Raw genomic sequence first — 230,686 nt, 5'->3', positions numbered from 1 at the left:
CATTGGTTAGCAGCGTTCCGACGGGATCGCGCTGATAGTCTGGCGGAGAAGCTGGTGAAGCAAAATTGAAAATCAGCGAAACATCGATATCATAGGGTTGACGCACGTCGTGCTTGACGAGCAAGAATCGTTTGTTTGATTGCAGATGCTCGACGTTTGCCTCCCGACCGGTAGAAAAATCATCGAGACAGATGACTTCATGGCCCGAACTCAAAAGGCGCTCGCAAAGATGGGAACCCAGAAAACCGGCGCCACCATTGACGAGAACACGTTGTCCAGGACGCCAATCGGAATAGATGGTGGCACCGTTATCGTGGTTGTTGGGAACGAAATTACGCATTACACACACTCCTCCCCATGATGAATCAGCGTACTGATTCATCTCGTTTCTTTTTCAAACCTTAGATTGCGTGATATCCCAGAATATAACCCCTCGATTTTTACTTCTTGTGAGGGAATATTTCTCGGCATTCGGTAGAGTTCAACTTTGATGATATGCGGACTGATCGAACCGTCAACGAAATTTTTCCAGAATATTACAATTGATTATTCGAATAACACCTCGATTCCGTCTTTCATTTAATCCTTTTTAACTATGCCTCCATTATGCCTTTCTTATTAAGCAATAGCATGAGCTTGCTTCCACCGGTCGGGGTTAAACTGTTCGCCAAACGGCGCAAAAGATGCCGCCAGGCGATAGCCGGTAGAGATCTGAAACATGCTGAACTTCAGGGGACAAGCATGATGAATGAAAAGTCTTATTCCCATGCCGGAAAGACGGTGCGCCGTTATCCCTTATTTGCGGCCTGTGCACTGCTTGCGACCGCGATTGGAACAGCTTCGTGTTCACTCGTTGAAGATAACGTTTTCAAGACCGCATCGGCAGAAACGTCAACGATCAATGCCAAGGTCGAGCCCGCGAAGAAATCCTACGGTTATCAGAAGTCGGGAAAAGCCAACGTTGTTTTGGTCGCTGAGGAAAGCACGGCCCCCAAAACGGCGCGGACAATCTACTCCGGCTCCTCACCATATATATGCTCGCCGAGCGGCTTCGGGCAAAAGTCACGTTGCTTCCTGCGTCCCTGACGTCGTGTGCACCCTTTGCATCCATTGATGCACAGGCTTACGGCTTCAGTTCCGCCAGCCACCGCCGGAATTATTCCCGTCGTCCTTGTTGAAGAACCTTGAAGCGGCCTCCGTCCGGTTTCGCACGTTCATCTTTTTATATATGTTGCGAACGTGAACCTTGACCGTGTTTTCAGACAAGTGAAGCCGATCCGCGATGATCTTGTTCTGCGTTCCCTTGCACAAAAGATCGAGAATTTGAACTTCGCGTGTTGTCAGAGCAGCAATTTCACTTTTGCTGACCGCGAGTGCGTCCGCACGATTGGCGATCACCGCACCTGATTTAACCCCACCTCCATGCACCGCATGGGAATAAGGTGTCAGCCTGCCGAGGAGAGCTGCGGGAAAGTGTTCCCCGCCCTTCATGAGAAGGTCCACAGCCGCCATGAACACATCGAGCCGGAGATTGAGGGGAAGCACGCCATCAATAATCCGCGTGCTCACAAGTTGCTTGAGGTGATCTTCGAATTTGTCGATCGTTTCAACCACCAACGCTATTGGTGCGTCAGGGTGTTTATCCCTCACCTCTTCGAGAACGGCCTGAAGACGGCCACCTGATATGCGATAGGGCAAAACCAGGCGGACTTCAGAACCATAGTTGTCGCGAATTTCGGCTGATGAGCCGACGCTCACCACTGCGTATGCGGGGAACTTTTTGCCCAGCGCCTCTGCTAGGCACTCGGAAAATAGATCCGCGTCCGCGATGACCAGAACAGTTCCACTTATAGGCGTGGTGACATTGCTCTGTTTGGCTGCTGCGAAGTTTGACGATCCCATGAACATTAACGCCTCCCTTAAGCTTTAACGCGTGACTTTCTTCTTTTTATTTTGTTTACCCTGCGTGCTCGCCAGTCGGTGAAACCAGGAGACCCCCATCCCCTATAATTTCGTGTCAACTATCATTAATTACCTGTTAATTAGGCTAATACGAAAAGCAGTGTAAATAAATGGCCCAAACGGGTTATTTCTTTCAAACGGCGTACAAAATTGGTTACACGGCGATAATAGCGTGCAGCACGCCCGCAATCATCCGACAAATGTATTAGAAAATTCGCATCAAAGGTTTTGAAATTTCCGAAAACAAAACCACAGGTTGATACAATTTTGCATGTGAACATACATATATGTTCCGAAACGGGATATCAGGCACGAACCCGCTGAAATAAACCATAAGAACCAAAAGTCCCCGTTTCCTGGGACATTGCCTCATATATTTTTTGATTTTAAGGAAATCCGGGGCCCTCGAACCGCTTGATGGACACGCGCCGGGAGTAGCTGGCTCGTTCAGTTTAGCCCGAATTGATATCTAGGAACCACGCTTTTTCTGCGCCACAGTCTGACCGTCGCCAACCAACAGCGACTGATGAAAAGGCTCTCCGACAATAACGTGTGTTTGATACTGCCGGTTCCCTTCCATCATAAATGACACTGAAAAAATAAAGAATGCCGCCCGGCTTTTTTGCAAAGCCCGGGACGGATTTGTGCGCCTGAGTAGTGAGTGGTGCACATGCATACAACGACAGAGAACCCCTCAAGGGGCGAATGCCAAACCGCAGATAAACCGTACCGCGTATGTCTGCAAAATTGTGCAACAACGGAGTAAGCGCGATAAAAATCCCATTTAAGATGAGAGGGATTTCGAAAGCTGCTCCGAACTTTTTTCTCGGAGGAACTTGAAATGGGTTACAATCCACAGCCTGCGGGCGACGACATCACCAAAATTGGCGCGCTGTCCGAAGGCTTCGCGAACACGTCGACAAACGATGCCAAGGTTGACGACAGCAATGTCGGCGTAGCCAACGGCGAAAATCGCAACAACGACTACAGCGACAACAGCGACAACAGCGACAACAGCACTGAAACCAAAGTTGATGTTGACGCAAAGATCGATGTTGCAATCGGCAATGGCGACAATCGCGAAAACAGCTACGATAACGACACCAAGACGGTGAACGACAACGACACCACGGTGAAAACCAGCACCGATATCAAGAGCGATTACGACTGGAGCTATGACTCGAAGTCGTACAGCGACAACGACACCAACATCAAGACGACCACGGAAACGGACACCAAAACTTTCTCCTATTCCGATGACGACACGACGACCAAGACCGAAACCACGACTGGTAGCTACAACTCGTCTTCTGCAGACAGCTTCTACAAGTCGGATGACGACTTCGGCAACATCGATCATGTCAAGGACGTCGGCAATCTCGGTGTCGCAGGTGGCGATCTTACCTTCAACCTCGGTGACGACTTCTCCTTCACCCTCAATGTCGACAATATCCTGAACAGCTCGTTGACCGGCGACGGCAACGACACGGGCTTCAGCCTCGTACAGGCCAATCATCTGGCAGACCAGGACAAGGCCTGGGATATCAAGATGGATAATGGCGGCGCCGAAAACCACCTCAGCGCGAACGCTGCTGAAGCTCATGGTGCTGAAGGCGTGGATATGGACGGCAAGGGTTGGGACCTCAAGGCAGGCGACGACGTTTCGGGCACAAGCACCGCAGACGCCTCGGCAATCCTGGCAAATTCCGGCTTCCATCTGGAACTGGTACAGGGCGCCAACATGCTTTCCAACGCAGTTGATGTCACCATCACTGGCGGTAACTCGCATATCTCGGACGTCGGCGAAGACCACTCCTGATATCCATCTCGTCACGAAAGAACTGCACCGGCGGATGCCGGTGCAGTTTGCGGTTTTGACGACCGGGTGCCTGCCATCGAAATTGCGTCTCCACCCATGAGACAGCGAGATGCGCTCGCCCACGGTCCCGACCGCAGCGGTCAGGGAGGGACCCGCCATGCAAATCGACAAAATTTCAGACATGATTGCCCACTTCATCGGTCTTTTTGACACGGAGATGGAAGAGGCGCGTTTGAGAACCAAATACGCCGAGGGCCCTGCAGCGGTGGATATGGATAAGCTGCCGATTGCAGAGGTCCACGCAGTTCCTGACCGGGACTACGACCTGACTCTTGCCGACTACGATCCCGGCGTCAAGTATCGCTCAGGACACTATGATCTCGATTACGTGCGCCCCCACTTCGCCCGCATGGTCGAACACGACGTGCAAAAGCTCGCTGATGCCATACCGGTTGATATCTCAGCGGCACATTTCCGTTTTCCCGGTCGCCTTTCCTTCGATGAGGAACAGGAACTTGTCGTCTATAGCGGTCCCGGATCCGTCATAGCGCATATCTCGCAGATCAACATTCTTCAGGATGACGACTACCTGAACATGACGGGCGGCCCCAATGTTGGCCGCGACACGACATTCGTCACGGAACGAACGGTCGAGTTTTACAACGAAGCATCCGTGTTCACTCCTTTTGCGAATTTCCAGCGCACCGACACCTACGAAGCTCTGCAGTCGCTCGCCAAAACGGCGCATGATTACATCGACAATGCACGCGATAACGACGTCACTTCGCTTGGCACCGGTGCGGACCACGACTTCGTGCTGGCAGGTAACAGCATCAGCGGCACGTATATCAACGGCGAGCTTGTAGACGAAAAGCCGTCTCTCGATGACTGGATGCCTGATCGCGGCATAGCGAAGCCACCAGAAGAGCCGGAGAAAAGCGATGTTTCGCTACATCAGGATGATCCGGCAGGTAACAGCCTTGACGTGGCCGCCGGCGCGAACGTCGTCGCCAACATCGCAACGGTCATCAACACCGGGGTGATGACTTCGGTCACGGCCGTGATGGGCGATTATCACCAGATCGACGCCATTACCCAGGCCTTTATCTATAGCGACCGTGACGAAATCGCCGCCGTATTCACGCATTCGGAGGACCAGGCCGCCACCGTGGCTTTCAACATTGCCACCTTCGAACGCAGCGTCTATCCAGGCGCAGAAAACACAGCCGACACCAGTCAGGAAACGGGCGAACCGCCGATTTTCCCGACATCGTGGCGTGTCAGCGTGCTGGAAGGCGATGTGTCCTTCGTTCACTGGACGGAGCAGTATCAGTTCGTCAGCGACAATGACACGATGACGATTACGACGTCAGGCTCCAGCGTCAGCCTACTGACGGGTGGCAACGCTGCGCTCAACATCGCCAACTTCCTTGGCATCGGCATGCAGTACGATTTGATCATCGTTGGCGGCCATGTGCTGGATATGAACATCATAAGCCAGATCGCCGTACTCTACGATAATGACTGGGTACGCGCCAATGAAGACGCGCCCGACGGCGCCACCGTTCAATCCGGCAACAACCTGCTATGGAATGACGCATCGATCCACAATGTCGGAAGCGATGGTCGTTTCGAGACGATGCCCGATTATATTGTCCAGACCGTCAATGCCATCAATGAGCGCGATCCCAACATGCCGGAAGGTCTGGCGCACGATGCAAATTTCGCAGGCTATGAAGGGCTCAATGTTCTCTACATCACCGGTAACCTCTATGATGTCAGCTTCATCAAGCAGGTCAGTGTTCTCGGAGATTCCGACGATGTCACACAGGCGGCCGCCACTGTACTGCAGAACAACCAGGATGCCACCGTTCACATCGATACCGGTAGCAACGCCGTCGTAAACATCGCACAGATCATAGATTACGACAGCTTCGGCAACACCACCTACGTGGCCGGCACGGTCTATTCGGACGCGATCCTCATCCAGGGTGGCATTATCGAAAACGATACGTCGCAGCCGCACCCGACCACACAGTTGGCAAACGAGGTCATCGCATTCCTGCACGACGACCCAGCGACAGCGGCCGATGAGAGCGATGGCGTCATCAATGCCGGGCACGACCTTTCCTGGTCCAATGCTCACCCCGCCGACGTCATGCAGTCGGTCACCGCCTGAATCGAAACGATAGAGGTGAAGGACGCATTCCGGGAAAAAACGGAAATTCAAAGAAAAAAGCTCAGGGAACCGGGAAAAAATGGATCATCTTTCAAGAAAAACCATTGCCGTGGGTCGGCCGCTGGACCCAGATGCCGACGACAGCAAGCTGACAGAGGCCTGCATTTCGGCAATCAACGATGCGGTTGAAAATCTGCGCCAACTTTCCAGCGCGGAAAGAAATTCCGACAAACAAACCCCTGAAACAATAATCACACCCGCTCCCCAGACAGAAGCACGAGAGATCCCGCAATCTCCCGAACCGATCATCGAACCTCCTCCTGCACCTCGAACTGAGGAACCGGAGGCAAAGGTCGATGGGACCAATCTGAAAGCAACTCCCGAACTTCCCTTCGCAAAAACAATCGACAATAATGACGGCCCGATCCGCGAGAATGAAAGAAGGCCGGTTTCCGGCGGTGGTGGAAACGGGAAAGAGCCGGAAGACCGAGGCGGTGGAGGCGGCGGCGGTGGCGGCGATAACCGGAGCGGTTTTCATAAACGCAGTGAACCAGTCAATTTCGCGTTGAGCCTCGCCAAGGGCATCGCGGCGGTAAGACGCAACATGGTGATCGTGATGCTGTTCACCGTTGCAATCAACGTGCTGTTGCTGGCCATTCCGCTTTATCTTTTCCAGATTTCCGATCGCGTGTTAACGAGCCGTTCGATGGACACGCTTATCATGCTGACCGTCGCGGTTATCGGCGCAGTTCTACTCCAGGCGTTCATGGACGCAGTCCGGCGCTTTATTCTCATGCGCACCGCTGTAGAATTGGAGGTCCAGCTCGGTGCGCCGATCCTCTCGGCTGCAGCCCGCGCCTCGCTGCACGGTAGCGGGAAGGATTATCAGACCCTCCAGGACCTGCAGCAACTGCGCGCGTTCCTTACCTCTGGAACCCTGATCGCCTTTCTTGACGCGCCCTTGATGCCGCTCTTCGTTGTGGTGGTCTATCTCGTGCACCCGCATCTTGGCATCATTATCATGGTCTGCTGTGCGGTACTCTTCTTGATTGCCTGGCTAAACCAGCGCTTTACCGCACGTCCATTTGCTGAAGCCAATGGTTATCTTAGCCGTGCCAATTTCCACCTGGATTCCATGTCGCGCAATTCTCAGATCATCAATGCGCTTGCGATGATCCCGGAAGCTGTGAAGATGTGGGGTCGGGAAACGGCGGGTTCGCTAAAATCACATGTTGCCGCGCAGGACCGGAACATCATGTTCTCCGGAGTATCTAAAGCGGCGCGCATGATTACACAGGTTTCATTGCTCGGATGGGGCGCACACCTTTCTCTTTCCGGCGAACTGACGGGTGGCATGGTGATTGCGGCCTCGATTATATCAGGTCGTGCACTTGCACCAATCGAAGGTGCAATCGAGGGCTGGCACCAGTTCAACAAATCGGCTGCCGCCTACGGTCGCATTAAGCAGCTTCTTCTCAACTCACCACTCAACTTCCCTCGCCTGCGTCTGCCTAATCCTGAGGGACGGCTTGATGTGGAGCGCGTCCTGTTCGTGCCACCGCCCCAAAAGAAAGTCATCCTAAACGGTATTTCGTTCTCTTTGAAAAAGGGGGAGTCGCTCGCCATCATCGGTAATTCCGGCTCAGGCAAGACGACGCTCGGCAAGATGCTCGTCGGTTCCATCCTGCCGACCTCAGGCAACGTGCGACTTGATCTCATGGATCTTCGCAACTGGGATCAACGCCAGTTCGGCGAGAGCATCGGCTACCTGCCTCAGGATGTGCAGCTGTTTCCTGGTACAATCAAAGCCAACATCTGCCGGATGCGTGACGATGTTGAAGACCGGCAGATTTATGAGGCCGCGGTCCTTGCAGACGTCCATGAGTTGATCGCCGGTTTCCCGCAGGGCTATGAAACGGTCGTCGCCGCCGACGGTGCACCGCTTTCCGGTGGCCAGAAGCAACGCATCGCGCTTGCCCGCGCCTTTTTTGGCGACCCCAAGTTCGTCGTCCTCGACGAACCGAACTCCAACCTTGACACGCATGGCGAGCAGGCGCTGGCAAAAGCACTGCTCCACGCCAAAAAACAGGGAATTACTACTGTCACAATCACACAGCGCCCTGCTCTTCTGCAATGCGTCGACAAGATCATGGTGCTGAAAGACGGGACTGTCGCCATGTTTGGCGAACGCATGGATGTTCTGAAAGCACTGTCTGGCAATGGCCGCCAGGAAAAACCATCCCAGCAGATCGAGGGTTGAGGATCACCTATGTTCAGGAAGAAAAAAACGATCGTTGAGACAAGAGAACAAGGTCAGATCGAATGGTACAGTGAAGTACCACGGTCAATACGATTGCACAGTTCAATCGGCCTTGCCGTGCTTCTCGCCTCGTTCGGCGGCTTCGGATACTGGGCTGGCACCGCACCGCTTGCATCGGCGATCATCGCTCAGGGAAGTTTTGTCGCGACCGGCAACAACAAGATTGTCCAGCACCTCGAGGGTGGGATCATCAAGGAAATGCTGGTGAACGAAGGTGAAACTGTCAAGGAAGGCGATGTACTCCTGACCCTCGACAAAACCACTGCACTCGCCAATGAACGCATGCTGCAGTTGCGCCGTCTACGCCTCGAAACAATTGTTACCCGCCTGCGCGCTGAGGCGCAGGGTGAAAAATCCTTCAAGATCCCCGATATTGTCATGAAGGAAGCGAGCGACCCCGACATCAATGCCATCATCCAAAGCCAGAACGTGGTGTTCCATAGCAAGCAGGTGAAGCTAGAAGAGCAATTGAACCTGATCGACAAAAACATCAGGTCGCTCGAGTTCCGTTATTCGGGATATGACGGTCAGAAGCAGTCCTTTGATCGGCAACTCGCGCTTTTGACCCAAGAACGCGATTCCAAGGAGAGGCTTGCCAAGGATGGCGTTATCAGAAAGACCGATATGCTAGCACTGGAGCGTGCCATCGCCGATGCGATGGGCGACATCGCCCGACTGAGTGGAGAGATGAACCAAAGCGAGGCGGAAGTAGCCAAGTTCAAGCAGGAAGAGATCATTGCCATCAACGCCAACAAACAGGCGGCACTTGATGCGCTTGAGACCGCCGAAGCCGATCTTGACAGCGTACGCGAGCAGGTCCGTGAGGCAGCGAAGGTCCTGGAACGCACGGTTATTCGCTCTCCCGTCAATGGTACGGTCATCCGCTCCTACTACCATACACCGGGCGGCGTCATCACCACTGGCAAGCCGATCATGGAAATTTTGCCGGCCCACGTGCCATTGATCCTTGAGGCACAGGTTTTGCGTACGTCGATTGATCAGTTGCACGAAGGCCAGACCGCAGCAGTGCGCCTATCGGCTCTCAATCGCCGTACGACACCCGTGTTAAATGGCAAGGTCTTTTATGTATCGGCCGACAGTATCGAGGAAAACGCGGGCCTGCAGGTGAAGGATGTTTACATCGTGCGCGTGCAAATTCCGGATGAGGAAATTGCCAAGGTGCATAACTTCCACCCTGTGCCCGGCATGCCCGCCGACGTGCTTATCCAGACTTCCGAACGCACCTTCTTCGAGTATCTGGTCAAACCGGTATCGGACAGCATGTCCCGTGCGTTCAAGGAAAGATAAAAGTCAGGGAGGGCGCGTAAAGGCTTCTGGCAGTGCCGCGACAACCCTCTCTCCGTCCTCCTCGGCCCCAGCCCGAGGAGGACGTTGTTTTTTTAAATGCCCCTGCAGACATCTTGGATATACTGTCATTTCCACCATTCCGCGCGTATAATACATCTGCATTTACTGCGGGCGTGGGAGGGCAGAATGGCGGCAATGTCGGATGTATTGCTGATGGTGGGCAGACTGAATTATGTCTGGACCAATACCGAGAGCCTGATGATCTACCTGATCGTCCACCTTCTCAAGGTCGAGAAGGAAGCGGCCATTGTGGTTTTTCTGACGTTGAACACAACACGTGCACGCATGGACCTCATCGAGCGACTGGCAAAACTGCCGTCCACTTCAGCAACGGACCGGAAAACCATCCTCTCCATCATCGCGAGCCTGAAAAAAGAAGCGAAAACCCGCAACAAATATAACCACTGCATCTACTCCTTTGATGAAAAGGGCGAGATTTCCAGTACCCAATTGATGCGACTTGTCGAGGACGACAGCCAGGTCCGTTACGGGAAGGTGGAGCAGATGGACGAAAAGGAAATCGAGCAACTAGAGAAATCGATCGCCGGTATCGTCGCCATAAGCAAGGAGATGTGGACCTTCATCCACGCAAGCCCGCATGTATCCGCGGACTATCTCTAAGCTCGACGACGATACGCAGTTCATCCGTCCGGGTGCAACGACGCAGCGTTAACAACTCCCCCTGTCCCACTACCTTGGTTGACCGTTCTCCTCCCCGAGGCCGGAATAACGGACAGAGGAAGCGTTGCGAAAGGCGGGCAAACGCGCGCTCGCCTGCGTCTTTCTCGCCGGAAGGCTAAGCTTGCCAGCGGCGAAGAACAGCAGGAACGATCCGATCTGGTACGGGAAGATGATATCGATCTCCACGAAGGAGCGCACGACGAACAACGCACAGACCGCAAAAAAGATCAGCCCCTGCGGATCATTCTCTCGCAGCAGAACCGAGCGAAGGTGCCCTAGCAGCGTTCCGTAAAGCACGATACCGAGCAGAAGCATTCCGACAAGACCGTTCTCGACAACCACCTCGATATAGGTGTTGTGAAAGTGAAAACCGCTGCGACCGGTGATAAAGAAGTCATTCCACAAACGCTCGGCATCGGCAAAACCCGCGACCCAGAAGCCCTGATAACCCACACCGAAGATCGGCGCACGGTGCGCAGCCTCGATCCCTTGCTGCCAAAGATAGGTACGTCCCGTGAGAGTGGTATCTTTGCCAAACACACCGAGAATGGCATCGAGAAGACCAAATTGCAGCGATGCGACGACGAGCAATGCACCGAGACCACCAAGTGCGAGGAATATGCCTCTGCGGTTAGCGGGCGAGAGCATACCGAGTGGCAGAAATCCTATGATCAGACCAACGACAGCAGCCGTGGTAATGACCGACGTTGCGGATTGCGATGCAAGCAAACTGTAAGCGGACAGCAGCCCGGTCACACCAGCAACCGGCAGCCAAATGCCCTTCTGCCTGAGAACGACAACAGACGCGACAGCGAATATGACGCCAAGCGATGCATAAAAGCCGAGCTGGTTCTTGGAGGAAAAGGCACCAACGAAGCTGTACGTCCCGTCCAATGCATCAAAGAGATGAATGCCGAACAGCAAAGAATAGAGCAATACGACTGTAATACCGATCAAAGCACCGCGCGTCAGTGTCTGGATCGAGATAAGCCGCATGGCAATCAGTGCGCAGACGATATGTGTGAGGTACTGAATGGATGCACGCATCGTCACGGAAGCCGCGTCCGACCAGAAGGTCGACAGCATTGCCAGAATACCGAACGCAAATATCCAGAGATAGCGGACATAGTTTCCAAGGACCTGCCGGTAGTTCACCACCACCAGCGGAAACCAGACGCCATAATAGGCCAGGATCGAGATCTGCCCGAAACGCGACGAATAGGCAAAAACGAAGAACGACAGCGCAATTGCCGCCATTCCATAGATTTCGTTTTTTTCAGGATCGATCAGTGCCGATTTGGCAATCCGCATGCGCGCCTCACTGCATCAGGATTTCGGATGCGACCTTGATGACATCGCCCGGCTGCAGCATCGCATTTTCATCAACCTTCAGCTCCTTCGGCTTGCCACCTTCATCACGAACGATGACATATGTGATGTTGGCGGCCTTGCCCGAGGGGTCGAATTTGATCGCCTCTGCGGACTGTGCGAGCGCTTCAGACATGAGCTCACGGCTGGTCGTCAGTTGCAGGTTCAGCTTTTCCAGCTCAGCTTCGGTGTCCTGCAGCTCCTTCGAGCGCTGGGCCTCCCAATCGTTGCGCAGGTTGATCTCGTCCTGCGTCGCCTTGTTGATATCCTGCTTGGCACGCAAGGCGGCGGTGTCGATATCGAGAAGGTTGGATTCCACTTCTGCAGCCCGTTCCTCTGCCGAAATACGACGTTGCGACAACGCGAGGCCCTGCTCGTTCAGACGGTTCACCCTGTCACGATCCTCATTGGCAAGCTGAAGCTGACGGTTCTGGGTCTCGGTTTTCTTCTGAAGCGATTCCACTTCGCTTTCGAGAAGATTGCGCAGATCCGTCAACGCCTTCATCTGCAGCGTATAGCGTTCGGTGCGCGATTTCATCAGCGCGCCTTCGCTTGCCAGTAGCGCATCGATGTCGGAAATCTTTTCCATCTCTGGGGTTTTTGCGATGGACTCGTCGCCTTTGACCTCGGCAATCAGTCGCGCCTGACGCGCCAGCAGGCGTGCACGCTGGTTGTCGTATACCGCTGCGTCACCGCGCGCGTTAATGAAGTCACGCGCAAAGCGCTGTCCTGCATCAGAGCGGCGCAGACCACCTGCAAGGCTGACAGCCTTCAAGACGCTGAGGTTTGGTGCATACGGATATTCACCCGGTGTCTGGACATCTCCGGCAAGGAAGACCGGACGAAACTGGGCAATCTCGACCGAAGCCGAGGGAAGATTGCGCAGGGCGAACTTGCTCTGCAACTGCGCGCCGATCGCCTCGCCAACTTCTGCAGGCGTTTTTCCGCCAACCTCAAGCTGGCCGATGAATGGCAGTGAGAGTGTGCCGGAAGGGCCCACGGAGTAGTCGCCGTTGATGACGTCCCAGTTGCGGATGCTGCCGTCAGCAGGCTGCCACTCGGCAACACGGATCCGAAGTTTATCGGCCGTCCCGAGCTTGTAGTGGCCCTGCCCCTCCGCCATTGCGGAGAGCGGTGCCGTGAGTGCGACTGAAGCTGCGAGCACGAGTGCGGCAAACGGACGGTTGGTAGCGGCGAAAAAGCCGTTCATCGGGAAACTCCCTGTTTTCGGATCGCCATGCCGGCGATCAACCGATAGGGCGACCGGGCAGAGCCGGTCGCTAAAACCCGCCGGAGCGGTCAACATGATTTTCGCCTTCAGGTCCGTTCAGCAACGGCAGGACCCGAAACGCATCCTGAAAACCCAAAGGTTTCGAGCAGGATGCGTGGCACAACAAAGAACGGCAACGGCAATAGACTATCGGATTTAGTAGCTTCCGCGAGAAAGGCAGACGGCAGGAATGGTCTTCACGATGATGGAGACATCACGCATCATCGACCAATTCTGGACATATTGCGTATCGAATGCGACGCGGGTCTTGTAGGAGACGTCGTTACGACCGCTGATCTGCCACAGGCCGGTAAGGCCTGGACGGGTGCTTAGGTAGTAGGAAGCGGCAGATTCGTAATAGGTCAGTTCCTCGTCTACGACGGGGCGCGGACCAACGACACTCATTTCGCCACGGATGATATTGATGAGCTGCGGCAGTTCATCAAGGCTGAGCTTGCGTAGCACCGTTCCGACCACCGTCACACGGGGATCGTTCTTGAGCTTGCGTGTTGTACGCCATTCCTCGGCGGCTTCTGGATTGGCCGCGAGGTACTGTCGCATCATGTCATCGCCATTCATCACCATCGTCCTGAATTTCAGGCAATGGAAATAGCGACCGTTATGGCCGATACGGCGGTGTCCATAAAACACCGGTCCGCGATCGGACATTTTCACGAGAGCTGCGATCAAAAGGAAGATCGGGCTGAATATGAGAAGCGCAAGCAAGGCCGACGTTACGTCGAAACTTCGTTTTGCGATCCCCCCGATAGGAAAACTGACATCGAAATCTTCGGAGTTGCTGAGTGCTGAACCAGCCGATCGTGTCGCGGACTTCATAGAGAAAACTCCATTTATGTTTTGCGATGGTCGGTGCCCTAAGGCGCGTCTTTGTCTCCCAAAGGAGATAACAAGTCTGTGTTCGGAATTTGATGCTTTTGAATTTTTTGTAAGGCAGTTTGCGCATCGCCGTCTATGCGATTTCTTGCAACGCCCTACGAACGACCTTTGGGCAATATTAATGGTTGCATAAAAAAGAAACAAATGTGCTCATTGCCATGACTTCAGAGCATGGCTGGCGAGATACCATGTATACTGCTTTTCTCTTTTGCCGAGTTTTTCTTATATGTTTCTTGTAACTTAATGAGCCAAAGCAAAATCCGGCAGAACATCTCCAATATAACCGTCGTTTAATTTTTTTTGCATCGCAACATGATTGCGGCAATGCATATAAAATTTGACATATCTACCTTGCTGATCTCTCGGCAAAAGGTTCATCAACCAAGAAAAAGCGATGGAGAAGTTGGAAAGCGGTCGGAAAAGCGGCTCAAATACGGCAAAACTATGTTTTTCGCCACTCAAAATTTCGAGAGAATTCCGCACATTTCAGAGAATTGCGTTTTCCAGAGAGACTGAAACAGGCAATCGAACCGAGTTATGCAGAGAATCGACAGTCAAAATGTGGGAGGTGTGCAGGCACTGATGACCTCGCACGGTACCGGCCCGACGCAGCGGAAGCGGTGCGGTCTCCGACTTTCAAAATAATAAGCGTCTCCCGGTCCCAATATCCGCCTCTCGTCATCGACCGTCACTTCCAGCCGTCCGGAAAGGATGATCCCCCCCTCCTCGCCATCATGGATCAGCGGCACCTTGCCGGTGTCGGCACCGGGCTGGTAACATTCCTTGAGAATTTGCAGGCTGCGCCCAAAGACATTGTCACCGACCTGGCGAAAGGAGATTGGCCCTTTACCAATTTCGACGAGTTCGTCTGCCCGGTAAAATGCTTTGCGGCTTGTTTCCGGCTCGAAGGCGAAAAACTCGGCAAGGCCGATTGGGATACCATCAAGGATGCGCTTCAGCGCACCGACCGAAGGGTTGGAGGTGTTCGATTCAATCAGAGAAATGGTTGAATTGGTCACACCGGCTCGTCGGGCCAACTCGCGCTGGGAGATGTTATGACGCATCCGCAAATGACGAAGCCGTCCGCCGATATCGACTTCCATGACAGTATCCCTGTTTGTATTGTTCGAAATATCGCAAACTCTCTAGCACGCCCATAGCTTTTTCAATAGCTTGGCAGGTGAGAGAAAAGGGCTTGTTCAGACTGAAAAATAGCTTTCAATCGTCGCCAGCGAACAGGAGACCCGCATGGATAACCCGAACCGATCCAATTCCATTTCCCTCGATAGCTACTGGATGCCATTCACCGCCAATCGACAGTTCAAGGCCAATCCACGGCTTCTGACGAGTGCTGAGGGCATGTACTACACCAGCAATGACGGCCGGCAGGTTCTCGACGGAACAGCAGGTCTTTGGTGCGTCAATGCTGGCCACGGCCGCCAGCAAATTGCAAATGCCGTGAAACACCAGCTTTCGACGATGGACTACGCCCCGTCCTTCCAGATGGGGCATCCGATAGCGTTTGAGTTTGCAGAAAGGCTGGCGGAAATTGCTCCTGGCCCCGACGGCGCCAAACTTGATCGGGTCTTCTACACCGGCTCCGGTTCGGAATCCGTTGATACTGCTCTGAAGATCGCGATCGCTTACCAGCGCGCCATCGGACAAGGCACGCGCACACGCCTGATCGGCCGTGAGCGTGGTTACCACGGCGTCGGCTTTGGCGGCATTTCCGTTGGTGGCCTCGTCAACAACCGTCGCGTCTTCCCGCAGATACCGGCAGATCATCTTCGCCACACCCACGATCCGGTCAGGAACAGCTTCGTCAAGGGCCAACCCGAACACGGCGCGGATCTGGCAGATGATCTGGAGCGCCTCGTCGCCTTGCACGGCGCGGAAACCATTGCTGCCTGCATCGTCGAGCCGGTCGCCGGCTCAACCGGTGTTCTCGTTCCGCCTAAAGGTTATCTGGAGCGACTGCGGGCCATCTGCGACAAACACGGCATTCTCCTGATCTTCGATGAGGTCATCACCGGTTTCGGCCGCATGGGTACCTCTTTTGCCAGCAATTACTTTGGCGTGACGCCCGATATCGTCACCACAGCCAAGGGATTGACCAATGGCGCGATCCCGATGGGTGCCGTCTTCACCAGCCGCAAAGTCCATGATGCCCTCATGCATGGCCCGGACAACGCCATCGAGCTTTTCCATGGCTATACCTATTCCGGCCATCCTGTCGCCTGCGCAGCCGGCATCGCGACCCTTGATATCTATCGCGACGAGGGCCTGTTCACACGCGCTGCGGAATTGCAGGATGCCTGGCACGAAGCCATCCATTCCTTCAAGGGGCTTCCAAACGTCATCGATATCCGCACCATAGGCTTTATCGCAGGCATCGAACTCCAGTCGCGAGACGGCGCTGCAGGCGCCCGTGCCTACGACGTCTTCGTGGACTGCTTCGAGCGAGGCCTCCTTATCCGCGTCACCGGCGACATCATCGCGCTTTCACCACCATTGATTGCGGATAAATCTCACTTCGACGACATCGTCTCGATCCTTGGAGATGCCCTGAAACGGGCCCAGTAAAACCCATAGAAAACAAAGGCCGCGCTCCCTGGATGGCAGCGCGGCCTTTGTTGTTTCATGATTTAGCTCGTCAGTAAGAGCTGACCGGCTGGGGCAACCCATCGCCCACAACGCCGCCGCCATATTGCGAGACCGGGTAGCTTTCTCCGCTCACGGGAACGCCAGCCGGACCAATCGGCACCCCCTGCTGCGCCGGCGATAGCGATGTCACGACAATCGGCGTACCATCCGGAACACGATTGTAGAGATCGATGATATCCTGGTTCAGCAATCGAACGCAGCCGGAAGAAACCGACTTTCCGATTGTCCACCATTCCGGTGATCCATGCAGACGATAGATCGTGTCCTTGCCGTCTTTGAAGATGTAAAGTGCGCGCGCACCGAGCGGGTTCTTCAACCCCGGCTCCATCCCGCCATTGCGCGAGCTATAAGGTTCCAGTTCCGGCTGGCGGGCAATCATTTCATCTGGCGGCGTCCAACGTGGCCATTGCCGCTTGTATTGGATCACCCCGCGGCCTGACCACTCGAAACCAGCCCGTCCGAGACCGACGCCATATCGCATAGCCTGATTGTCTTCGTAGGTCAGATACAGGAAGTGGTTCGCGACATCGACAACAATTACGCCGGGCCGTTCTCCGGTCGGGTTGGCAACCATCTGCCGCAGAAAACGTCGCGGAATCTTCTGATAGGGAATTTCGGGCAGCGGAAACTGCTCGTCAGGCCTCGGGCCGTACATCTGCGCAAACATCGGATCTTCTGCCGGTGGCGCAGGGCGTGCGGTCTCGCGCGCGGTTGTGTTGCAACCAGCAAGACCGGCCAGCGCCAATCCGCCTGCACCAAGCAAGAAACCCCGCCGGGTTGTCGTCGTGTCGTTCAATTGAAAAACCTCATTACGTCATCTTACACTGGCAAACGGATCTGCCAGCGCCGCCTCTGGGCGACTGATCGGATACTTCGTGCCAGAAACCTTCGCCGCCATGGAGTTGGCGCCACTGGTTTTCAAAATGGCCCGGAAGCTTGGATGCATGCCGCCATCGACATAAGCGTTAACCGGGATGGAAGTTCCCTCGCTCATCGCAGCGGCAAGTTTCTGCTGTTCGTCCGCAAGTTTCGACGCCACAGCCGCATCCGGCTGGTTGACGGTGGGCGGGCACGCCGCCAGCGGATCGGCAGGCTCGCCATCGGCGAACTCGCTGTTGAAAACGTAACGACGTCCACAGACCGAAACCTTCGGCTGCCGGCGTGTTACCTCAAAATAATCGTAACCGTCTTTCAGCGTCCGCCAGAACGGCATGTTCGGATCGCTCCGATGTGCCGCCATGTTTTTTGCAGACATCCGGAAGGGATAGGCCTGGACCTGAAAACGATCCTGGCCACCCTGGAGAGCCTTTGCGACGACAGCGTAGATTTCACCAACCTGGGCATCGGTCATCGCGTAACAGCCAGACGAGGAGCAGGCACCGTGAACCATCAGTGCTTCCCCGGTATAACCGAGTGCGGATTCAAGCCTGTTCGGATAACCGAGGTTGAAGGAAACGTAGTACTGAGAATTCGGATTCAGCATGCCGGCGGACACATGATAGAAACCCTCGGGCGCCTGGCGGTCACCGGATGCCATTTTCGGCCCAAGTTTTCCTGACCAACGACACATTGGATAGGTCTTCAGAAGAGCATAGCTGCCTGTTTTGTCGACCTTCCAGACCTCCAGTTCGCTTTCCTGCTTGAATATCCGAACAAGAACCGGGCTCTCAGGTCGCATGCTTTTGGCCGACATCTGGGCCAACATCTTTGAGGAAAGCTTGGGAGGATCCTTCTTGACGCTTTCGAGCCCCATAGAGGTGCACGCAGCAAGGCCGCCACCGATCGCAACGATCGCGGCCACCCGCAGTCCTGTCTTTACTTTTTGCCATAGTTCCGTGGAGGCGGTCCTCGGCAATCCCTTGATTCTCATGACGTCCAGCCTGATTTAGTTGACGCTTAACTAGCGAAGGTGGCCATATAGCGGCAACCATCCGCACGGACAAAGCTTCGTGAATAGCCGTTACCGTTTCATTAATCATAGGGACACAAGGCTGTGAGCAGCAGGACAGGGGTATTTTCCATCAGCCGCTGACAAGGCCCTCAATTCCGCCTGTCACACGAGTAACAGACGTTAGCAACAGGGTCGCGTGCAGGAATACTCAACGCCTCTTCGTAAAATTCGCGGTTTCCAGCACCTCGCGAACTGAGGTACATCTGGACCGCATCAGAGGTGGCTGCGGAGTTTGTCAATTCCGTAAGCACCGACGAGCAAGACGACTGCTTATGTGGATGTCGGCTAGCGACATGTGACTACCCTTTCGCCGCCACCGCGATGAATTCAACCAAGACAATCTGGCCGTCTCGTTTTACAAAGCGTGCAACAGGCAAGATGGCATCGCCTCCTGTATGACAATGTAGACAGCACCGCGAGTCACTCTAGATGAACCTCCCGCTCCACGGACTGGAAAAAAGCACCTTTCAACGCGACGCGGTCGATGTTGCTCGTGCCTTGATCGGTGCAGAATTCAGGGTCGGTGGCGTAGGCGGTATTATCGTGGAAACAGAAGCCTACACGCCCGATGACCCGGCATCACACAGCTTCAAGGGTGAAACGCCGCGTAACAAGGCAATGTTCGGTTCTGCCGGTCATCTTTACGTCTACCGTTCCTATGGCATTCACTGGTGTGCGAATGTTGTCTGCGCTCCCGGATCCGCAGTGCTCCTGCGTGCGATCCAACCGAAAACTGGCATTGATATGATGAAACTGCGCCGGGGCACAGACAACGAGAAACTGCTCTGCTCCGGACCGGGCAGGCTTTGTCAGTCGCTTGGGATTACGGCTGAACTCGATGGCGCTCCAATCGATAAGTCACCATTCCTGATCAGATTACCCGGACAACAGGCGTCTTTGACAATTGGTCGACGGATCGGAATCAGTCGTGCGCAGGATTATCCCTGGCGTTTCGGACTTGCTGGATCGAAATTCGTAAGCAAGCGCTTCGACGACACATAAGCGAACCCAAAACTAAAACCGAACGCCTCACAGGACGCGTGGCGGATCGTCGTTTTCATCTGGGTTTGGGTTAGGTACCTCATCCGGGAGTCTATCTGGCTCCGGTTCGTTGATGGGAGGAAATTCGGGTTGAGGCGGTACCGGCATCGGCACATCGGGATAGGGTTCGACGGGAACGATCGGCATTGGCCCACCTCCTGTTCTCGATTTATGGACGGCGCTTAACGGATTTGCTTGCCGGTCCATCGCCGGACAAGTCCTTCCGGTCTGTCTGCGCCGTCCATCAAATCATTTCGGACAAAAGGCAAACGGCGTACACGCCCGTGCGTTCCAAACTATTTAGGGAAAATCATATTGCGCCGTCAGGCAAAACCGAGAGCACTGCGCGAAACGTCGCGGTCTTCGCGGTAATCACGCTGATGGGCTTCGTGACCTTGCTCACGGGCCGTCGAACGAGAAATCTCGGGCTGAGGAACATTCAGCAGAGCATCGGCATAGGTGCCGGTCGCCTCGACATCATCGATCACGTTTTGCGGTTGCGATTTCAAGAACTCGAACATGCATTACCCTCCTTCGACGCGTCTCCCAAACGCGCTTGCCCCGGTTTTGGTTCATTACGCCGGACATGTTTCGATTATACACAAGACGACCCTTGCGTATAGTGGGCCAACCGCGAACATCTTTCACTGAGCGTTCACAAAATAGAATGGAATCAGTGAACTATCTTCAAAACCTCACGCAGGGCCGACCGATTCCCGTAAGATGAGTTCCACGGGCCAGAGTTCCTGCACCTCGCTCACCGGCCGCCCGCCAATGATCTGCAGTAAAAGATCCGTCACGCGGATACCGGCCATACGCATGGGAGAGCGCGTCGTGGAAATCGGCGGCATCATGCTCTCGGGCGTAAGGTAGGGAAAAACGTCATCATGGGCGATGACGGAGACATCTTTACCGATGACCAGGCCGAGATGGCTCGCCGCACGATAGACGCCTTGCGCCGTCATCATCGCACCTGCCACGAAGGCCGTTGGGCGTGGCGACTGCTCCAGGAGCGAGCGAGCGAAGCGGAAGGCCGTATCCTCGCTGAATTGCTCGCTCAACATGAAGCGCGGATCAGGAGAAATGCCATGGGTTTCGAGCGCATCGATGAAGCCCTGTTCGCGATCCTTCACGAAGGTACGCCCCGTCGGCCCATTGATGAGGGCTATGCGCCTGTGCCCGCGCTCCAGAAAATGGATCGTCGGACGATAGGTTACTTCATAATTGTCGATATCGAGCCACGCATGGGCAAATGGCGTCTTGGAGCGGCCATGAACGATAAACGGTACACCTAACCGATGCAGGAGCGCGATACGTTCGTCTTCGGGGCGAGGTGAATGTACGATGATGCCGTCGACACGGCCGCTCGCGGCCAGACGGCTGAAAATCGCCTGCTCTTCATCGAGATTGTTGTCCACGGTGACGCTGACGAGAATATCCGTTTCTTCCCGCTCCAGCCGGGTCGCCATCCCACCCATAAATTCGGAAAAGAAGTGCCCGCCGCCTGATCGCCCCATCACGACACCGATGGCGCCCGCTCTGCCGGTGGCAAGTCGCACCGCATTCGCATTGGGTCTGTAGCCATATTTGCGCGCAGCTTCAGCCACCCGCTGGCGCGTCTCCTCACGCACCTCCGGATAGCCACCCAGCGCCCTGCTGACGGTGGTGGGAGAAAGACCCACCTTTTCTGCGAATTCCTTGAGCTTCATCTGATTTGCCAGTTTCTCTCTGCATGCGTTGTGGCTGCAGAATTTTCAAGCCGACAAAATTTGAAATCGCTTTCAATTTTCATCGCCTGAAACCTTACAGGTGGTCATATGAATTGGCAAACGCCTAAATTAATCACACTAATTCGCCTGATTTTCCGCCATTAATAAAGGGTATTGACAGAAAGGTTCGCTTTTGACAGCCTCTGCGCAGTCAAAAGCGCTTTCAATTTTGAGGAAGGTTGGATGCGCAAACGGAGGAGTTTGACAATGAATATTTCAATCAAAACCTTATTGCTGTGCGGTAGCGTCTTGTCTGCCGCTGTTTCCGCACAGGCAGCAGAACTGTCGATTGCGGCTAACTCGACCGGCAAGAACGTCGCGTTTTTCAAGGAGCGGATTGCCGCTTTCGAAAAGGAAACAGGCCACAAGGTCAATCTTGTCACCATGCCATCGTCTTCCAGCGAACAGTTCAGCCAGTACCGGCTTTGGCTCGCGGCAGGCAACAAGGACGTTGACGTCTATCAGACAGACGTGGTGTGGGCGCCACAGCTTTCCGACCAGTTTGTCGATCTCTCCGCAGCAACAAAAGACGTAATCGCCGATCACTTCCCCTCGATCGTCGCTTCGCAGACTGTTGACGGCAAGCTTGTTGCAATGCCGATGTTCACCGATGCTCCAGCACTGTTCTACCGCAAGGATCTGCTCGAAAAATATGGCAAGCAGCCACCGAAGACATGGGCGGAACTCAACGAGACCGCCAAGGAGATTCAGGAAAAGGAGCGCGCCGCCGGTCAGAAGGATCTCTGGGGTTTTGTCTTTCAGGGCAGCGCCTATGAGGGTCTGACTTGTAACGCACTTGAATGGATCGCATCCGCTGGCGGCGGCCATATTATCGAAGCCAACGGCGACATTTCCATCAACAACGAAAAGGCGGCGGCGGCCATCGAAACCGTCAAGGGTTGGGTCGGCTCCATCGCCCCACAGGGTGTTCTCGCTTACAAAGAGGAAGAAGCTCGCGGCGTGTGGCAAACCGGAAACTCCGTGTTCATGCGCAATTGGCCTTACGCTTATGCACTCGGCAATGGCGATGACAGCGCCATCAAGGGCAAGTTCGGCGTAACACCGCTACCGGCTGGCGAAGCAGGTGCGGATCCTGCCTCGACACTCGGCGGCTGGAACCTTGCGGTCTCAAAATATTCAGACGATCAGGAAGCCGCGATCCAACTCGTGAAATTCCTGGCATCTAAGGAAACACAGAAGAAGCGTGCGGTTCAGCTTTCCAACATGCCGACCATCGCCTCGCTCTATGATGACAAGGATGTCGCCGAGGCACAGCCATTCATGCCAACGTGGAAACCGATCTTCCAGACCGCGGTTCCGCGCCCATCGGCTGCTGCGAAGGTGAAGTATAACGAGGTGTCCGCCAAATTCTGGGGTGCCGTTCACAACACGCTGTCCGGCAATGGCTCCGCAGTCGACAATCTCGAGCTCCTCGAGGTCGAGCTGACCGATCTCAAAGGCAACGGCTGGTAATCCGGCTCGCATCTGGAGCGGACTGGACATGTCCGCTTCAAATGCCCCAACCGTGAGACATCCCCATGAATGATATCGCCCTAGAAAGACCGGGTGCAACATCCACCAAAGCATCAGGCTCCGATCTTCAATCGGAACGCCTCCGATCCGCTTGGCTGTTCCTCGCCCCAACGCTTTTCGTCCTTGCCCTCGTCGCCGGCTGGCCGCTTGTACGAACCATCTGGTTCAGCCTGACCGATGCATCACTCACCAATCTTTCCGGCGCACAATTCGTCGGGTTCAAGAATTATCTTTCCTGGATAACGCTTGGCAGCGGCCGCACGGTCTACCGTGGCCTGTTGGCAGATCCAGCTTGGTGGGGCGCTGTTCTTAACACGCTAAAATTCACGATTGTCTCCGTCAGCATAGAAACAGTCCTCGGTCTGATCGTTGCTCTCGTTCTCAATGCAGAGTTCAAAGGTCGAGGTATCGTCCGTGCAGCAATCCTCGTGCCCTGGGCTATCCCGACCATCGTTTCGGCCCAGATGTGGGCGTGGATGCTGAACGACCAGTTCGGCATCCTCAACGATCTGTTCCTCAATCTCGGCCTGATCTCCAACAAGATCGCCTGGACGGCCAATCCTGATACGGCCATGATTGCGGTCTTGATCGTCGACGTCTGGAAAACGACACCATTCATGGCGCTGCTTATTCTCGCCGGCCTTCAAATGGTGCCCAAGGATATGTACGAGGCCGCCAAGGTGGATGGCATCCATCCGGTTAAGGTCTTCTTCCGCGTCACTCTACCGATGATCCGGCCCGCTCTGATGGTCGCCGTGATCTTCCGCATGCTGGATGCCCTACGCGTCTTCGACCTCATCTATATTCTGACGCCAAACAATGCTCAGACCCGCACGATGTCGGTGCTGGCACGCGAAAACCTGTTCGATTTCGACAAGTTCGCCTACGGCGCTGCAGCATCCACGATGCTGTTCCTGATCATCGCCTCGATCACGGTTGTTTATATGTGGCTCGGGCGCGTCAACACGGATGGAGCGGCGCGATGACCTTTCCCAATATTCTCAAGACGTCAGCCTTCTATGCCCTGGTTGCGGTCATTATCGTCATCTCCGTCTTCCCGTTCTACTACGCCATCCTGACGAGCCTCAAATCCGGAACGGCACTGTTCCAGATCAATTACTGGCCGCGGGACTTCTCCTTTGCCAACTACAGTTTCGTACTGGGCAACGGCAGTTTCCTGCGCAATCTCGGCAACTCGCTGATGATCGCGTCCTCTGTCGTCGTCGTGTCGCTGTTTCTGGCCGTTACGGCATCCTATGCACTTGCCCGCGTTCGCTTTCGCGGCCGTGCACTTCTGCTTCTGACCATCCTGTCTGTCTCGATGTTTCCGCAGATCGCTGTTCTTGCAGGCCTCTTCGAACTCATCCGTTGGGCCGGTATCTTCAACACACCGTTGGCTCTGATCTTCTCGTACATGATCTTCACCTTGCCCTTCACAGTCTGGGTGCTGACAACATTCATGCGCGATCTGCCAATCGAGATAGAGGAAGCGGCCATCGTTGATGGAGCAACGCCTTGGGTCATCATTACACAGGTCTTCATGCCCCTGATGTGGCCTGCTCTTGTGACCACCGGACTGCTTGCCTTCATCGCGGCATGGAACGAGTTCCTTTTCGCGCTCACCTTCACGTCATCGAACGAGCAGCGCACGGTACCTGTGGCGATTGCGCTCCTGTCGGGAGGCTCGCAGTTCGAAATCCCCTGGGGATCGATCATGGCAGCGTCCGTCATTGTCACCGCCCCGCTCGTCGTCCTCGTCCTGATCTTCCAGCGACGCATCATTTCCGGCCTCACCGCCGGTGGCGTCAAAGGCTAGGAGTTTAACCATGACCAAAATCCAACTGCGCGATCTTCGTAAATCATTCGGGGCCTTCGATGTCATCAAGGGCATCGACATGGATATCCGCTCCGGCGAATTCATGGTCTTCGTTGGACCATCCGGCTGCGGCAAGTCGACATTGTTGCGCCTCATCTGTGGTCTTGAAGAGATATCTGGCGGCACGCTCTCGTTCGATGGCGAGGCAGTCAACCGACTGCCGCCCGCGAAACGCGGCGTTGCCATGGTCTTTCAATCCTACGCCCTCTACCCGCACATGACCGTGTTCGAAAACATGGCGTTTGGAATGAAGCTGGCGGGTGCGGATAAGGACCAGCGTCGAAAACGCGTTGAAGCAGCTGCTGAAATGCTGCAGCTGACGCCCTATCTCGATCGTCTGCCAAAACAGCTTTCCGGTGGCCAGCGCCAGCGCGTCGCAATCGGTCGCGCCATCGTGCGTGATCCCAAGGTGTTTCTGTTCGATGAGCCGCTGTCCAACCTCGATGCCGCGTTGCGCGTTGCAACCCGGCTCGAAATTGCCAAGCTGCATCGCTCCATGCACGGCACGACAATGATTTACGTCACCCACGACCAGGTGGAGGCCATGACACTCGCGGACCGGATCTGCGTGCTGCGAGATGGTCGTGTCGAGCAGATTGGCACGCCACTCGAGCTATACGAAAACCCGGTCAACACGTTTGTGGCCGGCTTCATCGGCTCACCGAAAATGAATTTCCTGACCGGCAAGTATGCCGAGGCAGAAGGCGCAAAAACGATTGGCATACGCCCCGAGCACATTACCATTTCGGCCGGTGAAAATGGCTGGGCCGGTGAGATCGTTCATTCAGAAATGCTGGGGTCGGACAGCTATATCTATGTCGAGATCGGCGCTTCGGAACCCATTGTCGTGCGCGAAGAAGGCGTTTCCAATCGCAAGACGGGCGAGCGTATCGTCATTGCACCGACTGCAGACAATATCCACCGTTTCGATACCGAGGGGCGCGCGCTCAGCCGCAACCTGAGCCGCGGCGCAGCCTGATCCAATCCATTCGCCGGAAACACCCAAGTACCGGCTATTAGCAAGGAGCATGAAGATGACCATCAACACGGTTGTATGGGGCGAAAACATCCACGAGCACATCAATGAGACGGTGCGTTCGATCTATCCAAACGGCATGCACAACACCATCGCCGACGCGCTGAACACGGTCGACGGCATCAATGCCACGACAGCTACTCTTCAGGAACCCGAACACGGCCTATCGCAGGATCGCCTCGACAAGACCGACGTTCTGGTCTGGTGGGGCCACAAGGATCATGGCGCTGTTCAGGACGAAATTGTCGAACGTGTCGCCAAACGGGTTTGGGAAGGGATGGGCCTCATCGTGCTGCATTCCGGTCACTTCTCAAAACCGTTCAAGCGGCTGATGGGCACCCCCTGCGCCTTGAAGTGGCGCGAGGCAGGTGAACGCGAGCGGTTGTGGACAATCAATCCCCGCCATCCGATTGCCGCAGGCCTTCCAGAGCACTTCGAACTTGAAAACGAAGAAATGTATGGCGAACAGTTCTCCGTGCCGGAGCCGCTCGAAACCGTCTTCATCTCCTGGTTCCAGGGCGGTGAAGTGTTCCGTTCGGGTCTCACCTGGCGTCGCGGCGCTGGCAACATCTTCTATTTCCGTCCCGGCCACGAGACCTACCCGACCTATCACGATGCGAACGTACAGAAGGTCATCAGCAATTCGGTGAAATGGGCTTATAATCCGGCCGGTGCACTGACGAGCATTCACAACGCCCCCAACGTCCCAGTCGAACAGGCGCTGGAACCGATTGAAGAACGCGGTCCCAAGCTGCACAAGGCAGGCGAAGCAGGTTACAGGTAATCAGCCATGAGACTTCTTATTCTCGGAACTGGCGGCATGGCCAATAACCATGCCACGTATTTCTCTGAAATCCCCGGCGTCGAACTGGTCGCAGCCGTGGATGTGGATGACGTGATTGTGCGAGCCTTCGCGGCTCGCCACAATATTCCGCTTACCTTCACATCGCTTGACGATGCGATTGCGTGGGGTGAATTCGATGCGGCGGCAAACGTCACACCCGACAGCATCCACCATCCGACCAGTCTCAAGCTTTTGGCAGCCGGCAAACACGTCTTTTGCGAAAAGCCGTTGGCGGAAAACTACGCCAAAGCCGCTGAAATGGCCGATGCGGCAGAAAAAGCCGGCCTCGTCGCAATGGTCAATCTCACATACCGCAATGTCGCCCCATTGCAGGCGGCACGGCAGATGGTGCTTTCGGGCCAGATCGGCAAGGTGCGGCACCTTGAGGCCTCCTATCTCCAGAGCTGGCTTGTTTCCAAAGCGTGGGGCGACTGGATGACGGAGAGCAAATGGCTGTGGCGGCTTTCGACCAAACACGGCTCCAACGGCGTTCTCGGCGATGTTGGCATTCATATCCTCGACTTCGCATCCTACGGCGCCGGCAGCGATGTGGAGCGGATTTTCACGCGTCTGAAAACCTTCGACAAATATGAAGGCAACAAGATCGGGGTCTACGATCTCGATGCCAATGACAGCTTCACCATGACTGCGGAGCTGGAAAATGGCGCGATGGGCGTCATTCACGCCAGCCGCTGGGCAACCGGCCACCTGAATGAACTTCGTCTGCGTGTCCACGGTGACAAAGGCGCGATCGAAGTCATTCACACGCCGGAATATTCCAGCCTGCGAACCTGCCTTGGAGAGGATGTCGAGAAGGCGATCTGGACCACTGTCGAGGTCGATCCCGTGTCGACAAACTACGAAAAGTTCGCAAAGGCAGTGATGGACGGCGGCCCGGCTGACCCGAATTTCCGCCATGCAGCGAATTTGCAAAAGGTTCTCGACCTTTCCATCATTGCAGATCGAGAACGCCGGGAGCTAGCCGTTTCGGCATAGGTCGTGAACGGGTGGCGAAGCGACATCGCCACCTCGATCGCTCCCATGCGATAAGACGACCGTTTAATGAAAGTGATGAGGGGGAGAGCGGCGATTTTATTGCTCGTCTCACCCCCTCATTCTGCTGCCTCTACCTCCTCACCATAAGGGAGAAGGTACGTGGCGCTGCTCACACGCCCCTTTTGTTTCCCCACAAAAGCACATGGAGCTGCGGCAACACGCGGGCTGCAAACCAACGATCGGCCGAGACCTTGTCCACCAGCCACAACATTCGGTCCATCACACCATCGATATCGACACGAGCGTCGTCATCGTCAGGTGGTGGTGGGGTGTGGTTACCAGGTTGCAGATAGATTGGGAGATGCGGAAAGCGGGCGGCGGCATCTTTCGCATAAACGTAATCCGCATCATCGAAAACAACGATCTTCAAAGCCACCTGTGGATGCTTACCGGCTGCGACGAGACATTGCTCAAATGCATTCCAGTCCGTTTCCATGCCGCTCGAAGGCGGCTTGGGACTGAGCACCAGATAGTCGAGAGCACCGAACCAGTCCTTCGCGACACTGCCTTGCGTTTCGAGCGCGAAACGATACCCGTCTGCATGTCCCCTTGAAAGGAGTTCTGCGAAAGGTTGAATGGCCGGATTGCCGCCAGAAAGCGAGACAGTCAGGGGAACGCCGCCAGAAAGCCGACGCACCTCGTGCCAGATCGCGTCAACCGACATGGGCGCCCACGTATCGCGATACTCGCTATCAACGGCATGCAGCGTATCGCACCAGGAGCAGCGATAGTCGCAGCCACCGGTGCGAACAAATACCGTTGGTACACCAATCAGCAAGCCCTCGCCCTGTATCGTTGGGCCGAAGATTTCACTGATGCGGATCGTCGTTTCCTTGGGTGCGGTTTTCGTGGCGGCCAGGCTCATGGCCGGTATTCCGCCCATGTCTTTGCTGTTTCACTGACGCGTACGGCACTGGTTTCCGGCAGCCGCTCCTTGCACCATTCGTAAAAGTGCTTTGCCAAACATTCTGCTGTGACGCGGTCGTGACCCAACACATCGTTCAGATGACGATGGTCAAAATGATCGTCGATATAATGCTTTAGCGGAGAAAGCTCGTGATAGTCCCGAACAAAGCCGTACTCATTTAGCTCCGCACCGGCAAGCTCAACCTCCACGACGTAGTTGTGCCCGTGAAGACGCGCGCATTGATGTTCGGCAGGGAGGCTTTTGAGCTGATGTGATGCCGAGAAATGAAACTCCTTGGTGATACGAAACACTATCGTACCTCCTGAGCCGCATAGGCATGCGTTGCCGCCACCCAAAAATCAGGGTCTTCGTAATCGGTCGGATCAGTTACGCCAGCCAGATGAAATGCCTCACGCCGCTCGACACAGGTGCCACACCGACCGCAGTGTCGAAGCCCTCCCTTGTAACAGGACCAGGTCTCGCCGAAGGGCGTGCCGTATTTCGTTCCATCCGTCACGATCGCAGCCTTCGAAACCGTCACGTATGGTGCAAAAAGCTCGACGCTGGCATAACCTTCCAGCGCATGCGCCTGCATGGCATTGAAGCTGTCAATGAAGCCGGGGCGACAATCTGGATAGATAAAGTGATCGCCGCCGTGAACGGCAATGGCCACGGCATCGGCCTGCTGAGCTGCCGCTAGCCCGAAGGCAATGGTCAGCATGATCGCATTGCGGTTCGGCACGACGGTTGAACGCATGGTTTCTTCCGCATAGTGACCGTCCGGCACGTCCACGTCATCGGTCAGTGCCGAACCAGTCAGATGTGCCCCAATGGTGCGAATGTCGATGATGTGATGCGGAACGCGAAGACGCCCCGCACAGGCGGCCGCGAAGTCCAGTTCCTTTTTGTGCCTTTGACCGTAGTCGAAGGACACGAGAGCAATGAGTTCGTGTTCCGCGGCAATCTTGTGCGCAAGCGAAACAGAGTCCAATCCGCCTGAGCAGATGACGATAGTTTTCATAATTTGAGATCCCTTGTTTTGACCGGGTGGGCTGCGACCGGATAACGGCGCGGCTTTTAGCGCAAAGCGTCCGTCAAGGGAAGTCTTTTCGGCTATGTCGGTTGCATCACGATTTTTCTGTATCGCAGCAACAACTCGAAACAATCGAGACATAGGGCGGAAACGGACCCGATCTACAACAAGCTCAACATGATAAACGAAGGGGTCGGACCGAATGAAGGCGGCTGACATTTTGATGAGTTTGGCCGGCGATCTGACAACCGTCGGCGTAGCAGCGCTCATGGCGCTTTCTGGCAGCCTTTATGTCGCACTGACGATCCACGGCCTCGTGAGCGTGTCAGATCGTGACTAGCGCACTCGCCACCAAGCGCCAGCGTGTCGGCAAGAATCTCGGCCTCGTCATTCTTGTGGCATTGGCGGCTATTGTCGCAGCGGTTGGGGTCGCACCCGTCGTGTTCCTCATTTGGCTGCTTAAAACAATCCCACACTGGCTGGGTCTGTAGCAGCCACACAAAAAGCAACGACCACCGGATCGCCGCCCGATCCTGAAACGGTCGCTTGCGGCAAGGCCCGGCTCGCTGGCAGTGCGCCGGGCCTTTTTCGTTCCTCATAACTCGATTGCAAGAGCGGCGTTCTTGCCTGCAGACTTTAAGACGTCAGGCGGCAAAGTTGCCCTCGCCGCCTGTCTTCGACTTAGCGCAGCAGTGCCTGGGCCTCCTCGATACCAAGTGCGGCAGGCTGCGTGCATGTCGTTGACATTTCGATGAAACGTCCCTCCTCGCCAGACCTGAGGATTGACGTCATGACATCGATCCCATGCAATGAACGGTCGAGCGAGCAACGGGCATCGCGTCCCTCGATCAGCGCTTGCGCCATATCGGCGAGACCAGCCGTGCGGTAGTTGGCACGCGGGCCGTTCGGACTTTCCTGGTTGGAAACGCCAAAGGGGTGCGTCCAGTTCTCTAGCGGCTGTATGTCCTTGTCGCGACCGCTGGCCTCGACAACACCACCAAAGAAATTCGGATCGGGCACATAGATCGAGCCCTCGGTACCGTATAGCTCCATATTCGCGTGACGGTGTGACCAGACATCCCAACTCGCCGAAAGCGTGATGGTTGCGCCATTCACGAATTCCAGCAGGGCATGGATATTGGTCGGCGTCTCAACCGGAATGACCTGACCGTTCAGCGGCTGGCTGGTGACGGTACGAGTTGGATTTGCCATCGTCGTCAAGGCGCCAACACGTTTCACCGGACCAATCAGATTGATCAGGTTGGCGATGTAGTAAGGACCGAGATCGAGGATCGGTCCACCGCCCTTCAGAAAAAAGAAACCCGGATTGGGATGCCACATTTCCATACCGGGGCTCATGACGTGGCAGGTGCCGGAGGTGATGCGCCCAACCTTGCCCTCATCGATGTATTTGCGGGCGAGCTGGTGCGCGCCGCCAAGGAAAGTATCCGGTGCGCAACCGACGGAGAGCTTCTTCTCTCTCGCGATACGGCGAAGCTCTTCTCCTTCTTCCATCGAAAGAACCAGTGGTTTTTCCGAATAGACGTGCTTGCCTGCTTCCAGCGCGGCTTTTGAAACGGAGAAATGCGCAGCGGGAATGGTGAGGTTCACCACCACGTCGATCTCGCTGTTGGAAAGCAGTTCTTCTATGGACTGTGCCTTCACACCATATTCTTCCGCTTTCAGTTCAGCGGCATTCCGGTTGAGGTCAGCGCAGGCAAGCACTTTCAGGCCCTTGAAGAGCGGTGCCAGTGAGAAATAGGTGGTGGAGATATTGCCGCATCCGATGATGCCGACGCCAAGTTCTCTGGCCATGTTGGTTACTCCAAAAAAATGGTCATCAGTAGGATTTGAAAGAAGCGATCGAACGGCTGATCAGTCGATCGATATCTTTGGGATTGTCGTGTTCGACGACGAAGTTTTTCGTGGCACTTTTGCTCTTTAGGGCATCAATCAAGCCCTTCCAATCCAGCGTACCATGACCGACATCCGCCCAGCCATCTTCATCGGTGTTTTCGCCCTTGGGTGCGATATCCTTGACGTGAACAGCGGTGATCCGTTTTCCGTAGCTTTCAATCCAGGAAAACGGATCGGCGTCACCACGCACGATCCAGGCGATATCTGCTTCCCAGTTGAGGTCAGGACCACCAGCAAGAATCTGTTCCTGCGGCGTGGAACCGTCAGCGAGCGTCTTGAACTCGAAATCGTGGTTGTGCCATCCAAACGTAAGCCCCGAATCAACGAAAGGCTTTCCGACCTCCTGCAAACGCTTACCAAACGCGAACCATCCAGCCGCGTCGGCCGGCCGCTGATCCGGCATCAGGTAAGGGCAATAGATTGCCTTCACACCGAGAACCTTTGCGATATTGAGAGCTTTTTTGGGATCGCCTTCCAAGAGGTCCAGACCAAAATGTCCTGTTGGCATCGAAAGACCATTCGCGTCGAGTTCCTCGCGAAGTGCTTTCAGACCCGCCTCATCCAGTGAGGCATACATGGCACCGTATCCCTCCACCTGTTTGTAACCAGCCGCAGCCAATTTTTTGAATATGTGCGAAAAAGGCAAAAAGTTCCGAGCGCTGTAAAGCTGGAAGCCAAGTTCAGTCATTGTCTCCTCCATGAGATGTTTGTCTTGGGACTATGGGATTGGTGAGGATTTGTTTCGTCAGAGCCGCTCTTCACTTTCGGCGTCAAACAGCGAGGCCATCGCCATGTCGAAGGCCAGCCGTACTTTGGTGCCGGGAGAAAAACGCCTGTGGCCGCCAACGCGTACTGACAGAGTGTGCCCGGCGTGCTTGAGCCAGATGAGGTTGTCTGCTCCCATCGGCTCCTCGATATCGACCACCGCGTCGTGCACTTCACCACCGGTGATATCGGCGTCCACGCGCACGTGCTCTGGACGGACGCCGAGGACAACTGCGCTGCCTGGAACAAGCGGCTGTTCGGCCGTGTAGCCATCCAGCGAGAAACTCACGCCATTGGTAACAAAAACAGTCTTTCCGTCTTTCTCGGCCAGCTCGCCGCGAAGAAAGTTCATCGAGGGCGAACCGATGAAACCCGCCACGAAAAGGTTTCTTGGTTTGTTGTAGATCGTGACCGGATCGGCGAGTTGCTGGATGACGCCGCTTTTCATGATCGCGATTCGATCTGCCAGCGTCAGCGCTTCGATCTGATCGTGAGTGACGTAGATCATGGTGTTCTTCAGCGACTGGTGCAGACGCTTGATTTCTACACGCAGTTCTGAGCGAAGCTTGGCATCAAGATTGGAAAGTGGCTCATCGAACAGAAACACATCGACATCGCGCACGAGAGCCCGGCCGATTGCGACACGTTGGCGTTGCCCCCCGGAAAGTTCGGCCGGCTTGCGCTTCAGGAGCGGCTCAATCTGCAAGATGCCTGCCGCCCGCGCGACGCGCCGATCGATTTCCTCCTTCGGAACTTTGGCGACCTGTAGACCGAACGACAGGTTTTTTTCGACTGTCATCTGCGGATAGAGCGCATAGGACTGGAAAACCATGCCGATACCGCGATCCTTTGGTTCCTCCCAGGTCACATTACGGTCCTTGATGAAAATCTGTCCGTCCGTCGGCTCCAGAAGTCCAGCTATGCAATTGAGCAAAGTCGATTTTCCGCAGCCTGACGAGCCCAGAAGCACAAGAAACTCGCCGTCATAGATGTCGAGATTGAGGTCTTTCAACACGCTGACTGCGCCAAAGGACAGGGAAAGATCGCGAATGGAAACGCTTTTGTTCATATGCTCAACCTTTGACTGCGCCGGCGGCAATACCGCGGACAAAAAGCCGGCCGGAAACGAAATAAACGATCAGGGGAACTGCTCCGGTCAGGAGTGTGGCCGCCATGTTGACGTTGTATTCCTTCACGCCCTGCACTGAGTTGACGATGTTATTGAGCTGCACGGTCATCGGGTAATATTCAGGCCTGGTAAAGACGACCCCGAACAGGAAGTCGTTCCAGATACCCGTCACCTGCAGGATCATCGCCACTACGAAAATAGGCAATGACATTGGCAGCATGATGCGGAAATAGATCTGCCAGAAATTCGCACCGTCTATGCGCGCCGCCTTGAACAACTCCTCCGGTAATGACGCAAAGTAGTTTCGAAACAGCAACGTCAAGATCGGCATGCCGAAGATCGTGTGTACGATGACGAGGCCGGTCAAAGTGCCATAAACACCCAGTTCCCGCAGGACGATAACAATCGGATAGATCATTACCTGATAAGGGATGAACGCGCCGATGATGAGAATGGAAAAGAACAGTTCCGATCCCTTGAACTTCCAGTTTGCCATCGCGTAACCGCTGACAGAGGCGATGACGATGGACACCACCACAGACGGAACAAGAATGCGCACGGAGTTCCAGAAGCCACGCGATAACCCATCACAGTTCAAGCCAGTGCAGGCATTTGCCCAGGCTTTGACCCAGGGTTCAAACGTGATCTCCACAGGTGGAGCAAAGATGTTGCCAATGCGTATTTCCGGCATGCCCTTAAGGGACGTGACGACCATTACATACAGCGGCAAGAGGTAATAAGCGGCGGCGACGAAGAGTGTGCCATAGAGGATGATATTACGGCGCGAGAGTGTCTTTTTCGGTTTTTTTCCCCGAGGCCCGGACAGTTGTTTTGCGACCGGGTCGACGCCTGCGGCAACCGTGTTCAATGTGCTGATATTAGCCACGTTTTTTGCCTCCAAATTCAAGGTAGGCCCACGGAATGATGATGATAGCCACCGTCAAAAGCATCATGGTCGAGGCGGCAAAGCCCTGCCCGAGGTTCTGCGCCTGGAACATGTAGTCGTAGACGTATTTCGCGGGCACCTCGGACGCGATGCCCGGCCCCCCGCTCGTTTGCGCTACGACCAGATCGTAGACTTTGACGATACCGCTGGCGATAATGACAAGCGTTGTGATGAAAACCGGACGCATCATCGGAATGATGATCTGGATATAGGTTCTCCACATGGGAATGCCGTCGACGCGTGCAGCCTTCCAGATGTCCTCATCGATGCCACGAAGACCAGCGAGCATGAGGCACATCACAAGCCCCGTCCCCTGCCACAAGGCAGCAATCAAGATGCCGTAAATGACAATCTGGGAGTTGTAGAGGGGATCGAAGGTGAAGCTTTCCCAACCGAGTGATCGGACCACCGACTGAATGCCGAATTCTGGATTCAACAGCCACTGCCATACCAGGCCCGTCACAATGAACGACAGTGCAAAGGGATAGAGGAAGATGGTTCGGAATGTGTTTTCGAAGCGGATTTTCTGGTCCATCAGCGCGGCGAGGACAAATCCGATCACCAGGCTGAAAATCAGCGAAAGAATGCCGTAGATCGCAAGGTTCTGGATGGACACAATCCATCGCGGCGCCGCCCACAGGCGTTCATACTGCTCAAAACCGATGAATGTCGCGCGCGGCAGTAGTTTCGAATTGGTGAAGGAGTAAATGACTGTCCAGATCGTTCCGCCAAGGAAGATCACGACAGCCGTCAGGATCATGGGAATGGAGGCAATCTTCGAATTGAGATTGCGAAAAAGCTGGTTGGGGCGGCCGGAATACGCTTGACCCGCCATGGTTCTCTCCTCCTCGAACACGACAGCGCTGCACATTCCATGGAACATACGAAAAGCGCCGTAACAGCTTGAATTCATGCGCTTTGTGTAAACGGTTACATTCACAGGACAAAAGCATGAACGTTCCATCGCGGAGGGCAGGAAACCTGCCCGCTCGCGTGTCGCCCTGCTTAGCGCGAACGAGCGCCATCAGCAGGGTGGGAGTTGACGGGGGCAGGTAAGTCCAGCCCCCGCGCCAGCGGTATCGATCAGTCCGCCGAACCGATGATGTCAGCAAAACGCTTCTGCGCATCCTCGGCGGTCATGGATGAACTCGCGAAGAATTCCGCCATCAGATCTTCCTTCTGTTTCTGCGTGTCGGCAGAAATCAGCTGGTCGGTACTGGTGAGAGCATTGCCCTTGGCGAGAATAGCGAGACCCTTTTTCATGCAGTCGTTGGCCGCATTAAGGTCTACGTCGCCGCGGATCGGCAGCGATCCTTTCTTCAGATTGAAGGCGACCTGTGTCTTGGGATCAACGATGACTTCGGCCAGAACATCCTGGGCCTTTGATTTAGCCTCATCCTTCAACACCGGGAAATAGAAGGCATCGCCGCCTGTCGTCAGATATTCGTTGAGCCCGAGACCAGGAAGGCAGCTATAGTCTGTACCGGCTTTCTGATTGGCAAGCTGGAATTCACCCTGCGCCCAGTCACCCATGACCTGGCCGCCGGCTTTTCCGGTGATGACCATGTTGGTAGCCTGGTTCCAGTCTTGAACGTTCGTGCCTTTGGCCATATCGCGCGCTTCAACGGCTGCGGCGAAAATCTTGGCCATCTCTGGACCTGCCGCTGCTTCCGCATCCTTGTCGGCATAGACTTTCTGGTAGAGATCCTTTCCACCAATCGAGATCGTCAGCGTGTCGAAAAGACCGTTTGCCTGCCACGCCTGACCGCCAAGTGCCAGCGGCTGTATGCCAGCCTTTTTCAGCGCAGGCGCCGCTGCGACGAACTCTGTCCAGTTCTTCGGAACTTCGACGCCGGCCTTCTTGAAGGCTTCGTTGGAAAGCCACAACCACTGCCACGAATGGATATTCACAGGCGCACAGTAGATCTTGCCGTCGATGGTGCAGCTATCGAGCAAGCTTGCGGGCTTGATGACGTCTTTCCACTTCCCCTTTTCCGCAACATCTGTCAGATCGCGCATCAAACCGGCTTGCACAAGTTCCTCTGCTTGGCGGCCATGATTGAATTGCGTGGCGCCCATCGGGTCACCACCGGTGATACGGCTGATCATGATCGGACGAGCCGTGCCGCCGGAACCGGCGATGGCACCGTCCACCCACTTGTTGCCGGTTGCATCAAAAGCTTTGGCGAGTTCGGCAACCGCAGCGGCCTCACCGCCCGATGTCCACCAATGGGTTACTTCCAAATCGGTAGCACCGGCCATCCCGGCCGGAATCATAACACTGGCCGCAAAAGCCATAGAAATTGCACGCATGCGCATGAGTCTCCTCCCTCACTGAAACGTTGCAGTGAAAACGTATGCGAAGATTTTTGAATGTGCAACAGCCTAAAAGACGAATCTGGCCACGGCAGCGCAAGATACCGCAAGCGACTGATAATAATGCGTTATTTTACGCATTTACGGGTTTGCAATCCCGAAATCAGATCTAATCCGTTTATCGGCCTCCAAGGCCCAAGCCTCGAAGGCATGCGATCCTCGCCCGAGGGCGAGGATAGAAATTTTCAGGAATTTCACCGATCCTCGGGTCTGGCCTCATGACGCCTGTTCGAACCCTGTTTCGCTGCTGTGCTGCGAGCCATCAGGGGCGTCTGTAATCGTCCTCGATGCGAACGACGTCGTCTTCACCGATGTAGGCGCCAGTCTGGATTTCGATCAGTTCAAGTGGGATCTGGCCCTCATTGGCAAGGCGGTGAGGCTGACCGATCGGAATATAAACCGACTCGTTTTCGGTCAGCAGCTTCGTTTCTTCGCCAATCGTTACCGTCGCAGTGCCCTTGACCACTATCCAGTGCTCGGAGCGATGATAGTGTTTCTGGAACGAAATGCGGTGGCCCGGCTCAACCTTGATATGCCCGACGCGGTAACGCTGGCCGACATCCATGTGCTCCAGCGATCCCCAAGGGCGATGCACGCGCTTGTGCGTCTGCGTGCGGGGTGCGTGACCGCTATCCTTTAGCGTTTCCACTAGCCCTTTCACATCCTGCACCTTGTTTTTCGGCACGACCAGGACGGCATCCTTGGTTGCCACCACCACAAGATCCTTGGCACCGACGACTGTGGTCAGCAGACTTGTGGAGTGGATGAGGCAGCCCTCGGAGTCGATAAAGACGCCATCGCCTTCCACGGCGTTGCCATTGTCGCGTTTGTCGGCGATTTCCCAAATCGCGTCCCAACTGCCGATATCCGACCAGCGGAAATGGCCGTGCACCACCGCCATATGTTGGGTCTTCTCGATCACGGCGTAGTCGATCGAGTTTTTCGGAGATGCCTCGAAGCTTTCCTGGTGAAGGCGCACGAAGCCGAGATCGCTCTCATGCTGATCGACGGCTTTGGTCACAGCGGCCAGGATTTCCGGCGCGTAGGTCTTGAGTTCGGCAATCATCACGTCGGAGCGGAACAGGAAGTTGCCGGAGTTCCACAGATACCCCTTTTCGAGGTAAGAGATCGCGGTCCTCACATCGGGTTTTTCAACAAAAGCATCAACGGCGCTCAGATCCTTTTCGCCGTCAATCGCCTCACCCGGCTTGATATAGCCATATGAGGTTCTAGGCTCGGTTGGCACAAGCCCGAATACGACGATAGAACCCTGATCGGCTGCCTTGGCACCGAGTTTGACAGCGTCGGAAAACTTGTCGGCATCCAGCACCACATGGTCAGCGGCCAGTGCCAGAACGAGAGAACCTGGCTCGCGTCGCTCAGCAAGGACAGCGGCAGCGGCCATTGCGGCAGCGCTGTCACGACGCGCAGGCTCGAGCACCACAGTCGCCGACAGGCCAATTTCTTCTGCCTGACGACGGGCAAAAAAACGGAAATCCTCATTGGTGACAACCAGCGGGCCCGCGTACAATGCGGGGTCGGATACACGCTGCAAGGTCTGCTGATAGGTGGAAAGATCACCGACCAGCGGCTGGAACTGTTTTGGCAACTGATCGCGTGACACTGGCCAAAGCCGCGAACCCGCCCCCCCTGCTAGAAGAACCGGCGTGATCTTTCGTACCTGTGATGTCACAACTTTACCTTTCCATATGCCAAATCGATTTCCCGGCGGGCCGGAGAATATACAGTTCCTGAAATATCGCCATCATCCGTTTACCGGTAGGCCAGCGCAAGCTCATAAATAAGGCCTGTGAAAGCTTGGTGAACGACGGCGACATTCCCAGATATGAGGTCGACCCTTTCTGCCAACGCGGCATGTTCCGCGTGGTTCCATTTTTCTCGACCATTCAAAATCGGTGGATGCCAGCTCAAAAAAGAAAAGCCCCGGATCAAAAGATCCGGGGCTTGTTTCTCTCGTCGGCCAGCCGATCAATTCGGCAAAGCGTATGCGATCACATAGTCACCACGATCCGGTGACTGGCGGGCACCACCTGCCGAAATCACGACATACTGCTTGCCGGTTTTCGGAGACTTGTAGCTCATTGGACCGCCCTGGCTGCCAACCGGAAGGCGTGCCTTCCAGACTTCCTTGCCAGTAGCAGTATCGAAAGCCCGCAGATAATAGTCCTGCGTACCGGCGATAAAGACCAGGCCGCCCTGGGTCGCCAATGTGCCGCCGAGGGTTGGCATGCCGATCGGGAGCGGAAGACCCATCTTGATGCCGAACGGACCAGTGTCTTCGACTGTGCCGACAGGAACCTGCCACTTGATCTTCTGCGTTTTCATGTCGATGGCAGTCATCGTACCATACGGCGGAGCCTGGCATGGGATGCCGAGCGCCGAGAGGAACCGGTTCTTGTCAACCGCGTAGGGCGTACCCTTCATTGGCACAAGGCCCATGCCGGTGTTGACGCTTTCGCCGCCACTTGCAGTGACGTTGCTCGGTGCGGCTTCCTTCATCTGAATCCAAAGACCAAGGCGCATATCGTTCACGAAGATAGTATTCGTGGTCGGGTCAGTCGAAAGTCCGCCCCAGTTCATACCGCCGAGCGAACCCGGGAAGCTGAGCGATACATCGGTGCCTGGAGCCGTATAGAGCCCTTCATAACGCATGCCCTTGAAGGCAATGCGGCAAAGAAGCTGATCGAACGGCGTAGCGCCCCACATGTCGGCTTCAGTGAGCGTCTGCGCACCAATTTGCGGCATACCGACGGAACGAGGCTGGGTCGGCGAATAAGGCTCATTGGGGATGTTTGCCGCCTTGACCGGCACATTATCGACTTGGGTCAAAGGTTGACCCGTAGCACGGTCGAGCACGTAGAGCTGACCCGCCTTCGTCCCGAAGACAAGAGCCGGAACCGTGGTCCCGTCTGCCTTCGGAAAATCGATGAAGCTCGGTTGCATCGGCACATCAAAGTCCCAGAGATCATTATGAACCGTCTGGTAGACCCACTTTTCACGGCCGGTGGTGGCATCAAGTGCCAGCATGGACGCGCCATATTTGTGGTCGAGCGGGGTGCGTGTCGCGCCGTAAAGATCGACCGATGGGCTGCCGACCGGCATGTAGACAGTGTTCATGTCCGGATCGTAGGACATGGCTGCCCAGACGTTTGGAGTGGAACGCGTATATGTCTGGCCGGGAGGCGGCAGAAGCGTGATATCAGGATTGCCTGGATCGAAAGCCCAGCGCAACTGCCCGGTTATGACATCGAACCCGCGCATGACACCACCAGGCATATCCACCTGAACGTTGTCGGCGATACGCCCGCCGACGACGACCGTTGTGCCGGCAAGCGTTGGAGCCGACGTCAACACATATTGCGGATCGGGCGCATCACCAAGACCAATCGTCAGATCAACACGGCCATTCGTACCGAAATCGGGGCAATATGCACCCGTGTCGGCATCCAGCGCGATCAGTTCGGCATTGATGGTGTTCATCAAGATGCGGCGCTGGCAAAGTGCACCGTCGGCAACGACAGCAGGTGTAACAGGCGTAGAGCCTGGCGCAGTTGGCTGCTTGAGCGGCTGTGTGGCATCGAAATAGGCAAGGCCGCGGCAACGCATCCAGACGGATGATTTCGCGTTGATTTCGGTCTTCCACTTTTCAGTGCCGGTGTCTGCGTCGAGAGCAATGACATTGTTATGCGGAGTGCACAGGAACACCGTGTCACCCACCTGCAGCGGGGTCTGCTGATCTTCTGCCCCGTTCGCACCGGGGCTGATCGGTGTGTCACCGGTGTGATAGGTCCAGGCGACCTTGAGATCCTTGATGTTGTCGCGCGTGATGTCATCAAGAGCCACGAACCGGCTACCACCTGCAGTATTACCGTAATGCTCCCAGTTCTTCTGCTCTGTCGCAGGCGAGACCGGCGTAAGCGCGGCGGCTTCACCGCTGAACTTCACGGTCGGGTGCGCGACAAACATACCGGCGAAACCCGCACCTGAGACAAGTGCCATGACCGCGGCCACCGCAAACGAAACACCGTAGGCCGGTGTTTTGCCGACCGCACGACGCAGTAGCGGAAAGGATGCAGCAACAACCGCCGCTCCAACGCCAATCGCCAGAAGGCGAGAGATCAGAGGCCAGAAATCGAGACCGACTTCCCATATCGCCCAGATGACCGTCAGAACGACGGTAAGACCAAACAGTAGCGCGCCAGCAGGCTTGCGCATGATCACGAGCAGGCCGGAAATGACGAGCGCAACGCCCGCGATGACGAAGTAGAGGCTGCCGCCGAGAGTGGCAAGCTTGCCTCCTCCGACAGCAAAGAACAGGCCCGCCAGAAGAATGACGGCCCCGAGCACAAACAGCCACAATCTGGCTGGAAGTGACGTGGAGACTTGTGGATGGCTCATTGATTTAATGTCCAGTTTTTGAGGGCTGCCTGTAAGGCGACACCCGATAATCGTTCAATGTCCCGCACAACAGGGACAGTCGGCCCCGATGGGACGACAAAGACGGCATAATGGCGGTATTGCTGAACGCGGAGGTTTGGGTAGGAGGAAATCCGTAGTGAACTTCATGGTTGACCATTCAATGCAAAACCCCACGACGACCCTGGCGGGCAGCCGCAAGCGCTAGAACAAATCCTCCCGGTTTCAATCGCGGTGCAGCCCCGATGGGCAAGTGCGATCAAAACTCTGGTCGCGGTATAACGTCGCGTGCGACACTATGACAATGCACGATGCAAGCAAGTTTGATAAGCTAACCTTATATCATAATATCAAAAAATACGTAGGCTTTTCAGCAATGGATACGCGTCAACTCACGATTTTCGTGGAAGCCGCCCGAACAAGGAATTTCCGGGCAGCCGCCGCCCAGCTTGGTATCGCGCAGCCCGCCGTCACCCAAAGGATCAGGCAACTCGAAGAAAGCCTGGGTTTCCCGCTGTTTCGCCGGATCAATCGCGGCGTCGAGCTGACACCGGCTGGGCAAGCCATGCTCGTTGAGGCGGAAGAAATACTCGCTCGCACCAAAGTGGCTCAAGAGAAGGCGGACCAGATCAGACGCGGTGAATTCGGAATTGTGCGGATCGGTTTCGGCACCAGCGTCATGGCCGATCAGAAACTGCCTGCTCTGATCGCAAAATTCATCGGTGCGAACGTGAGCACCAGGCTGGAACTCGTACCGGGCACCACCATGGATCAACTCATCAAGGATGTCGCGACCCGCCAGACAGACGTCGCATTTGTGAGGGCGCCATTACCGCAGCTACCGCAGACCTTGCGCGCAGTTGCGTTCGATGGATCAAGGCTTTGTGTTGCGCTCAGCGAACGGCATGAACTGGCATCTCGTCGTACCTTGTCGATCGAGGAAATCTGCCAGGAAAAACTTCTGTTACCTGTCGATGAGACAGGTGTCGGTCTCAGCCACAGCGCGCTTTCGCTGTTCATTGACAGGGGGCTAGAACCAGATATCGGCATGCGGATTGCAAATGTGAACACCATTCTCGCGCTCGTTGAAGCGGGAGCTGGCATCGCCATCCTCCCGGAAAAGACCGTCCGCGCAACAAGGGGCGTGACAGGTGTTCCGTTCACCAATCTGGACACTGTTTCGGAAAGCGTCATTCTCGTCAGGCGTGGCGTTCCGGGAAAGCACTTGCAATCGTTTCTCAACATGGCGCGGGATATGTGAATTGCCAGCATGTCGACTTAATCGATTGAATCGCACGGAAAAATCGTCCTCGACACTTTTGCTGCAGTGAACAACATTCAAGACTTGGCAGGCGTGCAAAAAATACAATAACAACTGCAAACATTTTGAACGATTGACAGAAAGCAAGCACCTCTCATGTCCGACACGACGAAGCCAGCAAGCAACAGAACATCGGTCACCGATCAGGAAGCACTGGATTTCCATGCAATCGGCAGACCGGGCAAACTGGAGATCACTCCCACCAAGCCAATGGCAACCCAGCGTGACCTTTCGTTGGCCTATTCGCCTGGTGTCGCCGTTCCCGTCAAAGCGATCGCCGAAAACCCCGCAACCGCCTATGACTATACGACGCGCGGCAACATGGTTGCAGTGATTTCAAACGGCACGGCCATCCTCGGTCTCGGCAACCTCGGCGCATTGGCTTCCAAGCCTGTCATGGAGGGCAAATCCGTTCTGTTCAAACGCTTCGCCGATGTCGATTCCATCGACCTTGAGGTCGACACCGAAAACGCCGACGAATTCATCAACTGTGTGCGTTATCTCGGCCCTTCCTTTGGCGGCATCAACCTAGAAGATATCAAGGCACCGGAATGTTTCATCATTGAAAGCCGTCTGCGCGAGCTGATGGACATTCCCGTTTTCCATGACGACCAGCACGGTACCGCCATCATCGCCGCAGCCGGTCTGATCAATGCCATTGAACTGACAGGCCGCGACTTCAAGACAACAAAGCTCGTCTGCAATGGTGCCGGCGCTGCCGCCATTGCCTGTATGGACCTCATCAAGGCCATGGGCTTCAACCCCGAGAACATCACGCTTTGCGACACCAAGGGCGTGATCTATCAGGGCCGCACGGAAGGCATGAACCAGTGGAAGTCAGCCCATGCGGTCAAGACTGACAACCGCACGCTGGCGGAGGCCATGAAGGGTGCCGACGTCGTGTTCGGGCTCTCGCAGAAAGGCGCCTTCACTGAAGAGATGATCCGTTCGATGGCACCGAAGCCGATCATCTTCGCCATGGCCAACCCAGATCCGGAAATTACGCCGGAAGAGGTTGCCCGCATTCGCGACGATGCGATCATGGCGACCGGTCGTTCCGACTATCCGAACCAGGTCAACAACGTTCTTGGCTTCCCGTACATCTTCCGTGGCGCACTCGATGTTCGCGCCAGCCAGATCAACGACGCCATGAAGATCGCAGCCGCCCAGGCGCTTGCCGATCTCGCACGTGAAGACGTGCCCGACGACGTGGCAGCAGCCTATCAGGGCAACCGTCCGCGCTTCGGCTCGCAATACATCATCCCGGTTCCGTTCGATCCGCGGCTGATCTCGGCCATCCCAGTCGCCGTCGCAAAGGCCGCGATTGAAACAGGTGTCGCGCGCCGCGAATTGCCGGATCTTGACGCTTATGCGCGTGAGCTGTCCGCCCGCCGCGACCCAATGGCATCGACAACCCAACGGCTCTACGAGCGCGTACGGCGTTCGCCAAAGCGCGTGGTTTTCGCGGAGGCGGAAGAAGAACAGGTCATGCGCGCGGCGATCTCATTTACCGCGCAGGGACTTGGTACGGCCATTCTTCTCGGTCGTGATGACATCATTAAAGCAAATGCCGAGAAGGCGGGCATCGACCTTGATCGTGCCAATATCGAGATCACCAATGCGCGCCTTTCCACGCGCGTTGACGCCTACATCGACTATCTCTATGCCCGTCTGCAACGCGGCGGCTTCCTCTTGCGCGACGTACAGCGCCTCATTCACAACGACCGCAACCATTTCGCGGCCTGCATGGTCGCGATGGGCGATGCGGACGCAGTTGTGACCGGTGTCACCCGCAACTACTCGACGGCACTGGAAGACATCCGTCGCTGCATCAACACCAAGCCCGGTCACCGTGTCATCGGCGTGTCACTCGTCGTGTCGCGCAACCGCACGGTCTTCGTAGCCGACACGGCTGTCCACGACATGCCGTCAGCCGAAGACCTCGCCGATATTGCCGAAGAAGCAGCCGGTCTTGCTCGCCGTTTCGGGTACGAGCCACGTGTAGCGATGCTTGCGTACTCCACCTTTGGCCAGCCGACCGGTGAACGCTCCGACAAGGTCCGCGAAGCGGTGAAGATCCTCGACAAGCGCAACGTTAACTTCGAGGTGGACGGTGAAATGTCCGCTGATGTGGCACTGAACCACCATCGCATGCAGAGCCAGTACCCCTTCGCCCGCCTTTCCGGCGCAGCAAACGTTCTGGTCATGCCTGCCATTCACTCCGCTTCGATCTCCACCAAGATGCTGCAGGAATTGGGTGGCGCGACGGTCATCGGGCCGCTTCTCGTTGGCCTAGATAAGTCTGTCCAGATCACAGCCATGGGCGCGAAGGACAGCGATATCGTCAACATGGCGGCAATTGCTGCGTACAACGCCGGTCGCTAAAACAGCCAGAGGGGCGCGGTCACTGGAAGGTCGACCGCGCCTTACCTCCATCCGGAATTTCGCAAATGCCGCCCTTCTTGCTGGCTTGGTTGGAGATCATAGCTGATCCATGACGCATTTTGGCTTCCTGCAAGAGCAGGCTTATCTCCAGATTGAAGAACAAGATTCTACGATTTCGAAAAATTAGGATATTTTTTCGGTCCAAGAATTTTATTGGAACGTAATTTTATCCCGGTCATTTTTTGCGCAATGCCAATTCTCGCTCTCGCAGGGACTGTCATGTAGGTTCCAACGACACGCAAAAGGAAATACCCATGGCCTTCACTTTCTCCAAATTTGCCGCGCAACTCGTCGCTGGTGGCGTCATTATCGCTTCCATGGCCACCGCCGCCCACGCTGATGCGACGCTTGACCGCATCAAGGGACGCGGCAAGCTGACCGTCGGTGTGATCCTGTCCGGCGCTCCTTTCGGTTTCATTGATCCGAAAACCCAGGAGCAAAAAGGCCTCAACATCGATGTCGCCAAGGCGCTTGCGGCCGGTCTCGGTGTCGAGCTTGTCACTGAGACTGTAACCCCGCCCAACCGCGTGCAGTTCCTGCAGCAGGGCAAGGTCGATATCCTCATTGCAAACATGCAGTACACGGAAGAACGCGCCAAGACACTCGACTATGTACCAACACCTTACGACCGTCAGGGTGGCGCAGCGATCGGGCGCAAGGACTCGGGCATCAAGGACTGGTCTGACCTGAAGGGCAAGATCGCTTGCGTATCGCAGGGCTCCAACTACACCCAGCCGCTCATCGAAGAATACGGCGCAGAGGTCAAGGCACTACCGAGCCAGCCTGAATCGCTCCTGGCATTGAAGGGTGGCAACTGCGATGTCTCCGTTCACGTCAATGGCACGATCAGCCTGATGCTTCAGGACCGCGCTGACGAGTGGAAGGACTACGGGATTCTGATCCCCACCGACCTTATCCCGTCAGATTCGGTCATCTGGCTGCGCAAGGGCGAGAGCGACACACAGGCAGCACTCGACAAGATCGTCAAGGACTTGCATGCTTCCGGGAAGATGATCGAATTCGCAAAGTCGAACCGACTTCCGAGCATTGGCTACATGGAAGAACAGCAGAAGAAATTTTCTGCCGCTCAGTAAGCGAGCAGCACTCCACCTTCCCATCCCTCGGCATGCAGCCAGGAGATGTCAGCGGGAAAGTGTGATGTTTTATCTTCACCGTGACGAACGGCAGGTTTCCCCGGCCGTTCGTTTATGCTTTGTAGCGGCAACCGCGACAACATCATTGGATTTGCGATGCAGGACGCCTTTATTGCGCGCTTCATAGAACTGGCGGCCAAGATCGGCCTCAACTACGACTTTCTGAACAGTGGTTACGAGCTTCAGATTTGGCTCAGCGGCATGAAGATGACGTTGATCCTTGTCGCAGTCACATTGCCACTCAGTCTTGTTTTCGGCTTCATTTTCGCAGCGATGCTGACTTCCGGCAGGCCATGGCTTGCCGCGCCAGTTCGCGCCTATGTGGAACTGACACGAAACACGCCCACGCTTGTACAACTGATGTGCGGTTTCCTCGTCTTGAACATGCTGATTTCCAACGCGCTTGGAGGTGCCCAAAACAACCCTCTGACACCATTCTTCTGGGTTGTTGCCATCACAGGCCTTCACATCGCGGCCTTCCACGCGGAAGCTTTGCGTGGCGGTATCGAAGCTGTTCCAGCCACCACCATCGAGGCAGCGCGAGCCATCGGCTTCAGTTCGCTGGAGATCCTGCGCTACGTCGAGTTTCCTCTGGCAATCCGCACGGCATTGCCATCGATCATCAACAACCTTGTCAATCTGGTGAAGTTGACCACGGTCGGCTCGGCAATTGCCGTTGGTGAAATCACCTACGCGTCTATTCTGATCTGGACCCAGCGGGACAACGTCGTCGAGTTGATGTTGGTCATTCTGATCTTCTTCAGCGTTATCAATCTGATCGTTGCTAGAGCTGGCCTATGGCTTGAACGTCGCCTTGCAGTTCCGGGATTTGGCCAATGAGCGCAGTCGTCTCACAACATCCAGGCGGCAAAAAGCTGCCGTTCGGGACGCTTCTGGTATCCGGCGTCATCATCGCTGTCGTCCTGTGGCTGATCCTCGACCCCTCGCTCGGACAGGTGCTGCTGCAATGGCTCCCCTATCTCGCCACCGGCTTCATGATGAACGTGCTGATCAGTGTTCTTGCGATCGCGATTGGCACATTCATCGGGGTGATGCTCGGCATCATGGAGCTTGCGCCCTACAAGATCGTACGGGCACCAGCGCTCACCTATGTGCAGATCTTCCGTAACGCGCCGCATCTGGTGCTGATCTTCGCGGCAACCTACATCTTCCCTTTCGAACTGGTCATTTTCGGCAACTACATTCCCTTCCCCGACTGGATCAAGGCGGTGGTTGGTCTTGCGATCCCGGCAAGTGCCCACATTGCCGAAATCACCCGCGGTGCGATTCAATCCATCCCGACCGCTCAATGGGAAGCTGCACAAGGCCTTGGTTTTTCCCGTAACCAGACACTTCGTTGGATCATCCTTCCGCAATGCGTGAAGCGTTCGTTGCCGCCGTGGATGAATCTTTACGCGTCGATCACCATGGGCACGGCACTCGCGTCCCTCGTTGGCGTGCATGAACTCCTTCATGCTGCGACAGATGCAAGCACCGCCGTACAGCGCAATGACTTCACCGTGGTCGTCTACCTCACCGTCCTGATGGCATTCTTCCTATTCTGCTATCCGGTGTCCCGTTTCACGCAGCGTCTTGAACGACGCTTCGCTTCCCGCTGATTGGAAATTGCCATGTCCGCATCCGTAACAGAAACCAACGCCCGCGCCTCCGGGACAAGCGCACTTGTTGAACTGGAAGGTGTACACCTGTCCTTCGGTGACAATCAGGTCCTGAAAGGCATCGATCTTTCGGTGAACAAGGGCGATGCCGTATCGATCATCGGACCATCGGGCTCGGGCAAATCAACGATTTTGCGTTGTATCAACGGATTGTTGATCCCGCAGTCGGGCAAGATCAGCGTCGGCGGCACCCGTGTCGATCTTTTGAAAACCGAATCCGAGCGCATCGCTTTGCGCAAGCGTATCGGCATCGTCTTCCAGCAGTTCAATCTGTTTCCGCACCTGACGGTAATGGAAAACATTACGATCGCGCCGATCAAAATTCTCGGAACTCCGAAAGCAGACGCAGAGCGTCACGCCCGCGAGTTGCTGGAAAAAGTACGGTTGTCGCAGAAGGTTGACGCCTACCCCGGCCAGCTTTCCGGTGGGCAGCAGCAGCGTGTGGCGATTGCCCGCGCCCTGGCCATGCGGCCCGAACTCGTACTCTTCGATGAAGTCACCTCGGCGCTTGATCCTGAAACAGTGGGTGAAGTTCTCTCGGTCATTCGCGACCTCGTCAACGATGGAATGACCAGCATTCTCGTCACCCACGAGATGCGCTTCGCCGAAGAAATCAGCGACAAGATCGTCTTCACCGAAAATGGGCTCATCGTTGATCAGGGTACACCGGAGCACATCTTCTACAAGTCGACCAATCCACGCATCAACGCTTTCGTAAAGGGTCTGGGCGGACAGATCGCGAGGGTCAGCGACGGCGAAGGGATCTGATGCCATGGCCGACATGGAAAAGCTGACGCTCCGTCTTGCGCAAACGATTGTCGCTTCCGATCCACAGAAGGAACCGCAGGCGATTGAGATTGCACGCACCGCCCTCATCGATTTTTTTGCTTGTGTCCTGGGGGGCGCGACAGACCGAAGCACTCAAATCCTGATTGACACCTTTACACCTGGCACTTCGGGCTCGTCGGCTATTATCGGCAGGGATATCCGTACAGACGCCTTTACCGCTGCCCTTATTAACGGCCATTCTGGCCACGTTCTTGATTATGATGATGTGCATGGCAGTGTGCGCGGCCATCCCACCGTTGCGATCATCCCTGCCCTGCTTGCTGTCGCAATTGAGGAAGAATCAAGCGCAGATGCCTTTATTGCCGCCTACATAGTCGGGCTGGAAGTGATGGCGCGGCTCGGGCTGTCACTTGGCACAAAACACTATGAAAACGGCTTCCATGCTACTGCCACGCTCGGCACCATAGGCACAGCGGCAGCGATCTCCCATCTCCTGAAATTCGACGCGTCAACCACAGCGACTGCGCTCGGTCTCGCGGCCACGCAATCGGCTGGTTTACGCCTGCAATTCGGGTTTGACGCCAAGCCGCTCCATGCCGGGTTAGCGTCACGGTCTGGGCTGACCGCGGCGCGGCTTGCCAGAGCGGGATTTCAGGGCGCACCGGATTTCCTGGAAAACCCAATCGGCTATTATTCGGCCTTTGCATTTGGTGCCGATGAGCCCGATCGTTTACTGCAAGGCTGGGGCGACCCTTGGCAAATCATTACACCGGGCCTGACGCTCAAAGCGTTTCCCTGCTGCACGGCAAGCCACCCGGTCGCGGTTGGTGCGCTCTCGCTTCGTAACGAAAGCGGTCTGGCACCCGAAGACGTCAAAGCCGTCAACATTACATTCCCTCCAGGCGGCGATGCGGCGTTGATTGGTTCCGCTATCCCATCGACCGGCATCGACGCCCGCTTCAGCGCGGAATATGTATTTGCAGCAGCACTGATCGACGGCGCACTTCTGATCAGCCATTTTGACGAACGCCCAGTAAGAAGCGATATCGTTGATCTGTCCGCGAAGGTCAGCCGCAGTCACGATGATACCGCTCGTCGCCTTTCACCGGATCCGACGACGCGTTTTGTGGTCATCGACGTGACCAGAACAGACGGAACGCTTCTTTCTCGACGTATCGACGGTCTGCCGAGCATTTCAGACCCGACCGACAAATTCATCGACGCGACCGGTGGAAGCGCAAAGTTTGCAAAAATACCGGCGCTGATCAGATCCATGAGCACCGCTGCGGATCTACGGGCGCTTGACGCGCTTCTCGTCCAGACAACACAATCGAAATGAAGGCATGATCCCATGACCAACGCGTCCCGTAAAAGACAGATGCACCTCGGCCTATTTTTGCAAGGTGCAGGGCACCATGTTTCCGGCTGGCGTCATCCGGATGCAGAAGCTGGCAGCGAGAATTTCGACCTGCTCGGTCGCGTCACACGGATGGCCGAGGCAGCAAAATTCGATATGGTGTTTCTGGCGGATGGCCTCACCAGTGGCGTTGACGCTCACCCATCCATGATAGCCCGTTTTGAGCCACTGACACTCCTTGCAGCGCTTTCAATGGTCACGGACAAGATTGGTCTTGCAGCGACCGCGTCCACCACCTACGGCGAGCCCTATCATCTCGCCCGCGCTTTCGCTTCGATTGATCATTTGAGCCACGGCCGCGCCGCATGGAACATCGTCACCACGTCTTACGCCCGCACAGCGGCGAACTTCTCCAAGGGCCATCCGGAGCATGACGAGCGTTACGCCGTCGCTGAAGAGTTCGTGAATGTGGTCCGCGGTCTCTGGGACAGTTGGGACGATGACGCCTTCATCAAGGACAAAGAGAGCGGTCGTTATGTCGATCCCGACAAGGTCCATGTGCTCAACCACGAGGGGAAATACTTCACGGTCAAGGGACCGTTGAATATTCCGCGCTCACCACAAGGGCACCCCGTCCTCATTCAGGCCGGCTCCTCCGGCCCAGGACAGGATCTCGCTGCCCGCACTGCCGACATCGTCTTCACTGCACAACAGGCGCTTTCTGAAGCGCAGGCATTTTACACCAGCCTGAAGGGACGGGTTGAGAAGTTCGGCCGCGCTCCATCGAGCGTCGCGGTCATGCCGGGCTTCATGCCGATCATTGGCAGAACGTTCGAAGAAGCGGCCGACAAGCTCAAGGAACTCAATCGCTGGACGGACATCAAGAGCGCGATGCCGCTGCTTGAGGAACGTATCGGTCACAGTTTGACCGAATATGATCTTGACGGCCCTCTACCGGACCTGCCGCTTTCCGATCAGCTTCGCAGTCGCGCCGAACTTCTGACCGAACTTGCCAAGCGCGAGAAATTGTCGATCAGGGAACTCGCCTTGCGGGTTGCCGCAGGCCGAGGCCATCACATCGTCATGGGCACGGCCAAGGATGTTGCAGACCGTATGCAGGAATGGTTTGAGAACGGTGCAGCCGACGGCTTCAACGTCATGCCGCCCTATTTCCCTGCAGGCCTGGAGGAGTTCAACAGCCAGGTCGTGCCATTGCTGCAGGAACGTGGCCTGTTCCGCACGGAATATGAAGGCTCGACGCTTCGCGACCATCTTGGTATCACACGCCCGTCGTTGGAAGCTTAGGCTTACCGCACGCTCTAAAAGGCCGCACTCTGACTGCGGCCTTTTAACACGTCGTCGGTAGCGCTCCGCAATCGGTAGCGCTGCTTGCAATTTTCACGTCTCGCAGCCGTTGAAAACAGCGGGTACCCAATCGAGGTACCGTTCGAGAAATAACAACTTCCCGCTGATATTTCAGGATGACAACCGTCTCAATACACGTCAACTTCCATGGGTGAGGTTTGCTGCATTGCAGGGCAAACCGCCACCAGATGGAGCGCTTTTGATGACGACGTTCGAGACGCCGGGTTTCCTGACCTTCACCATTGCGATCGTCGTCTTTTTCATGGGGTCAGGTCTTAACGCGATCATTGCGCCCCTCAATCGCTGGAACATCCCGGAAGCTGTCTCCGGGGGGCTGGTTGCTGCACTCTCCACACTAATCGCTTACCGGTTCTTCAATATCGAAATCATTTTCGATCTCGATGCGCGAGATATGCTGCTGCTCTATTTTTTCACCGGCATTGGCCTGAACGCACGTCTCGCCGACTTGAAGGCCGGTGGCCGCCCACTGGTCGTGCTGCTTATCCTGACTTTATGCTATCTGGTCATTCAGAATGCCGTCTCTCTTGGCAGCTCGGCGTTGCTTGGCTTACCGGATGGAATTGCACCATTACTTGGATCAGTGTCGTTGATCGGTGGGCACGGGACAACGATTGCCTGGGCACCCCTGATTACCAACCGTTTCGGCCTGGGCAACGCACTTGAGATCGGCATTGCATCCGCGACGCTCGGCCTTGTCATTGCAAGTCTGGTTGGCGGGCCTGTCGCCCGTATCCTGATAAACCGCTATCAGTTGAAGGGGGAGACCGCCGAACTGCCAAGCATCGGATTGCCTTCTTCTCCGGCCACTGAACAGGCGTCGACCATCAACTATGTCAATCTGTTGCGAACAGTTCTGATCCTCAACGTCGCAATTCTCGTGGGCACCGCACTTGACGAGGTACTTTCGGAAACCGCTGTGAAACTGCCGCTTTTCGTGGTCTGCCTTCTCGTCGGCATTATCATGACAAACACAGTGCCGCGACTGCTTCCGCAGATGTACTGGCCCGCCCGTTCACGGTCACTGGCTTTGATTTCAGATCTCTCGCTGAGTGTTTTTCTCGCAATGTCATTGATGAGCATGCAGTTGTGGACGCTTGGAGGCCTGGGACTGGCGCTGATCATCGTCCTCGGCATCCAGACGATTGTGGCTGTGTTCTATATGATCTTCATCGTGTTTCGTTTTATGGGCCGGGACTATCAGGCGGCCGTGCTGTCGGCTGGCTTCAGTGGTATCAGCCTCGGCGCGACCCCGACAGCAATCGCCAACATGACCGCAGTGACGAAAGCCTATGGCCCGGCACCAACGGCCTTTATCATTCTCCCGCTTGTCTCGGCATTTTTCATCGACATCGCCAATGCCCTGGTGATCGGCTTCATGATGCGCTGACGCGCCCCACGAAGCCTCGGAAAAGCGCTATATCCAGAGATCATTTTGTGCCGTGCGATCACCGCCTGCGTGGCCCGTATTCAGCACCCCACGTGGCTCGATCAGGAGGAGTTGCACTTCGTTTTCAGCATAGGGCTTGTGCTCGACGCCCCGAGGTACGACAAACATTTCGCCGGGGCCAACGGTTACCGCACCATCGCGAAAATCGATCCTCAGACACCCTTGCAAGACGATAAAAGTCTCATCCGTTTCGGGATGATCGTGCCAGATGAAGTCGCCTTCGATACGAACAACTTTAAACTGGTAGTCGTTCATCTCGGCGATAACGCGCGGCTGCCAATACTCTTTGAGTTTGGCAGTCTTGTCAGCGAAATTGATTGCGCTGTGTGTCTGTCCAGTAGCCTGCATGTCGTTGTTGCTCCTTCGTTGGAGCAACAACGTAACGGGTGACATGTTCGCACTCTTGAATGTTCGTGCAGGCAAGAGGCAGTAAAATGTCTGCGCCTGTTACGCCGCAGTCCGGTCAATCTTGGTCGCTGCAGCACGCGAAAATTTGCTTGGAATAGAAGAGCCGTCATCGCGCTGAACCGCGCGGCGATTAAGCTTGAAGAGGCTGACGAGCTGGGAGAGTGCTTCTGCACCCTGGGCAAGCGTATTGCTGATGAGAGTCGTTCGCGCGCTCATGGCTGCATTTTCCTGGGTCATACGATCGAGGCGATCGACCGCTTTGCCAATATCGCCGATGCCGAGAGTTTGCTCATCAGCAGCCTTGGCGATCTTGTCGACATTGCCGTCGATCTGTCGCACCAGCGCATCGATCTCCTTCAAGGCCTCGCCGGTAGCCCCCACCAGTCGCACGCCTTCAAGCACTTCCGTTCCGGAATTGTTGATGAGCACCTTGATTTCCTTGGCGGCAGTAGCAGACCGTTGTGCCAATTCGCGCACCTCCTGTGCGACGACAGCAAACCCCTTGCCTGCCTCACCCGCACGTGCAGCCTCCACCCCGGCATTGAGTGCGAGAAGATTGGTCTGGAAAGCAATCTCGTCGATCACTCCGATAATCTGGCTAATCTCACGCGATGCCGTCTCGATCCGCTGCATGGCATTCACGGTCTGTCCGACAACCTCCGTAGATGTTGCTGTCGATGTACGCGCGCTTTGCACGAGTTTACGTGTTTCTCTGGTATTCTCGGTCGAAGTGCGGACGCTTGAGGTAATTTCGGTAAGCGCCGCAGAGGTCTCTTCCAGTGCCAAAGCTTGCTCGCGGGAACGTGCCGCAAGGTTTTCAGAAGCCTCGCGCACTTCCTGGCTGCTCTTGCTGAGATCACCGGTCTGACCCAGCACGTTCACCAGCGTCTTCTGAAATTCACCGATCGACTTGTTGAAGTTGCGTCGCAGTGTTTCGAACTCACCAACAAAAGGATTGTCCAAGGTCACACGGATGTTGCACTCCGAAAGGCGGGCCAATGCCGCACCAAGCTCTTCGACTGCTTGCATACGATCCGTCACATCCAGCGCAAACTTCACGACCTTGAACACCCTGCCCCTGTCGTCGAAGATCGGATTGTAGGACGCCTGGATAAAGATGCGTCTGTTGCCCTTTGCAAGCCGCATGAATTGCCCGGTCGAAAATTTTCCGCCACGAAGCTCTTCCCAGAATGCGCGATAGTCAGGCGAACGAGCATAATCCTGCTCACAGAACATCGCGTGATGCTTGCCGACAATCTCATCGGCCGCATAGCCGAGAGCTGCGAGGAAATTCTCGTTTGCACCAAGGATTGTGCCGTCGGGCGTAAATTCGATCATGGCCTGCGCCCGTGAAAGAGCAGCAAGCTTGCCGCCATCCTCAGCGCTTCGGCGCTTGATTGCGGTAATGTCGGTGGCAATTTTCACAACCTTGTATGGCTTTCCGAAACGAAAAACCGGGTTGTAGGACGCCTCGATCCAGATTTCCTCTCCGCCCTTTGTTCGGCGGCAATACTGGCCCTGGTCGTACTCACCACGTGAAAGCTTTGCCCAGAAGGCCTTGTAGGCGGGAGACGATGCCTCTTCCGGCAGCACGAACAGGCTATGATGACGACCGATAATATCTTCGCGTCGATATCCCACCGCTTTGCAGAAATTTTCGTTCGCCGTCAGAATGTTTCCACTGAGATCGAACTCGATGATCGCCTGCGACCGGCTAAGGGCTTCGAGTACCGACGAAGCGTCCAGACCGAATTTGGAAAAGCGTGTCATAATCTTTGGGTCCCCAACCAGAAGAGGCATTCGAACGCGTGGTCGTGCCTTGGCGAGACACTATTGAGACACCGTTAAATAGCTATTAAACATAAGCTTTACATCTCGAGGTACATACCTTCGCTTATTTGCCACAGTGCTGATATTTCTGCCTTTGCAACAAGATGTCACCTTCCAATAGGGCAGCATTCGTTGTTATGGCGCTCTTGAAAGATTTTGTCTTGCAGGAGCATCGATGGCCAAAACCCTCAAATGCGACGTGCTGGTGGTCGGCACCGGCATCATTGGTTCGATGTCGGCGCTTTATTTGCAAAACGCCGGACGGCAGATCGTCTTTCTTGAACGCGGTGAGATCGCTGGCGGCGCGAGTGCAGGCAATGCGGGTATTCTCGCATTCCCGGAAATCATTCCCATCCCTGCCCCCGGAATCATGAAAAAGGCACCGCGATGGCTGATTGATCCGCTCGGTCCTTTAAGCGTGCCGCCTGCCTACGCTCACCGGATTGCTCCGTGGTTATGGCGATTCTGGCGCGCCAGTTCAGAGCCAGCATTTCGCCATGGTCTGAGAACACTGCGCGACATCAATCTGCTTGCCGCGGCTGAAATGGCGCATGTTGCGGCCATGCCCGAGCTTGCCGCCTTCATTGCAAAGACCGGTACGCTCGATCTTTACGACAGCGAAGCAAGCTTTAATGCTGCAAGCAAGGATTGGGACGAGAAGCACAAGGCCGGCTTTGACTTTCAGCGGGTCGGTCGCGACGAAATCGAGACGCTGCAACCGGGTCTTGCTCCACAATTCCGGCATGCGATGTTCTCGCCGGATGGACTTCAGGTCTCCGATCCCCGAGATTTTACTCGGGCAATATACGATCTTGTCGTCAGCCGTGGCGCCACGCTGCGCAAGGGCGAGGCAAAGCGTATTGACGCGGTCGGAGAAAGCACCATCGTAACACTCGATAACGGCGACAAGATCGACGCCGACAAGGTTGTCATCGCGGGTGGCGCGTGGTCGCGCCCGCTGGCTGCGACACTTGGCAATGTCGTACCGCTCGAAACCGAGCGCGGTTACAATACCACTCTGCCTGCAGGATCGTTCAACCTTACCCGCCAGCTCTATTTCAACGATCACGGTTTTGTCGTGACCCCGCTCTCCTCCGGCATTCGTGTCGGCGGCGCTGTGGAACTTGGCGGCCTCGAGTTGAGGCCAAATTTCAAACGTTCGGAAGCGATGCTGAAAAAGGCAGGCCGGTTCCTGCCGGGTCTGAAAACGGAAGGTGGCAAACAATGGATGGGCTTCCGCCCGTCTTTGCCGGACTGTCTGCCCGTCATCGGTCCGGCACGGAATGCGCCCTCAGTCATCTATGCGTTCGGTCATGGCCATCTGGGGCTGACGCAATCGGCGGCAACCGCCCGCCTTGTCACGCAGATTGCCAACGGCGAGGAACCGTCGATTTCCACAGATCCCTTCCGCGCAGGTCGCTTCTCCTGACGGTAGGCCTTGGAGAGGATATTCGAGGTCCCCGCGTCATTCGCGTGGGCCGTTTTACCTCACGGGCTCTACGGACCCTTCCGGAAATTGGACACTCGCGAAAGCTGGATAGACCTTGCGTAAAATTGCCACCTGCTGTTGATCGGTGACGCGCAACAGATACCAGTTGCCGTCGTCGATCAGGGCGAGTGTGTGTGACTTCGCCTCGATTTTTTGCCCGTCCGTTTCCATCAATGTTCTTGTCGGGATCAATGCATAAGGTGTTCCGTCCGTTGTCTGCTCGAATCGGGCAGTGCCGGTGTCCATGTCAAACTCAACGAGTTTGACAGATGCGAGCGTCATCTGCATTTGCGTTTTCAGGGCACCACGAAGCGTCGGAACGGTTACACCTGCACCCACTGCGATGGATTCGAGGATTTTCGGCGGTATCGTCTCGCCGACCGTGTCGAAGTCATTCCCATTCAGCGCGGCCTCAAAACGGGAGACCCGGTCTTTCAGAGCCGAACGCTCCACCTCAGAGAAATCACGGGCATGTACGGCTTGGGCAAAAATTGCGAACAAGGCCACGAGATACACAACCAATCGCATGAAACAGCTCCTGCGCATGGAAGACATCGCGCCGTCTTCTAAGAGCGCGCACGTCACGGTCGCGACTGGCTATCAACGCAGCAGAAAGAAGCCCGCGACAGAAAGCACGAGAAAGACCACCAGACCACCGAGGAAACCTGCGGTGGTGAAGAAACCCGCCACCATGGCAAGCATCAGGACACACAACAGCATCGTGCCGTACTTCGTCAGCGCGAGAAAACCGGAATAGGTCTTTTCGTGCTGCGCGTAATCCATTGGCGCGCCAACTTCGACAGGACCCGTATGGTGTTCGCTCATGTGCTTCTTTCCCTCTACCATTTCCCTCGATAACGCCTTCTCCAACGGATAATGACGCTCCCTCCCGGCGATCCCCGATCAGCCGAATTCTCCGGCACCAGAGGTAACATGAAGGCCCGCAAAAACGCAATGCGTGTGTCGTCAGCAATGCGCTCGATCTGCCTGCGACAAGAACAAATCGTGCAGCAAGGCAACAATCTTTCGCAAACAGATGGAAAGGGTATTCTTTCGTCCAATTCCGCCGCGGTTTCGGTTGCTTTTCCGAAAGGCTACACATACACGGGATTTTGTGGAGAGGAATTCCGGGAGCTTTTTTGAGGGGCATGCCCGCATCTGCGGCAACCGGAATTATACCCATCAGAAGCCCAAAAAGGGCCTGGTAAGGGAAGAGGGGAAAGTCATGAAATCTCTTTTAAAAATAAGCATGCTCATCGACATGGTGAGCGAATCCCTGGGTAAGCTTGCCGGTTACCTGGTGCTGATCTGCTGCCTCGTCAGCGCCGGCAATGCGATGGTCCGCTACGCCTTCAACTACAGCTCGAACGGCTGGCTTGAAATCCAGTGGTACATGTTTGCCTTTATTGTTCTGATCGGTGCTTCCTACACGCTGCGAATGAACGAGCATGTACGGGTTGATATCATCTACGGCGCGATTGCGCCGCGTACCCGTCTCTGGGTCGACATCATCGGCATCGTACTGTTCCTGCTCCCTGCCTGCTTCTACCTTGCATGGCTTTGCTGGCCGATGTTCACCCTTTCGTGGCATCAGAACGAAGTATCCTCCAACGCGGGCGGTCTTATTCGCTGGCCGGTCAAGCTCATTATCTTCGTAGGTTTTGCGCTGCTGGTTTTCCAAGGAATTTCGGAACTCATCAAGCGCGTTGGCGCCCTCAAAGGGCTTTATGCGCTCGACACGAAGTACGAAAAACCTCTTCAGTGATCCCGCGGACAGAACTCTAGGATATTTCACATGTTCGAATACGGCATTCTTCCGCCACTGATGTTCCTCGGCATGATTATTTTCATGCTCTATGGATTTCCGGTGGCTTTCTCACTTGCCACAGTAGGCCTGGTCTTCGGTATCATCGGCATTTTCACCGAACACTTCTCACCGGCGTTTCTTCAGGCGCTGCCACTGCGCATCTTCGGCATCATGTCGAACGACCTGCTGCTTGCCATTCCATTTTTTACCTTCATGGGCGCGATACTGGAACGATGCGGATTGGCGGAAGATCTGCTTGAAGGAACCGGAAAGCTTTTCGGCGCCATTCCCGGCGGCCTCGCCTACGCCGTCATTATCGTTGGCGCTATTCTAGGTGCGATCACCGGTACAGTTGCAGCCTCGGTCATTACCATGGGCGTAATTTCACTGCCGATCATGCTGAAATACGGCTACAATCCGCGACTGGCCACCGGGGTCATCGCCGCATCAGGAACGATCACACAGGTCATCCCGCCATCTCTGGTTCTGATCGTCCTTGCAGACCAGCTCGGCAAATCGGTTGGCGACATGTATCTTGGCGCCATTGGCCCTTCGATCCTGCAGGTCGCCATCTTCATGCTCTTCATCCTCGCTCTGTCCATCTTCAGACCGAAGGATGTTCCCGCGCTTCCGCCGGAAGCCCGTGGAGAGTTGAATCGTGCCCTGGTTCTTAAAGTTCTGGGCGGCATGATCCCCTCGATCGTGCTTATCTTCCTCGTACTCGGCACGATCTTCCTTGGCCTGGCGACACCGACCGAAGCAGGCGCGCTTGGCGTCGTTGGCGCGATGGCGCTTGCTGCCGCCCATCGGCGTCTGAGCTGGGATCTGGTCAAGCAAGGCATGCACTCCACCATGCACATCACCTCGATGGTGGTGTTCATTCTGGTGGGCGCGACCTGCTTCAGCCTGGTATTTCAGGGCATGGACGGTTCTTTGTGGATCGAACACATGCTCTCGGGCATTCCCGGGGGGCCGATCGGTTTCCTTATCTTCGTCAACATCTTTATTTTCTTCCTCGCGTTCTTCCTCGATTTCTTCGAGATCGCCTTCATCGTAATCCCGATGCTGGCGCCGATCGCGCAGTCGCTTGGCATCGACCTGATCTGGTTCGGTGTGCTGATCTGCATCAACATGCAGACCAGCTTCATGCATCCACCCTTCGGGTTTGCACTTTTCTACCTGCGCTCCATCGCGCCGCGCACAGTCAAGACGTCGGACATCTATATGGGCGCCATTCCGTGGCTTGGCATGCAGTTGATCCTCGTTGCCATTGTTATCTTCTGGCCCGAGTCCGTTACCTACTGGCTGGACAAGGGACCTGAAATCGATCTCAACAACGTCAAGATCGAGGTGCCGGCTTTCGGGAACCAAGGCGGCAACACCATGCCCAATTTTGGCTTGCCAGGCGCTCCCAATCTTGGCGAACCGCCAAAGATCGGCCCGTAAAAATCCGACAATGAAGCATGGAACAGACAAAAACGGCGGGGATTCCCCGCCGTTTTCATTAAAGCCCAAAAGTACGCAACCATCGGCAAACGCCGACAACAAAAACCCCGAAGACCTTGATCTCCGGGGCTCTTGCTCGGTCCGCCGTTACCGAAGAATCAAAGCTTGCCGTTACGCTGCTGGATCATCATGAACGTATCGAACGTATATTCCGATAGCTGCATCCAGAGATAACCTTCTCGTTTAAAGGCCACCTGATCCTCGTAGATTTTCTTGAAGTCTGCATTGGAGGACGAAATGTTGGCATAGACCTCCTGCGCAGCCTTGTAGCAGGCCTCAAGGATTTCCTGGCTGAATGGTCTTAGAACCGCACCCTCGCCCACGAGTTGCTTGACCGCAATCGGGTTCTTGGCGTCGTATTTCGCCATCATATTCGTGTTCGCGTAAGCGCATGCATCCTGCAGCACCGTCTGGTAGTTCTTCGGCAGGTTGTTCCACTTGTCGAGATTGACGAAGGAATGGATGACCGGCCCGCCTTCCCAGAAGGCAGGATAATAGTAATACTTCGCGACCTTGTAGAAGCCGAGCTTATGGTCGTCATAGGGACCAACCCATTCGGCGGCATCGATCGTGCCCTTTTCAAGCGCCGGATAGATATCGCCGCCAGCGATTTGCTGTGGCACGACACCGAGCTTTTCCACCACCTTGCCGGCCAGACCAGCAATGCGCATCTTGACGCCCTTGAAGTCATCGACCGTATTGATTTCTTTTCGGAACCAGCCACCCATCTGGGCGCCGGTATTGCCGGAAATCATGCCGTAGAGATTGTGCTTGGCGTAAAACTCGTTGAGGAGCTTGTTGCCATTGCCTTCGTAGAACCAGGAGTTCGTCAGGCGGGCATTCAGACCAAACGGAATTGCCGTTCCGATTGCGAAAGTCGGGTCCTTGCCGACGTAATAGTATGAGCAGGTATGGCACATTTCCACCGTGCCGGATGACACCGCATCCGCAGCCTGCAAACCGGGGACGATTTCACCTGCAGCAAAGGTCTGGATCGTGAAATTGCCGTCCGTTGCCGCAGCAACATGTTTCGCAATGTCTTCTGCGCCGCCATAGATCGTGTCGAGCGACTTTGGAAACGACGACGTCAAACGCCAGGTGATCTTGGTATTCTGCTGTGCAATTGCGGGCGCGGCCAGAGCCGTCGCGGCTCCTGCAAGCGCACCTTTTTTAATAAAGGAACGGCGATCCATCTATATCCTCCCAGATACGAACCCTGCCGGCAGTTTAAATCCCCTCGCTGCTTCGGCATTAGGTTGATGGTACACGCTGCCGCATGGCTGACAAGCGGTGTCGCGGGGAATAAATCGTAGAAAAACCGCGCTTTTTGAAGAAATATCCGACAGACAACGTCACATTTTATGTGCAACGAAAATATTGGCCACAACCCTTATACTTTAGGCCAATACATCTTAACGGCGTAGGCCGTCGGGCAGCTTGACTTGGCTCTTCGCCAGTCGCACAAGACAAGAATATTTCCCTCCCGGAGCCATCATGTCGAAACCCATTATCGCTGTTCCTGCCGATATCCGACACTTCACCGGAGCCGACTGGCATGCGGCGCAGAACCAGTATGTCTCCGCCGCACTCAAGGTGGCAGGCGTTATGTCCTTCATTATTCCGGCCTTCGAGGACGGCAACGATGTCGACGCCATTCTTGATCGCGTCGACGGATTGCTGGTTTCGGGTTCGGCCACCAACGTTCATCCGTCGCTTTACGGCAAAGATGCAACGGAGACTGATGGTCCGTTCGATCCGGCCCGCGATGCTACCAGTCTGCCGCTTATCCAGCGCGCGATCGAACGTGGCATACCAATGCTCGCCATCTGTCGCGGAATACAGGAATTGAACGTCGCACTCGGTGGCACGCTTGCCTCAGAGATCCAGGAACAGCCTGGCGTCTGGGATCACCGCAAACCTGAGCACGAAGATCGCGATGTCTCTTTCGCCATCCGCCAGCCTGTTCATGTTCGTGAGGGCTCCTGCATTGCGCAGCATCTCGGCATGTCGGGTGAAATCCAGATCAACTCACTGCATCGCCAGGCAATTGCTGAGACCGCACCGCGCCTGCAGGTGGAAGCAACGGCAGAGGACGGCACTATCGAGGCCGTTTCCGTGATCGATGCGCGAGGTTTTGCCGTTGGTGTGCAGTGGCATCCGGAATATTGGGCTGAAACGGACGCCCCATCTCGTGCCCTGTTCGAGGCATTTGGCAAGGCGGTACGCGCGTACCAGGCCAGCAAGGCCTGATTTCAGTCGACTGGCAAGCCAAACCGGAATCCACCTCTCGGCACGTGGGTTAAGTGAGAGCATCCGGTCTGCTCAAGGTCACATGATTGCAATGCACCCCGAATCCATGCCGGGGTGCAAGACTTTTGGCACAAACCTCAGGCTTTGACAGGCGTTTCCGGCACCGGCGTCAGCACTTTGCCATCCTTGAACCAGCCGAGAATGTTGTCGACCACAAGATCGGCCATTGCGTTGCGCGTTGGGATCGACGCCGAAGCAACATGTGGCAGAAGTGAAACATTCGGCAGCGACAGGAATGCGTCAGGCACCTTTGGCTCTGCGTAGAACACATCCAGACCTGCAGCACCAAGCGTGCCGTCCTGCAACGCATTCAACAGCGCATCCTCATCGACGCTGGAGCCGCGTCCAACGTTCACGAAAACACCCTGTGGACCGAGAGCCTTCAGAATATCGGCATTGATTGCCTTATGGGTTTCAGGGGTGCCCGGCACGATGCAGATCAGAATATCGACCGTTTCGGCCATTTCCTTCAGCGAACCATAATAGGTGTAGGGAAGGCCATCACGCTTGCTGCGTGTGTGATACCCGATCTCCACCTTGAAGGGCTCAAGGCGCTTCGCGATTTCCTGACCGATGCGCCCCATGCCAAACAAACCAACCTTGCGGCCTCTCAGCGAGAAAGGTGACAGCGCAAATGGCCCCTCACCAACCCACTTTCCATCGCGCAGCCAGGTTTCAGCCTGATAGAGACGACGCACGGTATTGATCAGCAGCGCAATCGTCGTATCCGCGACCTCATCGTTCAACACATCGGGTGTGTTGGTTACAACAATGCCTCGCTTGGCCGCGTGTTTGGCGTCAACGCCATCGTAACCGACCCCGAAATTGGCAATGATTTCAAGCTTCGGCAGTGCATCGATCCATTTGGCATTGACCACACCCGAAACCGCAACTGCGTTCACGCGGTCGGCCGCACCCTCCGGCAACACCGGATCAGGCCCCGCAGGCACGGCAATAATCTCGACATTGCCGTTGAGGCGCTCAAGAACGCGCGGATTGATCTTGCCCGGAACGAGAACGACGGCCTTCTTTTCTGACATGTCCTGATATTCCTCCTGATTCCAACGATATCGTCAGTGATCTTTTCAAAGCTTGGCGGCAATGAAAAGGTCCATACGAAAATCCAATGGGTTAAACAGCGTTTTTCACGCCATTTGGCATCAAAGAGAAAGACAGATAGCAGGGATAGGATTTCACGTGCGCGGGCGAACCGGCCCTGTGGACTGACGAATGCGCATCTCAGGCTTGATGAGATGGACACCATCGGGTTCATGGCTGCCTGCCAGCCTGTCGAGCAATGCACGCGCTGCAAGGCGTCCCACTTCGGCCTGACCGTTGGACACGGTGGTCAATGCCGGCGTCGCAATGGCCGCCTCCTCAAGGTCGTCGTACCCCGTAACCGATACGTCGACACCGGGCACAAGTCCGGCACGGGAAATACCGTTCATGAGACCAATCGCGACCAGATCGTTCCAGCAAACGGCAGCCGTTGGCTTCTGCGGCAGCGACAGAAAGTTGAGCGCCGCCTCAAACCCGCCCTGCTTGGAGCGCGGACCCGGAATACGAAGGTTCGGATCGACCTCTATGCCTGCCTTGCGCAACGCATTGACATAACCCTGATAACGATCGCGACCGGTGGAGGTCTGATCGGTACCACCGACCATGGCTATAACGCGATGGCCAAGGCTGATCAGGTGGTTGGTCGCCAACGAGATACCGTAGCTGTCGTCACCGCGGTAGGTCGGCATGTCCACGCCGTCCATAGAACGAGCGACGAGGATGGCCGGCATGCCGTTCTCCTCGGCCAGCGTCATATCCTCGATTGGCGTGCCAATAGCAGGCGACATGATGATGCCGTCAGAGCCAAGCTGTAGCAGCGTCTCAATGAATGTCCGCTGCTTTTCGACCGAGTCGTAATGGTTGGAAAGAATGAAGGTCTGGCGGCTGCGATCCAGTTCGCTTTCGATGGCTTTCAGGATTTCGCCATAGAACGGGTTCATCACATCATGGAAGACGACACCGACAATACCGGACCGCGATGTCCGGAGGCTGGCGGCGCGCCGGTTATAGATATATCCGAGCGCCCTCGCCTGTTCCTTGATCTTTTCCCGCGTATCGGAGGCGACCAGCGGACTGTCGCGAAGAGCAAGAGAAATGGTTGCAGTCGAAAGACCAAGGCTTTCGGCAATCGTCGACAGTTTGACCTTTTGGGCCACGGCATCCCTCCCATCAGACGTCGGCTACGGATGTTACCGATTTAAATCGTGATTAAACAATTTAAACAAAAGCCGCAACCTGTTTAAGAAAAAAGCCGCCAGCAAATAATTGTAATTTAAAATTTCAATCGCGAGACTTTCCTTCGTCAGCGGTCTGGAGATTGGCATCGATTGTCCGCATGAGCTTGACGATGGCTTTGATTTCCTTGCCAGAAAGCCCCTCGACTGCCTTCGCGCCACACGATGCGATGGACGCATTGATATGCTCGACGCTTTTCAGACCGTTTTCCGTCAGCTTCACCAGAGTTACGCGGCCGTCACCGTCGTCGCCACTGCGCTCAACAAAGCCCTGCGCCTCCATACGGCCAATGGTGCGCGTCATGGTCGGAGCCTTCACACCAAGCTTCTGCGCAATCTGTCCCGGGGTTAGGCTCCCTTCCTGAGCAAGCGCGAGAATCACGCCGTCCTGCCCCGCATAGAGCCCGCTTTCGGAAAGGCTATGGCTTAATGCCGTGCGCATAGAGCGCGCCGCCTGCGTAATGGATTGCGCGAGTTCTTCCGGATTGAAGTGTTCGTCTTTCTTTTTGCCATCACGAGACTTTTTGCTGCCCTTGTCCTTCTTGGCGCCCTTGTCTTTCTGGCCGCTTTTGTCCTTGCTCATGCCGGAGATGCCTTTTGTCGAATGGCGGAACCGATATATGTTGCTGGAAATCCTTAACGAATGCACGCGCGGATCGCCAGATGCCAAACTCATACACGCAATATCACGACGAAAACGTAACAGACCGGCATCTTCCCGCAACTTCGGCGATATCAGTTCTTCCGCTTGGCGCGCACGAGCAACACGGTCCACATCTGCCGTTTGAAACAGACACCCTGATTGCCGAAGGTATTGTTGCGCGCCTGAAAGCAAACTTGCCCTTGAATTTTCCGGTCTCGTTTCTGCCGGTAGAACCGGTGGGCTATTCCGTGGAACACATGGACGTTCCGGGTACAAAAACACTGCGTTATGACGAGGCAGTCGAGCGCTGGCTCACGATTGTCAAATCGGAATACGACAAGGGTGTTCGCAAGTTCGTCATGCTGAATGCCCATGGTGGTAACTCGCCGCTCATGACCATCGTGGCGACAGAAGCTCGCGTGCGTTTCGGCATGTTGGCCGTGGCAACAAGCTGGACGCGCTTCGGTGTGCCGCCGGATACCATCACACCTGAAGACAAGGCGTTCGACATTCATGGCGGCGACATCGAAACCTCCGTAATGCTGGCGCTCCACCCCGACAAAGTGGACATGTCGAAGGCCCGCGCCTTCGCATCTCGCCAGGCTGACTTTTCGAGAGATTTCAAGCATCTTCGCGCCTACGGGCCGCACGCGTTTGGCTGGATGATGCGGGATCTGAACGACGACGGCGTGGCGGGAAACGCCGCAGCAGCCACCGCCCAAAAAGGGGAAAGCCTGATTTCCCATGCTGTCGGAGGACTTACCGCGCTCCTCGAAGACGTCCACGCTTTTGATATAACGTTATTTCATAACAGGATTTGAAAAACTTCGTCAGAATCTCTTTGAACTGCTCCGATGACGCGCCTATATGGACGGCAACACTTTCCGCCCGGCAGCTCCGGGCCTGTTTTGACGCGAGGTTTCCATGACCGAAACAGCAACAGCCAAGCCCATTCCAGTTACAGTGCTGACGGGATATCTCGGCGCCGGCAAGACGACACTTCTCAACCGCATCCTCTCCGAAAACCACGGAAAGAAATATGCTGTTATCGTCAATGAGTTCGGCGAGATCGGCATCGACAACGACCTGATCGTTGAGTCCGATGAAGAAATTTATGAAATGAACAACGGTTGTGTCTGCTGCACGGTCCGTGGCGACTTGATCCGTGTTGTAGAGGGCCTGATGCGCCGCCCCGGCCGTTTTGACGGAATCATCGTGGAAACAACCGGGCTTGCCGATCCGGTTCCCGTTGCGCAGACCTTCTTCATGGATGACGATGTTCGGGCCAAGACAGAACTGGACGCTGTTGTCGCGCTGGTGGACGCAAAGCACTTGCCACTGCGTCTGAAGGATAGTCGCGAAGCAGAGGATCAGATTGCCTTTGCCGATGTGGTTGTCATCAACAAGACCGACCTCGTGACGCCGGAAGAGATTGCTCGCATCGAGGATATCGTGCGCGCCATCAATCCTTCAGCCCGCATTTACAAGACCACGCGCTCCGGCGTTGATCTTGCCCGCGTTCTGAACCAGGGCGCCTTTAATCTGGAACGTGCGCTCGAAAACGACCCGCACTTCCTCGAACATGGACATGACGATCATGTCTGCGGTCCGGACTGCGACCATCATCACGATCACGACCATGATCATCACCATCATGACCACGGTCACGATCATGGGCATGATCACCACCATCATCACCATGGTGCGGTCTCGCCAATCCATGACGTCACGGTGCAGTCCATCTCGCTGCGAGGCGGCGAGATGAATCCAGAACGCTTTTTCCCCTGGATTCAAAAAGTGACCCAAACCGATGGTCCGAACATCCTGCGCCTGAAGGGCATTATTGCTTTCAAGGGTGATGCCGAACGCTATGTCGTGCAGGGTGTTCATATGATCATCGAAGGTGACCATCAGCGCCCATGGAAGGAAGGCGAAAAGCGTGAGACGCGGCTTGTCTTCATTGGACGCAATCTCGATCGCGAAAAGCTGGAAAAGAGCTTCCGCGCCTGCGAAGTGACGGCCTAATTCTACCTTTGCTGCCCCTCGCTTGTGCCTGGGGCGGCATCGTCAACGCCTGCTTTTCTCCAAAAATGTTTTCAGTCATTTATTTGATTTCATTGGGTCCAAACTCAACACAGAAATGATCGAAGACATTAAACGGGTCGACTGCAAGCGCTAACCGACATAGAACTGTGCCAGCAATCCCGGGGCCGCGGAGGCCTCCACTTAACACATGAAAGACCGATCATCGATGCCGACTGTTGCCCCGCTTGATATCGAAGGCCATGTGGTCTCGACCCATTTTCTCGGCGACATTCCTCTCTTCGCCACCGCTGCAGGGACCATCCACCGGCTGGATGGCGGCGAAAAGGTTACGGAGGCACATCAGGGTCTTCTGACATGCGTTCGCGATCCCTACAGCGCCACCCTGCTTTCAGGCGGTGAAGATGGACGCGTTCTGCGTATCGGCCACGACGGTTCCCTCAGTGAATTGGCAAATGTTCCGCGCAAGTGGATCAGCGTGATCGCTGGCGGTCCCCAGAAAGCGGTCGCATATGGTGTCGGAAAGTCGAGTTTCGTACGTCTGTCGGATGGTACGGTCAAAGAATTCAAGGAAGAGCGCACTGTCGAAGCCATAGCCTTCGCCCCCAAGGGGATGCGCATTGCTGTTGCTCGGTATAATGGCGTGACACTACACTGGGTGGCAACGGCAGGAGACCCCGTTGATCTCGAGTGGAAGGGTGCGCATACCGGCGTGACTTTCTCTCCGGATGGAAAATTTCTCGTCACCACCATGCAGGAAAATGCCCTGCATGGCTGGAAGATGGAAGCCACCAAGGGCGGCATGGAAGCTCGCCACATGCGCATGACCGGTTACCCTTCAAAGGTCAAATCGGTGTCCTGGTCGCCAAAGGGTAAGTGGCTTGCCTCATCAGGTGCGCCAGCCGCAATCGTCTGGCCCTTTTCCGGCAAAGACGGTCCGATGGGCAAGGCGCCGCTGGAACTCGGCACGCGCGCCAACATCATGGTCACCACGGTCGCCTTTCACCCGGCGGAAGAAGTGCTCGCCATCGGGTTTATCGATGGCATGATCCTTGGCGTACGTGTTGCTGACGGCAAGGAAGCCCTGCTTCGTCGCCCAGGCAAGGGGGCGATCACCTCGATGGACTGGAGTGCCACAGGCAAGCTTCTTTCCTTCGCCTCTGAAGCTGGTGACTGCGGTGTCATCGATATTTCGGCGTAAACTGCCGGGCTAAAAAAGCCCGGCCGCACATCAAAACGTTTCCACAACCTTCTGGAAACAATATCTTTTCCGCCTGAGACGTTTTTATCAAGCGGGGTGCTAGGTGCTCGTCTGACGTCTGGTCAGGAAAAGCATGAGCAGAGCCGAAGCAGCGCCCACAGAAGCAAGTCGGATTGCGACGCCGAAGCTTGCATATTGTGCAATGATCCCCATCAGGGGCACTGCGAAAAGGCTGGCCAAAAAAATCGAGTTCATATAGAGCGCCGTTGCCCGCGCCATTCGACCACGCGCAAATCCCTGAATGAACGTCAGAGACGTACCTGCGAAAAGACCGTAATAGGCACCCTCCATGGCCGCGCCAAATATCATTGCCGGCAATGTCTGTACTGAGGCAATGACGTTAAATGCAATGATTGCCACGACACCGGCACCAGCGAGTATGACGCGAACGCTTACCAAGCGCATGATCCTTGGCGCCAGCAGAATAAGCAGAACCTCCATCGCGCACTTCACACTGAGAGACAGGCCAGGCGCGTAGTCCGGAAGCCCGACCTCGCGCACCAGGAAGATTGGCAAGGCAGAAGCGCAAAGAGAATGGGCAAAGGACATGCACAAGTTCGCCGCCGCAGCCAGAAGCAACGGCATGTTTCGGCCACCGCCGTCATCGGCATCGTTTTGCCGGTCCATTGGACAGGTCTGATCGCGTGGAATGAACGCCAGCGCCAGTCCGCCCCAGATCGTCGCCATGACGATGGCATTGATGAACACGGCTTTCGCACCTGCAACGTCGACGATCAGATAAGCGATGGCCGGAAACAGCATCCAGGCCAGCGACACCATCATCCGCAAGAAGGCGTTGTAAGCGCCTGCATCAAGAGCTTTGAGCCGGCCGTGATAGCGACCATAGCTAAACACGAGCGTCGTCGCGGCATTGGCAAGTCCCATAGAAGGCGCCGTGACAGCGACAAGAAGCAAAAGATGCCCGAAGATCGCAGCAACAGCCGCAAGCATCGCGCCGGTAATGGAGACCAGTAGAAGGGGGCGTATTCTGATACCGGCATCCACCCGCTCACCGTAAAAACGGCTGGCGGCGATCGACGCGATCATTGCCACAACGCTGTAGAGACCAACTGTCGCGGGAGGATGCCCGAGCACCTGAATAATGTAGAAACCGATGAGAGGAACGATAGTCGCGTTTGTGCCGCCAGCAACAAAGACCAGCAACGCAATCATGTAGGCCTGACGATCAAAGCCGTCAGGCATAACCTTTCTCTCATTCATGGGAATCGACTGAAGGTTGCAGCGTGATGACGCACCTTCACATCATAATCATGTATTATTCAAGCCTGCGGGCATCGTTCGACAATCAGCAAGAGCAGGCCTCCCCCAAAGAAAGAAAGAGGGCCGAAGCCCCCTTGAGAGTGATGACAGGACAGGCCCTGCCCTTCGTTACACCGGTCCGCGGGTTAGGCCCATGGTTGATCCGGCATCCAGCAACCGCGCAGTTGCGCAGGCCAAAATGTTATTGCGATCAGGGACATGATCGTGCTGGCCCCTCGGCAGAATACGGGGGGGGAACGGGCGCGGGTTCATTCCTGCGGCCTATGGAGCGACCCGGAATTTGTCACCACCCTCAAGGGGGCGTCAGCCTTCCCTCAGTTTTCGTTGTTTTACCGCCTCTTAGTGGCGGTTCTTCTTCCGGCCGTTGTCCTTGTTGTCAATGACATCGACGGAGGTTTTGTTGCCGTTCAGGACACCATTGAGGATGCCGGTCTTGTTGCCGTTCAAAATCCCGTTGTTGGACAGGATACCGTTCACACCGAGATCGATGCTCGGCGACACAACGATGAGCGCACTGTTCTTGTTGCTGTTTCCGGACAGAACACCCAGAAGGCCGCCGGCCTGGGCCTGGCCAACGGAAGCGACAGTAAGAGCGGCAGCAACACAAGCAAACTTAACAATCATTTCTCTCTCCTCTTGAGTTTGATCAACGCCGTCTGGCGTGATTTGACTGTATATTCAGAGAGCACTAATTCAAGCAAAGCCTAATATTACAATAAACGATTAACACTAATACTTGCAATTTTAATAGTTTTTTACTCAGCTCCACAAAACATAAGACTATTTCCTTACCCCCAATGACGCATTGCGGGCGCGATACAAGACCAATGCAACGTCGAGCACTTTATTAACCATCTAAATATAAGATATCTCTCAATTAGCGACTGGAGATACAGATGCGACTGGGGGGATATGTAACATTTGCTCTCGGCCTTGCCGTCGCATCTGCTGCGCACGGTGAAGGCCCGGAGTTTACCTATGCGAGCGGCGCCACCTACGATACGAACTATTTTGGCGACACCAACGGCTTGAAGGCAATTTCTCTGCGGGCGGGCTTGGGCATGAATGGTAAGATCGACCTAGAAGGCGCAGAACTAAAATATTCGCTTGATCATGAAGAGGTCCGTGTCCCCCGCTACAGCTTTGCCAATGAACACAACAGCACTGTAACGTTGGGCCTTACCAAGCGGTTGACGGAAAAACTGGAATGGGCCCTGGAGCTTCGCGGCACGCGCAGTGATGCGGGCGACATCTTTCTGCATCTGCCAGAGCAGGATATCGGCTATCGACAACTGGATCACAAGCTGGAAGCCACGTCGAGCGTCGGATTACTGGCTTTTGGCGGAAAAAATACGCTGACAGCCGGGATCACCAGCCTGATGAAAGGCACTGCGCGTTTCAGACCGGCCTATTTCATGCCCACTCGCCTGGAGGCGAACGAAGCGCTTCTGTCCTTGAAGGCGGAACATATCCGCCCGCTGGCAGGAGGCGAAGGAGGCGTGACCGTTGCCTACGATCGTATCATCGTGCCGCAAGGTCAGCAGGAAAAATATGAACGGTTCGAGGCCAGCACTCTGCGTGGCTCACTAGCCTATGGCTATAAACTTGCAGATCGTCTTGCGATCCTTGCAGAAGGCGGACTGACGACAATTGAAGGAGATGAGATCAGCGACGCGATCAAACATACGCGCCCATATCTGCGTGCAGAAGCGGAATGGAAAGCAAATGACCGCCTGGCTTTTGGCGTTGGCTTTTCGCAAGATTATGCTTTGTTCGACCCGGACGATCCGATTGGCGAATTCCATCGTCGCTGGCAGTTCGTGATGAAAAGCAAGCTCACGGAAAAAGTCGGCTTCGATCTTGCCTTGCGCCAGGTCCACAAAGACTGGATCTATTACGATTACGACGTCAACGAACGGCGCCTTGTGGCGACTCTGTCGCTCGAAACCGGAAAAAGCAGCAAGCTGGAGTTTGAATTCGACCGTTTGCTGCACGGCGAGGAAGATGAAGAACTTTCCTATAGAGGCTCTGCCGTGACCTCTCGCTTTACTGGTACTTTCTGAAGCGTGAACTCTGCCTTCATCCTAACCACAAGAGCAAGCCTAGGAACATATGCTCGGCTCAAAAGCCGAGCATAAGAGTACGAACGCCTGTTACCAGACCAGTTCAAGCTGTGGACGGCCATTGGAAGTTTTTTCAAGGGTTCTACCGGAGGCATCGACATTACAATGCACGCGCTGGCGATAAGCAGAGAAGCTTTCGAAACTCACCACATCGACCGGATCGTCGAAATGTAACGTTAGTCGATAACGTTCGGGATCGCCACCGAGCGACTGCACCCCCAGTACCGACGCCACGAACGGCCTGCCTAGATAGTGTCCTTCCACGCGCGATCCCAAAATGTAGGGATTGAAGGCAGGGCGATTGCCGGCTGTCGCGTGAAGGGTGTTCCAGTCGCGAAAGCCATATTGAGCGGCAATCAGTTCCAGCGCCTTCGAGTGGGAAATTGTCTGACCCTGCCCTTCAAGCGCCGCGCGCAGCCTCCTTGCTTGTTCTTTCAGGCCTTCAAGCGCAGGAAGTGGTTTGGAAACGTTCATTACGGTTCTCCATCAACTGCATGCCAGATTTTCGAAGGGGGCCCGCGTTGCCACCGGTGACATGCAAAACATGGGATGACCGATATTGAATGAAGAGCTTCACCATGGCGAGGGCGCCTGCGGACGGCCGGGGCTCTCACCCGTGGCCGTCCGTATACAACATGACATGATCGGCGTCAAAGACGCTTTATCCGTCAGAAGCGGTAGGTAATACCCGCGCCAATCAGCCACGGGTCCAGTTTTGCCTTGCCGCTGACGGGTGTGCCGTTCAGCTCCGCCGTCCAATCTGTCTTGAGGAACAGCTTCTTCACATCGAAGTTCACGCCCCAATGCTCATCGAGCATGTAGTCGAAACCGACCTGTAAAGCTGGTGCGAACTTGTTTTTGACATCGAGGTTGCTGAACCCGGGCTGTTCGGACTGGTTATAGAACAGAGAGTAATTGATGCCGGCACCGACGTAAGGTTTGAACGCGCCGAAATTGGTGAAATGATATTGTAGTGTGACCGTTGGCGGCAGGAGCCACGTCTTTCCGACGGGTGTACCTGCTAGCACTCCCTCCCCGTTTATTTTGGCGTAGGTGGTCCCAAGAATGAGTTCGGCTGCAATATTGTCGGTGAAGAAATAGCTTACATCAAGCTCCGGAATGACCGTATCAGAATAGGACAGCCCAGCCCCTGGAACACCATCGACGCTGCCGCTGTCATGGGTAATGACGCCCAGTCCGCGCACACGCAACATCCAGGGGCTCTTTGCTGACTCGATAGCTTCCTCCGCCGTCGGCGCGACGCCCGGTATGGCGAGGTCTGCAGCCATTACAGTGCTGGAAACAAGCACGGTGGCAACACCGGCCAATAGAGCGGCAGCTTTTCGATTATTATAAAACATCTCTTATCTCCTTGATCCGTCACCGAGCGATAGCCCGGACCGAACTGCCGGCAAAGAATCTCGACCCGGCAGCCGTTGCCTCCACTATGATCAGGATGAGCGCTGGATATTTGAGATGGATCAAACCGAAGGCGACAACGCACGCATGGGGCGTGCACCATTGAAAGACGTAGCAATTATGCAACACGGACCACAGTAGAGACAGCCAAATTGGCCAATGCTTCTATAATATAAATTGAATTATAATATTCTAATATTATTAGCTTAATGACCGCCCAAGGCGCCAGCAGGCAACAAAAGAACGCAAAAACGACACATAAACTTGGAATTAAGCATAAACAATTTGATAAATATTTCAGCTTACCTTCAAAGATACTTTATCTGCGGAGGAGAAAGCGATGAGCATGCTAGATCGAGACGCGAATGCAATAGCGATACTGGAATCTCTCTCGGCATCGCAGGCCACGATCGAGTTCGATCTGTCCGGCAAAATCATGACAGCAAACGAGAATTTCTGTCGAGCACTCGGATATCAGCTTTCCGAGATCGTCGGTCGCCACCACAGCATGTTCCTTGAACCCGCCTATGGAAAATCCGCCGATTACAGTTCTTTCTGGCATAAACTGGCCGCCGGCAAGTTCGACCAGGGTCAATACAAGCGCATCGGCAAAGGTGGCAGAGAGGTCTGGATCGAGGCATCTTACAATCCGGTTTTTCGCCGCGGCAAACCGGTCAAGATTGTGAAAATCGCAACCGATATCACCGCACAGAAACTCAAGACGGCTGAGGATGCCGGAAAGCTGCTTGCGCTTTCGCGCGCGCAGGCAATCATTGAATTCTCGCCAACAGGCGAAATACTGGTCGCCAACGAAAACTTCCTGTCCGCACTCGGATACACGCTCGCAGAGATTCAGGGACGGCATCATTCGATGTTCTGTGATGAGAGCTACGTGGCATCTGATGCCTACAACAGCTTTTGGAAACGTCTGGCAGCTGGAGAGTTTGTGGCAGACGAATTCATGCGCATCGGCAAAGGCGGCCGCCAGGTCCATATTCAGGCATCTTACAATCCCATATTTGACATGAACGGCACGGTCTTCAAGGTCGTCAAGTTCGCGACTGATGTCACTGGACGCGTCGAAAACGTGGAGGCTCTGGCTGGATGCCTCACTCGTCTGGCGGATGGCGATCTCTCCGGCAGGATTGAAAAGCCCTTCATTCCCTCGCTTGAGCGGTTGCGCAGCGACTTCAACAGTGCAAGTGCCAAGCTGCGGGGAGCGATGCAAACAGTCGCATCAAACGCGCAGGCCATTGCAGCCAGTTCCAGCGAAGTTCAGCTTGCCGCGGACGATCTTGCAAAGCGCACTGAACAGCAGGCGGCATCGATTGAGCAAACGGCGGCTGCCCTCGAGGAAATCACCACAACAGTCAAATCGGCAAGCATTCGTGCCGAACGCGCAGGTAACCTCGTTACCCGCACGCGAGACGACGCAGAAAGCTCCAGTAACATCGTTCGCGACGCCATCGCCGCCATGTCACAAATCGAATCCTCTTCGCGTGAAATCACCAACATCATCGGCGTCATCGATGAAATCGCCTTCCAGACCAACCTTCTCGCTCTGAACGCTGGAGTGGAGGCGGCCCGTGCAGGTGAGGCTGGCAAGGGCTTTGCTGTGGTGGCTCAAGAAGTCCGCGAACTGGCGCAGCGGTCCGCCAAAGCAGCAAAGGAAATCAAGGCCCTTATTCAGACATCCGGTCAGCATGTGGAAAATGGCGTATCGCTCGTTACCAGAACGGGCGCTGCGCTAGACCTCATCACCGACCAGGTCAACGATATAGACAACGATGTGCACGCTATCGTCGAAGCATCCCGCGAACAATCCACCGCACTCGTCGAGATCAATACAGCCGTGAACACGGTGGACCAGAACACGCAGAAAAATGCTGCAATGGTCGAAGAGCAAACTGCAGCGGGTCACAGCCTGGCCGCTGAAGCCTCCGCCCTGTTCAGACTTCTGCAGCAGTTCAAGCTTGGCGTGGCCAACTCCGGCTCCAAACCCATTGTACATCCATCCGCGCCACCTAAAGTGCGCTCGGCCCCCAAGGCCCGATTGGGTGCTCAACAATCCGGGTTTTCACGACATTCTTCTGCACTCGCACTCAGCACCGAAGAGTGGCAAGACTTCTGACATTTCGTCTCTCGGCGCCACAACAAGGGCCCGCCCGCAGCGGGCCCAGAATTGTGGATCGATTAGGCCGTCTGCGGTCTAAGCGTCGCCTGACCGGGCTTCCTGAGAAGCAAGACAGAAATTGCTGCGATGATGCACATCAACCCGGCAATCTGGAGCGCCGGCATGTATGTGCCGAAATCGCTGCGGAAGAAGCCGGCACCGAAAGCGGCCGTTGCTGCGCCAAGCTGATGACCGGTAAATACCCAACCGAAAACCAGGCCGGCCTTTTCGCGTCCGAAATTTTCGGCGGCGAGCTTCACGGTCGGCGGAACAGTCGCCACCCAGTCGAGACCATAGAAGACGGCAAAGACCGACAGTTCCACGAAGCTGAAACCCGAAAATGAGAGATAGATCAGCGAGAGGCCGCGCAGACCGTAAAACCAGAAGAGGAGGTATCGATTGTCGAAACGGTCGGATAGCCAACCGGCAAATACGGTGCCGATGAAATCGAAGATGCCAATCACTGCCAGCGTGCTTGCCGCTGTTACTGCGGCCATCCCGAAGTCGCCGCAGATTGAAATCCAGTGGGTCTGGATCAGACCATTGGTCGAGAGCCCGCAGACAAAGAAGGTGCCGAAGAGGACCCAGAAGACCGGATTCCCGGAAACGCTCTTCAATGTCAGAATGGGTGAGATCAATGTTTCAAGCAGCTTATGGTCCTGCTTGGGTGGTTGCGTCACCGTCGTCTCACCATAGGCCGGAAGTCCGACATCGGCAGGGTGATCGCTCATCAACAGAAGCACGAGAAGCATTGCCACGGCAATAACCGCCACTGTCAGCGTCAAAGCTGTTCGCCATCCATAAGCTTCCGTCAGCGCCGCGAGTATTGGCAGAAATACAAGCTGCCCGGTCGCATTGCTCGCCGTCATGAGGCCAATAACGAGACCCCGGCGCTTGGAAAACCAGCGACTTGCAACGGTTGCCCCCAGCACCAACGCCGTCATCCCGGTACCAACGCCAATCACAATGCCCCAAAGCAGAAGAAGCTGCCAGACTTCAGCCATGAGCAAGGACAGGACAATCCCGCCCATAATCAGCGCAAGCGCCGTCATGACGACCTGTCGGATGCCAAAGTGGTTCATGAACGCAGCCGCGAAAGGCCCAAGTAGTCCGAAAAGCACCAGTCTCACAGCCATCGCGGAAGAGATATCGGCAATGTCCCAACCAAACTCCTGATGGAGCGGCTGGATCATGACACCGGCCGACCCCATTGCTCCGGCGGTAGCGAGCATTGTCAGGAACGTGGTCGCAGCGACCAGCCATCCGTAATGAAGATTTCTTGCGGCCATCCAGCCTGCAAGGCGCGTGGAGAGCATGGTCTTCGTCCCTTTCCCTGTCGCCTTCGAGGCGGATTTGCGGGCATATACCCACGTTAAATTAAAAAATTAGAGTGCCGCGAGCAGCTCTTGCAATTGCCGTGTCTTTTCCGGTCCGAGCCGGGCTTCAATATCGTCCTGCACGCCATCCCAAAGCGGCCCACCATCCGTGAGAACGGCATGCCCTTTCTCGGTGATCGTCAGCATTGCTTCACGCTGATCCTCACCATGCCCAATCGCCACCAGTCCCATACGCTCCAGAACTTTCGCATTGCGTCCGACGGTAGATCGATCCAGTTCGACACGCGCGGCAAGGTCCGTCAATGAAACCGGTGCCAAACGGTTTATGTTTCGTAACAGGCTGAACTGACCGATGTTGACACCGAGAGGCGCCAGCGCCTCGTCATAATAGGACGAGATGCGACGGGAGGCTTTGCGCAACAATATGCAGTGACAGGTATCGCTTGGCATATTACGGGTATATACCTGCAAATCGTCAAAAACAAGAGGCGCCCGAAAGAAAGCCTCGTTTCTGCATCGGTACCCTTATGCCGAAGCTGATCTGACGGCCACACGGGGAACCGTACCGAACAAAATCCGGATTTCAGCCGAACTGACAAACCATGGTGGAGAAACAAAAAATCCTCCGGCCAGACCGGAGGATCATAGCAGAATATAAGGTGTCGCCAACCAGACGGCTTTCAGGCAGAAAGCTTGCGACCGCTTGCAACCAGCATACCCGCCGCACCGTCCAGCCAACCGGCCTTCAGTTCCAGCGCCAGAAAACGATGACGCTCGAATGGACCTGGCATGATAAGGTGCTGCGTCTTCTCGGCAAAGAAACCGAAACGCTCATAATAAGGGGCGTCGCCGACCAGAAGGATTGCACCATGACCACGTCTCGCGGCCTCGGCGACTGCAGCGCGCATCAGCGCAGAACCTATTCCCTTGCCCTCATAGGCAGAATCGACAGCGAGCGGACCAAGAAGGAGCGCATCGACAGGGCGGCCCTCACGAGAAATGCCGGCCTCGACATTCCAGAGACGAACGGTTCCGATGACGTGACCGTCCTGATCGCGGGCAACAAGGGCGAGCCCCTCGGCCGGTACACGACCTGCGCGAAGTTTTTCGGACGACTTGCGACGCCGGCCGGCACCCATTGCGCGATCAAGCAGGCTTTCGCGAGCAACAACATCGCCCGGATTCTCTGCTTCGACGTGGAACGTCTGCGGTGTGAAAAATGCGCGTACAGAATTCAAAAGAGCGGCCATGCCCGGCCCTCCCAAGACAAAACCGCCCACACGCGGCCCTGGAACAAAAGGTGGAGCCGTTCCGGCCCGCCAACGCGCTTTCCTCGGCTGGAAGAGGCGCAGCAAGCAGGGATTTGCGCAACAGCACAATCGGCAAGGCCGGAACGGAAGCTTGGTCGAAACGCCGCCCTTCAGCAGGCGGCGCCCGGGTTAGATGACGTAGGCTTTCAGCGGCTCGAAGCCGTTGAATGCGACCGCCGAGTAGGTGGTCGTATACGCGCCCGTACCTTCGATCAGAACCTCGTCACCGATGCTCAGAGACACCGGCAGCGGATACATGTTCTTTTCATAGAGCACGTCGGCGCTGTCGCAGGTCGGACCGGCAAGAACGCAAGGCTCCATCGCGTCCTGATCGCGCTCGGTGCGGATCGGGTAGCGAATAGCTTCGTCCATGGTTTCAGCCAGACCGCCGAACTTACCGATGTCCAGGAACACCCAGCGATGGTTGTCATTGTCGGATTTACGCGACACGAGAACAACTTCCGCCTTGATCACACCCGCATTACCCACCATGCCGCGGCCCGGCTCGATGATCGTCTTCGGGATCTGGTTGCCGAAGTGCTTGCGCAACGCGGTGTCGATTGCCTGACCGTATTCCTCCGCCGCCGGAACGTCGCGAAGGTACTTGGTCGGGAAACCGCCCCCCATGTTGACCATTTGCAGGTGAATACCCTGCTTGGAAAGCGACGCGAATACGCGCTTTGCGTCGGCCAGTGCAGCATCCCACGCGTCGAGGTTCATCATCTGCGAACCGACGTGGAAGGAAACGCCATAGGATTCAAGCCCAAGCTGGTGAGCATAAACCAGTACATCAACGGCCATCTGAGGCACGCAGCCGAACTTGCGCGACAGCGGCCATTCGGCACCTTCACCGTCCGTCAGAACGCGGCAGAACACGCGCGCGCCCGGAGCTGCGCGAGCAACCTTTTCAACTTCTTCGTGGCTGTCCACAGCGAAGAGATCAATGCCGAGTGCATGCGCACGAGCAACATCGCGCTCCTTCTTGATGGTATTGCCGAAGGAGATACGGTCGGACGTCGCACCCGCGTCAAGCGCCATCTGGATTTCGGCCACGGAGGCGCAATCGAAGTTGGAGCCAAGCGAAGCAAGCAGCTTGAGGATTTCGGGAGCCGGGTTTGCCTTGACGGCATAATAGATTGCACTGTTCGGCAGGGAGTGCCGGAATGCGTTGTAGTTGTCGCGCACGACGTCGAGATCAACCACGAGGCATGGGCCTTCGGGACGTCGGGTCTTGATGAAGTCGAGAATGCGTGCAGTCGTCATCGGTCTATTCCCTGTTAAATCCGGCTCCGGAAATTCCGGAGGACAAAGAACGCTCGAGATATGTATGCGAATCAGCCGGTGGAGGCGCAGATTCGATAACATACGCTCAAGGCGCGAATGTGAACGACGCCCTGCCAGAGCATCATTCGGCTTTGTCTGCCATTGATTGGAGGGATTGACCCGACCGCACTTCCGGCAATGATGGTGTGCCTCTTCAGTACCCCGGCTGATGGAAAGCCGGCAGAGAACCAGAAAGGCCCGCACCGTCGTTGCTTCATATGTCCTCGCATTTCCCGGTTGGCCGGAATAGCGACTGGAGGGGTTAGTTCCAGGTACCTTACCGAACTCCTCACCACATCGAGGACTCGGCGGACACACATGGGCACGTGCGACTTTGGGCAAGCCGGGAGATAAGAATATTCGCGGTCATAATCAAGAGATTTTTTTCAGCAGACGCGGATTTTTTCATCATTTATTTTCTTATTGAACATCGCAACCTCATCGTTCAATTATGCCGAACAAACGGAGGTTTCCATGGACACACTGACCCGCATCCGAGCGTTTATCGATGTCGTGGAGGCCGAGGGCTTTTCATCTGCGGCGCGCAAGACCGGCCGCTCGAAAGCGCTTCTCTCAAAATACGTCCGAGAACTGGAAGACGACCTCGGTGCGCTCCTTCTCAATCGTACGACGCGCCAGTTTTCGCTGACTGAAGCGGGACATACCTATTATCGTACTGCATCCGACATCCTGAAGGAGATCGACAATCTCGCCGATCTCGTGCGCGAAAAGAACGCCGACCTCAAAGGCAAACTCAGGATTTCGGTTCCACGCACCTTTATTGATGCGGATGTCGGCCAGAGCCTGATCGATTTTGCCAAGGAAAATCCGGAGCTTTCGCTTGAGATCGTTGCCGAGGATCGGTTCGTCGACCTGATTGAGGAAGGTTTTGACCTCGCCGTCAGAATCACCCGTCTGGAAGACTCAGGCCTTATCGCCCGCAAGCTCTCCGATTTTCGGGTCTATGCGGTCGCTACCACGGATTTCGTCGCGCAGCATGGCCCCCTCAACGGCCCCCAGGACTTTGCTCGCGTGCCCTTCATCATCGACACCAATACGCGCTTTCATAATTCCGTGCGTTACTTTGAACCTGACGGCGGATCAAACTCCGTCGCCATCAGCGGCCCAATCGAGGTCAACAGTCCGCAGGCAACCTTGCGCGCTGCCCGCGCCGGGCTTGGGATTGCCATGGTGCCGGATTTCATCGCCCGGCCTTATATACAGTCTGGCGAACTGGTGACCCTGTTCGATGACTACATCTCCAAGGATCGCGGTATCTACGCCGTCTATCCACATCGCCGCTACCTGCCCGCCAAGGTCCGCAGTTTCGTCGATTTTCTCTCTAACTGGTTCCGCAAGAACGGTTGAGAGCGAAGGCAGGTCGAAATTCGGTCCCATTTTTTGCTAAAGTCCGGATCGAGATTCGAAGGCGGGACTGAGGGAAGAATGAACAGAAAATTTTTGTCGCTCGCGGCCTGCCTGGCCTGTATCCCCTTAGTTGCAAATGCACATCCACACATCTTTGCCGATGCACGTATGGAAATCGTCGAAGGCAAGGATGGTACCATTCAGGAGGTGCGCAACATCTGGCGCTTCGACGAGATGTTCTCAGCAAGCGTCGTCATGGATTACGACAAGAACAGCGATCTCAAACTCGACAAGGATGAATTGGCTGAGATCGGTAGTACGGTCCTGGAATCGCTCTCGGAGTATTCTTATTACACCTACATCACCGCCAACGGGAAACCCGTCGACTTCCAGAAGCCGGACGCAATCCACGTCGATTACCAGGATCAGCAAATCCTGATGTTCTTCTCGGTCAAGCCAAAGACGCCACTGCATGCCAAGGGCAAACTTAGCTTTGGGGCTTGGGACCCAACCATGTATACGGCAATTGACTTTGCCAAGGACGATGACCTGGCTACGGAGGGCAAGGATCTTGCGGCATGCAAGCACTCAGTCGTGCGCCCAGATCCCGACGAGGTCATTTCCCAGAACCAGAACACGCTGACAGATGCCTTCTTCAACGATCCGACAGGTACGGACATGACAAAGCTTTTCGCTACGCGGCTGGAGCTGTCATGCTGAGCAGAAAGACCTGCTTTTTTGCTGCTGTCACGTTGCCGCTTCTTGTTGTTGCCGCCCATGCCCAATCCCCACTCGGGATCGGCTCAGCGGAACCGTCTTTTTCGATTGGTGGTCCCTTTGGTCCACTGTTGCAATGGATCAACGTCCATCAGCAGATGTTTTATCGCTCCCTGACAGGTGCACTTAAGGCAATGCGTGAGGACAACTGGGCTTTGGCCTCGCTGATCGGCCTTTCCTTTGCTTACGGCATTTTCCATGCAGCCGGACCCGGCCACGGCAAGGCGGTGATCTCTTCCTACATGATCGCCAACGAAACGCAGCTCAAGCGTGGCATCATCATCTCCTTCCTCTCATCGTTTCTTCAGGGCGCGGTTGCCATTGGATTGGTCGGAGCGGCATGGCAACTGCTGCGCGGCACCTCCATCACCATGACCAAGGCTACCCAGACAATGGAAGTCGCAAGTTTCGCGATGGTGGCCTTGTTTGGCGGCTGGCTTCTGACCCGTAAGCTCTGGTCATTCCGGCCACGTTCTCAAAGCGTTCAAGTTCTCGCCACAGCTCAAGATATCCCCATCTCCAACAGCACCGTGACAGCACTCAGGACGGGAATGGGCACGGGTTTGCGCTTTCAGGGTAAACCTGTTTTTGCCGACCACGAGCATAGCGGCAATGGCGATCTCTGCGTTTCCTGCGGTCAATCGCATGCACCTGATCCATCCCTGCTAGGAGCGAAAAAATTCAGTCTGCACGAAGCATGGTCTGCGATCATCGCGGTCGGCCTTCGCCCCTGCTCCGGCGCAATCATTGTCATGAGTTTTGCGGTTTTGAACGGACTGCTGCTTGGTGGCACGCTCTCCGTACTGGCAATGTCGCTTGGCACAGCCATCACGGTCTCGGTGCTTGCGGCCTTGGCGGTTTCAGCCAAGGGGCTCGCAATTCGCTTCGCAGGCCCAGGCAGCCGCAAGGCTGCGGGGATTGGCCATGCCATTGAGATTGCCGGGGCGCTATTCGTTCTGCTGATGGGGCTTGCCCTGCTCGGAGCCTCGCTTCAGGCCTGATCTATACAGGGACTCGATAAGGACCGGGCGTCACCGTGACGCTCAGAGGCCATCACGTCTGCGCTGGTATCGTGCTCGTAGCCAAAAAAGCAGGAAAAAGCACAGCACTGCCACGGTACCGAAGGCAGCCGCAAGCCACGGTGAATAGTCCCCAAGCCACAGCATGATCTTTGGCATGACGAAAAAAATCAGGCCGAACCCCAGCATAATTAACGCGGCGGCAATGGCTGGCGAACGTCCCTTGTCCTTAAGTCCGCGCTGCTCAGACATTGGAGAGCTCCGCGCGGATGTCTTCCAGCTTTCGGTGCTGGGCACCACCCGCATCAAAATTGTCCGGCGCAAGCCAGGTTTCGAAGGCCCTGCCGATCCGTGGCCATTCACTGTCGATCATGGAAAACCAAGCGGTATCGCGGTTTTGTCCCTTTGAAATCATGTGCTGGCGAAACACACCCTCAAATGTGAAGCCGTAACGCTTCGCCGTAATTTTCGAAGGTTCGTTGTCATTATGGCATTTCCACTCGTAGCGGCGATAACCAAGATCGTCGAATACATGCTTTGCCATCAGATAATGAGCTTCTGTCGAAAGTGGCGAACGTTTCATCTTGGCGCCATGGGCCACCGACCCAACCTCAACAACGCCGTTGGCAGGGTCGGGTCGCATGTAGCTTGCCATGCCGACGACATCCCCCGTCGTGTTTTCAACGAAAACAAGCGTCACCCAGTTAAACTTCGAGCCTGCTCCGATGAGCCAGTCGCCAAAAGCATCGGCGCCGGAGAAGCGGTCCTGGGGGAAATATTTCAGGAGATCATTGGTCCCCTCACCGCCAAGCGCATCCCAGAGCTTGGTTAAATGCCTGTCGCGATCAAACGGCTCCGCTGTCACGTATCGCCCCTTGAGCGTCACCGCTACAGGTGCTGGGCATCCCTTGAATTCCGTAAGATCGCGCATTCTCTTCCCCATACTCGATGGAAAAGAATTAGGCGAGCCGTCGATGGATGTCAAAAGGATGAATACACGGCGCGAGCGCGCCGTGATCGATCTTGTCCGATGTGACGTAGCCGGCTTTCCAACGACGTCTGAGGGAATGTCACACCTTGGCAGCAGTAACCGTTGCCTCAATATGATCGACCAGCGCGTCAGGGAGCCCAAGGCGCCCGGCGAGAAGATCGAGATAGCCGCGCTCCGCGCGCGTGTCCGCCTCAATCGCAAGGCGCGAGGCGGTGTAAAGCTCCACCTTCTGCTCTTCCGTGCGGGCAGACGCCACCAGAGCGTCGACGTCAAGCGGATCGGCCAGTTCTTTTTCGATGAATTGCTCCGCTTCCGTATCCAGTCCCGACACCTGAACGCGCTCCATGATACGGGCTCGCTCTTCCGCGTCGATATGGCCATCCGCCTTCGCTGCCGCAATCATGGCCTGGATAAGCTTCAGGGCGAAATCATTTGAGAGTGCGGGTGACTGCGGATGAAAGGCTGAATCAGCCGGTGGAGCAATGAGTTCGGGTTGCGGCTTTGGTGCCGCCTCCGGCGCCTGGCCTGACTTGTAGTTCTTGTATGCAAGATAACCAAGCCCGGCGATGGCAGCGATACCGCCAACAGTCGCGGCATTGCCAGCGAGCTTGCGGCCCGTTTTCGTCCCGAGAATTGCCGCAGCAAGTGCGCCGGCCTTCATAGGGTTGTTTTTTGCGATTTCGGCGGCCTGTCCAGCCCTGTCGCGGACACTTCCAGAAAGGCCCGGCACTTGCGAGCCGAGGAATTGTTCAAGAAGTTTCTTGGCGTCGAACATCAAAATCTCCTGTGAGGGTTCAATCCCACAGGAGATAGGAAACTATGCTACGAATACAAACCTGAACCGCTCACGCCTTCGTGAACAGGCGTGTCCGATGACGCAGCTGGGACGGTATCAACCGCGCAATGCTGCAGCTTCGGCCGCGAGCTTGGTAATCCCTGCCCAGTCGCCTGTTGCGACCAGTTCGCGGGGGGCAACCCATGAGCCGCCGACGCAGACGACATTCGGCAACGACAGATAATCGTTGGCATTCTTGAGAGAAACACTGCCTGTCGGGCAAAAGACTGTCCCGGCAAGCGGCGATGCCAGAGCCTTGAGGTACGGAGCACCACCAGCCTGTTCGGCCGGGAAAAACTTCAGAACCTTGTATCCTTCATCGCGCAACGCCATGACTTCGCTTGCCGTAGCGGCACCGGGAAGCAAAGGTACCTTGGAAGCGCGAGCCGCTTCTAGAACGCTCTTGTTCAGGCCTGGGCTGACGATGAAGGTCGAACCAGCTTCTGCAGCGGCTTCATAGTCCTTGGCGTTGAGGATCGTGCCTGCACCGACATTCGCTCCCTCGACTTCCGCTGCGACCGCACGAATGGCGTCGAGAGCGGCAGGTGTGCGAAGCGTAATCTCGATTGCCTTGAGCCCACCTGCGACCAGAGCCCGCGCCAAGGGCACGGCAGATGCCGCATCATCCACGATCAACACCGGCACGACCGGCTGCAGCTTGAGAATGGAGAGCAGTTTTTCGGAGTCCTGGGCCAAGTTTGAGCCTCCCTTGCACGTTTGAAACGATTGAAATACCGACGTTCGAATTAGCCTGCCTTCGCGACCATGTCGAGGCGCAAGATGTGTAATTCAGTTCTCTCCAGCCTGAGGGGTTAAGTGATCAGCCAATCTTATTGAGGTTACCGTCAAGCCCTAGATACTTCAAACAATTCGCTTTTTCATGACATATGCTTGTAATAAGCTCAGTTGTCGGTTTTTCAGAAATTGCTTGGCAAAAGAAGTAGATGGCAAAAGAGATAGAACGCAAGTTTCTTGTCGCACATGAAGAGTGGCGCGATAAAGTCACGTCAAGCAAGTCGTTTAGACAGGCCTATGTTGCATCCATGGACGATCGCTCTGTCCGCGTCAGAATCGTGGATGATCGAAAAGCCACTTTGACAATCAAGATCGGCGCCAGCGCATTGGTGCGTGACGAATACGAATATGCCATCCCGCTGACGGACGCAGATGAGTTGATGGCAAGTGCGTTGGGGATCGTCATAGAGAAGACCCGTCACACGGTTGAACATGCGGGCTTCACCTGGGAAGTCGATGTCTTCCGGGGGCACTATGCTGGCCTTGTCGTGGCCGAGGTGGAAATGGATGATGAGAATGCTCAACCTGCGCTGCCAGAATGGCTTGGTCAGGAAGTAACGGGCGATCACCGTTTTTCGAACCAGTCACTCGCAACCCAGAACCTGCGAAAAGAGTTGCTGAATGCCCTTCAGGATTGATCCAAGAAAGCCCTTCGACGATGAAATACGCCGCGCCGGGCTGGAGCTGATCGACGAGGCAATTGAGATCCTGGAAAACCAGCCGGACGGTTCACATGAGGCGGTCCATGACGCACGCAAACGGTTCAAACGCATCCGCGCGCTCTATCGACTCATTCAGCCCGCCAACGCCGGCTTTCGACGTGAGGAAAACGCCAGGTTTCGGCAAATCGCCCAATCACTCGCCTTTGCGCGCGATGCCACCGCTCTGGTCGAGACCGCCGGTTACCTTGAAGAATTTGCGCGTTCCGAGGCGCAAAGCGTCGCTTTACAATCGGTAACAGTCACGCTTGAGGAGCGACGCGACCATGCAATCGAGCATGAAGTCGATCTCGACAGCACGATCAAGACCGCCATTGCGCAATGCCGAAAGGGCCGCGCGCAACTGGATGCGCTCAGCTTGCCGGATGATGCGAAAGATGCGGCCAGACTGATCCGCAAAAGCTGGGCAAAACAACGCAGAAAAGCGCTAGAGGCACTGAGCGATTGCCACGCGCACGCCGACGTCGAGCATTTTCACGATCTGCGTAAGGCGGGCCAAATCTACTGGATGCATCTGGGCCTTCTGCGTCGCCTCTGGCCGTCGGCGATGCGCAGCAAACGTGCGGATGCCAAGCGTCTGGTGGATTTGCTGGGGCGCGAGCACGATCTTTCCGTGCTGGCAGCGCTTGCCGACCGCGAAGGTGAGCTTTTTGGTAACGGCGACCGGCAGGCTTTTCTCCTTGAGGCGATCATTCGCCAGCAACAGGTGTTGCGCAAAGACAGCCTTGTGCTTGCGGGCGAGGTCTTTTCGGAATCCGCGCGTACAGAAAGCAGCATTGCCGCGGTGTTGTGGCGTCGTGCGGGAAAGTAGGTGGGAAACGCCTGCAGTCCAGGAAACTTGACGAATTTCAAAATCCGCCAAATGCCGTCTAAAAGGTGGATTTGGATTGCTTTGCGGACGTCATCGCTGTATTTCAGCGCCCATGACCGACACCATTGTTCCTTCTCGCCCGGAAGCCGCACCGGGAGCCATTGGCGATTTTCTCGTGGCTGCGCTTTATCATTTTGCCCGCTTCCCGCGGTTCGAAAGCGTGCGCGATCCGCTTTTCCGGCTTTGCCAGGAAAACGGCGTGAAAGGAACGTTGCTTCTGGCTGCGGAAGGTATCAACGGCACGATCGCCGGGCCTGATGCAGGCATCCATGCCATCTTGTCGTTCCTGCGCGCCCAGCCGGAGTTTAGCGCGCTTGAACACAAGGAAAGCCGTGCATCCAAGATGCCCTTCGTGCGCATGAAGGTGAAGCTCAAAAAAGAGATCGTCACGATGGGCGTGCCGGACATCGATCCCAACCAAATTGTTGGCACGTATGTCGCTCCGCAGGACTGGAACGCCCTTATCTCCGACCCAGATACAATCTTGATCGACACGCGCAACGACTATGAAACAGCCATCGGCGTTTTCAAAGGCGCTGTCGACCCACAGACAAAAACGTTTCGTGAGTTTCCAGACTGGGTAAAGAACAACCCCGGCCTGCACAACAAGCCAAAGATCGCCATGTACTGTACAGGCGGCATTCGTTGCGAGAAGGCAACCGCCTTCATGAAAGAGCAAGGCTTCGAAGAGGTGTACCACCTAAAGGGCGGCATTCTTAAGTACCTGGAAGAAGTGCCCGAGGAGGAAAGCTTGTGGGAAGGCGCGTGCTTCGTCTTCGACGAGCGCGTCTCGGTCGTCCACGGCCTTGCAGAAGGCGATCACAAGCTCTGCCATGCGTGCCGTAATCCGATCACCCCTGAAGTGCGCCAGTCACCACTGTTCGAGGAAGGTGTATCCTGCCCGAGCTGTTATGATGACAGGACGGACGATGACCGTCAGCGGTTCCGTGACCGCCAGCAACAGATTGATCTCGCAAAGAAGCGTGGCGAAAAGCACCTGGGCCGCTGAGACAGACTGAAACGTCAGCATCGTTTCGGCCTCATGTAAGGCAGGCCTTCGTCGCGGACGAGACAAATCGTGTCCAGAAGCCCGATGATGCGCGTTGTAAGCAATTAGGCCTTCAGGCGTATGTCGGCCACCGGTGCATCCTGTGCATCGAGCAGTTCGCAGATTCTTTCACCGCTAACGGGCCGCGAAAACAGGTAGCCTTGCAGTTCGTCACAACCGCACAGATGCAGGATCGCGGCCTGTTCTTCTGTTTCAACGCCTTCAGCCGTAACGGGAATGTCGAGGGAGCGTGCCAATGCAACGGTTGCCTGCAACATGTCGAGTGACCGGCCACCCTGCTCCAACGCCATGACAAGCGAACGATCTATCTTCATACGATTGAAGCCGAAACGGCGAAGATAGCCGACGCTGGCAAATCCAGCTCCGAAATCGTCGAGTGCGATACTGATACCAAGCTGTTTCAGCTTGTCGATCGCCACGTTCGCCCGTTCTGGATGCTGGATGAAATAGCCTTCCGTCAATTCCAGCCGCAACCGATCGGGCGTCGTGCCGGTGTGCTTCAATATGTCAGCGACATACCCTGCGAAGGTCGGATTGCGGAACTGCACAGGTGATATATTGACCGACAGCCTTATCGATGGCCACTGCTGCGCAGCCTCGCAGGCACGTTGCAAAACAAAAAGACCAAGCCTGTCGATCAGACCACTTGTCTCGGCGGCTGCGATGAAGATATCGGGTGCGACAGGCCCGACGCCTGGACGGTTCCAACGTGCCAACGCCTCGACACTCGTGATCGTCCGGGTCGCGGCGTTGACGACAGGTTGGTAGACCAGAGAAATTTCCTCGTTACCAATCGCTCGTCTGAGATCTGCTTCGAGCTGCAGCTTTTCTTCCCGCAGCGCGTCCATTTTCTCGTCATAGGCAACATAGCGCCCGCGTCCGCCCTCTTTTGCCTGATACATGGCCATATCGGCGCGACGCACAAGTTCCTCGCCGTCGATCTCACCGGCGGTCGAAATTGAAATGCCAATGCTGCAGCCGATGCTCGCTACTCGCTCGCCGATGCTGAACGGCTCGGTAAAAAGCTCGAGTATGGAACGGCAGAGCTTGCGCCCGTCCTCGCGCACGTCGCCGCCCTGAATTGCGATGGCAAATTCGTCCCCGCCCAATCGCGCCAGGACGGCGTGCTCCGGGACGAGAACCTCAAAGGCTGCTGCGACGCCCTTGATAAGACGATCACCGGCAGCATGACCATAGGAATCGTTGATTTCCTTGAAGCCATCGAGATCGAGATAAAGAAGCAGCACATCCGTCCTGTGATGACGAGCAGAACGGACCATGCGGGCGAGTTTGAGAAACAGGCCGTTTCGGTTCGTCAACCCGCTCAGTCGATCACGGAGTGCCTCATCGCGTGCCGCCGCCTCATCGGCCTTCAGACGGTCAAGTGTCGCCGAACCAACGATGAGCAGAACAATAAAAAAAGTGCCTACGACGCCAAGTGCGGTGAAGATTATAGGTCGCGCACCGTGGAAACTGACATCACCCGGCAATCGTGAACGCCAACCCATCTTGGCCACGACCTCGCCGAGCGGATTGACGATATCGACAGCGTTGGCGCCTTCGACATTGGTGGGCTCAAGTTCGAGGCCATCGACGACGTAGGTCCGAGCCAGCCTGTCGACCAGCGGCTTTGTAAAATGGCGGGCAAGAAGAAGATATCGTCGCTCATTTTCGGCTGAGGGCAACTCACCGGATTTGTTCCGGATCAGCGCAACGCCGGCAGCCGCGATGCCATGGTCGGTCTTGACGAACCCGGACATCTGAGACCAGTGACCGGGACGCATTTCCTGCACCTTGGCGAGCATCTTCCCCCAACCTCCAGGCAGATAACTTTCTTCCGGCCAGGAAATCGGCATGCCATCGTGATAGGCCATACGCACACGGCCGTCCTGATCGAGCACGATGGCCGTATCGAACAGTTTCCCCGGCCCACTTGCCTTGCCGTAATTGCTTGCAAGCCAATCGAACCTGTCAGGGGCATAGACAAACTCGGCGGCGTCATTGCGCACGGCATAATCTGTCAATGTTGCATCAAGTTGATTGCGAAGCGTCATCAAAGCGCCTGATGTCGTCTCTTTCAGGCGTAGATTGTCCAGCGCATTCGCCTGATCCTTGATCTGGCCGACAGCAGACAAGACAAGGGCGGTTACGACGAAAAGAACCAGGGCGAACGCAAACAACACGGCTCCAACGGCTGCCCGTCGGCCAATGCGCAAGTGTCTGACTATCCCCCGCGGTACAATCCGCATAATTTCCCCTTCGAAAGCATCATCTTGCGAAGGAAACATTCAAAACCGGTTAAACCGCGCGACGACGTCGACCCAAAAAAACACAGGTACAAAACGGTAGTCTCAGTGCATACCCGGTCCGATCAGCGCAAAGAAAAACCTCCCCCGCGTCGCGAGGGAGGTTTTCGTTGGTCGCAGTTGTCTTCCGGCGAATACCGGATCACTTATTACCAGGACGGAATGACCGTACCGTTGTACTTTTCAAGAATGAAAGCCTTCACTTCCGGGCTCTGGTAGGATTCAACCAGGGTCTTTACCCATGGCGCATCCTTGTCCTTGGCGTTGATTGCGATGATGTTCGCATAAGGCGACTTTTCGCTCTCGATCGCGATAGAGTCCTTCTTCGGGTTGAGGCCTGCTGCCGTGGCATAGTTCGTGTTGATCACCGAGGCATCCGTATCATCCAGCGAACGGGGAAGCTGCGCGGCGTCCAGTTCGATGATCTGGATGTTCTTCGGGTTTTCGGTGATGTCGGCAGGGGTAACCTTCAGACCGACGTCTGGGTTGACCTTGAGCACGCCCTTGGAGGCCAGAACCAGAAGTGCACGACCGCCATTGGTTGGGTCGTTCGGAATACCGATCGTTGCGCCGTCCTTGAGTTCATCAAGGCTCTTCACCTTCTTCGAATACACGCCCATTGGTGTGGTGATCGTGGTACCGACGCTGATGAGATCGAACTTGCGGTCAGCGATCTGGTTGTCGAGGTAAGGTTGGTGCTGGAAGGAGTTCGCCTGAAGCTCTCCATCGGCCAAGGCCTGGTTTGGAACCACGTAGTCGGAGAACTCGATGATATCGAGATCCAGACCCTTCTTTGCAGCGATCGTCTTCACCTGCTCCATGATCTGGGCGTGTTCAGCCGGTGTCACACCGATCTTGATGGTTTCAGCAAGCGCGGAGCCCGCCGAAAACAAGGCTGCGAGCGAAGCCGCGATAATGAGTTTTTTCATTGGGTGTCTCCTTGGGTTTTGTCGTTATAAGTTAATGAATGAAATCAGGATTTCCGGTTGCGTTTATCGAAGCTGCGGGCAAGTGCGTCGCCGGCGCTCTGGACAAGCTGCACGAGTACGATCAGGACCAGAACAACCACCAGCATCACGTCCGGCATAAAACGCTGATAGCCATAGCGAATGCCGAGGTCGCCGAGCCCACCGCCACCGACCGCACCGACCATGGCGGAATAACCGATCAGGCTAACCAGCGTGAGGGTCAGCGCCAAGGTGATGCCGGGCTTTGCCTCGGCAAGCAAAACCTTCGTGACAATCTGCAATGGGGTCGCACCCATGGCACGGGCAGCTTCAATAAGCCCCTTGTCAACTTCGCGAATGGCCGCTTCGACAAGACGCGCGATGAATGGCACGGTTGCAACCGTCAACGGCACGATTGCCGCATTGGTACCGATGGACGTACCGGCCACGAGCCGGGTGAATGGAATAATCGCAACCACGAGAATGATGAAGGGGGTGGAACGGGCCGCGTTGACGATCAGGCCGAGAATGCGGTTTGACATCGGCGCAGCAAAAAGTTCGCCCTTGCCACTGGTGGCAAGGAAGACACCGAGCGGAACACCGAGGATGGAGCCGACGATGCCTGCGACGGCAACCATGTGCAGCGTCTGCAGAAGCCCCTTGGACAGAAGGTTGAAAAGCATTTCAGGCGACATAACCGAGCACCTCCGTGTGAAGTCCGGTTTCTGCATAAAAGGCGCTGGCGCGTGCAGCCACTTCAGGTGAGGCTGGATAAGACACAACGAGCGACCCGAAGGGTTCTCCGGAAATCTCCTCTATCGTTCCAGCGAGAATATTGACGTCGGGGCCGATTTCGCTGACGAGACGGGCGGTCAGCGGCTGAAACGCCGTTTCCCCAAAAAACACCAGACGCACCAGCACCCGGTCTCCAGCCGCCGGTTGCGGCTTCAGTCCTGACGTGACCCAGTGCGGCAGTTTCACGCCAACCGAAGACGACAACAGGCTACGCGTCGTCTCGTGCTTCGGTGCGGTGAAGATATCGAAAGTGCGACCCTGCTCGACAATCAAACCCTTGTCGATAACAGCGACTTGAGAGGCAATGGTCTTAACCACTTCCATCTCATGGGTAATAAGAAGAACAGTCAGGCCAAGTTCGGCATTGATGCGCTTCAGCAGCTCCAGGATGGATTGAGTTGTTTCCGGGTCGAGAGCGGAGGTAGCCTCGTCGGAGAGCAACAGTTTCGGCGATGTGGCAAGCGCACGCGCGATACCGACACGCTGCTTCTGACCGCCGGACAATTCCGCAGGGTAGCGCTTTGCCTTATCGGACAGACCGACGAGTTCGAGCAGCGGCGTAACCTTGGCCTCAATTTCCTTTTTGCCAACACCGGCGATTTCCAATGGCAGCGCCACATTGTCGAAAGCGGTGCGCGAAGAAAGCAGGTTAAAGTGTTGAAAAATCATACCTACAGATCGGCGAAGCGTGCGCAGGCCAGCTTCATCCAGTGCGGATACATCAACACCGTCTACAACCACACGTCCGGTAGATGGCTTTTCGAGCCCATTGGCCAAGCGGATCAGCGTGGACTTGCCAGCACCCGAACGGCCGATAATGCCGGTGATCGAGCCTTTCGGAACGACGTAGTCAATTCCCGCAAGCGCGGCAAATCCGGTTTTTCCGCCAGTGGCGCCAAAGGTCTTTGTTACACCTTCGAAAACGACCATCTGGTCCGACACCGCCTGCTCCGGGGGCGCGGGAATGGCCGCGTTAACTGCAAAACTCATTGAAAACTCTCGGTGTGAAAACTCTTGACGGGTCGGGTCTCAAAAAATCCTGTCGCGGACGGTACCGCGTTCTTCATGCGACTTCGGCGCACATTCGATTACAGAGGATTTTCCGGGTCATTGCGTCAGGCTTTCACTTGTCGATACCGCAGAGCGGCACTTGGATGACGCATGTTTGCCCGCATGCGTCATCTTTTTACAGGGATGATTTTTCGTTTATTCCACATGGACGAAAAAATCTACCGCAAAGCTCCAAGGCCGTGCGAACGAGGTGTCCTTGGAAGAGTTGGAGGCACCTTCAACGTTTCCGAGGGAGCTTTAGTGCCCGTATTTTCTGGAAGCGTTGCCTTGGTTACACGCGGCTGACGAATTGATCGAGCGGACGACGAACCTTCTTGAGATCAACGAGCCAGTCTCCGTCCGGCTGACGATAACCAAGCGGCAAAATCGTCACGGAACGCAGTCCCTTCTCGCGAAGGCCGAGAATCTTGTCGAGTTCGGCAGGATCAAAACCTTCCATCGGGGTTGAATCGACCCCTTCGAAAGCCGCCTGAGCAACGGCCATGCCGAAGGCAATGTAAGCCTGGCGGGCGGCATGTTCAAAATTCACTTCCGCGTCGCGTTCCGGATAGGCAGCAAGCAGTTTCTGGCGATAGGCTTCCCATCCCTCGTTCCTGAAACCGCGCTCTTCATTGACCAGATCGAACATATGGTTGATACGGTCGGTCGTATAATTGTCCCAGGCTGCGAAAACGAGAAGATGCGATCCGTCCGTGACCTGCGCCTGGTTCCAGGCAATCGCCTGAATTTTTGCGCGCACGTCCGGGTCCGTGACGACGATGACTTCGAAGGGCTGAAGGCCGCTTGAGGTTGGCGCAAGGCGTGCTGCCTCAATGATACGCTCCACCTTGTCTTCCGAAACGGCCTTGGAGGGGTCCATCTTCTTGGTGGCGTAACGCCAGTTGAGTTTTTCGATAAGCATGTCCGTATATTCCCTTGGGAGGATCAACCCTCGCCCGGCGGTACGAAGGCGCCACGTTTGGTCGTGGCCGGACTGAGATAGGACAAAGACGCGCCTGCACAAGCAGGCACCACAAGGTTACCGTCAAAAAAAGTCAGTAAAGCTGATAATTTTGTCCGCTTACAATTTCCGATGGTTGCCTTTGGGAAATTCAGACGCGAGAGCACTGTACCATTTGCCGCTTTTCTTCAGTGTCCGGACCTGCGTATCGTAATCGACGTGAACAAGGCCGAACCGCATTCGATATCCTTCGGCCCATTCGAAATTATCCATCAGACTCCAGGCAAAATAGCCACGCATGGGGTAACCGCCCTTGATAAGATCGGACACCACAGACAAATGATCTGCATAATAGTCGAGACGTGGCTGGTCATTCACCTCCCCGTCTTCAACGCCCATATTGTAACACGCGCCGTTTTCGGTGATGTAGCAATCGGGCAATTCATACCGCGCGTAAAGTTCTTCCACCAGCGAGGCAAGTGCTGGCGAATAGACCTCCCAGCCAATGTCCGTTTTGACATCGCTGATAAAGGGAGCTGCTTTGGTTGCAGGAAACTCGGCATCACCAGACGCATCGTCCGCAACTCGCATGGGGGTATAATAATTGAGACCCCACCAGTCCAGTTTCTGCGAGATGATCGAGAGGTCGTCCGCCTCGACGATCGGCATGCGATCTCCAAGTGCCTCCATCATTTCCTTGGGGTATTCGCCCTTGAAGACAGGATCGAAGAATGCACCATTATGGAACTGGAAAGCACGCTCGGCAGCGTTGTGGTCGGCCTGACTGTCCGACGCGGGAATAACGGAATGGGCGTTCAGCACCAGACCGACAGGAACCTTAGGCGCGACATGGCGTGAAGCCTCGACACCAAGACCATGAGCCAGATTGATATGGTGCATGGCGGCGAGTGCTGCTTGCATGTTGCGCTCGCCCGGTGCGTGAATGCCATAAAGGTGACTGAGCCATACCGCGCACCAGGGTTCGTTGAAGGTGGCAACCGCATCCAGACGATCGCCCAAGCGAGCCATCACTGTTTTGGCATAACGGTGAAACGCATGGGCCGTTGAGCGCGCCGTCCAGCCACCGTCACCCATCAACGTCAACGGCAAATCCCAGTGGTAGAGCGTTGCGTAGGTCTTGATACCGCGCGCCTTGCAGCCGTCGACCAACCGGTCGTAAAAATCCAGGCCTTTTTCATTGATCGGGCCAAAGCCATCTGGAATGATCCGTGGCCACGCAATCGAAAACCTGTAGGCTTCAACACCCATCGCCTTGATTAGATCGAGGTCATCGTCAAGCCGGTTGTAGTGGTCGCAGGCAACATCTCCGTTATCGCAGTTATAGACGCGGCCCGGCATGTTGCAGAAAGCATCCCAGATTGACGGCTTTCGACCATCGACCTTCGTGGCGCCTTCAATCTGGAAGGATGCGGTCGCGACACCGAACAGGAAGTCACCGGGGAAGCGTTCTGCAAGCACCTTGGGATCGGTCATAGGACAAGCCCTCTCTGTCATGCCTAAAGGAAGGTTGATGGTGGTTTAGACGATGTTGGGAAGCAGGTACAGCCAACAGCAACGCAATTCTGCAACGTTTCAGAAATTTGCCTCATCAAATATCCAAAGCGCTTGCAGGTGTCATCGAACAGGGGCGGCGGTTCGTGATGGCGAAACGAAAAAGAGGCGGGAAATTCTCCCGCCTCTCAAATCGTTCGATAGGACTAGCAGATCAAACGTAACGATTGACGACGTTTTCGAGATACTCCTGACGACCGGACTTCGGTTCAGGATTGATGTTTTCGCGCTCGACCTTGGCAGCAATATCTTCAAGCTTGTATTCGCCGCGCAGCATCTTTTGTGCTTCAGGCTGATCCCACTTGGCGTAACGCTCGGAAAGCGGTTTCGACAGGGCGCCATCTTCCACCATCTTTGCCGCAGCCTTCAGGCCCCGTGCGCAGCAATCCATGCCGCCGATGTGGCCGATCAACAGATCCGCTGGATCAAGAGATTGACGGCGCAACTTGGAATCGAAGTTTGTACCACCCGTGGTGAAGCCACCTGCCTGCAGAACCTGATAGTAGGCAAGCGCCATTTCCGGCACATTGTTCGGGAACTGGTCGGTGTCCCAGCCGGACTGGTAGTCGTTACGGTTCATGTCGATGGAACCGAAGATGCCGAGTGCCGAGGCCAATGCCAACTCATGCTCGAATGTGTGCCCGGCAAGGATCGCATGGCCCTGTTCGATGTTCATCTTGACCTCGTTTTCAAGGCCATACTTCTTCAGGAAGCCATAGACGGTGGCGACGTCGTAATCGTACTGGTGCTTGGTCGGCTCCTGTGGCTTCGGCTCCACGAGGATCGTACCCTTGAAACCAATCTTGTATTTGTACTCGACGACCATGTGCAGCATGCGCGCCATCTGGTCGAACTCACGTTTCAGGTCGGTATTGAGAAGCGTCTCATAACCTTCACGTCCGCCCCAGAGAACGTAGTTTTCACCACCAAGCTTCATGGTCGCATCCATGCAGGTCTTGATGGTCGCAGCCGAATAGGCAAACACATCCGGGTCAGGGTTTGTCGAGGCACCCGACATAAAGCGCCGGTTGGAAAACAGGTTTGCCGTACCCCACAGGAGCTTAACTCCGGTTTCTTCCTGCTTTTTCTGAAGATAATCAACGATTTCGTTGAGGTTCTTCGTGCTCTCGGCAAAGTTTTTTCCTTCCGGACGCGCATCGGCGTCGTGGAAGCAATAATAGGGCGCGCCGAGCAGGCTGAACATTTCGAAAGCCACATCGGCTTTCAGCTTTGCCTTCGCCATATCGTCCCCGAACCAAGGCCGGTCGAAGGTACGTCCGCCGAAAGGATCGCTACCCTCCCAGGCAAACGAATGCCAATAGGCAACGGCAAAGCGCAGATGGTCCTCCATGCGCTTGCCACCAACAATCTCATCGGGATTGTAGTGACGGAAAGCCAACGGATTGGTGCTGTCCGGGCCCTCGTATTTGATCTTGCTGATATCGCCGAAAAAACCTGTACTCACGAATGATCCTCCTTGGGTTTATTCGCCCTCCCCGGATGGGGAGGGACGGGCAAAAGGGGTGAGATATTGGGTTCACCCCGGCCGCACAGTTGGAGACCTGCCCTCAAGCAGGAGGTCCGCAACTCAGAGCGATTTGATGGCAGGATAGAGCGCACGGTAACGCGCGTAGGCTTCCTCATAAGCACCCGCGAGTGCCGCTACAGGCTCAATCGTGCTGTCGGTCTTTGGCTGGGTGCAGACAGAAACGGGATCGGCACCTGTTGCAGCAATCAGGCCGAGACGCGCGGCGCCAAAGGCGGCACCGAAGTCACCTTCGGCCGGAATATCAACCGGCACGCCGAGCGATGTGGCAATAGACGCAAGCCAGTAGGCCGAGCGGGACCCGCCGCCAATGGCGGTCACGCGAGAAATCGACGTACCTGCCGATTTCAACGCTTCGAGGTTGTCGCGGATTGCAAAGGTGACGCCCTCGAGGACCGCTTGCGTCAGCGCCTTGCGGTCGCTTTCGTGCGCAAGACCGATGAAGGAACCACGGATTGCAGCATCATTGTGCGGCGTGCGCTCACCCGAAAGATAGGGGGCAAACGTAACACCTGACGGGGCCAGGAGCTCATCACCCAGTTCGGCCGTCAGTGCAGCGGCGGACTGACCGGTCAGGCGCGAATACCAGTTGAGGGCGTCAGTCGCGGAGAGAATAACGCCCATCTGGTGCCATGTGTTCGGCAACGCGTGGCAGAAGGCATGCACGGCGCTTTCAGGCTTCGGAAGATAAGATGCGTTTGCAGCGAAGAGAACGCCGGACGTTCCGAGTGACACAAAAGCATGGCCTTCTTCAACGGTTCCCATGCCGCAGGCAGAAGCCGCATTGTCACCGGCCCCGCCGGCAACTACGACTTTGCCCGAAATTCCCCATTCAGCGGCGAGGTCAGCACGCAGGACACCCGCCTCATCGCTCCCCTCTACCAGCGAAGGCATCTGCTTTTCATCGAGACCAGTCGCAGCCAACAGCTCCGGCGACCATTTGCGTGCGCCGGTATCGAGCCAGGAGGTGCCAGCGGAATCCGACATTTCCGAAATGTATTCGCCGGTCAGCCACAGCCTCAAATAATCCTTAGGCAACAGAACCTTGGCGACTTTAGCGAAGATTTCAGGTTCGTTGTTCGCAACCCAGACAAGCTTTGGAGCGGTAAAACCCGGAAACACGATGTTGCCGGTGATTTTCCGAAAGCGCGGGTCAGCGTCAAGCTTGGCAGCCTCTGCAAAGGAACGAGTGTCGTTCCAGAGAATGCATGGACGCAGAACCTTGCCCGCGTCATCGACCAGCGTCGCACCGTGCATCTGTCCTGAAAGGCCGATGCCTTTGACGGCTGCGAGCTCTTTCGGAAACTTGGCCTTGAGCCCGGCGACGGCTGTTTCGGACGCCTTGATCCAGGCAGCAGGGTCTTGCTCCGACCAGCCGTGGTGTGGGCGCGAAACATCGAGCGATCCATTCGCCGAACCGATGATCTTCTGATCGCCGTCAATCAGCAGGGCTTTGACGCCAGAGGTTCCAAGGTCGAGACCGAGATACATGTATTTCTCCATTTTCCGCCGCACGGCGGCTTAAAAATTCAGGGCAGATTGTCCCTGAGAAAGATGTCTATGCGGATGCGCTCCTGCGCTGCAATCACCTGCTGACCATCAGCGCGCGCTTTCAACACACGAATAGCGCTACGCACCTCATGTCCGGCATCCTGATTGAGGACCGCGTCGATAACGCCTTCCCTCAACGCATTGGCCGTGTTTTCCGTCAGCTCGTGAGCGATGACGGACACTGGACGGTCTCCGGCATTCGCTTTGAGAGCACGGATAAGTCCGCGGTTACCCGCTCCGAGACTGTAAATGCCAGAAAGCGACGTATTCTGAAGCGCTTCGCCGACCAGAGTTGCGACTGTTTCCGGATTGTCGCGCCCCTCCAAAACGGGCAACAGACGTATCTCTGGAAATTCAGCCTCGATCACCTCGCGAAATCCCTGCAGGCGTTCACGATGGTCACGCACGAGCATCGAACCGGCGACGACAGCAACCTCCCCGCCCCTGCCAGACAAAAAACGTCCAAGCAGACTGGCAGCAGTGCGTCCGGCCGCGACGTTGTCGACGCCGGCGTAATGATCGCGGTGCGCTCCAGAAATGTCCGACACCAGTGTAACAGTCGCGATACCGCTTTCGGACAGACGTTCCGTCGCCTCGGCAACATCGTGCGAGTCAATCGCGACGAAAGCGACGCCTGACGGCCTTTCCTGCCGCGCCACGTCGAGTGCCTGCGTCAACGCGGCCGCATCGAACGGTGGCACCTCGATGACACGAATCGCAGTGCGCTCTATGTGCGACCGGGATGCGGCAGCGCGAACCTCGGCGCGAAGCGTTGCCATGAACGAGTTGTCGTTTCCGGGAACAACAAAGACGAGCGAATAGCTGCGCCCCTTGGCCAGATTTGCAGCCGCCATATCGCGTACGTAACCAAGGTCGGAAATCGCTGCTTCGACCTTGGCGCGGGTTGCTGCATGAACACCTTTACGAACGTTCAGCACACGATCAACGGTGGCCAAACTGACGCCCGCCTTTGCAGCAATGTCGTGGACAGTTGGCTTCATAGCTCCTCCAGGAGCTCTGCATATCTGCCTTTGTCATCACAGTAAATCGAAAAATGATGTACGTACCTCAAACCCCGCAAATAAAAATGGGCCGTCATTTGCGACGGGCCAGCTCTGCGGTGGATTGGGAGGGGCTTCTTCTTGTTTATTCAGTGTGCTGCATCGGGTGGTGGCGCAGCCTTTGGTTTCTGGATCAGGACGGTCAGCAGGATCAGGCTGATGAAGAGGCCGGTCAGCAGCAGGAAGATATCGGAGAAAGCCAATATCCAGGCCTGCTGGGATACCATACCGACCAACTTCTTGATTGCGACGGAGGCACCGTCCAAGCCGTAGGAATCATAGTTTGCACCGACGCTGTTCAACCATTCCAGCGCTTCCGGATTGGCATAGGTCACATGTTCCGAAAGCCGGACGTAATGATCGTCCGTGCGCTGGGAAAGAAGCGTGTTAATGACCGCAAGACCGACAGCGCCACCAAGGTTTCGAGTGAGGTTGAAGAGACCAGACGCGTTCTTGATTCGCGCGGGCGGCAGGGTTCCAAGCGCGATGTTGTTGATCGGCACCATGCACATCATCAGACCGAAACCACGCAGGATCTGCGGGATCAGCAGCTCATAAAAATCCCAGTCGGTCGTGACATGTGTCATGATCCATGTGCCGGCACTGAAGCTGATAAAACCGATCGCCATCATCACTCTCGGGTCGAGCTTGGTCGAGACCTTGCCGGCAATCGGCGCGGTGAAGAACATCGCAAGACCAGAGACGAACATCGTCTCGCCAATCATCAATGCGTCATAGCCACGCACACGCCCAAGATAGAGCGGATAGAGATAGGTCAATCCATAAAGACCGATACCCATGACGAAGGAGAACAACGACCCGATCGAGAAATTCCGATCGGAAAAGGCTCGGATGTCGACAACGGGAAACTCCACCTTGAAGGCGCGCCAGAAGAACACGACAGCGCCAACAACCATCGCAATGGTGCCGAGGACGATGTGCTCGTCATTGAACCAGTCTTTGTTGTTGCCTTCTTCAAGGACGTATTCCAGCGAACCGAGAAAGACAGCCATGGACAAGAGGCCCCACCAGTCGAACTTCTTCCAGAGCGAACTTTCGGGCTTGTCGAAGTCGATGAAGCTCCACGTCAGGATCGTAACGATAATGCCAGGGATGATGTTGACGAGGAACAGCCAATGCCACGAAAAAGCATTGGACAAATAGCCGCCGACGGTCGGACCAATGGTGGGCGCTAGAGTGGCAACAAGGCCGATGATCGGCGACACGACGGAGCGCTTGGACGGCGGAAAGATCGTGAACGCCGCAGCAAAAACTGACGGAATCATGCCGCCGCCAATGAACCCCTGGATCGCGCGATAGACGATCATCTGGTCAATGTTTGTCGCAGTCGCACAAAGCGCACTGGAGATCGTAAAACCGGCTGCGCAGGTGGCAAACAGAACGCGCGTCGAAAGAATGCGCGCCAAGGTTCCAGAAAGCGGAATCATGATGACTTCCGCGATCAGGTACGAGGTCTGAACCCATGCAATCTCATCAGATCCTGCACCGAGGCCGGCCTGAATTTCCGCAAGCGAGGCGGAAACGATCTGAATGTCGAGGATCGACATGAACATGCCGAAGACCATCGCAAAAAAAGCGATCAGCCTGCGCTTGTCCATAGGCGGGTCGGCGGGGACCGTCGCCCCACCTGTTCCAACAACCGTAGCCGCCATGGCCTTGTCCTTGCTTCTCGGTTACTTCGCTTCAGCAGTCTGGGTGTGTTCGGGTGCTGTGCGTGTGTCGACATCAACAACCACGCTCAGGCCGGCACGCAGATTATGCTTGGCGAGATCCTCTTTCAAAAAGACGATCCGAACCGGCACGCGCTGAATGACCTTGGTAAAGTTGCCCGTGGCGTTTTCAGGCGGCAACATCGAGAAGATCGACCCAGACGCCGGCGAGATCGACTGCACGGTTCCTTCGATCGTCGCATCGTCAAATGCATCGACGTGGACACGAACCTTTGAACCGGGTGCAACGCGCGCGAGCTGCGTTTCCTTGAAGTTCGCATCGATGTAGAGTTCGTTCATCGGCACGAGGGACGCCAGGCGTTTACCAACAGACACGAGGTCGCCAGTCTGGACCGCCAGATTGCCGATAACGCCATCATATGGTGCCTTCAGTACCGTGAACGACAGGTCACGCGCTGCCTTGTCACGCGAAAGCTGCAAAGAGCGGATCGTGCTTTCGGCTTCAGTGCGCTGGGCGCGAAGCAATTCGACATTTGCTCTGGCCGAGGTGATAGCTGCGTCACCGGCAACAGCGTTGGCCTTAGCCTGGTCGAGTGCAACCTGTGCATTGTCAGCAGATGCGACAGTGCCAACGTCCTTGGCCTGCAACTCGCTGGCGCGCTTCTGGTTGATCTCTGCACCGCGCAATGCGGCATCCAGAGAACCCTTCTGGGCAATCGACTGCTGCAACGATGATTGAGCACCAACGATCTGCGCATCAATGCGGTTCAGAGACAGTTCCTCTGTGCGGATCTGCGCTTCGGCTTGGTCAAGAGCAATACGATAGTCGCCATCGTCCAGGGTTACGAGCGGATCACCCGCCTTGACCTCCTGGTTGGCGACAACGTTGACCTTGGCAACATAACCAGAAACCTTCGGCGCGATGACAGCAATGTCACCACGAATATAGGCATCATCGGTCGAGACCATGAAACGGCCATCCGTCCACCAGTCGTAACCGTACCAGCCAGCTCCAGCGAGGACCGCGAGCGCGATAACAGGCAATACCTTGGACCGCTTTTTCTGCTTGGGAGCTGGAGACTGGGATGCAGGCGCTTCCGCGGATTTTGCCGGGGCTGCTTCGGCCTTGGCGACGGCATCCGCCTCTTGCGTATCGTTGACCGCGCGAACAGCGCTATTCTTCTGGGCCGACATTTGCTTGTACCGTGATAGATTGAAGAAAGAATTTCGAACTGAACCGTTCGGTTCGATTGACATAATCGCTTCTTTAACACATATCAAGTCCTATCGAACCGCTTGGTTCGACGTTCGGTTAATTTTTTTGGTTCCAGTTTCAAAGACGATGGCAGGTGAAAAAGAGACGATGGAGATAGATCCCGACGCTGGCTGTCCCGGAAATTCCGTTGGGCGCTTCGCAGCAGGAGAAGACCCGGCAAAGCGCGAGCAGATACTGGCGGGCGCCTGGCGGGTATTCAAACTGAAGGGCTTCGATGCCGCCAGCATGAACGATATCACCCGGGAAGCAGGGGTTTCCAAGGGGACGATCTACGTTTACTTCTCCAATAAAGAAGACCTCTTCGTCGCTCTGGTCGACCAGCATCGGCAGGAATTCGCAGCTTCGATGCGCAACATTCTGGCTGGCACCGAGGAAGTTCGCGACGGGCTGAAACAGTTCGGCCTCGCCTTCGCCAACAAGATGATATGCTCTGACATGATACCAGCCATGCGCTCGGTGCTTGGCGTCGTTGACCGTATGCCGAAGCTGGCGCAGCGCTTCTTCATCGCGGCACCCAACAATGTCCGCACCGTGCTTCAGGACTTCATCGAACATCACGTTGCCCTTGGCCACCTCAGGATCGATGACCTGGAGCTTGCGGCAAGGCAATTCATAGAGCTCTCCACCGGCACCTTTTTCAAGATGCGACTGTTCGGTGAGCTGGAAGGGCCTGTCCCTGACGAAGAGCTGAATCGGGTCATCGACAGCGCTATCAAGGTCTTTATGGCCGCTTATGGAACTGATCGGGCCTGACCTCATTCAGCAACGGCGCGAATGCGATACGCGGCTTACGCGAAATTTCGATGAAATCTTGAAGACCAAGGCCGTTCCTGCCTTGTTTCTCGCGTATTACGCTATAAATCTCCGTAACCGAATGGTTCGGCTGGCCTCGTTGCTGAAAGGAAAGTTTCCCTGATGGAGTCCGTCCTCCCTCTTTTGTCCGACCCCGCCGCCTGGGTGGCGCTCGTCACACTGATTGTCATGGAAGTCGTGCTCGGCATCGACAACCTGATCTTCATCTCGATCCTCACCAACAAGCTTCCACCCGAACAACGTGAAAAAGCCCGCCGCATCGGCATCGGGCTTGCGCTTGTTATGCGCCTTGGACTGCTTGGGACTGTCGCATGGATCGTACAGCTCACGACCCCCGTCTTCGAAGTCTTCGGTCATGCGTTCTCCTGGAAGGATATGATCCTTATCGGCGGCGGCCTTTTCCTGATGTGGAAGGCGACGAAGGAAATTCACCACAATGTCGATCCTGAAGATCATAAGGAAGACATGGTGGGTGGAGCGGTAACGATGAATTTCGGCTCGGCTATCGGCCAGATCCTGCTACTCGACCTGGTTTTCTCGGTCGACAGTATCATCACCGCCGTTGGGATGACCCCTCACCTGCCGATCATGATTATCGCCGTGGTCGTGGCCGTCGTTGTCATGCTCATTGCTGCAACGCCGCTCGCCAACTTCATTGAGCGCAACCCGACGATTGTCATGCTGGCCTTGGCCTTCCTCATGATGATCGGCATGACGCTGATCGCCGAGGGCATGGGCTTCCATGTTCCAAAGGGCTACGTCTACGCGGCAATGGCGTTCTCGGCACTGGTCGAACTCCTGAACATGCTCGCGCGCAATGCGCGGCGCAGAAAAAAAGCCGACGCAACCGATACGCACTGATCCTGGAGCGAATTTTCATTCCTCTCCTCCTTATAAGGCCCGCCGCCCGGCGGGCCTTTTTCATTCCATGGGACACTTTTTTCGCGGAACTCCGACAAGTCGCCTTGCGTTCTCAGGCTGCCCCACCGACAAGAGTGACCAAACCGCACTCGCCCATCTGAAAGCCGACAGACAGCATGACAACAGACCAGATCCTCGCCTTTGCCGTGATCGCCGCCATGATGCTGGCTTTTATCTGGGACAAGGTGAGATATGACGTCGTCGCCTGCAGCGCGCTTCTTGTGGCCGTGGCACTGGGGGTCGTGCCCTTCGAAAAGGCGTTCTCCGGTTTTTCCGATGACATTGTCATTATCGTTGCGAGCGCATTGATCGTCAGTTCGGCGGTGGCACGCTCCGGTATCGTCGACATGACGATCAAAAAGTATTTTCCGGAAATGCACTCAAAAGGCCTGCAGCTTGCATTTCTGATGATCCTTGTCGCGGTGATGTCGGCCTTCATCAAGAACATCGGTGCGCTTGCCATCATGATGCCGGTTGCCTTCCAATTTGCCCGCAAGTCTGGAAGTCCCGTTTCCTACTACCTGATGCCAATGGCCTTCGCCGCGCTACTGGGTGGATTGATGACGCAGATCGGCACGTCTCCCAACATTGTTGTGTCACGATTGCGCGAAGAGATGACCGGCCAGAGCTTCTCGATGTTTGACTTTACGCCAGTCGGAGCGGGGCTGACGGTCATTGGCATCATCTTCCTCACGTTCGGATACCGCCTTCTACCGGTGCGAGCGCGCCAGCAGACATCGGTGGAAGACATACTAGACCAGTCTGCCTACACGGCAGAAGCGACCTTGCCCGCCGACAGCGCGTATTCTGATTCAGCGCTGCGGGAACTTCTCAAAAAGGGCGACGGCGACGTCATAGCGAGTACCATTCTGCGTGGTTCAAGACGAATTTCCCCTTTCCCTGACGTCAAGTTGAAAGCCGGCGACACTGTTCTGCTTGAAGGTAGTCCGGAAGGACTGGACCGCATTGTTTCCCAGGCGAAGCTTCAGCTTTCCGGCAAGCCGCTGACCGAAAACGGCCAGAAAACCGCCGACCTCATTTCCATGGAAGCAGTCATCAGTAATGAATCGCTGATGAGCGGCATATCTGCGCGCGAACTCGCGCTTTCCTATACGCGTGGCGTCAATCTGATTGCTGTTTCACGTCGCGGCCAGCGTGTTAGCCAGCGACTGAGCGAACTGACACTTCAGGCCGGAGACGTCATCCTTCTTCAGGGCAGCCGCAAGAATCTGCCGCAAGTTCTGCAGGAATTTTCTCTCCTCCCCCTGGCACAACGGGAAATCCTGCTTGGCACACAACGCCGTGCGTTGATCCCCGTGATAGTGCTGGCGGCAGCGATGCTTGCGGCCGGCAGCGGATTGCTACCCGTTGCGGTCGCTTTTTTTGCGGCAGCATTCCTGATGATCGTCGTTGGAGCGATCCCGCTGAGCGACGTCTACAAATCGATAGACGGGCCAATTCTCGTCATGTTGGCAGCCCTTATTCCCGTCAGTGATTCATTGCGCACCAGCGGCGCAAGTGATCTCATTGCCGAATGGCTGGGTCATGCTGCGCAGGGTATGCCTCCATTCGTGGCGCTCGGCATGATCCTCCTGACGGCAATGGCCGTCACGCCGTTCCTCAACAATGCAGCGACCGTCCTTGTCATGGCCCCGATTGCCGCAGGCTTCGCTACGACGCTCGGATTTCGCCCCGAGGCCTTCCTGATGGCGGTGGCAATCGGCGCAGGATGTGATTTCCTGACCCCGATTGGCCACCAGTGCAATACGCTGGTCATGGGGCCCGGCGGATACCGCTTTAGCGACTATCCGCGCCTTGGGCTTCCTTTGTCGATCATGATCGTTATCGTTAGCATTCCCATGCTACTCTACGTTTGGCCCGTTTCCTGACCGCGGGAAATATCCTTATTTCCTTGACGCCTGCAGCATAATATGGCCTAAGCCCAAGCCGAATGGGAAACTGCAAAATGCGCTTCATTGCGCCCGTTTGCAGCCGTTCCTGCCGCATTCAACGTAAATCTTGCTGATAACTGGGCAAAATCGCCCGTATCACAGTCACGTCACGACGAGTGAATTTCATGACCACTTCCGGCGTTCGCGTCCGCATTGCCCCTTCTCCCACAGGCGAACCGCATGTCGGCACCGCCTACATCGCCCTCTTCAACTATCTCTTCGCCCAGAAACACGGCGGCGAGTTCATTCTGCGCATCGAAGACACCGATGCAACGCGCTCTACGCGCGAGTATGAAGAGAAAGTGCTTGAAGCACTGAAATGGACCGGGTTGAAATGGTCTGAAGGTCCCGATGTCGGCGGTCCTTACGGCCCTTACCGCCAGTCTGAGCGCAAGGACATGTACTGGCCCTACGCACAGGACTTGCTCGACAAGGGCCATGCCTTCCGTTGCTTCTGCACACCGGAGCGCCTCGAACAGATGCGCGAAGGACAGCGTGCCGCCGGCAAGCCGCCAAAATATGACGGTCTCTGCCTCAGCTATAGTGCCGAAGAAGTGACAAAGCGCCTCGATGCGGGCGAAAGCTCCGTCGTGCGCATGAAAATCCCGACCGAAGGCTCCTGCGACTTCACAGATGGCGTATACGGCGATGTATCGATCCCGTGGGATGCCGTTGACATGCAAGTGCTGATCAAAGCCGACGGCATGCCAACCTATCACATGGCCAACGTCATCGACGACCATCTGATGAAGATCACCCATGTTGCCCGTGGCGAAGAATGGCTGGCCTCCGTGCCGAAACACATCCTGCTTTACCGTTATTTCGGTTGGCAGGAGCCGGTGTTCATGCATCTTTCCCTGATGCGCAATGCGGACAAGTCCAAGCTTTCCAAACGCAAGAACCCGACATCGATTTCATACTATTCAGCTCTCGGTTACCTGCCGGAAGCATTGATGAACTTCCTTGGTCTGTTCTTCATCCAGATTGCCGAGGGCGAAGAACTTCTGACCATGGACGAACTGGCGCAGAAGTTTGATCCGGACGCGCTCTCCAAGGCGGGTGCAATTTTCGACATCCAGAAGCTCGACTGGCTGAATGGCCGCTGGCTGCGCGAAAAGCTCACGCCGGAGGAATTCATTTCCCGTTCTCTGGAATGGGCGATGGAAAATCAGCGTTTGACCGAAGGTCTGAAGCTTTCCCAGAGCCGCATCTCAAGACTGGGTGAGTTGCCGAACCTTGCAGGTTTCCTGCTTTCCAGTGACGTCGGTCTCACGCCTCAGTCCTTCGCAGGTCTCAAGAGCAAGCCCGAAGAGATCCACGAAATCCTGACAACCGTCGCCGCTGATCTCGAAAAGATGCCTGACTGGAATGTTGAAGCGATCGAGGCCGAACTGCGCGATATCGCCGAACGTACGGGCAAGAAGCTGCGCGTCGTGACGCCGCCACTGTTCGTGGCCATGTCCGGTTCGTCGCGATCATTGCCATTGTTCGATTCCATGGCGCTGCTGGGCCGCTCTGTCGTCCGCCAGCGCCTCAAGATCGCGATTGCCGTCGTGGCCTCCATGGTCGGTGCAGCCTGAGTTTCGGAAAGACAAGATAATGAACGACAAGACGACAGAAACAACCGCCCTTTCCTCTGACGCCACTGAGGTCCGTCGCCAGAAGCTTGCACTGCTGCGTGAGCAGATCGGCGACGTCTACCCGGCGCACTTCCACCGGACGCTGACCAATGCGGAACTGGCGGAGAAATACGCAGATATTGAAGCGGACGTCGAAACCGGTGATACCGTCACCGTGGCTGGTCGCGTTTATTCCTCGCGTAACTCCGGGATGTTCATGGATATCCATGATGCCTCGGGCAAGGTGCAGATTTTCTCGCACAAAGATACGACCCCGGAATCTGCACGTGCGCTGCTGCCAATGATCGACATTGGTGACATCATCGGCGTGACCGGCAAGGTGCGCCGCACCAAGCGCGGTGAACTGACAATCAACGCCGAAGAAATCACCATGCTCACCAAGTCGCTGCTGCCCATGCCGGAGAAGTGGCATGGCGTCTCCGATATTGAGCTGCGCTACCGCAAGCGTCACCTCGACATTCTCTCCAACGAGGAATCCAAGCTTCGCTTCCAGCAGCGTTCGAAGATCGTGTCCGGCATCCGACGCTTCATGGAAGCCGAAGGCTTCCTCGAGGTCGAAACACCGATGCTGCAGACCGTCTACGGCGGCGCGACGGCCGATCCGTTCAAAACCTTCCACAACACGCTGAAGATGGACATGTACCTGCGCATTGCGCCGGAACTGTTCCTGAAGCGCACACTGGTTTCCGGCCTTTCGGACAAGGTGTTCGAAATCAACCGCAACTTCCGCAACGAAGGCGTTTCGACCCGTCACAATCCTGAATTCACGATGATGGAGTGCTACTGGGCCTACGCGGACTACGAGGACATTATGGGCCTTGTGGAGCGTCTGTTCGAAACCCTGGCCGTTGCAATCCACGGTACGACGGAAGTGGAATTCCAGGGCCAGACCATCTCCTTCAAGGGACCGTTCAAGCGCGTTCCGATGCCGGATGCCGTCAAGGAAGCGACTGGCATCGATTTCCTCGCCATCAAGACGGATGAGGAAGCCCGTGCCGCCGCCAAGGCTGCCGGTTTCGCCGTCGAGAAGGATTGGACCTGGGGCGAATGCCTTGCCTTCATCTTCGAAGAAAAGGTTGAGGGCACGCTGATCCAGCCGAGCCATGTCACCCATTTCCCGAAGGACATTTCGCCCTTTGCCAAGGAAGTGCCGGGCGAACCACGCCTCGTTGAGCGCTTCGAAAGCTATTGCAATGCCTGGGAAGTCGGCAACGCGTTCTCGGAACTTAACGATCCGGAAGAACAGCGTCGACGTATGGTCGAGCAACTCGAGCAAGCTCATGCACGTGGCGAGAAAGACAAACAGCTTGATGACGAGTTTCTTGACGCGATCGACCAGGGTATGCCGCCTGCGGGCGGTCTCGGCATCGGTGTCGACCGTCTTATCATGCTGCTGACCAACGCTCCGTCGATCCGCGACGTGATCCTGTTCCCAGCTCGCCGCAACAAAGCGGACTGAGAACCTCGCCGTTCAGCGGTCGATAATTTGACAGAAAACTAAGCCTCTCTCTGGAGAGGCTTTTTTATTGGCTCCGGGCGACGCGCGATATGCTGTGGGATGTTGACGGCGTCAAGACAGTGGCTGCCGTTAATGACCGGCCTTTTCCGGCGCGTCGTGTGATGCTTCCGCAACCGGTGCAACATGATCAGCGGATTTTTCTTCCGCTGCTTGCGCCGTTGTGGCGCCTTTTCCAAAAATCAGCGTCTTGATGTAGGCGAGGCTGAATATGCTCTCGCTTTCTGCAACGGGCGTGGAGGTCAAAAGCTCATCGCTGTCGGTTTCACCGTGCGCCTGTGGCGCAGGAGTTTCCCCGTGACCTTCAGATTTCGGTTCGTCATGGCCCGCCTCTGCTGGTGCCTCTCCGTGACCACCGCTGTCCTTCGCTTCGCCGTGGCCGGCGGGCTTTTTCGTACCATGTCCGGCGTCCTGCGCCTCGACCGGCGAATTACAATCAGCGGCATCTGTCAGGCTCGCCGCCATCTCCTCGGCATCTTCAAGCGGCAGATCGATACGCAGACCATAAAATTGGCCGCTCCCGTTTGCGGGACCATCATAATAATAGGCAGAATACCGCTGGCTCTCAGTACCTTCGGGAAGCTTCGTCTGGTCGGGTACAAAAACGACTTGCGCTGCGATTGCACGACCACGCATCTCAGAGCGCAGTTGTGGCCCATCCCTGTCGAGAACGGACACCTGGACAAGGTCAGGTTTCTGTTTGTCGTAGACGGCCTTTGCGACGCGCAGCGCCGTCTTCACGCGCTCTGTTCCGTCGCCACCTTGCGTGCGCACGAATTTCCGAACCCAAAGTGAGCCGTTTTTCTTAATGTTGACAGTCTGAACAACGTCGCAGGTCAACCCGTTGACGGAAGCATAGGACGGACCAAACAACCGTTCGCTGCCGATCAACACGGCAGCAGAACCGGTCGCGCCCGCAAGGAGCAGGATACCGCCTCCAATCAAAACGAGTTTGCGCGAAAACCGCATTCGTTTGAATACAGCCTTCACACGCGACATCCCGACATTCATTACCCCGTCAATCGCCCTCGTCCCGGGCGGTGGCTCGACGAAGGAGGAACACACGCGGGACGCAAAATGCCGACGGCGAATCGTGCCTCAGCCATCCGATACTGACCTCTTCTCCTTGAAAAAAGTTTAATTGCCGGGGCGGCGTCGGGGCAAAAATGCGTCGTTTCCGGACATTCATAAATTGCGAATGATTTGCAATAGCATTGACAAGGCTGTTTTTATGCCAGATGGTGTTGCGAATTAATCGCAACAAGTGATCGGTGAATGACGTGACGTTTCAAATTATCAGGCATGCTGTTTTCGCTCTCGCACTTTCTCTGCCCGGCGCAGCTCTTGCCGCCGAAAAACCAACGGTGGTTACCACCTTCACGATCATTGCCGATATGGCACGCAATGTTGCAGGCGACGCAGCCGATGTCGAAAGCATCACCAAACCCGGTGCTGAGATTCACAACTATCAGCCGACACCACGGGATATTCTGAAAGCCCGCAAAGCCGACCTCGTGTTGCGCAACGGGCTAAATCTGGAATTGTGGTTCGAAAAATTCCTCGCCAACCTTTCCGGCGTTCCGAGCGTCACAGTTACGGATGGCATCGAGCCGATGTCGATCAGTGGCGGCGCTTATGAGGGTAAGCCGAACCCGCACGCCTGGATGTCGCCGGATAACGCATTGATCTACGTTGAAAATATCCGAAAGGGCCTGACCGAGATCGACCCTGCCAATGCTCAGGTTTACGCAACCAACGCAAAAACCTACTCCGACAAGATCAGAGCGACCATCGAGCCAATCCGTGAAGAGCTTTCTTCTCTGCCTGAAGACAAGCGCTGGCTGGTTACAAGCGAGGGCGCTTTTTCGTACCTCGCCCGTGATTTCGGCCTGAAGGAACTTTATCTCTGGCCGGTCAATGCCGATAGCCAAGGCACGCCACAACAGGTTCGCGGCGTTATCGACGCGATGCGCGAACACGCCATTCACGTCATCTTCAGCGAGAGCACGGTGTCCGCCGATCCAGCCAAACAAGTGGCCAAAGAAACCGGTGCCACCTACGGGGGCCTGCTTTACGTCGACTCGTTGAGCGAGGCCGACGGCCCCGTTCCGACCTATCTCGATCTTCTGCGGGTAACGAGCGACACCATTGCCAAAGGCCTGTCATCATGAGGATGGGAAACAAGCGTAATGACGGCGGCCTTTCCGTTCAAAATGCGACGGTAACCTATCGTAACGGCCATACCGCGTTAAGGAATGCCAACTTTTCCATTCCACGCGGCACGATCACCGCGCTGGTCGGCGTTAATGGTGCGGGCAAGTCGACGATCTTCAAGGCGATCATGGGTTTCGTACCCCTGGCAGCCGGCGAGGTATCGATTTTTGACCAGCCAGTTCGCGACGCGCTCCGAAAAAATCTCGTTGCCTATGTACCGCAGGCAGAGGAAGTCGACTGGAGCTTCCCGGTGCTGGTGGAAGACGTGGTGATGATGGGCCGCTATGGCCACATGAACTTCTTGCGTATCCCATCCCGGCGCGACCACCAGATGGTTGAAGAGGCGCTGACACGCGTCAACATGCTGGACTACCGCAAGCGTCAAATCGGTGAGCTTTCCGGCGGTCAGAAAAAGCGGGTCTTTCTGGCCCGAGCGCTCGCGCAGGAAGGCCAGGTCATTCTTCTCGATGAGCCCTTTACCGGTGTCGACGTTACAACAGAAGAACAGATCATCGCCCTCTTGAAGGCATTGCGCGATGAAGGGCGGATCATGCTGGTTTCCACCCATAATCTGGGCAGTGTTCCTGAGTTCTGTGATCGCGCCGTATTTGTGAAGGGTACGGTGCTGGCATCTGGCAAGACGGCAGATACCTTTACCGAGGAGAACCTTCAGAAAGCCTTTGGCGGAAGCCTGCGGCATTTCATACTCGGAGGCAAAGACCTGCACGACGATGCCGATCCGCGTCGTCTGAAAGTCATTACCGATGATGAACGGCCTTTCGTGATCTATGGCAAGAATGGGAGTAACGGCGAGAAGACGTCAGATCGCAACCCAGGAGACAGAACACCAAGTGACAGTACAATGGAGAAGAGTGATGATCGACACTCTTCTTGAGCCATTTACATATGGCTACATGCTGAACGCCATCTGGGTCAGCGCGCTTGTGGGCGGGGTATGTGGTTTTCTGTCCGCCTATCTGATGCTGAAAGGCTGGTCGTTGATTGGTGACGCTCTCTCACACGCCATCGTCCCGGGTGTAGCAGGCGCTTATATGCTCGGCCTTCCCTTTTCGCTTGGCGCATTTTTGTCAGGTGGACTGGCGGCTGGCGCCATGCTGTTTTTAAACCAGAAGACGCGCCTGAAAGAAGATGCGATCATCGGGTTGATTTTTACATCGTTTTTCGGCCTTGGCCTGTTCATGGTGTCGCTCTCGCCAACCTCCATCAACATTCAGACCATTGTTCTCGGCAACATCCTCGCAATCACGGCCGAGGATACACTTCAGCTTGCATTGATCGGCGGCATCAGTCTTTTGGTTCTCGCACTCAAATGGCGGGATTTCATGGTTGTATTCTTCGATGAAAATCACGCCCGCACCATTGGGCTGCGACCTGAAATCCTTAAGGTCATATTCTTCACGCTTCTTGCAGCCTCTACCGTTGCCGCATTACAGACTGTCGGTGCGTTTCTGGTTGTTGCAATGGTTGTCACCCCTGGCGCCACCGCCTACCTCCTGACCGATCGCTTCGAACGGTTGATCCTGATGAGCCTCATCATCGGCGCGGCAACAAGTTTCACCGGTGCCTATCTCAGCTACTTCCTGAATGGCGCAACCGGCGGCGTCATCGTCGTGCTTCAAACCGCTATATTCCTCACCGCCTTTGTCTTCGCTCCCAAGCATGGGCTCCTCGCAGCAAGGGCAAGAGCCCGGGAAGCGCTGGAGGACGTGCAATGAGCGAATATCTCGAGCTGGCGATCCTTCCGTTCCAGCTACCCTTCATGCAATACGCGTTCATCATCACCCTGATGATCGCAATACCCATGGCGATGCTGTCTTGCCTTCTCGTTCTGAAGGGCTGGTCATTAATGGGAGACGCGGTCTCGCACGCCGTCCTTCCCGGCGTGGTCATCGCCTATATTGTTGGTATTCCGCTTTCCATCGGCGCTTTCATCGCCGGCATGATTTGTGCTCTCGGCACCGGCTTCATCAAGGAAAACAGTCGCATCAAGGAAGATACCGTGCTCGGGATTGTTTTTTCCGGCATGTTTGGTCTCGGCCTGGTGCTCTACGTGAAAGTTCAGAGCGACGTCCATCTCGATCATATTCTTTTTGGTGACATGCTCGGAATTTCTGTCGCAGACATGATCGAAACGGGTGTGATTGCGCTCCTCGCCACCTTGTTTCTGGGGGTTCTGCGCAAGGACCTGCTGGTCAACGCCTTCGATGCGCAACATGCAAGAGCGATTGGTCTCCCCGTCCGTCTGCTACACTACGGTCTGCTGATGGTTCTTTCCCTGACTGTGGTGGGAGCATTGAAAGCCGTCGGCATCATCCTGTCGGTCGCCATGCTCGTTGCCCCGGGCGCAATCGCCTTTTTGCTCACCAGACGGTTTGCTTCCATGCTGCTGGTGGCCATTTCGGTCGCGGTTGTCGCATCGTTTGCAGGAATATGGCTGAGCTTCCTGATTGACAGCGCGCCTGCACCGACAATCGTCCTTTTCATGAGCCTGTTTTTCGTTGCGACCTTCATTCGCACGACGATCAAGGCTCGACAGACAGATCTGGAAAATCGGCAGATGAATTAATCGAACCTTTTTTCGTAAGTCGCGGAACATTTTCGCCTTTTGCGCGTCAATTCCACGGGCCTTCGGCAAAGTTGCAGGCCCGGCAAACCTGAGCGAAAGGTGAGACGCCATGCTGAAATGGGCCCTTATTTTCTTTATTATTTCTCTCGTCGCGGGCGTTTTCGGTTTTACCGGCATCTCCGCTGCGGCTGCGGGCGTTGCACGCATCCTGTTCTTTATCGCTGTGGTGATCTTCCTGGTGTTCTTGGTGCTCGCCCTGATGGCTGGCAGCGCCGTGGTTTAACCGGACACTGCAATTAAAAAAGCGACCGGCATAGGCCGGTCGCTTCTCCTCTCTCCCGTATAACTTTTAGTCAGCCGGTCCAACCGCCGTCAATGACATGGGCTTGGCCTGTCGTGAAACCAGCCTCGTCTGACGCAAGATAGGTGACAAGTGCAGCGATTTCTTCTGCAGTCGCAATCCGTCCCATCGGCTGGCGCGCGATGAAGTCGGCAAGGGCCTGTTCATAGTTACCCGTGGCGCGCAGACGATCGTGCAGCGACGGGCTGTCAACAGTGCCGGGGCAGATCGCATTACATCTGACGCCCTTGGTGACATAGTCGGCAGCGATCGCCTTCGTAAGCCCAATGACGGCAGCCTTGGACGCGGTATAGGCAAAACGGTTGGGAACGCCTTTCACGCTGGACGCAACTGACGACATATTCACGATCGCACCCTTACCCTTTGCCAACATACCGGGAAGGAAAGCACGGCACGTCCGGTACATGGCCTTGGCATTAAGATCGAAGGAGAAATCCCAGTCCTTTTCCTCGCAGTCGAGGATGGTTCCTGCGTGGACAAACCCGGCGCAGTTAAACAGGACATCCGCCGTGCCGACCTCAGCAGCAAAAGCCTTGACCGCATCACCGTCCAACACGTTCAGGACGCGGGTTTCTGCGCCTTTCAGCGTCGAGAGGGCCTGCTCGTTTATATCTGTCGCAATGACGCGACCGCCGAGTGAAACAAAACGTTCGGCCGCTGCGCGACCGATGCCCTGACCAGCCGCGGTAATGACCACTGTCCGGCCGCTAAAATCCTGCACCATGAAAACCTCCACTTTGGCCAGCGCGTATGGTCACTGGCCGCAAATCCGCTTGATCTCAAATATGGATCGACAATTCATATGTAAACGGGGTATTCATATGCCGTCAAGCAAACAAGCGCGACCCACCGGGATCGTCAGGTGTGTTTGCTGTTATCATGTACCATTCACCGAGACACGATCGAGGCCAGATGACCGAAGAGGACAGCGAAAGGTATCGCGCACCCGCGCTCGACAAGGGGCTCGACATTCTCGAGCTGCTGGCGCGTACCGATGGTGGATTGACGCAGATCGAAATCGCCAAGGCGATCGGCAAAAGCCCTAACGAATTCTACCGTATGCTGGACCGCCTGGTGCGACGCGGATATGTTCAGCGTCAGGAGGGTGACCGCTTTTCTCTGACGCTGAAACTGTTCGGTCTGGCACATTTCCACGCACCCGTCCGGCGACTGGTTTCATTCGCCGCTCCCCTCATGCGCGACTTTTCCCAGAAAGCGGGCCAGGCCTGCCACCTCGCCGTCTATGACCGCGGCAGCGTGGTGGTGATCGCTCAACAGGAATCGTCTACCTATTGGGCCATGTCGATACGCGTCGGCGCACAAATGAGCCTCTTTCATACGGGATCAGGGCTCGTTCTGCTCGCATTCCAGACGCAAGGCCAGCGAGACATCATGATCGCCGAGCAATTGCGAGGTGGAAGAGAGGCCATGCCTGAAGACCTTAAGGAACGGCTCCTCTGGATACGGGATAGCGGTTATGAATCCATGGATAGCTTGCAGACTGCGGGGGTGCGGAATATTTCTGCTCCCGTCCTGACACTCGACGGGACCGCTCTTGCGGTCGTGACGTGCCCCTATATCACCACGCTCGGCGGCCCTGCTCCCTCCAGAGAGGATTGCGAAGCGCTGATAAGAGACACGGCAAGGCGGATTTCCGAAGTGGTCGCGGGCGAACAAGGCACCTGACGGCCACACAATAAAAAGAAGGCGCAACCGGCAGGGGTCCGGCAGCGCCTTCAATGACTGGAGATTTATAAGGGAGAAACGCTTTAACGAGGCAAAGCGTTCCCTTTTTTGATCAGGCTGCAGCCAAAGCCAGTTCCTTGCGGACCATCTCGCGCAGCGTCACGAGATCCTTGGCGAACAGACGGATACCCTCCGAAAGCTTTTCGGTGGCCATTGCATCTTCGTTCAGCGCCCAGCGGAATGCCTTCTCGTCGAGAGACTTAAATGGCTCCGGCTTGATGTTTTCAGGCGAGAGCTTGCGCTCCAGCGTACCGTTATCCTTATCCAGCTCTTCGAGCAGGGCCGGGCTGATCGTCAGACGATCGCAACCGGCAAGCGCTTCAATTTCGCCGACGTTACGGAAAGAGGCACCCATGACGACGGTCTTGATGTCGTTGGCCTTGTAGTAGTTGTAGATGCTGCGAACAGAAACAACACCCGGATCGGTTTCAGCCGTGTAATTTTCACCGGTCGACTTCTTGTACCAGTCGAGGATACGGCCAACGAACGGGGAGATCAGGAATGCCTTCGCTTCAGCGCAGGCGATCGCCTGGGCTTGGGAGAAGAGAAGCGTCAGGTTGCAGTCAATGCCTTCGGACTGAAGGACTTCAGCAGCCTTGATCCCTTCCCACGTGGAAGCAAGCTTGATGAGGATACGTTCGCGCTCGATGCCGCGCTCCTTGTAGGCCGCAATGATCTGACGCGCCTTGGCAATGGAGGCTTCGGTATCGAATGACAGGTCAGCGTCGACTTCCGTCGAAACGCGTCCAGGCACGAGCCCGGCAAGAGCGGCGCCGACAGAGATGGCGAGACGGTCAGCAACGGCGCCAACAACAGCGTCGGATTGTCCGCCCTGCTTGCGACCCCATGCAACGGCTTCTTTTACCGCGTCCGCAAAGACCGGTGTACCCAAAGCCTTCAAAACGATGGTCGGGTTTGTGGTGCAGTCGACCGGCTTCAGGCGGGCAACAGCTTCAATGTCGCCGGTATCGGCAACAACGGTGGTGATGGCGCGGAGTTGTTCGAGTTTAGACGTCATACCGAGTGATCCTTCATGATCTTTCTAAGACTGATTCAGCCGTCTTTTCGTTCCCGCACTTATGTGCGCCCAAGGCCGAAACCACGGTTCTTTCCGGTCTCGACTATCGCAAGCTGCGGGGCCGGAAGTCAAGACATTTGCGCATCGCAATTGACATAAGTTTCACGCCTGCGATACTCGCCCCCTATCCCATACCCAGTACAGACAATGGCGGAAACCGTGGCGAAACTGAGAAGAGAAACCCATACAGCCTACTCGGAAGCCGCTTCCCTACGCCTTCGTGCTGCGTGGCTCTATTATAATCAGGGAATGACGCAAAAGGATGTCGCGGAAAGGCTCGGTATCAGCCGTTCCACAGTCATCCGGTTGCTTGACGAGGCTATGAAGCGATCTGAGGTTCAGATCTGGATCAATGAAGGCATTGAAGACTTCGTAGGTCTCGCGAGCAACCTGGAGGCGGCATATGGTCTCGATGAGGCGGTCATCGTCCCCTCCTCCGGCAAGGCGACGGCAGACGGCACGGCAAAATCCGTAGGACTTGCGCTCGGACAGTTTCTCTCTGAAGTCGTGCCGAACGATGCCACGATCGGCGTCGGCTGGGGCCGAACGATGACGGCCTCGCTTTCGAGCTTTCGCCCACCACGTCGTGAAAATTGCAAAGTGGTCTCACTCCTTGGCGGCATCGTTGCCGTGCACCAGACAAACCCGCTGGACTATACCTGGCGGCTGGCAAGCGCTCTCGGAGCCGAATGTTACATGTTCCTGGCACCGCTTCTGGTCGATTCCGTCGCGACCAAACGGGCACTGATCGAAAAATGCGGCCTTGCGACGCTCTACGATCTTGCCGAAACCCTTGACCTCGCGATCGTCTCCTGCGGTGACATCGGGCCCCATTCGACCTCGCTTTCCGAAGGTTTCATCTCGAGGGAGACGTTGCAGGAACTGATCGACGCTGGCTGCGTCTGCGACACCATGTTCAATTTTATCGACGCAGAAGGTCGCTCTGTCGACCACCCGATCAATGAACGCGCCATGGCGATCGATCTCGACACCCTGCGCAAGGCAAAACACATCGTGCTTGCGTCAGGTGGCGCACACCGAGCCATCGCCATTCGCGCAACGATAAAACGCATCGGATGCAACACGTTGATTACGGATGAGGCAGCTGCAACAGCCCTTCTTCAGCTCGCACAGTCCACCCCCACCCCCGCTTAGAGACTGGCACGTCGAAACGGCAGCATTTGATCACACCTTGCCCGTTTCCCAGCCAAGCATTGCGCGCTTACGCGTCAGCCCCCAATGGTAACCAGTAAGTGCGCCACTTTTGCCAACGGCGCGATGGCACGGCACCACGAAGGAAACAGGGTTGGCACCAACCGCGGCCCCAACAGCGCGAGAGGCTGCCGGCTGACCGATATCGCAAGCGATATCCGAGTAAGTAACTGCGCGACCCATGGGTATCTTAAGTAAGCTTTCCCATACACGAACCTGAAAATCGGTCCCAAGCAGCACAACACGCAGTGGGCGGTCGGCATTCCACAATGCTGGCTCGAAGATACGGACGGCGTAAGGCGCTGTCGCCTCGCGATCCTCGACGTACTCCGCATTTGGCCAGCGACGCGCCATATCTTCAAAACAGGCACGTTCTTCGCCGGGATCAGCGAAGGCACAGCCCGCAAGCCCACGCTCGGTAATCATCACGAGGGCAAGACCAAATGGCGACGCATGGAATCCGAAACGGATCGTCAATCCGTTACCTTTAGCCTTCCACTCTCCCGGCGACATGGCCTCATGGGTGACGAACAGATCGTGCAGGCGCCCAGGGCCCGACATGCCGACTTCAATCGAGGTTTCGAGAAGCGGTAAATCTTCTTCTCTCAACAGTCGTTTGGCGTGATCAAGCGTTACAGCTTGCAGGAATGCTTTTGGGGAAAGACCAGCCCAACGCGTGAACGTTTTCTGTAATTGCGTTGGCGATTGACCAAGTTTTGCGGCGATATGGTCCAGTGACGGCTGATCGCGATAATCCAGCGTCAGGATTTCAATCACCTGACGTACGGTTTCGTAATCCGACCCGACCGGAGTGATATCTTCTTTCAACGTGATATTGGCGTTCATCGCTTGTCTCCTTGGCCGACAAGAAAACCATGCAATTGCCCGTCTCTCCACCCGTTTCTTGCCGAACAGCCTCGCAAGACACCACGACTGTGGAAAACCCGTCGCATCCGCCTCCACGAAAACCGTGGCTCACCATCAAATCTAACGGCGGGCTTTTGCCAGCGCATTGCCGAAGGCCTTGGCGAAACTCTCACGATCATCGGGGTTGAGAAATGAGCCTATATCGGTTGCTTTCCCTTCGCCCGTGACATGCATCGAAAGAATGCCAATCTCTTCATGTCGCCGTACACGAAAACGCGCCCAGAATGGATTGAAGCGATGCTCAATCATGCGACCGGCAGGTGAGAACTTCCGAATGGACAGGCTGGAGCGTGAGACACTGACTTCCTCACGTGCGTCGGCAGCCCGATAATTGGCGCGGAAAGCCCAATAGAGCAGGAGAAAATCAACGCCGAAAAACAGTCCAACCGGCCAGGCACCTGTCGTCAGAAAGAAAATGCCGTAGACGAAACAAACAAGGCCAGACACTGCAAGCAACAACCGGAACCCCTTGCGTCCGAGTGATCGGTACGGGACAAGTTCAGCAGCGAAAATCGGCTTGTCTTCAGGCGTATCCACGTTGTTTCCTCAAGGGCCTCTGGATATAGATGACCCATGAAAGTTGCCAGAAAACGATCCAGCACCCAAACGCCTAAAAAGTCAAATGCGGCTGCAAGCCGCAATTCTCGGCGCGTGAAAACGCTCTACTCAAAAGAAGAGCTGACCGAAATCTTCCGCCGCTTTTCAATCCAGCGGCCGGAGCCGAAAGGTGAGTTGGAACATACCAATCCATTCACGTTGCTGGTCGCAGTGGCTCTGTCGGCGCAAGCAACCGATGTTGGGGTCAACCGTGCAACACGCGCCTTGTTCAAGATTGCCGACACGCCAGAGAAAATGCTTGAACTTGGCGAAGAGCGGCTTATCGACCATATCAAAACCATCGGGCTTTACCGCAACAAGGCCAAGAACGTCATTGCTCTGTCTCGGATGCTGATCGACAACTATGGTGGTTCTGTACCCAAAAGCCGCGATGAATTGGTGACGCTGCCCGGCGTTGGTCGCAAGACTGCCAATGTCGTTATGTCCATGGCCTTCGGCATCCCCACGCTTGCTGTGGACACCCATGTCTTTCGTATTGCCAACCGGCTCTGTCTTGCGCCGGGGAAAACCCCGGACGAAGTTGAGGACCGGCTGGTAAGGATCATTCCAGAACCCTACCTGTTCCACGCCCATCACTGGCTGATCCTGCACGGACGATATTGCTGCAAGGCACGCAAGCCGGAATGCGAAAGATGCGTGATCGCCGATATTTGCAAGTCACCGGAAAAGACCTTCGACATCCCTGCTCCACTCGTTGAGCTGCCGGCCCAGCTTTTCGGCGCATCCAGTGGCGAATGAGGCGACACAACAAAAGGAAGGCCGCGTCTCGCGACGAGACGTCAAAGGCCCCGGCTACCTTGCAAAAATAGATCCCGTTCGTCTTGTTGGGGACGTCACAGCTTTATGAAGATGAACCATCATTGAGGCAGCGAAAAGCGGCGTCAGCAGGTTAAGGAACGGCACCGCCAGAAATCCGGCAATCACCATCCCGGCCATGAGGACGGTCGTCCGATGTTTGGCGCGCAGAGCCCTTGCTTCTGCCGGTGGGTGAAACCGCATGGCTGCGAATTCGAAGAATTCCCGTCCGAGAAGATAACCGTTCACCAGGAAGAACGCGATGAGATTGACGCCTGGGACCAGCAGGAGGAATAATGCAACGATGTTACCGGCAATAATGACTCCGAAGAACTTGACCGACGACAGCATCGCTTCGCCCAGCGGCAACGCATGGCCTGGCCGATCATCCGGATAATCTCTCTTCTCGACAACCTCAGCAACATCGTCGAGAAACAGTCCCGCGATAATGGCCGTTACCGGCGATATCAAAAGCGCGAGCGCAAGGGCCAGCCCAATACCCGCCAGAATGGCGAAAACAAAGGTAAGCCATCCGGCCCAATCGGGGATACCGGGAATCAGCGTATCCACCCAGGGTAGAGCGAAATAGATAAAGACGGATCGGATGGTAAACCAGAGCGCAACCAGCACCAGAAGGGTGATCCCAAGCACCTTCCAAAAGACGGATCGCGTTTCGGCAGCGAAAAGATTGCCAAAAGCCCGCCTTGCAGCATCCAGTATCATTAATTGCTCCCGATCTGGGCGTCACAAGCCCCATTTCATCCAAAACAACAGATAGGAAAGCCCGTCGTCTTCAACAAGGAGAACACCGAACGGCAAGCCTTCGAAATAAAATCGAGGATGGAATTTTGCTTGAATAAAAGCCCCCGCTAAAATATAATAAACAACCCATAATAAATTATATTTCGGTCCACGGGAGGACATGACCGAAACAGCTAGCTCGTCACCATGAAATAGCGTCCTGTCCGGCTTTTCCAGTCGGCAGCCTTACAAACATAACATCGTCCATTAAACACGAATGAATGAGGCGTTGGTGGAAAAGCTGCTACTCAATTTGACACGTGCCATGAAAGGCGGGACACCGTCCGAACGCAAGATCGCCAAATATCTGATCGAGCACCTGGACGAATTACCCTTTGAAACGGCCGCAACGCTCGCCGCCAAACTCGGCTTGAGCCCCATGACAGTCGGTCGCTTTCTGCGATCGCTCGGATATCGCCAGTTCAGCGACATCCGCGCCGATCTCAGGCAAGCGGAGGAAACGGCTGGCGCTGAGCGTGTCCCGACAAAGGAAAATGAACAAAGCCATACGAACCCATTTTCTCAATTGTTACTGCAACAAATACAGGCCGTTCAGACCGCTTTCGACATGACATCGCAACCGGTCTGGCGACTTGCCATGAACGAGATTGCAGCCGCGCCTCAGGTCTTTCTTGCTCCCTCATCAGAAGGGTCAGGCGCCGGCCGATATTTCCATGGACGCATGCTGGAATATCGCAAAAACGTTCATTACCTCAGCAGCGACAGTTCTGCCTACGTGTCAGTGTGGGATTCCGACCCACGCAGCACCCTGCTCATCATGATGGATGGCGGCGGCAACCTGGCAACATTGCAGCGGCTTTCAACCACCGCACGCAAAAGCGGATATCGAACGCTGCTGATTACGACCCGCTTCTATGAGTGGGGTCCGGAAAGCGCCGACATCTGTCTCGCCATGCCGCTTGTTCCAAGTGGCGGACAAGGTCTGCTTCAACTCGTTTCATTGATGGAGTTTGCACTGTGCACATTGGCGGCAAACGCCGACGAGGTGTGCAAGGCCCGGCTGAAAAACCTGACGAGCCTGAAGCGCGCGCTCAGCGCCTGACCGTGGCTCAAAGGCTTTCCAGTTCCTGCCTGTGACGATGCATGGCAAGAAAACGACGGTAATCCCTGTCGTAACCCTTCGCTGCGGACGCGCTCACCGGAACCTCGTCTCCGCCCGGATACATCGCAGCGCCCGCTGCTGCCAGGCCATCGTACACATGGCCGGCCGATGCCGCCGTCATTGCCGTTCCGAGCAGGACGGCGTCGGCAGTTTTGGGAACAACGATGCGCTTCCCGGTAACGTCAGCATAAAGCTCAATCAGGAGCGGATTTTTCACATGTCCACCGGTCACATGAAGTGTCTCGATCACGTAGCCGAAACCTTCCATCGTATCGAGAACGTGGCGTGCTCCGAGAGCTATTGCGACCGCCGTTCGCCAGTAAAGCCGACACAGATTGTCGAAGGAGGTATCGAGCGTCAGGCCACTGATGACACCGACCGCATGAGGATCGGCCAAGGGGGATCGGTTGCCGTGGAAATCGGGCAAGACATGCAGCCGATCGGCGAAAGTATCGCCTTCTCGGGCACGCAACTCCATGACACGGCTGACGATACGCCCGTGCAATTGCGGATTTGGTTCGCCACCCGCAGCATGCATCCGGACGATATGATCGAGAAGCGCCCCCGTCGCAGACTGGCCGCCCTCGACCAGCCAGTGATCGGGCAATACCGCTTGCCAATAAGGCCCCCACAGGCTCTGTCCAGGCATCTGCTCTTCGGACAAAGCGACAAGGCAGCTTGAGGTGCCGGCAATCAGCGCCACGTGTCTGCCAACGTCCGATTGAAGAGAACCACCGAGCGCACCAAGCGCACCGGCATAGGCATCTATCATTCCTGCCGCGACGTGGCACTGGCAGTCAAGACCAAGTTCGGCGGCAGCATCCGGCGTCAGGGTGCCCATGCTGCCACCCGGCTGAACCGTCAGTTCAGGCAGGCCTGCCCGTTCAACGAGATCGGATAACCCTGCCATAGCAAGATAATCTGTCTGCCAGCCAGTTTTCTCCTGCGCCAGAAAATTCCATTTCGCTGTCAACGTGCAATTGGAACGCTGGGCCGATCCAGTAGCCTTCCAGGTCAGGAAGTCAGCCAGATCAAAAGCATAGCCCATCCGTGACCAACTCTCTGGCATATGCTTTTTCAGCCACATCAGTTTCGGCATCTGCATTTCCGGAGACATGCTCTTTCCGGCAAAATCCAGAACCCGGTGCCTGCTATCGGTGAGAAAGTCCGCCTCTGCTATGGCCCGATGATCAAGCCATACAATTGTGTCGAACCGATCTTCACCTGTTGTCGACACGGATACTGGCTGGCCATCACGCCCGCGTATCACCAATGAACAGGTCGCGTCGAAGCCGATTGCAGCAACGCTTTCAGCCGAAACCTCAGCGTCGACGAGAGCTGTACGAACCGCTTTACAGACCGCATCCCATATGTCTGTGGAGTCATGCTCGGCATGGTTTTCTAGCGGCCGGATCATGACGATCGGATTTGTCGCACGCGCAAGCAGCCTACCGGCCGGATCAAAAATGCCGGCACGTGCGCTGCCCGTACCGACATCGACAGCGACGAGATTATGACGCATCAGGTTTCGGTTTCCATCCCTCGCGCGACGACCGTAGACCAGGAGATGGCATTGTTCGCCTCAGAGCGCACCACGTTCCACCTGCTTGCCAGAGCCAACCCGCCCCAAATAACCGTCGACAAGTTGGACCAAATCCGGCATCGCGTCAAACACCGCATCTGCGCCGAGCCCAGCGATTTTTTCCCGAAAGGCGGGAAAACGTGCATGCGAACCGCCCGTGAAAGCAAAGACGGTCATTCCTGCCGCTTTTGCCGCGGCGATACCTGCCGGGCTGTCCTCGATGACGATGCAGTGACCTGGGCTGGCACCCATCTCACGCGCGGCATGTAAAAAAAGATCAGGGGCCGGCTTGCCGTTCTTCACCATGGTGGCGCTGAAGATATGCGGTTCAAAACGGTCGAGAATTCCCGTCAGACCAAGGGAATAGCGGATACGCTCCGGCTGACTGGACGAGGCAACACAGCGTGGCGCAGACAACCTGTCCAGCGTCTCGGCAATTCCGGAGATCGGTTTTAACTCGGTTCGAAACCGCTCGAACAGTGTTGCGCGCATGTGATCGAGAAAATCGATATCCGTTTCGATGCCGTAATCATCAAACAAAGTCGCCGTCATGCTCGATACGCTACGGCCGAGGAACCGGTTATAGGCCTCCTCCTCTCCCATCTCCAGACCGAGATGGGAAAGCATGTCGAGCAGGACTGCGATGGAAACAGGCTCGCTATCGACGAGGACGCCGTCGCAATCGAAAATCAGCAGAGGTTCGTTCCCGTCGCACATTCGCATCACGTCTCGGCCAGCTTGCCGTCCAGATAAAGTTGCAGCGTATTGGCGGTGCCATCTTTCCACAGCGTCGCCAACGCGTGGGCGAAGCGTTTACGGAAAAGCTCCGATTCGGCAACCTCACCGAAGATGTCACGCAACGCGAGAAACGCCATCGGATCGTCCTTCGCTTTGATGGCTGCAGCCTGAAGCCGTTCGGCGCTGGCGTCATTGAACACAATCTGTTTGCCGCTGTCGGACGTTCCGTAGAAATACCGGCACCAGAGCGCGGAAACGAGAGACAGCCCGACGATGTCCTGGCCCGAGGCCAGACGGTCAGCCGTGGATGGCAGGATGAATTTCGGTTGGCGGTTGGAGCCATCCTGCGCAAGACGCGGAATAGTGTCCCCGATCTTCGGATTGAGAAAGCGGCGTTCGATCAGATCGAAATATTCGTTCAGATCCGTGTCTGGCACAGGGGGAATGATCGGAATGATTTCTTCTTTTTCAAGCTTGGCGAGAAACGAACGGATGAGCGGGTGCTCCATCGCTTCATGTACGAAATGGACATCAAGAAGAGCAGCGGGATAAGCGATCGCCGCGTGACCGCCGTTGAGGATGCGAATTTTCATATGTTCGTAGGGTGCGACATCGGGCACGAACTGGACCCCTGCCTTTTCAAGCGCCGGTCGACCTGCAGGAAACTTGTCCTCCATCACCCATTGCTTGAACTCTTCGCAAAAGACCGGCCAATTGTCCTCGATACCGAATTCGTCGCGGGCTATGTTGCGCTCACGCTCACCTGTTGCAGGCGTTATCCGGTCAACCATGGAATTCGGGAACGAGACATTGTCGCCAATCCAGGTGGCAAAGGCAGGATCGGAGAGCGCCGCAAGCCCGACAACAGCGTTTTTCGTAACCTTGCCGTTATGAGGAATGTTGTCGCAGGACATGATCGTAAATGGCTGGATGCCCTTGTCGCGGCGGGCTTTCAATCCCGCAACGATCAATCCGAACACCGACTTCGGTGACGACGGGCTGTTTGCATCTCCGACAATTGCGGGATGGGAGGGATTGAAGTCCCCAGATGCATCAATGAAATAACCGCCTTCGGTGATGGTCATCGAAACGATCCGGATCTTTGGATCGGACAGCGCCTCGATCGTGGTCTGCGCAACCCCCACCGGCAGGATGTCGATCATTGGGCCCGTGACGCGGGCGCCGGTGCGATTGTTGTCCTGCTCCACAACAGTGGTCAGGAAATCCTGGGCAGCAAGCTTCTCACGCATCAACTCATCGGAAGGCAAAACACCGGCTCCAACGATCGCAAAATCCTGGTCGGCCCCCATGTTGAAGAGGTCATCAAGATAGACCGCCTGATGGGCACGATGAAAATTGCCGACACCAAAGTGCACGATTCCGGCACTGAGATCAGAACGGGAATAGGCCGGAACCGATGCCGTTTTTTTGGCTTCATCGAGTGTTGCAAGTGAGAGTTTGCATGTCATGTGACGATCCTCAAAAGGGAAACGTTGTTCGTGCCAACAGGAGAATGCTTGTGCATTCTGCAATCAGCTCATCCAGTTGCCGCCATCCACGTTGTAGGTCTGGGCGACGATGTATTCGGCTTCTGCGGAGGCGAGGAAAATCGCCATGCCGGTCAGATCTTCAGCGCGGCCCATGCGGCCAAACGGTACCGCCTCACCAACAAGCTTCTTCTTTTCGCCGCGCGGCCGGTTTTCGTATTTTGCGAAGAGGGCATCGACACCGTCCCAATGCTCGCCATCCACCACGCCGGGTGCGATCGCGTTGACATTGATGCCGTGTTTGATGAGATCCAGTCCGGCTGACTGCGTCAGACTGATGACGACGGCTTTGGTGGCACAATAAACGGCGACGAGGGCTTCACCGCGGCGACCAGCCTGGCTGGCCATGTTGATGATCTTGCCGCCGTTGCCGCGCTCAATCATCGACTTCGCCGCTGACTGCATCATGAAGAGCGTGCCTGAAACGTTGATGGAGAACAGTCGATCGTAGCTGTCGCGCGAGATCTCAACGATAGGTGCCAGATCAAACAGTGCAGCGTTGTTCACGAGAATGTCGATGCCACCTTGTCGGCTTTCCACAGTCCGGATTGCTGTATCGATCGAATGCTGCTTCGTGACGTCGAGCTCTACCGCATAGGCATTCTCGCCGATCTCATTGGCTGTTTTTGCGGCGCGCTCGAAATTGATGTCGGCAATTGCAACCGTCGCGCCTTCCCGCACATAGGCTTCGGCAAATGCGCGACCGATGCCGCGGGCCGACCCTGTGATGAGGGCCGACTTGCCGTTCAGACGTCCACTCATAATGCGACGCCTTTTTCATTGAAGCGATGGATCTTGGTCTCGTCTGGCGAAATGAAAACCGTGTCACCATGCTTGCAGGCAAATTCGCCATCGGCGCGCGCTGTGACCGGACCGATGCCATCTACGTCGAGGTGCAGGAAAGTGTCGGAGCCGAGATGTTCGGCAACGGTAACAGTACCCCGCCATACTCCATTTTCCTTGGAAAGCGAAAGATGCTCGGGACGGACACCGACAGTTGCCGCACCTTTGGCACGCGCGTAGTCACCCGTGATGAGGTTCATGCGCGGCGAACCGATGAAGCCGGCGACGAAGAGGTTTGCGGGGCTGCGGTAAAGCTCCATCGGAGACCCGACCTGTTCGATATTGCCGCGGTTCAGCACGACGATCTTGTCAGCCATTGTCATGGCTTCGACCTGATCGTGCGTGACGTAAATCATCGTCGTCTTAAGGGTGTTGTGCAGCTCGGAGATTTCGAGCCGCATTGTGCCTCGCAGCGCCGCATCCAGGTTGGAGAGCGGTTCATCGAACAGGAAGGCAGACGGTTCGCGGACGATGGCGCGACCGATGGCAACACGCTGGCGTTGACCACCGGACAACTGCGAGGGACGACGCTCAAGATAATCGGTCAGATTGAGAACACGTGCAGCATCTTCGACCTTCTTGTCGATCACGGCCTTGTCGAGTTTGGCCATTTTCAGCGGAAAGGCGATGTTGTTTCTGACGCTCATATGCGGATAGAGCGCGTAAGACTGAAACACCATAGCAAGGCCACGTTCGGCAGGAGCCTTTTCGGTTACATCCTTGCCATCAATGACAATCTGCCCCCCCGAGACATCCTCTAAACCCGCGATGAGACGCAGGAGCGTGGACTTTCCGCAACCGGAAGGACCGACAAACACGACAAATTCGCCATCGTTGATATCAAGATCAATAGAGGGGATGACCTTGGCTTCACCGAAGACCTTGGAGACTTTTTTTAGCGAAATACTGCCCATTTTTATCGTTCCTTGTTATTTCACCGCGCCAAAGGTCAGGCCGCGCACAAGTTGTTTTTGTGAAAACCAGCCGATGACAAGGATCGGTGCGATCGCCATCATCGAGGCTGCCGAAAGCTTTGCCCAGAAAAGCCCCTGCGGACTGGAGAAGGAGGCGATGAATGCCGTCAACGGTGCTGCATTCGTCGTCGTCAACCGGATGGTCCAGAAGGATTCGTTCCACGCAAGGATGACGTTCAGGAGAAGTGTCGAGGCTATGCCTGGAACTGCCATCGGGGTGAGGACATGAATGATCTCGTTCCACAACGAGGCTCCATCCATACGTGCCGCTTCAAGGATTTCCCCCGGGATTTCGCGAAAATAGGTGTAGAGCATCCATATGACGATGGGCAAATTGATGAAGGTCAGCATGATCGTCAGGCCAATGCGGGTATCGAGAAGGCCGGCATTGCGGAAAATCAGGTAGATCGGCACCAGAACGGCAACCGCCGGCATCATCTTGGTGGAGAGCATCCACATCAAGATGTCCTTGGTGCGCTTCGTCGGAGAAAAGGCCATTGCCCATGCAGCCGGGATGGCGATCATAAGTGCAATGATCGTTGAACCGAGCGACAGGACCACGGAATTCATGAACGGCTTGAAGTAATCGCGCTGCGTCTGCACCGTGATATAATTTTCCAATGTTCCAGAAGGAATGAGGCTAAACCCGGCGATCGCTTCAGGCTCCGTCTTGATGGATGTGAGGAAGGCGTAAAGGATCGGAAAGAACAGGATGAGGGCAACTGCCCATGCGGCAAGAGAAAAGCCGATCTTGGAGCGGGTGGATGTTTTGCGTGCCATGATCTTTATCCCCTTAGCGATCGAGGTTCTTGCCGACGGCGCGCATCAGGAAGATGGCGACGATGTTGGCGAGGATTACAGCAATGATGCCGCCGGCCGATGCGCCACCGACGTCGTAACCGAGCAGCGCGGTGCGGTAGATGAGGAAGGCGAGGTTGGTGGAGGCGTAACCCGGACCACCGTTGGTGGTAACGAGGATTTCTGCATAGACACCGAGCAGGAAGATCGTCTGGATCAGAATAACAACCGTGATGGCTCGGGAAAGATGCGGCAACGTCAAATAGATGAAGCGGTTGACGAAATTCGCGCCATCCATTTCCGCCGCCTCCTTCTGCTCGGCATCAAGCGATTGCAGGGCCGTAAGCAGGATCAGCGTCGCAAACGGCAACCATTGCCACGCAACGATGATGATGATGGACAGAAGCGGAAATTGCGCGAACCAGTCGACCGGTTGCAGGCCAAAGAAGCGTGCTAGATCAGCAAGTACCCCGTAGCCGGGATGCATTATCATGTTCTTCCAGACCAGTGCGGCGACCGGCGGCATCACGAAAAATGGCGAAATGACGAGGATACGGACGATACCTTGTCCAAAAATCTCCTGATCAAGCAGCAATGCGATAGCGGTACCGCCAACAACCGTTATGAGCAGGACACCCCCGACGATCAGGAGTGTGTTCCAGATGGACTGGAAGAAGGCCGGATCGGTGTAGAAGAACTGATAATTGAAGAGCCCAGCAAAACTGACATTGGCCGGGTTCAGAAGATTGTAGTTCTGGAACGAAAACCACAGCGTCATCGCCAGAGGCACGATCATCCAAACCAGCAGCAGCAATACAGACGGTGCAAGCATCAGCCGCGCCAAACCACTTGTGTTCCGCGTCGCCATGGCAACCTCCCACATTCCGGTTATGCCAGTTGTCGCCGAAGCAGCACGCTGGCCTTTTTTGTTCTTGATTGGATCGGATGACAGCCGGGCCCACTATCTCGGCCCGGCATAATTGTAACCCTGAAGTATATCGCTGCCCGGCAAGCCTGCCGGACAGCGATCTTCGGGAGGATTACTTGATGTATCCAGCGCGGGTCATCTCACGCGTTGCGGTGGACTGAGCACCTGCCAGTGCATCGTCAACGCTCGACTGACCGGCGACAACAGCCGAGAAGAGCTGACCAACCGTCGTGCCGAGCGCCTGGAACTCAGGGATCGCTACGAACTGACCACCCGTATAGGGAACCGGCTTGACGGTCGGCTTGGTGATATCGGCAGCGTCCATGGCGGCAAGCGTCGGTTTGGCGAATGGAGCCGCCTTTTCATACTCGGCGTTCTTGTAAAGCGAGGTGCGCGTACCTGGAGGCACGTTTGCCCAACCTTCCTTGGAAGCGACGAGGTCCGTGTATTCCTTGCTGGTTGCCCAGGCAATGAACTTCTCGGCCGCGTCAGACTTCTGCGAGCTCTTCGGGATCGCAAGGTTCCAGGACCACAGCCAATTGCCATGGTTCTTCAACTCGCCCTGCGTTGGGAAGATCGCATAGCCAACCTTGTCGGCCACAGTGGAGTCTTTCGGGTTAGACACGAAGGATGCTGCGACGGTCGCATCGATCCACATGCCGCATTTGCCCTGTTGGAACAGCGTCAGATTTTCGTTGAAGCCGTTCGACGATGCACCGGAAGGGCCGGCATCCTTCATCAGATCGACGTAGAACTGCAGAGCATTTTTCCATTCGGGCTGATCGAACTGGGGCTTCCAGTTTTCATCAAACCATCGGCCGCCAAACGAGTTCGTCAGAGCCGTGATGAAGGCCATGTTCTCGCCCCAACCGGCCTTGCCGCGCAGGCAAATACCGTTGATGTCGGCAGAGCGGTCGGTAACCTTGCGCGCCGCGTCACCGATGAATTCCCAGGTCGGGTTTTCAGGCATCTTCAGACCGGCTTTATCGAACAGATCCTTGCGATACATGATCATCGCGGATTCACCGTAGAATGGAGCGGCGTAAAGTTTACCCTCATTGGACAGACCGCCACGAATTGCGGGCAGGAGATCGTCCACGTCGTACTTGTCGCCAAGTTTTTCGAGCGGCAGCAGCCAGCCCTGCTTGGCCCAGATCGGCACTTCGTAGTTGCCGATGGTCATGATGTCGTATTGACCGCCATTGGTGGCGATATCCGTTGTCACACGTTCACGCAGAACGTTTTCTTCGAGCGTGACCCATTCGACCTGAATGTCAGGGTTCTTGGCCGTGAAGTCGGAGGTAAGCCCCTGCATGCGGATCATGTCGCCATTATTTACGGTGGCGATCGTCAGCGTTTCAGCAGAAGCAAGGGTGGAAAAAGCGAGAGCCGAGCAGGCGCCCAGCAAAATGGTCTTCAACGTCATATCTTCCTCCCAGAAGAAATATTGAGCATTCGCTTTGCTCTGGAGCATTTACTCACCTGGAGGCGATAAAAGTCAAGCAACATCCTGTGCTGCGGCGCACATCAAAAAAACAGAACATTGATTTTATTGAGTTATTTTTTGCTCAATGCGTGAGCAAATATTCACTTGTCGCTTCATCAGTGATGATGCCGTTCAGCAGACCTCCCCGCAAAGCAGCGAGAATCGAGGATTGCTTGCGCTGCCCCTGAGCAAGACCAATAACGGTGCAAGTGTCTCGTGATGGGATCGGAACAGAGGCCACCCGCTCATTGACGGGGTGATCCAGCACCTTGCCATCAGCATCATAAAACCAGCCGCAGATCTCCCCGACCGCGCCGTTTTCCATCAGGGCCTTCATCTCGTCGACCCCAAGAAAACCATCTAGGCAGAGAGGCGCATTTTCACCGAGTTCCCCGACCCCGACAAACGTCACGGATGCCGTAGCACCCAACGCCAGCGTAGAGCGCACGATGGATTGATCATGGAGCAACTCGCGCTCTTCGGCAGACGAGCATAGGACCGGTAACGGCATCGGAAAGTGTCGTGCCTTGATCGCATCAGCCATCGAGAAGATGACGTTGTAGTAGGCCGCAGATCCATCCCGCCCTATATTGCCGGTCAAGGAAACAATCCGATGTTGCGGGCACTCCATCGGTGGCAACTGGTCCACGGCCGCCTTCAGCGTACGTCCGGTTCCTACGGCCAGCACGATCGGCTCAGCACTTTTAAGCCAACGTTCGATTTCAGCCGCCCCCGCCTCAGCAATACCCACTGTCGACGAGACGCCCGCAGGGTCGCTCGGCACGACCTCCGCATGTTTCAGGTTAAACCGCTCTTTGAGCCTCTCAGACTTTTCGAGACAGGCCGCGATTGGGTGATCAAGGCGAACCTTGATTAGCCGTTCGGCAACAGCAAGCGAGACGAGGCGCTGCGCTGATTGGCGCGAAATCCCCATCGCGGCAGCGATTTCGTCCTGCGTACGGCCTGCGACATAGTAAAGCCAGCCGGCGCGTGCCGCATCGTCAAGCCGCCCATGTGCTGCTTCGCTTCGTTTGGCCATCTCGCCGTCCTTGTCCGTATTGCCTAAACATGTGCTGACATTATTTGCCGTCACGTGTCAAACACATGAAGGGGGCTCGAAACGCGCTTGTCACTTGGAAACGACTGCAGCGGACAGCACAAAAGCCGTAGAGCGCCGAAGAGCGTTCAGACGGATATTCCCGCCAAAGCAGATGTTTATATGTGTCGATTGACGGAGACACCCATATGCGCGGTCAACACCGGTAACCGTCCCTTCCTTGCGGTCGAGGGCGGTTTTCCAGATGTCGAAAGCACGTTGCGGCGTTACGCTGCTTCCTGCACCAGGTGGCCAGGCGAGACTTCGCGATAGTTCCGTTGAGGCGGAACGTAGTCGACTGGTCGGATCGGGCTCTTGATCTCATCCGTCGCCATGTTGCGTTTCATCTGCCGTCGTGCAGGATCGGGTACGGGAACTGCCGACATCAGCTTGCGCGTATAGGGATGCTGCGGGTTGTCAAAGACCGCCGCACGTGGGCCGATTTCGACGATTTCACCGAGATACATCACCGCGACACGGTGGCTTACCCGCTCTACGACCGCCATGTCATGAGAGATGAAAAGGAAAGCGAGATTCAGGTTCTGCTGCAGATCCAGGAGAAGATTGCAGACCTGAGCCTTGATGGAAACGTCGAGCGCAGACACCGCCTCGTCTGCAACGATAACCTTGGGATCGAGCATCAGCGAACGCGCGATTGCCACGCGCTGGCGCTGTCCGCCTGAAAATTCGTGCGGGAAACGCTTCATCATATCCGCACTCAGCCCAACTTTTCCCATGAGGTCGGCAGCTTTATCTCGTGCTTCGCTCTTTGAGCCGAGACGATGTTCCACGAACGGCTCCATGATCGCCGCACCGACACTCATGCGCGGATCGAGACTGGCGAACGGGTCCTGGAAAATCATCTGCACACTGCGCCGCATGGTGCGCAGCGTTGTCTTGTCGAGCTTCATAACCTCGTAGCCATCCAGCATGACATTGCCGGATGTGGGCTCGATCAGGCGCGTGATGGATCGACCGGTGGTGGACTTTCCACAACCGGATTCTCCCACCAATGATAGCGTTTCACCTTCAGCGAGATCAAACGAGACTTTTTCAACCGCGTGCACCGCGCCAGACTTACGCCCCAGCAGGCCGGAGCGAATGTCGAAGCGTGTGGTCAAGTCCTTGACCGCCAGAATTGGCGTTCTCGACGTCGACACGGTATCCTTGACCTCAATAACAGGCTGGCTTTCACCGGTCTTGATATCGATGATCGGGAAACGCGAAGGCAGTTCGCGCTCCTTCATGGAACCGAGCTTTGGCACGGCCGACAAAAGCGCGCGGGTATAGGGATGCTTGCCGCGATGAAAAATGTCGTCGGTCGTACCGGTTTCCACAACATCGCCACGGAACATGACGATCGTACGATCCGAAACCTCTGCCACAACACCCATGTCGTGCGTGATGAAGAGAACGGACATGCCCTCTTCTTCCTGCAGTGTCTTGATAAGGTCGAGGATCTGCCCCTGGATCGTGACATCCAGAGCCGTCGTCGGCTCGTCAGCGATCAGGAGCTTGGGTTTCGAGGCAAGCGCCATGGCGATCATCACGCGCTGGCGCATGCCACCCGAAAACTGGTGTGGGTACTCATCGAAACGATTCTTGGCATTCGGGATACGTACCTTCTCCAGGAGACGGATCACCTCGGCCTTTGCTGCCGCCGACGAAATATCCTGATGCACGGTCAAAGCCTCGGCAATCTGCTTGCCGATCGGGAAGATCGGGTTGAGGCTGGTCATCGGCTCCTGGAAAATCATCGAGATGTCCTTGCCACGGACCCTGCGCATTTCCTCTTCGGGCAATGCCAGTAGATCGCGACCACCGAGCATGACCCTACCCTCAATCCTGCTCGATTTCTTGTCGAGAAGGCGCATGATAGACAGTGAGGTGACGCTTTTTCCTGAACCGCTCTCACCAACGATCGCGACCGTTTCACGCGGTGCGATCTCGAAGCTCATGTTACGGACCACAGGTTTCCAGGCGCCGTCGACGCGAAAGGACGTGGTCATGTTCTGTACCGAGAGGACCGGGCTCACTGAACCGCCAGTCTGTTCCATGGACGTTGCCGCCAAAAGCATGCTGTTCTCCTGAAAAGCAGAAGGCGGCCACAGGGGCCGCCAGTTGTCTCACGCAGCGAGTGCGGTTTCGGCCATCGAAACCCAGTAGCTGATGCCGTAAGGCAGCGCATCGTCGTTGAAATCATAAGCGGCATTGTGCAGACCTGCGGTGTCACCGTTGCCGATGAATATGAACGCGCCTGGACGTGCCTCAAGCATGTAGGAAAAATCCTCTGCGCCCATATGAGGGTTGGGGTTGGTGTTGACGGCTGTCTTACCTGCCACCCCCATGGCTACGCCGGTCGCGAACTCGGTTTCTTCGGCGTGATTGAAGGTGACGGGGTAACCGCGGTCATATCTCACTTCGGCTGTGGCGCCGTGTGCCATCGCGGTGGCCGTCGCCACTTCTTTCAAGCGTTTTTCGGCAAAATCACGTGTTTCCGGCAAAAGAGTTCGCACCGTTCCCGTCAACGTCACAGCGCCCGGAATGACGTTCGACGCCGTTCCGCCATGCGTCGTCGCGACCGTCACCACGAGCGACTTCAATGGGTCCATCTCCCGCGAAACGATTGATTGCAGTGCGATGATGACGTGTGCAGACGTCAGTACCGGATCGATCGAAAGGTGCGGCGCGGCGGCATGACTGCCCCTGCCCGTGATGGTGATTTCAAAACTGTCGGCTGCCGCCATCGTCGAGCCTTTGCGGATGGCAAAGTTGCCGACTGGAATGCCCGGCTCATTGTGCATTCCGTAGACCTGCGAAATGCCAAACTTTTCCATCATGCCGTCGTTCAGCATAGCAAGCGCACCAGCCCCACCCTCTTCCGCCGGCTGGAAAATCACGGCGACCGAACCTTTGAAATTGCGGGTTTCGGCAAGGTATTGGGCTGCCCCCAGCAGCATTGCAGTATGGCCGTCATGACCACAGGAATGGGCCTTGCCAGGGGTCTTGGAAGACCATGGTTTGCCGCTGGTTTCCAGGATCGGCAGCGCATCCATGTCGGAACGGAATCCGATCGTCGGGCCATCGCCATGACGCCCCTTGATGATGCCGACAACGCCCGTCTTGCCGATGCCTGTTTCCACAATATCGCAACCGAAGGATTGCAGTTTTTCGGCCACAAATTTCGACGTTTCGAAAACGTCATAGAGCAGTTCCGGAGTCTGATGCAGATGGCGCCTCCAGCCGGCAACTTCTTCCTGCATTTCGGCCACTCGGTTCAATATCGGCATTCCCGCTTTTCCTTTTTTTGTTCCCCGCCGGATTGTTGGTCGGCATATTGCGATGGGATTTTTCAGTTTTGCAAGTGTGAATTTTGCTGCATGCGCGAAAATTAGGCCCTCAACCTCACGGCACAAATTTTGTTCACCGCCGAAACTTTGGGGGTTGCATTTCAAAAAATCCAACAATAGCATCATGGGGAATGCGAGGAGTATTTCCGAGCAAAGTCAAATACTTAAATAAATAGGCTTTGCATAAGACGCTTGAGGAAAGGCGTCATAGACATTCAAACGGATAAAATCCAAAAAGGGGAAAATACAATGAAAAAGCGCAGCGTTCTATTTGCCAGCACTGTCGCGGCACTGGCCCTGGCAGGCTCTGCCGCCCATGCCGAGCGAGGCAGCGACGGCGAACTGAAGATCCTGTTCTGGCAGGCCGTATCGACGCTTAATCCTTATCTTTCGGGTGGCACGAAAGAGGTCTACAGCTCGTCTATGGTCATCGAGCCGCTTGCCCGTTACGACGAAAAAGGTGAGCTCGTTCCGATGCTTGTGAGCGAGATCCCGACAATCGACAATGGCGGCGTCGCCAAAGATCTGCTCAGCATGACCTGGAAGCTGAAGCAGGACGTGAAGTGGTCTGACGGCACGCCGTTCACGGCCGAAGACGTGATCTTCACCTGGAAATATTGCACCGCACCAGATGGCGGCTGCGCCCAGGCTGCGCAATACGAAGGCGTCAAAAGTGTTGAAGCGGTAGATCCCCACACTGTAAAAATCACCTTCACCGAGCCGAAGCCTTACCCCTATTCGGCATTTGTCGGCGCACAGTCACCCGTCATTCAGAAAAAGCAGTTCGAAAACTGCGTTGGTGCTGCGGCACCGGGTTGCACGTCAGCCAACTTTGGTCCGATCGGCACGGGCCCGTTCGTCGTCAAGGACTTCAAGCCAAACGACGTTATCAGCTACGTTGCCAACCCCAACTATCGCGACCCCAGCAAACCGGCCTTTGCGACCGCGACTTTGAAGGGTGGCGGTGATGCTGCATCTGCAGCTCGCGCTGTTCTGGAGACCGGCGAATACGACTATGCCTGGAACATGCAGGTCGAGCCGGAAATCCTCGCAACCATGGTGGCGGCCGGTAAAGGCAAGCTGGAAACGGCGTTCGGCACTCAGGTCGAACGTATCAATCTGAACTGGTACAATGCCGATCCGTCGCTTGGTGACAAACGCTCCACCAAGCAGGCCGGCCCGCACCCGGCTCTGTCCGATCCTGCGGTTCGTCGCGCGCTTTCTCTGGCCATCGATCGTGAAATCATCGACGAAGCCGGTTACGGAGAGGGCGGCAAACCGACCTGCAACATTGTTCCTGCTCCAGAAGCCATTGCCTCGACCAAAAACGACAGCTGGTGCCTCAAGCAGGATGTCGAAGGTGCAAACAAGCTGCTTGATGATGCTGGCTGGGTAAAAGGCTCCGACGGCATCCGCGCCAAGAACGGCGTCAAGCTGTCTTTCCTCTACCAGACATCGACAAACTCCGTCCGCCAGGCAACACAGGAACTGGTCAAGGATATGTGGTCGCAGATTGGCGTTGACGCTGAATTGCGCAACGTCTCGGCGTCCGTCTTCTTCGGTGGCGACCCTGCAAGCCCGGACACCTTCCAGAAATTCTATGCCGACGTCGAAATGTACACGAACAACTTCGATGGCACGGACGCGGAAAAATATCTGGCAGAGTGGCTTTGCGACAAGATCCCTGCTCCTGAAACCGGCTGGCAGGGACAGAATATTCCACGTTATTGCAACCCGGCCTATGACAAACTCGTCGGCGAACTCTCCAAAACCGCCGATCTGGCAAAGCGCGCTGAACTTTCCAAGCAGGCCAATGACATGCTGACGGAAGAAGGTGCGCACATTCCTCTGATCCACCGAGGCAGCGTCTCATCTCATTCGCTGACACTCGAAGGGGTTCGCATGAACGCCTGGGATTCCGAACTCTGGAACGTCGCTGACTGGTCCCGCAAGAAGTAAGATGCAACACGCGCCGGCTTCCCCAATGGGGCAGCCGGCGCTTTGCATTTCCTTGAAGGTCTGGAGACTTTCCGATGTTTACTTTTACGCTCCGACGGCTTCTTTTTGCCGTGCCGACGCTTCTCGTCATCAGCTTTGTGATTTTCGCACTGCTTGATCTGGCGCCCAACGATCCGACCGGCGATCTGCCGCTCACGATCCCACCAGAAGTTCGCGAACAGATCCGGGCTTCCCTTGGTCTCGATCAGCCCTTCCTGATCCGTTACCTCTTGTGGCTGCAACAGTTCTTCATCAACGAACCTCTCAACCTTTTCGAACAGCTCACTGGCTGGCAGATCGGTGACGGCAACCGCACTCGCGTTTTATCCTGGGCAACCCGAAGCCCCGTTGTTGATCTCGTCATCCAGCGCATGCCACAGACCTTGTGGGTTGTTGGACTTGCCTACCTGTTCGGAGCATTGCTGGCGATCCCGATCGGCGTGATCTCCGCCTACAAGCAATATTCGATCTTCGATCAGATCGGCACCTTCGTTTCAATGGTCGGTTATTCGGTCCCGACCTTTTTCACAGGTGTTCTGCTTGTCGTCATCTTCAGTTCCAATCTGCAGTGGTTTCCATCGGTTTATGACACCAACCTAAGGGTCACGGACTGGGCAAGCTTCGTGGCGCAGGTAAAGCAGATGTTCCTGCCAGTGATGGTGCTGACGCTCTACAACGTCTCACAGATCAGCCGATTTGTACGAGCCTCCATGCTCGACAACCTTCATCAGGACTATGTCCGCACAGCCAGAGCAAAGGGCGTAAAGGAAAAGGCCGTTCTGTTGGTACACGTCTTGCGAAACAGTCTAATTCCGGTTGTTACCGTCATCGCACTCGGCGTTCCGACAATCTTCTCGGGGGCAATCATCACCGAGCAGATCTTCCGCGTGAACGGCCTTGGTCAACTGCTGATCACCGCCGTGCAGGGTGCAGATATCCCGCTCGTGCAAACATTGACCTTCATCTTTGCCGTGCTGATCGTGCTTTTCAATTTGATTGCTGACGTTCTCTACGGCATTCTTGATCCGAGGATACGCTATGACTGACGCCACTGTTGCAGCGCCAGCCGTTGCCGCCACTCCAACACAATCAGCACTGGCCGATATCTGGAAACAGTTCAGGGCTCACAAGGGCGGCGTCGTTGGACTGATTGTTTTTGTGTTCATTCTGCTCGCCGTCTACGTAGGGCCCTATATCCACACAGTCGCGCCCAATGCTCTCAATGTGAAGGACCGCAACCAGTGGCCTTCTCTGGCTCACCCGTTCGGGACAGACAACCTTGGCAAGGACATGCTCGCGCAAGTCCTTGCTGGCGGACGTATCTCGCTTGCGGTTGGCATCACCGCCATGCTGCTTGCGCTTGTCCTGGGCACACTGGTGGGCGTGCTGTCGGGATACTTCCGCAGGCTGGACGGCCCGCTCATGCGCCTCACCGATCTGTTTCTGGCGCTGCCGCTTTTGCCCCTGCTACTGGTCATCATCATGCTGTTTCGCGACACGCTCCGGGCGGCATTCGGCCCGGAAAGCGGGATATTCATCCTGATCGTTTTCGTCATTGGAATTACGAGCTGGATGCACACGGCACGTATCGTTCGCGGCGATGTGCTGACAATCAAGAACCAGGAGTTCATTCTGGCAGCAAAGTCGAGCGGCATGCGCGAATACCGCATCATCCTGCGCCATATCCTGCCAAACGTCCTGAGCTCTATCATGGTTTCGGCAACACTTGGCATCGCGTCGGCAATCATCACGGAATCGGCTTTGTCCTTCCTCGGTCTCGGCTTCCCATCCGACTTTCCGACATGGGGGCGACTGTTGTTTGATGGAGCAAACTTTCTCCAGCTCACCCCATCCCGTGTCCTGTGGCCAGGACTTGCGATCTCACTCACAGTGCTGAGCGTCAACTATATCGGTGATGCAGTGCGAGACGCCTTGGACCCTCGCGCGCTGAAAAACTGAGCAACAGATGCGGCGCTTGTCGGCGCCGCATCATCCCCGCCGCTCAGTGGTAATTGATCTTTTCGGAATCAAGAATGCTGTCAGCGTCCAGTCCCGCGATCGCGACATCCGTACGAGCCGGGATATCACCGGATAACTGCAGGGCGAGATAGCGACCGCAACAGACACGCAGGAACGAGGTAAAGTTTCCGAGGTCATGCCCCGCATCAATCGATTCATTGTAAAGCTTGGCAATGAGCTGAACACTGTTCATGCCGTCCCTGCGGGCGATTTCATCCAGTGTTGTCCAGAAGAAATTCTCAAGCCTGACGCTTGTGACCATTCCGTCAATCCGCAGCGAGCGGGTATGGCTTTCCCAGAGCGCTGGATCCGCCTTGATGAACAGCTTGCACATGGTTTCCTCCCTCACCATAGTCTGAACGATAAACGGGAAACAGCGCTGGTAAAAGCCCTGTTCCGACGCGTGTCTATTGACCGAGAACGGTCATGAACTGGCGGAGCCACGCCGGATGAGCCGGCCAGGCAGGTGCCGTTACCAGCTTGCCATCGGTGACAGCCGCATCGATGGCGATATCAGCATATGTACCGCCGGCAAGCTCAACCTCGGGGCGACAGGCCGGATAGGCTGAACATGTGCGCCCTTTTAGAACGTTCGCGGCCGCCAGCAATTGCGCGCCATGACAAACAGCGGCAACCGGCTTATCCGTTTCGAAGAAATGTTTAACCGCAGAGAGAACATCCGCATTGAGGCGCAGATACTCCGGCGCACGCCCCCCTGGAATAACAAGCGCGTCGTAATCAACCACCTTGATCTCAGAGAAAGTCGCGTTGAGCGCAAAATTATGGCCACGCTTTTCCGTGTAGGTCTGGTCACCTTCAAAATCATGGATGGCGGTGGCGATGGACTGGCCCGCCTTTTTTCCGGGGCAAGCGGCGTGAACGGTATGACCAACAGCCAGAAGGGTCTGAAAGGGCACCATCGTTTCGTAATCTTCGGCGAAATCGCCAACGATCATCAGTATCTTTTTCGGCATGAATGTTCCTCCCGTAAGAATGCCTGGAGCAAGCTAACAGGAGGAACATCGAGGCGGGTATTATGACGTTACTACACGCAGAATAATGACAAATCAGCGCGCCTGTGGCGGCTCCGGCCAATTCGTCACACCACCGGTCCAATCTTCAAACACCTTGGAAAGCTTCAGCACCAGGAGGTCAGCGTAGCGAGGGCCAACAATCTGCAAACCGATCGGCATGCCCGACGTCGAAAATCCGCAATTGATCGAGGAAGCAGGTTGCTCTGACATGTTCCACGGCACAGTGAAGGCGATATGCTCGAAAGGCCGTTGCGGATCATTGGTGGGTGATGCCCAGTCGGCAGGATAGGACACAATAGGATTTGTCGGCGAAATCACGGCATCGACCGTCTGCATCAACCGTCCGCAGCTTTTGCGCATCTCCATCGTCTGGTTGAAACCAAAGACGGCTCGTGCACCGGAAACATCCGCTCCCTTGACAGCCCATTCGTGGATATAGGGCAATATTGAAGCGCGCCGCTCATCGCTCAGGGTGACAATATCGCCCCAGAACTTTGCGCGCCAGAAGTCGTCAAGCCCATCCAGCATATCCCGTGTCAGAACCGGCTCAACCGGTACGACGATCGCACCCGCCGCCTCGAACAGTTTTGCAGCAGCCAGGACTGCCTCGCGCACTTCGACATCGACGGCCAATCCACAACCGGCATCCAGCATCAGTCCGATCTTGAGACCCTTTACATCAACATCAAGGTCCATCCAGTTGATATCATTGGGCGGCAATGATGTACCATCACGCCAGTCCGGGCGAGAAAGTGTCGCCATGGCGTAAGCACTGTCCACAACGCTACGCGTCATAGGACCTGCACAGCGACCGGTATAATAGGGATCGACTGGAATGCGGCCCTGGCTCGGCTTGAAGCCAAACAGACCGGTCCACCCCGCAGGTAAGCGCACCGACCCTCCGATGTCCGTGCCGATATGCAGCGTGCCGTAGCTGGCTGCGCCGGCAGAGGCTGCACCTGCGCTTGAACCACCCGGGTTTTGGCTCGGGTTCCACGGATTGCGGCTTAATTTGTGGAAGCTGGACAGGCCAGATGACAGCATGCCGTAGTCGGGGCACGTCGTCTTTGCATAAATGATGGCTCCATCCTCGCGGCAACGTGCAGCGACCGGTGCGTCCTCGGCCGCCGGCACCAGTTCCACGGCCTTGGTACCGAGCGGTATCGGCTGGCCCTTCGTGGCGATCAACTCTTTGAGTGACACCGGAATTCCGTCAAGTGGCCCGACTGTCTCGCCCTTTTGCCAACGGTCGGTGGACGCTGCAGCCTGTTTTTGAGCATCCTCCGGATCATAGGCATAAAGCGCATTCACCACAGGCTCGAAAGCCGCGATCCGCGCTTCTACCGATTGCCAATATTCCGATGGTGACAGCTTTTTCTCGGCGTAGAGCGCCAGAATTTCGAGCGTGTTGAGTTGATGGAGATCGGTCATGTGCTTCGTCTCGTCAAAATCATACGGGGATATGGAGTGGAATGCGCGGGGCAGCGCCGCCCTCAACTTGTATCGCGCGGGTCAAGAAGGTCGCGAAGACCGTCACCGAGAAGATTGAAGCCGAAAACGGCAAGGGCAATCGCAAGACCCGGCATAACGGCAAGCCACGGAGCGACACCGAGATAGGTCTGGGCATCGGCGAGCATGCGTCCCCACGTCGCTGCGGGTGGCGGCATGCCGAGCCCGAGAAAGGACAGCCCTGCCTCGGTAAGAATGGCAAGTCCGAGCTGTATCGTCACCTGAACAATGATCTGGTTGGAGATGTTGGGCACGATATGGAAAAGCGATATCTTCGCCCTGTTTTGGCCGATGCTGGTTGCTGCAGTGACATATTCACGCGCCCATATCTGCAAGGCTGCACCGAGCGTGAGGCGGGCAAAGACGGGCACCATGAAAGTCGCGATTGCAATGATGGCGGTGAAACGGCCGGTCCCGATAAAAGCGCCGAGCATCATCGCAGACAGGATCGGCGGCAGCGCGAAGATGATATCGCAGATCCGCATGACCACTGTTTCTGTGACGCCACGAACGGCCGCGACTGTTACGCCCAACAATGTACCGATAAATGCTCCAATGGCGACAGCGGCAACAGCCGTCGACAGTGAATTCCATGCGCCAACCATCAGCATGGAAAGAACGTCACGACCAAAATGGTCTGTACCAAGACCACCGTAGGAAACAGGAGACTTGAGTTTCTGGACGATCTGCATCTTCGTCGGCGAAACCGGTGTCCAGACAAGGGAGAGAAGCGCAATTGCCACCAGGAGCGCGGTAACGGTCACACCAAGAACGAAGGCGGGGCGCCTGCTGATCATTTTTATCATCGTGCACCTGCCCGCAGCCGCGGATCGATGAACAGATAGGCGATATCAACAATGAAGTTCATGATGATGACAAGGCCGGAGAAGAACAGCACGACGGCCTGCATGACGACGATGTCGCGCTGGGTAAGTGCCTGATAGGCAAGCCGCCCCAGTCCTGGCAGATTGAAGACATTTTCCACGAGGACTGCACCGGCAATCAGAAACGTGAATTGCAGGCCAATCATGGTAACGACCGGGATCATCGCGTTCGGTACAGCGTGGCGCCAAAGTGCCACTCGCTCACTCAGTCCCTTGGCACGCGCCGTACGCACAAAGTCCTCATTCATCACTTCCAGAACCGCAGAACGGCAAACGCGTGTCAGGACGCCGGCCTGCGAAAGCGCCAGGGCGACAGCAGGCAACACCAGCGCCGTGAATGCAACGCCGAAACCTGCCTGCCAGCCCGGAAATCCGCCTGAAGGCATCCAGCCCAGCATAGTCGAAAACACAAGGATCAGGAGCAGGCCGACCCAAAATCCCGGAACTGCAATTCCGACATGCGAGAAAAGACCGGCACCGAAATCGACGACACCGTTGCGGTTGCGTGCCGCAGCCACACCAAGCGGGATAGCGATGAGAATGGACAGGCAGACAGCCATAAAGGCAAGCGGCAATGTTACGGCAAGCCGTTCAAGGATCAGGCCGGCAACCGGGACGCCATATGTATAGGACTGGCCAAGATCACCACGAAAGACGGCAACGAGCCAATGAAGGTACCGCAAGACAAGTGGTTGATCGAGACCCATCTGTTTCTGAAGCGCTGCCAGCGTATCTGGGCTGGCGGAGGTGCCAAGCATAATGGCAGCCGGATCACCCGGAAGTAACCCCATGACGACGTAGATGATGAGAGACACCGCAAACAGCGTAATGATGAGGCTGGCAAGGCGCCGCAGAATGACGGCAATCATCGGCTGTGTGTCCTCTCAAGCATTTCCATTTACTACGGGCTGTCCGCCCGCCGATATCAATTTTTCCGGCCTAGAGCCGAAACCCGGTCAGCCCGATTTATTGGGCTGACAAGGCTCTGTTGGCGAAACGTGTTCACTGGCGGGACGACAGATCCAGCCCGCGTCTGTAGATGCTCACTCTTCCCAATGAACGTCGGTCAAGACGTTGGACGGGATCGGCTCGTTCTCCCACAACCCTTTGATCTTCTTGTCCCATACGCCAAGCTTGGGCATGACGAACAGATAAAGAGCGGGCACATCTTCAGCGAGAATTTTCTGCGCTTCACCGTAGAGCTTTTCCTGCTCGCTTGCGTCAGAAGTCAGCTCGACATTCTTGACAAGCTCGTTGAAGGCGGGGTTCTTGTAGTTGAAATAGTAGGGATCACGCGAATAGATATCGATGTCCATCGGCTCGGCATGCGCAACGATCGTCATGTCGTAGTCGGCGCCCTTCAGAACATCCGCCACCCATTTCGCCGGAAACTCGGTGGTTTCGATGTTCATCGTAACACCAATCTCGGCAAGCATGGCCTGCAAGATCTGAGAGGTGCGCTGAGCATAGGCCATCTGCGGAGCTTTGATCGTGAAACTAAAACCGTCCGGATAACCAGCTTCGGCCAACAGAGCCCTGGCCTTGTCCACGTCGTAAGGGTGAACACCCGTGGTATCGATATAACCGCGATCGTTGGGTGTGTAATGGCTGCCGATGGCTGTGCCAAAGCCTGACCAGGCACCTTCAATGACCGTGCTACGATCGACCGCCATCATCAGAGCCTGACGGACACGTTTGTCGTCAAAGGGTTTGCGGGTGCTATTCATGCCTGCAACCACCTTCAGTTCGGTATTGCCCACGAAGGTGCCGAGGCGCTCATCGCCATCGAAGGACGACATCAGTTCGGGCGCACCGAACTCCGGAAAAGCGTCGATGTCACCCGACTTCAAGGCTGCAGCCTGTGCCTGCGGGTCGGTTACGAAACGGAAGGTGGCCTTTTCAAGCTTCACCGACACTGCCTTATCCCAATAGGCGGGATTTTTCTCCAACTCGACCTTGTCACCTTTGGCCCAGCTTGCGAATTTGAACGGGCCGGTGCCGACAGGCGTTGTCTTGTTGTTGTCAGCGCTCTTCGGCGCAACCATGACGGAGGCTGGCCAGCCGAGCCAATAAATCAGGCTGCCTGCAGGCTGTTTGAGTTTCAACACAAGCGTTGCCGCATCGGGCGTCTCAATGCTGTTGATGGACGCAAAGAACCGCTTTTGCGGATTGACGGAAGCATCGCCACGCGCGCGATCAAGCGAGAATTTGGCGACGGATGAATCGAATGCTTCCCCATCGTGGAAGGTCACGCCCTGACGCAATTTGAACGTATATGTCTTGCCATCGGGAGAAATCTCCCAGCTCTCAGCGAGTTGTGGCTTAACCTTGCCCTTGTTGTCGATGGTGACGAGGCCCTCGAACACGTTCTGCCAGGTGACCTGACCGATGGCGACAGGCGCTGCAATACTGGGGTCGAGACCTGCAGGTTCGACGGCCATGCCAAGAACGAGGGCGTTCTTCGGCGCAGCCTCCGCATTATCAGTTGAAAAAGGTAAGGCGAGTGTCGTTCCGAGCGCCAGCGTCAGCGCGGCACGCCGCGTCACTTTCATCGAATGCGAGAAATAGTTGCGTAGCATCAATGTCCCCTGTCTGGCGGCCGAGGCATTTTTGCCCTTTCCAAACCGCCCGTTGCAAAAACAGTGTCATGTTGCATGCGCACACACAATCGTCAATTTTGTGTGCGGTGCGTAGCCGAAATCGCTACACGATAGATCATGGAAAACAAACCCCGCGCCGTGAGATCAACGCGGCATTTTTGCAAAGCCTTTCGCAAGGATGGGCCCTGTCGGACGGCCAGTTGGTGACCCTCCCGCATTTTCGAGGGTCAGCTCGTAGAGTTGCCCGTTTTGTGGCCTGGGCAAAGCAGGCCCGGTAAGGCTGACGGAGCGTGCATTCTCGATCAGGCCTAGTGACACCGGGCCCATGTCACGCGACGGCAGCGTCCAGACCTGGATCATCTTGTCATCGGGAACCGTGAAATCCGCCAGAAGCCTGACGCTGGCATTCTCGTTTCCAAAATCCTCAACAACGGCCTGAACCTCACCTGCCTCATTCACGAGAACCGCAATGACCAGCGGTTCGACCGTTCGCATCAGGCTGAGCGCCAACCCTACGGAAAGAAACACGCAAGCGGCCATAGCGGAAATGGCAGCGGCACGCCAACGGCCCTTGCTGTTTTGATTGGCGGGAGGTGGTACAGCTGACTTGGCGGATGTGACCTGAGGCGGCAGTGAACCCTCGATCTTCGTCCACAGTCCGTCGCCAATGGCAACGGGCTCCGCCGTTGTGTCAAGCGGAAGAAACCGGTCGCGACTTGCCGCCACTGCCGCCATCAGTTCGGCATCCGTTTCCATAGCCGCCTCGATTTCGATCGCCTCGGCGCGATCCAGCAAACCAAGCACGTATTCATCAGCCAGAGCGGGCATGTCCATTCGGTCGATTTTCATGCCATGCACTCCCGAAGCATCAAAAGGCCACGCCTGATCCAGGATTTCGCCGTGCCAAGGGGGATTTTCAGCCGACCTGCAATTTCGCCATGGGTATAACCGCCGATGTAGGCCATCAGGATGCCGCGCCGTTTGATGTCTTCAAGAGAGGATAGACACTCACGTAACCTCGACTGCCGATCAAGCCTTTGCCATGCTGCCATGACCTCATGCTCCTGCTCGGCATCCTGCAGTGCCTCGATGTCTTCTTCTGTAAATTCACGCTTGCCGTCACGCAGCACATTGAGCGCCCGATTGCGAACAATGGCGTAGATCCAGCCTCGCGCCGAGCCGCGCTCCGGTGTGAACTGATGCGCGTGCGTCCATATCCGGATAAACGCCTCTTGAACGATCTCCTCGGCCAGATCACGGCGGCGCACGATACGCTCGGCGACGGCAACCAGGCGTCCCGCCTCCCGATCATAGATCAGCTTCAAGCCCGCGCGCTCTCCCCTGGCACAGGCCATGAGCGCGACTTCAAGTTCCTCAGGCGCCGATCCTACCAGCATGTATCGCACAATCTCCCCTGCCTCCACGTCCTGAACCATTTGTAACCTATACGTTTCGAGATGCCATTCGGATGCACGAGAAAAAATTTTAAACGCTGCATCCAAGTACCCCCTCTCCTGTGTCTTAAGACTGGAAGCACCAAAATGGCGCACGCCGGACAGCTTCTCATGAACCAACCAAGGGAGATAGATATGAACACCTTTCGTTTCGCGTTGATCGCCTCCACTGCCGCACTTACTCTTTCCGCAGCTGCTGCGTCTGCAGCCCCTGTTCTTGGCCTGACCGGAGACAAGACACTTGTCATGTTCGACACGGAAAAGCCCGCCGTCAGCAAGACGATGGATGTGACTGGTGTTGATAAGCTGGTTGGTATCGATTTCCGGCCAGGAAACAAGACGGTCGTCGGCGTCACTCCCGACCACAGGATCTTCACCATCGATCTCGCCAGCGGCGCTGCGACGGAAGTTGCCAAAATGGACAAGATGCTGACGGTGACAGATGCACCTGTCGTGGTCGATTTCAATCCGATGGCAGACCGCCTGCGCTTCATGACCGGTACAACAAACCACCGGGTTCACCCCGACACAGGTGCCGTGACGGTCGATGGTTCGCTTGCCTACGAAGACGGCGACATGCATAAGGGCGAGACACCCGTAATCGTCGCCGCGGCCTACACAAACTCCATCGGGAAGCCGGAAAAGACCGCGATGTACAACATCGATGCCAAGATCGGTGCACTGATCCAGCAGACGAAACCGAATGACGGTACACTGAAGGCAATTGGCAAACTTGGGATCAAGGATATGCCCGCGACCTACGCCTTCGACGTCCAAGGGCTGGACGGCGGCAAGAACACCGCCTACCTGATCGCGAACAAAACGCTTTACACCGTCAATCTCGAAAGTGGCGCAGCAACTGAGGTGGGTGCGGTGAGCGGACTTGAAACGGATATCCGCGACATCGCGATCTTGCCGGCAATGTGATTCACCCCACAAATGGCGGGCAAAGTCCGCCTTCCATCATCCGTTGCCATGAAGAAGCCGCTCGGCAGAGCGGCTTCACAGCAAAATAATTTCGGTTACATCTTCGGCAAAAGAACCTTGTCGATGACATGAATCACGCCATTTGATTGTTTGACGTCAGCGATCGTCACCTTGGCAATATTGCCATTCTCGTCCGTCAGCGTGATCTTACCCGTGCTGCTTTTCGCCTTCAGTACACAGCCACCGACCGTTTTGACGTCATGTGTCCCGTTGTCATCCATGATCATTTTCTCGATGGCAGCAGACATGGCATCGGCAGCGACAACGTGGCAGGTCAAGACCTTGGTGAGTTGCGCCTTGTTTTCCGGCTTGAGAAGTGTGTCGACCGTGCCTTTCGGCAGTGCTGCGAACGCCTCATTGGTTGGAGCGAACACAGTGAACGGCCCTTTCCCGGCCAGGGTTTCGACAAGGCCGGCAGCTTTCACCGCAGCGACCAGAGTTGTGTGATCTTTCGATTGGCTAGCGTTTTCGACAATGTTTTTGTCTTCAAACATCGCCGCGCCTCCAACCTTGGGATTTGCGGCGAATGTATTTGTACCAGCCATCACGACGACGGCTGCACAGGCGGCGAGACGGATTGCGAGACTCGACATGATAAATTCTCCTCCTGCCTGAAGCCCAGGCGCGGACTGCGCCTTACAAGGCCCGGCGCCCATCAAAAGGGGCGGAGCAACAGACGAGGGAACGAGAGAATTAGTTTCACGGATATTCGCTTTTGATCGGACTCGGCTAAGCGGCTGTCGCGTCGCGCATGAAGCGTTCTATAAAATCGGCAAGTTTTGAGGCCGCAAAAGACAGTTGCCGGTCGGGCGCCACACAAAGCTCGATATGGGTATGAATGCCCTTCTTGCCAGCGAGCGGAACCGCAATCATCTGGCCACTGCGGATCTCACGGGCGACCGACAAAGCCGGAAGAAGCGTTGCAGCGGCATTGCCCAGAACAAGTTCCTTGAGCATCTCCAGTGAACTGGTGATGAAGACTGGATCAAGTTCTACGCCGGCATCAAAAAACAGTGCTTCGAATGCCTGGCGGGCAGCGAAGCTCTTGTCCGGCAGCGCAAGCGGAAGTTCAGCAAGTTCCTTGAGAGAAATCTCCAGCTTATCCGCCAGCGGATGTCCCACCGGCAAGACCACATCGTAACTGATACGGGTACGCGAGCGAACTTTCACGCCTGAAACTTTGGGTGCGAATAGCCCGACAACAAGATCGGCTTCTGCCGAGCCGAGAGCATCCATTGCCTGACGCGCGCTGGTGATGTGGACCTCAAAGCGAAGCTTCGGGTACTTTAGCGAGAATTGCGCCAGAACCGGCGCCAACAGGTTGGCCACCGTCGCGCCGTTGGCATAGATCGTGACGCGTCCCCGCTGAAGTCCCTTGAGATCATCAATGAGCTGATGAACGTGATCGAGTTCGCGGAGGGTCTTGCCTGCCCGTGCGGCCAGCAATTCACCCGCTGCGGTCAACTTCACTCCGCGACTGGAGCGCTCCACGAGAGGGGAGCCAAAATAATACTCAAGATTTTCGATTTGCCGGCTGACGGCTGTCGGCGCTACGTTAAGATTTTCGGCCGCCGCACGCATGGAGTTGGTGCGAACAAGCTCATCGAAATACATCAACGCGCGTAATTGCATGGTTTGATACCTTGCCTCGATCCGACTGGCCCCGCCGCTCCGGCGCTCAGCCGGAATGGCAGGGAATTTTATGGGTGAGACCGTAGCGTCCCGTCAATCGCGCTTGAAGCCCTCGCTGGCGACCAGCAGTTGGCGGGTGTAGTCTGCGGTGAAATCGCGGCTTTCAAGAGCTTCTGCTGCCAGCATTTCCACGACTTGACCGCTTTTCATGACGGCAAGACGGTCGCACATATGGCTGATAACACCGAGGTCGTGGCTCACCATGACGAAGGTGAGGTTACGGTCTCGACGCGCCTGTTCCAAAAGGTTGAGGATTTCCGCCTGAATGGATGCGTCCAGCGCCGATGTCGGTTCGTCCAGCAAGAGCACCTTTGGTTCGACAATCAACGCACGCGCGATGGCAATACGCTGGCGCTGTCCTCCGGAAAGCTGGTGTGAATAGCGAAAGCGGAAACCAGACCCCAAGCCCACCTCATCCAACGCCCGCGAAATCCGCTGTTCACGGTTGTCGAGACCATGGATAAGCAACGGCTCGAGCAACAGGGCATCAACCGTCTGGCGGGGATGCAGCGATCCGTAAGGGTCCTGGAACACCATCTGCACATCGCGGTAGAAGCTCTTGTCACGGCGTTTGCCGGAGTAAGAGCGCCCCTCGACTATCAAGGTACCGCTTTCGAAGTGGTTGAGACCGGCGACTGCCCGCAAAAGCGTTGATTTTCCAGAACCGGATTCGCCAACGATACCGAAGGATTCACCTTGCGCGACATCAAGGCTGACATGATCGAGTGCCAGATAGCCGTCGAAATCGACGACCATGTCACGAACAGAAAGAACAGTTGTCATGCGCGCCACTCCGGCTTGCGATCCAGGACGGGCAGCGGATGACGGTGACCACCTATCTGTGGCAGGCAGTTCAACAAACCCTGCGTATACGGATGCTTCGCATCCTTCAGATTGGCAGACGACAACTCCTCGACGACCTTCCCCGCATACATGACCAGCACGCGGTCGCAGAACGAGGAAACCAGTCGCAAGTCGTGGCTAACGAAAACAAGCCCCATACCGCGATCGCGAACCAGCTTGTCGAGAATGTCGAGCACTTCAAGCTGGACCGTGACATCGAGCGCCGACGTAGGCTCGTCGGCTATCAGCAATTCGGGCCCGCATACAAGCATCATGGCAATCATAACACGTTGCCCCATGCCGCCGGAGACTTCATGCGGATAAAGATCAAACACGCGTTCGGGATCGCGAATCTGCACGGCTTCCAGCATATCGAGTGTGCGCTTACGGGCTTCCGAAGAACCGATCCTCTCATGGGTACGAAGCGTCTCGACAATCTGCCGACCGATTGTCATCACCGGGTTCAGCGAGTATTTCGGATCTTGAAGGATCATCGCGATGCGCTTGCCGCGCATGATGCGCCGTTCCTTGGCCGAGACACGCAACAGATCGATATCGCCGAAGCGCAAGGCGTCGGCTTCGATGCGCGCGCTTTTCGGTGTCAGACCCATGATCGCACGGCCGGTCTGCGATTTCCCAGATCCAGATTCCCCAACAATACCAAGGCGTTCTCGCCCGAGTGTGAAGGAAACACCGCGAACCGCTTCCACAAGCCCGGTTCGAGTGGGGAAGCTGACACGCAGATTATCGACGGTCAGAAGCGGTGTACTCATTGGCCCGCCTCCTTGGGATCGAGTGCGTCGCGCAAACCGTCACCCAAAAGGTTGAAACCAAGGCTGACGATCAAGATCGCGGCCCCCGGCATGGCTGCCACCCACCATTGATCGAGAATGAAGCGGCGGCCTGACGCGATCATCGCACCCCATTCAGGAAGCGGCGGCTGAGCACCTAAACCAAGGAAGCCTAGTCCCGCTGCCGTCAGGATAATGCCTGCCATGTCGAGAGTGACACGCACGATCAATGAAGACAGGCAAAGCGGCATGACGTGTTTCAGGACGATGCGCAATGGCGATGCCCCCATCAGCTTCACTGCAGCGATAAAATCCGAATTACGGAACGTCATCGTTTCGGCTCGGGCGATACGGGCGTAAGGTGGCCAGGAGGTAAGTGCAATCGCCAGTACCGCGTTTTCGATGCCGGGTCCGAGGGCCGCAACCAACGCCAGCGCCAGAACAAGTTTCGGAAATGCAAGGAAGATATCGGTGATGCGCATCAGCAGCGCGTCGACCCACCCCCCGGCATAACCGGAGACGGTGCCGACGATCAGGCCGACTGGAGCGGCAATAACTGCAACGAGAAGAACGACAAAGAGCGTCAATCGCGAGCCATGAATAAGACGTGAAAGAATATCGCGTCCCTGATCATCCGTTCCAAGCCAGTAACCTTCTGTGCCGGGTGGGAGAAGCCGGGCGTTGCGGAGATCACCCTGCACCGGGTTGTGGGGCGCCAGCACATCTGCAAACAAAGCAACAAACAGCAGTGCGAGGATGATGCCCAGGCCAAGAAGCGCCAGCCTGTTTTCCGAAAACCGCCGCCAGATGACGTATGCACGGCCAAGCCTTGCCTGCTTGCGAGACACCGGCCGGTCAGAAAGCAGCCATGCACGGCTGTAGGGTTTTAACGTTTCGATCGAAGTCGTCATCGGCTTCGCGTCCTCGGATCAAGTGTCCTGTAAAGCAGGTCGGAGAAAAGATTGATGCCGACGAAAATGGCGCCGATTACGATCGTGCCACCGAGTACGGCATTCATGTCCGCGTTCTGCAAGGAATTGGTGATGTAAAGACCAAGCCCCGGCCAGGCAAAAATGGTTTCGGTAAGGACCGAACCTTCAAGAAGGCCGGCATAGGACAGCGCAATGACGGTCACCAATGGCACGGCAGCATTGCGCAGCGCGTGGAACCAGATGATGCGTGTTTCCGACAGACCTTTGGCCCGTGCCGCAACGATATACTCCTGGCTCAGTTCATTCAGCATGAAGGACCGGGTCATGCGGCTGATATAAGCGAGCGAAAAGTAACCGAGTAGACAGGAAGGCAGAATGATGTGGCGAAAGAGATCCCACAACACGTCCCACTGCCGTTGCCAGATGGCATCGATCAGAAAGAAGCCCGTAACGGGCGTGAAGGTGAACTCGTAGACGATATCCATCCGTCCGGGATAGGCGACCCACTGCAAACGTGCGTAAAAGACCAGCAACGCGAGAAGGCCAAGCCAGAAGATCGGTACGGAATAGCCGATAAGGCCAATGACACGAACGATCTGGTCGGCGAGACTGCCGCGTTTGACGGCCGCAAGGACGCCAAGCGGGATACCGAACACCGAGCCGATAATCGTGCCGAGTGTCGCAAGCTCAATGGTCGCAGGAAAAACGCGCTTGATATCCTGCATGACCGGATTGGTGGTCAACACAGATGTACCAAAATCACCAGACAGCGCCTGTTTGAGATAGATGAAAAACTGCTGCCAGAGCGGCAGGTTGAGGCCGAGTTGCTCCCGCACCCGTTCCACGACGTGAGCAGGCGCACGATCGCCGACAATTGCCAGCGCCGGATCGATCGGGACGACGCGGCCAATGAAAAATGTTACCGCCAGCAACCCCAAAAAGGTGGTGATGACGGTGAGGGAAAAGCCAAGGACGGCTTTCAGGCGGGCGTTGGCGCGGCTTTTGCCGCGCCGCCTCGCCTTGGTGTTCGCTTCAACGGTACTCATTCAACGATACCCAAGGGGCCGGTCAAACCGGACTATTCCTTGGAGATCGTGTAAACGAAGTTCGTGTCGAAGCTCGGTCCGAGCTTGAGACCCTTAAGCTTCGCGGAATAACCGGCCACTTCGGTCTGTTGGAAGATGATTACGAACGGACCACTTTCCAGAACCTTTTTCTGAAGGTTTTCGTAGATCGCTGCACGCTTCGCACTATCTTTTTCCAGAAGTGCAGCCTGCGTTTCCTTGGTCAGATCCGGAACATCCCAGGCGTTGCGCCAGGCAAGCGTCTTGTTCTTGCCTTCGTCGGAGTTGTCGTAATTGATCGTGAACGTTTCCGCGTTCGAGTTCGGATCGAAATAGTCCGAGCCCCACTGGCCGATATAGATATCGTGGGTACGGGCACGGTACTTCGTCAGGGTCTGCTTCCCGTCGCCAGGAATGATCTCAAGCTTGATACCGGCCTGTGCAAGCGTCTGCTGCACGCTTTCGGCGATACCCGTTACCGGCTGCGTGTTGCGCACATCCATGGTGACCGTGAAACCGTCTTTCAGACCGGCTTTGTCAAGCAGTTCCTTGGCCTTTGCAACGTCGAGCTTGTAGGGGTTCTCATTGAGAGCGCCGAGTTGGCCCTTCGGCAGGAAGGTTTGATGGACTTCGCCGATGCCCTTGATAAGCGTGGCGCCAATCGCATCGTAGTCCACGAGATATTTGAACGCTTCGATCACTTCCGGCTTCTTCAGGTTCTCATTCTTCTGGTTGAGGCTGAAGTAATAAACGGTACCCTTTGGTGCAGAGGTAACGGCAAGACCTTCCTTCTTGGAAACGGCCTCCATATCACCCGGCTCAAGGTTACGAGCCACGTCGATATCGCCGTTTTCAAGGGCGAGACGCTGACCAGAACTTTCCTTCATGTGGCGATAAACGACACGCTTCAACTTCGGCGCCTCACCGTAGTAGTTCGGGTTGGCTTCCATGATCACGGCCTCGTTGGCTTTCCAGCCAAGGACCTTGTACGGACCGGAACCGGCATAACCGGTTTTCAGGAACTCGTTGCCGAAATCGGTGTCATATTTGTAATCGGCGCTGGGCGTTACGGGCTTTGCTTTTTCGGTAATGAGCTTTTTGTCGACAACAGAGGCGACAGTTGCAGTCAGCACGTTCAGAACGAAGCTAGGCGCGTAAGGCTTGTCGACGGTAAGCACGAACGTCTGTTCATCGGATGCCTTGGCCTTTTCGGCGACGTTGTCGCCGGTGAGGCCGAACTGCGTCAGGAGGAATGCCGGCGACTTGTCGAGCTTGACGGCGCGTTCAAATGAAAATGCAACGTCTTCAGCGGTGATCGGGTTGCCCGACGCGAATTTCAGGCCCGACTTCAGCTTGAAGGTGTAGGTCAGACCATCCTCGGACGTAGTCCAGCTTTCAGCCAGGTCCCCGACAACCTTGGACGTATCGTTGAGATCGATGGAGACCAGCTTGCTGTAGGTGTTGCCGGTCACTTCGGCTGCCGACAGCTCAAACGCCTCACCCGGATCGAGCGAGATGATATCATCGATGGCAAAGCCTTCGACAAGGGTGTCCGCAGGCGTTGCCGCGAAGACTTGCGGAGCCGACAGCATCAGAAGTGACAGTGCCGCGCTGGTAGCGAGAACACGCATGGGTTTGTTGAGCGATTTGATCATAGGATCTCCCCTTTTGTTATTGATTTCACTCGATTTCAGGCAGGTTCGTGCCATGCCTGGGATAGAACGCGCAGCCAGTTTTCCCGGCAGATTTTTGCTAGGTCATCGTCACCGTAGCCCGCAGATTTCAACGCCGCAACCAGATTGTGATTGCCACTGGCGTCCGCAATTCCGACCGGCACAGTCGCGCCGTCGAAGTCGGAACCGAGCGCTACGCAATCGATGCCCATCCGTTCCACCATGTAGTCGATGTGGCGTACCATATCGGACAACGGTGTGTTGGCATTATCGCGCGCATCGGAGCGCAACATCGTCACTGCATAGTTCAGGCCAACAAGGCCTTTGCTCTCCTTGACTGCGTCCATCTGTCGATCGGTAAGATTGCGCGCAACGGATGTGAGCGCATGTGCATTGGAATGGCTGGCGATCAGAGGCTGGTCCGTTGTCTTTGCCACATCCCAGAAGCCTTTTTCGGTGATGTGGGCAAGATCGATGAGGATACCCAGTCGATTGCAAGCCTTGACCAGAGCAAAGCCGGCGTCGGTAAGACCGGGAGCGCTATCTGGCGACATGGGGAAGGCGAAGGGAACGCCGTGGCCGAAAACATTGTGGCGGCTCCAGACTGGACCAAGCGACCGGAGACCGGCGGCATAAAAAAGTTCCAGCGCATCAAGATCCGGGCCGATCGCCTCGCAGCCCTCCATGTGAAGCACGGCCGCAAAAACGTTGTCGGCCATCGCCTTGCGAATGTCTGCCGTTTGACGGCAGAGCTTCCAGGCGCCGGCCTGATCCAGCCGGAGAGCAATCGCTGCCTTTTCAATGGCGATGTCGAGCGACGGCTGCCGTGTGAGCGGCGCGGCAAGCGGCGTGACATAATGGCCGTTTTCGTCCGGTTCCTGGAGAATAAGGTCTCCTGAGGGAATGTAGATGGCGCAAATGCCACCAGCCAGTCCACCAGCTTTTGCGCGAGGCGCATCGATGTGGCCTTCGCGTGTTCCATCCCGGAATTCTACAACCGGGTCCGCTCCGGCCTTGCTGTTGCGCCACAAACGAAGCAGCACATCATTATGACCGTCGAAAACTGCATGCATGTCAGGAGATTCCAAATATCAGTCGCAAAAAGGAGGGGGCGGCAGACGCCGGAATGACACCGAGCGGGTGGCAACCGGAGCAAACGCCACGGCCGCCTGTTTTCTGTCAGCGGCAATCTTAGGACGATATTTCGAAGCTTCGCAAGGACGAAATCAAGCAGTGGTGAAATTATCACCACTCCGTAACAACATCGATTTTGCGGATCGTCAAACCTGCCAGCCGCCGTCCACTTTTCGCAGCAGCGGCGTTGCAAAAACGCCCTGAACGCGATCGGGCCACTGCTGACCTGCAACGGCAAGCCTTTCCCGCCAGCGGTCCGATTGAAGCATCGCAGCCCCCACGACGACAGGTTCGATTTTGGAAGCGGAAAGCAGGGAAAGACCGGCGACAATCGAGGTGCCGCTGGAAATAACGTCATCGACCAGCGCGACGCGGCGATTTTCAATAAGCGGCATCATACGCGGGTCAATGTAAAGCCGCTTTTCCTGCTTGGTGGTAATGGATGACATTGGTACCGACAGCTCTTCCAGATACCAGAATTTGCGGGACGTCCCGAGCGGCACGTATCGTTTATGACCGAGATGGCGGGCGACAGCCGCCGCGAGCGTCAACCCCAGCGTCGGCAATCCCACCACCACATCGGGTCGAAACGGCTCGAGTTTTTTGGCAAGGTCCGCAGCCAGCGTCTCCAGCACCTCGAAGGAGGCTTGATTGACGATCAAAGACGCCAAAGCATGTTCTCCGTCCGCAAGCGGACGAATCGGCAACCTGATCTGTCGCCCGTCATCCAGCGTCGCAGGGAAAAACGCCGAATGCGGCCCCGTAGGCTCCAATGGGGCGGGCTTGAGGATTTCCTGCCAGAATTCGTGCGGCAAAATCTCGGATTGCATCGTTCTTTCCTTTGCTGCGGAACCGTTCGCCTGTGATCGAACAGGAGTGACACCGCGTGTCATGCATTTCGACAACCGAAGAGAGGTACGCGGGTTCATTTCAGATGCGGTATACGCTAGAAAGAGCCAGGCAACATGCGTTCGGAAGAGCCCACCTATGGCGCGGCTTTTCCTCATATTCAAGGATAACCTGCCATGAGACTGCTGGACCGGATCGGCGAAGATTTGCCATTTCTGACGGAGTTGCGTCACGACCTGCACGCTCATCCTGAACTCGGCTTCGAGGAAGAACGAACGAGTGCCATCGTCGCAGACCTGCTTGAACGGGCCGGCCTGAAAGTTCATCGCGGCCTGGGCGGCACCGGTGTGGTAGGCACCTTGCAGGTGGGGAATGGCACACGTTCGATTGGCCTTCGCGCCGATATGGATGCTCTGGCCATGCCAGAAGTTTCGGACCGCGCCTACAAGTCTCGGTTTCCAGGCAAAATGCACGCCTGTGGCCATGATGGGCACACGGCCATGTTGATCGGCGCAGCCCGTTACCTTGCCAAGACACGTGATTTTTCCGGCACTGTGCATTTCATCTTCCAACCTGCGGAAGAAGGCCGTGGCGGCGCAAAAAAAATGGTCGAAGACGGTCTTTTCGAGATTTTCCCCTGCGACGCCGTCTATGGGCTGCACAATATGCCAGGACTTGCAACTGACGAGATTGCCGTGGTCGAAGGCCCGCAGCTTGCCTCTTCCGATAGCTGGCGGGTAACATTCAAGGGCATTGGAACGCATGGAGCAAAACCGCATCTTGGCCGTGATCCGATAACGGCTGCCGGCACATTCCTCGCCTCACTGCAAAATATTGTCGGTCGCGTTGTTGATCCCTTGCAACCCGCTGTGGTCAGCGCCTGCTCAGTTCAGGCGGGCGATCCCAAGGCTCTCAACGTCATCCCGGACATCGTTGAGATTGGCGGCACCGCTCGAGCTTATGCGGCTGATGTCCGTAACCAGCTTGAAGAAGAGATCGGCAGGCTGGCCAAGGGTACGGCAGCCATGTTCGGCATTGAAGCCAAATATGAATTCATTCGCCGCATCCCACCGGTGATCAACGATGCAGACGCCACCAGGCGTGCGCTGCGAGCTGCAAAATCGGTCTTTGGCAACAAGGCGCGCACCGCGTTCCCGCCCTCGACAGCGGGTGACGATTTCGCCTTTTTTGCAGGTGAGGCACCGGGCTGCTACGTCTGGTTGGGCAACGGCCCTGCGGTCGACGGCGCTCTGCACCACAATACGTCTTATGACTTCAACGACGGATCAATTGTTTCCGGCGTCGCGTTCTGGTCAACGCTGGTTGAACAGGAATTGTCAGCTGAATGAACATTGTCCTCGGCCGATCAAATGACCGGCCGCGGCCCGCCAGCGGGACGAGGTAGGCTGGCAACAATGCCAGCCAGGGCGCAGGCTGAAGTGATGGCCATAATGCCCGGCCATCCTGCGTGTATCCAGAACCAGCCGCCGATCCAGCCCGTGATGCTCGCGCCACAATAATAAAACAACAGGTACAAGGCCGAAGCGTGGCTTTTGGCGGTGCCTGCGTTGGCACCGACACCGCTGCTGGCCGCTGAATGACCGATAAAAAATCCGACCGTGATCGCCGCAATCCCCATCACGATCAGGATAATGCTCGACGAAAAAGTCAGAAAAATACCCGCCAGGATGGATGAGAAGGCGACGATCAGCATGACCCGTCGGCTAAAGCGGTCGACCAGTGTCCCGCCGTAGGAAGACGCGACAATCCCGAGAGCAAAGGTCAGAAAAATCATGCTGACAGCGGTCCGGCCGAGTTCATAGGGTGGAGCGACCAGACGAAAGGCACAATAGTTGAAGACCGTGGTGAAGACACTGGTGAGCATTGCACCGATGAAATAAAACCGCCGGAGATCGGGATTTTTCAGATGCTCAGCCCATATACGCAGGTGCATGTTCAGTGGCATGCGCTGCGGCCGGAAGTTGCGCGAGGGAGGAAGCAGCATAAGGAAGCCGATCGCCGCGACAACACAGATGGCTCCAAGTGCGTACATCGCAACCTGCCATGAGGTAAACGCAGATACCAGCCCCATGCCGACACGCCCTGCCATGGCGCCAAACGCGGTCCCACCGACGTAGAGGCCCATTGCCTTGCCAAGACTGGCGGGCTCGATTTCTTCAGCAAGATAAGCCATTGCGACGGCAGGAACGCCTCCAAGCACGAAGCCTTCCAACGCCCTGGCTGCCAACAGCCATTCCCAGCCGTTTGTGCTTGCTGCGATAATATTACAGACCGCAGCCAACATCATGGAAACGAACATGAGACGGCGACGTGTAAAGAGCTGCGAGAAAGCTCCACTGAGAAGGATGGCAAAGGCAAGTGTTCCGGTTATCAACGAAAGCGCAAGCGAAGCAGTTGCAGGATTGATCCCAAACTCTTCCGGGAATTCCGGCAACAACGGCTGCACGCAATAAATCAGTGAAAAGCTGGCAAAACCGGCAAGAAAAAGCGCCCAGCTAGCTCGACGGAAACGGCTGCTGCCGTGCTCGATCCAGAGAACATCCGAGGGGTTCGCCGTCTTGATAATGGGTGGTGTAAAATCCTGATTACTGAGCTGACGCATCGATTTATCCTTTTCGGACTTATCTATAGCGCGCCCATCATCTTCACTCTATATGGAACAGCCTCTCATTATATCTGGATCTAATATCATGGAGCTCCGGCACATCCGCTATTTTCTTGCCATAGCCAGCGAAGGAAGCTTCACCCGGGCAGCGGAACATCTCGGCATAGCGCAGCCACCTCTTAGCCAGCAGATAAAAGTGCTGGAAGAGGAAATGGGCACCCGGTTGTTCCGGCGTCTCGCACACGGCGTGGAACTGACACCGGCGGGAATAGCCTTTCGTACAGCAATTGCCAATGTACCCGATCAGGTCAGCAATGGCGTTCGCCTTGCGCGCAGGGCAGCCGCCGGCGAGACTGGCGTCATGAGGATTGGTGTGACGGGAACGGCGGCTCTCAATCCGCTCGTCCCCGCGTGCATTCGCGCTTACAAGAACAAATATCCGGATGTCGAACTTCAAGTGATGGAAGCCAACGCCCTTGTGCTGACACCAGCCTTGCTTGAAGATAGGTTGGACGTTGCCCTATTGCGTCCGTCGCAATCTGAGCCGGACACGTTGAACGAAGAAGTCTTGACTGACGAGCCCCTCCTGATCGCCCTGCCCGCGTCGCACATTCTTGCACGGCGAGGCACTGCCATCGATCTCCTCGAACTGCGCGACGATCCATTCATTCTTACGCCACGCAGCATTGGAACCAGCCTCCACGACGCCTCGCTGAAGGCGTGCGAAGATGCAGGGTTTACACCGCGGCTTGGTCCGGCAGCGCCGCATATCGCCTCGATACTGACGTTGGTCGCCGCCGAACTTGGTGTTTCGCTGGTGCCGGAGTCCGTCGCTCAGGTGAAAATGCAAAACATCGTCCTGCTCCCCGCCAGCGGCCCACCTCCCCGGCTGTCCATATCGCTAGCCTATCGCAGAGGAACGACTTCTCACGTTGTGAAGAACTTCATTTTAGCCGCGCGCTCTGCAGCCAGTAAAACGCGGCAACCGAGTTAGGCTCTGCTCCAGAGTGCCAATCCTCATCACTCTTCGAAAATCTCTTCAATCGCTCGATTGAACAATCGAGCGATTGCGAACGCAAGCGGCAGGCTGGGGTCATAGCGCTCGTTTTCAATGGCGTTTACGGTCTGGCGTGACACGTCAAGGCGAGACGCCAGCTCGCCCTGCGACCATCCTTTTTCGATACGAAGGGCTTTCAGGCTGTTTTTCATCTAAAACGACGGCCACTTATGAGACCACCGACGATCCAGAAGACCGCCATGATCGGCCAAACAAAAAACATCGAGAGTTTTGGATACCCAACAGTTTCGAGAAAACCGTAACTGAATGTCACCAATGCCGTTCCACCAAAAGCAAGGGATAGCGCTTCAAGCTGAATCCGGCGCTGGAGCTCGTCAGATATTCTCACTTGGCGCATGACGGAAAATGCCACAGCAAACCCAGGAACCATGGGGGTTAGGGCGACGATCGTTTTCCAATTCCCCTCAACCATCTCTGCGTTGAGCACCAACACGGAAGCGATCAGGATGACCATATATCCGATCATGCTGATGCTGAACTCAACGGCGAAACGATGCTTGTTCATACCTGCCTCCTGTAAAGCATCCTTTACATCCGCAACCACAGGAAATGTCAAGCACGCTTTACACATCTAAGAGCATCCCGTCGGGGAAAACAGGCGATAGCCGCCTCTCGTGCGGCTCTCGCCTGCCGAAGCTCAAACCGTTTTAGTCAATGAGAGAGATCACAGGGCTTTCAAGCACGGTCCCGGTCAGAACGTCGGCGATCCCCCTATCTGTCTGGTGAGGACCGACATTGCAGGCAAGCGTTGCCCCAAAACACGCTTTGAAAACGAGGTAAGGCGGTTGCCACTCTACTATCTCACCGACAGCGGCACGCAGGTGCTGGAAGGCTTCCGCCACCTCTTCAACCGAAGCTTCTGACACCAGGCCAGAAAGCGGCAAGGGGAGCAAGGCCGTGATCTTGCCGTTTGATGCAGCCGCCATGCCGCCACCAGCCTCGATCACCGCATTTGCAGCGAGCGCCATGTCATCCACATTCCCACCGAAGACTGTCAGGTTATGGCTATCATGTGCAACCGTGGTTGCAAAAGCACCGTCCCAACGGCCCCAACCGGTCAGAAAACCGGTTCTCGTGAGAGAGTCCGCTTTGCCGTGACGATGCGTCACGGAAATCATCGTCGAGCCCTCCGGCGGGACAACAAAACCGTCCTCGACATCGGCCTCTGTTTCACCCCACTGGGTAAAGCGTGGACGATCGATGGTTGCTAGCCGCACACGACGCCCATTCGACGCCACCCTGAAGTCATCAGGTTTTCGCAATGGAAGCTTCATGGAGCCCTGGAGTACGGTCGCATCGCAGGCAGGAATTGAAGCCAGCATTGCTCCGTTTTCCGCAACAGGTTTGCCATCAGCAAGAACGTGCCGGGCAGCAAAACTGCTCAGATCCTCAAACACGGCGATATCAGCGCGACGACCTGCAGCAACGAGCCCTAGATCTGGACGTCCGAGACGTTGCGCCGCATTCAGTGTCGCTGCACGCAGTGCCCATTCCGGCTTCAATCCATAACGGACAAGGCGTCGTACCACGTCATCAAGGCCACCTCCGTTCACGAGGTCATCAGGGAATACGTCATCCGTGCAGAGCGTCACCGTTTGGGGAAGATGGCCTAGCGCGTTCAGCGCAACCACGAATTCCGGCAGCAGATGGTCGTGCGATCCGCGCAATTCGATGGTCAGGCCCGCACGCAGCTTTTCCATTAGATCGTCGGCAGAAACCAGTTCATGATCGGAGGATACACCCGCCGTCATGAATGCATTCAACTCGGCGCCCTTCAGACCTCTGGCGTGACCGCATAGCAACTTGCCCGAGAATAGACCCGCCTGCACGATAGCACTCATGTGCGGATCGCGCTCGATGACACCTCGCATGTTCATGATTTCGGCAACGCCGCCGATCTGGGGCCAGGCCAGCATGTCCGCAAGCACGAGGGCGTCGAAATCGGCACCTGCGCGCTCCAGGCCGGGTGCAGACGGGACTGAAGATGGCGCAAGAAGAACCGCACGTAAGGGCAGGTTTTCAATCGATTTTGCGGCCCAGCGAACGCCCTCGACACCGTGAACGTTTCCGAACTCATGTGGATCCCAGACAATCGTCGTGACACCACGGGAAACAACAGCTGCGGCGTAAGCGGCAGGCGTGATCATCGAACTTTCGATATGCATGTGCGTATCGATCAGCCCGGGAGAAACAAAAGCACCTGTGGCATCGATAATGCGGGTCGCATCACTTCGTGTCGCTTGCGCATGCACGCTTGCAATCAAGGAGCCGACAATGCCGATATCAGCGACGCGTAGCTCGCCAGTCACCACGTCCACTAACGTCCCGCCGGTGATGAGGATATCGAAAGACGTGTCCCCTCTTGCAGCCGCCACGGCTCGTGTGCGCAAATTTTCGTCATTCAAATCGGCAGGTTGTGGCGCAAACTTTGCTGAGTTCATCGGGCAGCCTCTCTACGAAGGGCCTCAAGGATTGTCTCCTTGACCGCATCCGCTTCAACAGTTTCGGCAAAATGGGCGTTGAACGCCCCTGTCTTGCCAGTCCTGCTTTCCACGACCGTCCGCCCCCGTGTGAATGCACCGGCAGTCTCCACATCGATACGCGCATGGCGCCAACCGACAAGATCAGAGCAGAAGGCTACCGCAGCAACCGGGTCGTAAAGTGCCATGGCAGCCCTACCCCGACTGGTGGCGATACCGATAAACCCTTCGAGAAGATCGGCTATGAGCCCCGCATTTTTTCCGCCAGCATTACGGATCGGCAGCACATCCGCAGGTGAAGCTGTCACCTTGCGGCAGGCATCGAGATCGACCATACGAAGCGGCAGGCCGTGCGAGAGAACGATTGCCAGGGCTTCAGGATCTGCAAAGGCGTTGAATTCGGCGGATGCCGTATGATTGCCAGACGTGACGCCGCCCCCCATCCAGGTCAGATCGGAAATTTTTGACGCAAGGTCCGGGCGCGCAACGCACAACGCCGCGATATTGGTGAGGGGTCCCAACGCGAGAACGCGCTTTTCGCCGGCTCCATCACAAAGCCAGTCGCACAGTGCAAGAAAGCTGCTGCTTTCACCTAGCCCCTCTACCGTCTGGGGCAATGAAAGGCCAACCGTTGGAATACCGCTATCGCCCAGAATGGATTGAGCAGTTTCGAGCGTACCGAACACCGGCTGCGCACGGCCTTGATGGATCGGGAATGTCCAGCCGAAGGCAGCGACGGCTCCTGCTGCGTTGTGGCAGACCTCCGCCAGTGTCGCGTTACCAAACACGAGCGAGACACCATCGATCATGATGCCTGACGCATCGACTACCATGATGGCAGCGATATCGTCGAAGCCCATATCGGTATCGATCCAGACACCCATGGTCAGTTGAACACCTTGAGGGTCGCGGCCTTATCCACCGGCAGATCGAAGGCAAGGCGATCACCAATGGCGTGCGTAGAGAGGGCCGCATCCGTTTCTGCCTTGATCGGGCCAAGCGACGTATCAAGCAGATATTCACGCGTGTTTCCAGCAAAGGATGTGCCGCGCACGGTTCCCTCGAAAGGACCTGAGCCGAGGGTGACCATGCGCGGCCGCCAGGCCAGTCCGGATGCTGAAAGGACTGGTCCGGGAAGCGGTGTTGTACCGTTTGCGGTTTTCAGTGCGCCGTTTTCCAGCGCGAAAATATTCTCGAAGCCGACGAAATCTGCAACGAAGGAAGAGACCGGTGCGTTGTAGATCTCCTCCGGCGTGCCGATCTGCTCTATCTTGCCGCCTTTCATGACAACAATGCGGTCAGCCAGCGCCAAAGCTTCAATTTGATCATGGGTGACAAAAATCATCGTCACGCCGGTTTCCTTTTGAACGCGCTGCAACTCCGTGCGCATCTCGAGACGCAACCGTGCATCGAGGTTGGAGAGCGGTTCATCAAGCAAAAGCACCTTCGGTTCCATCACCATGGAACGCGCCAGAGCCACGCGCTGCTGCTGACCGCCAGAAAGTTCGGCTGGCTTGCGTGACACGAAATTCGAAAGGCCAACAGACTTGATGCCCGACAAGACCTTGTCATCCAGTGCCTTGCCGTTCATGCCCTTTAGCTTCAGCCCGAAAGCAACATTTTCGTAGACCGTCAGATGCGGGAAAAGTGCGTAGGACTGGAAAACCAGCCCGACAGCGCGCTTGTTGGCAGCAACGCGGGTGATATCGACACCATCAAGATCGATGCGCCCACCCGCCACCGGCATAAGCCCGGCGATGGCACGCATCGTCGTGGTCTTGCCGCAGCCGGAGGGACCAAGTAGCGCCAGAAGTTCACCCTTGCGTATATCGAGGTCGAGATCCTTGACGGCAATGTTGTTACCGTATGCAAGCGACATTTTTTGGAGCGAAAGGTAATTTGCGTCAGACATAACGGGAGAACCCCAGAAAACGTTCGGCCAGGAAAACGATGCCGATGGAAAGGAAGGCAAGCAGCGAGGAGAGTGCTGCGACGGATGGATCAAAGACGATTTCCATATAGCCCAGCATATCGATGGGCAGCGTGCGAACGCCGGGACCGGAAAGGAACAGCGACACCGGCACCTGATTGAAACTCGTCACGAAACCGAGAATGAAGGCTGAGAGGATACCGCCGCGAATATTTGGCAATACGACCCGGAAAAATGCGCCTAGACGAGAAGAACCGAGCAAAACCGCTGCTTCCTCGATATCAGAACGCAGGTTGTTCAGACTGGCGGAAACCACACGCACCGCATAGGGCAGGATCAGCGCAGTGTGCGCAAGGAACAGAGCCAGCGTGATGCCGATGCCGAATGGCACGACGAAATAACGCAGGAGCGCCAGACCAACGATGATACCCGGTACGATGATTGGCGCGGAGACGATGGTGCGTACCGTTTCGGAAAGTGGAAGTTTGTAACGCGACATCGCGTAGGACGCGGGAATCCCGAGAAGAAGCGCCGTGAATGTACCTCCGATAGCAAGGAACATCGACATGGCAAAACTTTCACGGAAGCTCTCGACCGTGAAAACCTTCGCGATCCACTTCAGCGAAAAACCCTGCGGTGGAAAGGCAAGTGTATCGCCCGCCGAGAACGATGCCGCCACGATAATGAGAAACGGCCCAATCAAAAAGCCGACCACCACGAGAAGTGTCAGGGGAATGAAAAGCTGCCGGGTCATTTCTTGTTCCTTGCGGTAGCAATGCGCTTCAGAAGGATGTTGGCGGCAAAGCTCATGACGATCAGGATGAAGGCGATGACGCTGGCGGCAACAAAATTGTTCGAGACCGTGACCTGCTGATAAAGCAACGTCTCCAGCATCAGGACCTTGGAGCCACCCAGAATTGCGGGGGTGATATAAGCCGTCAGCGAGCCGGTGAACACCAACGTACCACCGACCACAAGCCCTTCCCGCGTCAGCGGCAAGATGACTTTCCAGAAAACCTGAAACCAGTTTGCGCCGAGCACGCGGGCCGCCGCGATCGTATCCTTCGGCATGTTCTCAAGCGCACTGATCAGCGAAATAATCATCAGCGGCAGGAAAAGCTGGAGAAGGCCGATAAAAACCGCCGTTTCAGAAAAAAGAATGCGTATCGGTCCATCGCTCAAACCCACGGCCTGAAGCGCCTGATTGACGATACCGGTGCGGCCCAGGATAACGATCCAGGCATAGGTACGCGCGACTGGCGAGATCATCAGAGGCAAAACGACGAGGTTGACGACATGTCCCTTTGAGCCGGCCGAAAGGTTGACGATGGCAAAAGCTGCCGCATAACCGATGACCGCCGATACCACAGTGACAATTGCCCCGAGTTTCAGCGTGCGCAGGAAAACGGTCTGATTGAGCGGCTCGGAAAAGAAATCGGCATAGGCGGACAGCGTCCACCCGTCAGCGGTACGGAACCCTTCCGACAACAGCATGAACACCGGCACAAGAAAGACCGCCGCCGCGAAAACAGCAGCGGGCAATGCAAGCGCCAGCGCTTCGGCCCGATTCTGAAACATTCACTTATTCCCTGAACGGCCGCAGTGTCGCGGACCGATGTCGTTGAAGCTGAATTGTCAGCTTCCGTTTTGAAACGGTGGAAAAGCGGCCAGGGGACGACCAAACCGCTTTTCCCGGAACGGGGGCCGTCGCAAACGCGAAGACCTGCCCGTTCCGTAACACGAGAACCGGCTTACTGACCGACCTTGGCGTTCCACTCCGACAGCCACTTGTCGCGGTTGTCGAGCGTTACGTCCGACGGGATGAGCTGCAGGCTCTTTGCCGTCTCGTCACCATAGGTAATGTTGTTCGCTATCTCGTCAGAAACCTTGACTTCCTTGTTGGTCGGGCTGTCGACGAGCTTTTCGGCAAGAGCCTTCTGAACATCGGTGGAAAGCCAGAAATCCATGAATTGCAGCGCGAGGTCTTCGTTCTTTGTACCCTTAGGCACGACGAGCACGTTCATCCCACCTGTCTGGCCTTCCTTGGGCGTAGCCCAGGCAAGCGGCAAATCAAGCTTGGTAAAGGGCGCCCAGGAGAAGCGACCGATCGGCGCTGCCCAGATCTCCTCCTGCTGCATAAGCTGCACGAGCTGCGAGGACTTGACGTAGAACGTAACGATATCGTCCTTCTTTTCGCCAACAGCTTCGATTGCACCGGAGAGATCGGGCGTATCCTTGCCGATCGCCTTGCCAAGCATATAAAGCGCCGGCGGTCCCTGGTTGGTGGTAACATTCGGGAATGCAACGTGATCGACGACGCCTTCCTTCAAGAGATCACCCCAGGATTCGATCTTCATCTTGTCCGTACGGTAGACGATCGAGGTCGCATAGAAGTTCACGCCGACGCTCATACCATCACCGTTCGGGTCCTTGGCGATGTCGTAGAGGTTCGCGATGCTCGGCACCTTCGTGGCGTCGATCTTCTGGATCAGGTCCTTGCGTGCCGCAGAAAGCGCATCTGCCATGGAGACGATAGCAAGATCGACAACCGGGTTCGCCTTGTTGGCCTCCATTTTGGCGAGACGCTCGACACTGTTACCGGTTTCGACCACGAGCTTGCAGCCGCACTTCGCTTCAAACGGCGTATAAACCAGCTCCTTGAACTCGTCCTGCGCGAATGCGTAGACCGAGATCGTCAGGGTCTTTTCCTGCGCCTGTGCAGCGCCCATCGTCAGCATAAGGGCAGTGCCCGATGCGAGAATGATCTTCTTCATGGTGTGAGTTCTCCTGCTGTCGTTTTTTTGGCTTCAGTGACGTTATGCGATGTTTTGCCGGTCGAGCCGCGTACCATCAGCTCCATCGGCACTTTGGAAATATCGGCAGCGACCGAAACGGTATCCCCCTCTTCACCGTCGATGACGCGCAGCAATGCATCTATGGCGAGATCAGCAATACGGACCATATTCATGCGCATCGTGGTGAGTGGCGGTGTCACCACCGCGGAAAAGATAAGATCGTCAAAACCGGTAACACTTGCCTGCTCCGGTACCTCGACGCCTTCGCGCTGCAATTCGGTCAGGGCACGCAGTGCATGCAGATCGGAAACGGCGGCAAAGGCTGTAAAACCATCCTGCACCTTGGCAGCAAGTCCGAGACGACACCCCGCGCCATCCTTTGCTTCGATCCTGTCAATCCAGAGCGTCTCGATGTCGCCGGCTCTTCCGAAGCCATCGCGAATGCCGCCAAGCCTGTCGTTCTGAACGTTGGAATCCCGGTTCTTGCCGATCAGTACGATCTTGCGGTGCCCGAGGCTGGCAAGATATCGTCCGAGCTGTTGGCCGCCATCCCAGTGATCAGCCGCAACCGTATTGCCAGGCGTCGACGGACTGTCGATCACTGCGACCGGACAGTCGACGCCAGCAATGCGGGTTCCTCGGCGCGGAACGATGACCATGCCATCCACACCGCGCTCGATCAGCCGGTTGATCGCATCTGTCTGCATGGAAATTTCGCCCCGCGAGTCGGCGATCAGCACGCCGTAGCCGGCGGCGACGGCGGCCTTTTCAATCGCTTGCGCAATCTGCGGGAAGAGTGGATTGGCGATATCTGGCAGGACGAGACCCAGTACACCGCTGCGACCGGTCCTGAGAGCCCTGCCCGCAAGGCTCGGAATGTAACCGAGATCACTGGCCGTCTTGCGGATTTTGTCGACCAGTTCAGCCGACACACGCCCCTTGCCGGACAACGCATTGGACACGGTTGCTACCGACACGCCGAGTGTCGCAGCAATTGCGCTCAGGTTGGTGGCAGGCCGTGGAGAAGCCATGACGATCCGGAATTTCGATGATTAAACGTTTAATCACGATAGTCCACCGGCGGTGCACTGTCGAGTCCGTGCGGGGCAAAAACCGGGGAACAAAGTCTAAATGCCGAAAACAGTGCGATTATTTGTGAAGCGAGGGATCGCTGGACACGCGATAAGCTTCCGCCTGACGCACCAGCCAGTCACGAAAAAGCACCACAGGCCCGTGATTGACGCGAGATAACGGTGCTACAGCGTAATAGGAACTTGGGCTTTTGGCAGGATGATCGAAGGCCTTCACCAATTGCCGCGACTTCAGTTCGTTTTCGATCAGAAACAGAGGCATGAGTGCGACGCCGAGCCCTGCGATACAGGCCTGAGCGACACTGGAAAATTGCTCGAAACGCATGCCCTGCGGCAAGGATATTGCCAATCCCAGACTCTGGAACCAGTGATCCCAGGCACCCGGACGCGACGCCATATGCAACAAGGGCAGACTTGCGACATCCCTCCCGGTCGCAACAGGATGAGAATTGAGAAACTCGGGACTGCAGACAGGCGCCACCATTTCCTGCATCAGAAAAGTACTTTCAGCTCCCGGCCAGTCCGCCTGACCTATGTGGATGGCCATGTCGATCTGCTCACGATCGAAATCAAACTGACCGATGCGAGTGGCAAAATTGATGGTGATTTCAGGATGACTGGCAACGAAATCAGGAATGCGGGGCAGCAGCCAGCGCGTGCCGAAGGTCGGCAACATCGCGAGATTGAGGGTATTGCCATGCGTTTTCGTCATGACCTGCAAAGAGGCAGAACGTATTTCACCAAGCGCGGCGGCGACGGATTTGGCATAAGTCTGACCCTCTGACGTCAATCGAACACCGCGTGCACCACGTTCGAAGAGACGAACGCCGAGCAGCTCTTCCAGCGACATAACCTGTCGGCTTATCGCGCCTTGCGTCAGTGCGAGCTCTTCGGCAGCAAGGGAAAAACTGCCAAGCCTTGCGACAGAATCGAATGCGGCGAGCGCGCTGGTTGACGGCAAAAGCTTGCGGCTGAGCGGGGTCATCAGTCATTACTACAGGTAATGCGAAAATGAGTAAACATGGCTTGTACACGACATACGAAGCACCAATAATCCGGCCAGAATTTGCGGAGGCATAAAAGTGAGCGAACGTGCAGCATTCAATTGGCAGGACCCATTCCTGCTGGAAGACCAACTGACGGACGACGAGAGGATGATCCGCGACACCGCGGCCGCCTTCGGAAAATCCGAGCTGCTTCCGCGCGTCCAGGACGCTTATCTTTCAGAAACATCAGAACCGGAACTGTTCCGCCTGATGGGTCGCACCGGTCTGCTTGGCGTGACATTACCGGAAGAATACGGTGCGGCCGATGCCAGCTACGTGGCTTACGGGCTTGTTGCCCGAGAGGTGGAGCGCATCGACAGCGGCTATCGCTCCATGATGAGCGTGCAATCCTCGCTCGTCATTCATCCAATCTTTGCTTACGGTTCGGACGAGCAGAAAAAGAAATTTCTGCCCGGCCTTGTTTCCGGCGAACTCATCGGATGTTTCGGTCTGACCGAACCCGATGCAGGCTCTGATCCCGGCGGCATGAAAACACGCGCTGAAAAAATTGCCGGCGGCTACCGCCTGCGCGGATCGAAAATGTGGATTTCCAACGCGCCGATTGCCGATGTTTTCGTGGTCTGGGCAAAATCGGAAGCCCATAACAACGAAATTCGTGGCTTTGTACTCGAAAAAGGCATGAAGGGTCTTTCTGCTCCAAAGATCGGCGGCAAGCTTTCGTTACGCGCTTCTATCACCGGTGAAATTGTCATGGATGGCGTCGAAGTCGGTGAAGACGCGCTCCTGCCCAATGTTTCGGGCCTGAAGGGACCGTTTGGCTGCCTCAACCGCGCCCGCTATGGCATTTCCTGGGGCGTGATGGGGGCCGCCGAAGATTGCTGGTTCCGTGCCCTGCAATACGGTCTTGACCGCAAGCAGTTTGGCAAGCCGCTGGCGGGCATGCAGCTTTATCAGAAGAAGCTAGCTGACATGCAGACCGAAATCGCGCTTGGCCTTCAGGCATCTTTGCGGGTGGGCCGTTTGATGGACGATCATCGCATGGCGCCCGAAATGATTTCGATCGTCAAACGCAACAATTGCGGCAAGGCGCTGGATATCGCCCGCCAGGCGCGAGACATGCATGGTGGCAACGGAATCCAGATCGAGTATCACGTCATGCGTCACGCCCAAAACCTTGAGACGGTCAATACCTACGAGGGTACGCATGATGTCCACGCCTTGATCCTTGGCCGGGCACAGACCGGCATTCAGGCGTTTTTCTGATACCACGTAAAAGTCCGGACGCGACGCGCGCCCGGACCAAATTCATGGCTTCACCTAAAAAGAACGTCAGAATTCTTGCCATTCATCCTTGCTTGTGTCGAGCGCGGCATTCCCGGAGAAAGCGGCTGAGATCTTGCGGCCAAGTGCGCGCGCCGGTGATACGACGGGCCGGTCGTTCGGAAGAGCAAGGATCACAGGCGATTGCGTTTCAGTTCCCAGCCTGAATTGACCGAGCAAGTGGTTTAACGATGAAGCTTCTCGCACAAGGCCATGGCTCGCGGCGGTGGACTCCTCGACCATAGCCGCATTTTTCTGCGTGTCCTGATCCATTTGGTTGACGGCAGCATTGATCTGCTGGAGCCCGGACGACTGCTCTTGTGCAGATTCAACGATCGCTGCCACATGCCGGTTGATCTCCTGCACCTCGGCAACGATCTTTTCCAGAGCCTTGCCGGTATCGCCGACCAGTCCCACGCCTTGCTGAACCTGCTCGTTTGATGTGGTTATCAACGTCTTGATTTCCCTTGCCGCATTTGCAGAGCGCTGCGCCAGTTCACGCACCTCCTGTGCGACGACAGCAAAGCCTTTGCCCGCTTCGCCGGCACGCGCTGCCTCGACACCCGCATTCAACGCCAGCAAATTGGTCTGGAAGGCGATATCATCGATGACGCCAATGATACTGCTAATCTCACTCGAGGACTTCTCGATCTTCTCCATGGCAAGAACCGCGCGGCGAACGACGTTGCCCGAATTCTCGGCTTCATGGCGTGTTTTCGCGACCAGAGAACCGGCTTCCTGCGCACGCCGGGAAGCGTCTCTCACCGTGGTGGTAATCTGCTCAAGTGCCGCAGCAGTTTCCTCCACAGCGGCGGCTTGCTGCTCAGTGCGCTTGGCAAGATCATCTGCCGCGGACTTGATCTCGTTGGCTCCGGCATCGATACCCCGCGCGTTTTTCGACACTTGCACCATGGCCGTTTGCAACTTTTCGGCAGACTGGTTGAAATCGGCACGTACCGCGTCGAGGCTCTGTGTGAACGGCTGTGTGATGCGGTGGGCAAGGTCGCCATTGGATAGCTTCGAGAGGCCGGACGCGAGACTGTCGACGGCAAACTGCACAGCTGCTGCGTCCTCGGCCTTTTGCCTTTCGCGTTCCATTCGTTCTTTTTCCGACAGGCTACGGCTGGCCTCGGTCTCCTGCTCAAGACGCATCCGCTCGATGGCATTTTCGCGAAACACCTGAACGGCCTTCGCCATTTCGCCGACTTCATCCTTTCGGCCCATGCCGTCGATTTCGGACGCGGCATCACCGGCGGCAAGCGACAGCATACGTTCACGAAGACGCATGATCGGTGTTGTTATTCCATGAGATGTGACGAAAAGCGCCGCAGCGATAACAGCTAAAAAAGCGACGCCGACGATGATCAGCGTTGTCGCGATCAGCGTGCCATTATTGGTCGTCAGCAGATTGCTCTGCTTCTCGACGTCAGCCATTCTCTCCAGCAGGAATCCGACGAGATCGTCACTCAAGGGCATAATGAGTGCGTCGGCCCGTTGCAGCGTTATTTTGGCCTGCGCAGCTTCGCCACGCGATGCAAGTTCGACTGCCTCATCCGTCAGGGAAACCACGACACGCGTGCGAGCCAGGAAATCCTCAAGCTTTGCTGCATACTGAGGAAAGAGATCGGCCGCAGCAGAAATCTGGTTCAGGACAAACGCTTTGGTGGGCGCATAGTCTTTGAAAATCACCTGGTAACGTTCGTGTTGCTGATCATAGGTCGATATCTGATAGGCGGTGTAGGCTAGACCGGCCAGATTGCGGTTGGCACGCGCCAGTTCCACTGTCGCCCTGTTATCCTTGCTGATGAAGTCGAAATAGACCTCGTCAGACGCATTGAACTGCGTGGAAATATGGGCAACGGCGCCAAGACCAGCGACGCACATCAACAAAATGATCCCAACTATCTTCGTCCGGATTCCGGTCTTTTCCAAAAGTGTCATTATCAATTCCAAACCAGCCAGACGCACTTCCCGTGCCGAAGTTCGCCTGTGTCAAATGGACAGAGCACGTTGTGACCCAATCATTGGGACGCGGGACATCGTCTTCGGGCCAAGCCGGTCGAATACCGCTCCAAACCGGAGCGATTAGTCATAAAAGCATGCAACCACCGCGCTCCCCGTATGATTTCGAAGCATAAACAATCTCTTACAAATTAGTTGGATTACTGATTATTTTTCAATTTTTGGTGGATCTTTTCTCGAAGGCAGGTGAATGCGTTCCGACACACTCTGCGACCACCGCGGCACTCGCAGCGCCCGATATTAGTTTTCGTCAAACCGTTGATTGTCGGCACCATCTATCCTACGTCAAGGACGCTATCATTCGAGAGCCGGCCTCCTCCCCGGCCCTGTCTACACCTCCCAAAACGAAAGTGGACATCATGCACAGCTATCCCGACATCAAACTCCTTATTGATGGCGAATGGAAAGACGCCGTTTCCGGCAAGACGATTGCTGTTTCCGATCCCGCAACCGACGAGATCATTGGTGCAATCGCGCATGCCGAAAAAGCAGACCTCGACCTCGCCCTCGCCGCAGCCGACAAGGGTTTTAAAATCTGGCGAGACACTTCTCCGTTCGAGCGTTCCAAAATCATGCGCAGGGCTGCCGATCTGCTGCGTGAGCGTAAGGACAAGATTGCCTATGTAATGACCCGCGAGCAGGGGAAACCATTGGCACAATCCGCGGGAGAAATTCTCGGCGCGGCCGACACGATCGACTGGTTCGCTGAAGAAGCCCGCCGTACCTATGGTCAGGTCATTCCGGCACGTGCGACCGGTGTATCGCAACTCGCCATCAAGGTCCCGGTTGGCCCCGTCGCGGCCTTTACGCCATGGAACTTCCCGATCAACCAGATCGTTCGCAAGCTATCTGCCGCGCTTGCAACAGGCTGTTCAATTATCGTCAAGGCACCGGAAGAGACACCCGCCTCTCCTGCAGAACTGATCCGCGCCTTCGTTGATGCAGGTGTACCTGCCGGCGTTATCGGGCTCGTCTATGGTGTTCCGTCCGAAATCTCCGAATACCTCATCCCGCACCCGGTCATCCGCAAGATCTCGTTTACCGGCTCGACTCCGATCGGCAAGCATCTTGCTGCACTTGCCGGCAAGCACATGAAACGCGCCACGATGGAACTTGGTGGCCACGCACCCGTGATGATCTTCGATGATGCCGATATCGAAAAGGCCATCGAAGTGACTTCGCTGGCGAAGTTCCGCAATGCCGGCCAAGTCTGTGTCGCGCCCACCCGCTTCCTCGTGCAGGAGGGTGTTGCCGACCGCTTTGTCGAAGGTTTCGTAGAAGCAACCAAGGCCATCAAGGTTGGCAACGGGCTTGAAGACGGCGTTGTCATGGGTCCGCTCGCCAACGAGCGTCGCATTCCGGCACTCGAAGAGCTGATCAACGATGCCGTTTCGTGCGGTGGCGAGTTGAGGACGGGTGGCCGCCGCATAGGCAACAAGGGTAATTTCTTTGAGCCAACGGTCCTCTCCAACGTACCGACGACCGCCAAGATCATGAACGACGAGCCCTTCGGGCCGGTTGCCATCATCAACCGCTTCTCAAAGCTTGACGATGCGGTCTCCGAGGCCAATCGCCTGCCCTTCGGCCTTGCTTCCTATGCCTTCACCGGCTCGGTAAAAACGGCACATGCCCTGAGCCATCAAGTCGAAGCAGGGATGCTCACGATCAACCACAATGGCCTGGCTCTGCCGGAAGTACCATTTGGTGGCATTAAAGATTCCGGTTACGGCACCGAGGGCGGATCTGAAGCTGTCCAGGCATATCTTGAAACCCGCTTTGTCAGCCAGATGAGCTGATCAGCCACGCTGTAATTCAAGACCCGGCAAGCTTTTGCCGGGTCTTTTTTCGTTCAAACCTTCAGCTTGCCTAACATCGCCTAATCAAATAAAAGAACAAACAAGGAACGCAATGAGTCGATAATGAGCGAGACAACCGAAACGGCAGCACCAGCGCTGAAGGAAATATTCAATCGCGAGCGCCTCCAGCATATCGCAGTCCAGACGAAAGCTGTTCACGCCCCTTTCGATGTCTCTGCATTCATGACGCTAGCGACCAACGATCTCGACAGCCTCGGGATCATGCAGCGCATGCGGCAGGTCGCGATCAGCCTTCACGCCACGCTTCCCGGCGACTACGCACGCAACATTGAAATCCTTACGGACCTCGCGCCACGCATCGGACATGGTTTTGCGTCCATTTCATTGTCGGAATACGTGGCGCTCTACGGGCGCGCCCATTTCGAGCTATCGATGCAGGCGCTGCATTATTTCACCCGTTTTGGCTCATCTGAATTTGCGATCCGGCATTTTCTGAAGGAGGACATGTCGGGGACACTCGCTTTCATGGAAACCTGGTCTCGTGATGAAAATGAACACGTCCGCAGGTTGGCGAGCGAGGGTTGTCGTCCGCGGCTCCCCTGGTCGTTCCAGCTCAAAGCCCTTGTGGAAGATCCTTCGCCGGTCACTGCTATCCTCAGCAATCTGAAAAGTGATGGCGCGCTCTATGTCAGAAAATCGGTTGCCAACCACCTGAACGATATCACGAAGGACAATCCTGGCTTCGTATTCAAATTGTTGCAAGATTGGCCGAGAGATCACAAACATACCAACTGGATCACGCGGCAGGCGCTACGTACACTGATCAAAAAGGGCGACGTCACCGCTCTTGCCTATCTCGGCGCGGATGAGGCAGCCGAGATGGCAGTACAAGAGTTTGCGGTATCGCCGCAAACAATCACTCTTGGAAACACCGTAGATATTACGGCGTCATTCGTTTCCTTGGCGAAATGCCAGCAAAAACTGGTGGTCGACTACGCCGTCCACTACGTCAAGAAAAACGGTGAAACGTCTGCAAAGGTTTTCAAGTGGAAAGAGATGAACGTGCAGTCGGAAGAGCGTATCTCGCTCACGATAAAACGTGCGATACGTGATTTTACCACCCGTAAGCACTATCCCGGACGTCACAGGATTGATCTCATCGTCAACGGACAAACCGTAGCGGAAACGTTCTTCGATCTGGAAAGCTAGTCCTGCTTTGACGGGAAAATCTTGGCACGACGGATGATGATCGAACCGCGTTCCCCTGCCTCCACATTACTTTCCGGCGGCACATCGAATTCCAGTTGATCCCCGTTGTCCGTATTGGCAATCACACGGCGCTCGCCCGCTCTATCAAGAACACGGGTGACACGCGCTGGAATGCCATCATGCAGATCGTCCCATTCAAGATCACCTGGACGGGCATAAATCTCGACCGCCCCATCCGCCTGACCGTAAGCAAACGGTAGTTCGCTTTTACCGACGTAAATCTTGCCACTGCGAGCTTCGCCGGAGACTTTGTTGGCATCACCCAGAAACTTCATCACAAAAGCACTGTTTGGCTGGCGGCAGACGTCTTTTGGCGTACCTTGCTGGACTATTTCACCTTGATTGAGAATGACAACGCGATCGGCGAGATCGAGCGCCTCTTCCTGGTCATGGGTAACGAAAATCGTCGTGATACCGAGCGCATCGTGAATTTCTCGCAGCCAGCGCCGCAGATCCCGACGCACGTTGGCATCGAGAGCACCAAAAGGCTCATCCAGAAGCAGGACCTTCGGATCGACGGAAAGCGCACGGGCCAAAGCAACGCGTTGCCGCTGGCCACCGGAAATCTGTGCGGGGAACCGATCCCCTAGACCATCAAGCTTCACCAGACGTAAAAGCTCTTCAACGCGGGCCGCGATTGCCGCCTTGTCGCGCTTCACCTTTGACACCTTCATGCCGAAGGCTATGTTTTCGTTCAATGTCATGTGTGGAAACAGCGCATAGTGCTGAAAGACGAAACCAACACCGCGATCACGCACCGGGATATCGGTTGCGTCCTGATCCCCGAAGAAAATCCGCCCACCATCAGTAAATTCAAGGCCCGCGACCATACGCAAGATGGTCGTCTTACCCGACCCGGAAGGACCAAGCAACGCCAGGAGCTCACCGCTTTCGATGTCGAGCGAAACGTCACGCACGGCGCGAAATGTATCGAAGGTCTTCACCACGTTTTCGAGGCGAATTTTCATGGATCAGGTCTCCGTAACAGTGGCTGTGCCATTCGTCTTCTTGCGTCCGCGCCCAGCACCGCGTCGCTCCAACGCCACTTTGGCAATGATCGTGACGACTGCAAGAAGTGCTAGAATGGAAGCCGAAGCGAAAGCACCAGCTGTCTGGTAGTCGTGGTAAAGCAGTTCAATATGCAGCGGCAACGTGTTCGTCTGGCCGCGAATATTGCCGGAGACGACAGAAACAGCACCGAATTCACCCATCACACGGGCATTACAAAGCACCACGCCATAAAGCAGGGCCCATTTGATATTGGGGAGTGTGACCGAAAAGAACGTTCGCCAGCCTGATGCACCAAGCGACGTTGCCGCCTCCTCAAGATCGCGTCCCTGTGCCTGCATCAAAGGGATTAGTTCACGCGCTACAAATGGTGCTGTGACGAACATCGAGGCAATCACGATGCCGGGCAATGCAAACAGGATTTTGACGTCATGCGCATCAAGATAGGGACCAAACAGTCCCTGAAGACCGTAGACGAAAAGATAGGCGACACCGGCCACGATCGGCGAAATCGAAAAGGGAATTTCGATGACCACAAGCAGGAAGCGTTTACCGGGAAAATCGAACTTGGTAATCGACCAGGCCGCGGCAACCCCAAAAAGCGTGTTGATCGGAACAGCAAGGAGCGCCGTTACCACCGTCAACATGATAGCGTGGCGGGTATCGGGATGGGCGATCGTCGCGGAATAGGCTTTCCAACCTTGTGAAAACGCTTCAACACCGATGATGATAAGCGGGGCGACAACGAGTAATGCCCCAACGACCAGCACAAAACCGATCAGACTGCGGCGAACAAGCGCGCTATCGCCGACACGCGGCGGCCTGGGATGGCTCGAGTGTGCGCCCATGATCAGCCCCTTACCGTGTAGCGCAACGCCCGCGCCTGTAGAAAGTTGGTCACAGCCAACATGAGGAATGCTGTGATCAGCAACACGGACGCCACGGCTGCGGCAGCCTGATAATCATACTCTTCCAACCTGATGAAGATCAGCAATGCGGTGATTTCCGTCGACATAGGCTGGTTGCCTGCAATGAAAATGATTGCGCCGAATTCGCCAAGGGAGCGTGCGAACGACAATGATAGTCCCGCCAGCAAAGCTGGCGTCAACAGCGGCAAGATCACCTTGCGGAAGATTTCGAAGTCGGAACCGCCAAGTGACTGGGCCGCTTCTTCAAGCGCGGGATCGAGATCCTCGAGCACAGGCTGTACGGTGCGAACGATGAAAGGCAAGCTGGTGAAGGCCATCGCGACCATAATGCCAAGCGGTGTATAGGCGACCTTGATGCCGAAATGTGCAAGTATGGAGCCGAACCAACCGTTCGTAGCGAACAGTGCGGTCAACGCGATACCAGCTACAGCAGTTGGCAGGGCAAAGGGCAAGTCGACGATTGCATCGACAATACGCCAGCCGGGGAAGCGGTAGCGGGTCAGAACCCACGCAAGTGCCAATCCGAAAATGACGTTGAACAGTGTCGCGGCGAGCGCGCAAAGAACAGTGACACGATAGCTTGCGACAGCACGGGGCGATGAAATGATGGACCAGTACTCGGTGGGGCCGAGGCTTGCCGCCTTGAACACCAATGCGGCCAAAGGCAAAAAGACGATGATCGCGACATAAGTCAGGGTGATGCCAAGGGACAGTTTCAGTCCCGGCAGAACATTGCGCTTCAACCCTTGCCCCCCACTCATGAAAAAGCGACCCGGCGGTTTCCCGTCGGGCCTAGTGTTCCGTTCATTGAATTATCGATTAACGGCTGCCGTACAGCGTATCAAGCGTGGCGCCAGAGGCAAAATGCTCTTTCTGGATCTTTTCCCAGCCACCGAACACATCGTTGACATTGACGAGACGGATCGCCGGAAACTGATCCTTGAATTCACCGACGACCTTCTCATCATGAACACGGTGACCGAACTCGGCTGCGACCCGCTGACCTTCCTCCGTGTAGAGGAAATCCAGATAGCTCTTGGCCAGTTCGCGCGAGCCGCGCTTGTCGACCACCTTGTCAACCACAGCCACCGGGAATTCAGCCAAAAGGCTGACGGAGGGTACCACGCCTTCGACCTTTTCCTTGCCGTACTGCTTGGCGATGCCGCGGGTTTCCGCTTCAAAAGTAATCAGGACGTCACCGATTTCACGCTCCACGAATGTTGTGGTCGCTGCGCGACCGCCAGTGTCGAACACTGGAACGTTGTCGAAGATCTTCTTGACGAACTCCTCGACCTTCTTCTCGTCACCGTTGAACTTCTCCTTCGCGAACGCAGTCGCGGCCAGATAGGTGTAACGCGCATTGCCGGATGTCTTGGGGTTTGGGAAAACAATCTTCACGTCATCGCGGACGAGATCGTCCCAATCCTTGATGTTCTTTGGATTTCCGGCACGGACGAGGAAGGAGGGGAAGGAATAAAAAGGAGACGCGTCGTTCGGAAAATCTTTCTGCCAGTCAGCCGAGACAAAACCCTGCTTAACCAGGAAATCAATGTCGGTGACCTGATTGAACGTCACAACATCGGCTGCCAATCCCTCAACGATGGCGCGCGCCTGCTTGGATGTTCCTGCATGCGACTGGTCAATTGTGACACCAGGATGCAGCTTGATGAAAGCCTCGTTTTCAGCGGCAAAAATCTCGCGCGCAATGTCGTAGGACGCGTTGAGAATGGTTGTCGGCGACTGTGCCTGCGCAACACCCGAGATAAGCGCGGCGATAGCAGTGCCGATGATAAGAAGACGTTTCATGAATACCCCCGAAAGTCGAATGGTCGACAAAATACCGGGTGACGGACAGCGCCGCGAGAAACAGTCGTTCTTTCCGTTGCAAACAACGAGAAATTCCATCCTGAAACACCAGCCTGTCGAAACGTTATTTCCTTCTGAAAGTTTAAACGGAATTTCTTTTGCGGCGCAGCATCAAAGACGGTGGTCAGGAAAAAGCCGTACATCCTGCTTGTCCAGGTACGCGCGAATGTGGTCTTCCGTTACGTCTGCAAGCGTCGCTGGCGACCAGTGCGGATTGCGGTCCTTATCCACAATTGCCGCGCGAACCCCCTCGTAAAAATCATGCTGACGCAAAACCTCAGCACCGGCCGAAAATTCACGCTCAAGGCATTCCATCAGGCTGGAGCTCTCACGCCCCATTCGCAACAGTCGCAATGTCAGCTTGAGGCTCGTCGGTGACCGCTTCTGTAATGCCTCGAGTGTTTCGTGCGAAAAGGTGTCGTCGTTCTTTCTCAGCGCCTCGATAATCTCCTCGACAGTATTGTAACGGAATGCCGCGTCGAATTTGCCGCTATTGGCTTCAAGGACACTCTCGCCAGCGTCTCCGGCATATTTCAGGATTACGTCCTCAACATCGTCCTGATGGGCAACCCCGGTCAATTCCTGAACCAGATCCGGCAATTGACTGGAAAGGACGAACCAATCTGCCAGCCCGGCGTAGATCGCGTCAGCAGCCAGCACCGTGTTACCCGTCAAACCGAGCCAGGTACCGCATTCGCCCGGCGCTTTCGGCAATAGCCAGGTCGCTCCGACATCGGGAAAATAGCCGATCCCTGTTTCCGGCATCGCCAGCCGTGTTCGTTCAGTGACGATCCGATGACTGCCATGTGCTGAAATTCCGACCCCACCCCCCATCACAATACCATCCATCAACGCCACGTAAGGCTTCGAGAAGTGTGCAATGCGATAGTTCAGCGGGAACTCCTCGCGCCAGAATCGCAACAGATCGGGATCGTTGGCCTTTCCCAGATCATGGATAATTCGGACATCACCGCCCGCACAAAGTCCGCGCTCTCCCTCTCCTGCGACAATGACGCAGACCGTTTCCTGCGCCCGCTCAAACCTTGAAAGGGCCTGAGAAAAATCGAGAACCATGGGAAGCGTCAGGCTGTTAATCGCTCTGGGACGATTGAGGCGGATAAGGCCAGCTTTGCCTCTTGTTTCGACGAGGATATTTTCCGCTGCCTGTATTGCAGAATTCATCGGTGCCTCCCTGCCAGTTTGTTGTTTGCATCTTGGCGGCGCGGGAACGATCACGCAACGTTGATCTTCCGACATGGCATGGGTTCCCGCATTTTCCTCGCATCTGTCAAAAAACGCTCGAAAACCTATTTCGCAACGCAGCATGTTTGCTTGACGCGTTGGAAATCATGGCATGTAATGGATTTCGGAAATGCCGGCATTGAGTCCAGTCGAGCGTATGCCGGACCAAGCGAGTGCCGCCTTGTCAAGGCGCTGTTAACAGCAACGGGAGACGAGCATGCAGGTTTCGGAACACGAATGGATCAGCAAACGCGCCTACACCCTGTGGGAAAAAGAAGGTCAGCCGCATGGCCGTGACGCGGAACATTGGGAGCAAGCCAAAAGCGAATACGCGCTCCTGAAGACGTCCGAGGCGACAAAACCCGCTGCCCGCAAAAAAGCAGCTCCCAAGGTAGAGGTGGCTGCAACAGCAGCTGCGAAATCCAAAACACGTGCCAAAAAAGCGATTGCGGCAGAATAAGCTGTCTACCGACCTCCGTCGCAATTCATGAAAAAAGCCCGACGGGATAAGCGTCGGGCCTTGTCTATCGATCAGTTGCAGTTTTGACCGTCGGGGCAAAGCCGCGGCCTTGGTGGTTTGTCTCTGTTGAGATCCCACTCCATGGTGCTGCGGTTGCGTTGCTGTTGTTCAGCCTGGCCACGATCATCGTTACGCTGTTCATCGCGACGTTGCTCGCTGCGACGCCATTCGTCGCGCTGGTCATCGTCACGCCGGTCATTTTCACGACGTGGACGCTGATCCTGGTTCCAGTCACCGTAGCGTTGCTCCCAGCGACCATCGTTTGGGCCACCACCCTGACGGGGATCACGCCACTCGTCACGGCGACCATCGCGCCATTCATCACGCGGACGTGGGCGATCCCAGTCTCCGCGCGGTGGCGGCGCATTCCAGTAGCCGCCGGAGGGCGGTGGACGACGCCAGCGGTCGCGCTCGCGGTAGAAGTCCCGGTCGCGATAATAACGGTCCCAGTAACGTCCGACTTCAAATGTTACGATCGGAACGCCAAGGTCGCGATAATAACGCGGCTCAACATACACCCGGTTCTGTCGGTAGGTCGTCTCGATGTACCGACCCGCAACCCAGCCGCGACCGCGTGCGAACGAAACGTCACACCAAGGGGCATCGGAAAGGCAGCCATTGACCACGAGCGGTGCGCCGACCGGAATGACGACAACAGCCGGATAGGCCGTGCTCGGACCCGAGCGCATATTCACATTGGCCGTCGCGAAGCCGCGCGTCGCAGCCTCGGCGAGCGCCGGAGCAGCAAGCATCGCCAGCATCGCGATTGCGCCCATAAGTTTTTTCTTCACGTTCTTCTCCTCCGGCAAGGCCACGCCTTGCCATCTTCAGCCTCACCGTGCCCGGTGGACAGCGGCCGTATTCAGATACTGTCGAAAGCGAAAATACCCGGTCGACCATGAACACAGCATGAAACAAAATGCCGACCCGTTCAGTTCCCTGCGACGACATACCGCCCAGTTTTTTTACTGCTCGTCGGAGGGACCGGCCTTGACTTCAAAGGGCATTCATCCGACTTCAGTCAGACAAAAGATGGAGCATGCCCCATGAGCGAACCCGTACAAACAACCGTCGACCAGAGCGAAGTAGACCGCTTTTCGGCAATGGCGGCCGAATGGTGGAGCCCGACAGGCAAGTTTCGACCATTGCACAAGTTTAACCCTGTGCGGCTTGAATATATCCGCAACAGCATCTGCGAGAATTTTGGCCGAGATCCCAAGGCCCATCGGCCGCTGGAAAGCCTGCGTATATTGGACATTGGTTGCGGCGGCGGACTTCTTTCCGAGCCGGTAGCACGTATGGGTGCAGACGTGGTTGGCGCAGACCCTTCCGAAAAGAACATTGGGATTGCTTCCACACACGCGCAGGAAAGTGGCGTTGCTGTTGATTATCGTGCGGTGACTGCCGAGCAACTGCAGGAGGCAGGTGAAACCTTCGATGTGGTCCTGAACATGGAAGTCGTCGAGCACGTGGCCAACGTCGACCTCTTCGTAACGACCTGCGCCAAGATGGTGCGTCCCGGTGGATTGATGTTCGCAGCGACCATCAACCGCACCCTGAAAGCGCGCGCGCTTGCCATTTTTGCGGCCGAGAATGTGTTGCGATGGTTGCCACGCGGAACCCATCAATATGAAAAGCTGGTGCGCCCTGAGGAACTGGAAAGGCCAATGGTCGCGAGCGGCATGGACATCATCCATCGCACAGGCGTGTTCTACAACGTTCTCCAAGACAAGTGGAACCTGTCGCCTGATATGGACGTGAACTACATGATGCTGGCGAAGCGGCCTGGCTGAGATCGCGTCAGATCGGGATCGTTTTGATGACCGACAACAGATCCTTTTGACCAAGTGCGTTTCTGGCAGAGATTGCTTTCACTTTTGCTCGGTCGATTTCAAAGGCCGACCCATCGGGGGCAAATGGCTGTTTGAAGGTGAAAGCATGAGGTGACGAGCCTTGGTCATGCAGATACTCAAACCGCCGTACTGCCTCTTCCCAGATCGGATGGTGTCCTTCGTCGACCCACCACAGGACCAACGGCGGCCATCGCTGCGGCACATTCCAGTTGCGACCATGCTTCAGCGCTTCCGCGTGAACGCCCGAATAGGAATAGGCCATCAACGATTCCGGATCGCGCCATATCGAAAGAGACGACACCCCGCTGACGGCCCCGTTTTCTTGAAGGAAGCGCGGAAAAATCTACCTGCCCCAGCTTTCAGGACCAGGCTCACCGTTATAACCAGATCTGGACACAAAGCCTTCGGCGCGCTCAGCAGCCTCGAAATTCAGCGGCTCTCGGCGGGCAAAACCGGCAACCGCGGGATCATCGTATGGTGCAACCTGGATCCCGAAATTATAGATTGCCAGCAGCAACCCTGCGATCAGTTCACGTCGTCGGGCAGGATCGGTAGCGGTGCGATCTCGATGCCCTCATCGATAAGTGCCTTGGCTTCCTGAATGGAAGCATGCCCGACGATCCCACGCTCATCGGCTTCGCCGTAATGTATCTTGCGCGCCTCTTCAGGAAATTTATCGCCGACGTCCTCCGAATTGGCCCGGATGTTGGCAACGGCTTCCTTGATTTTGGCGATGGCCTCCTTGCGTGCTGTATCCATTGCCAATGACTGCCGCTCGTCCTTCTTGCGGGCAGTCGACACCGACGGGGCCATCAAAAGCTTCGATATGTTCAGCGAGTTACAGACAGGACAGGAGAGAAATCCGCGCTGCAACTGATTGTCGAAATCCTCGCTCCCGGCAAACCACCCTTCAAATTCATGGCCTTTATCACAGGCCAGTGCATAGCGTATCACGCCGCCTCTCCTCCGCTCGGGCGTTCATAGCCAACGGTTTCCAGCCTGAATTCCCGGGCATTTTTCAGATTGGGTATCTTGCCGCGTGCGGACGCAACGAGAGAAGGATCAATCTCGGCGAAGATGATCTCCTCGCCCGCACCGCCCGCAACGGCCAATACCTTGCCCCAGGGATCGATAATGATCGAATGACCAAACGTCTCGCGCCCATCCTCATGCACGCCGCCCTGCGCGGCAGCAATCACGAATGCACCGTTTTCAATCGCGCGGGCGCGAAGCAGGATTTCCCAATGCGCCTCGCCGGTCTGCCGGGTAAAGGCTGCAGGAACCGTCAGCACTTCGGCGCCGGCCATTGCCTCGGAGCGGAAAAGTTGCGGGAAGCGAACATCGTAACATATCGCGAAGCCGAACTTGGCAAGCGGCAGGTCGGCAACGCGCGCTTCACCACCTGGTTCGTAGGCGGCACTTTCGCGCCAGCTCTCGCCATTGTCGAGATCGACATCGAACATGTGAATCTTGTCGTAGGCACAGACCCGCGCGCCATCCGGTGCAAAGAGGAAGCCGCGATTGGCAATTTTGCCATCGGAGCGGGCGATCGCCGTCGAACCAACATGCACGTAGATGCCGAGTTCCCGCGACAAACGAGCCGCTGTCGTAACGATGACATCACCATCTTCGTCTTTGAGAACGGCTCGAAGTTCCTGTCGGTTTTTCTGAAGAGCACCCGTCATTTCAGGTGTCTGCACATAGACCGCCCCCTGGGAGGCGGCGTCACGGATCAGACGCTCCATGTCGGCTGCGTTTTTGACCGGATCGACACCGGAACGCATTTGGATAGCGGCAACCTTGAATGTCATCGCGTCCTCCAGTCCGGATCAGTTTGCCAACATCGGGTCAAGTTTACCGGCCCGATCCAGTGCATGCAGATCGTCGCAGCCACCGACATGCTGGCCGTTTATGAAAATCTGCGGGAATGTCGTGCCGCCAGATTTCTCAATCATTTCCTGTCGATATTCCGGCGTGGTGGTGGCGTTGTATTCTGCGTAGTCGACGCCCTTGCTTTCAAGCAGCGCCTTGGCGCGCGCGCAATAGCCGCAAAAATCTCGCGTATAGATCGTAACCGATGCCATGTTTTCCAGCCTCACAAACCGATGTGCGTCAGCACACGGTTTTCATTTTCACTGGTGATTCATATAGGGCCGGAAACAGCCATTGCAAAGATCAAAACGGTCACATCGGCGGCACCGGCCTTCTTCAAAACACGGGCCACAGCGGCCACCGTCGCGCCGGTTGTATAAACGTCATCAACGAGAACAATGCGCTTTCCGACGACATCCGTTTCATGACCGGGCGCGATCGCAAAGGCACCACGCACATTGTCCTGCCGTGCACGCGCTGAAAGGCCAACCTGCCGCTCTGTGGGTTTGACGCGCAGAAGCGTTCCCGCAAGCAACTGCTTGTCGGCAAGCCTTACAAGATGTCTTGCCAACTCCGCCGACTGATTGAAACGCCGCTGCGTGAAACGTCGGCGATGCAACGGGACGGGAATGACGTAATCGCAGGCCCCCACCCTCCCTTCACTTGCCCGCAGCATCCATGACGCCATGAAGGGAGCAAGGTCGGTCCGATCTTGATATTTGAGACGGTGGACCAGTTTGCGGGCGACACCATCGTGGATCGCAACCGCCCGCAACCGGTCAAAAGCCGGCGGATTGGCGATGGCCTCACCGCTGACAACACCGTCTCCATGATCGAGGGACAATGGAATTCCAAGAACTTCGCAATAGGGGCGCTCTATGAAGCCCACATCCCGCCAGCATTCGGGGCAAAGCGCGCCATCAGCACCAGTCATCCGGCCGCAGGCGGCACAGGTCGGTGGATAGACGATGTGAAAGACCGATCGAAGAGCAAACCGCCCCATCGCCTTAACAGGTCCGAACATGGAAAACAGCCCTACACCAGCACCCATGAGGTTGACTTTAGCTTCGAACGGGTGCCTTTGCGAGAGCGATATGAAAGACGGCTTGCCGAATAAAATGGCGAAAGAGCCGAAGCAGGCTGACGATGGATATTCTTTTTGACGAAGCGCTGATCGAGGCTAACCGCCGGAGAGCGTGGAACAGGCGCGACGACAAGGCTTTGTTTCTTCTCGATATGGCAGCGGAAGAACTGGCTGACCGCCTGGCCATCGTCGAACGTCGGTTCGAAACCGCGATCGAACTCCATGGCGCGACCGGGGTGACTGCCAGACGGCTGACGGAAACCGGCAAAATCGACAGCATTCAGCGCATCGAGACGGATGCTCGTTTCGAACTTGATGGACAATTGCCGCAGGTTGCCTCGATGGAACACCTGCCGCTGACGGAAGCGTCCGCCAATCTCATCGTATCACCACTGGCCTTGCACCTGACCAACGACACTCCAGGCACATTGATCCAGATCCGCAGGGCGCTGAAACCGGATGGTCTTTTTCTTGCTGCCATACCGGGCAGCGGTACGCTTCACGAGCTGCGAGACGTTCTCTTGGCCGCCGAGGCCGAACTGACTGGCGGCGCAAGTCCACGGGTCATTCCTTTTGCTGATGTGCGTGACGTTGGCGCGCTGTTGCAGCGCGCTGGTTTTGCACTCCCGGTGACGGATGCTGAATCCTACACGGTTCGCTACGATTCGATTTTTCCGCTGATGCGAGATCTGCGCGCCATGGGCATGGCAAACCCACTCAAGGACCGCAGTCGCAAACCGCTTAACCGCGCATTTTTCATGCGCGCAGCGGAGCTTTATGCGGACCGTTATTCAGATCCCGATGGCCGCATCAGAGCAACATTTTCGATTATCTATGTCTCTGGCTGGGCGCCGCATGAAAGCCAGCAAAAACCGCTGAAACCGGGCTCTGCCAAGGTTCGGCTTGCCGACGCGCTGAAAACCACTGAGGTCAAGCTGTCCTGAAAGCAACAATCAATCAGCTGACATAGGCCGCGAACGTGTCGATGATAATCTGAAAAACGCCATCGATCTGGGTGCCAATACTGCGCATGCCCGCGATGATCCCAACCGAAATCAGGGCCGTGATCAGCCCATATTCGACCATTGTGGCGCCGTTTTCATTTTTTAAGAAACGGCGGAAACATCCCGCCAGTCGATTTTCACCGTCCAACATCCGGCTCGCCCCCGCGAAACGTAATATGCCTTATTACAAACGCGGTCATTCTTAGGGGCATTGCGTTTGGATTTCGTTACCGATCTGGCAGAAATCAGCAGCCGCGCTCGTTGTTGTAACCTGTGACGACGCAAGGCATTTCAGGCATAGGCTGGGTGATACTGCGACGGATGGAATACGTCTTGCCCGTATCGACATTGTTCTTACGGATAGATCCAGTGGATATCATGTCGATATTGTCGGGATACTGTGCGACCCGTGTCGAGGATTTACCCGCAAGCATGGGCGTCAGGATCAGGGAAAGCGCAATGGCAGCCGTTCCGAACAGCAGAGCGACATTAAGCACGCCGGTGCGGCGGGATTTATTGGAATACGAATGACGGTCTTCAACCGTCTTCCAGAAATCCTCATTCATCGCCAAACCTCATGCTGTGCAATTTTCCGCTTATTCAGAATGAAATTGCCAGATGGTGCTGAATGATCTGTTAACGCAGGCCCCATTTTGGCACGGCAAACCTGTGGAAAACCGGCGTTTCACGAAGCTGTTACGTTAACGACCATGTCGAGTTCGGCGGTTACAGCAAGTCCTGAAGAAATGGTATGAGAGGCTCATCGGCTGGCGGCATCGGATAATCGCGCAAAGCCTGTGGCTTCACCCATTTGATCGCCTGGCCTTCACGACCATGCGGAATGCCCTCATAACGGCGGCAGACATAAAGGGGCATCAAGAGGTGAAAGGTCTCATAGGTGTGGCTGGCGAACGTCAGCGGTGCCAGACAGGCGACCTTCGTGCTGACACCAAGTTCCTCTTCCAGCTCGCGCACAAGAGTTTCTTCGGGTGTCTCGCCTTGCTCCACCTTGCCACCGGGAAACTCCCAGAGACCTGCAAGTGATTTACCTTCGGGCCTTTGAGCCAGGAGAATACGCCCGTCCCGATCCAGAAGCGCGCACGCAGCAACAAGAAGGATTTTTCTCTCCGCCCCGCTCACTTATCGCCTGCCTTTTGCCAATAACGGTAAGTATAGGCCTGTGTGAAGCCAAATTTTTCATAAAGCGCGATCGCCGGAGCGTTGGTGGAAACGACCTGTAGCCAAGCCGTTCTCGCACCACTGATACGGGCCCACCGCAAGGCCGATGCGAGCATTTGCGTGCCAAGACCGCTGCACCGGTGGCCGCTGGCAACGTCGAGCGAAAGAATGCCTGCGAGATCGTTGTCCTGTACGCAGATTGCGGTCGCAAGGGGACTGCCCTCGACCTCTTCATTGATGAACAACCCAAGCGTCGGCTTGATCGAACTGACGATCTCGGCAACCGCAGGACGAAGGGCAGGATCACCGCCACTGACCTTGAGGCTCGCTTCAACAAAACGACCGATATCGTGACTTGGCAGGCTTACGAGGGTTTCCGGCAACTCCAGAGCAGAGATGTCAGCGGTCATCACCTTGACCTCTTCAAAGACGTTCCAGCCGTCCTCGATCAGAAAGTCCGCCAGTTGCGGTGGCATCAGCGTCGTTTCACGCACCACCAGCGGGCGCCCGAAATCCTCGAAACGCTTGCGTGCCTTTTCCAGCCTGATGGCGCAATTGCCGTAGTCGGATGGATCGAGCGGCACAACACTGTTAATTCGCTTGGAGGGATGAGATCCCGTCAGGCGGATTTGCCAGCTACCGTCATAAATCACTGACGAAGCGGGCCATGCCCGGAAACTGACAGCTTCCAGACGGCGAACGAGCGGCAAGTTGACAGCACTGTCCTGCATTCTGTTCGGCTCCAACGGTCAGCTCCGATAATCGCCGTTGATTTCGACATATTCCTTGGTCAGGTCACAGGTCCAGACCGTCGCTGTGCCGTTACCAAGACCGATATCCACCTTCACCGGAATATCTTCCAGCTTCATCACCGCGCTTGCTTCAGCTTCAGAATAATCCGGGTCGCGCTCCCCATTCACGGCAACGCGAACATGGCCGAACCAGATTGCCAAACGGTCACGATCTGCCATTTCGCCTGATTTGCCCACAGCCATCACAACCCGGCCCCAGTTGGCATCTTCGCCCGCGACCGCCGTCTTGACCAGCGGCGAGTTGGCAATGGACAGCGCAATTTTTTTGGCTGCGACATCGTTTTCGGCGCCAGTAACCGTGACCTCTACCATTTTGCGTGCACCTTCGCCGTCGCGAACGACCTGAAGCGCAAGTTCCTTGAGAAGATCATTCAACGCCGCCCGGAACGAACCAAGACGCTCGTCATCGGCACTTACGACCTTGAGCTGGCCATCCTCGGCTGCAGCACCTGTTGCAAACAGCATCAGGGTGTCGGATGTCGACGTGTCGCTATCGACTGTTACCGAGTTGAATGTTGGTCCCACTCCCGCTGACAGAAGAGACTGCAACGCAGCGGCATCGATATCCGCATCCGTGACGACGAAAGACAGCATCGTCGCCATATCAGGCGCGATCATGCCGGCGCCTTTTGCGATACCGTTGATCGTGACTTTTACACCACCGATTTCTGCGGTGCGGGTCGCGACCTTCGGGTAGGTATCCGTGGTCATGATGGCCTTGGCTGCTTCCTGCCAGAAATCGGCAGCGGCAGAAGCCTTCATATCACCGAGAACACCGGCGAATTTCGTCGCATCCAATGGCTCACCGATCACGCCGGTTGATGCCAGAAAAACTTCACGCTCAGAGCAATCAACTGCCGAGGCAGCAGATTTGGCAGTGAGTTCGGTCGCCGCCTTGCCTTTAAGCCCGGTAAAGGCGTTGGCATTGCCGGAATTGACAACGACCGCACGGGCAACACCGCCAGCAAGATTTGCACGGCAAAAATCCACCGGCGCAGACGGGCACTTGGATTTCGTGAACACGCCTGCCACTGCAGCCGGCTTGTCGAAGACCATGAGAAGCACGTCGGTACGGTTCTTGTACTTGATACCGGCGGCAGCCGTCGCCATGCGGACGCCACGCAGGGCCGGCATGTCTGGATAGGATTTGGGAGCGAGCGGAGAAACGGCAACGGACATTAGGGACGCCTGAAGTTTTTCTGGGAACAACTGTCGGATATGGAAACAGGGCGGCCAATGGCCGCCCTGAAAAATCGGAAATTACTGCTGCGGTTGCTGCTGTTCTTTGCTGGCTTCGTCATAGCCCTTCTTCAGCGCTTCATCCATGATCTCGACCTTCTGGTCGGCTTTCGCCTTTTCGATCAGGGCAACATATTTGTCACGCATGACAAGCTGACGAACCTGCGGCTCGACCTGCTCGAAAGCCGGAGGAGGCGCGATGCGCTTGTCTTCGAGCTTGATCACGTGGAAGCCAAACTGGGTCTTGACCGGCGTCTTGGTGTAGGCGCCCTTTTCAAGACCAAAAGCGGCCTCTTCGAATTCCGGCACCATGCGGCCTTTTCCGAACCAGCCGAGATCACCGCCCTCATCCTTGTTGGAATCGGTCGACTTCTCCTTGGCGATTTCGGCGAAATCCTGGCCCGAATCAAGCTGCTTGATAACTTCCTTGGCTTCGTCTTCTGTCGCTACGAGGATGTGACGGGCATGCGCTTCCTCTTCCTGTGGGAGAGAAGCGACTTCCTTGTCATATCGGGCCTTCACCTCTTCATTGGTAACGGAGTCAACCACGTGCTTGCGGAAGTAGGCGTTGTGCAGCTCGCGGTCCTGAATAAAGGCCATACGCTTCTTGAAATCGTCGGTCTTTTCCAGCCCTTCGGCAGAGGCATTCTTTACCAGAAGCTTCACGTCGATCGCGCCGGAAAGGGCGGCGACCTTCTTCTGTTCGTCGGGAAGCTGCGCGAGTTGAGGATCAAGATTGCTCATGGCGAGATCGAGTTCGGACTGGTGAATTTCCAGATCGCCGACCTTGGCAACAACTGCATCTTCCTGTGCAAAAACCGGAAGCTGAAGGCCGAGGGTAGCCACAATCACCGCAGCCGCAATTTTATTATAGCGCAACATATTGAACCTTTCGGAGACAACGCCGGCTCCAGACATGGTTTCCGGCTCTGAAAAAACTTCCAAACACCTGATTGTGGCCATTCTGTAACGGGCAGAACCGTTGACATCATTTGCCCCCCCTCTTATCTGTCACGCAACCTCGCGTCCAGATACGTTTCAGGGCGAAGTCCGTCATTTGTTGGTGATATCCAGCAGCAAAGTCGGAACAGCCCGGGAAAACGGAATTTCAGAAAGGGCCAGTAAGATGGTCAGTCTCGGCGGTATCGCCCGCAAGTTGTTCGGTTCGGCAAACGATCGCCGCGTCCGCTCCTACAGAAGCAAGATCGCCGCTATCAGCGCGCTGGAGGAAGCCACGAAGGCTCTCTCTGACGAAGCTCTCGCGGCAAAGACTGTGGAATTCCGCCAGCAGCTCGCCGACGGTAAGTCTCTTGACGATCTTCTGATCCCGGCCTTTGCAGTCACCCGCGAAGCCTCGCGCCGTGTGCTTGGCATGCGTCCCTTCGACGTTCAGTTGACGGGTGGTATGATCCTGCATCAGGGCGCCATCGCCGAGATGAAGACCGGGGAAGGCAAGACCCTCGTTGCAACGCTCGCAGTCTACCTCAACGCTTTGTCCGGTAAGGGCGTTCACGTCGTTACGGTCAACGACTACCTGGCCAAGCGCGACGCTGGCATCATGGGTCGCCTCTACGGTTTCCTTGGCCTCACGACGGGCGTTATCGTCCATGGCCTCGATGACGACCAGCGCCGTGAAGCCTACGCTTGCGACATCACCTACGCGACAAACAACGAACTCGGTTTCGACTATTTGCGCGACAACATGAAATATGATCGCGCCCAGATGGTGCAGCGCGGCCATAACTACGCGATCGTCGACGAAGTTGACTCCATTCTTGTTGATGAGGCGCGCACACCGCTCATCATCTCCGGCCCCCTGGATGATCGTTCCGACCTCTACAACACCATCGACGCGTTCATTCCGCTGCTGACGCCAGAAGACTATGAGATCGATGAAAAGCAGCGTTCGGCCAACTTCTCCGAGGATGGCACCGAAAAGCTGGAAAACCTGCTCCGACAGGCCGGCCTTTTGAAGGGCGAATCGCTCTACGACATCGAAAACGTCGCGATTGTTCATCACATCAATAACGCGCTGAAGGCTCACAAGCTCTTTACGCGCGACAAGGACTATATCGTCCGCAATGACGAGATCGTCATTATCGACGAATTCACTGGCCGCATGATGCCGGGTCGCCGTTATTCCGAAGGCCAGCACCAGGCGCTGGAAGCCAAGGAAAAGGTTCAGATCCAGCCGGAAAACCAGACGCTTTCCTCGGTCACGTTCCAGAATTACTTCCGCATGTATGAAAAGCTCGCCGGTATGACCGGTACTGCGGCAACGGAAGCTGAAGAATTCGGCAACATCTACGGTCTTGATGTCATCGAAGTTCCGACCAACCTGCCCATCCAGCGTATCGACGAGGATGATGAGGTCTATCGGACAGGCGAAGAAAAATACAAGGCGATCATCACCGAGATCATCGCTGCGCATGAGCGCAACCAGCCGGTTCTCGTCGGCACGACCTCAATCGAAAAATCCGAATTGCTGGCGAATCTGCTGCGCCAGTCCGGCTTTGAGAATTTCCAGGTTCTGAATGCTCGCTATCACGAGCAGGAAGCTTACATCGTATCGCAGGCTGGCGTTCCCGGCGCGGTCACGATCGCGACCAACATGGCTGGCCGTGGTACTGATATTCAGCTCGGCGGCAACACCGACATGCGCCTTGAGCGCGAGCTGGAGGGTCTGGAAGACGATGCTGAGCGTGTCGCCAAGGAACAGGCTATCCGCGCCGAGATCAAGATTTTGAAGGAAAAAGCGCTCACTGCCGGCGGTCTTTACGTCATCGCGACCGAGCGTCACGAAAGCCGTCGCATCGACAACCAGCTCCGTGGCCGCTCCGGCCGTCAGGGCGACCCCGGCCGTTCGAAGTTCTATCTTTCACTTCAGGACGATCTGATGCGCATCTTCGGCTCGGATCGCATGGATTCGATGCTGCAGAAGCTGGGTCTGAAGGAAGGCGAAGCAATCGTCCATCCTTGGATCAACAAGGCTCTGGAACGCGCGCAGAAGAAGGTCGAAGCACGCAACTTCGAAACCCGTAAGAACCTGCTGAAGTATGACGACGTTCTGAACGATCAGCGCAAGGTAATCTTCGAGCAGCGCCTGGAGTTGATGGAGGCCGACAATATCGGCGAAACCGTCGCCGATATGCGCCATGAAGTTATCGAAGCACTTGTCACGAAGCATGTTCCCGAAAATGCTTACGCTGAACAGTGGGACATTGCAGGCCTCAAGGCTGGCGTCGCACAGTTCCTCAACCTTGATCTGCCGGTGGACGAGTGGGCCAAGGAAGAAGGCATCGCCGAAGACGATATTCTGCATCGTATCACGGAAGCGGCGGACAAGTTTGCAGCCGAGCGCGCAGAGCGGTTTGGTCCGGATATCATGACCTACGTAGAGCGCTCCGTCGTTCTCCAGACGATCGACCACCTGTGGCGCGAGCATATCGTGAACCTTGATCACCTGCGCTCTGTCGTCGGTTTCCGTGGTTATGCCCAGCGTGATCCGTTGCAGGAGTATAAGGCCGAAGCATTTGAACTGTTCCAGTCGCTACTGACGAACCTGCGCGAAGCCGTGACTGCACAGCTCATGCGCGTCGAACTGGTTCAGCAAGAGCCGCAGCAGCCTGAACTTCCGGAAATGACGGCACACCATCTCGATCCTGTCACCGGAGAAGACGAGTTGGCCCAGGAGTCTCCTGCTCTTGTATCGGCAGAAGACCGTGATCCGAACAATCCGGCGACGTGGGGGCGAATTGGACGCAACGAACTTTGCCCTTGTGGTTCCGGCAAGAAGTACAAGCATTGCCACGGTGTCTACGAGCAGGCTTAAAACCCTGTGACGTTTCCATCGCCCGCGACTTTGGTCGCGGGCGATTTGCTTTAAATGCGCCCTGGCGGTGATCGCTCCCGCCTGAATTCCTCTCAAAACGACTTTCGGACGATCCGCCATGAAGCCTGGTGACCTTGCTGCATACATTTTTCTGGCGCTCGCCTGGGGTTTGTCCTTTCTGCTTTTGCTGCACGTCGTCTCGGTTTTCGGGTGGATTGGGGCCGTTACCTTGCGTTGCCTCATCGCAAGCCTTAGCCTCGTGCTGATTGCGCGCCTCACGGGACGAAAGCTGCAGTTTTCTGCAGGGTGGAAGGCGTTTGCGATCGTGGGTGCGACCACTGTGGCAGGCCAACTCATCGGCCTATCCTATGCCACTCCGCTGATCGGCACGGCCATGGCAGCCATCCTCGTCGCCACAATTCCTCTCTTCTCCATGCTGATTTCGCAGCTCTGGGGACTGGAACGCATGACCGGACAGGGACTGGTTGGATTGATACTCGGTTTCGGTGGCATAATCCTGCTCGTCGGCTTTCCCGCAGTTCCCGTCACCATCTCGTTTGTTCTTGGATGCGCTGCCTGCATCGCCGCCTGTTTCTGTGCGGCTTACGGCAGTAACTATGCAAGCCGGCACCTCAAGGGCACCGGTTCCTGGGAGATTACCATCGGTGCCTTTCTGGCAGGCGGCTTGATGACCTTGCCGTTGCTGTTTGCCGTGCCGGTTCCCGTTACTCCCAGCCTCGCAGATTACGGCTATCTCGTCCTTCTGGCCGTGATGATGAGTAGCTTGACCTACATCACCTACTTCCGTCTGGTATCAAACATCGGGGCCACGAAAGCCATCAGCGTGGAGTTCGTGGTGACGATCGTTGCCGTCCTTGTCGGCGCCTTTGTGTTGAACGAACCTCTGACGGCCCTGCAGCTTCTTGGAGCGGTGGTGATTACCGCTGGCTGCGTGCTGGTCCTCGGCCTTGTCCCGGGGCGAAAGCTGCCACCCGCCGCATCCGGCGCGTGAATTGTTTATTAGTGTTTTCCACCAATAGTCGCGCGAAGATGTCTCCGGTCAGAATAAATCGCGTTGCGGCGCGGGGTGGCAATGCAAGCGGGCAGCGCACAGCACGAACACTATTGGGATCCCTTGCGGGCGGGCCTTATGTTGCTCGGTGTGCCCTACCATGCATCTCTGCTCTATAGCGATGCGATCAGCTGGAGCCTCAAGGATTTCCAAACCAGTCCGGTCCTCACCATTCTCGGTATCGTATTGACCACGTTCCGCATGCCGACCTTCTTTTTGGTCGCCGGATATTTCTCAGCCATGGCGATTGGAAAAAAGGGAAGCGGTGCATGGTTGCAATCCCGATTTTTACGCCTTGGTATTCCGTTCGTTGCAGCCATCATTATTCTTGGACCGCTACAACTTTTGCTTCTGGATATTTCCGAGGTCGTGAAGGGACAGGCGAGTTTCGAGCAGGTGATCGGCAGGCTGCCGCAAACTTTGGCGTTGAGTTCGCGCTGGATCATGCATCTGTGGTTCCTGCCAGCCCTGCTTTTCTATTCAGTGCTTCTCGCTGCTGTTTTGTTTCTTGGGCAACAGCGACCGGGTCTTCAAATCAAGCAAACCTGCGAACGGCTGAAAAGCCGACATCCGGTTTTTTTTCTCTCTGCCATCTGCATGCTTGCGATCGTGTGGGAGCTCGCCGTTTACGCAACCGCTCTCATGGCGCGGGACAGGGAAAACGATATCCTGAGCTTTTACGAACGTGCATCAGATCCCTACGCTCGCTATCTCCCGTTTTTCCTCATTGGCGCGCTCCTCAACCGTGACAAGGCGCTGTTTCATAGATTTCGTCAAACTGGACCAGGCACAGCATGTCTCACAGTCTTTGCCATCTCGGCCGCGGTGATGCTACGGCTGCAACACCCCTACGGCAACTCGGTTTGGCAGGTTGTGGCCTCCGCGGTCGCCGCGATTGCGGCTGCGCGGCTTCTCCTGGATTTTTGCTGCCGTTTTTTCGTTCGGCCAAACATTATCCTCAAAAGACTGGCGGATGCGTCCTTCACGATCTATCTCGTGCATCATCCTTTGATTTATGCGTTTGGCACGGCCTTTATCGCTGTTAACCTGCCCCCCATTGTCGAATTCAGTGTCATCGTGGTCGCAACAATTGGGTTTGCCTATCTTTTGCATCGGGCGTTGCGCCAGAATGATCTCGCCCTCTTCCTCTTCAACGGGGTCCGCAGGACACAGGCGCCGACACATCCATCGGCGCACAACGTCTCCCAAACCCTTCGTTAAGGTTGGGTCTGTTACAGTTGAACCACCATTCAACTGGAAATGATGGCGTGCGGATCATGGCTATCCTGAACACGGTGGAAAAAGCCTTGCCCGTGGGCCTGCGGACAAAACTTGCTCCCGTGCTGGAGAAGCTTTCCGCAATCGTCTCCGGTCGCGATGACGTCGCACGCGCACAGCGGATGGCATTGGTCGCATTTGCGGTTCGCATCGTCAGTGCCGGCATTGCATTCTTTTCCCAGATCATTCTTGCGCGCCTGATGGGCGAGTTCGAATACGGGATCTTTGCTTTTGTCTGGGTTCTCGTCATCCTTTTCGGCAATCTGTCCTGTCTTGGCTTTCACGCGACGGTCATCAGGTTTCTGCCGGGTTACAAACTGGAAGATGCCAATGACAAGATCATGGGTCTCACCTCGACCGCCCGGGTCTTTGCCATGCTTTCAGCCAGCACAGTGGCCATTTTCGGCTTGGCATTCCTGTTTTTCTTTGGCCAATGGATTGCTAGTTACTATGTCATTCCAATTTTCCTGGCCCTCTTCACATTACCGATGGTAGCACTGGGCGACGTGTTGAATGGCACGGCACGTGCGAATGGCTGGGCCATATCGGCACTCAGCCCCACCTACATAATTCGCCCCGTGCTCATTCTTGTCTTCATGGTTACGGCTATCACTCTTGGGGCGGACAAAACCGCGACCACAGCGATGCTGACCGCACTGGCGGCAACCTACGTCACCACCCTTCTCCACTTCATTTTCATGAACCGCCGGCTCAACCGGCACTTCCACAGCACAGCCCGCGTCGTTCACTTTCGCCACTGGCTGCGCTTCGCCTTCCCGATGTTCCTGATCGATGGCATCGGGTTCCTGATGACGAACTCCGACGTTGTCATCGTCGGCCTCTATCTGCCTCCTGACCAGGTCGGCATCTATTTCGCGGCTGCAAAAACCATCGTGCTGATGCAGTTCGTGTTTTTCTCGGTTCAGGCTGCCGCTGCACCCCGTCTGGCTGCTCTCATCGCGTCTGATGACCGGCGCGGACTTGCGAGCTTCGCAAGCCAAGCGGCCCGCTGGGCGTTCTGGCCCTCTCTTTTCATGGGGCTGGTGGTCCTTGCCGCAGGTCCGTTTCTGCTGTCGCTATTCGGCGCAGCCTTCACCCAGGGTTACGAACTGATGTTCTTTCTGTTTGCGGGTTTCCTTGCAAAGGCTGCTATCGGACCGGGCGAAACCCTGCTCAATATGGCCGGCAAACAGAAGTTGTGTGTTTTTCTTTATATTCTAATCTTTAGCTGCAACATTGCACTCAACATGTTGCTCATTCCGGTCTATGGTTTGGCTGGGGCTGCGGGTGCCGCTGCAATGGCAATGCTGATTGAAGCTGTGCTATTGCATGTCGCTATTCGCCGCACACTCGGGATCGTGCTTTTTGCCTTCAACGATCTTCGGGCGAATACTGACACGGGGAAGGCGGTTTAACGGTGGCCATGTCCAGCGACCCCAAGAATCCGGACCTTCAGGACCCGCGGATTGCAGCGCTCGTCGCCTCGTCGACGAAAGATCGTCCTGTTGCCGACAGCAGTAAGCGTGTCGGGCGTGAAGGACGTGAGTTCTGTATCTACCCTGGCCAGCTCGGATACGAGATGCAGGAAGAACTCGATTTCCTGTCGAACCGCGTTATGGAAGCAAATGTCTTCTTTACCGGACGATTGCTCGCGCCAGCCATGCCGCGCCTTGAGGACAAGTCGGTCCGCTTTGCCCTTATTCGCGATGAGAATGGGGCAAGGAGCCGCATGCGGCTTCTGATGCCGTTTACCGTCGAAAAGCCGGGTTTTGCCATCGGGCCTTCGATCATTCGCATCTGGGCAAATCCGTTCGGTCCTTTGGGGACACCGCTCGTCGACACCGAAGGTGCCGCCGAGACCCTCGATAATCTTTTCGATGCGCTTGCTGATAAGGAAATGAAGCTTCCGAACGTTCTGGTTCTGCCCGATATCAGACTGGACGGTCCGTTCGCGCGACTGGTCAAAGCCATTGCCCTTAGCCGCAACCTGCCCCTGACGACAACCGGCACATATCAACGCCCGACGTTGGAGAGCCTGCAAGATGGAGAAACCTACCTCCAGCAAGCACTTGCACCACACCATTTGCGGGAGATGCGCCGGCAGTGGCGCCAACTCGAAAAACTGGGGGCCGTGTCCTACACCGTAAGCCGACAAGCAAAAGACATACGGTATCGTATGGAGGAGTTTCTGGCACTGGAGGCAAGTGGCTGGAAAGGTCGCAAGCGCAGTGCGTTGGTGAATGACCGTTACCGCGCCGCATTCGCGCGCGAAGCCATCACCAATCTCGCGGAAGCAGACGCGGTTCGCATCCATACGATTGATCTGAACGGAAGTGCCATTGCCTCGATCGTCGTTTTCATGACCGCAGGTGAGGCTTACACTTGGAAAACTGCTTTCGATGAGTCTTATTCGAAATACTCACCTGGCAAGTTGCTGATCCAGAAGCTGACAGACTGGCACCTGGACGACGCCAACATTTTGCGCAGTGATAGTTGTGCAGTGCCCGATCACCCAATCATGAGCCGCTTCTGGCAGGAACGGCAGGAAATGGGCACGCTGATTGTCGGCCTGGCGCAAAACAGCGACCGCGACGTGCGCCAGGTTTCAACGCACGTAGATATGTACCGCAGCACACGCAATCTCGCCCGCAGCCTTCGCCAGAAAATTATGTCATTCGGCCGTAAAGGTTGAAGCCAGAACGATAGAGGGCGCATTCGAGCGCCCTCCATCGCGTCCTGGGGCTTTCATGCGTTAGCGGGATGCTGTCCGGATCATCTTGCAAAGTTGCGTCAACGCCGCATCGTATCCACCGCCAAGGATATCAACACAACGGCGCGCAAGCTTGATCTGCTCGGTGCGGGACATATCGTTATAGGCACGAACGGCCTGGCGAATGACTGCCGGAGGCACGCCACCCGGGTTGGCCGCTCCTCCAGGTGTTGTCGGGCTGCCTGGACTTCCCGGCGTTCCCGTCGAGCTGGTTCCGAGACCAACGCCGACCCCCAAACCGAGGCCGCTTGCTCCACCGACACTGGTACCTACACTAGCATTGAGACCGCTTGATCCGCCGACGGACGCATTAACACCGGCATTGATACCATCGGACCCGCCCACAGATGCGTTGACGTCGGCATTGACGCCGCTGCTGCCGCCCAACGAAGCATTTACATCTGCCCCGAGCCCGCCACTTCCATTCCCGCCAACGTCCGCGCTGGCATTCACACCACCACTACCACCAACGGAAGCGCCAACACCAAGACCACCACTGTCGTTGCTACCAACGCTGGCATTGATCCCATTTTCACCGCCGATGCCAATATCCAGCGCATTGGCGCTAATTGGAAACACCAGGCATGCAGACAACAACAAATTGCGAGAAAGCGAGCGCATATTTTCCTCCTTGGGCGTTCTTTGCTATCCCGTGTCCCCCCATGGACAATCCACATCGCCATAATACTTCAATTAGCAATTGCGCATATTCCAATTTATCAATGATTGCTAATGCAGGATTAACGCGCTTTTTAAGTTGTCTCGCACCGGGAAATCCAGCCGCTCAGGAAAGAGACAGAATTGGAGAGATTAGACAGGTTTGGGGTTGCACGTTCCCGCAGAACCATGATAGACGCCGTTGCATTACCACCGTTGCCCCAATGGCGGAATTGGTAGACGCGCCGCACTCAAAATGCGGTTCCGAAAGGAGTGCTGGTTCGATCCCGGCTTGGGGTACCATTTTCAAAAAATCAGTTTGATTTTATTGATTCTTTTCGTCGCGACTCCCCACGAAAGCGAAGAAATCCCACCATTTAAGTGCTCTTGCCGCATCGACTTCACGAAACTTTGCTTGCATCCTGCAAGGTGACCAACAGGCTTTTGTTTGCAAGCGAAAGAGGACTGGATTAGAGGGCTAAAGCGCTTCCAGATTCCACGGGAACGCACTCTTCGATGCGCGACTTAATTCCGCCATCGCGCCCGCCTTCTTTGATCCCGTTCTGGGTATCGCTTCTTCGCGAAGTTTGAGGAAAATTACATGGCCAATGCAACGTCCGCAGACAACAGCCGCACCCTTGCCGCGCTGGCAGTAACGGTGGGAATGATTTTTACCGTTGGTTCCGCACTGGGGTTTCAGCATATCGGAGGCTATACGCCCTGTGCGCTCTGCCTGTTGCAGCGAGACCCTTATTATTACGCTATCCCGATCGGTATTCTTGCAGTCGCGGCCAGCGTTTTCAGGCTTCCTGCCGGAATCACGCGTCTACTTCTTCTGCTCATCGGAATCGCGATGCTGATTGGTGCCGGAATGGGTGCCTATCACGCCGGCGTTGAGTGGGGTTTCTGGCCAGGGCCGATCACCTGTGCCACCGGCGCACCCTCAATCACCACAAATGCAGGCGATCTGCTTGGCAATCTCAACGCGATCAAGGCACCGTCCTGCAACGACGCAGCGCTTCGCGTGCTCGGCTTGTCTTTCGCAGGCTGGAACGTCATTGCGAGCCTCGCTCTTTCGGCCGTTGCGTTTTTTGGTGCAAGCCGGAAAAGCGCCTGATCAGAAACGAAGCTGCGACCCTTACAGATCAGGGTTGCAGCTCCGTGTCCCAGTAAAGATAGTCCATCCAGCTCTCGTGCAAATAATTCGGCGGAAACGACCGCCCATTATTGTGCAAATCCTGAACAGTCGGCTGGAAAGGCCTCTGATAGGGGAACATGCCCGCCTGCTTGGGAAGCTTGCTCCCTTTCCTGAGATTGCATGGTGAGCACGCTGCCACGACGTTGTGCCAGGTTGTTTCGCCGCCATGAGCGCGCGGAATGACATGATCGAACGTGAGATCATCCCGAGAACCGCAATACTGGCACTCGAACTTGTCACGCAGAAAAACGTTGAAGCGCGTAAATGCAGGGTTGCGGGTTGGTTGCACATAGGTCTTGAGGCTGACGACACTCGGCAGCCGCATAGAAAAGCTGGGGGACGAGACCGCGTGATCGTACTCGGCAATAATGTTCACACGGTCTAGGAATACAGCCTTGATCGCGTCCTGCCAGGACCATAACGACAAGGGGTAATAACTCAGTGGCCTATAGTCTGCGTTCAAAACGAGCGCCGGCAGGGCCTGTGGTGAAACTGCAATCGTCAAGGGCGTCTCCTGACCGATTCGGCATCTGCAATTCATATATTAGGGCCGTTGTTACAGGATTGTGAAGCCTATAAATGAAGCTGCTTGATGGCTCTGTTTTATGCGCCGATTTCGCCTGGAAAATCGGACCTGAAGCGACCTTGCATATCGCCCTGCCGAAACGAGGCATTGCCTGCGCATTGCACTGATAAAGCCTCAAATCCTTGTTTTTTCGATGGCGTTTCAGACCTTAGACAAAGTATTCTTTTTTACTGATCGTTTTTATCTTGTTCCGCGCCAATCTCTGTTCCCTTCGGCAATCGAACTTTTGCCTTTGCACGCGAAATTTATTTCGAACCGGACATCTATACTGTAGAATAACCCTGACCTCCGCAGGAAGGCGAAGACAATGAACAGGCACTCACCTCTCAAACTTGCTCTCGTCGCAACGGCAATCACTCTCGCTGTCGGCAGCGGCGCTCATGGCCAGCAGTACGAGAATCTTGAAGTCACCCCAGATGGACGCGGTGGTGCGCATGGCACCTACGGCAACCAGAATTTCGAGATCTATCGTGGGTCTGGTCAACCACCGAGCGGTCACATGGGGGGTAACAGACTGGGAACCCGGACTGAACGTCCGACGCAGCAGAGGGGCAATCGCGGGGCAACCCAGAACAGTTGCTTTGTCGACGGCAACGGCAACAGCTTCTGCAATTGACCCGGTCTAATATGCCTCATGAAAAGTGAGCGCGACGATGACTGACATAACGCACCTGTTATCGGTCCAGACCGGATGCGCCAGCCGACACCACCTCAATAGGCAGACTATGCATCTCCTGTTCACCGCTTGCACCGTTTGAAGAACGGCGTCTGCGTTTTCCTTCTTGTCCACTCGGGCGGACGCAAATCGTCACAAGTGGTGCCACAACAGTAGCAAAACTGATGGCAAACCCGGGGATCTGGATCGAGAAGTCAACCAATGAATGGAGCGCCAGAACGAGAAGGAGCGCAAAACCGAGATTACCGGCAAATCGGTAACGTTTGCGCTTGCGCATTCCCCGCACAAAAACCAGCATCAATGTTGTGACAAAGACAACAGTCAACGGAACAAAGAACCAGCCAAAGGCGATCATGCCTTCCAGATAAACGTTGTGCGCCCGCACCAACAACGTATCGATGCCGCATGCAGGGTTATGATAGGGAGCATAGGCCTGCGCGAAGCTCGCCAGTCCGGTACCCCAAGGTAAATTGTCACTCAATACCGTGAGAATACCTGGCATGAGGCAAAAGCGAGCATCATCGAAGCCGAGCGCTGATGCACGCAACAGAAGTTGCCCTGAAAACACCAGTGCCATCAGCACCACGACGACAACGATACCGATCAGTACGACGAGACGCCGACGACGCGAGGCTCTTACCGCTCCGGGAACACTGTGCTTGGCCAGATAATCAGGCTTCAGCACCATCATGGCGGACAGGAAAACGAGACCGGTAAGACCAGCCGCCACCCCACCCCGCGATTGCGTGAGGACAAGCGCCAGAAAGACGACGAGGCAAGAGCCGCCCCACATAACTGCACGCAGCAATCTGCGTCGGTCCTCCGCATAGAGTTTGATGTTGCTGTTGGCCATTGCCCACACCCGCGGCAGATCTGTCTGCGCGGCCGCGCGCCAGAAATGGGACAAGGCGACCAACAGCATCACGGAGAAAAAAGTCGCCGCCGTATTGCGATTGACGAAAACGCCTGTGAGACTATCGCGGTAATAAAGCTTTTCACTCAGCAGAAGCCGTGACGGGAAGGCCAGGAACTGGACAAGCGCGAGAAAGCTGATGACTGCACCACCGATCGCGAAGACTCTCAGCGCCGCCCGTGCCCGATCGTCCGTATCGAACAACACAAGGGCACTGATGAAGAAACCAAATGGCAGTGCCACCGAAAGCAGCGCAAAACGGTCGTCCGCAGGCGTTATAGACGCAATCAGGTCGGGTGGATGAGATGTGAACAATCCAGCCGACTTCCAGGCGGGATGAGCAGAAAACATACCCGGAATCGTCTGAAGATATACCAGCAACATGACTGTGAGCAGCAACAGGCAGGCAATCGTAACAATGGTGCGGGCATGCGGCGGCACGCCGAACAGCAGCAGCGCGACGCAAAGATGCGCAAAAATCGCCGGTGCCAGTGTCGCCCTCATTTCCTCACTAACTGCACCATAGTCTGAGAGGCCAAAGAACAGAGCAAACCAGAACGCGACAACGAGCAGTGCGTGCGCGGCGTCACGTGGCCTCAAAAGGAAGCTGAGAACCGCCTGCACCATCCGCCCGGTCATGCCAGCCGCTGACGTTTTCCGATGACGCCCAGTCACAACGTCTGGGAATAGATCAGTTTCCCGTGGTGCAGACATCGCCGACCTTTCCGCGAACCCCCGTACCGGCCCGAGAGCACAGCAGCGCAAAATCAGCCCGACGTGCCGTTGCTGTCATGCTCAAGGCAGGTTCGGACAACCGTTTCCAGAATGCAACGCGGGCCTCAAGCACATCTGGATCGGCGGGTGCCAGCAATTGCGACATGTTTGTCAGCGCTGCGACCTCCTCTGCAAACGGCACCTGAAGCGAACGTATCATCGCCAGGCGCAACCAGAACTCCCCATCCTGAGGCAGACAGGTAACGCCGTGGCGGAGATAGTGTTCGGCAAAGGCAAGTGTCGCTTTCCACTCCTGCGGCGCCTGAACCTCGCTCTTGCGATCAACATCCTGCAACAGCAGCCGCATCCCGGCTTTTAGAATGGTCGAGCGGCAGACGTTTCCATTGACGATAGCAGGCAATTTCTCAACAGCCCGGTCCAGCGCCCTGTCGGAAATGGAGCCACTCCGTCCCGCAGCAGTGGCGAGCCTGGAAAGAGAGGAGAACTTTGCAGTCTCGATAAAAGCTTTTGTAGAGATTGTGAAAACGCAGCAGGTCACAATCAGCACGAGACCCGCCGACAAGTGGCGTGTCACGAAACTGCGCCAGTGACTGGGCTGACTTCCCCTCAATGCGATAACCCTTGAAAATTCATTCTAAAAATTATTGATGCTTATCAGGTAGATGCCCTACAAAAGGAACACCTCAACCATCCTTGCCACCGCTGAAGCGATTATCTACGGCTTGGTGCGGATCAAATTCCAATTGCCGAAATCGACGGGAAACGTCTTTGACGCTTGCAATCGTCCACGGACATCAAACATTCCGGCGAGGATTGCCTCTGGCTTGACGACAGAAGCAATCCCCATTCTCATTTTTCGTCGTGATAATATCCAGTGTACCGAGAGTTATAATAATCGCCCGAACCATAGGCCCGATAGAGCTTGAGCTTCTCGAGATCGACACGGTTGAGAATAACGCCAAGGCATTTGTCGCGGATCACCGGTTCATGTACCAGCACGTTGCGAACCGCACGGCGCGCTGTCTGGCCCCACTCCACGACAAAAATGAAGCCATCCATACGCGTACCGATCGCGCGAGCATCGATGACCGGCCCGAGCGGCGGAAGGTCCACGATCACATAATCAAATTCGGCACTGAGATCGCTAAGCAGCTTGCGCATAGCCCCCGACATCAGCAATTCGGAGGAGTGTGTGACACGCTGCTTTACAACGGTTGGCAGGAACGCCAGGCCAGTCTTCTGATTGAACAGAAGCGCATCGCGATAATCGACACCATCCAGCAACACTTCAAGAAGCCCGGCCTTGGCGTGGCGCCCCATGGCTCTCGTTGAGCCGGGATTGCGGATATCGGCGTCGATCAGAACGGTCTTTGCGCCCTGATTGGCAAGAAGTTCGGCAAGGTTGGCCGAGATGGTCGACTTTCCCTCGCCCGGCAACGTCGAAACAACACCAATGACGCGGCACTGCTTCGACGGCAGGTTGAGATCAATGGCGAGCCTTGCGCTTCTTAGCGTCTCTGCCATTGAAGAAAGCGGATACTCGATAACGTAGTCGGAGACGCTTGAGGTCTTCAGAACAGCGCGGCTCTTGTCAAAGCCGTCAGCGGCGTTCGAAACTGGTTTACCGTCAATTTCGTTCACGTTGCCAAGGAATTCCTGCCCAAGCACCTCGCGCACCTGATCTCCCGTACGGAAGAAGCGGTCCCTGAATTCGCGGCCGGCGCCAACGCCCATACCAACGACACCACCCAAGAGTGTAAAGAATGCCAGGATTAGCGGTTTGACGGGCGAACTTGCCCGGTTCGGCGGCGTCGCATTGGAAATTACGCGCGCTTCAGTGACAGGGAAGGACTGTTGCTGAACCGCTTCCTGATAGCGTTGCAGGAATGTCTGGTAAAGGTTCTTGTAGGTTTCGGATTCGCGTTGCAGTTCACGCAACTGAACCTGCGTTTCGCTGGCCGTCGAGGAAACATTACTGGCCTGCTCTACACTTTCCCGCAACTGCTGTTCGCGCGCGGCATCGACTTCGAGATCGCTCTTGTAGCTCTGCGCAACGCGGCTGACTTCTTCGAACATCAGGCGTTTGTATTCCTGCATTTCGTTACGCAAGCGAACGGCTTGAACATGCTGCCTTCCAAGACGAGCGGAGATTTCCGCCTCGGTCTTCGAAGACTCCAGATATTTCTTGCGCAGATCGTTGGCGACCGTGCTGTCAAGAATATCGGTAACAACGGCATCCACTTCGTCCGAAGACAGGATCGTTTCAATCCGCTGCAAACGAGCCCGCGCTTTCGCCGTATCCGATTGCGCTGCGATGAGTGCACTGTTCAGTTCAGAAAGCTGTTGGTCGGAGACAAGACCATTACCAGCCTGGACAAGGCCGTTGGTGGCACGGAACTTCTGAACGGCAAGGTCTGTTTCGAGTGCTTTCTGGCGCAGTTCGGCAATACGATCGCTCAGCCAGTCGCTGGCACGCCGTGTTGCTTCGTATTTCGAATTCAACTTATCGAGCAAATACTCCGATGCGATCGTGTTGGCGACATCCGCAGAAAGCTGCGCCGATACCGACGTATATTCAACTTCAAGGACATAAGTCCTCCCAAGGCGCGAAACATCGAGATTGCGGAGCAAAGTATCTGCCGCGAGCTGACGCTTCCGATCGGCCTCGTCTTTCGCATCCGTCTCACTTTCAGCGGCAAACCAGCCACCGATATTGAGAACTGAGCGGATTGCGCCAACCGCTGCGCCCATGATCGAACCGCTACCGGAATTGAATTGTGGATTTTCCGTCAGGTTCAACTTGTCGACGACAGCAAGGGCGATCGTGTCAGACTTCAGCACTTCCACCTGGCTGAGAACGGATGCTTCCTCGTCCGCAACAGCGCCGACAGTCGAAAGTTGCTCAACCACCTGTCCATTTGTCCGGTCGATCAGAACTTTCGCTGACGCCGTATACAAGGGTACCGCCGTCGCGAGATAACCGGCACCAAGTAAAATGGCGGTAAAAACAGAGACAGCGACAACGCGCCACTGTCTCTTTATCACAGCGAAAACAGCGTCAAAATCGCTGAGTTCGAACTGCATTGGCTCATCAGGTTGATGGGTGCTTACATTTGTCAGGTCGGGTCTGTGGAGCAATTGCAATTCTCACCTCGTAACAAAAGTTCGGTTCAAACTGGCGATCCGGCTCCAAGCTTTTTTCAAAAGCCGACAACCGGAGCATCACACTCCTCCGAAGTCTTTTTCTCAATAAAGGCATTACATAAAAACAAATTTGAATATTACTTCTGACAATGACTTGCCGAGGTAAGGTCGGGGAACCGGCGTAAAGCCGGGTCCACATTATTGCAGAACAGGGCTGGTCTCAGCCGTTGTACCGGTCGTCGCCGTTGATGTGATCGTTCTCGTACGGCTTGTCGGCGCCCCCACGCCAGCAGTCTGTGTGACCGGTTCCGATGTATTATTTTCACCACCACCACTGAACGGGCTAGTCGCGCTACCCGTAATGTCTCCGCCGCCACCAGCGCCAGCACCAGCGGCTCCCGCAGCGCCGGCAGCCGTCAGCAATGTGTTGTCGAGAAAGGCTTCAGAAAGAGCGAGCGGCGCGTCACGCGACGTCGCCTGCGTCTGGATGGCTGCAGCAAGCGTAATATCTCCCCCAGCCGCGCGAAGCGTGTTTGCCGCCAGCGCAAGCCCTTCACCAAATACTTCCGATAGCGGAATAGAGTTCGTCTCGCGGGCAACAGAAATGATCGATGCGACATTGCCTGGTTCTGCCAATGCAAAGGCAGACGCCTGCTGAGCAATGACAACAGGCTCCGCATCGGCGGCCAGGGTCAGCCCCTTCATTAGCTCCGCCGCCAGCGTACGCGGCGTGCCCTCGGCAATGGCAATCGTCACCAGCGCCCCAAGGTCTCCAGGCGTCGCCTTCAAAAGACCCTCAGTTGCTCGCGAAATTTCCAACGGACTGACGTCCATGACGCGTTTGAGAAAATCTCCGGCAGCTTCCCCTTCGGCGCGAGCCAGTGGCGAAGGGGCTTGCACGTCTTGTGCGACAGGTACAGTTTCGGTCGGCTGTGGCTCGACGGTCTGAGCTTGCGCCATTCCCCAAGAACCAACACCAAAACCAAGAATAGCAGCAATAATAAATTTATTATCAAAATACCCAAACAAGAAATATACCTCTCAGGCTTTACCCGGAAATCATATGCCACGCTCTCCACAGCGCTTCAACCCGAGCAGGACGAACCCGCTTTTTCGATTGGCATGTCGTCCGAAAGACCGTTCCCCAGCCTAGAAAAAAAATTCAAAAATCAACAAAAAAAGAAACATAAAATCGACAATCCGAGAATCTTGGAATTATCTCCGCCAGATTCACCCATTAATCATATATAAACGAATTTTGATCGGCTGCCAACTCGGCAGCGTGCGAAATGCACAGTCCTCTTCATTGGCGCAATAATCGGCACATATTTCTCAACTGACCTTCTGCCTATGCAAAAAAGTAGGTGCGATGTGCCGATGCGAAAGCGTAACGCGTCAGACAAGAAGCGTTGGGCGCTCACCTTTTACTTTTAACACTGTGAGCCGGCCGGTCGTGACGGCACCGGTATCGATACCGATCCGGCCCGGACCAACCTGTGGCGCCTCCACAGGTGTATGGCCATGAATGACAGTGAGCGGCAAGCGTGACCCCTCCACCAAAAACGGTTCACGAATCCACATCAGATCCTGGTCAGTCTGCCCTTCAAGCGGTATGCCCGGCCTGACGCCAGCGTGAACGAAGAGATGTTTTCCTGATCTGAGAGATACAGGCAGATTGCTCATAAACTGGACATGCTCTTGGGGAACGGCTGCGAACATGGCACGCCTGAATTCTTCCTCAGGCCTTCCACGCCCACCGAGAAAATAGTCTGCATCGACACCATAGGAAAGAAGTGTCTGACGACCGCCAAAATCCAGCCACCAGAGATTGCTGCGAGGATTTCGCATAAAGTCGAGAAATGCGTCTTCGTGGTTGCCGCAGATGCAGACACGTCTGATATTTTCAGGTGGACGCTCCAAAAGATGCTGAACCACACCTGCAGAATCCGGCCCGCGATCGATATAGTCGCCGAGCATGACAATAACGCCTTGCGCGTTGTTCCTTTCAAGATCGAGCATGATCTTACGTTCAGCGTCCAGCAACAGGTCAAGGCGGCCATGCACATCACCGATCGCATAAAGCGGGAACGGCGCAGCCACGTCACCCAAGTCAATCCTTCTGCGCAACGGCTTTTCCGATACCTTGATGCTGCGGCGGATAAATAGTCTCGTCAGTACCTTCAACATTAAGCGGTGATACTCTGCCCTATCGCGTCTTCATCCAGCACGGAACCGCCAGTGCGTGGCAGCCCGTTAACACAGTGATGCTATCGAGAGAATTCCTCTGCCGATTGCACTGTCGCGGCGCGATATTTCGACCCGACCATTTCTGTATAGACTGCGTCGATTGCCCGCACCATACGGTCAGATGTGTATTCAGCAAGAAAGCGCGTGTTGCCGCGTTCACCCATGTTGCGAAGATCTTCAGCGTCAAGATTTGCAAGGAAATCATGCAGGGCGCGGTCGTCTTCCGGGGGGACGAGATAACCAAATCCGCCATTGCCGAGGATTTCCTTCAGGCCCCCCACAGCCGATGCAACGACCGGCTTGGAAAGACGCATGGCTTCCACGGCAACAAGGCCAAAACCTTCCCAGCGGGAGGGAATAACGATAATGTCGCTGCTCTTCATCTGTGCCGCCACACCATCTCGATCCAGCCAGCCGAGTTTGGTGATGGACGGTGGAAATTCTTCCACTTTGAGGTTACCGTCAACAGCCACCTCACCGACGAGGCGTACACTGATACGGTCTTCCAGTCCATGCACAGCCTTGAGCAGAACGTCTAGCCCCTTCTGGTAGTCAAACCGCCCCGCAAAAAGCACCTTGCTGCGGTTGTCCTTCCACTCTGCCGCTTGAACACTCGGCACATCCTTGCTGATGCCATTGGCAATATAACGCAGCCTCTCGGGCCTTACGCCAAGTTCAAGTGCCCGCTTATATTCGTATTGAGAAATCACGATGATCTCATCCGGCAGCCTGGCCAGCAGGCGCTCAGTGATTTCTGCGATCGCACGTATGCGATGGGCGCTCTTCATATCCACCGACCAGCCATGCGGGCAAAACGCGATTTTTGCGCGTCTGGAACATCGCAACGTCCTGACGATCAGACCTGCAATCGATGAGTGGGCATGGACGACATCAGGTTTGATCGACATCAACGTCTTGACGTACTGATGCAATAGAAAAAGCGTACCCCAGAGCCTGCGTGGACGATGAAACGTGATAATGCTTGGCCGTGCAGCAACAACCGACGGATCGAGAAACGACATCTGAGATTCGGGAATAAGAAGAACAATGTTCTCGGCTCCATACTCCCGCACCTGATGAGGTATCAGCTCGGCAAGATAAGAGCCTGTCCCGCCAATTATGCTTTCGCACACGTGTAATATCTTCATTATGGCAGTAAGCTCTAAATTTAATAAATTAAGTTTTGGATCGAATTTATATAATTATAAAATAGACAGCTCATTCTCGGTCTACGGCACGCCACCACAACGCCTGCCCAAAAATACACTTCCGATAAACGCACTTAAAAATCGAATTATTACGGAGATTAAACTTAACTATCCAATAGAAACAAAGAAAAAACCATCGACAGCATATCTCTCTACAATATCACGGTAAAACCGTTGTTTCCATGCAGAAAGTTATTTTACACCCGTTTGCACCGGAAATGTGCTTATCCGGATACATTGAATTTCAATTCGGTCGGACCTCTTTGCGGAAAATCGAGTATCACGGGTTCCGGACCAATCTGGATAGTATCTCCCGTAAACGCCAACGGTCCGTTACATAGAAGCTTTGCTGTCGGCCTGTTGGCTGCGTCCGCAATCAGTTCAGCAGTTCCGGTGTTCGCCGTCGTCCACGCTACGAGGCGCATGCCGGCAGGCGTTTCAAGTTGCAGTGTAAAAAGATCGGGATGCGGACGTTGGAGGGCATATCGCTTGGAGCTTTTGATAAGCTTTACAGCTTCACGCACCGCGCACGCCTCAGGTTTCGGTTTGTAGTCGTAGTCGTAGAGCCCAAAATTATCCTCGAGATCGTCCTCCTTCTTTCCCGAATTCTTGAGCTGGTAAACCCAAGCCCCCTTCAGCCAGGGAGTTGCTGCCGACCAGAACAAAAATTGAGCCATGTTAGCAGCCGCAAGCTGCGGCTCGATGCCGCAATGGTGTTTGGCAGTCGGCCACCCAAATTCGGTAATGTAGATCGGGCGAGGCGCATTCGGGGAAATTTCAGATTGAAGTTTTTCAAGCCTATCGACCATCTCTGTTGCGGTGCGTTTGCGCAAATCGCGTTCACACTGATTGTAGAGGTGCAACGACAGCGTGACCTCTGGCCCAGCAGCAACCTCTCGAACCATGGCTTTCGTCCAGTCCCAGGTCATGTCCTCACCAACGGAACCGTAGAGGATCGTCGCTGACGGTGCTGCTTCGCGTGCGATCGGCAAGGCAGACTTGGCAAGATTTGCGTAGTGGATGGCCGCACGTGGATCATCCGGTGTACCAGCACCTTGAACGCGCTTTTCACGCCGCACTGCATTCATGTTCCACTCGTTCCATATTTCATAGATCGGCTTGAACTGTGCGGTCGCGTTCATGACTTCGCGAATGAAATTATCAAAATGTCGCCGGGCATCATCTGTTAGAGGTGGATCACCATTTAGAATACGCCTGTTCGAGTAACCGGCAATCAATAGTGGCTGTTGCGGCGCCATTTGCATAAATGCAAACAGTCGGGCCGGCTGACCATTCCCCCTGCCATCACCATCCGGATCGAAAGCGCCCCAAGGTATGTCGTCACGGTAAGAATCAACACCAAGTTCGTTGATGGCTTCTAGGCTTTTGTAACCAACATAATTATGGTTTCCACCGATTCCAAAATGCGTACCAACCCCAGTAATCAATGGTGACGGCCGTTCGACCAGCATAGCTCGATCAACCGAGATCTTGATATCCTTGCTCGCAGCACTGTCGCATCCAGCGAGTGCAAACTGACAAGCAATCAAGGGAAAAACTATGCTGAGCCGCGTCATCCGATAAGCTCCGTAAAACATATAAAAAATCAAATAAGCAATATCAAAAAACATAACACTGCCGCACTTAAACAAAAAGCGGCCTATTTCTATTAACCGAATTCATTTCACTGCGCCACCTGAAAGCAAAAACTTCTCATTACCTACCCAAATCATGCAATGAACGCTTTACTCATCCCTAAAGTGTAGTCATGAGAGTCTTGTAGACGCTCCTGTAGCTTATCAATAGATCTGCAAAGGACCGACATGTGTTAGCTCGCGATGCGAGCACCTCATTGGCATTAGACAGAAGCACCGGCTCCGAAAGCAACTGCGCCAGTATATCCCGAATTGCTTCTACAGTCGGCTGCACAATCCAGCCGGTCACACCATTCTCGATACCCTCAGAAATCCCCCCCCTAAAGCTGCCAATCACCGGACGGCCCGCTGCAAGAGCATCGAGAATGACCAGCCCCGCTGGTTCCTCCCAAATCGATGGCGCCACGCATACATGGACGTCATGATAAAACTCCACGGGATCGACAAAACCCAAAAACTGAAGGTTGGCGCTTGGCGCAAGTTGGCGCAGACGAGCCTCGTCTTCAGCCGTAATAGAGCCAGCCAGTTTCAACGCGAGCTGTTCTGAAGGCAATTCTCCGACAGCCTGGATCAGCCGTTGGACGCCTTTTTCCTCGGCAAAACGACCGATGTAACCGACCTTTAGAACACCCTCGTACGGTACCGGCTGCTCAAATCTTATCGCGGGGTTGGCGACGTGGTGAATGACGTGGGAGCTTGTGCTGTCAAAAAGCCCCTCGCTCTGATGGATATCAAGTGTCCTCCGACTGACGCTCGTAACTGCATCAATCAAACGCGTTCGCTGCCGCCTTTTTTTTGTGAGCAGTGAACACGCCACACAAGCATGCTCGCAGGGTTCAATCGCATTGAAGCGCGTACACTTGGGACAAATCAGATAATAGTCGTGCAGAGTATGCACGATTGGTATGCCCAGTGCGCGTGCGACGTTCCAGACGTCGGCGTTGTGTCCGTTCAGCGTGTGGGTATGAAACACATCCGGCTTGAACTCCTTGAGAACATCCCGAACGAGGCTGGAGGCTTGTCCGCGATCATCTATCAAATGCCACGCCATCCGTGCCAGAGGGTTCTTGTTTGCCTCGAATGGCGGGAACAGGTTTCGGATTGGTAGAAAATGCACGGTAACGCCGTTGGCAATTTCCTGTCTTGCCGTTCCGTCCAATGCAATCCGGATAACGATGACGTCGTCACCCGTCGCTGCCAGTCCCTCGGCGAATTGCCGCAGAAACATTTCCGCACCACCGAAAACCCAAGGTTCCTTTGGTGTGGGGTAAAGTGCTGAACAAAGGGCAATGCGCACGTTTTAACCTGACTGGAGCAATCAGACGGTTTCGATCCCCTGCCCGCTCCCTAAAATGCCAATTCACCTAGACGGTTTGCAGATACTTCAAAAGTTTCTCGGCACTCTTTTCCCACGTAAACTGCTGCAGTGTGCTGCGAGAGTGTTCAAACGCGGAAACAAGAATTGACCGATCGGTGGTGACGTCGCGAATGGCGCGCTCAAGTCCTTCCGGGTTTGTCGGACTAAAGTAGATCGCAGCCGCACCACAGACTTCCTTGAGCACATCGATATCGCTCACAAGCACGGGCGCGCCGCATGCCAGCGCCTCAATGGGAGGAATACCAAAACCTTCATAGAGGCTTGGAAACAAGAGCGCATAGGCACGCCGATAAAGCGCAACGATCGCCTCGTCCGAGACACGCCCGGTATAGATGATGTTCGATGCTTCAATGAGCTTGCTGTCCGCGAACACCTTTGAATTCGCCCCACCCGAAACAACAAGTTTGAAATTCTTGGGCGCGGACTTCAAAAATGCCTCGATGGCAAAATCGATATTCTTGTGGGGCGCCTTTGATCCGAGAATGAAGAAGTAGAGTGCGTCGGCAAGGCCGAGTTTTTCAATGATACTGCTATCAGCATCAATGCGAAGAATGTGATCATGGCCGTTCGCGAAAACGGGAATGGCCCGCTCAGGTACCTTCAGGACCTGAGCGATCTCCCGAGCAGAGAAATCGGAAACCGTGCCTATTCTGGCAATCCGTGAACACACGCCGTCGATCAACATGTGCAAGGAGCGATAGGCTTTGGAGAAGTACTGAGGGAAGCGGTAAATCACCGCATCATGGATAATCAGCAACTGCCGCAACTTAAACAGTGGCGCGCTGTTTGCAAGATTGAGAAGATAGCCGTCCCGAGCAAGCCATGGCAGATAGAATTGCTCCCAGCCATGTCCGCTGAAGGCGCCAGCCTTCTTCTGCCTGATATGCATAAGCGGCAGAGTGTCATCGCAACGACCCGGCACGAGCAGAACGAACTCAAAATTTTCTCTCAGGTCCGGGCTTGCTGCAAGCTGACGATCCAACGCCGTGACAATCTCGCGCGCGTAACGCTGAACCCCTGTCACAGCGCCAGTGAGGAAGCGTCCGTTGATATAGATGCGACGCGTCATAGCGGTCGCCCCTCACGCAGATCGTGAATGAACGACAATATCTCTTGTCCGATCGTGTCCTGGTTGAAACGCGCTTTGTGCTCCGTGGCGTAGGCACGCCAGCCATTCAACAGCACGCGATCTTCCAGCAACTTTTTCAGCATCGCCTTCCAAGCAGCGTGATCGCCCGGCGGCAACAAGGCTCCGCTCCTGCCGTCATCAACGAGTTCGGGAATCCCACCACGGTTGCTGGCAAGAACAGGGAGCCCCTGGCTAAGAGCGTGGATCGCAACACCAGGAGAGTTTTCCGCCCAGATCGACGGCACACAGAGAACGTCGCTGTTTTCAATCAGATTGCTCAACTCCGTCTGTGGAATAAAGCCCGCAAAATGGCACCATCGCTCGTTCCCGTAACGTGCACGCAGGGCCTCCTCATCTGTGCCGCGTCCCGCTATCGTGATGGAAAACTGGTGATCGGCAGCAAGTTCCGAAAGCACTTCAAGCAGAAGATCTATGCCCTTTGTCGAGTGAATCCGCCCCGCGAACAGGATGCGCAAGTAGTCAGCCTCTACCCGTTCGACAGTTGGCTGCGGATACGTATTCGCGTCGAGAATGTCGGTGTTTTTGAAGTTGCGGACAGGGAAGAAGTTCGCCACCGTCTCAAGATTGGCCCGAGAAGGTGAGCAGAGCCCAAGCTTCACGACGTTTTTCATGTAGCCATACTTCACCTTAGCCGAGACGGCGCAGGGTTTGCAGTGGCCCGTACAATTGCCGCCATTCTTGTACATAGTGGTCTTGATACAAGCGAGATTGAGATCGTGCAGGAACATCACGACGGACACGTCTCGTCCTTCGAAACATTTGAGAATGTTGTGCCCCATGCCCTGCGCCATATGAATGTTCACGTGGTCCGGCTGAAACTCGTCCAGCACATGGTTCACGAGAATCTCATTGCGCGGATCGAAATGGTCCTGCAAATGCCAGACAGGCTTGCGCCAGCCGCCAACCTGCTGCGCTGCCTTAACCGGGTAGATGTGTGGTGTGGTAAGGCGCCAAGTGCGAAGCCCATCCACCATATCACCATGAAGAACGTCCGCTTCGCTGTTGGCAGACGTCAAAACGCCCACCTCATGACCCTGCTGAACCAGCCAACGCGCGAAGTTCCACGCGCTCATTTCTGCCCCACCGACAATATTCGGCGGAAATAGCGCAGAAATCGTCAGAATGCGCATAATTATTCCTTATCAAATACATGCTGCGCGAGAGCGCCAAAAAAATCGAAACTGAAACCGGTATTCTTCGTCAAAAAATATACTGAAAATTCGAAGTCAAAGGGCACAACGTCCAGAACACCGGCAAATCCGGAGACCTGTCATCAACGCCACCTAAACTTACTGACTGCTTTGCGATGCGGCAACCCGCCAATTGCGTGTCTGGTTAATCCGTATGATTTCAACATCACGATTACGCAACATTGCCTTTGAGCGCTGTAAATCTACCGCAACAAACTTGGGAAATTTACTGCAAACAATCAAAAATTCCGCAGTTGCGAAGTTGGGCCTTGACGAAAGGACGCGGCCCACGAATAATTTTATGATATTTTTTCATGTTTGTTTGTGTGCAAAACCGTAGCTGAATTTGAATTTTCTGTTTGTTAAAATTTATTGCATCGCGAGAGGCGAGGCCTGAAACGGCACTGAGGACCGAAAAGCCGCCGGATTGCAGAGACGTTATTTTTTAAGGGCGTTCTTTTGAACAAGTTTTTCACTCGACGCAATGTCGAAAACTTCACTGTATTTTTCCTGACTCTCGCTTTTCTTATGTACGCGACGCGTGACGCGCTGTCCGGTGCAATGCGCTATTACTTCGACTTGCTGCATATCGGATTCGTATGGTTTCTCATCGATATAACAGCCTTTATTGCCTTCATTATCTTCGCTTTCCAGCAAATATGGGTTCGCAAAAATCTCTATGGAATATGGGTCACAGTTTGCTTCATATTTTCGCTGGCAGTCAGCCTCCTGACGACCAATGACACGATGGTCGGCTTTTTTTCGTCCATCAAAATGTTCGCACCGATGTTTATCGGGTTAGCCCTCGGCGGTGTCGCGGTCGAACAAAAACGTTGGGTGATGAATTTTCTGCGATTCATATTTATCGCAACAATCATCGGCCTGCTGCTCAATCCCCATGTAGATTATCCTTGGCTTGGCCAAGAAATCGAAGTGTTCGGCGTCACGCGCGAAGCAACTCGTCTTTGGTGGGTAAGTGGCGGTATCGTTCGCTATGGTGGCTTTGCTGGCGACAGTACAATGGCGAGTTACTTCATCGTTTTCCTTTTCACAATGTTGTCCCGACATCATTCCCTGATGACAAACCTCTCTTGTCTGCCGTTTGCATTTTGGGCGATCAATACCACCACAAGCAAGACTGCCATGGGCGTGATGGTTGTTTCCGTAGCACTCTATCTCCTCGATTATTGCATTCGAAACAAGGCGATAAGTGTATTCCTTCTCAGGTCATCAGCACGTCTGTCTTTCCTGTGTTTGCTGGTGCCGCCACTGCTTATGCTCTTGGTGGGAGGTATGGATCTTGGAAGCATTAGCGGAAACCTGCTCAGCCTTCAGGACCGCATCAACAACACTTGGAGCGGTCCCTTCATCGTAATGGCAGACATGTTTCCCGTCACAATGTTTACCGGGTGCGGGCTAGGATGCTTCACTTATCCGATGTTCTATACATCCTACGGACATTTGATGATCCCACTGGATAACTTCTATCTGGTGACCTTCCTAATGATGGGATTCCCAATACTGTTTTATTTTTATTCGATGTACCGCAGCGCGTCTTTCAGCGTCGATATCTCCAAACTGCAAATGATGACCATATTCAACATCTACGCTGTGACAGTTCAATGTTACGGCCCTTCATTCGCCACGCTCATGGTTGGCTATATTTTTAGCGACATTTTCGCGCTTCGGTTCAAGGAAGAAACAAGAGGCAGACTAGCGAAAAAAGTCGGATCTTTCTCGAGTAGATTTGAGAAAGCTGAAGTACGACCAACCTGACTGCTCTACATCATAGAGAAATTTTCTCGCATATTTCGATCTATGTTACCGGCAACGGGTAAAGGAATATTCTCGATGAGTGCAGAAGCACCCAGATCGCCCTCCAGATTTGTTTACATTGACTGTATCCGCGGCTTGGCAGCACTTTACGTCTTGCTGCAGCACACCCTAGAATACGGCGGCTTTATTCGCGTGATTGGTGAAGGGCCCTACAACTGGATTGCGAATTTCGGACAAGCTGGTGTGTTCGCCTTCTTTCTCGTCAGCGGCTTCGTAATACCCTCTAGTTTGGAGCGTTCCCAATCCTCTGCTGATTTTTGGGTTAAACGAGCAACACGTATCTACCCACTCTACCTGTTTATTTTCGCGCTCACTTTTCTTTTCAAAACCTTTGTTGCTTTAGAGCCTCTGCAAAGTCTTGGCCTCACGTTCTTCGGCCAAATTTTCTTCTTAAATTCGTGGGTTGGCCTAGTCGATTATGTCGAAGGATCCTGGACACTCGTTATCGAGATGATGTGGTACATCGGTCTTTTTGGGTGGTGGAAAATAAACGGTAGTTTACATACCAACCGACTGCTTATAACAGCGTTTGTGCTGTGCATAATTGTGAGCTTGATCGCGATTTACTCTCCGATCCGCGTTCCTCTTGGACGTCTGGGAATGATGCTCGCGTGCTGCTGGGGCCTCTTCGTGCTCGATTACTCCAGAGGCAGGTTCCAGCTCCGAGACTTCATGATTGTAAACGCCCTGTTCCTTTGCACGACGGCATTCATTCTGTACGTCGGCTTCGGGTTGCGACCCAGCAGCCAATCCGCCGAGATCATGCCGTTTCAGGTGGCGCTCAGCTCCTGGCTGATTGGCGCGGCAACCTTCTTCTTTTTCTATATATTCAGAGCATCATCGATCGCGCATAACAAGATATTGATTTGGCTTGGAACTATAAGCTACTCGGTATACTTAACACATCCTCTGATATTACGGGTTCTTCACTACCATAATATTGAAGGATACTATCTGCTACTCGCAGGAATCACGCTAACCATGCTGGTGTCGACACTCACATATCGTTTTATCGAACACCCATTTACAAGTTCATCGCATGGGAAAAACAAGAAATACCAGCTCGAAAAAGCCTAACCTCCATTGATTGATAGAGAAATGCAAAAATATACCTACATCATATCGGCATTGACGATTATTACGCTTGTGTACCTTTGGGGGTTCGTTTCAGCACAAACGAAGATCTTTCCTTATGATCTCATCACCAAAGTTGAGCGGCGTATTTTGGGGAAAAATCTCGATTACAATCGAAACTCAATGTACCCAGTCAAGGATGACCTGAAGAAGGGTGATATCAGCAAGGATATACTGTTTATCGGTGACTCTCACATTGAGCTGGGAAACTGGGCAGACTTCCTCAAACCTATTGACGTTGCCAACCTGGGAATAGCCGGCGAAACGTCTGCTCAACTGCTCGAGAGGGTCAAAAAATACGATATTCGTTCAAAGACGGTTGTCGCGGTTATAGGAACAAACGATCTGGGCAGCGAGCGGCTGGAAAAGTCCCAACAGAATATTGAAGCAATTATTCAGATTTTGGCCGAGTCCAATAAGCTTTACTTCGTCTCGACGCCCTACACCGGCAATGCCAGCCAGAGAGACTATGTTCAAGCGCTCAACAACACGGAGAAATCCGTTTGTGACAGCAGATCACGATGCAAGTTTCTCAATATCAATAGCCTGATCTCATCGAACGGTCTTTTAAAATCCGATCTTAGCTTCGACGGTATTCACATGAACAGAGATGGATATCTACTATTCTCCGAGCAGTTACGAAGCGCTTTGACGAAAGCGGACTAGCGCGACGCGCAGCGCTTTTCTACGGATGTGATGAGATGACGGTTAAAAGCGTTGGCAGATATTTTGATTCTGACTGCCAACGCCCGACAATGTTTGCGAGCCCATCAAAATTTTCTTTATGCAATCAGAGAGACAGCCACTTGTTGGGATCATCCGGCGACTGAATTTTGACCCAGCGAAGCTGGGTCGCAATCCACGGCTTGACAACATTGGTACGATTATCAAGAACCAAATCGCCTTTTGTCGTGCTCACGATCAATACTGCGTGTCCGACCCCGTTTTCAAGCCTACCAGTAGCGATCCGCAGCGCGCCTGAAGGCCAACCAGCCTTCAGAAGCTGCTGTCGCTTGGTTAGCGCATAATCCTCGCAGTCCCCCTGTATAACGTTGATTTTCCAATCATCGTCAGCGCCATTGTCTTCGGAATAAGCAATTTTTGTATTGATTTCGGAATTGATCCGCTGCAGTAGAGCGCGTTTTTCCTTTGTCAACTCGACGTTGGTTTCCGTACCTTGCGCGCGGCACTGATCACTCTCCTGCAAACAGAACTTGGCGAAGGCAAAGGGCGGGATTGTCTCACGTCGACCGGTCAGGAACAGACCAGGACGATTTTGCGCTTGCGTGCCGTTGCGAGCAATACCGCCCGGCGTGAAAGCATAGGCTTGAGCAGTACCAGCCAGAATTGTGCTTGCGCTTATTACTGCCATCACTGCAAGATGTCTAACTCTCACCATCAACTTTCGCTCCTGTCCGCCCATGTCTTTGTCTTGTGTCAGGACGATACAGGCAGGCGATTGCTATGGGTTTAAACGGATAGAACGTATTTTATCGATCCGATACTGATTGAAAAATTAGACAGGCAATCCAGTAGCGAACAGCAGATATAAATTCGGTAATGGTGAAAGCTGCAGATACAGGGTCACCAGAAGAAAGCTTGGAAGTGATACTATGTGATTTTTCGAATATAAATTATGGCAGGTATAGCAACGGCTGTTGCTCCGGCAGGCAGATCTTCCAGAAGAACACAATTTGCCCCAACACGAGCACTGTTCCCTACCTTGATCTTACCTGTCACGACGGCTCCCGCTGCAATATAGGCCCCATCTTCAAGCACAGGATTTTCTTCTTTTCCACACCCTGACTGACCAATGGTGACATTCTGCAACAACGTCACATCACGGCCTATAATCACACGCGCAACCGATATTCCATATGGGTGCGGAATATAGAAGCCACCACCAATTTCGGCATCGACATCAATACCGGATTTAAACAATACACCAGAGATCGCCCAGACAATTTTACGAATAGAACTACCGACAAAAGGAAGTCTCTCTGCGGCTTCTTGAATACGCCTTGTGAAAATGAACTGAAATCCGGGAGAAAATAGAAAGAGACCTACAATCGACTTCCAATTATAAACACGACTTTCCCGGCGGGCAAACATTCTCAGGTCAGCCGTCACCTTCTGCCTGATACTTTCCTGATACATGGCCATCCAAATATTCTAAGCGACAGATTCTTGTATAGGGCCCGCAACTGGCAACGGCACAAGCAGCGGGCCCTAAAATTTAGCGCCAATTAGCTCGATACAAACTGCGACTTCCATTTGCGAATTGCATCAAACGGCAGGTTTAAAGACACTTTTTCAGAGCCGCCGATCCACGTCTGCATGGAAGTAAAATCATCGCGCTTACAGGTGGGTAGGTTTGTATTCCGAGAAATCTCCGCTGCGCGATTGTCAACTTCCACGATTAATGATCGCACGTTGTTCTGCAGAGCAAGAATGCCACAATGCAACCGTGTGCCAATGTAGTCGACGTTGCCACTCTTGAATATACTACGAACGCCGGAAAGGCTTGGCTCTACGACGTCAAACTGACCGGATGAAATTTCATTGAGATAGGCAAGATCGTCATACATCTGTGGCCAGAAGTGAACTTTTTTGTAGTTTGCGTTGAGCGTATTTACGAAAGCTTTGTCGATTTCCGGCTTGCGTAGATAAGCTGTCAGCGTGAAGACGACCTCATCCTTCTTCGTCACAGGGATCTCGGCGGTATGTTCGGGCGTCAAATCCCACATGGTCGGGCATCCGGTATAGACGACATTATGGATGCCGACACTGCGCAACTTCTCCTGAGTATAGGTGTCACGTACCGAATGAAGGTATTTCCTGTTTAGAAGCTTCTGGTAAATCCATTTGGTCGCAAAATCTGGCGTGCTTTGGTATTTGTGCCAGCCTACGCCCATCAAGAGGGGGCTTCCTGCGCGCGAAATATCCTGTAGCCGAAGTTTCCACTGGCGGTACCACCACCAATGGCTAACTAAAATATTCGTACCGCCGACAAAGGTGTAATCCGCATCTCTCAAGTAATCACGAGCAACCGGACCAGGAACATCATGGGACGGAATACCGGTGAAAAAGCCGTTGGGGAAAATCTCGCGCAAATGTTTGTGCACAGATTCCATAATGATTTGGTCGCCAAGATTGTCGGTTACATAGGAAGTATCAAATATAGAAACCTTTTCCATCATACTTGGTATTCTCCATAAAAAGGGATGCAAAAATCCAACGACCAAAAATCACTAAGCGCCCCTAGGGCATATACAAAGCCTCCGGCAAGCTTACGCATGATCCGGTCCCTTCATTGTTGTGGCAAATTTAACAAGATAGACGGCCTTAGCTGTGGCGATCAAAAGTGCGCTCGTCAGCGCCGCGATTCCAGCTCCATCAAGACCAAAGATCATCATCATGGCGTAAGCAACCGACACAGTCAGCACCACACCGACCATGTTAATCAGTGCGTAATGCCTATCCTTTCTCAGACTAGTAAGACCCGTACTCAAGATGTCCGAACACGACCGAACAACGGCCGCCAACAACATCATGATAAATAGACCACGATGGTCGGCAATCTGGTGCAGGTCCATGAGGTGGATTAATATTTCGCAAGCAGCGAATATCCCAAAGCTAAGCACCATCGACATCGCTGCAGTCTTGAGAAATTGCTCGCGCATGGCTTTTCGCCAGTCCGTCGACGTACCTTCGTTGTGTGCCCGGAAGAGGATTGGGAGTGCTACTTGCACCACCGCAGTGCTAATCAGCGTTTGCAACGAGTTCGTCAGCGTCCAAAAGAAAGTGTAGATGCCTGTTAGTGTCAGTCCTAGTACAAGATTGACCACATATCGGTCCGCATACATCAACCCGACAAGGCAAAGGTCACTGACATATATTATCCATGACGTTTTCAGACGAGACCGCAGCCATTCGTTGTGAATCGGCGCCCGCACGATCTCATTAAACGGCCATTGACGAATGAAATACATCAACGCGAACAAAGTTGGAATGTAGGAAAGAATCCAGCCTAGAAAGACCCATTCAATCGAACGGAACTCAGGTAGTAGTACTCCAGCGCCGATTACCAGCGGCACCCAAAGTGCCGAGCGGAAAAAAACCAATATGTTCGCCTGGATCGACATATCCTGCGCAATCATCGGAATATGGATGTCCAAGGCATATGTCTCAAGCCAAAGCAGCATGAGAATAAGCAGATGGATGCGTTTTACATCTAGCCCCAGCACCACCGTAATACCTAAGCCAATGATCGTAACAACGCCGAGCGAGACCGTTGTCACCATCAACCGGCTTTTAACTCGCACGCCAGCGAACTCGCGCGTCTGACCAACCAAATCACGGGCAACAAAATAGTTAAGTCCCCAGCCGACAAATGCGGGCACAAAACTGATAACGCCAACAGCAAGCCCATAGATGCCTGTAGCATCGAGCCCGAGATATTTGACGATGTAGAATGAAAGAACGAACCGAAAAACGAGCGTAAAACCACGCAGTCCCAGGTTTGATATACTTTTCGCTGCTCCTAGAGGCCTCATACAACTCCTCCCCTGAGAGGAGATAGCTTATCAATAAGACAAAGCTGAAGAATCCATCCCAAAAGTCGCAAACCAAACAGTCGCAACACCTAAATTCCCTTTTCTTCGTTCTTTTCCGTCTTGACGAAATGGCGGGGTACGAAGCAAAACATCATAATAAAAATAAAAAAAACGACTTCTTGTGCATCGCACAATCTAACCTGATATCGCTCATACCATGGGCGTTTCTAATTAGGAAGTGCCACAGGACGGCAATATATTTCACATCTCCCTGTGTGCTCGGTTCATCTCAGAATTATTAGAACAATGATTGAAGAAACTCTTTTTCAGAAAATAAAGGCGGACATACGCAATTACGCGCGCATCCAAAAAGCCGATTTAAACGCAAAGTTGATACTTAGGCTTTTTTTCCTCACTGCAGGATTTCAGTTCGTATTTGCTCGTCGCGTTCAAGAAATACTTGAACGGGTGCCTATCTTCGGCAAACCCCTACGACGCGTATGGTGGTGGCTCACATGTATTCTCTTTGGATCGGAGATAGCGATAGTAACAAAGGTCGCGGGCGGGCTCTACATACCCCATCCTTACGGCATCGTTATTGGCGCGGCCACTCTTCACGCCAATGTCACGGTGCTGCAGAATGTAACGATCGGCAGACGTAGCAAGGCGGATGCGAGCGATCCGGTCATTGGGGAGAATGTCTTCCTCGGTGCGGGTTGTGTCGTGCTAGGGGGGATAACGCTCGGCAAAGGCTCATCGGTGGGCGCAAATTCGGTGCTTTTGACCGACCTGCCCGAAGGTGCAACGGCAATCGGCATTCCTGCTAAAATTCGTCTTGCACAAAACGCCCAGACCAGCACGGCGATCGCCTGATCCATTAAGCAAAACGCCCGGATAGACCGGGCGTTTTTCAGTATCAGGAAAATGTCATCAGGTTTCACACCGCGACGGCACCCGGACCTGGCACCGCACCGGCCGGCACCTTGCCGAGGATGATCATGCCAAGGACCTCGTCCTTCGTCACATCCTGTGTGCGGGCGTGACCAACAACCTTTCCGTTTTTCATCACGAATACCCGATCGGCGAGATCGAACACGTCATGGATATCGTGGCTGATGAGAAAGATGCCAATCCCCTGCCGTTTCAATTCCTTTACTAGATCACCGACCTGCGCCGTCTCCTGGGGACCAAGCGCTGCAGTTGGTTCATCCATAATGAGGATGCGGGCATCAAACAGAATGGCACGTGCAATCGCGACGGACTGCCGCTGACCACCTGAAAGCGCCTTCACCGGCTCCTTGAAGCGTCTGAAATTCGGGTTCAACCGCCCCATGACCTCTCGCGCCGAGGCTTCCATGGCAACGTCATCCAACGTACCCCACTTCGTCTTCAACTCACGTCCGAGATAAAGATTTGCTGCGGCGTCGACGTTGTCGGCGACGGCCAGGGTCTGATAGATCGTCTCGATCCCGTATTTCTTGGCGTCGCGGGGATTGCGGATATCCGCATCCTCGCCGTTGATGAGAATTTCTCCGTTATCCCGCCTGTAGGCGCCGGAAAGAATCTTGATGAGCGTCGATTTTCCCGCGCCATTGTGTCCCAGCAGGGCCACGACCTCTCCGGGGAAAAGATCGACGGAGGCGTTTTCCACCGCATGAATACCGCCGAAGGAAATGGAAATGTTACGCATTTCCACGAGGGGAGTGATTTGTTCAACCATATCGGTGTCTCCTCGGTTCTTACTTTGCGCGAGCGCGGTAGATGGTGTCGAGCCACACGGCCACGACGAGCACCACGCCAACGACAATGCGTTGGAAAGGCGTGTCGATCCCCACAAGCACCATTCCGGACTGCAACGACTGCATGACCAGCGCACCGAGCATCGCGCCCGCTATCGTTCCGACACCGCCAGCAAGCGACGTCCCGCCGATCACTGCGGCGGCGATGGTGTAGAGTTCATCCAGCTCTCCTTGTGCGTTGGTTGCGGCGTTAAGTCGAGCTGTCGATATTGCGGCTGCGATGGCGCAGAGCACGCCCATCAACGTGAATATCTTCACCGTCACCCAGCGGGTTTTGATCCCCGCCAATTCCGCCGCCTCCGGATTTCCGCCGATGGCAAAGACATAACGGCCAAAGCGCAGCCGAGTGGCAATAAATGTCATCACGGCACCGACAGCGAGCGCCATCAGCACCGGGATGGCAATGCCATGAGAGATGAACAAGCCACCATCCGGCCAAGCGATACCATTCGCATCCGCGTAGTTGCGGGCGATGTTGACCGGCCACGGATAGCTGTTGACGATCGCAACGAAGCCAATAACGATGAAGCAGCCGAGTGCTGCCAGAAAATACTCCGCCCAGACGGGACGCAATGGAAAGCCAAAACGGCGACGCTGGTGCCTTGAATTCAGGATCGCTGCAACAATGGCGAGACAGGCGACGATGGCAGCGATCCAGCTCCACGTAGCGCCAATCGACCCGCTGGTGCCACCACCCATAAGCCGAAAGGTCGAGTCCATTGGAGCAACCGTACGACCGCTGGTGATGAACCACGTACCACCACGCCAAACCAGTAGGCCACCAAGCGTGACAATAAAGGACGGCACATTGAGGAAGGCAATGATGGAGCCTTGCAGCATGCCTATGCCACCACCGACGAGAATGCCGACCAAAAGCGTGATGATCCATGTCGCGCCGTGTTCGAAACCGAGGATCTGCGGCAAAATCTCCGCTTGGGTCACACCCATGATCATGCCGGAAAAGCCAAGGATGGACCCGACCGATAGATCAATATTGCGGGTGACTATTACAAGCACCATCCCCGTTGCCATAACTGCAACGGAGGCTGTCTGTACCGACAGGTTCCAGAGGTTTCGCGGCGTCAAAAATAGGCCGCCGGAAAGGATATGAAATCCTATCCAGATCAGAAGAAGCGCACCAACCATGCCAAGAAGACGAGTGTCCAGTTCGGTCGCACTGATGAAGCGCGCAATTGAACCAGATTTGTCGCTCTTGGACGGCGTGGTTGAATTGGTTTGGGTAATGTCGGCCATGGACTGCCGGTCCTCCTCACGTCTGAAAGGCGCCGCGCCACTATCTGCAGCGCAGCGCCCAAGCTCGGACACTTGATGTATCAGTTGCAGGCCTTGACGGTTCCGGCCTTCACACCCTGGCAAGCTGTTTCTTTCTTGATCCAGCCAGCGTCGATCACAACACCGAGGTTGTCCTTGGTGATGGCAACCGGCTTGAGGAATACCGACTGCATCGCGACCTTCTTCGGACCACCTTCAAAAGTCGTCACACCTTTGATTTCTGTCATCTTCTTGCCACCGGCAAGTTCCAGCGCGATGCCCGCTGCTTCCTTGCCCAGTTCACGGCTGTCCTTCCAGACGGAAACCGTCTGCGTGCCGAGCGCAACTCGATTAAGGGCTGCAAAGTCAGCATCCTGACCCGAAACAGGAACGGAACCGGCAAGACCCTGTGCCGCCAGAGCAGCGATTGCACCGCCAGCCGTTCCATCATTCGAAGCAACAACAGCATCGACCTTGTTGTTGTTCTTGGTCAGGAACTGCTCCATGTTTTTCTGGGCGTTTTCTGGCTTCCAGCCATCCGTATAGGCTTCGCCGACATTCTTGATCTTGCCGCTGTCAACAGCGGCTTTCAGGACCTCCTGCTGCCCGGCAAACAGGAAGTCGGCGTTCGGATCGGCAGACGAACCCTTGATGAAGACGTAGTTGCCTTCAGGTTTGACCTTGAAGACTTCAGCAGCCTGCAAACGTCCAACTTCCTTGTTATCGAAGGTAATATAGAACGCGCTCTGGTTTTCGATCAGGCGGTCATAACCAACGACCGGAATACCCTCAGCAACGGCCTTTTCTACCGCCGGGCCGATTGCGTCGCTGTCCTGCGCAAGAATGATAAGCGCATTGGCGCCCTGCGAGATCAGCGATTCAACGTCCGTCAGCTGCTTGGCAGCTGATGACTGAGCGTCCGCAGAAATATATTTCGCTCCGGCTTTTTCCAGTGCGGACTTGATCGCTGCCTCATCGGTCTTCCAGCGCTCTTCCTGAAAGTTGGACCAGGAAACGCCCACGACGAGATCGGCAGCAATAGCGGCTGTATGCAGAGAAACGAGCACAGCGGTGCCCGCCAAAAGCTTGGCAAATGAATTCATGATGTCCTCCCGGTAAGGGCGAAGCCTGCACCTCCATGCAGGAAAACCGCCCGAAAAATGCTGCCGGCCACTGTGATTTCACAATTTTCTCGACAGTCGAGAAAATTAATGTCAGAGATTCCCCAGGCTGTCAACAACGGCTGCGGGCAGTCTTTTGATGTCTTGATTTGGCTTGTGGCTTCGGCCATTGGCATGCCCGCAGGGACAACAAGAACAGACCCTTCAGGGAGCAGACACGGCACATGTCCGTCATTGCAAGTACCGAACTGGTGCGCCAGAAAAACAGCCTTTCGGTGCTGTCGGCCCTTCGTCGCCAAGGCAGCCTGTCACACACAGATCTCTCATCGTTCACCGGACTGGCATCGGCGACGGTCTCTGCCATAACCGCAGATCTTGAACGGACAGGACTGATACAACGCAAGGAACAACAAAACGCTGCAGGACGCGGACGTCCCCGAATTCTCTTTGGTCCAAACGGAGCCTTTTGCTACGTCGCAATTATCATCATCTCGTCCGACAGCGTGCAGTATTCGCTTGTGGATTACTCGGGCAAACTGGTGGACAGGTTCGCAGAACAACGGAACGTGACTGCAAAAGGTACGTTCGCCAACTCCATCGTCGCCGGCATGGAAAGGCTGGCACTACGTTCACACATATCCAGAACAGACATTCTCCAGATCTCCATCAGCAGCAAAGGATTGGTCGACACGACCTCCGCCACGCTCGTCTGGTCGCCGGTACTGGGTAACGAGAAAATCAACTTTCAGGAAATTCTGGGGGAAAACGGGCAAGTTCGGGTTACCCTGAACAATGAAACCCTGCTTGCCGCAAAAGCGGTGGCGATCAGGGAAAACATGCGCGATGAGCTGGCCGCCGGCGCAGAGGCGCTTGTCGCCTTGTCGCTGGGCCACAGCATCGGACTTGGGATTGCGCGACGAAACGGTGACACCATCGACCTCAGCGCCCCAAACTTCGGGCACATGCTCCATCTCGCTGATGGCGCGTTGTGCCGTTGCGGCACGAGAGGCTGTATCGAGGCCTATAGCGGTTTTTACGCGATCCTCCGTTCAGCCTTTGAAGCGCCAACCCATGCCGAACCGGCGAAGTTCGTGCCAGTCGCAGAAGTCGACAAGATTGCTGTCGCCGCACGTGCCGGCGCACGCATGCCACGCCTTGCCTTTCGTACAGCCGGACTGTCGCTTGGCAACGGATTGTCAAGGCTCTTCAGCTTGCACGGCCACATGCCTGTTTACCTGACAGGACCGGGCACACGATATTTCGACCTTCTGGAAAGCGGGATCACCGACGGCCTCGCCCAGTCCCAGGCCGTCCGTTTTGGCGGAATGCCGAAACTACGGATTAGACCCGATGAATCCGAATTGGTTTTCGAAGGCCATCTGGACCTCGCTCTGTCGGCTGCAGACGACTATGTCCTGACACAGGACAGCGTGCTGAAAAACGGCAGAAACGCCAACACCGATTGAACGATTTGCTGCACGAGCGGTCAGGCCGCTTCAGGCACCCGCAAGAAGTCGTTGAGCTCGGCAATCTGTTCCTTGTTCAACCTCAAGCCCTGTTTTGTGCGTCTCCAGAGGATGTCATCGGCGGTGACGGCCCATTCGCGTTCGACCAGCCAGCGCACCTCGATCTCGTAGAGCGTTCCACC

General features: G+C 55.5%; 211 protein-coding genes, 1 tRNA gene and 2 pseudogenes (1 of these 214 cut by a window edge). 79 read left to right on the top strand and 135 right to left on the bottom strand.

The window, feature by feature from the left end:
• Nucleotides 1-340: the start of a UDP-glucuronic acid decarboxylase family protein gene (locus ACIQT8_RS17550; protein ID WP_400967666.1), read on the bottom strand. The gene continues 683 nt to the left of window position 1, outside the view; the window shows 340 of its 1,023 coding nt (coding positions 1-340); the start codon lies at nucleotides 338-340; its stop codon lies beyond the left edge, outside the window.
• A gap of 401 nt (nucleotides 341-741) precedes the next feature.
• Here ACIQT8_RS17550 and ACIQT8_RS17545 point away from each other — a divergent pair, with 401 nt between their 5' ends.
• Nucleotides 742-1,086, top strand: coding sequence for a hypothetical protein (locus tag ACIQT8_RS17545; protein WP_400967663.1), 345 nt, complete (start codon nucleotides 742-744; stop codon nucleotides 1,084-1,086).
• Between the two features lie 45 nt (nucleotides 1,087-1,131).
• Here ACIQT8_RS17545 and ACIQT8_RS17540 read toward each other — a convergent pair whose 3' ends face one another.
• Nucleotides 1,132-1,908 (bottom strand): LuxR C-terminal-related transcriptional regulator, encoded by a 777-nt coding sequence (locus tag ACIQT8_RS17540; RefSeq protein ID WP_400967660.1) that lies wholly within the window; start codon nucleotides 1,906-1,908, stop codon nucleotides 1,132-1,134.
• A gap of 895 nt (nucleotides 1,909-2,803) precedes the next feature.
• Here ACIQT8_RS17540 and ACIQT8_RS17535 point away from each other — a divergent pair.
• The 5 genes from ACIQT8_RS17535 (at nucleotide 2,804) to ACIQT8_RS17515 (ending at nucleotide 10,269) form a co-directional block, all read left to right on the top strand.
• Nucleotides 2,804-3,781: a fibrinogen-binding protein gene (locus tag ACIQT8_RS17535; RefSeq protein WP_400967658.1), complete on the top strand. Its 978-nt coding sequence runs from the start codon at nucleotides 2,804-2,806 to the stop codon at nucleotides 3,779-3,781.
• A gap of 157 nt (nucleotides 3,782-3,938) precedes the next feature.
• Nucleotides 3,939-5,960, top strand: coding sequence for a hypothetical protein (locus ACIQT8_RS17530; RefSeq protein ID WP_400967655.1), 2,022 nt, complete (start codon nucleotides 3,939-3,941; stop codon nucleotides 5,958-5,960).
• Nucleotides 5,961-6,039: 79 nt separating this feature from the next.
• Entirely contained in the window at nucleotides 6,040-8,220 is a 2,181-nt protein-coding gene (locus tag ACIQT8_RS17525; RefSeq protein WP_400967652.1) for a type I secretion system permease/ATPase, read from the top strand.
• A 9-nt stretch (nucleotides 8,221-8,229) separates the two neighbouring features.
• Nucleotides 8,230-9,588: an HlyD family type I secretion periplasmic adaptor subunit gene (locus ACIQT8_RS17520; protein WP_400967649.1), complete on the top strand. Its 1,359-nt coding sequence runs from the start codon at nucleotides 8,230-8,232 to the stop codon at nucleotides 9,586-9,588.
• Nucleotides 9,589-9,774: 186 nt separating this feature from the next.
• On the top strand, nucleotides 9,775-10,269 hold the full coding sequence (locus tag ACIQT8_RS17515) for a hypothetical protein (protein ID WP_262528330.1): 495 nt from the start codon (nucleotides 9,775-9,777) through the stop codon (nucleotides 10,267-10,269).
• Nucleotides 10,270-10,338: 69 nt separating this feature from the next.
• Here the strand turns inward: ACIQT8_RS17515 and ACIQT8_RS17510 are convergent, their stop codons facing one another.
• From ACIQT8_RS17510 to ACIQT8_RS17495, 4 genes are all read right to left on the bottom strand, one after another.
• On the bottom strand, nucleotides 10,339-11,640 hold the full coding sequence (locus ACIQT8_RS17510; RefSeq protein ID WP_400967645.1) for an O-antigen ligase family protein: 1,302 nt from the start codon (nucleotides 11,638-11,640) through the stop codon (nucleotides 10,339-10,341).
• Between the two features lie 7 nt (nucleotides 11,641-11,647).
• Complete coding sequence (locus tag ACIQT8_RS17505; RefSeq protein ID WP_262528550.1) at nucleotides 11,648-12,907, bottom strand: polysaccharide biosynthesis/export family protein; 1,260 nt, start codon at nucleotides 12,905-12,907, stop codon at nucleotides 11,648-11,650.
• A 216-nt stretch (nucleotides 12,908-13,123) separates the two neighbouring features.
• The gene (locus ACIQT8_RS17500; RefSeq protein WP_262528328.1) at nucleotides 13,124-13,804 is read right to left on the bottom strand and encodes a sugar transferase; all 681 of its coding nucleotides are present in this window, start codon (nucleotides 13,802-13,804) and stop codon (nucleotides 13,124-13,126) included.
• A 614-nt stretch (nucleotides 13,805-14,418) separates the two neighbouring features.
• Complete coding sequence (locus ACIQT8_RS17495; RefSeq protein WP_400967641.1) at nucleotides 14,419-14,967, bottom strand: cupin domain-containing protein; 549 nt, start codon at nucleotides 14,965-14,967, stop codon at nucleotides 14,419-14,421.
• A gap of 145 nt (nucleotides 14,968-15,112) precedes the next feature.
• Here ACIQT8_RS17495 and ACIQT8_RS17490 point away from each other — a divergent pair, with 145 nt between their 5' ends.
• Nucleotides 15,113-16,447 (top strand): aspartate aminotransferase family protein, encoded by a 1,335-nt coding sequence (locus ACIQT8_RS17490; RefSeq protein WP_400967638.1) that lies wholly within the window; start codon nucleotides 15,113-15,115, stop codon nucleotides 16,445-16,447.
• A 70-nt stretch (nucleotides 16,448-16,517) separates the two neighbouring features.
• On the opposite strand, the gene ACIQT8_RS17485 is transcribed toward ACIQT8_RS17490, so the two are convergent.
• Together ACIQT8_RS17485 and ACIQT8_RS17480 are read right to left on the bottom strand one after the other, a co-directional pair.
• Nucleotides 16,518-17,324: a L,D-transpeptidase gene (locus ACIQT8_RS17485; RefSeq protein ID WP_400967635.1), complete on the bottom strand. Its 807-nt coding sequence runs from the start codon at nucleotides 17,322-17,324 to the stop codon at nucleotides 16,518-16,520.
• 18 nt (nucleotides 17,325-17,342) lie between these two features.
• Nucleotides 17,343-18,398, bottom strand: a complete 1,056-nt coding sequence (locus tag ACIQT8_RS17480) for a hypothetical protein (RefSeq protein WP_400967632.1) — start codon at nucleotides 18,396-18,398, stop codon at nucleotides 17,343-17,345.
• A gap of 510 nt (nucleotides 18,399-18,908) precedes the next feature.
• On the opposite strand from ACIQT8_RS17480, the gene ACIQT8_RS17475 reads away from it, so the two are divergent.
• Entirely contained in the window at nucleotides 18,909-19,481 is a 573-nt protein-coding gene (locus ACIQT8_RS17475) for a DNA-3-methyladenine glycosylase (RefSeq protein WP_400967630.1), read from the top strand.
• Nucleotides 19,482-19,843: 362 nt separating this feature from the next.
• Here ACIQT8_RS17475 and ACIQT8_RS17470 read toward each other — a convergent pair whose 3' ends face one another.
• Entirely contained in the window at nucleotides 19,844-20,041 is a 198-nt protein-coding gene (locus ACIQT8_RS17470; RefSeq protein WP_262528321.1) for a hypothetical protein, read from the bottom strand.
• A 174-nt stretch (nucleotides 20,042-20,215) separates the two neighbouring features.
• Entirely contained in the window at nucleotides 20,216-21,229 is a 1,014-nt protein-coding gene (locus tag ACIQT8_RS17465) for a substrate-binding domain-containing protein (protein ID WP_400967626.1), read from the bottom strand.
• Nucleotides 21,230-21,496: 267 nt separating this feature from the next.
• Between ACIQT8_RS17465 and ACIQT8_RS17460 the strand changes: the two genes are divergently transcribed.
• The 6 genes from ACIQT8_RS17460 (at nucleotide 21,497) to ACIQT8_RS17435 (ending at nucleotide 27,574) form a co-directional block, all read left to right on the top strand.
• Entirely contained in the window at nucleotides 21,497-22,762 is a 1,266-nt protein-coding gene (locus ACIQT8_RS17460; protein ID WP_400967623.1) for an ABC transporter substrate-binding protein, read from the top strand.
• A gap of 65 nt (nucleotides 22,763-22,827) precedes the next feature.
• The gene (locus tag ACIQT8_RS17455) at nucleotides 22,828-23,808 is read left to right on the top strand and encodes a carbohydrate ABC transporter permease (protein ID WP_400967620.1); all 981 of its coding nucleotides are present in this window, start codon (nucleotides 22,828-22,830) and stop codon (nucleotides 23,806-23,808) included.
• A complete protein-coding gene (locus ACIQT8_RS17450) occupies nucleotides 23,805-24,638 on the top strand; it encodes a carbohydrate ABC transporter permease (protein ID WP_262528317.1) in 834 nt (277 codons plus the stop codon). The genes ACIQT8_RS17455 and ACIQT8_RS17450 overlap by 4 nt, the downstream gene beginning before the upstream one ends.
• Before the next feature lie 10 nt (nucleotides 24,639-24,648).
• Nucleotides 24,649-25,677, top strand: coding sequence for an ABC transporter ATP-binding protein (locus ACIQT8_RS17445; protein WP_400967618.1), 1,029 nt, complete (start codon nucleotides 24,649-24,651; stop codon nucleotides 25,675-25,677).
• A gap of 55 nt (nucleotides 25,678-25,732) precedes the next feature.
• On the top strand, nucleotides 25,733-26,518 hold the full coding sequence (locus tag ACIQT8_RS17440) for a ThuA domain-containing protein (RefSeq protein WP_400967616.1): 786 nt from the start codon (nucleotides 25,733-25,735) through the stop codon (nucleotides 26,516-26,518).
• Between the two features lie 6 nt (nucleotides 26,519-26,524).
• On the top strand, nucleotides 26,525-27,574 hold the full coding sequence (locus ACIQT8_RS17435; RefSeq protein WP_262528314.1) for a Gfo/Idh/MocA family protein: 1,050 nt from the start codon (nucleotides 26,525-26,527) through the stop codon (nucleotides 27,572-27,574).
• Nucleotides 27,575-27,743: 169 nt separating this feature from the next.
• On the opposite strand, the gene queE is transcribed toward ACIQT8_RS17435, so the two are convergent.
• From queE to queC, 3 genes are read right to left on the bottom strand one after another with little or no spacing between them, the layout of a single operon-like run.
• Complete coding sequence (gene queE / locus ACIQT8_RS17430; RefSeq protein WP_400967612.1) at nucleotides 27,744-28,499, bottom strand: 7-carboxy-7-deazaguanine synthase QueE; 756 nt, start codon at nucleotides 28,497-28,499, stop codon at nucleotides 27,744-27,746.
• Nucleotides 28,496-28,852, bottom strand: coding sequence for a 6-carboxytetrahydropterin synthase QueD (gene queD / locus ACIQT8_RS17425; RefSeq protein ID WP_400967609.1), 357 nt, complete (start codon nucleotides 28,850-28,852; stop codon nucleotides 28,496-28,498). Before queD ends, queE begins: the two co-directional genes overlap by 4 nt.
• Nucleotides 28,852-29,562, bottom strand: coding sequence for a 7-cyano-7-deazaguanine synthase QueC (queC, locus tag ACIQT8_RS17420; RefSeq protein ID WP_400967606.1), 711 nt, complete (start codon nucleotides 29,560-29,562; stop codon nucleotides 28,852-28,854). The genes queD and queC overlap by 1 nt, the downstream gene beginning before the upstream one ends.
• A gap of 344 nt (nucleotides 29,563-29,906) precedes the next feature.
• On the opposite strand from queC, the gene ACIQT8_RS17415 reads away from it, so the two are divergent.
• The gene (locus tag ACIQT8_RS17415; protein WP_262528309.1) at nucleotides 29,907-30,065 is read left to right on the top strand and encodes a hypothetical protein; all 159 of its coding nucleotides are present in this window, start codon (nucleotides 29,907-29,909) and stop codon (nucleotides 30,063-30,065) included.
• Between the two features lie 190 nt (nucleotides 30,066-30,255).
• Here ACIQT8_RS17415 and ACIQT8_RS17410 read toward each other — a convergent pair whose 3' ends face one another.
• The 8 genes from ACIQT8_RS17410 to ACIQT8_RS17375 all read right to left on the bottom strand — a co-directional run bounded on the left by ACIQT8_RS17410 (nucleotide 30,256) and on the right by ACIQT8_RS17375 (nucleotide 41,126).
• Nucleotides 30,256-31,389 (bottom strand): Gfo/Idh/MocA family protein, encoded by a 1,134-nt coding sequence (locus ACIQT8_RS17410; RefSeq protein WP_400967603.1) that lies wholly within the window; start codon nucleotides 31,387-31,389, stop codon nucleotides 30,256-30,258.
• A gap of 25 nt (nucleotides 31,390-31,414) precedes the next feature.
• Nucleotides 31,415-32,179: a sugar phosphate isomerase/epimerase family protein gene (locus ACIQT8_RS17405; RefSeq protein ID WP_400967600.1), complete on the bottom strand. Its 765-nt coding sequence runs from the start codon at nucleotides 32,177-32,179 to the stop codon at nucleotides 31,415-31,417.
• Nucleotides 32,180-32,236: 57 nt separating this feature from the next.
• Nucleotides 32,237-33,325, bottom strand: coding sequence for an ABC transporter ATP-binding protein (locus tag ACIQT8_RS17400; RefSeq protein ID WP_262528306.1), 1,089 nt, complete (start codon nucleotides 33,323-33,325; stop codon nucleotides 32,237-32,239).
• A gap of 4 nt (nucleotides 33,326-33,329) precedes the next feature.
• On the bottom strand, nucleotides 33,330-34,271 hold the full coding sequence (locus tag ACIQT8_RS17395) for a carbohydrate ABC transporter permease (RefSeq protein WP_400967596.1): 942 nt from the start codon (nucleotides 34,269-34,271) through the stop codon (nucleotides 33,330-33,332).
• Nucleotides 34,264-35,166: a carbohydrate ABC transporter permease gene (locus tag ACIQT8_RS17390; RefSeq protein ID WP_400967593.1), complete on the bottom strand. Its 903-nt coding sequence runs from the start codon at nucleotides 35,164-35,166 to the stop codon at nucleotides 34,264-34,266. Before ACIQT8_RS17390 ends, ACIQT8_RS17395 begins: the two co-directional genes overlap by 8 nt.
• 248 nt (nucleotides 35,167-35,414) lie before the next feature.
• The gene (locus ACIQT8_RS17385; RefSeq protein ID WP_400967591.1) at nucleotides 35,415-36,650 is read right to left on the bottom strand and encodes an ABC transporter substrate-binding protein; all 1,236 of its coding nucleotides are present in this window, start codon (nucleotides 36,648-36,650) and stop codon (nucleotides 35,415-35,417) included.
• 319 nt (nucleotides 36,651-36,969) lie between these two features.
• Nucleotides 36,970-38,400, bottom strand: a complete 1,431-nt coding sequence (locus ACIQT8_RS17380) for a mannose-1-phosphate guanylyltransferase/mannose-6-phosphate isomerase (protein WP_262528302.1) — start codon at nucleotides 38,398-38,400, stop codon at nucleotides 36,970-36,972.
• A 296-nt stretch (nucleotides 38,401-38,696) separates the two neighbouring features.
• Nucleotides 38,697-41,126: a glucose/quinate/shikimate family membrane-bound PQQ-dependent dehydrogenase gene (locus tag ACIQT8_RS17375; RefSeq protein WP_400967586.1), complete on the bottom strand. Its 2,430-nt coding sequence runs from the start codon at nucleotides 41,124-41,126 to the stop codon at nucleotides 38,697-38,699.
• A gap of 322 nt (nucleotides 41,127-41,448) precedes the next feature.
• On the opposite strand from ACIQT8_RS17375, the gene ACIQT8_RS17370 reads away from it, so the two are divergent.
• The 9 genes from ACIQT8_RS17370 to gltS all read left to right on the top strand — a co-directional run bounded on the left by ACIQT8_RS17370 (nucleotide 41,449) and on the right by gltS (nucleotide 52,662).
• On the top strand, nucleotides 41,449-42,405 hold the full coding sequence (locus ACIQT8_RS17370) for a LysR family transcriptional regulator (protein WP_400967584.1): 957 nt from the start codon (nucleotides 41,449-41,451) through the stop codon (nucleotides 42,403-42,405).
• A gap of 156 nt (nucleotides 42,406-42,561) precedes the next feature.
• Entirely contained in the window at nucleotides 42,562-44,850 is a 2,289-nt protein-coding gene (locus ACIQT8_RS17365) for an NADP-dependent malic enzyme (protein ID WP_400967581.1), read from the top strand.
• A gap of 314 nt (nucleotides 44,851-45,164) precedes the next feature.
• Complete coding sequence (locus ACIQT8_RS17360) at nucleotides 45,165-46,004, top strand: transporter substrate-binding domain-containing protein (protein WP_400967578.1); 840 nt, start codon at nucleotides 45,165-45,167, stop codon at nucleotides 46,002-46,004.
• Nucleotides 46,005-46,160: 156 nt separating this feature from the next.
• Nucleotides 46,161-46,904 carry an amino acid ABC transporter permease gene (locus ACIQT8_RS17355; protein ID WP_262528298.1) on the top strand — a complete coding sequence of 248 codons (744 nt, stop codon included), beginning with the start codon at nucleotides 46,161-46,163 and terminating at the stop codon, nucleotides 46,902-46,904.
• Nucleotides 46,901-47,683, top strand: coding sequence for an amino acid ABC transporter permease (locus ACIQT8_RS17350; protein WP_400967575.1), 783 nt, complete (start codon nucleotides 46,901-46,903; stop codon nucleotides 47,681-47,683). The genes ACIQT8_RS17355 and ACIQT8_RS17350 overlap by 4 nt, the downstream gene beginning before the upstream one ends.
• Before the next feature lie 12 nt (nucleotides 47,684-47,695).
• A complete protein-coding gene (locus ACIQT8_RS17345; RefSeq protein WP_400967572.1) occupies nucleotides 47,696-48,511 on the top strand; it encodes an amino acid ABC transporter ATP-binding protein in 816 nt (271 codons plus the stop codon).
• Between the two features lie 4 nt (nucleotides 48,512-48,515).
• Entirely contained in the window at nucleotides 48,516-49,871 is a 1,356-nt protein-coding gene (locus ACIQT8_RS17340; protein WP_400967569.1) for an MmgE/PrpD family protein, read from the top strand.
• 12 nt (nucleotides 49,872-49,883) lie between these two features.
• Complete coding sequence (locus tag ACIQT8_RS17335; protein ID WP_400967566.1) at nucleotides 49,884-51,194, top strand: LLM class flavin-dependent oxidoreductase; 1,311 nt, start codon at nucleotides 49,884-49,886, stop codon at nucleotides 51,192-51,194.
• A gap of 262 nt (nucleotides 51,195-51,456) precedes the next feature.
• Nucleotides 51,457-52,662 (top strand): sodium/glutamate symporter, encoded by a 1,206-nt coding sequence (gene gltS / locus ACIQT8_RS17330; protein ID WP_400967563.1) that lies wholly within the window; start codon nucleotides 51,457-51,459, stop codon nucleotides 52,660-52,662.
• A 27-nt stretch (nucleotides 52,663-52,689) separates the two neighbouring features.
• On the opposite strand, the gene ACIQT8_RS17325 is transcribed toward gltS, so the two are convergent.
• Both ACIQT8_RS17325 and ACIQT8_RS17320 read right to left on the bottom strand, forming a co-directional pair.
• Nucleotides 52,690-53,070 (bottom strand): cupin domain-containing protein, encoded by a 381-nt coding sequence (locus ACIQT8_RS17325; RefSeq protein WP_400967560.1) that lies wholly within the window; start codon nucleotides 53,068-53,070, stop codon nucleotides 52,690-52,692.
• 99 nt (nucleotides 53,071-53,169) lie between these two features.
• On the bottom strand, nucleotides 53,170-54,900 hold the full coding sequence (locus ACIQT8_RS17320) for a methyl-accepting chemotaxis protein (RefSeq protein ID WP_400967557.1): 1,731 nt from the start codon (nucleotides 54,898-54,900) through the stop codon (nucleotides 53,170-53,172).
• A 235-nt stretch (nucleotides 54,901-55,135) separates the two neighbouring features.
• On the opposite strand from ACIQT8_RS17320, the gene ACIQT8_RS17315 reads away from it, so the two are divergent.
• Nucleotides 55,136-56,389 carry an NAD(P)/FAD-dependent oxidoreductase gene (locus tag ACIQT8_RS17315; RefSeq protein ID WP_400967554.1) on the top strand — a complete coding sequence of 418 codons (1,254 nt, stop codon included), beginning with the start codon at nucleotides 55,136-55,138 and terminating at the stop codon, nucleotides 56,387-56,389.
• Nucleotides 56,390-56,443: 54 nt separating this feature from the next.
• Here the strand turns inward: ACIQT8_RS17315 and ACIQT8_RS17310 are convergent, their stop codons facing one another.
• Nucleotides 56,444-56,977, bottom strand: coding sequence for a hypothetical protein (locus ACIQT8_RS17310; protein WP_400967551.1), 534 nt, complete (start codon nucleotides 56,975-56,977; stop codon nucleotides 56,444-56,446).
• Between the two features lie 72 nt (nucleotides 56,978-57,049).
• Nucleotides 57,050-57,274 (bottom strand): aa3-type cytochrome c oxidase subunit IV, encoded by a 225-nt coding sequence (locus tag ACIQT8_RS17305; RefSeq protein ID WP_138793372.1) that lies wholly within the window; start codon nucleotides 57,272-57,274, stop codon nucleotides 57,050-57,052.
• 108 nt (nucleotides 57,275-57,382) lie between these two features.
• On the opposite strand from ACIQT8_RS17305, the gene ACIQT8_RS17300 reads away from it, so the two are divergent.
• The 3 genes from ACIQT8_RS17300 (at nucleotide 57,383) to ACIQT8_RS17290 (ending at nucleotide 59,702) form a co-directional block, all read left to right on the top strand.
• A complete protein-coding gene (locus ACIQT8_RS17300; RefSeq protein ID WP_400967549.1) occupies nucleotides 57,383-57,592 on the top strand; it encodes a hypothetical protein in 210 nt (69 codons plus the stop codon).
• An 82-nt stretch (nucleotides 57,593-57,674) separates the two neighbouring features.
• Nucleotides 57,675-58,214 carry a TRAP transporter small permease subunit gene (locus ACIQT8_RS17295; RefSeq protein ID WP_400967546.1) on the top strand — a complete coding sequence of 180 codons (540 nt, stop codon included), beginning with the start codon at nucleotides 57,675-57,677 and terminating at the stop codon, nucleotides 58,212-58,214.
• 30 nt (nucleotides 58,215-58,244) lie between these two features.
• Nucleotides 58,245-59,702: a TRAP transporter large permease subunit gene (locus tag ACIQT8_RS17290; RefSeq protein WP_138793374.1), complete on the top strand. Its 1,458-nt coding sequence runs from the start codon at nucleotides 58,245-58,247 to the stop codon at nucleotides 59,700-59,702.
• 158 nt (nucleotides 59,703-59,860) lie between these two features.
• Here ACIQT8_RS17290 and ACIQT8_RS17285 read toward each other — a convergent pair whose 3' ends face one another.
• Nucleotides 59,861-60,955, bottom strand: a complete 1,095-nt coding sequence (locus tag ACIQT8_RS17285) for a TRAP transporter substrate-binding protein (protein ID WP_138793375.1) — start codon at nucleotides 60,953-60,955, stop codon at nucleotides 59,861-59,863.
• Nucleotides 60,956-61,256: 301 nt separating this feature from the next.
• Here ACIQT8_RS17285 and ACIQT8_RS17280 point away from each other — a divergent pair, with 301 nt between their 5' ends.
• A complete protein-coding gene (locus ACIQT8_RS17280; RefSeq protein ID WP_400967543.1) occupies nucleotides 61,257-62,012 on the top strand; it encodes a gamma-glutamyl-gamma-aminobutyrate hydrolase family protein in 756 nt (251 codons plus the stop codon).
• 137 nt (nucleotides 62,013-62,149) lie between these two features.
• On the opposite strand, the gene ACIQT8_RS17275 is transcribed toward ACIQT8_RS17280, so the two are convergent.
• The 3 genes from ACIQT8_RS17275 to ACIQT8_RS17265 form a co-directional block, all read right to left on the bottom strand.
• Complete coding sequence (locus ACIQT8_RS17275) at nucleotides 62,150-63,112, bottom strand: 2-hydroxyacid dehydrogenase (protein WP_400967540.1); 963 nt, start codon at nucleotides 63,110-63,112, stop codon at nucleotides 62,150-62,152.
• Nucleotides 63,113-63,265: 153 nt separating this feature from the next.
• Nucleotides 63,266-64,288 carry a LacI family DNA-binding transcriptional regulator gene (locus ACIQT8_RS17270; RefSeq protein WP_400967537.1) on the bottom strand — a complete coding sequence of 341 codons (1,023 nt, stop codon included), beginning with the start codon at nucleotides 64,286-64,288 and terminating at the stop codon, nucleotides 63,266-63,268.
• Between the two features lie 124 nt (nucleotides 64,289-64,412).
• Nucleotides 64,413-64,949 (bottom strand): MarR family winged helix-turn-helix transcriptional regulator, encoded by a 537-nt coding sequence (locus ACIQT8_RS17265; RefSeq protein WP_400967534.1) that lies wholly within the window; start codon nucleotides 64,947-64,949, stop codon nucleotides 64,413-64,415.
• Nucleotides 64,950-65,029: 80 nt separating this feature from the next.
• Here ACIQT8_RS17265 and ACIQT8_RS17260 point away from each other — a divergent pair, with 80 nt between their 5' ends.
• From ACIQT8_RS17260 to ACIQT8_RS17250, 3 genes are all read left to right on the top strand, one after another.
• Nucleotides 65,030-65,830 (top strand): creatininase family protein, encoded by an 801-nt coding sequence (locus ACIQT8_RS17260; protein ID WP_400967531.1) that lies wholly within the window; start codon nucleotides 65,030-65,032, stop codon nucleotides 65,828-65,830.
• Between the two features lie 103 nt (nucleotides 65,831-65,933).
• Nucleotides 65,934-67,034 carry a GTP-binding protein gene (locus tag ACIQT8_RS17255; protein ID WP_138793381.1) on the top strand — a complete coding sequence of 367 codons (1,101 nt, stop codon included), beginning with the start codon at nucleotides 65,934-65,936 and terminating at the stop codon, nucleotides 67,032-67,034.
• A 226-nt stretch (nucleotides 67,035-67,260) separates the two neighbouring features.
• Nucleotides 67,261-68,253 carry a WD40 repeat domain-containing protein gene (locus ACIQT8_RS17250; RefSeq protein WP_400968052.1) on the top strand — a complete coding sequence of 331 codons (993 nt, stop codon included), beginning with the start codon at nucleotides 67,261-67,263 and terminating at the stop codon, nucleotides 68,251-68,253.
• Nucleotides 68,254-68,352: 99 nt separating this feature from the next.
• Here the strand turns inward: ACIQT8_RS17250 and ACIQT8_RS17245 are convergent, their stop codons facing one another.
• Nucleotides 68,353-69,516 (bottom strand): MFS transporter, encoded by a 1,164-nt coding sequence (locus ACIQT8_RS17245; protein WP_400967528.1) that lies wholly within the window; start codon nucleotides 69,514-69,516, stop codon nucleotides 68,353-68,355.
• A 417-nt stretch (nucleotides 69,517-69,933) separates the two neighbouring features.
• Complete coding sequence (locus ACIQT8_RS17240) at nucleotides 69,934-70,218, bottom strand: hypothetical protein (protein ID WP_138793383.1); 285 nt, start codon at nucleotides 70,216-70,218, stop codon at nucleotides 69,934-69,936.
• Nucleotides 70,219-70,490: 272 nt separating this feature from the next.
• Here ACIQT8_RS17240 and ACIQT8_RS17235 point away from each other — a divergent pair, with 272 nt between their 5' ends.
• On the top strand, nucleotides 70,491-71,657 hold the full coding sequence (locus ACIQT8_RS17235) for a hypothetical protein (RefSeq protein ID WP_400967525.1): 1,167 nt from the start codon (nucleotides 70,491-70,493) through the stop codon (nucleotides 71,655-71,657).
• Nucleotides 71,658-71,747: 90 nt separating this feature from the next.
• Here ACIQT8_RS17235 and ACIQT8_RS17230 read toward each other — a convergent pair whose 3' ends face one another.
• Both ACIQT8_RS17230 and ACIQT8_RS17225 read right to left on the bottom strand, forming a co-directional pair.
• Nucleotides 71,748-72,191, bottom strand: coding sequence for a glyoxalase superfamily protein (locus ACIQT8_RS17230; protein WP_262528278.1), 444 nt, complete (start codon nucleotides 72,189-72,191; stop codon nucleotides 71,748-71,750).
• Nucleotides 72,192-72,385: 194 nt separating this feature from the next.
• Entirely contained in the window at nucleotides 72,386-73,078 is a 693-nt protein-coding gene (locus ACIQT8_RS17225) for an OmpW family protein (protein WP_138793386.1), read from the bottom strand.
• A 398-nt stretch (nucleotides 73,079-73,476) separates the two neighbouring features.
• Between ACIQT8_RS17225 and ACIQT8_RS17220 the strand changes: the two genes are divergently transcribed.
• Nucleotides 73,477-75,267: a methyl-accepting chemotaxis protein gene (locus ACIQT8_RS17220; RefSeq protein ID WP_400967521.1), complete on the top strand. Its 1,791-nt coding sequence runs from the start codon at nucleotides 73,477-73,479 to the stop codon at nucleotides 75,265-75,267.
• A 62-nt stretch (nucleotides 75,268-75,329) separates the two neighbouring features.
• Here the strand turns inward: ACIQT8_RS17220 and ACIQT8_RS17215 are convergent, their stop codons facing one another.
• The 4 genes from ACIQT8_RS17215 to odc2 form a co-directional block, all read right to left on the bottom strand.
• Nucleotides 75,330-76,625 (bottom strand): MFS transporter, encoded by a 1,296-nt coding sequence (locus ACIQT8_RS17215; protein ID WP_138793388.1) that lies wholly within the window; start codon nucleotides 76,623-76,625, stop codon nucleotides 75,330-75,332.
• Nucleotides 76,626-76,694: 69 nt separating this feature from the next.
• Nucleotides 76,695-77,096, bottom strand: coding sequence for a MarR family winged helix-turn-helix transcriptional regulator (locus ACIQT8_RS17210; protein ID WP_138793389.1), 402 nt, complete (start codon nucleotides 77,094-77,096; stop codon nucleotides 76,695-76,697).
• 230 nt (nucleotides 77,097-77,326) lie between these two features.
• Nucleotides 77,327-77,896, bottom strand: a complete 570-nt coding sequence (locus tag ACIQT8_RS17205; protein WP_400967517.1) for a GNAT family N-acetyltransferase — start codon at nucleotides 77,894-77,896, stop codon at nucleotides 77,327-77,329.
• Between the two features lie 189 nt (nucleotides 77,897-78,085).
• Nucleotides 78,086-79,219 (bottom strand): ornithine/lysine decarboxylase, encoded by a 1,134-nt coding sequence (gene odc2, locus ACIQT8_RS17200; protein ID WP_138793391.1) that lies wholly within the window; start codon nucleotides 79,217-79,219, stop codon nucleotides 78,086-78,088.
• Nucleotides 79,220-79,753: 534 nt separating this feature from the next.
• Here odc2 and ACIQT8_RS17195 point away from each other — a divergent pair.
• The 3 genes from ACIQT8_RS17195 (at nucleotide 79,754) to ACIQT8_RS17185 (ending at nucleotide 82,425) form a co-directional block, all read left to right on the top strand.
• Nucleotides 79,754-80,647, top strand: a complete 894-nt coding sequence (locus ACIQT8_RS17195) for a LysR family transcriptional regulator (RefSeq protein WP_138793392.1) — start codon at nucleotides 79,754-79,756, stop codon at nucleotides 80,645-80,647.
• Nucleotides 80,648-80,725: 78 nt separating this feature from the next.
• Complete coding sequence (locus ACIQT8_RS17190) at nucleotides 80,726-81,367, top strand: DUF1007 family protein (protein WP_400967514.1); 642 nt, start codon at nucleotides 80,726-80,728, stop codon at nucleotides 81,365-81,367.
• The gene (locus ACIQT8_RS17185) at nucleotides 81,361-82,425 is read left to right on the top strand and encodes a nickel/cobalt transporter (protein ID WP_400967511.1); all 1,065 of its coding nucleotides are present in this window, start codon (nucleotides 81,361-81,363) and stop codon (nucleotides 82,423-82,425) included. Before ACIQT8_RS17190 ends, ACIQT8_RS17185 begins: the two co-directional genes overlap by 7 nt.
• Before the next feature lie 42 nt (nucleotides 82,426-82,467).
• On the opposite strand, the gene ACIQT8_RS17180 is transcribed toward ACIQT8_RS17185, so the two are convergent.
• From ACIQT8_RS17180 to ACIQT8_RS17165, 4 genes are all read right to left on the bottom strand, one after another.
• A complete protein-coding gene (locus tag ACIQT8_RS17180; RefSeq protein ID WP_138793395.1) occupies nucleotides 82,468-82,695 on the bottom strand; it encodes an intracellular growth attenuator family protein in 228 nt (75 codons plus the stop codon).
• A complete protein-coding gene (locus tag ACIQT8_RS17175) occupies nucleotides 82,688-83,374 on the bottom strand; it encodes a GNAT family N-acetyltransferase (protein ID WP_400968049.1) in 687 nt (228 codons plus the stop codon). Before ACIQT8_RS17175 ends, ACIQT8_RS17180 begins: the two co-directional genes overlap by 8 nt.
• Before the next feature lie 139 nt (nucleotides 83,375-83,513).
• Nucleotides 83,514-84,209 (bottom strand): tellurite resistance TerB family protein, encoded by a 696-nt coding sequence (locus ACIQT8_RS17170; protein WP_138793396.1) that lies wholly within the window; start codon nucleotides 84,207-84,209, stop codon nucleotides 83,514-83,516.
• Nucleotides 84,210-84,326: 117 nt separating this feature from the next.
• A complete protein-coding gene (locus ACIQT8_RS17165) occupies nucleotides 84,327-84,965 on the bottom strand; it encodes a 2-dehydro-3-deoxy-phosphogluconate aldolase (RefSeq protein ID WP_138793397.1) in 639 nt (212 codons plus the stop codon).
• A gap of 248 nt (nucleotides 84,966-85,213) precedes the next feature.
• On the opposite strand from ACIQT8_RS17165, the gene ACIQT8_RS17160 reads away from it, so the two are divergent.
• The 3 genes from ACIQT8_RS17160 to ACIQT8_RS17150 all read left to right on the top strand — a co-directional run bounded on the left by ACIQT8_RS17160 (nucleotide 85,214) and on the right by ACIQT8_RS17150 (nucleotide 87,663).
• A complete protein-coding gene (locus ACIQT8_RS17160) occupies nucleotides 85,214-85,702 on the top strand; it encodes a CYTH domain-containing protein (protein WP_400967508.1) in 489 nt (162 codons plus the stop codon).
• The gene (locus tag ACIQT8_RS17155; protein WP_400967505.1) at nucleotides 85,686-86,594 is read left to right on the top strand and encodes a CHAD domain-containing protein; all 909 of its coding nucleotides are present in this window, start codon (nucleotides 85,686-85,688) and stop codon (nucleotides 86,592-86,594) included. Before ACIQT8_RS17160 ends, ACIQT8_RS17155 begins: the two co-directional genes overlap by 17 nt.
• 112 nt (nucleotides 86,595-86,706) lie before the next feature.
• Nucleotides 86,707-87,663, top strand: coding sequence for a rhodanese-related sulfurtransferase (locus ACIQT8_RS17150; RefSeq protein WP_400967502.1), 957 nt, complete (start codon nucleotides 86,707-86,709; stop codon nucleotides 87,661-87,663).
• A 104-nt stretch (nucleotides 87,664-87,767) separates the two neighbouring features.
• Here the strand turns inward: ACIQT8_RS17150 and ACIQT8_RS17145 are convergent, their stop codons facing one another.
• The 11 genes from ACIQT8_RS17145 to ACIQT8_RS17095 all read right to left on the bottom strand — a co-directional run bounded on the left by ACIQT8_RS17145 (nucleotide 87,768) and on the right by ACIQT8_RS17095 (nucleotide 102,397).
• Nucleotides 87,768-90,011, bottom strand: coding sequence for an EAL domain-containing protein (locus ACIQT8_RS17145; RefSeq protein ID WP_400967499.1), 2,244 nt, complete (start codon nucleotides 90,009-90,011; stop codon nucleotides 87,768-87,770).
• 167 nt (nucleotides 90,012-90,178) lie between these two features.
• Entirely contained in the window at nucleotides 90,179-90,958 is a 780-nt protein-coding gene (locus ACIQT8_RS17140) for a MetQ/NlpA family ABC transporter substrate-binding protein (RefSeq protein WP_138793402.1), read from the bottom strand.
• A 44-nt stretch (nucleotides 90,959-91,002) separates the two neighbouring features.
• Nucleotides 91,003-91,671: a methionine ABC transporter permease gene (locus ACIQT8_RS17135; protein ID WP_138793403.1), complete on the bottom strand. Its 669-nt coding sequence runs from the start codon at nucleotides 91,669-91,671 to the stop codon at nucleotides 91,003-91,005.
• Complete coding sequence (locus tag ACIQT8_RS17130; protein WP_400968047.1) at nucleotides 91,661-92,737, bottom strand: methionine ABC transporter ATP-binding protein; 1,077 nt, start codon at nucleotides 92,735-92,737, stop codon at nucleotides 91,661-91,663. The genes ACIQT8_RS17135 and ACIQT8_RS17130 overlap by 11 nt, the downstream gene beginning before the upstream one ends.
• A 376-nt stretch (nucleotides 92,738-93,113) precedes the next feature.
• Nucleotides 93,114-93,743, bottom strand: coding sequence for an NAD(P)H-dependent oxidoreductase (locus ACIQT8_RS17125; RefSeq protein ID WP_138793404.1), 630 nt, complete (start codon nucleotides 93,741-93,743; stop codon nucleotides 93,114-93,116).
• A 159-nt stretch (nucleotides 93,744-93,902) separates the two neighbouring features.
• Nucleotides 93,903-95,276: a GH1 family beta-glucosidase gene (locus ACIQT8_RS17120; RefSeq protein WP_400967493.1), complete on the bottom strand. Its 1,374-nt coding sequence runs from the start codon at nucleotides 95,274-95,276 to the stop codon at nucleotides 93,903-93,905.
• A gap of 232 nt (nucleotides 95,277-95,508) precedes the next feature.
• Complete coding sequence (xylA, locus tag ACIQT8_RS17115; RefSeq protein ID WP_138793406.1) at nucleotides 95,509-96,819, bottom strand: xylose isomerase; 1,311 nt, start codon at nucleotides 96,817-96,819, stop codon at nucleotides 95,509-95,511.
• Between the two features lie 123 nt (nucleotides 96,820-96,942).
• Nucleotides 96,943-98,391, bottom strand: coding sequence for a xylulokinase (xylB, locus tag ACIQT8_RS17110; protein WP_400967490.1), 1,449 nt, complete (start codon nucleotides 98,389-98,391; stop codon nucleotides 96,943-96,945).
• Nucleotides 98,392-98,429: 38 nt separating this feature from the next.
• Nucleotides 98,430-99,452, bottom strand: coding sequence for a LacI family DNA-binding transcriptional regulator (locus ACIQT8_RS17105; protein ID WP_400967487.1), 1,023 nt, complete (start codon nucleotides 99,450-99,452; stop codon nucleotides 98,430-98,432).
• Between the two features lie 149 nt (nucleotides 99,453-99,601).
• Entirely contained in the window at nucleotides 99,602-101,185 is a 1,584-nt protein-coding gene (locus ACIQT8_RS17100) for a DHA2 family efflux MFS transporter permease subunit (RefSeq protein ID WP_138793409.1), read from the bottom strand.
• A 21-nt stretch (nucleotides 101,186-101,206) separates the two neighbouring features.
• Nucleotides 101,207-102,397 (bottom strand): HlyD family secretion protein, encoded by a 1,191-nt coding sequence (locus tag ACIQT8_RS17095; RefSeq protein WP_400967483.1) that lies wholly within the window; start codon nucleotides 102,395-102,397, stop codon nucleotides 101,207-101,209.
• A 148-nt stretch (nucleotides 102,398-102,545) separates the two neighbouring features.
• Between ACIQT8_RS17095 and ACIQT8_RS17090 the strand changes: the two genes are divergently transcribed.
• The 5 genes from ACIQT8_RS17090 (at nucleotide 102,546) to lysS (ending at nucleotide 109,264) form a co-directional block, all read left to right on the top strand.
• Complete coding sequence (locus ACIQT8_RS17090) at nucleotides 102,546-103,232, top strand: TetR/AcrR family transcriptional regulator (RefSeq protein ID WP_400967480.1); 687 nt, start codon at nucleotides 102,546-102,548, stop codon at nucleotides 103,230-103,232.
• A 162-nt stretch (nucleotides 103,233-103,394) separates the two neighbouring features.
• The gene (locus ACIQT8_RS17085; RefSeq protein WP_138793412.1) at nucleotides 103,395-104,153 is read left to right on the top strand and encodes a TerC family protein; all 759 of its coding nucleotides are present in this window, start codon (nucleotides 103,395-103,397) and stop codon (nucleotides 104,151-104,153) included.
• Between the two features lie 176 nt (nucleotides 104,154-104,329).
• A complete protein-coding gene (locus tag ACIQT8_RS17080; protein WP_138793413.1) occupies nucleotides 104,330-106,102 on the top strand; it encodes an SLC13 family permease in 1,773 nt (590 codons plus the stop codon).
• Nucleotides 106,103-106,290: 188 nt separating this feature from the next.
• Nucleotides 106,291-107,745, top strand: coding sequence for a glutamate--tRNA ligase (gene gltX, locus ACIQT8_RS17075; protein WP_138793414.1), 1,455 nt, complete (start codon nucleotides 106,291-106,293; stop codon nucleotides 107,743-107,745).
• 19 nt (nucleotides 107,746-107,764) lie between these two features.
• A complete protein-coding gene (lysS, locus tag ACIQT8_RS17070) occupies nucleotides 107,765-109,264 on the top strand; it encodes a lysine--tRNA ligase (RefSeq protein WP_262528258.1) in 1,500 nt (499 codons plus the stop codon).
• 129 nt (nucleotides 109,265-109,393) lie between these two features.
• Here the strand turns inward: lysS and ACIQT8_RS17065 are convergent, their stop codons facing one another.
• Entirely contained in the window at nucleotides 109,394-110,320 is a 927-nt protein-coding gene (locus ACIQT8_RS17065) for a hypothetical protein (protein WP_400967474.1), read from the bottom strand.
• A gap of 281 nt (nucleotides 110,321-110,601) precedes the next feature.
• Here ACIQT8_RS17065 and ACIQT8_RS17060 point away from each other — a divergent pair, with 281 nt between their 5' ends.
• The 5 genes from ACIQT8_RS17060 (at nucleotide 110,602) to ACIQT8_RS17040 (ending at nucleotide 114,405) form a co-directional block, all read left to right on the top strand.
• Complete coding sequence (locus ACIQT8_RS17060; protein WP_400967471.1) at nucleotides 110,602-111,492, top strand: metal ABC transporter substrate-binding protein; 891 nt, start codon at nucleotides 110,602-110,604, stop codon at nucleotides 111,490-111,492.
• On the top strand, nucleotides 111,489-112,430 hold the full coding sequence (locus ACIQT8_RS17055; protein WP_400967468.1) for a manganese/iron ABC transporter ATP-binding protein: 942 nt from the start codon (nucleotides 111,489-111,491) through the stop codon (nucleotides 112,428-112,430). Before ACIQT8_RS17060 ends, ACIQT8_RS17055 begins: the two co-directional genes overlap by 4 nt.
• A complete protein-coding gene (locus tag ACIQT8_RS17050; RefSeq protein WP_400967465.1) occupies nucleotides 112,411-113,271 on the top strand; it encodes a metal ABC transporter permease in 861 nt (286 codons plus the stop codon). Before ACIQT8_RS17055 ends, ACIQT8_RS17050 begins: the two co-directional genes overlap by 20 nt.
• Nucleotides 113,268-114,122: a metal ABC transporter permease gene (locus ACIQT8_RS17045; RefSeq protein WP_400967462.1), complete on the top strand. Its 855-nt coding sequence runs from the start codon at nucleotides 113,268-113,270 to the stop codon at nucleotides 114,120-114,122. Before ACIQT8_RS17050 ends, ACIQT8_RS17045 begins: the two co-directional genes overlap by 4 nt.
• A 109-nt stretch (nucleotides 114,123-114,231) precedes the next feature.
• Nucleotides 114,232-114,405 carry a DUF1328 domain-containing protein gene (locus tag ACIQT8_RS17040; protein WP_138793420.1) on the top strand — a complete coding sequence of 58 codons (174 nt, stop codon included), beginning with the start codon at nucleotides 114,232-114,234 and terminating at the stop codon, nucleotides 114,403-114,405.
• Nucleotides 114,406-114,475: 70 nt separating this feature from the next.
• Here the strand turns inward: ACIQT8_RS17040 and ACIQT8_RS17035 are convergent, their stop codons facing one another.
• Nucleotides 114,476-115,207, bottom strand: coding sequence for an SDR family oxidoreductase (locus ACIQT8_RS17035; RefSeq protein ID WP_138793421.1), 732 nt, complete (start codon nucleotides 115,205-115,207; stop codon nucleotides 114,476-114,478).
• Between the two features lie 188 nt (nucleotides 115,208-115,395).
• Between ACIQT8_RS17035 and ACIQT8_RS17030 the strand changes: the two genes are divergently transcribed.
• A complete protein-coding gene (locus tag ACIQT8_RS17030) occupies nucleotides 115,396-116,169 on the top strand; it encodes an IclR family transcriptional regulator (RefSeq protein WP_400967457.1) in 774 nt (257 codons plus the stop codon).
• 112 nt (nucleotides 116,170-116,281) lie between these two features.
• Here ACIQT8_RS17030 and tal read toward each other — a convergent pair whose 3' ends face one another.
• Nucleotides 116,282-117,247, bottom strand: a complete 966-nt coding sequence (gene tal, locus ACIQT8_RS17025) for a transaldolase (protein WP_400967454.1) — start codon at nucleotides 117,245-117,247, stop codon at nucleotides 116,282-116,284.
• A gap of 219 nt (nucleotides 117,248-117,466) precedes the next feature.
• Here tal and ACIQT8_RS17020 point away from each other — a divergent pair, with 219 nt between their 5' ends.
• Complete coding sequence (locus tag ACIQT8_RS17020) at nucleotides 117,467-118,462, top strand: sugar-binding transcriptional regulator (protein ID WP_400967452.1); 996 nt, start codon at nucleotides 117,467-117,469, stop codon at nucleotides 118,460-118,462.
• A gap of 30 nt (nucleotides 118,463-118,492) precedes the next feature.
• Here ACIQT8_RS17020 and ACIQT8_RS17015 read toward each other — a convergent pair whose 3' ends face one another.
• On the bottom strand, nucleotides 118,493-119,365 hold the full coding sequence (locus tag ACIQT8_RS17015; RefSeq protein WP_400967449.1) for a methylated-DNA--[protein]-cysteine S-methyltransferase: 873 nt from the start codon (nucleotides 119,363-119,365) through the stop codon (nucleotides 118,493-118,495).
• Nucleotides 119,366-119,506: 141 nt separating this feature from the next.
• A complete protein-coding gene (locus ACIQT8_RS17010) occupies nucleotides 119,507-119,983 on the bottom strand; it encodes a DUF2244 domain-containing protein (protein ID WP_400967446.1) in 477 nt (158 codons plus the stop codon).
• Between the two features lie 36 nt (nucleotides 119,984-120,019).
• On the opposite strand from ACIQT8_RS17010, the gene nth reads away from it, so the two are divergent.
• Nucleotides 120,020-120,802, top strand: coding sequence for an endonuclease III (gene nth / locus ACIQT8_RS17005; protein ID WP_400967443.1), 783 nt, complete (start codon nucleotides 120,020-120,022; stop codon nucleotides 120,800-120,802).
• Between the two features lie 54 nt (nucleotides 120,803-120,856).
• Here the strand turns inward: nth and ACIQT8_RS17000 are convergent, their stop codons facing one another.
• Nucleotides 120,857-121,582: a sulfate transporter family protein gene (locus ACIQT8_RS17000; RefSeq protein WP_138793428.1), complete on the bottom strand. Its 726-nt coding sequence runs from the start codon at nucleotides 121,580-121,582 to the stop codon at nucleotides 120,857-120,859.
• Nucleotides 121,583-121,892: 310 nt separating this feature from the next.
• Between ACIQT8_RS17000 and ACIQT8_RS16995 the strand changes: the two genes are divergently transcribed.
• Nucleotides 121,893-122,723: a MurR/RpiR family transcriptional regulator gene (locus tag ACIQT8_RS16995; RefSeq protein WP_400967439.1), complete on the top strand. Its 831-nt coding sequence runs from the start codon at nucleotides 121,893-121,895 to the stop codon at nucleotides 122,721-122,723.
• 7 nt (nucleotides 122,724-122,730) lie between these two features.
• Here the strand turns inward: ACIQT8_RS16995 and ACIQT8_RS16990 are convergent, their stop codons facing one another.
• The 11 genes from ACIQT8_RS16990 to ACIQT8_RS16940 all read right to left on the bottom strand — a co-directional run bounded on the left by ACIQT8_RS16990 (nucleotide 122,731) and on the right by ACIQT8_RS16940 (nucleotide 136,065).
• Nucleotides 122,731-124,305, bottom strand: a complete 1,575-nt coding sequence (locus tag ACIQT8_RS16990; protein ID WP_400967436.1) for an FGGY-family carbohydrate kinase — start codon at nucleotides 124,303-124,305, stop codon at nucleotides 122,731-122,733.
• Nucleotides 124,306-124,365: 60 nt separating this feature from the next.
• Complete coding sequence (locus ACIQT8_RS16985) at nucleotides 124,366-125,082, bottom strand: HAD family hydrolase (RefSeq protein WP_400967433.1); 717 nt, start codon at nucleotides 125,080-125,082, stop codon at nucleotides 124,366-124,368.
• A gap of 5 nt (nucleotides 125,083-125,087) precedes the next feature.
• Nucleotides 125,088-126,572 (bottom strand): mannitol dehydrogenase family protein, encoded by a 1,485-nt coding sequence (locus tag ACIQT8_RS16980; protein WP_400967430.1) that lies wholly within the window; start codon nucleotides 126,570-126,572, stop codon nucleotides 125,088-125,090.
• A 63-nt stretch (nucleotides 126,573-126,635) separates the two neighbouring features.
• Nucleotides 126,636-127,412 carry an L-iditol 2-dehydrogenase gene (locus ACIQT8_RS16975; RefSeq protein WP_400967427.1) on the bottom strand — a complete coding sequence of 259 codons (777 nt, stop codon included), beginning with the start codon at nucleotides 127,410-127,412 and terminating at the stop codon, nucleotides 126,636-126,638.
• Nucleotides 127,409-128,407: an ABC transporter ATP-binding protein gene (locus ACIQT8_RS16970; protein ID WP_138793433.1), complete on the bottom strand. Its 999-nt coding sequence runs from the start codon at nucleotides 128,405-128,407 to the stop codon at nucleotides 127,409-127,411. The genes ACIQT8_RS16975 and ACIQT8_RS16970 overlap by 4 nt, the downstream gene beginning before the upstream one ends.
• A gap of 15 nt (nucleotides 128,408-128,422) precedes the next feature.
• Entirely contained in the window at nucleotides 128,423-129,247 is an 825-nt protein-coding gene (locus ACIQT8_RS16965) for a carbohydrate ABC transporter permease (protein WP_262528243.1), read from the bottom strand.
• Nucleotides 129,248-129,260: 13 nt separating this feature from the next.
• Nucleotides 129,261-130,133, bottom strand: coding sequence for a carbohydrate ABC transporter permease (locus ACIQT8_RS16960; RefSeq protein ID WP_262528242.1), 873 nt, complete (start codon nucleotides 130,131-130,133; stop codon nucleotides 129,261-129,263).
• Nucleotides 130,134-130,305: 172 nt separating this feature from the next.
• Nucleotides 130,306-131,619, bottom strand: a complete 1,314-nt coding sequence (locus tag ACIQT8_RS16955) for a sugar ABC transporter substrate-binding protein (protein WP_262528241.1) — start codon at nucleotides 131,617-131,619, stop codon at nucleotides 130,306-130,308.
• A gap of 142 nt (nucleotides 131,620-131,761) precedes the next feature.
• Nucleotides 131,762-132,718, bottom strand: coding sequence for a sugar-binding transcriptional regulator (locus ACIQT8_RS16950; protein WP_138793437.1), 957 nt, complete (start codon nucleotides 132,716-132,718; stop codon nucleotides 131,762-131,764).
• 284 nt (nucleotides 132,719-133,002) lie between these two features.
• Nucleotides 133,003-134,853, bottom strand: a complete 1,851-nt coding sequence (locus ACIQT8_RS16945; RefSeq protein WP_138793440.1) for an ABC transporter ATP-binding protein — start codon at nucleotides 134,851-134,853, stop codon at nucleotides 133,003-133,005.
• Nucleotides 134,854-134,901: 48 nt separating this feature from the next.
• Nucleotides 134,902-136,065, bottom strand: coding sequence for a M20 aminoacylase family protein (locus ACIQT8_RS16940; RefSeq protein ID WP_400967420.1), 1,164 nt, complete (start codon nucleotides 136,063-136,065; stop codon nucleotides 134,902-134,904).
• Nucleotides 136,066-136,374: 309 nt separating this feature from the next.
• Here ACIQT8_RS16940 and ACIQT8_RS16935 point away from each other — a divergent pair, with 309 nt between their 5' ends.
• From ACIQT8_RS16935 to ACIQT8_RS16925, 3 genes are all read left to right on the top strand, one after another.
• Nucleotides 136,375-138,084 carry a peptide ABC transporter substrate-binding protein gene (locus tag ACIQT8_RS16935; RefSeq protein ID WP_400967417.1) on the top strand — a complete coding sequence of 570 codons (1,710 nt, stop codon included), beginning with the start codon at nucleotides 136,375-136,377 and terminating at the stop codon, nucleotides 138,082-138,084.
• A gap of 74 nt (nucleotides 138,085-138,158) precedes the next feature.
• Nucleotides 138,159-139,169, top strand: coding sequence for an ABC transporter permease (locus ACIQT8_RS16930; RefSeq protein ID WP_138793443.1), 1,011 nt, complete (start codon nucleotides 138,159-138,161; stop codon nucleotides 139,167-139,169).
• A complete protein-coding gene (locus ACIQT8_RS16925; RefSeq protein ID WP_138793444.1) occupies nucleotides 139,162-140,082 on the top strand; it encodes an ABC transporter permease in 921 nt (306 codons plus the stop codon). The genes ACIQT8_RS16930 and ACIQT8_RS16925 overlap by 8 nt, the downstream gene beginning before the upstream one ends.
• A 43-nt stretch (nucleotides 140,083-140,125) precedes the next feature.
• Here the strand turns inward: ACIQT8_RS16925 and ACIQT8_RS16920 are convergent, their stop codons facing one another.
• The 8 genes from ACIQT8_RS16920 to ACIQT8_RS16885 all read right to left on the bottom strand — a co-directional run bounded on the left by ACIQT8_RS16920 (nucleotide 140,126) and on the right by ACIQT8_RS16885 (nucleotide 147,566).
• The gene (locus ACIQT8_RS16920) at nucleotides 140,126-140,476 is read right to left on the bottom strand and encodes a ribbon-helix-helix domain-containing protein (RefSeq protein WP_262528237.1); all 351 of its coding nucleotides are present in this window, start codon (nucleotides 140,474-140,476) and stop codon (nucleotides 140,126-140,128) included.
• Nucleotides 140,477-140,549: 73 nt separating this feature from the next.
• Nucleotides 140,550-141,116: a DJ-1/PfpI family protein gene (locus ACIQT8_RS16915; protein WP_400967411.1), complete on the bottom strand. Its 567-nt coding sequence runs from the start codon at nucleotides 141,114-141,116 to the stop codon at nucleotides 140,550-140,552.
• A gap of 93 nt (nucleotides 141,117-141,209) precedes the next feature.
• Nucleotides 141,210-142,607, bottom strand: a complete 1,398-nt coding sequence (locus ACIQT8_RS16910; RefSeq protein ID WP_400967408.1) for an amidase — start codon at nucleotides 142,605-142,607, stop codon at nucleotides 141,210-141,212.
• 62 nt (nucleotides 142,608-142,669) lie between these two features.
• Nucleotides 142,670-143,491 (bottom strand): ABC transporter permease, encoded by an 822-nt coding sequence (locus ACIQT8_RS16905; RefSeq protein ID WP_400967406.1) that lies wholly within the window; start codon nucleotides 143,489-143,491, stop codon nucleotides 142,670-142,672.
• Nucleotides 143,488-144,438, bottom strand: coding sequence for an ABC transporter permease (locus tag ACIQT8_RS16900; protein ID WP_400967403.1), 951 nt, complete (start codon nucleotides 144,436-144,438; stop codon nucleotides 143,488-143,490). Before ACIQT8_RS16900 ends, ACIQT8_RS16905 begins: the two co-directional genes overlap by 4 nt.
• A gap of 174 nt (nucleotides 144,439-144,612) precedes the next feature.
• Complete coding sequence (locus ACIQT8_RS16895; protein WP_400967401.1) at nucleotides 144,613-146,148, bottom strand: ABC transporter substrate-binding protein; 1,536 nt, start codon at nucleotides 146,146-146,148, stop codon at nucleotides 144,613-144,615.
• 165 nt (nucleotides 146,149-146,313) lie between these two features.
• The gene (locus ACIQT8_RS16890) at nucleotides 146,314-147,018 is read right to left on the bottom strand and encodes an anti-sigma factor domain-containing protein (RefSeq protein ID WP_400967398.1); all 705 of its coding nucleotides are present in this window, start codon (nucleotides 147,016-147,018) and stop codon (nucleotides 146,314-146,316) included.
• Nucleotides 147,015-147,566, bottom strand: coding sequence for a sigma-70 family RNA polymerase sigma factor (locus ACIQT8_RS16885; RefSeq protein WP_262528230.1), 552 nt, complete (start codon nucleotides 147,564-147,566; stop codon nucleotides 147,015-147,017). Before ACIQT8_RS16885 ends, ACIQT8_RS16890 begins: the two co-directional genes overlap by 4 nt.
• 192 nt (nucleotides 147,567-147,758) lie before the next feature.
• Here ACIQT8_RS16885 and ACIQT8_RS16880 point away from each other — a divergent pair, with 192 nt between their 5' ends.
• Entirely contained in the window at nucleotides 147,759-148,550 is a 792-nt protein-coding gene (locus tag ACIQT8_RS16880) for a DUF4394 domain-containing protein (protein ID WP_400967396.1), read from the top strand.
• Between the two features lie 95 nt (nucleotides 148,551-148,645).
• Here ACIQT8_RS16880 and ACIQT8_RS16875 read toward each other — a convergent pair whose 3' ends face one another.
• The 9 genes from ACIQT8_RS16875 to ACIQT8_RS16835 all read right to left on the bottom strand — a co-directional run bounded on the left by ACIQT8_RS16875 (nucleotide 148,646) and on the right by ACIQT8_RS16835 (nucleotide 157,569).
• Nucleotides 148,646-149,203 (bottom strand): fasciclin domain-containing protein, encoded by a 558-nt coding sequence (locus tag ACIQT8_RS16875; protein WP_400967393.1) that lies wholly within the window; start codon nucleotides 149,201-149,203, stop codon nucleotides 148,646-148,648.
• A gap of 136 nt (nucleotides 149,204-149,339) precedes the next feature.
• On the bottom strand, nucleotides 149,340-150,242 hold the full coding sequence (locus ACIQT8_RS16870; RefSeq protein WP_262528228.1) for a LysR family transcriptional regulator: 903 nt from the start codon (nucleotides 150,240-150,242) through the stop codon (nucleotides 149,340-149,342).
• 93 nt (nucleotides 150,243-150,335) lie between these two features.
• Nucleotides 150,336-151,085 (bottom strand): ABC transporter ATP-binding protein, encoded by a 750-nt coding sequence (locus ACIQT8_RS16865; protein ID WP_400967390.1) that lies wholly within the window; start codon nucleotides 151,083-151,085, stop codon nucleotides 150,336-150,338.
• Nucleotides 151,082-151,918 (bottom strand): ABC transporter ATP-binding protein, encoded by an 837-nt coding sequence (locus tag ACIQT8_RS16860; protein WP_400967387.1) that lies wholly within the window; start codon nucleotides 151,916-151,918, stop codon nucleotides 151,082-151,084. The genes ACIQT8_RS16865 and ACIQT8_RS16860 overlap by 4 nt, the downstream gene beginning before the upstream one ends.
• A complete protein-coding gene (locus tag ACIQT8_RS16855) occupies nucleotides 151,915-152,847 on the bottom strand; it encodes an ABC transporter permease (protein ID WP_138793456.1) in 933 nt (310 codons plus the stop codon). The genes ACIQT8_RS16860 and ACIQT8_RS16855 overlap by 4 nt, the downstream gene beginning before the upstream one ends.
• Nucleotides 152,844-153,914, bottom strand: a complete 1,071-nt coding sequence (locus ACIQT8_RS16850) for an ABC transporter permease (protein WP_400967383.1) — start codon at nucleotides 153,912-153,914, stop codon at nucleotides 152,844-152,846. The genes ACIQT8_RS16855 and ACIQT8_RS16850 overlap by 4 nt, the downstream gene beginning before the upstream one ends.
• Before the next feature lie 32 nt (nucleotides 153,915-153,946).
• Nucleotides 153,947-155,587 (bottom strand): ABC transporter substrate-binding protein, encoded by a 1,641-nt coding sequence (locus ACIQT8_RS16845; protein ID WP_400967380.1) that lies wholly within the window; start codon nucleotides 155,585-155,587, stop codon nucleotides 153,947-153,949.
• A gap of 35 nt (nucleotides 155,588-155,622) precedes the next feature.
• Entirely contained in the window at nucleotides 155,623-156,678 is a 1,056-nt protein-coding gene (locus ACIQT8_RS16840) for a dipeptidase (RefSeq protein WP_138793459.1), read from the bottom strand.
• A 207-nt stretch (nucleotides 156,679-156,885) separates the two neighbouring features.
• On the bottom strand, nucleotides 156,886-157,569 hold the full coding sequence (locus ACIQT8_RS16835; protein ID WP_138793460.1) for a phosphoribosyltransferase: 684 nt from the start codon (nucleotides 157,567-157,569) through the stop codon (nucleotides 156,886-156,888).
• Between the two features lie 195 nt (nucleotides 157,570-157,764).
• Here ACIQT8_RS16835 and ACIQT8_RS16830 point away from each other — a divergent pair, with 195 nt between their 5' ends.
• The gene (locus ACIQT8_RS16830; RefSeq protein ID WP_138793461.1) at nucleotides 157,765-158,937 is read left to right on the top strand and encodes a M20 aminoacylase family protein; all 1,173 of its coding nucleotides are present in this window, start codon (nucleotides 157,765-157,767) and stop codon (nucleotides 158,935-158,937) included.
• 17 nt (nucleotides 158,938-158,954) lie between these two features.
• On the opposite strand, the gene ACIQT8_RS16825 is transcribed toward ACIQT8_RS16830, so the two are convergent.
• Complete coding sequence (locus ACIQT8_RS16825) at nucleotides 158,955-160,211, bottom strand: MFS transporter (RefSeq protein WP_400967374.1); 1,257 nt, start codon at nucleotides 160,209-160,211, stop codon at nucleotides 158,955-158,957.
• A gap of 88 nt (nucleotides 160,212-160,299) precedes the next feature.
• Here ACIQT8_RS16825 and ACIQT8_RS16820 point away from each other — a divergent pair, with 88 nt between their 5' ends.
• Entirely contained in the window at nucleotides 160,300-161,208 is a 909-nt protein-coding gene (locus ACIQT8_RS16820) for a LysR family transcriptional regulator (RefSeq protein WP_400967371.1), read from the top strand.
• 26 nt (nucleotides 161,209-161,234) lie between these two features.
• Here ACIQT8_RS16820 and ACIQT8_RS16815 read toward each other — a convergent pair whose 3' ends face one another.
• The 10 genes from ACIQT8_RS16815 to ACIQT8_RS16770 form a co-directional block, all read right to left on the bottom strand.
• On the bottom strand, nucleotides 161,235-161,423 hold the full coding sequence (locus ACIQT8_RS16815; RefSeq protein WP_400967368.1) for a helix-turn-helix transcriptional regulator: 189 nt from the start codon (nucleotides 161,421-161,423) through the stop codon (nucleotides 161,235-161,237).
• Nucleotides 161,420-161,797, bottom strand: a complete 378-nt coding sequence (locus tag ACIQT8_RS16810) for a hypothetical protein (protein WP_400967366.1) — start codon at nucleotides 161,795-161,797, stop codon at nucleotides 161,420-161,422. Before ACIQT8_RS16810 ends, ACIQT8_RS16815 begins: the two co-directional genes overlap by 4 nt.
• Nucleotides 161,798-161,939: 142 nt before the next feature.
• Complete coding sequence (locus ACIQT8_RS16805) at nucleotides 161,940-163,733, bottom strand: adenine deaminase (RefSeq protein WP_400967363.1); 1,794 nt, start codon at nucleotides 163,731-163,733, stop codon at nucleotides 161,940-161,942.
• Entirely contained in the window at nucleotides 163,730-164,656 is a 927-nt protein-coding gene (locus tag ACIQT8_RS16800) for a nucleoside hydrolase (protein WP_400967360.1), read from the bottom strand. The genes ACIQT8_RS16805 and ACIQT8_RS16800 overlap by 4 nt, the downstream gene beginning before the upstream one ends.
• A 2-nt stretch (nucleotides 164,657-164,658) precedes the next feature.
• Complete coding sequence (locus ACIQT8_RS16795; protein ID WP_400967357.1) at nucleotides 164,659-165,684, bottom strand: ABC transporter ATP-binding protein; 1,026 nt, start codon at nucleotides 165,682-165,684, stop codon at nucleotides 164,659-164,661.
• The gene (locus ACIQT8_RS16790) at nucleotides 165,677-166,456 is read right to left on the bottom strand and encodes an ABC transporter permease (protein ID WP_400967354.1); all 780 of its coding nucleotides are present in this window, start codon (nucleotides 166,454-166,456) and stop codon (nucleotides 165,677-165,679) included. Before ACIQT8_RS16790 ends, ACIQT8_RS16795 begins: the two co-directional genes overlap by 8 nt.
• Nucleotides 166,453-167,280 carry an ABC transporter permease gene (locus ACIQT8_RS16785; RefSeq protein WP_138793469.1) on the bottom strand — a complete coding sequence of 276 codons (828 nt, stop codon included), beginning with the start codon at nucleotides 167,278-167,280 and terminating at the stop codon, nucleotides 166,453-166,455. Before ACIQT8_RS16785 ends, ACIQT8_RS16790 begins: the two co-directional genes overlap by 4 nt.
• A gap of 173 nt (nucleotides 167,281-167,453) precedes the next feature.
• Nucleotides 167,454-168,476, bottom strand: coding sequence for an ABC transporter substrate-binding protein (locus tag ACIQT8_RS16780; protein ID WP_400967349.1), 1,023 nt, complete (start codon nucleotides 168,474-168,476; stop codon nucleotides 167,454-167,456).
• The gene (locus ACIQT8_RS16775; protein ID WP_400967347.1) at nucleotides 168,473-169,528 is read right to left on the bottom strand and encodes a LacI family DNA-binding transcriptional regulator; all 1,056 of its coding nucleotides are present in this window, start codon (nucleotides 169,526-169,528) and stop codon (nucleotides 168,473-168,475) included. The genes ACIQT8_RS16780 and ACIQT8_RS16775 overlap by 4 nt, the downstream gene beginning before the upstream one ends.
• 118 nt (nucleotides 169,529-169,646) lie before the next feature.
• The gene (locus ACIQT8_RS16770; RefSeq protein ID WP_400967344.1) at nucleotides 169,647-170,573 is read right to left on the bottom strand and encodes a LysR family transcriptional regulator; all 927 of its coding nucleotides are present in this window, start codon (nucleotides 170,571-170,573) and stop codon (nucleotides 169,647-169,649) included.
• 97 nt (nucleotides 170,574-170,670) lie between these two features.
• Here ACIQT8_RS16770 and ACIQT8_RS16765 point away from each other — a divergent pair, with 97 nt between their 5' ends.
• On the top strand, nucleotides 170,671-171,858 hold the full coding sequence (locus ACIQT8_RS16765) for an acyl-CoA dehydrogenase (RefSeq protein ID WP_400967341.1): 1,188 nt from the start codon (nucleotides 170,671-170,673) through the stop codon (nucleotides 171,856-171,858).
• A gap of 66 nt (nucleotides 171,859-171,924) precedes the next feature.
• Here the strand turns inward: ACIQT8_RS16765 and ACIQT8_RS16760 are convergent, their stop codons facing one another.
• Entirely contained in the window at nucleotides 171,925-173,856 is a 1,932-nt protein-coding gene (locus ACIQT8_RS16760; RefSeq protein ID WP_400967338.1) for a methyl-accepting chemotaxis protein, read from the bottom strand.
• Nucleotides 173,857-174,296: 440 nt separating this feature from the next.
• Here ACIQT8_RS16760 and ACIQT8_RS16755 point away from each other — a divergent pair, with 440 nt between their 5' ends.
• Together ACIQT8_RS16755 and ACIQT8_RS16750 are read left to right on the top strand one after the other, a co-directional pair.
• On the top strand, nucleotides 174,297-175,733 hold the full coding sequence (locus tag ACIQT8_RS16755) for an NAD-dependent succinate-semialdehyde dehydrogenase (protein ID WP_400967335.1): 1,437 nt from the start codon (nucleotides 174,297-174,299) through the stop codon (nucleotides 175,731-175,733).
• Nucleotides 175,734-175,856: 123 nt separating this feature from the next.
• Nucleotides 175,857-176,963, top strand: a complete 1,107-nt coding sequence (locus ACIQT8_RS16750) for a DNA alkylation repair protein (protein ID WP_400967332.1) — start codon at nucleotides 175,857-175,859, stop codon at nucleotides 176,961-176,963.
• Here ACIQT8_RS16750 and ACIQT8_RS16745 read toward each other — a convergent pair.
• The 5 genes from ACIQT8_RS16745 to ACIQT8_RS16725 all read right to left on the bottom strand — a co-directional run bounded on the left by ACIQT8_RS16745 (nucleotide 176,960) and on the right by ACIQT8_RS16725 (nucleotide 182,008).
• Complete coding sequence (locus tag ACIQT8_RS16745; protein ID WP_400967329.1) at nucleotides 176,960-177,991, bottom strand: sulfate/molybdate ABC transporter ATP-binding protein; 1,032 nt, start codon at nucleotides 177,989-177,991, stop codon at nucleotides 176,960-176,962. The two genes, ACIQT8_RS16750 and ACIQT8_RS16745, sit on opposite strands and share 4 nt — an antisense overlap.
• A gap of 3 nt (nucleotides 177,992-177,994) precedes the next feature.
• Nucleotides 177,995-178,879 carry a sulfate ABC transporter permease subunit CysW gene (gene cysW, locus ACIQT8_RS16740; protein WP_400967326.1) on the bottom strand — a complete coding sequence of 295 codons (885 nt, stop codon included), beginning with the start codon at nucleotides 178,877-178,879 and terminating at the stop codon, nucleotides 177,995-177,997.
• A 2-nt stretch (nucleotides 178,880-178,881) separates the two neighbouring features.
• Entirely contained in the window at nucleotides 178,882-179,721 is an 840-nt protein-coding gene (cysT, locus tag ACIQT8_RS16735; RefSeq protein WP_400967323.1) for a sulfate ABC transporter permease subunit CysT, read from the bottom strand.
• 58 nt (nucleotides 179,722-179,779) lie between these two features.
• Nucleotides 179,780-180,766, bottom strand: a complete 987-nt coding sequence (gene cysP / locus ACIQT8_RS16730) for a thiosulfate ABC transporter substrate-binding protein CysP (protein ID WP_262528204.1) — start codon at nucleotides 180,764-180,766, stop codon at nucleotides 179,780-179,782.
• Nucleotides 180,767-180,937: 171 nt separating this feature from the next.
• Nucleotides 180,938-182,008, bottom strand: coding sequence for an enoyl-CoA hydratase/isomerase family protein (locus ACIQT8_RS16725; RefSeq protein WP_400967320.1), 1,071 nt, complete (start codon nucleotides 182,006-182,008; stop codon nucleotides 180,938-180,940).
• 277 nt (nucleotides 182,009-182,285) lie between these two features.
• Here ACIQT8_RS16725 and ACIQT8_RS16720 point away from each other — a divergent pair, with 277 nt between their 5' ends.
• Complete coding sequence (locus ACIQT8_RS16720; RefSeq protein ID WP_138793482.1) at nucleotides 182,286-182,528, top strand: DUF2934 domain-containing protein; 243 nt, start codon at nucleotides 182,286-182,288, stop codon at nucleotides 182,526-182,528.
• A gap of 71 nt (nucleotides 182,529-182,599) precedes the next feature.
• On the opposite strand, the gene ACIQT8_RS16715 is transcribed toward ACIQT8_RS16720, so the two are convergent.
• Nucleotides 182,600-183,379, bottom strand: a complete 780-nt coding sequence (locus tag ACIQT8_RS16715) for an SH3 domain-containing protein (RefSeq protein ID WP_400967316.1) — start codon at nucleotides 183,377-183,379, stop codon at nucleotides 182,600-182,602.
• A gap of 255 nt (nucleotides 183,380-183,634) precedes the next feature.
• Here ACIQT8_RS16715 and ubiG point away from each other — a divergent pair, with 255 nt between their 5' ends.
• On the top strand, nucleotides 183,635-184,381 hold the full coding sequence (gene ubiG / locus ACIQT8_RS16710) for a bifunctional 2-polyprenyl-6-hydroxyphenol methylase/3-demethylubiquinol 3-O-methyltransferase UbiG (protein ID WP_400967313.1): 747 nt from the start codon (nucleotides 183,635-183,637) through the stop codon (nucleotides 184,379-184,381).
• A 7-nt stretch (nucleotides 184,382-184,388) separates the two neighbouring features.
• On the opposite strand, the pseudogene ACIQT8_RS16705 reads toward ubiG, so the two are convergent.
• The 5 genes and pseudogenes from ACIQT8_RS16705 to ACIQT8_RS16685 form a co-directional block, all read right to left on the bottom strand.
• Nucleotides 184,389-184,958: pseudogene (locus tag ACIQT8_RS16705) on the bottom strand (DUF3291 domain-containing protein).
• An 8-nt stretch (nucleotides 184,959-184,966) separates the two neighbouring features.
• Entirely contained in the window at nucleotides 184,967-185,395 is a 429-nt protein-coding gene (locus tag ACIQT8_RS16700) for a DUF1178 family protein (protein ID WP_138793484.1), read from the bottom strand.
• On the bottom strand, nucleotides 185,392-186,252 hold the full coding sequence (locus ACIQT8_RS16695; RefSeq protein WP_138793485.1) for a carbon-nitrogen hydrolase family protein: 861 nt from the start codon (nucleotides 186,250-186,252) through the stop codon (nucleotides 185,392-185,394). Before ACIQT8_RS16695 ends, ACIQT8_RS16700 begins: the two co-directional genes overlap by 4 nt.
• A gap of 18 nt (nucleotides 186,253-186,270) precedes the next feature.
• Entirely contained in the window at nucleotides 186,271-186,525 is a 255-nt protein-coding gene (gene grxC, locus ACIQT8_RS16690; RefSeq protein ID WP_138793486.1) for a glutaredoxin 3, read from the bottom strand.
• Between the two features lie 59 nt (nucleotides 186,526-186,584).
• On the bottom strand, nucleotides 186,585-187,364 hold the full coding sequence (locus ACIQT8_RS16685; RefSeq protein WP_400967308.1) for a ComF family protein: 780 nt from the start codon (nucleotides 187,362-187,364) through the stop codon (nucleotides 186,585-186,587).
• A gap of 95 nt (nucleotides 187,365-187,459) precedes the next feature.
• Here ACIQT8_RS16685 and ACIQT8_RS16680 point away from each other — a divergent pair, with 95 nt between their 5' ends.
• Nucleotides 187,460-188,341 carry a methyltransferase domain-containing protein gene (locus ACIQT8_RS16680; protein WP_400967305.1) on the top strand — a complete coding sequence of 294 codons (882 nt, stop codon included), beginning with the start codon at nucleotides 187,460-187,462 and terminating at the stop codon, nucleotides 188,339-188,341.
• Between the two features lie 13 nt (nucleotides 188,342-188,354).
• Here the strand turns inward: ACIQT8_RS16680 and ACIQT8_RS16675 are convergent, their stop codons facing one another.
• The 6 genes from ACIQT8_RS16675 to ACIQT8_RS16650 all read right to left on the bottom strand — a co-directional run bounded on the left by ACIQT8_RS16675 (nucleotide 188,355) and on the right by ACIQT8_RS16650 (nucleotide 192,513).
• A complete protein-coding gene (locus ACIQT8_RS16675; RefSeq protein WP_400967302.1) occupies nucleotides 188,355-188,552 on the bottom strand; it encodes a Flp family type IVb pilin in 198 nt (65 codons plus the stop codon).
• 94 nt (nucleotides 188,553-188,646) lie between these two features.
• The gene (locus ACIQT8_RS16670) at nucleotides 188,647-188,967 is read right to left on the bottom strand and encodes a hypothetical protein (protein WP_138793489.1); all 321 of its coding nucleotides are present in this window, start codon (nucleotides 188,965-188,967) and stop codon (nucleotides 188,647-188,649) included.
• A 160-nt stretch (nucleotides 188,968-189,127) separates the two neighbouring features.
• Nucleotides 189,128-189,541 carry an 8-oxo-dGTP diphosphatase MutT gene (gene mutT / locus ACIQT8_RS16665; RefSeq protein WP_400967299.1) on the bottom strand — a complete coding sequence of 138 codons (414 nt, stop codon included), beginning with the start codon at nucleotides 189,539-189,541 and terminating at the stop codon, nucleotides 189,128-189,130.
• Nucleotides 189,538-190,311 carry a GNAT family N-acetyltransferase gene (locus ACIQT8_RS16660; RefSeq protein ID WP_400967296.1) on the bottom strand — a complete coding sequence of 258 codons (774 nt, stop codon included), beginning with the start codon at nucleotides 190,309-190,311 and terminating at the stop codon, nucleotides 189,538-189,540. Before ACIQT8_RS16660 ends, mutT begins: the two co-directional genes overlap by 4 nt.
• 18 nt (nucleotides 190,312-190,329) lie before the next feature.
• Nucleotides 190,330-191,571, bottom strand: a complete 1,242-nt coding sequence (gene argJ / locus ACIQT8_RS16655) for a bifunctional glutamate N-acetyltransferase/amino-acid acetyltransferase ArgJ (RefSeq protein ID WP_400967294.1) — start codon at nucleotides 191,569-191,571, stop codon at nucleotides 190,330-190,332.
• A gap of 81 nt (nucleotides 191,572-191,652) precedes the next feature.
• Entirely contained in the window at nucleotides 191,653-192,513 is an 861-nt protein-coding gene (locus ACIQT8_RS16650) for a peptidylprolyl isomerase (protein WP_400967291.1), read from the bottom strand.
• A 244-nt stretch (nucleotides 192,514-192,757) separates the two neighbouring features.
• On the opposite strand from ACIQT8_RS16650, the gene secA reads away from it, so the two are divergent.
• The 5 genes from secA (at nucleotide 192,758) to ACIQT8_RS16625 (ending at nucleotide 200,505) form a co-directional block, all read left to right on the top strand.
• Nucleotides 192,758-195,463, top strand: a complete 2,706-nt coding sequence (gene secA, locus ACIQT8_RS16645) for a preprotein translocase subunit SecA (RefSeq protein ID WP_400967288.1) — start codon at nucleotides 192,758-192,760, stop codon at nucleotides 195,461-195,463.
• Between the two features lie 118 nt (nucleotides 195,464-195,581).
• The gene (locus ACIQT8_RS16640; RefSeq protein WP_138793495.1) at nucleotides 195,582-196,475 is read left to right on the top strand and encodes a DMT family transporter; all 894 of its coding nucleotides are present in this window, start codon (nucleotides 195,582-195,584) and stop codon (nucleotides 196,473-196,475) included.
• Between the two features lie 81 nt (nucleotides 196,476-196,556).
• The gene (locus ACIQT8_RS16635; RefSeq protein ID WP_400967284.1) at nucleotides 196,557-197,756 is read left to right on the top strand and encodes an acyltransferase family protein; all 1,200 of its coding nucleotides are present in this window, start codon (nucleotides 196,557-196,559) and stop codon (nucleotides 197,754-197,756) included.
• A gap of 47 nt (nucleotides 197,757-197,803) precedes the next feature.
• Complete coding sequence (gene uppV / locus ACIQT8_RS16630; protein ID WP_400967282.1) at nucleotides 197,804-199,228, top strand: Wzx-type polysaccharide biosynthesis protein UppV; 1,425 nt, start codon at nucleotides 197,804-197,806, stop codon at nucleotides 199,226-199,228.
• Nucleotides 199,229-199,236: 8 nt separating this feature from the next.
• Entirely contained in the window at nucleotides 199,237-200,505 is a 1,269-nt protein-coding gene (locus ACIQT8_RS16625; protein WP_400968045.1) for a GNAT family N-acetyltransferase, read from the top strand.
• A 60-nt stretch (nucleotides 200,506-200,565) separates the two neighbouring features.
• Here ACIQT8_RS16625 and ACIQT8_RS16620 read toward each other — a convergent pair whose 3' ends face one another.
• Entirely contained in the window at nucleotides 200,566-201,204 is a 639-nt protein-coding gene (locus ACIQT8_RS16620; protein WP_400967279.1) for a hypothetical protein, read from the bottom strand.
• 254 nt (nucleotides 201,205-201,458) lie between these two features.
• Here ACIQT8_RS16620 and ACIQT8_RS16615 point away from each other — a divergent pair.
• Together ACIQT8_RS16615 and ACIQT8_RS16610 are read left to right on the top strand one after the other, a co-directional pair.
• Nucleotides 201,459-201,543 (top strand) — tRNA-Leu (locus tag ACIQT8_RS16615).
• Nucleotides 201,544-201,841: 298 nt separating this feature from the next.
• Nucleotides 201,842-202,357 (top strand): disulfide bond formation protein B, encoded by a 516-nt coding sequence (locus tag ACIQT8_RS16610; protein ID WP_400967277.1) that lies wholly within the window; start codon nucleotides 201,842-201,844, stop codon nucleotides 202,355-202,357.
• Nucleotides 202,358-202,385: 28 nt separating this feature from the next.
• Here the strand turns inward: ACIQT8_RS16610 and ACIQT8_RS16605 are convergent, their stop codons facing one another.
• On the bottom strand, nucleotides 202,386-202,943 hold the full coding sequence (locus ACIQT8_RS16605) for an HNH endonuclease (protein WP_138793500.1): 558 nt from the start codon (nucleotides 202,941-202,943) through the stop codon (nucleotides 202,386-202,388).
• A 388-nt stretch (nucleotides 202,944-203,331) separates the two neighbouring features.
• Here ACIQT8_RS16605 and ACIQT8_RS16600 point away from each other — a divergent pair, with 388 nt between their 5' ends.
• On the top strand, nucleotides 203,332-203,640 hold the full coding sequence (locus ACIQT8_RS16600; RefSeq protein WP_400967274.1) for a hypothetical protein: 309 nt from the start codon (nucleotides 203,332-203,334) through the stop codon (nucleotides 203,638-203,640).
• Between the two features lie 58 nt (nucleotides 203,641-203,698).
• On the opposite strand, the gene ACIQT8_RS16595 is transcribed toward ACIQT8_RS16600, so the two are convergent.
• The 10 genes from ACIQT8_RS16595 to ACIQT8_RS16550 all read right to left on the bottom strand — a co-directional run bounded on the left by ACIQT8_RS16595 (nucleotide 203,699) and on the right by ACIQT8_RS16550 (nucleotide 217,260).
• Complete coding sequence (locus ACIQT8_RS16595) at nucleotides 203,699-205,252, bottom strand: O-antigen ligase family protein (RefSeq protein WP_400967272.1); 1,554 nt, start codon at nucleotides 205,250-205,252, stop codon at nucleotides 203,699-203,701.
• A gap of 52 nt (nucleotides 205,253-205,304) precedes the next feature.
• Nucleotides 205,305-205,922, bottom strand: coding sequence for a hypothetical protein (locus ACIQT8_RS16590; protein ID WP_400967269.1), 618 nt, complete (start codon nucleotides 205,920-205,922; stop codon nucleotides 205,305-205,307).
• Nucleotides 205,923-206,197: 275 nt separating this feature from the next.
• Nucleotides 206,198-208,432, bottom strand: coding sequence for a polysaccharide biosynthesis tyrosine autokinase (locus ACIQT8_RS16585; RefSeq protein WP_400967267.1), 2,235 nt, complete (start codon nucleotides 208,430-208,432; stop codon nucleotides 206,198-206,200).
• A gap of 258 nt (nucleotides 208,433-208,690) precedes the next feature.
• The gene (locus tag ACIQT8_RS16580; protein WP_400967264.1) at nucleotides 208,691-209,452 is read right to left on the bottom strand and encodes a hypothetical protein; all 762 of its coding nucleotides are present in this window, start codon (nucleotides 209,450-209,452) and stop codon (nucleotides 208,691-208,693) included.
• A 435-nt stretch (nucleotides 209,453-209,887) separates the two neighbouring features.
• Complete coding sequence (locus ACIQT8_RS16575) at nucleotides 209,888-210,619, bottom strand: metallophosphoesterase family protein (protein ID WP_400967261.1); 732 nt, start codon at nucleotides 210,617-210,619, stop codon at nucleotides 209,888-209,890.
• Between the two features lie 140 nt (nucleotides 210,620-210,759).
• Nucleotides 210,760-211,872, bottom strand: a complete 1,113-nt coding sequence (locus ACIQT8_RS16570) for a glycosyltransferase family 4 protein (protein ID WP_400967258.1) — start codon at nucleotides 211,870-211,872, stop codon at nucleotides 210,760-210,762.
• Nucleotides 211,873-212,171: 299 nt separating this feature from the next.
• Nucleotides 212,172-213,578, bottom strand: coding sequence for a hypothetical protein (locus ACIQT8_RS16565; protein WP_400967255.1), 1,407 nt, complete (start codon nucleotides 213,576-213,578; stop codon nucleotides 212,172-212,174).
• Nucleotides 213,579-213,702: 124 nt separating this feature from the next.
• Nucleotides 213,703-214,899 (bottom strand): glycosyltransferase family 4 protein, encoded by a 1,197-nt coding sequence (locus ACIQT8_RS16560; protein ID WP_400967252.1) that lies wholly within the window; start codon nucleotides 214,897-214,899, stop codon nucleotides 213,703-213,705.
• Nucleotides 214,900-214,966: 67 nt separating this feature from the next.
• A complete protein-coding gene (locus tag ACIQT8_RS16555) occupies nucleotides 214,967-216,049 on the bottom strand; it encodes a glycosyltransferase family 4 protein (protein WP_400967249.1) in 1,083 nt (360 codons plus the stop codon).
• A complete protein-coding gene (locus tag ACIQT8_RS16550) occupies nucleotides 216,046-217,260 on the bottom strand; it encodes a glycosyltransferase (protein WP_400967247.1) in 1,215 nt (404 codons plus the stop codon). The genes ACIQT8_RS16555 and ACIQT8_RS16550 overlap by 4 nt, the downstream gene beginning before the upstream one ends.
• A gap of 519 nt (nucleotides 217,261-217,779) precedes the next feature.
• On the opposite strand from ACIQT8_RS16550, the gene ACIQT8_RS16545 reads away from it, so the two are divergent.
• From ACIQT8_RS16545 to ACIQT8_RS16535, 3 genes are all read left to right on the top strand, one after another.
• The gene (locus tag ACIQT8_RS16545; protein ID WP_400967244.1) at nucleotides 217,780-219,096 is read left to right on the top strand and encodes a hypothetical protein; all 1,317 of its coding nucleotides are present in this window, start codon (nucleotides 217,780-217,782) and stop codon (nucleotides 219,094-219,096) included.
• Nucleotides 219,097-219,171: 75 nt separating this feature from the next.
• Nucleotides 219,172-220,233: an acyltransferase family protein gene (locus ACIQT8_RS16540; protein ID WP_400967242.1), complete on the top strand. Its 1,062-nt coding sequence runs from the start codon at nucleotides 219,172-219,174 to the stop codon at nucleotides 220,231-220,233.
• Between the two features lie 21 nt (nucleotides 220,234-220,254).
• Nucleotides 220,255-220,956: an SGNH/GDSL hydrolase family protein gene (locus ACIQT8_RS16535; protein ID WP_400967239.1), complete on the top strand. Its 702-nt coding sequence runs from the start codon at nucleotides 220,255-220,257 to the stop codon at nucleotides 220,954-220,956.
• Between the two features lie 124 nt (nucleotides 220,957-221,080).
• On the opposite strand, the gene ACIQT8_RS16530 is transcribed toward ACIQT8_RS16535, so the two are convergent.
• The 4 genes from ACIQT8_RS16530 to ACIQT8_RS16515 all read right to left on the bottom strand — a co-directional run bounded on the left by ACIQT8_RS16530 (nucleotide 221,081) and on the right by ACIQT8_RS16515 (nucleotide 224,846).
• Nucleotides 221,081-221,713 carry a transglutaminase-like cysteine peptidase gene (locus ACIQT8_RS16530; protein WP_400967236.1) on the bottom strand — a complete coding sequence of 211 codons (633 nt, stop codon included), beginning with the start codon at nucleotides 221,711-221,713 and terminating at the stop codon, nucleotides 221,081-221,083.
• A gap of 188 nt (nucleotides 221,714-221,901) precedes the next feature.
• On the bottom strand, nucleotides 221,902-222,453 hold the full coding sequence (locus ACIQT8_RS16525; RefSeq protein ID WP_400967233.1) for a serine O-acetyltransferase: 552 nt from the start codon (nucleotides 222,451-222,453) through the stop codon (nucleotides 221,902-221,904).
• An 83-nt stretch (nucleotides 222,454-222,536) separates the two neighbouring features.
• Nucleotides 222,537-223,490, bottom strand: coding sequence for a polysaccharide pyruvyl transferase family protein (locus tag ACIQT8_RS16520; protein WP_400967231.1), 954 nt, complete (start codon nucleotides 223,488-223,490; stop codon nucleotides 222,537-222,539).
• A gap of 90 nt (nucleotides 223,491-223,580) precedes the next feature.
• Complete coding sequence (locus tag ACIQT8_RS16515) at nucleotides 223,581-224,846, bottom strand: lipopolysaccharide biosynthesis protein (protein ID WP_400967228.1); 1,266 nt, start codon at nucleotides 224,844-224,846, stop codon at nucleotides 223,581-223,583.
• A gap of 306 nt (nucleotides 224,847-225,152) precedes the next feature.
• Between ACIQT8_RS16515 and ACIQT8_RS16510 the strand changes: the two genes are divergently transcribed.
• Entirely contained in the window at nucleotides 225,153-225,719 is a 567-nt protein-coding gene (locus ACIQT8_RS16510; protein WP_400967225.1) for a serine O-acetyltransferase, read from the top strand.
• Nucleotides 225,720-225,783: 64 nt separating this feature from the next.
• Here ACIQT8_RS16510 and ACIQT8_RS16505 read toward each other — a convergent pair whose 3' ends face one another.
• From ACIQT8_RS16505 to xylF, 3 genes are all read right to left on the bottom strand, one after another.
• Nucleotides 225,784-226,566, bottom strand: coding sequence for an ATP-binding cassette domain-containing protein (locus ACIQT8_RS16505; protein ID WP_138793517.1), 783 nt, complete (start codon nucleotides 226,564-226,566; stop codon nucleotides 225,784-225,786).
• A gap of 19 nt (nucleotides 226,567-226,585) precedes the next feature.
• Entirely contained in the window at nucleotides 226,586-227,899 is a 1,314-nt protein-coding gene (locus ACIQT8_RS16500) for a sugar ABC transporter permease (protein ID WP_138793518.1), read from the bottom strand.
• Nucleotides 227,900-227,979: 80 nt separating this feature from the next.
• Nucleotides 227,980-229,020, bottom strand: coding sequence for a D-xylose ABC transporter substrate-binding protein (gene xylF, locus ACIQT8_RS16495; protein WP_138793519.1), 1,041 nt, complete (start codon nucleotides 229,018-229,020; stop codon nucleotides 227,980-227,982).
• Between the two features lie 242 nt (nucleotides 229,021-229,262).
• On the opposite strand from xylF, the gene ACIQT8_RS16490 reads away from it, so the two are divergent.
• Complete coding sequence (locus ACIQT8_RS16490) at nucleotides 229,263-230,504, top strand: ROK family protein (protein WP_400967220.1); 1,242 nt, start codon at nucleotides 229,263-229,265, stop codon at nucleotides 230,502-230,504.
• Between the two features lie 20 nt (nucleotides 230,505-230,524).
• On the opposite strand, the pseudogene ACIQT8_RS16485 reads toward ACIQT8_RS16490, so the two are convergent.
• Nucleotides 230,525-230,686: pseudogene (locus tag ACIQT8_RS16485) on the bottom strand (glycerol-3-phosphate dehydrogenase); the annotation flags it as partial.

The organism is Agrobacterium sp. NPDC090273, from assembly GCF_044772305.1.
GTDB lineage: Bacteria > Pseudomonadota > Alphaproteobacteria > Rhizobiales > Rhizobiaceae > Agrobacterium.
The sequence above is the reverse complement of the archived record's forward strand: the minus strand, read 5'-3'. Positions and strand labels throughout refer to the sequence as shown.

Coding starts and splice junctions, on each gene's coding strand:
- ACIQT8_RS17545 (WP_400967663.1), top strand. CDS start 742: ATGATGAATGAAAAGTCTTATTCCCATGCCGGAAAGACGGTGCGCCGT.
- ACIQT8_RS17540 (WP_400967660.1), bottom strand. CDS start 1,908: ATGTTCATGGGATCGTCAAACTTCGCAGCAGCCAAACAGAGCAATGTC.
- ACIQT8_RS17535 (WP_400967658.1), top strand. CDS start 2,804: ATGGGTTACAATCCACAGCCTGCGGGCGACGACATCACCAAAATTGGC.
- ACIQT8_RS17530 (WP_400967655.1), top strand. CDS start 3,939: ATGCAAATCGACAAAATTTCAGACATGATTGCCCACTTCATCGGTCTT.
- ACIQT8_RS17525 (WP_400967652.1), top strand. CDS start 6,040: ATGGATCATCTTTCAAGAAAAACCATTGCCGTGGGTCGGCCGCTGGAC.
- ACIQT8_RS17520 (WP_400967649.1), top strand. CDS start 8,230: ATGTTCAGGAAGAAAAAAACGATCGTTGAGACAAGAGAACAAGGTCAG.
- ACIQT8_RS17515 (WP_262528330.1), top strand. CDS start 9,775: ATGGCGGCAATGTCGGATGTATTGCTGATGGTGGGCAGACTGAATTAT.
- ACIQT8_RS17510 (WP_400967645.1), bottom strand. CDS start 11,640: ATGCGGATTGCCAAATCGGCACTGATCGATCCTGAAAAAAACGAAATC.
- ACIQT8_RS17505 (WP_262528550.1), bottom strand. CDS start 12,907: ATGAACGGCTTTTTCGCCGCTACCAACCGTCCGTTTGCCGCACTCGTG.
- ACIQT8_RS17500 (WP_262528328.1), bottom strand. CDS start 13,804: ATGAAGTCCGCGACACGATCGGCTGGTTCAGCACTCAGCAACTCCGAA.
- ACIQT8_RS17495 (WP_400967641.1), bottom strand. CDS start 14,967: ATGGAAGTCGATATCGGCGGACGGCTTCGTCATTTGCGGATGCGTCAT.
- ACIQT8_RS17490 (WP_400967638.1), top strand. CDS start 15,113: ATGGATAACCCGAACCGATCCAATTCCATTTCCCTCGATAGCTACTGG.
- ACIQT8_RS17480 (WP_400967632.1), bottom strand. CDS start 18,398: ATGAGAATCAAGGGATTGCCGAGGACCGCCTCCACGGAACTATGGCAA.
- ACIQT8_RS17475 (WP_400967630.1), top strand. CDS start 18,909: ATGAACCTCCCGCTCCACGGACTGGAAAAAAGCACCTTTCAACGCGAC.
- ACIQT8_RS17470 (WP_262528321.1), bottom strand. CDS start 20,041: ATGTTCGAGTTCTTGAAATCGCAACCGCAAAACGTGATCGATGATGTC.
- ACIQT8_RS17465 (WP_400967626.1), bottom strand. CDS start 21,229: ATGAAGCTCAAGGAATTCGCAGAAAAGGTGGGTCTTTCTCCCACCACC.
- ACIQT8_RS17460 (WP_400967623.1), top strand. CDS start 21,497: ATGAATATTTCAATCAAAACCTTATTGCTGTGCGGTAGCGTCTTGTCT.
- ACIQT8_RS17455 (WP_400967620.1), top strand. CDS start 22,828: ATGAATGATATCGCCCTAGAAAGACCGGGTGCAACATCCACCAAAGCA.
- ACIQT8_RS17450 (WP_262528317.1), top strand. CDS start 23,805: ATGACCTTTCCCAATATTCTCAAGACGTCAGCCTTCTATGCCCTGGTT.
- ACIQT8_RS17445 (WP_400967618.1), top strand. CDS start 24,649: ATGACCAAAATCCAACTGCGCGATCTTCGTAAATCATTCGGGGCCTTC.
- ACIQT8_RS17440 (WP_400967616.1), top strand. CDS start 25,733: ATGACCATCAACACGGTTGTATGGGGCGAAAACATCCACGAGCACATC.
- ACIQT8_RS17435 (WP_262528314.1), top strand. CDS start 26,525: ATGAGACTTCTTATTCTCGGAACTGGCGGCATGGCCAATAACCATGCC.
- queE (WP_400967612.1), bottom strand. CDS start 28,499: ATGAGCCTGGCCGCCACGAAAACCGCACCCAAGGAAACGACGATCCGC.
- queC (WP_400967606.1), bottom strand. CDS start 29,562: ATGAAAACTATCGTCATCTGCTCAGGCGGATTGGACTCTGTTTCGCTT.
- ACIQT8_RS17410 (WP_400967603.1), bottom strand. CDS start 31,389: ATGGCCAGAGAACTTGGCGTCGGCATCATCGGATGCGGCAATATCTCC.
- ACIQT8_RS17405 (WP_400967600.1), bottom strand. CDS start 32,179: ATGACTGAACTTGGCTTCCAGCTTTACAGCGCTCGGAACTTTTTGCCT.
- ACIQT8_RS17400 (WP_262528306.1), bottom strand. CDS start 33,325: ATGAACAAAAGCGTTTCCATTCGCGATCTTTCCCTGTCCTTTGGCGCA.
- ACIQT8_RS17390 (WP_400967593.1), bottom strand. CDS start 35,166: ATGGCGGGTCAAGCGTATTCCGGCCGCCCCAACCAGCTTTTTCGCAAT.
- ACIQT8_RS17385 (WP_400967591.1), bottom strand. CDS start 36,650: ATGCGCATGCGTGCAATTTCTATGGCTTTTGCGGCCAGTGTTATGATT.
- ACIQT8_RS17375 (WP_400967586.1), bottom strand. CDS start 41,126: ATGAGCCATCCACAAGTCTCCACGTCACTTCCAGCCAGATTGTGGCTG.
- ACIQT8_RS17370 (WP_400967584.1), top strand. CDS start 41,449: ATGCACGATGCAAGCAAGTTTGATAAGCTAACCTTATATCATAATATC.
- ACIQT8_RS17365 (WP_400967581.1), top strand. CDS start 42,562: ATGTCCGACACGACGAAGCCAGCAAGCAACAGAACATCGGTCACCGAT.
- ACIQT8_RS17360 (WP_400967578.1), top strand. CDS start 45,165: ATGGCCTTCACTTTCTCCAAATTTGCCGCGCAACTCGTCGCTGGTGGC.
- ACIQT8_RS17355 (WP_262528298.1), top strand. CDS start 46,161: ATGCAGGACGCCTTTATTGCGCGCTTCATAGAACTGGCGGCCAAGATC.
- ACIQT8_RS17350 (WP_400967575.1), top strand. CDS start 46,901: ATGAGCGCAGTCGTCTCACAACATCCAGGCGGCAAAAAGCTGCCGTTC.
- ACIQT8_RS17345 (WP_400967572.1), top strand. CDS start 47,696: ATGTCCGCATCCGTAACAGAAACCAACGCCCGCGCCTCCGGGACAAGC.
- ACIQT8_RS17340 (WP_400967569.1), top strand. CDS start 48,516: ATGGCCGACATGGAAAAGCTGACGCTCCGTCTTGCGCAAACGATTGTC.
- ACIQT8_RS17335 (WP_400967566.1), top strand. CDS start 49,884: ATGACCAACGCGTCCCGTAAAAGACAGATGCACCTCGGCCTATTTTTG.
- gltS (WP_400967563.1), top strand. CDS start 51,457: ATGACGACGTTCGAGACGCCGGGTTTCCTGACCTTCACCATTGCGATC.
- ACIQT8_RS17325 (WP_400967560.1), bottom strand. CDS start 53,070: ATGCAGGCTACTGGACAGACACACAGCGCAATCAATTTCGCTGACAAG.
- ACIQT8_RS17320 (WP_400967557.1), bottom strand. CDS start 54,900: ATGACACGCTTTTCCAAATTCGGTCTGGACGCTTCGTCGGTACTCGAA.
- ACIQT8_RS17315 (WP_400967554.1), top strand. CDS start 55,136: ATGGCCAAAACCCTCAAATGCGACGTGCTGGTGGTCGGCACCGGCATC.
- ACIQT8_RS17310 (WP_400967551.1), bottom strand. CDS start 56,977: ATGCGATTGGTTGTGTATCTCGTGGCCTTGTTCGCAATTTTTGCCCAA.
- ACIQT8_RS17305 (WP_138793372.1), bottom strand. CDS start 57,274: ATGAGCGAACACCATACGGGTCCTGTCGAAGTTGGCGCGCCAATGGAT.
- ACIQT8_RS17300 (WP_400967549.1), top strand. CDS start 57,383: ATGAAGGCCCGCAAAAACGCAATGCGTGTGTCGTCAGCAATGCGCTCG.
- ACIQT8_RS17295 (WP_400967546.1), top strand. CDS start 57,675: ATGAAATCTCTTTTAAAAATAAGCATGCTCATCGACATGGTGAGCGAA.
- ACIQT8_RS17290 (WP_138793374.1), top strand. CDS start 58,245: ATGTTCGAATACGGCATTCTTCCGCCACTGATGTTCCTCGGCATGATT.
- ACIQT8_RS17285 (WP_138793375.1), bottom strand. CDS start 60,955: ATGGATCGCCGTTCCTTTATTAAAAAAGGTGCGCTTGCAGGAGCCGCG.
- ACIQT8_RS17280 (WP_400967543.1), top strand. CDS start 61,257: ATGTCGAAACCCATTATCGCTGTTCCTGCCGATATCCGACACTTCACC.
- ACIQT8_RS17275 (WP_400967540.1), bottom strand. CDS start 63,112: ATGTCAGAAAAGAAGGCCGTCGTTCTCGTTCCGGGCAAGATCAATCCG.
- ACIQT8_RS17265 (WP_400967534.1), bottom strand. CDS start 64,949: ATGAGCAAGGACAAAAGCGGCCAGAAAGACAAGGGCGCCAAGAAGGAC.
- ACIQT8_RS17260 (WP_400967531.1), top strand. CDS start 65,030: ATGCCAAACTCATACACGCAATATCACGACGAAAACGTAACAGACCGG.
- ACIQT8_RS17255 (WP_138793381.1), top strand. CDS start 65,934: ATGACCGAAACAGCAACAGCCAAGCCCATTCCAGTTACAGTGCTGACG.
- ACIQT8_RS17250 (WP_400968052.1), top strand. CDS start 67,261: ATGCCGACTGTTGCCCCGCTTGATATCGAAGGCCATGTGGTCTCGACC.
- ACIQT8_RS17245 (WP_400967528.1), bottom strand. CDS start 69,516: ATGCCTGACGGCTTTGATCGTCAGGCCTACATGATTGCGTTGCTGGTC.
- ACIQT8_RS17240 (WP_138793383.1), bottom strand. CDS start 70,218: ATGATTGTTAAGTTTGCTTGTGTTGCTGCCGCTCTTACTGTCGCTTCC.
- ACIQT8_RS17235 (WP_400967525.1), top strand. CDS start 70,491: ATGCGACTGGGGGGATATGTAACATTTGCTCTCGGCCTTGCCGTCGCA.
- ACIQT8_RS17230 (WP_262528278.1), bottom strand. CDS start 72,191: ATGAACGTTTCCAAACCACTTCCTGCGCTTGAAGGCCTGAAAGAACAA.
- ACIQT8_RS17225 (WP_138793386.1), bottom strand. CDS start 73,078: ATGTTTTATAATAATCGAAAAGCTGCCGCTCTATTGGCCGGTGTTGCC.
- ACIQT8_RS17220 (WP_400967521.1), top strand. CDS start 73,477: ATGAGCATGCTAGATCGAGACGCGAATGCAATAGCGATACTGGAATCT.
- ACIQT8_RS17215 (WP_138793388.1), bottom strand. CDS start 76,625: ATGCTCTCCACGCGCCTTGCAGGCTGGATGGCCGCAAGAAATCTTCAT.
- ACIQT8_RS17210 (WP_138793389.1), bottom strand. CDS start 77,096: ATGCCAAGCGATACCTGTCACTGCATATTGTTGCGCAAAGCCTCCCGT.
- ACIQT8_RS17205 (WP_400967517.1), bottom strand. CDS start 77,896: ATGGCCGCTCTTTTGAATTCTGTACGCGCATTTTTCACACCGCAGACG.
- odc2 (WP_138793391.1), bottom strand. CDS start 79,219: ATGACGACTGCACGCATTCTCGACTTCATCAAGACCCGACGTCCCGAA.
- ACIQT8_RS17195 (WP_138793392.1), top strand. CDS start 79,754: ATGGACACACTGACCCGCATCCGAGCGTTTATCGATGTCGTGGAGGCC.
- ACIQT8_RS17190 (WP_400967514.1), top strand. CDS start 80,726: ATGAACAGAAAATTTTTGTCGCTCGCGGCCTGCCTGGCCTGTATCCCC.
- ACIQT8_RS17185 (WP_400967511.1), top strand. CDS start 81,361: ATGCTGAGCAGAAAGACCTGCTTTTTTGCTGCTGTCACGTTGCCGCTT.
- ACIQT8_RS17180 (WP_138793395.1), bottom strand. CDS start 82,695: ATGTCTGAGCAGCGCGGACTTAAGGACAAGGGACGTTCGCCAGCCATT.
- ACIQT8_RS17175 (WP_400968049.1), bottom strand. CDS start 83,374: ATGCGCGATCTTACGGAATTCAAGGGATGCCCAGCACCTGTAGCGGTG.
- ACIQT8_RS17170 (WP_138793396.1), bottom strand. CDS start 84,209: ATGTTCGACGCCAAGAAACTTCTTGAACAATTCCTCGGCTCGCAAGTG.
- ACIQT8_RS17160 (WP_400967508.1), top strand. CDS start 85,214: ATGGCAAAAGAGATAGAACGCAAGTTTCTTGTCGCACATGAAGAGTGG.
- ACIQT8_RS17155 (WP_400967505.1), top strand. CDS start 85,686: ATGCCCTTCAGGATTGATCCAAGAAAGCCCTTCGACGATGAAATACGC.
- ACIQT8_RS17150 (WP_400967502.1), top strand. CDS start 86,707: ATGACCGACACCATTGTTCCTTCTCGCCCGGAAGCCGCACCGGGAGCC.
- ACIQT8_RS17145 (WP_400967499.1), bottom strand. CDS start 90,011: ATGTTTCCTTCGCAAGATGATGCTTTCGAAGGGGAAATTATGCGGATT.
- ACIQT8_RS17140 (WP_138793402.1), bottom strand. CDS start 90,958: ATGAAAAAACTCATTATCGCGGCTTCGCTCGCAGCCTTGTTTTCGGCG.
- ACIQT8_RS17135 (WP_138793403.1), bottom strand. CDS start 91,671: ATGTCGCCTGAAATGCTTTTCAACCTTCTGTCCAAGGGGCTTCTGCAG.
- ACIQT8_RS17125 (WP_138793404.1), bottom strand. CDS start 93,743: ATGCTTATCGAAAAACTCAACTGGCGTTACGCCACCAAGAAGATGGAC.
- ACIQT8_RS17120 (WP_400967493.1), bottom strand. CDS start 95,276: ATGACCGATCCCAAGGTGCTTGCAGAACGCTTCCCCGGTGACTTCCTG.
- xylB (WP_400967490.1), bottom strand. CDS start 98,391: ATGTATCTCGGTCTCGACCTTGGAACCTCTGGCGTCAAAGCCCTGCTG.
- ACIQT8_RS17105 (WP_400967487.1), bottom strand. CDS start 99,452: ATGAAGCCAACTGTCCACGACATTGCTGCAAAGGCGGGCGTCAGTTTG.
- ACIQT8_RS17100 (WP_138793409.1), bottom strand. CDS start 101,185: ATGGCGGCTACGGTTGTTGGAACAGGTGGGGCGACGGTCCCCGCCGAC.
- ACIQT8_RS17095 (WP_400967483.1), bottom strand. CDS start 102,397: ATGTCGGCCCAGAAGAATAGCGCTGTTCGCGCGGTCAACGATACGCAA.
- ACIQT8_RS17090 (WP_400967480.1), top strand. CDS start 102,546: ATGGCAGGTGAAAAAGAGACGATGGAGATAGATCCCGACGCTGGCTGT.
- ACIQT8_RS17085 (WP_138793412.1), top strand. CDS start 103,395: ATGGAGTCCGTCCTCCCTCTTTTGTCCGACCCCGCCGCCTGGGTGGCG.
- ACIQT8_RS17080 (WP_138793413.1), top strand. CDS start 104,330: ATGACAACAGACCAGATCCTCGCCTTTGCCGTGATCGCCGCCATGATG.
- gltX (WP_138793414.1), top strand. CDS start 106,291: ATGACCACTTCCGGCGTTCGCGTCCGCATTGCCCCTTCTCCCACAGGC.
- lysS (WP_262528258.1), top strand. CDS start 107,765: ATGAACGACAAGACGACAGAAACAACCGCCCTTTCCTCTGACGCCACT.
- ACIQT8_RS17065 (WP_400967474.1), bottom strand. CDS start 110,320: ATGTCGCGTGTGAAGGCTGTATTCAAACGAATGCGGTTTTCGCGCAAA.
- ACIQT8_RS17055 (WP_400967468.1), top strand. CDS start 111,489: ATGAGGATGGGAAACAAGCGTAATGACGGCGGCCTTTCCGTTCAAAAT.
- ACIQT8_RS17050 (WP_400967465.1), top strand. CDS start 112,411: ATGATCGACACTCTTCTTGAGCCATTTACATATGGCTACATGCTGAAC.
- ACIQT8_RS17045 (WP_400967462.1), top strand. CDS start 113,268: ATGAGCGAATATCTCGAGCTGGCGATCCTTCCGTTCCAGCTACCCTTC.
- ACIQT8_RS17040 (WP_138793420.1), top strand. CDS start 114,232: ATGCTGAAATGGGCCCTTATTTTCTTTATTATTTCTCTCGTCGCGGGC.
- ACIQT8_RS17035 (WP_138793421.1), bottom strand. CDS start 115,207: ATGGTGCAGGATTTTAGCGGCCGGACAGTGGTCATTACCGCGGCTGGT.
- ACIQT8_RS17030 (WP_400967457.1), top strand. CDS start 115,396: ATGACCGAAGAGGACAGCGAAAGGTATCGCGCACCCGCGCTCGACAAG.
- tal (WP_400967454.1), bottom strand. CDS start 117,247: ATGACGTCTAAACTCGAACAACTCCGCGCCATCACCACCGTTGTTGCC.
- ACIQT8_RS17015 (WP_400967449.1), bottom strand. CDS start 119,365: ATGAACGCCAATATCACGTTGAAAGAAGATATCACTCCGGTCGGGTCG.
- nth (WP_400967443.1), top strand. CDS start 120,020: ATGAAAGTTGCCAGAAAACGATCCAGCACCCAAACGCCTAAAAAGTCA.
- ACIQT8_RS17000 (WP_138793428.1), bottom strand. CDS start 121,582: ATGATACTGGATGCTGCAAGGCGGGCTTTTGGCAATCTTTTCGCTGCC.
- ACIQT8_RS16990 (WP_400967436.1), bottom strand. CDS start 124,305: ATGCGTCATAATCTCGTCGCTGTCGATGTCGGTACGGGCAGCGCACGT.
- ACIQT8_RS16985 (WP_400967433.1), bottom strand. CDS start 125,082: ATGTGCGACGGGAACGAACCTCTGCTGATTTTCGATTGCGACGGCGTC.
- ACIQT8_RS16980 (WP_400967430.1), bottom strand. CDS start 126,572: ATGACATGCAAACTCTCACTTGCAACACTCGATGAAGCCAAAAAAACG.
- ACIQT8_RS16975 (WP_400967427.1), bottom strand. CDS start 127,412: ATGAGTGGACGTCTGAACGGCAAGTCGGCCCTCATCACAGGGTCGGCC.
- ACIQT8_RS16970 (WP_138793433.1), bottom strand. CDS start 128,407: ATGGGCAGTATTTCGCTAAAAAAAGTCTCCAAGGTCTTCGGTGAAGCC.
- ACIQT8_RS16965 (WP_262528243.1), bottom strand. CDS start 129,247: ATGGCACGCAAAACATCCACCCGCTCCAAGATCGGCTTTTCTCTTGCC.
- ACIQT8_RS16960 (WP_262528242.1), bottom strand. CDS start 130,133: ATGGCGACGCGGAACACAAGTGGTTTGGCGCGGCTGATGCTTGCACCG.
- ACIQT8_RS16955 (WP_262528241.1), bottom strand. CDS start 131,619: ATGACGTTGAAGACCATTTTGCTGGGCGCCTGCTCGGCTCTCGCTTTT.
- ACIQT8_RS16950 (WP_138793437.1), bottom strand. CDS start 132,718: ATGGCCAAACGAAGCGAAGCAGCACATGGGCGGCTTGACGATGCGGCA.
- ACIQT8_RS16945 (WP_138793440.1), bottom strand. CDS start 134,853: ATGCTTTTGGCGGCAACGTCCATGGAACAGACTGGCGGTTCAGTGAGC.
- ACIQT8_RS16940 (WP_400967420.1), bottom strand. CDS start 136,065: ATGCCGATATTGAACCGAGTGGCCGAAATGCAGGAAGAAGTTGCCGGC.
- ACIQT8_RS16935 (WP_400967417.1), top strand. CDS start 136,375: ATGAAAAAGCGCAGCGTTCTATTTGCCAGCACTGTCGCGGCACTGGCC.
- ACIQT8_RS16930 (WP_138793443.1), top strand. CDS start 138,159: ATGTTTACTTTTACGCTCCGACGGCTTCTTTTTGCCGTGCCGACGCTT.
- ACIQT8_RS16925 (WP_138793444.1), top strand. CDS start 139,162: ATGACTGACGCCACTGTTGCAGCGCCAGCCGTTGCCGCCACTCCAACA.
- ACIQT8_RS16920 (WP_262528237.1), bottom strand. CDS start 140,476: ATGTGCAAGCTGTTCATCAAGGCGGATCCAGCGCTCTGGGAAAGCCAT.
- ACIQT8_RS16915 (WP_400967411.1), bottom strand. CDS start 141,116: ATGCCGAAAAAGATACTGATGATCGTTGGCGATTTCGCCGAAGATTAC.
- ACIQT8_RS16910 (WP_400967408.1), bottom strand. CDS start 142,607: ATGACCGATCTCCATCAACTCAACACGCTCGAAATTCTGGCGCTCTAC.
- ACIQT8_RS16905 (WP_400967406.1), bottom strand. CDS start 143,491: ATGATAAAAATGATCAGCAGGCGCCCCGCCTTCGTTCTTGGTGTGACC.
- ACIQT8_RS16900 (WP_400967403.1), bottom strand. CDS start 144,438: ATGATTGCCGTCATTCTGCGGCGCCTTGCCAGCCTCATCATTACGCTG.
- ACIQT8_RS16895 (WP_400967401.1), bottom strand. CDS start 146,148: ATGCTACGCAACTATTTCTCGCATTCGATGAAAGTGACGCGGCGTGCC.
- ACIQT8_RS16890 (WP_400967398.1), bottom strand. CDS start 147,018: ATGAAAATCGACCGAATGGACATGCCCGCTCTGGCTGATGAATACGTG.
- ACIQT8_RS16885 (WP_262528230.1), bottom strand. CDS start 147,566: ATGCTGGTAGGATCGGCGCCTGAGGAACTTGAAGTCGCGCTCATGGCC.
- ACIQT8_RS16880 (WP_400967396.1), top strand. CDS start 147,759: ATGAACACCTTTCGTTTCGCGTTGATCGCCTCCACTGCCGCACTTACT.
- ACIQT8_RS16875 (WP_400967393.1), bottom strand. CDS start 149,203: ATGTCGAGTCTCGCAATCCGTCTCGCCGCCTGTGCAGCCGTCGTCGTG.
- ACIQT8_RS16870 (WP_262528228.1), bottom strand. CDS start 150,242: ATGCAATTACGCGCGTTGATGTATTTCGATGAGCTTGTTCGCACCAAC.
- ACIQT8_RS16865 (WP_400967390.1), bottom strand. CDS start 151,085: ATGACAACTGTTCTTTCTGTTCGTGACATGGTCGTCGATTTCGACGGC.
- ACIQT8_RS16860 (WP_400967387.1), bottom strand. CDS start 151,918: ATGAGTACACCGCTTCTGACCGTCGATAATCTGCGTGTCAGCTTCCCC.
- ACIQT8_RS16855 (WP_138793456.1), bottom strand. CDS start 152,847: ATGACGACTTCGATCGAAACGTTAAAACCCTACAGCCGTGCATGGCTG.
- ACIQT8_RS16850 (WP_400967383.1), bottom strand. CDS start 153,914: ATGAGTACCGTTGAAGCGAACACCAAGGCGAGGCGGCGCGGCAAAAGC.
- ACIQT8_RS16845 (WP_400967380.1), bottom strand. CDS start 155,587: ATGATCAAATCGCTCAACAAACCCATGCGTGTTCTCGCTACCAGCGCG.
- ACIQT8_RS16840 (WP_138793459.1), bottom strand. CDS start 156,678: ATGCATGCAGTTTTCGACGGTCATAATGATGTGCTGCTTCGTTTGTGG.
- ACIQT8_RS16835 (WP_138793460.1), bottom strand. CDS start 157,569: ATGCAATCCGAGATTTTGCCGCACGAATTCTGGCAGGAAATCCTCAAG.
- ACIQT8_RS16830 (WP_138793461.1), top strand. CDS start 157,765: ATGAGACTGCTGGACCGGATCGGCGAAGATTTGCCATTTCTGACGGAG.
- ACIQT8_RS16825 (WP_400967374.1), bottom strand. CDS start 160,211: ATGCGTCAGCTCAGTAATCAGGATTTTACACCACCCATTATCAAGACG.
- ACIQT8_RS16820 (WP_400967371.1), top strand. CDS start 160,300: ATGGAGCTCCGGCACATCCGCTATTTTCTTGCCATAGCCAGCGAAGGA.
- ACIQT8_RS16815 (WP_400967368.1), bottom strand. CDS start 161,423: ATGAAAAACAGCCTGAAAGCCCTTCGTATCGAAAAAGGATGGTCGCAG.
- ACIQT8_RS16810 (WP_400967366.1), bottom strand. CDS start 161,797: ATGAACAAGCATCGTTTCGCCGTTGAGTTCAGCATCAGCATGATCGGA.
- ACIQT8_RS16805 (WP_400967363.1), bottom strand. CDS start 163,733: ATGAACTCAGCAAAGTTTGCGCCACAACCTGCCGATTTGAATGACGAA.
- ACIQT8_RS16800 (WP_400967360.1), bottom strand. CDS start 164,656: ATGGGTGTCTGGATCGATACCGATATGGGCTTCGACGATATCGCTGCC.
- ACIQT8_RS16795 (WP_400967357.1), bottom strand. CDS start 165,684: ATGTCTGACGCAAATTACCTTTCGCTCCAAAAAATGTCGCTTGCATAC.
- ACIQT8_RS16790 (WP_400967354.1), bottom strand. CDS start 166,456: ATGACCCGGCAGCTTTTCATTCCCCTGACACTTCTCGTGGTGGTCGGC.
- ACIQT8_RS16785 (WP_138793469.1), bottom strand. CDS start 167,280: ATGTTTCAGAATCGGGCCGAAGCGCTGGCGCTTGCATTGCCCGCTGCT.
- ACIQT8_RS16780 (WP_400967349.1), bottom strand. CDS start 168,476: ATGAAGAAGATCATTCTCGCATCGGGCACTGCCCTTATGCTGACGATG.
- ACIQT8_RS16775 (WP_400967347.1), bottom strand. CDS start 169,528: ATGGCTTCTCCACGGCCTGCCACCAACCTGAGCGCAATTGCTGCGACA.
- ACIQT8_RS16770 (WP_400967344.1), bottom strand. CDS start 170,573: ATGACCCCGCTCAGCCGCAAGCTTTTGCCGTCAACCAGCGCGCTCGCC.
- ACIQT8_RS16760 (WP_400967338.1), bottom strand. CDS start 173,856: ATGACACTTTTGGAAAAGACCGGAATCCGGACGAAGATAGTTGGGATC.
- ACIQT8_RS16755 (WP_400967335.1), top strand. CDS start 174,297: ATGCACAGCTATCCCGACATCAAACTCCTTATTGATGGCGAATGGAAA.
- ACIQT8_RS16750 (WP_400967332.1), top strand. CDS start 175,857: ATGAGCGAGACAACCGAAACGGCAGCACCAGCGCTGAAGGAAATATTC.
- ACIQT8_RS16745 (WP_400967329.1), bottom strand. CDS start 177,991: ATGAAAATTCGCCTCGAAAACGTGGTGAAGACCTTCGATACATTTCGC.
- cysW (WP_400967326.1), bottom strand. CDS start 178,879: ATGGGCGCACACTCGAGCCATCCCAGGCCGCCGCGTGTCGGCGATAGC.
- cysT (WP_400967323.1), bottom strand. CDS start 179,721: ATGAGTGGGGGGCAAGGGTTGAAGCGCAATGTTCTGCCGGGACTGAAA.
- cysP (WP_262528204.1), bottom strand. CDS start 180,766: ATGAAACGTCTTCTTATCATCGGCACTGCTATCGCCGCGCTTATCTCG.
- ACIQT8_RS16725 (WP_400967320.1), bottom strand. CDS start 182,008: ATGAATTCTGCAATACAGGCAGCGGAAAATATCCTCGTCGAAACAAGA.
- ACIQT8_RS16720 (WP_138793482.1), top strand. CDS start 182,286: ATGCAGGTTTCGGAACACGAATGGATCAGCAAACGCGCCTACACCCTG.
- ubiG (WP_400967313.1), top strand. CDS start 183,635: ATGAGCGAACCCGTACAAACAACCGTCGACCAGAGCGAAGTAGACCGC.
- ACIQT8_RS16695 (WP_138793485.1), bottom strand. CDS start 186,252: ATGACATTCAAGGTTGCCGCTATCCAAATGCGTTCCGGTGTCGATCCG.
- grxC (WP_138793486.1), bottom strand. CDS start 186,525: ATGGCATCGGTTACGATCTATACGCGAGATTTTTGCGGCTATTGCGCG.
- ACIQT8_RS16685 (WP_400967308.1), bottom strand. CDS start 187,364: ATGGGTGCTGGTGTAGGGCTGTTTTCCATGTTCGGACCTGTTAAGGCG.
- ACIQT8_RS16680 (WP_400967305.1), top strand. CDS start 187,460: ATGGATATTCTTTTTGACGAAGCGCTGATCGAGGCTAACCGCCGGAGA.
- ACIQT8_RS16675 (WP_400967302.1), bottom strand. CDS start 188,552: ATGTTGGACGGTGAAAATCGACTGGCGGGATGTTTCCGCCGTTTCTTA.
- ACIQT8_RS16670 (WP_138793489.1), bottom strand. CDS start 188,967: ATGAATGAGGATTTCTGGAAGACGGTTGAAGACCGTCATTCGTATTCC.
- ACIQT8_RS16660 (WP_400967296.1), bottom strand. CDS start 190,311: ATGCAGGACAGTGCTGTCAACTTGCCGCTCGTTCGCCGTCTGGAAGCT.
- argJ (WP_400967294.1), bottom strand. CDS start 191,571: ATGTCCGTTGCCGTTTCTCCGCTCGCTCCCAAATCCTATCCAGACATG.
- ACIQT8_RS16650 (WP_400967291.1), bottom strand. CDS start 192,513: ATGTTGCGCTATAATAAAATTGCGGCTGCGGTGATTGTGGCTACCCTC.
- secA (WP_400967288.1), top strand. CDS start 192,758: ATGGTCAGTCTCGGCGGTATCGCCCGCAAGTTGTTCGGTTCGGCAAAC.
- ACIQT8_RS16640 (WP_138793495.1), top strand. CDS start 195,582: ATGAAGCCTGGTGACCTTGCTGCATACATTTTTCTGGCGCTCGCCTGG.
- ACIQT8_RS16635 (WP_400967284.1), top strand. CDS start 196,557: ATGCAAGCGGGCAGCGCACAGCACGAACACTATTGGGATCCCTTGCGG.
- ACIQT8_RS16625 (WP_400968045.1), top strand. CDS start 199,237: ATGTCCAGCGACCCCAAGAATCCGGACCTTCAGGACCCGCGGATTGCA.
- ACIQT8_RS16620 (WP_400967279.1), bottom strand. CDS start 201,204: ATGCGCTCGCTTTCTCGCAATTTGTTGTTGTCTGCATGCCTGGTGTTT.
- ACIQT8_RS16610 (WP_400967277.1), top strand. CDS start 201,842: ATGGCCAATGCAACGTCCGCAGACAACAGCCGCACCCTTGCCGCGCTG.
- ACIQT8_RS16600 (WP_400967274.1), top strand. CDS start 203,332: ATGAACAGGCACTCACCTCTCAAACTTGCTCTCGTCGCAACGGCAATC.
- ACIQT8_RS16595 (WP_400967272.1), bottom strand. CDS start 205,252: ATGACCGGGCGGATGGTGCAGGCGGTTCTCAGCTTCCTTTTGAGGCCA.
- ACIQT8_RS16585 (WP_400967267.1), bottom strand. CDS start 208,432: ATGCAGTTCGAACTCAGCGATTTTGACGCTGTTTTCGCTGTGATAAAG.
- ACIQT8_RS16580 (WP_400967264.1), bottom strand. CDS start 209,452: ATGGCGCAAGCTCAGACCGTCGAGCCACAGCCGACCGAAACTGTACCT.
- ACIQT8_RS16565 (WP_400967255.1), bottom strand. CDS start 213,578: ATGTTTTTTGATATTGCTTATTTGATTTTTTATATGTTTTACGGAGCT.
- ACIQT8_RS16555 (WP_400967249.1), bottom strand. CDS start 216,049: ATGACGCGTCGCATCTATATCAACGGACGCTTCCTCACTGGCGCTGTG.
- ACIQT8_RS16550 (WP_400967247.1), bottom strand. CDS start 217,260: ATGCGCATTCTGACGATTTCTGCGCTATTTCCGCCGAATATTGTCGGT.
- ACIQT8_RS16540 (WP_400967242.1), top strand. CDS start 219,172: ATGAGTGCAGAAGCACCCAGATCGCCCTCCAGATTTGTTTACATTGAC.
- ACIQT8_RS16535 (WP_400967239.1), top strand. CDS start 220,255: ATGCAAAAATATACCTACATCATATCGGCATTGACGATTATTACGCTT.
- ACIQT8_RS16530 (WP_400967236.1), bottom strand. CDS start 221,713: ATGGGCGGACAGGAGCGAAAGTTGATGGTGAGAGTTAGACATCTTGCA.
- ACIQT8_RS16525 (WP_400967233.1), bottom strand. CDS start 222,453: ATGGCCATGTATCAGGAAAGTATCAGGCAGAAGGTGACGGCTGACCTG.
- ACIQT8_RS16520 (WP_400967231.1), bottom strand. CDS start 223,490: ATGATGGAAAAGGTTTCTATATTTGATACTTCCTATGTAACCGACAAT.
- ACIQT8_RS16515 (WP_400967228.1), bottom strand. CDS start 224,846: ATGAGGCCTCTAGGAGCAGCGAAAAGTATATCAAACCTGGGACTGCGT.
- ACIQT8_RS16510 (WP_400967225.1), top strand. CDS start 225,153: ATGATTGAAGAAACTCTTTTTCAGAAAATAAAGGCGGACATACGCAAT.
- ACIQT8_RS16505 (WP_138793517.1), bottom strand. CDS start 226,566: ATGGTTGAACAAATCACTCCCCTCGTGGAAATGCGTAACATTTCCATT.
- ACIQT8_RS16500 (WP_138793518.1), bottom strand. CDS start 227,899: ATGGCCGACATTACCCAAACCAATTCAACCACGCCGTCCAAGAGCGAC.
- xylF (WP_138793519.1), bottom strand. CDS start 229,020: ATGAATTCATTTGCCAAGCTTTTGGCGGGCACCGCTGTGCTCGTTTCT.
- ACIQT8_RS16490 (WP_400967220.1), top strand. CDS start 229,263: ATGTCCGTCATTGCAAGTACCGAACTGGTGCGCCAGAAAAACAGCCTT.